This is a genomic window from Pseudoalteromonas piscicida (assembly GCF_000238315.3).
Taxonomy (GTDB): domain Bacteria; phylum Pseudomonadota; class Gammaproteobacteria; order Enterobacterales; family Alteromonadaceae; genus Pseudoalteromonas; species Pseudoalteromonas piscicida.
The window spans coordinates 2,992,672-3,223,357 of record NZ_CP011924.1 but is presented as its reverse complement, the minus strand read 5'-3'; the positions used below and the strand labels follow the sequence as shown (position 1 = coordinate 3,223,357).

At 43.5% G+C, this 230,686-nt stretch carries 176 protein-coding genes and 2 pseudogenes (2 of these 178 running past the window's edge); 114 read left to right on the top strand and 64 right to left on the bottom strand.

All coding sequences use genetic code 11. The annotated features are described in order from the left end of the window. From PPIS_RS14820 to PPIS_RS14765, 12 genes are all read left to right on the top strand, one after another. On the top strand, positions 1-3,482 hold the 3' portion of the coding sequence (locus PPIS_RS14820; protein ID WP_010376921.1) for a condensation domain-containing protein. Its footprint begins 172 nt before the window's first position; 3,482 of the gene's 3,654 nt are visible here — the last part of the coding sequence; its start codon lies off the left edge, out of view; the stop codon is at positions 3,480-3,482. Beyond that, on the top strand, positions 3,479-4,480 hold the full coding sequence (locus PPIS_RS14815; protein ID WP_010376924.1) for a TauD/TfdA family dioxygenase: 1,002 nt from the start codon (positions 3,479-3,481) through the stop codon (positions 4,478-4,480). The genes PPIS_RS14820 and PPIS_RS14815 overlap by 4 nt, the downstream gene beginning before the upstream one ends. A 453-nt stretch (positions 4,481-4,933) precedes the next feature. Continuing rightward, on the top strand, positions 4,934-5,965 hold the full coding sequence (locus PPIS_RS14810; RefSeq protein WP_010376926.1) for a 2OG-Fe(II) oxygenase family protein: 1,032 nt from the start codon (positions 4,934-4,936) through the stop codon (positions 5,963-5,965). 222 nt (positions 5,966-6,187) lie between these two features. Then, positions 6,188-9,226 carry a non-ribosomal peptide synthetase gene (locus tag PPIS_RS14805; protein WP_010376927.1) on the top strand — a complete coding sequence of 1,013 codons (3,039 nt, stop codon included), beginning with the start codon at positions 6,188-6,190 and terminating at the stop codon, positions 9,224-9,226. Beyond that, on the top strand, positions 9,223-12,750 hold the full coding sequence (locus PPIS_RS14800) for a non-ribosomal peptide synthetase (protein ID WP_010376929.1): 3,528 nt from the start codon (positions 9,223-9,225) through the stop codon (positions 12,748-12,750). Before PPIS_RS14805 ends, PPIS_RS14800 begins: the two co-directional genes overlap by 4 nt. Positions 12,751-12,856: 106 nt before the next feature. After that, positions 12,857-13,855, top strand: a complete 999-nt coding sequence (locus tag PPIS_RS14795) for a TauD/TfdA family dioxygenase (RefSeq protein WP_010376930.1) — start codon at positions 12,857-12,859, stop codon at positions 13,853-13,855. 205 nt (positions 13,856-14,060) lie between these two features. Then, entirely contained in the window at positions 14,061-21,422 is a 7,362-nt protein-coding gene (locus tag PPIS_RS14790; protein ID WP_096040886.1) for a non-ribosomal peptide synthetase, read from the top strand. 107 nt (positions 21,423-21,529) lie between these two features. Then, on the top strand, positions 21,530-22,669 hold the full coding sequence (locus PPIS_RS14785; protein WP_019647553.1) for an efflux RND transporter periplasmic adaptor subunit: 1,140 nt from the start codon (positions 21,530-21,532) through the stop codon (positions 22,667-22,669). Positions 22,670-22,679: 10 nt separating this feature from the next. After that, positions 22,680-25,811 carry an efflux RND transporter permease subunit gene (locus PPIS_RS14780; RefSeq protein WP_010377612.1) on the top strand — a complete coding sequence of 1,044 codons (3,132 nt, stop codon included), beginning with the start codon at positions 22,680-22,682 and terminating at the stop codon, positions 25,809-25,811. A 253-nt stretch (positions 25,812-26,064) separates the two neighbouring features. Beyond that, positions 26,065-27,426, top strand: coding sequence for a bifunctional UDP-N-acetylglucosamine diphosphorylase/glucosamine-1-phosphate N-acetyltransferase GlmU (gene glmU, locus PPIS_RS14775; RefSeq protein ID WP_010377613.1), 1,362 nt, complete (start codon positions 26,065-26,067; stop codon positions 27,424-27,426). A gap of 149 nt (positions 27,427-27,575) precedes the next feature. Then, entirely contained in the window at positions 27,576-28,820 is a 1,245-nt protein-coding gene (locus PPIS_RS14770; RefSeq protein WP_010377616.1) for an HlyD family secretion protein, read from the top strand. Between the two features lie 17 nt (positions 28,821-28,837). Then, the gene (locus PPIS_RS14765) at positions 28,838-30,982 is read left to right on the top strand and encodes a peptidase domain-containing ABC transporter (RefSeq protein ID WP_010377617.1); all 2,145 of its coding nucleotides are present in this window, start codon (positions 28,838-28,840) and stop codon (positions 30,980-30,982) included. A 49-nt stretch (positions 30,983-31,031) separates the two neighbouring features. Here PPIS_RS14765 and PPIS_RS14760 read toward each other — a convergent pair whose 3' ends face one another. Continuing rightward, complete coding sequence (locus PPIS_RS14760; protein WP_010377619.1) at positions 31,032-31,220, bottom strand: hypothetical protein; 189 nt, start codon at positions 31,218-31,220, stop codon at positions 31,032-31,034. Positions 31,221-31,456: 236 nt separating this feature from the next. Between PPIS_RS14760 and PPIS_RS14755 the strand changes: the two genes are divergently transcribed. Both PPIS_RS14755 and PPIS_RS14750 read left to right on the top strand, forming a co-directional pair. Next, positions 31,457-32,662 (top strand): lanthionine synthetase C family protein, encoded by a 1,206-nt coding sequence (locus PPIS_RS14755; RefSeq protein ID WP_010377620.1) that lies wholly within the window; start codon positions 31,457-31,459, stop codon positions 32,660-32,662. A gap of 8 nt (positions 32,663-32,670) precedes the next feature. Next, positions 32,671-35,799 (top strand): lantibiotic dehydratase, encoded by a 3,129-nt coding sequence (locus tag PPIS_RS14750; protein WP_010377621.1) that lies wholly within the window; start codon positions 32,671-32,673, stop codon positions 35,797-35,799. A gap of 45 nt (positions 35,800-35,844) precedes the next feature. Here PPIS_RS14750 and PPIS_RS14745 read toward each other — a convergent pair whose 3' ends face one another. Next, positions 35,845-37,410, bottom strand: a complete 1,566-nt coding sequence (locus PPIS_RS14745; RefSeq protein ID WP_010377622.1) for an NAD(P)-binding domain-containing protein — start codon at positions 37,408-37,410, stop codon at positions 35,845-35,847. A gap of 237 nt (positions 37,411-37,647) precedes the next feature. On the opposite strand from PPIS_RS14745, the gene PPIS_RS14740 reads away from it, so the two are divergent. Continuing rightward, on the top strand, positions 37,648-38,166 hold the full coding sequence (locus tag PPIS_RS14740) for a hypothetical protein (protein WP_010377623.1): 519 nt from the start codon (positions 37,648-37,650) through the stop codon (positions 38,164-38,166). 49 nt (positions 38,167-38,215) lie between these two features. On the opposite strand, the gene PPIS_RS25150 is transcribed toward PPIS_RS14740, so the two are convergent. From PPIS_RS25150 to PPIS_RS14715, 6 genes are all read right to left on the bottom strand, one after another. Then, positions 38,216-38,389, bottom strand: coding sequence for a hypothetical protein (locus PPIS_RS25150; RefSeq protein WP_017218574.1), 174 nt, complete (start codon positions 38,387-38,389; stop codon positions 38,216-38,218). A 235-nt stretch (positions 38,390-38,624) separates the two neighbouring features. Continuing rightward, the gene (locus PPIS_RS14735) at positions 38,625-41,171 is read right to left on the bottom strand and encodes a family 20 glycosylhydrolase (RefSeq protein ID WP_010377624.1); all 2,547 of its coding nucleotides are present in this window, start codon (positions 41,169-41,171) and stop codon (positions 38,625-38,627) included. After that, positions 41,161-42,036, bottom strand: a complete 876-nt coding sequence (locus tag PPIS_RS14730; protein ID WP_010377626.1) for an ROK family protein — start codon at positions 42,034-42,036, stop codon at positions 41,161-41,163. The genes PPIS_RS14735 and PPIS_RS14730 overlap by 11 nt, the downstream gene beginning before the upstream one ends. A gap of 6 nt (positions 42,037-42,042) precedes the next feature. Continuing rightward, positions 42,043-43,308 carry an MFS transporter gene (locus PPIS_RS14725; RefSeq protein WP_010377627.1) on the bottom strand — a complete coding sequence of 422 codons (1,266 nt, stop codon included), beginning with the start codon at positions 43,306-43,308 and terminating at the stop codon, positions 42,043-42,045. A 106-nt stretch (positions 43,309-43,414) separates the two neighbouring features. After that, positions 43,415-44,902, bottom strand: a complete 1,488-nt coding sequence (locus tag PPIS_RS14720) for a tryptophan halogenase family protein (protein WP_021032523.1) — start codon at positions 44,900-44,902, stop codon at positions 43,415-43,417. 58 nt (positions 44,903-44,960) lie between these two features. Then, the gene (locus tag PPIS_RS14715; protein WP_010377629.1) at positions 44,961-47,615 is read right to left on the bottom strand and encodes a TonB-dependent receptor; all 2,655 of its coding nucleotides are present in this window, start codon (positions 47,613-47,615) and stop codon (positions 44,961-44,963) included. A 284-nt stretch (positions 47,616-47,899) separates the two neighbouring features. Here PPIS_RS14715 and PPIS_RS14710 point away from each other — a divergent pair, with 284 nt between their 5' ends. From PPIS_RS14710 to thpR, 3 genes are all read left to right on the top strand, one after another. Beyond that, a complete protein-coding gene (locus PPIS_RS14710) occupies positions 47,900-48,766 on the top strand; it encodes a helix-turn-helix domain-containing protein (protein WP_010377630.1) in 867 nt (288 codons plus the stop codon). A gap of 171 nt (positions 48,767-48,937) precedes the next feature. Beyond that, the gene (locus PPIS_RS14705; protein WP_010377632.1) at positions 48,938-49,660 is read left to right on the top strand and encodes a helix-turn-helix domain-containing protein; all 723 of its coding nucleotides are present in this window, start codon (positions 48,938-48,940) and stop codon (positions 49,658-49,660) included. Positions 49,661-49,680: 20 nt separating this feature from the next. Next, a complete protein-coding gene (gene thpR, locus PPIS_RS14700) occupies positions 49,681-50,199 on the top strand; it encodes an RNA 2',3'-cyclic phosphodiesterase (protein ID WP_010377634.1) in 519 nt (172 codons plus the stop codon). Between the two features lie 3 nt (positions 50,200-50,202). On the opposite strand, the gene PPIS_RS14695 is transcribed toward thpR, so the two are convergent. The 4 genes from PPIS_RS14695 to PPIS_RS14680 all read right to left on the bottom strand — a co-directional run bounded on the left by PPIS_RS14695 (position 50,203) and on the right by PPIS_RS14680 (position 53,973). Beyond that, positions 50,203-50,856, bottom strand: coding sequence for a lysozyme family protein (locus PPIS_RS14695; protein WP_248694212.1), 654 nt, complete (start codon positions 50,854-50,856; stop codon positions 50,203-50,205). Beyond that, positions 50,820-51,569: a hypothetical protein gene (locus PPIS_RS14690; protein WP_010377637.1), complete on the bottom strand. Its 750-nt coding sequence runs from the start codon at positions 51,567-51,569 to the stop codon at positions 50,820-50,822. The genes PPIS_RS14695 and PPIS_RS14690 overlap by 37 nt, the downstream gene beginning before the upstream one ends. 23 nt (positions 51,570-51,592) lie before the next feature. Then, a complete protein-coding gene (locus PPIS_RS14685; protein ID WP_010377640.1) occupies positions 51,593-52,879 on the bottom strand; it encodes a LysM peptidoglycan-binding domain-containing protein in 1,287 nt (428 codons plus the stop codon). Positions 52,880-53,109: 230 nt separating this feature from the next. Beyond that, entirely contained in the window at positions 53,110-53,973 is an 864-nt protein-coding gene (locus PPIS_RS14680; RefSeq protein WP_010377643.1) for a LytTR family DNA-binding domain-containing protein, read from the bottom strand. A gap of 166 nt (positions 53,974-54,139) precedes the next feature. Between PPIS_RS14680 and PPIS_RS14675 the strand changes: the two genes are divergently transcribed. Both PPIS_RS14675 and PPIS_RS14670 read left to right on the top strand, forming a co-directional pair. After that, entirely contained in the window at positions 54,140-55,342 is a 1,203-nt protein-coding gene (locus PPIS_RS14675) for an acyltransferase family protein (RefSeq protein ID WP_010377646.1), read from the top strand. Positions 55,343-55,479: 137 nt separating this feature from the next. Further along, complete coding sequence (locus tag PPIS_RS14670) at positions 55,480-58,905, top strand: GMC family oxidoreductase N-terminal domain-containing protein (protein WP_010377648.1); 3,426 nt, start codon at positions 55,480-55,482, stop codon at positions 58,903-58,905. A gap of 303 nt (positions 58,906-59,208) precedes the next feature. Here PPIS_RS14670 and PPIS_RS14665 read toward each other — a convergent pair whose 3' ends face one another. From PPIS_RS14665 to PPIS_RS14650, 4 genes are all read right to left on the bottom strand, one after another. Continuing rightward, positions 59,209-61,176, bottom strand: coding sequence for a TonB-dependent receptor (locus PPIS_RS14665; RefSeq protein ID WP_010377650.1), 1,968 nt, complete (start codon positions 61,174-61,176; stop codon positions 59,209-59,211). Between the two features lie 139 nt (positions 61,177-61,315). Next, a complete protein-coding gene (locus PPIS_RS14660; protein WP_010377651.1) occupies positions 61,316-62,092 on the bottom strand; it encodes a LytR/AlgR family response regulator transcription factor in 777 nt (258 codons plus the stop codon). A gap of 131 nt (positions 62,093-62,223) precedes the next feature. Beyond that, positions 62,224-63,549: a sensor histidine kinase gene (locus tag PPIS_RS14655; RefSeq protein ID WP_010377655.1), complete on the bottom strand. Its 1,326-nt coding sequence runs from the start codon at positions 63,547-63,549 to the stop codon at positions 62,224-62,226. Positions 63,550-63,559: 10 nt separating this feature from the next. Beyond that, a complete protein-coding gene (locus PPIS_RS14650; RefSeq protein ID WP_010377657.1) occupies positions 63,560-64,975 on the bottom strand; it encodes a sigma-54-dependent transcriptional regulator in 1,416 nt (471 codons plus the stop codon). Positions 64,976-65,226: 251 nt separating this feature from the next. On the opposite strand from PPIS_RS14650, the gene PPIS_RS14645 reads away from it, so the two are divergent. The 9 genes from PPIS_RS14645 to PPIS_RS25715 all read left to right on the top strand — a co-directional run bounded on the left by PPIS_RS14645 (position 65,227) and on the right by PPIS_RS25715 (position 75,024). Then, the gene (locus tag PPIS_RS14645; RefSeq protein ID WP_010377659.1) at positions 65,227-66,480 is read left to right on the top strand and encodes an efflux RND transporter periplasmic adaptor subunit; all 1,254 of its coding nucleotides are present in this window, start codon (positions 65,227-65,229) and stop codon (positions 66,478-66,480) included. Positions 66,481-66,490: 10 nt separating this feature from the next. Continuing rightward, the gene (locus PPIS_RS14640) at positions 66,491-67,198 is read left to right on the top strand and encodes an ABC transporter ATP-binding protein (RefSeq protein WP_010377661.1); all 708 of its coding nucleotides are present in this window, start codon (positions 66,491-66,493) and stop codon (positions 67,196-67,198) included. 2 nt (positions 67,199-67,200) lie between these two features. Continuing rightward, positions 67,201-69,594: an ABC transporter permease gene (locus tag PPIS_RS14635; protein ID WP_010377663.1), complete on the top strand. Its 2,394-nt coding sequence runs from the start codon at positions 67,201-67,203 to the stop codon at positions 69,592-69,594. Positions 69,595-69,894: 300 nt separating this feature from the next. Next, positions 69,895-71,241, top strand: coding sequence for a 3-deoxy-D-manno-octulosonic acid transferase (locus tag PPIS_RS14630; RefSeq protein WP_010377665.1), 1,347 nt, complete (start codon positions 69,895-69,897; stop codon positions 71,239-71,241). A gap of 2 nt (positions 71,242-71,243) precedes the next feature. Next, the gene (locus PPIS_RS14625) at positions 71,244-72,272 is read left to right on the top strand and encodes a glycosyltransferase family 9 protein (RefSeq protein WP_010377668.1); all 1,029 of its coding nucleotides are present in this window, start codon (positions 71,244-71,246) and stop codon (positions 72,270-72,272) included. Beyond that, a complete protein-coding gene (locus tag PPIS_RS25415) occupies positions 72,269-72,598 on the top strand; it encodes a hypothetical protein (protein WP_249031222.1) in 330 nt (109 codons plus the stop codon). The genes PPIS_RS14625 and PPIS_RS25415 overlap by 4 nt, the downstream gene beginning before the upstream one ends. A gap of 2 nt (positions 72,599-72,600) precedes the next feature. Continuing rightward, a complete protein-coding gene (locus PPIS_RS14615; protein WP_010377668.1) occupies positions 72,601-73,629 on the top strand; it encodes a glycosyltransferase family 9 protein in 1,029 nt (342 codons plus the stop codon). Continuing rightward, positions 73,626-74,741 (top strand): glycosyltransferase, encoded by a 1,116-nt coding sequence (locus PPIS_RS14610; RefSeq protein WP_010377670.1) that lies wholly within the window; start codon positions 73,626-73,628, stop codon positions 74,739-74,741. The genes PPIS_RS14615 and PPIS_RS14610 overlap by 4 nt, the downstream gene beginning before the upstream one ends. A 100-nt stretch (positions 74,742-74,841) precedes the next feature. Next, the gene (locus PPIS_RS25715; RefSeq protein WP_081693782.1) at positions 74,842-75,024 is read left to right on the top strand and encodes a hypothetical protein; all 183 of its coding nucleotides are present in this window, start codon (positions 74,842-74,844) and stop codon (positions 75,022-75,024) included. Positions 75,025-75,352: 328 nt separating this feature from the next. On the opposite strand, the gene PPIS_RS14595 is transcribed toward PPIS_RS25715, so the two are convergent. Further along, entirely contained in the window at positions 75,353-75,646 is a 294-nt protein-coding gene (locus tag PPIS_RS14595) for a transposase (RefSeq protein WP_010377674.1), read from the bottom strand. Positions 75,647-76,680: 1,034 nt separating this feature from the next. Here PPIS_RS14595 and PPIS_RS14590 point away from each other — a divergent pair. After that, positions 76,681-77,001: a DUF6482 family protein gene (locus PPIS_RS14590; protein WP_010377676.1), complete on the top strand. Its 321-nt coding sequence runs from the start codon at positions 76,681-76,683 to the stop codon at positions 76,999-77,001. Positions 77,002-77,065: 64 nt separating this feature from the next. Here PPIS_RS14590 and PPIS_RS14585 read toward each other — a convergent pair whose 3' ends face one another. Further along, positions 77,066-78,946: a PKD domain-containing protein gene (locus tag PPIS_RS14585; protein ID WP_010377678.1), complete on the bottom strand. Its 1,881-nt coding sequence runs from the start codon at positions 78,944-78,946 to the stop codon at positions 77,066-77,068. Between the two features lie 149 nt (positions 78,947-79,095). Here PPIS_RS14585 and PPIS_RS14580 point away from each other — a divergent pair, with 149 nt between their 5' ends. After that, entirely contained in the window at positions 79,096-79,878 is a 783-nt protein-coding gene (locus tag PPIS_RS14580) for a DeoR/GlpR family DNA-binding transcription regulator (RefSeq protein WP_010377680.1), read from the top strand. 10 nt (positions 79,879-79,888) lie between these two features. Continuing rightward, positions 79,889-81,709, top strand: coding sequence for a glutamine--fructose-6-phosphate transaminase (isomerizing) (gene glmS, locus PPIS_RS14575; protein ID WP_010377682.1), 1,821 nt, complete (start codon positions 79,889-79,891; stop codon positions 81,707-81,709). Between the two features lie 146 nt (positions 81,710-81,855). Here the strand turns inward: glmS and PPIS_RS14570 are convergent, their stop codons facing one another. Beyond that, on the bottom strand, positions 81,856-82,779 hold the full coding sequence (locus PPIS_RS14570; protein ID WP_010377684.1) for a hypothetical protein: 924 nt from the start codon (positions 82,777-82,779) through the stop codon (positions 81,856-81,858). A gap of 339 nt (positions 82,780-83,118) precedes the next feature. Here PPIS_RS14570 and PPIS_RS14565 point away from each other — a divergent pair, with 339 nt between their 5' ends. The 7 genes from PPIS_RS14565 (at position 83,119) to PPIS_RS14535 (ending at position 94,520) form a co-directional block, all read left to right on the top strand. Continuing rightward, complete coding sequence (locus PPIS_RS14565; RefSeq protein ID WP_010377687.1) at positions 83,119-83,946, top strand: heteromeric transposase endonuclease subunit TnsA; 828 nt, start codon at positions 83,119-83,121, stop codon at positions 83,944-83,946. Continuing rightward, the gene (locus PPIS_RS14560; protein ID WP_010377689.1) at positions 83,930-86,014 is read left to right on the top strand and encodes a Mu transposase C-terminal domain-containing protein; all 2,085 of its coding nucleotides are present in this window, start codon (positions 83,930-83,932) and stop codon (positions 86,012-86,014) included. Before PPIS_RS14565 ends, PPIS_RS14560 begins: the two co-directional genes overlap by 17 nt. Continuing rightward, complete coding sequence (locus PPIS_RS14555) at positions 86,011-87,681, top strand: AAA family ATPase (protein ID WP_010377691.1); 1,671 nt, start codon at positions 86,011-86,013, stop codon at positions 87,679-87,681. Before PPIS_RS14560 ends, PPIS_RS14555 begins: the two co-directional genes overlap by 4 nt. A 1-nt stretch (position 87,682) precedes the next feature. Further along, positions 87,683-89,200, top strand: coding sequence for a TnsD family Tn7-like transposition protein (locus PPIS_RS14550; protein WP_010377693.1), 1,518 nt, complete (start codon positions 87,683-87,685; stop codon positions 89,198-89,200). After that, a complete protein-coding gene (locus PPIS_RS14545) occupies positions 89,187-90,803 on the top strand; it encodes a Tn7-like element transposition protein TnsE (protein WP_010377695.1) in 1,617 nt (538 codons plus the stop codon). The genes PPIS_RS14550 and PPIS_RS14545 overlap by 14 nt, the downstream gene beginning before the upstream one ends. A 130-nt stretch (positions 90,804-90,933) precedes the next feature. Next, positions 90,934-93,123, top strand: coding sequence for a helicase HerA domain-containing protein (locus tag PPIS_RS14540; RefSeq protein ID WP_010377697.1), 2,190 nt, complete (start codon positions 90,934-90,936; stop codon positions 93,121-93,123). Then, positions 93,123-94,520 (top strand): DNA double-strand break repair nuclease NurA, encoded by a 1,398-nt coding sequence (locus PPIS_RS14535; RefSeq protein WP_010377699.1) that lies wholly within the window; start codon positions 93,123-93,125, stop codon positions 94,518-94,520. The genes PPIS_RS14540 and PPIS_RS14535 overlap by 1 nt, the downstream gene beginning before the upstream one ends. On the opposite strand, the gene PPIS_RS14530 is transcribed toward PPIS_RS14535, so the two are convergent. Further along, the gene (locus PPIS_RS14530; protein ID WP_010377701.1) at positions 94,515-95,402 is read right to left on the bottom strand and encodes a DNA adenine methylase; all 888 of its coding nucleotides are present in this window, start codon (positions 95,400-95,402) and stop codon (positions 94,515-94,517) included. The genes PPIS_RS14535 and PPIS_RS14530 overlap by 6 nt on opposite strands. A 224-nt stretch (positions 95,403-95,626) precedes the next feature. Here PPIS_RS14530 and PPIS_RS14525 point away from each other — a divergent pair, with 224 nt between their 5' ends. Together PPIS_RS14525 and PPIS_RS14520 are read left to right on the top strand one after the other, a co-directional pair. Further along, positions 95,627-96,781 carry a hypothetical protein gene (locus tag PPIS_RS14525; RefSeq protein ID WP_010377703.1) on the top strand — a complete coding sequence of 385 codons (1,155 nt, stop codon included), beginning with the start codon at positions 95,627-95,629 and terminating at the stop codon, positions 96,779-96,781. Beyond that, positions 96,778-97,527, top strand: coding sequence for a hypothetical protein (locus PPIS_RS14520; protein WP_010377704.1), 750 nt, complete (start codon positions 96,778-96,780; stop codon positions 97,525-97,527). The genes PPIS_RS14525 and PPIS_RS14520 overlap by 4 nt, the downstream gene beginning before the upstream one ends. A 672-nt stretch (positions 97,528-98,199) precedes the next feature. Here the strand turns inward: PPIS_RS14520 and PPIS_RS14515 are convergent. Continuing rightward, a complete protein-coding gene (locus PPIS_RS14515) occupies positions 98,200-98,694 on the bottom strand; it encodes a hypothetical protein (RefSeq protein WP_010377706.1) in 495 nt (164 codons plus the stop codon). Between the two features lie 86 nt (positions 98,695-98,780). Between PPIS_RS14515 and PPIS_RS14510 the strand changes: the two genes are divergently transcribed. The 6 genes from PPIS_RS14510 to PPIS_RS14480 all read left to right on the top strand — a co-directional run bounded on the left by PPIS_RS14510 (position 98,781) and on the right by PPIS_RS14480 (position 103,915). Next, positions 98,781-99,497: a DNA-methyltransferase gene (locus PPIS_RS14510; RefSeq protein ID WP_010377707.1), complete on the top strand. Its 717-nt coding sequence runs from the start codon at positions 98,781-98,783 to the stop codon at positions 99,495-99,497. A 174-nt stretch (positions 99,498-99,671) separates the two neighbouring features. After that, a protein-coding gene (locus PPIS_RS14505; protein WP_096040897.1) for an IS3 family transposase occupies positions 99,672-100,852 on the top strand; the annotation gives its coding sequence in 2 pieces (ribosomal slippage) (positions 99,672-99,930 and positions 99,930-100,852; 1,182 coding nt in all). A gap of 42 nt (positions 100,853-100,894) precedes the next feature. Next, positions 100,895-101,461 carry a hypothetical protein gene (locus tag PPIS_RS14500; protein WP_010376592.1) on the top strand — a complete coding sequence of 189 codons (567 nt, stop codon included), beginning with the start codon at positions 100,895-100,897 and terminating at the stop codon, positions 101,459-101,461. 4 nt (positions 101,462-101,465) lie between these two features. Further along, a complete protein-coding gene (locus tag PPIS_RS14495; RefSeq protein ID WP_010376591.1) occupies positions 101,466-101,723 on the top strand; it encodes a hypothetical protein in 258 nt (85 codons plus the stop codon). Between the two features lie 187 nt (positions 101,724-101,910). Further along, on the top strand, positions 101,911-102,882 hold the full coding sequence (locus PPIS_RS14490; RefSeq protein ID WP_010376589.1) for a hypothetical protein: 972 nt from the start codon (positions 101,911-101,913) through the stop codon (positions 102,880-102,882). Positions 102,883-103,393: 511 nt separating this feature from the next. Beyond that, entirely contained in the window at positions 103,394-103,915 is a 522-nt protein-coding gene (locus tag PPIS_RS14480) for a hypothetical protein (RefSeq protein WP_010376588.1), read from the top strand. A gap of 846 nt (positions 103,916-104,761) precedes the next feature. Here PPIS_RS14480 and PPIS_RS14475 read toward each other — a convergent pair. Continuing rightward, a protein-coding gene (locus tag PPIS_RS14475) for an IS5 family transposase (RefSeq protein WP_211219532.1) occupies positions 104,762-105,522 on the bottom strand; the annotation gives its coding sequence in 2 pieces (ribosomal slippage) (positions 104,762-105,039 and positions 105,039-105,522; 762 coding nt in all). 96 nt (positions 105,523-105,618) lie between these two features. Here PPIS_RS14475 and PPIS_RS14470 point away from each other — a divergent pair. Beyond that, on the top strand, positions 105,619-106,005 hold the full coding sequence (locus PPIS_RS14470) for a hypothetical protein (RefSeq protein ID WP_010376585.1): 387 nt from the start codon (positions 105,619-105,621) through the stop codon (positions 106,003-106,005). Positions 106,006-106,259: 254 nt separating this feature from the next. Here PPIS_RS14470 and PPIS_RS14465 read toward each other — a convergent pair whose 3' ends face one another. After that, positions 106,260-106,562, bottom strand: a complete 303-nt coding sequence (locus PPIS_RS14465; protein ID WP_010376584.1) for a putative quinol monooxygenase — start codon at positions 106,560-106,562, stop codon at positions 106,260-106,262. Then, positions 106,543-106,686, bottom strand: a complete 144-nt coding sequence (locus tag PPIS_RS25410; protein ID WP_010376582.1) for a DUF2798 domain-containing protein — start codon at positions 106,684-106,686, stop codon at positions 106,543-106,545. The genes PPIS_RS14465 and PPIS_RS25410 overlap by 20 nt, the downstream gene beginning before the upstream one ends. Between PPIS_RS25410 and PPIS_RS25405 the strand changes: the two genes are divergently transcribed. Next, positions 106,625-106,846 (top strand): hypothetical protein, encoded by a 222-nt coding sequence (locus PPIS_RS25405; RefSeq protein WP_010376581.1) that lies wholly within the window; start codon positions 106,625-106,627, stop codon positions 106,844-106,846. The genes PPIS_RS25410 and PPIS_RS25405 overlap by 62 nt on opposite strands. A gap of 16 nt (positions 106,847-106,862) precedes the next feature. Beyond that, complete coding sequence (locus tag PPIS_RS14455; protein ID WP_010376579.1) at positions 106,863-107,723, top strand: LysR family transcriptional regulator; 861 nt, start codon at positions 106,863-106,865, stop codon at positions 107,721-107,723. Between the two features lie 20 nt (positions 107,724-107,743). Here the strand turns inward: PPIS_RS14455 and PPIS_RS14450 are convergent, their stop codons facing one another. Next, entirely contained in the window at positions 107,744-108,445 is a 702-nt protein-coding gene (locus PPIS_RS14450) for an NUDIX hydrolase (RefSeq protein ID WP_010376576.1), read from the bottom strand. A 178-nt stretch (positions 108,446-108,623) separates the two neighbouring features. Between PPIS_RS14450 and prs the strand changes: the two genes are divergently transcribed. The 6 genes from prs (at position 108,624) to PPIS_RS14420 (ending at position 114,955) form a co-directional block, all read left to right on the top strand. Continuing rightward, positions 108,624-109,478 carry a ribose-phosphate diphosphokinase gene (gene prs / locus PPIS_RS14445; protein WP_010376575.1) on the top strand — a complete coding sequence of 285 codons (855 nt, stop codon included), beginning with the start codon at positions 108,624-108,626 and terminating at the stop codon, positions 109,476-109,478. Positions 109,479-109,489: 11 nt separating this feature from the next. Then, positions 109,490-111,085: a nicotinate phosphoribosyltransferase gene (locus PPIS_RS14440; protein WP_010376572.1), complete on the top strand. Its 1,596-nt coding sequence runs from the start codon at positions 109,490-109,492 to the stop codon at positions 111,083-111,085. 114 nt (positions 111,086-111,199) lie between these two features. Continuing rightward, positions 111,200-111,895, top strand: a complete 696-nt coding sequence (locus PPIS_RS14435; RefSeq protein ID WP_010376569.1) for a response regulator transcription factor — start codon at positions 111,200-111,202, stop codon at positions 111,893-111,895. Further along, positions 111,892-113,271 (top strand): sensor histidine kinase, encoded by a 1,380-nt coding sequence (locus PPIS_RS14430; protein ID WP_010376568.1) that lies wholly within the window; start codon positions 111,892-111,894, stop codon positions 113,269-113,271. The genes PPIS_RS14435 and PPIS_RS14430 overlap by 4 nt, the downstream gene beginning before the upstream one ends. Before the next feature lie 66 nt (positions 113,272-113,337). Further along, on the top strand, positions 113,338-114,213 hold the full coding sequence (locus PPIS_RS14425; RefSeq protein WP_010376567.1) for a retropepsin-like aspartic protease: 876 nt from the start codon (positions 113,338-113,340) through the stop codon (positions 114,211-114,213). 202 nt (positions 114,214-114,415) lie between these two features. Then, positions 114,416-114,955 (top strand): carboxymuconolactone decarboxylase family protein, encoded by a 540-nt coding sequence (locus PPIS_RS14420; RefSeq protein ID WP_010376566.1) that lies wholly within the window; start codon positions 114,416-114,418, stop codon positions 114,953-114,955. Between the two features lie 99 nt (positions 114,956-115,054). Here PPIS_RS14420 and PPIS_RS14415 read toward each other — a convergent pair whose 3' ends face one another. Continuing rightward, positions 115,055-115,465, bottom strand: coding sequence for a YbaN family protein (locus PPIS_RS14415; RefSeq protein WP_010376565.1), 411 nt, complete (start codon positions 115,463-115,465; stop codon positions 115,055-115,057). 233 nt (positions 115,466-115,698) lie between these two features. Between PPIS_RS14415 and PPIS_RS14410 the strand changes: the two genes are divergently transcribed. The 5 genes from PPIS_RS14410 (at position 115,699) to asnB (ending at position 122,143) form a co-directional block, all read left to right on the top strand. Then, a complete protein-coding gene (locus PPIS_RS14410; RefSeq protein ID WP_010376564.1) occupies positions 115,699-116,946 on the top strand; it encodes a Zn-dependent hydrolase in 1,248 nt (415 codons plus the stop codon). A gap of 142 nt (positions 116,947-117,088) precedes the next feature. Continuing rightward, positions 117,089-117,520, top strand: coding sequence for a hypothetical protein (locus tag PPIS_RS14405; RefSeq protein WP_010376563.1), 432 nt, complete (start codon positions 117,089-117,091; stop codon positions 117,518-117,520). Then, positions 117,517-118,938 (top strand): sodium:solute symporter family protein, encoded by a 1,422-nt coding sequence (locus PPIS_RS14400; RefSeq protein WP_010376562.1) that lies wholly within the window; start codon positions 117,517-117,519, stop codon positions 118,936-118,938. Before PPIS_RS14405 ends, PPIS_RS14400 begins: the two co-directional genes overlap by 4 nt. A gap of 109 nt (positions 118,939-119,047) precedes the next feature. Next, on the top strand, positions 119,048-120,118 hold the full coding sequence (locus PPIS_RS14395; RefSeq protein WP_010376561.1) for an aspartate/ornithine carbamoyltransferase family protein: 1,071 nt from the start codon (positions 119,048-119,050) through the stop codon (positions 120,116-120,118). A gap of 9 nt (positions 120,119-120,127) precedes the next feature. Next, positions 120,128-122,143 carry an asparagine synthase (glutamine-hydrolyzing) gene (gene asnB, locus PPIS_RS14390; protein ID WP_010376560.1) on the top strand — a complete coding sequence of 672 codons (2,016 nt, stop codon included), beginning with the start codon at positions 120,128-120,130 and terminating at the stop codon, positions 122,141-122,143. A 102-nt stretch (positions 122,144-122,245) separates the two neighbouring features. On the opposite strand, the gene PPIS_RS14385 is transcribed toward asnB, so the two are convergent. Beyond that, a complete protein-coding gene (locus PPIS_RS14385; RefSeq protein WP_010376559.1) occupies positions 122,246-123,541 on the bottom strand; it encodes a porin in 1,296 nt (431 codons plus the stop codon). Positions 123,542-123,809: 268 nt separating this feature from the next. Between PPIS_RS14385 and PPIS_RS14380 the strand changes: the two genes are divergently transcribed. From PPIS_RS14380 to PPIS_RS14355, 6 genes are all read left to right on the top strand, one after another. Next, positions 123,810-125,768 carry a methyl-accepting chemotaxis protein gene (locus tag PPIS_RS14380; RefSeq protein ID WP_010376557.1) on the top strand — a complete coding sequence of 653 codons (1,959 nt, stop codon included), beginning with the start codon at positions 123,810-123,812 and terminating at the stop codon, positions 125,766-125,768. A 161-nt stretch (positions 125,769-125,929) separates the two neighbouring features. After that, the gene (locus PPIS_RS14375) at positions 125,930-126,781 is read left to right on the top strand and encodes a D-hexose-6-phosphate mutarotase (RefSeq protein WP_010376554.1); all 852 of its coding nucleotides are present in this window, start codon (positions 125,930-125,932) and stop codon (positions 126,779-126,781) included. A gap of 60 nt (positions 126,782-126,841) precedes the next feature. Then, positions 126,842-128,191, top strand: coding sequence for a sigma-54-dependent transcriptional regulator (locus tag PPIS_RS14370; RefSeq protein ID WP_010376552.1), 1,350 nt, complete (start codon positions 126,842-126,844; stop codon positions 128,189-128,191). Next, positions 128,169-129,440, top strand: coding sequence for a sensor histidine kinase (locus PPIS_RS14365; protein WP_010376550.1), 1,272 nt, complete (start codon positions 128,169-128,171; stop codon positions 129,438-129,440). The genes PPIS_RS14370 and PPIS_RS14365 overlap by 23 nt, the downstream gene beginning before the upstream one ends. A gap of 58 nt (positions 129,441-129,498) precedes the next feature. Beyond that, the gene (locus tag PPIS_RS14360; RefSeq protein WP_010376548.1) at positions 129,499-129,735 is read left to right on the top strand and encodes a hypothetical protein; all 237 of its coding nucleotides are present in this window, start codon (positions 129,499-129,501) and stop codon (positions 129,733-129,735) included. A gap of 152 nt (positions 129,736-129,887) precedes the next feature. After that, complete coding sequence (locus PPIS_RS14355) at positions 129,888-132,701, top strand: TolB-like translocation protein (protein ID WP_010376546.1); 2,814 nt, start codon at positions 129,888-129,890, stop codon at positions 132,699-132,701. Between the two features lie 77 nt (positions 132,702-132,778). Here the strand turns inward: PPIS_RS14355 and PPIS_RS14350 are convergent, their stop codons facing one another. Both PPIS_RS14350 and PPIS_RS14345 read right to left on the bottom strand, forming a co-directional pair. Continuing rightward, on the bottom strand, positions 132,779-134,581 hold the full coding sequence (locus PPIS_RS14350; RefSeq protein ID WP_010376544.1) for a PKD domain-containing protein: 1,803 nt from the start codon (positions 134,579-134,581) through the stop codon (positions 132,779-132,781). Between the two features lie 211 nt (positions 134,582-134,792). Further along, entirely contained in the window at positions 134,793-135,968 is a 1,176-nt protein-coding gene (locus tag PPIS_RS14345) for a tetratricopeptide repeat protein (protein ID WP_010376542.1), read from the bottom strand. Positions 135,969-136,179: 211 nt separating this feature from the next. On the opposite strand from PPIS_RS14345, the gene PPIS_RS14340 reads away from it, so the two are divergent. Next, positions 136,180-136,794: a PQ-loop repeat-containing protein gene (locus tag PPIS_RS14340; RefSeq protein ID WP_010376536.1), complete on the top strand. Its 615-nt coding sequence runs from the start codon at positions 136,180-136,182 to the stop codon at positions 136,792-136,794. Between the two features lie 88 nt (positions 136,795-136,882). Here PPIS_RS14340 and PPIS_RS14335 read toward each other — a convergent pair whose 3' ends face one another. After that, positions 136,883-139,387: a zinc-dependent metalloprotease gene (locus PPIS_RS14335; protein WP_010376534.1), complete on the bottom strand. Its 2,505-nt coding sequence runs from the start codon at positions 139,385-139,387 to the stop codon at positions 136,883-136,885. Between the two features lie 263 nt (positions 139,388-139,650). On the opposite strand from PPIS_RS14335, the gene PPIS_RS14330 reads away from it, so the two are divergent. The 7 genes from PPIS_RS14330 (at position 139,651) to PPIS_RS14300 (ending at position 151,112) form a co-directional block, all read left to right on the top strand. After that, on the top strand, positions 139,651-140,892 hold the full coding sequence (locus tag PPIS_RS14330; RefSeq protein ID WP_010376533.1) for an efflux RND transporter periplasmic adaptor subunit: 1,242 nt from the start codon (positions 139,651-139,653) through the stop codon (positions 140,890-140,892). A gap of 10 nt (positions 140,893-140,902) precedes the next feature. Continuing rightward, positions 140,903-141,607: an ABC transporter ATP-binding protein gene (locus PPIS_RS14325; protein WP_010376530.1), complete on the top strand. Its 705-nt coding sequence runs from the start codon at positions 140,903-140,905 to the stop codon at positions 141,605-141,607. A gap of 10 nt (positions 141,608-141,617) precedes the next feature. After that, positions 141,618-144,002 carry an ABC transporter permease gene (locus PPIS_RS14320; protein ID WP_010376527.1) on the top strand — a complete coding sequence of 795 codons (2,385 nt, stop codon included), beginning with the start codon at positions 141,618-141,620 and terminating at the stop codon, positions 144,000-144,002. 2 nt (positions 144,003-144,004) lie between these two features. After that, entirely contained in the window at positions 144,005-144,346 is a 342-nt protein-coding gene (locus PPIS_RS14315) for a hypothetical protein (RefSeq protein WP_010376525.1), read from the top strand. 243 nt (positions 144,347-144,589) lie between these two features. Next, positions 144,590-145,756: an efflux RND transporter periplasmic adaptor subunit gene (locus PPIS_RS14310; RefSeq protein ID WP_010376523.1), complete on the top strand. Its 1,167-nt coding sequence runs from the start codon at positions 144,590-144,592 to the stop codon at positions 145,754-145,756. 15 nt (positions 145,757-145,771) lie between these two features. Then, complete coding sequence (locus PPIS_RS14305; RefSeq protein ID WP_010376521.1) at positions 145,772-148,924, top strand: efflux RND transporter permease subunit; 3,153 nt, start codon at positions 145,772-145,774, stop codon at positions 148,922-148,924. A gap of 130 nt (positions 148,925-149,054) precedes the next feature. Further along, the gene (locus PPIS_RS14300) at positions 149,055-151,112 is read left to right on the top strand and encodes a S9 family peptidase (RefSeq protein WP_010376520.1); all 2,058 of its coding nucleotides are present in this window, start codon (positions 149,055-149,057) and stop codon (positions 151,110-151,112) included. 172 nt (positions 151,113-151,284) lie between these two features. Here PPIS_RS14300 and PPIS_RS14295 read toward each other — a convergent pair whose 3' ends face one another. Then, positions 151,285-151,758 (bottom strand): Dps family protein, encoded by a 474-nt coding sequence (locus tag PPIS_RS14295; RefSeq protein WP_010376518.1) that lies wholly within the window; start codon positions 151,756-151,758, stop codon positions 151,285-151,287. A 403-nt stretch (positions 151,759-152,161) separates the two neighbouring features. On the opposite strand from PPIS_RS14295, the gene PPIS_RS14290 reads away from it, so the two are divergent. Continuing rightward, positions 152,162-152,371, top strand: coding sequence for a hypothetical protein (locus PPIS_RS14290; RefSeq protein WP_010376516.1), 210 nt, complete (start codon positions 152,162-152,164; stop codon positions 152,369-152,371). Here PPIS_RS14290 and PPIS_RS14285 read toward each other — a convergent pair. The 3 genes from PPIS_RS14285 to PPIS_RS14270 form a co-directional block, all read right to left on the bottom strand. Continuing rightward, the gene (locus PPIS_RS14285) at positions 152,368-153,009 is read right to left on the bottom strand and encodes an alpha/beta fold hydrolase (protein ID WP_010376514.1); all 642 of its coding nucleotides are present in this window, start codon (positions 153,007-153,009) and stop codon (positions 152,368-152,370) included. The genes PPIS_RS14290 and PPIS_RS14285 overlap by 4 nt on opposite strands. Before the next feature lie 385 nt (positions 153,010-153,394). Continuing rightward, positions 153,395-154,357, bottom strand: coding sequence for a porin (locus PPIS_RS14275; protein ID WP_249031221.1), 963 nt, complete (start codon positions 154,355-154,357; stop codon positions 153,395-153,397). 146 nt (positions 154,358-154,503) lie between these two features. Then, positions 154,504-155,664 carry a porin gene (locus PPIS_RS14270; protein WP_010376513.1) on the bottom strand — a complete coding sequence of 387 codons (1,161 nt, stop codon included), beginning with the start codon at positions 155,662-155,664 and terminating at the stop codon, positions 154,504-154,506. An 84-nt stretch (positions 155,665-155,748) separates the two neighbouring features. Between PPIS_RS14270 and PPIS_RS14265 the strand changes: the two genes are divergently transcribed. Both PPIS_RS14265 and ylqF read left to right on the top strand, forming a co-directional pair. Beyond that, positions 155,749-157,632 carry a methyl-accepting chemotaxis protein gene (locus PPIS_RS14265; protein ID WP_010376512.1) on the top strand — a complete coding sequence of 628 codons (1,884 nt, stop codon included), beginning with the start codon at positions 155,749-155,751 and terminating at the stop codon, positions 157,630-157,632. A 750-nt stretch (positions 157,633-158,382) separates the two neighbouring features. After that, entirely contained in the window at positions 158,383-159,327 is a 945-nt protein-coding gene (gene ylqF / locus PPIS_RS14260) for a ribosome biogenesis GTPase YlqF (RefSeq protein WP_010376511.1), read from the top strand. Here ylqF and PPIS_RS14255 read toward each other — a convergent pair. Further along, positions 159,324-160,733 carry a sensor domain-containing diguanylate cyclase gene (locus PPIS_RS14255; protein ID WP_010376510.1) on the bottom strand — a complete coding sequence of 470 codons (1,410 nt, stop codon included), beginning with the start codon at positions 160,731-160,733 and terminating at the stop codon, positions 159,324-159,326. The two genes, ylqF and PPIS_RS14255, sit on opposite strands and share 4 nt — an antisense overlap. A 1,489-nt stretch (positions 160,734-162,222) precedes the next feature. Between PPIS_RS14255 and PPIS_RS14250 the strand changes: the two genes are divergently transcribed. From PPIS_RS14250 to PPIS_RS14225, 6 genes are read left to right on the top strand one after another with little or no spacing between them, the layout of a single operon-like run. Continuing rightward, positions 162,223-163,452, top strand: coding sequence for an OprO/OprP family phosphate-selective porin (locus tag PPIS_RS14250; protein ID WP_010376509.1), 1,230 nt, complete (start codon positions 162,223-162,225; stop codon positions 163,450-163,452). A gap of 12 nt (positions 163,453-163,464) precedes the next feature. Further along, positions 163,465-164,427: a Bug family tripartite tricarboxylate transporter substrate binding protein gene (locus tag PPIS_RS14245; protein WP_010376508.1), complete on the top strand. Its 963-nt coding sequence runs from the start codon at positions 163,465-163,467 to the stop codon at positions 164,425-164,427. A gap of 60 nt (positions 164,428-164,487) precedes the next feature. Next, the gene (locus PPIS_RS14240; protein ID WP_010376507.1) at positions 164,488-164,964 is read left to right on the top strand and encodes a tripartite tricarboxylate transporter TctB family protein; all 477 of its coding nucleotides are present in this window, start codon (positions 164,488-164,490) and stop codon (positions 164,962-164,964) included. Between the two features lie 3 nt (positions 164,965-164,967). Continuing rightward, entirely contained in the window at positions 164,968-166,476 is a 1,509-nt protein-coding gene (locus PPIS_RS14235; protein ID WP_010376506.1) for a tripartite tricarboxylate transporter permease, read from the top strand. A 30-nt stretch (positions 166,477-166,506) separates the two neighbouring features. Continuing rightward, a complete protein-coding gene (locus PPIS_RS14230) occupies positions 166,507-168,135 on the top strand; it encodes a sensor histidine kinase (protein ID WP_010376505.1) in 1,629 nt (542 codons plus the stop codon). A 2-nt stretch (positions 168,136-168,137) separates the two neighbouring features. Beyond that, entirely contained in the window at positions 168,138-168,842 is a 705-nt protein-coding gene (locus PPIS_RS14225; protein ID WP_010376503.1) for a response regulator, read from the top strand. Here the strand turns inward: PPIS_RS14225 and PPIS_RS14220 are convergent. From PPIS_RS14220 to PPIS_RS14210, 3 genes are all read right to left on the bottom strand, one after another. Further along, positions 168,839-170,128: a DUF3472 domain-containing protein gene (locus PPIS_RS14220; RefSeq protein WP_010376501.1), complete on the bottom strand. Its 1,290-nt coding sequence runs from the start codon at positions 170,126-170,128 to the stop codon at positions 168,839-168,841. The two genes, PPIS_RS14225 and PPIS_RS14220, sit on opposite strands and share 4 nt — an antisense overlap. Before the next feature lie 38 nt (positions 170,129-170,166). After that, entirely contained in the window at positions 170,167-173,016 is a 2,850-nt protein-coding gene (locus PPIS_RS14215; protein ID WP_010376499.1) for a TonB-dependent receptor, read from the bottom strand. Between the two features lie 103 nt (positions 173,017-173,119). After that, positions 173,120-174,490 carry a Gfo/Idh/MocA family oxidoreductase gene (locus tag PPIS_RS14210; RefSeq protein WP_010376498.1) on the bottom strand — a complete coding sequence of 457 codons (1,371 nt, stop codon included), beginning with the start codon at positions 174,488-174,490 and terminating at the stop codon, positions 173,120-173,122. Between the two features lie 255 nt (positions 174,491-174,745). On the opposite strand from PPIS_RS14210, the gene agaR reads away from it, so the two are divergent. From agaR to PPIS_RS14175, 7 genes are all read left to right on the top strand, one after another. Then, complete coding sequence (gene agaR / locus PPIS_RS14205; RefSeq protein ID WP_010376494.1) at positions 174,746-175,516, top strand: transcriptional repressor AgaR; 771 nt, start codon at positions 174,746-174,748, stop codon at positions 175,514-175,516. 11 nt (positions 175,517-175,527) lie between these two features. Beyond that, a complete protein-coding gene (locus PPIS_RS14200) occupies positions 175,528-176,817 on the top strand; it encodes a D-tagatose-bisphosphate aldolase, class II, non-catalytic subunit (protein WP_010376492.1) in 1,290 nt (429 codons plus the stop codon). Then, a complete protein-coding gene (locus PPIS_RS14195; RefSeq protein ID WP_010376490.1) occupies positions 176,814-177,932 on the top strand; it encodes an SIS domain-containing protein in 1,119 nt (372 codons plus the stop codon). The genes PPIS_RS14200 and PPIS_RS14195 overlap by 4 nt, the downstream gene beginning before the upstream one ends. Further along, entirely contained in the window at positions 177,929-178,837 is a 909-nt protein-coding gene (locus PPIS_RS14190) for an ROK family protein (RefSeq protein ID WP_010376488.1), read from the top strand. Before PPIS_RS14195 ends, PPIS_RS14190 begins: the two co-directional genes overlap by 4 nt. Then, entirely contained in the window at positions 178,830-179,981 is a 1,152-nt protein-coding gene (gene nagA / locus PPIS_RS14185; RefSeq protein WP_010376486.1) for an N-acetylglucosamine-6-phosphate deacetylase, read from the top strand. The genes PPIS_RS14190 and nagA overlap by 8 nt, the downstream gene beginning before the upstream one ends. 224 nt (positions 179,982-180,205) lie before the next feature. After that, on the top strand, positions 180,206-182,293 hold the full coding sequence (fusA, locus tag PPIS_RS14180) for an elongation factor G (protein ID WP_010376483.1): 2,088 nt from the start codon (positions 180,206-180,208) through the stop codon (positions 182,291-182,293). 244 nt (positions 182,294-182,537) lie between these two features. Beyond that, positions 182,538-182,927 carry a hypothetical protein gene (locus PPIS_RS14175; protein WP_010376481.1) on the top strand — a complete coding sequence of 130 codons (390 nt, stop codon included), beginning with the start codon at positions 182,538-182,540 and terminating at the stop codon, positions 182,925-182,927. A gap of 78 nt (positions 182,928-183,005) precedes the next feature. On the opposite strand, the gene hemB is transcribed toward PPIS_RS14175, so the two are convergent. The 12 genes from hemB to PPIS_RS14120 form a co-directional block, all read right to left on the bottom strand. Further along, positions 183,006-184,016, bottom strand: coding sequence for a porphobilinogen synthase (gene hemB / locus PPIS_RS14170; protein ID WP_021032573.1), 1,011 nt, complete (start codon positions 184,014-184,016; stop codon positions 183,006-183,008). A gap of 1 nt (position 184,017) precedes the next feature. Beyond that, positions 184,018-184,470 (bottom strand): GGDEF domain-containing protein, encoded by a 453-nt coding sequence (locus tag PPIS_RS25400; protein WP_019647522.1) that lies wholly within the window; start codon positions 184,468-184,470, stop codon positions 184,018-184,020. After that, positions 184,471-185,856 carry a sensor domain-containing diguanylate cyclase gene (locus PPIS_RS14165; RefSeq protein WP_019647521.1) on the bottom strand — a complete coding sequence of 462 codons (1,386 nt, stop codon included), beginning with the start codon at positions 185,854-185,856 and terminating at the stop codon, positions 184,471-184,473. An 8-nt stretch (positions 185,857-185,864) separates the two neighbouring features. Next, entirely contained in the window at positions 185,865-186,641 is a 777-nt protein-coding gene (locus tag PPIS_RS14160; RefSeq protein WP_010376478.1) for a TatD family hydrolase, read from the bottom strand. Continuing rightward, positions 186,641-187,141 (bottom strand): hypothetical protein, encoded by a 501-nt coding sequence (locus PPIS_RS14155; RefSeq protein WP_010376476.1) that lies wholly within the window; start codon positions 187,139-187,141, stop codon positions 186,641-186,643. Before PPIS_RS14155 ends, PPIS_RS14160 begins: the two co-directional genes overlap by 1 nt. Beyond that, positions 187,138-187,881, bottom strand: coding sequence for a twin-arginine translocase subunit TatC (tatC, locus tag PPIS_RS14150; protein ID WP_010376474.1), 744 nt, complete (start codon positions 187,879-187,881; stop codon positions 187,138-187,140). Before tatC ends, PPIS_RS14155 begins: the two co-directional genes overlap by 4 nt. A gap of 112 nt (positions 187,882-187,993) precedes the next feature. Further along, on the bottom strand, positions 187,994-188,305 hold the full coding sequence (gene tatB, locus PPIS_RS14145) for a Sec-independent protein translocase protein TatB (RefSeq protein ID WP_010376473.1): 312 nt from the start codon (positions 188,303-188,305) through the stop codon (positions 187,994-187,996). 6 nt (positions 188,306-188,311) lie between these two features. Further along, complete coding sequence (tatA, locus tag PPIS_RS14140) at positions 188,312-188,548, bottom strand: Sec-independent protein translocase subunit TatA (RefSeq protein WP_010376470.1); 237 nt, start codon at positions 188,546-188,548, stop codon at positions 188,312-188,314. 60 nt (positions 188,549-188,608) lie between these two features. Further along, the gene (ubiB, locus tag PPIS_RS14135) at positions 188,609-190,213 is read right to left on the bottom strand and encodes a ubiquinone biosynthesis regulatory protein kinase UbiB (protein WP_010376468.1); all 1,605 of its coding nucleotides are present in this window, start codon (positions 190,211-190,213) and stop codon (positions 188,609-188,611) included. A gap of 1 nt (position 190,214) precedes the next feature. Beyond that, entirely contained in the window at positions 190,215-190,829 is a 615-nt protein-coding gene (locus tag PPIS_RS14130) for a ubiquinone biosynthesis accessory factor UbiJ (protein WP_010376466.1), read from the bottom strand. Between the two features lie 8 nt (positions 190,830-190,837). Further along, positions 190,838-191,593 (bottom strand): bifunctional demethylmenaquinone methyltransferase/2-methoxy-6-polyprenyl-1,4-benzoquinol methylase UbiE, encoded by a 756-nt coding sequence (ubiE, locus tag PPIS_RS14125; protein ID WP_010376465.1) that lies wholly within the window; start codon positions 191,591-191,593, stop codon positions 190,838-190,840. Positions 191,594-191,711: 118 nt separating this feature from the next. After that, entirely contained in the window at positions 191,712-192,713 is a 1,002-nt protein-coding gene (locus PPIS_RS14120) for a GGDEF domain-containing protein (RefSeq protein ID WP_010376464.1), read from the bottom strand. A gap of 385 nt (positions 192,714-193,098) precedes the next feature. On the opposite strand from PPIS_RS14120, the gene PPIS_RS14115 reads away from it, so the two are divergent. Then, positions 193,099-194,880 carry a DUF885 domain-containing protein gene (locus PPIS_RS14115; protein WP_010376463.1) on the top strand — a complete coding sequence of 594 codons (1,782 nt, stop codon included), beginning with the start codon at positions 193,099-193,101 and terminating at the stop codon, positions 194,878-194,880. Between the two features lie 75 nt (positions 194,881-194,955). Here the strand turns inward: PPIS_RS14115 and mtnK are convergent, their stop codons facing one another. Then, positions 194,956-196,158 (bottom strand): S-methyl-5-thioribose kinase, encoded by a 1,203-nt coding sequence (gene mtnK, locus PPIS_RS14110; RefSeq protein ID WP_010376462.1) that lies wholly within the window; start codon positions 196,156-196,158, stop codon positions 194,956-194,958. 120 nt (positions 196,159-196,278) lie between these two features. On the opposite strand from mtnK, the gene mtnA reads away from it, so the two are divergent. The 3 genes from mtnA (at position 196,279) to PPIS_RS14095 (ending at position 200,068) form a co-directional block, all read left to right on the top strand. Next, entirely contained in the window at positions 196,279-197,301 is a 1,023-nt protein-coding gene (mtnA, locus tag PPIS_RS14105) for an S-methyl-5-thioribose-1-phosphate isomerase (RefSeq protein WP_010376461.1), read from the top strand. 93 nt (positions 197,302-197,394) lie between these two features. Further along, positions 197,395-199,338, top strand: coding sequence for an alpha/beta hydrolase family protein (locus tag PPIS_RS14100; RefSeq protein ID WP_010376460.1), 1,944 nt, complete (start codon positions 197,395-197,397; stop codon positions 199,336-199,338). A 334-nt stretch (positions 199,339-199,672) separates the two neighbouring features. Beyond that, positions 199,673-200,068, top strand: coding sequence for a hypothetical protein (locus tag PPIS_RS14095; protein ID WP_010376457.1), 396 nt, complete (start codon positions 199,673-199,675; stop codon positions 200,066-200,068). A 25-nt stretch (positions 200,069-200,093) separates the two neighbouring features. Here PPIS_RS14095 and PPIS_RS14090 read toward each other — a convergent pair whose 3' ends face one another. Genes PPIS_RS14090 through PPIS_RS14080 form a run of 3 tightly spaced genes read right to left on the bottom strand, consistent with a single transcriptional unit; the run spans position 200,094 to position 201,930 of the window. Continuing rightward, the gene (locus tag PPIS_RS14090) at positions 200,094-200,636 is read right to left on the bottom strand and encodes a 1,2-dihydroxy-3-keto-5-methylthiopentene dioxygenase (RefSeq protein WP_010376454.1); all 543 of its coding nucleotides are present in this window, start codon (positions 200,634-200,636) and stop codon (positions 200,094-200,096) included. Beyond that, entirely contained in the window at positions 200,633-201,319 is a 687-nt protein-coding gene (gene mtnC, locus PPIS_RS14085; protein ID WP_010376451.1) for an acireductone synthase, read from the bottom strand. The genes PPIS_RS14090 and mtnC overlap by 4 nt, the downstream gene beginning before the upstream one ends. Then, a complete protein-coding gene (locus PPIS_RS14080) occupies positions 201,316-201,930 on the bottom strand; it encodes a methylthioribulose 1-phosphate dehydratase (RefSeq protein WP_010376449.1) in 615 nt (204 codons plus the stop codon). Before PPIS_RS14080 ends, mtnC begins: the two co-directional genes overlap by 4 nt. Positions 201,931-202,032: 102 nt before the next feature. Here PPIS_RS14080 and PPIS_RS14075 point away from each other — a divergent pair, with 102 nt between their 5' ends. Next, entirely contained in the window at positions 202,033-203,172 is a 1,140-nt protein-coding gene (locus PPIS_RS14075) for a methionine aminotransferase (protein WP_010376446.1), read from the top strand. Beyond that, positions 203,160-203,930 carry an amidohydrolase gene (locus tag PPIS_RS14070; protein ID WP_010376444.1) on the top strand — a complete coding sequence of 257 codons (771 nt, stop codon included), beginning with the start codon at positions 203,160-203,162 and terminating at the stop codon, positions 203,928-203,930. Before PPIS_RS14075 ends, PPIS_RS14070 begins: the two co-directional genes overlap by 13 nt. A gap of 76 nt (positions 203,931-204,006) precedes the next feature. Here PPIS_RS14070 and PPIS_RS14065 read toward each other — a convergent pair whose 3' ends face one another. From PPIS_RS14065 to PPIS_RS14045, 5 genes are all read right to left on the bottom strand, one after another. Next, positions 204,007-207,306 (bottom strand): methyl-accepting chemotaxis protein, encoded by a 3,300-nt coding sequence (locus PPIS_RS14065; RefSeq protein ID WP_010376442.1) that lies wholly within the window; start codon positions 207,304-207,306, stop codon positions 204,007-204,009. A gap of 142 nt (positions 207,307-207,448) precedes the next feature. Next, positions 207,449-210,787: an amidohydrolase family protein gene (locus PPIS_RS14060; RefSeq protein WP_010376440.1), complete on the bottom strand. Its 3,339-nt coding sequence runs from the start codon at positions 210,785-210,787 to the stop codon at positions 207,449-207,451. A 132-nt stretch (positions 210,788-210,919) separates the two neighbouring features. Further along, positions 210,920-213,079, bottom strand: coding sequence for an ATP-binding protein (locus tag PPIS_RS14055; RefSeq protein ID WP_010376438.1), 2,160 nt, complete (start codon positions 213,077-213,079; stop codon positions 210,920-210,922). Positions 213,080-213,231: 152 nt separating this feature from the next. Beyond that, a complete protein-coding gene (locus PPIS_RS14050) occupies positions 213,232-213,888 on the bottom strand; it encodes a helix-turn-helix transcriptional regulator (RefSeq protein WP_010376437.1) in 657 nt (218 codons plus the stop codon). A gap of 228 nt (positions 213,889-214,116) precedes the next feature. After that, positions 214,117-214,488 (bottom strand): histidine triad nucleotide-binding protein, encoded by a 372-nt coding sequence (locus tag PPIS_RS14045; protein WP_010376435.1) that lies wholly within the window; start codon positions 214,486-214,488, stop codon positions 214,117-214,119. Positions 214,489-214,661: 173 nt separating this feature from the next. Here PPIS_RS14045 and PPIS_RS14040 point away from each other — a divergent pair, with 173 nt between their 5' ends. Next, positions 214,662-215,270 carry a DUF2057 family protein gene (locus PPIS_RS14040; protein WP_010376434.1) on the top strand — a complete coding sequence of 203 codons (609 nt, stop codon included), beginning with the start codon at positions 214,662-214,664 and terminating at the stop codon, positions 215,268-215,270. Positions 215,271-215,397: 127 nt separating this feature from the next. Here the strand turns inward: PPIS_RS14040 and PPIS_RS14035 are convergent, their stop codons facing one another. Beyond that, positions 215,398-216,369: an integron integrase gene (locus PPIS_RS14035; RefSeq protein ID WP_010376433.1), complete on the bottom strand. Its 972-nt coding sequence runs from the start codon at positions 216,367-216,369 to the stop codon at positions 215,398-215,400. A gap of 250 nt (positions 216,370-216,619) precedes the next feature. Between PPIS_RS14035 and PPIS_RS14030 the strand changes: the two genes are divergently transcribed. From PPIS_RS14030 to PPIS_RS14015, 4 genes are all read left to right on the top strand, one after another. Beyond that, entirely contained in the window at positions 216,620-216,949 is a 330-nt protein-coding gene (locus tag PPIS_RS14030; protein ID WP_010376432.1) for a hypothetical protein, read from the top strand. A 114-nt stretch (positions 216,950-217,063) separates the two neighbouring features. Then, positions 217,064-217,456, top strand: a complete 393-nt coding sequence (locus PPIS_RS14025) for a DUF6678 family protein (protein WP_248694201.1) — start codon at positions 217,064-217,066, stop codon at positions 217,454-217,456. A gap of 103 nt (positions 217,457-217,559) precedes the next feature. Beyond that, positions 217,560-217,946, top strand: coding sequence for a hypothetical protein (locus PPIS_RS14020; protein WP_010376426.1), 387 nt, complete (start codon positions 217,560-217,562; stop codon positions 217,944-217,946). 110 nt (positions 217,947-218,056) lie between these two features. Next, the gene (locus PPIS_RS14015) at positions 218,057-218,545 is read left to right on the top strand and encodes a hypothetical protein (RefSeq protein WP_010376424.1); all 489 of its coding nucleotides are present in this window, start codon (positions 218,057-218,059) and stop codon (positions 218,543-218,545) included. 351 nt (positions 218,546-218,896) lie between these two features. Here the strand turns inward: PPIS_RS14015 and PPIS_RS25395 are convergent. Further along, positions 218,897-219,052, bottom strand: a pseudogene (locus PPIS_RS25395) (transposase); the annotation flags it as partial. Positions 219,053-219,152: 100 nt separating this feature from the next. Here PPIS_RS25395 and PPIS_RS14005 point away from each other — a divergent pair. After that, a complete protein-coding gene (locus PPIS_RS14005; protein WP_249031220.1) occupies positions 219,153-219,497 on the top strand; it encodes a hypothetical protein in 345 nt (114 codons plus the stop codon). Between the two features lie 426 nt (positions 219,498-219,923). Here the strand turns inward: PPIS_RS14005 and PPIS_RS14000 are convergent, their stop codons facing one another. After that, entirely contained in the window at positions 219,924-220,895 is a 972-nt protein-coding gene (locus PPIS_RS14000; RefSeq protein WP_010376422.1) for a hypothetical protein, read from the bottom strand. Between the two features lie 308 nt (positions 220,896-221,203). On the opposite strand from PPIS_RS14000, the gene PPIS_RS13995 reads away from it, so the two are divergent. The 5 genes from PPIS_RS13995 to PPIS_RS13975 all read left to right on the top strand — a co-directional run bounded on the left by PPIS_RS13995 (position 221,204) and on the right by PPIS_RS13975 (position 223,847). After that, positions 221,204-221,680, top strand: coding sequence for a YfbM family protein (locus PPIS_RS13995; RefSeq protein ID WP_010376420.1), 477 nt, complete (start codon positions 221,204-221,206; stop codon positions 221,678-221,680). 125 nt (positions 221,681-221,805) lie between these two features. Next, positions 221,806-222,156, top strand: a complete 351-nt coding sequence (locus PPIS_RS13990) for a hypothetical protein (protein ID WP_010376417.1) — start codon at positions 221,806-221,808, stop codon at positions 222,154-222,156. An 18-nt stretch (positions 222,157-222,174) separates the two neighbouring features. Further along, the gene (locus tag PPIS_RS13985; protein ID WP_010376416.1) at positions 222,175-222,357 is read left to right on the top strand and encodes a hypothetical protein; all 183 of its coding nucleotides are present in this window, start codon (positions 222,175-222,177) and stop codon (positions 222,355-222,357) included. A gap of 144 nt (positions 222,358-222,501) precedes the next feature. Continuing rightward, positions 222,502-223,458, top strand: a complete 957-nt coding sequence (locus PPIS_RS13980; RefSeq protein WP_096040882.1) for a glycerophosphodiester phosphodiesterase family protein — start codon at positions 222,502-222,504, stop codon at positions 223,456-223,458. 53 nt (positions 223,459-223,511) lie between these two features. Beyond that, the gene (locus tag PPIS_RS13975) at positions 223,512-223,847 is read left to right on the top strand and encodes a hypothetical protein (RefSeq protein ID WP_010378185.1); all 336 of its coding nucleotides are present in this window, start codon (positions 223,512-223,514) and stop codon (positions 223,845-223,847) included. Between the two features lie 173 nt (positions 223,848-224,020). On the opposite strand, the pseudogene PPIS_RS13970 reads toward PPIS_RS13975, so the two are convergent. Further along, a pseudogene (locus PPIS_RS13970) lies at positions 224,021-224,656 on the bottom strand (spermine/spermidine synthase domain-containing protein); the annotation flags it as partial. A 126-nt stretch (positions 224,657-224,782) separates the two neighbouring features. Here PPIS_RS13970 and PPIS_RS25390 point away from each other — a divergent pair. Together PPIS_RS25390 and PPIS_RS13960 are read left to right on the top strand one after the other, a co-directional pair. Continuing rightward, positions 224,783-224,989, top strand: coding sequence for a hypothetical protein (locus PPIS_RS25390; RefSeq protein ID WP_249031219.1), 207 nt, complete (start codon positions 224,783-224,785; stop codon positions 224,987-224,989). A gap of 53 nt (positions 224,990-225,042) precedes the next feature. Next, positions 225,043-225,378 carry a hypothetical protein gene (locus PPIS_RS13960; protein WP_010378185.1) on the top strand — a complete coding sequence of 112 codons (336 nt, stop codon included), beginning with the start codon at positions 225,043-225,045 and terminating at the stop codon, positions 225,376-225,378. 173 nt (positions 225,379-225,551) lie between these two features. On the opposite strand, the gene speE is transcribed toward PPIS_RS13960, so the two are convergent. Then, complete coding sequence (gene speE, locus PPIS_RS13955) at positions 225,552-226,412, bottom strand: polyamine aminopropyltransferase (RefSeq protein WP_010378188.1); 861 nt, start codon at positions 226,410-226,412, stop codon at positions 225,552-225,554. Between the two features lie 220 nt (positions 226,413-226,632). On the opposite strand from speE, the gene speA reads away from it, so the two are divergent. The 4 genes from speA to PPIS_RS13935 form a co-directional block, all read left to right on the top strand. Then, entirely contained in the window at positions 226,633-228,513 is a 1,881-nt protein-coding gene (gene speA, locus PPIS_RS13950; RefSeq protein ID WP_010378190.1) for a biosynthetic arginine decarboxylase, read from the top strand. A gap of 110 nt (positions 228,514-228,623) precedes the next feature. After that, the gene (locus PPIS_RS13945; RefSeq protein WP_010378193.1) at positions 228,624-229,499 is read left to right on the top strand and encodes an acyltransferase; all 876 of its coding nucleotides are present in this window, start codon (positions 228,624-228,626) and stop codon (positions 229,497-229,499) included. Between the two features lie 15 nt (positions 229,500-229,514). Then, a complete protein-coding gene (locus PPIS_RS13940; RefSeq protein WP_010378195.1) occupies positions 229,515-230,435 on the top strand; it encodes an acetyltransferase in 921 nt (306 codons plus the stop codon). Next, positions 230,432-230,686, top strand: the beginning of a protein-coding gene (locus PPIS_RS13935; protein WP_010378197.1) for a mechanosensitive ion channel family protein. 975 nt of this gene lie beyond the right edge of the window; 255 of the gene's 1,230 nt are visible here — the first part of the coding sequence; its start codon is at positions 230,432-230,434; the stop codon falls past the right edge of the window. The genes PPIS_RS13940 and PPIS_RS13935 overlap by 4 nt, the downstream gene beginning before the upstream one ends.

Here is a 230,686-nt window from a genome sequence, read left to right as displayed (position 1 = left end):
TGCTAAAGCAGAAAGCGGAGAATGAAACACTGATCACGCCAGTAGATAAGAGTAAAATATTGCCACTTACCTTTGCGCAGCAAGGTCTATGGTTTATTGACCAGCTAGAAGGGGGAAGTAATCAATATAATATACATGCAGCGTTTGGCCTCAAAGGAGAGCTAAATTTGGCGGCAGTACAGTGGGCTGTTAATAAATTAATTGAGCGCCATCAAGTATTGCGTACTGTATATATTGAGAAAGAAGGAGAAGTCTGCCAAGAAGTTCAGCCTCTTCAGTACATGGAGCTGCCGATTGTTGATTTAAAAGGCTTTTCGCCGCAAGAACAACAGGAAAGAATACTTCAGATCTCGAACCAAGAGATGAACCAAGTCTTTAACTTGCAATCTGATTTAATGTTGAAAGCAAAAGTAGTCGTACGAACAGAACACGATCATGTATTGTTTTTTACATTGCATCATATAGCCTCTGATGCTTGGTCACAGGCCATCATGATCCAAGAATTTGCGACACTTTACGAAAGTTATTGCAAACAGCTGCCAGATCCACTGCCTATGTTAGATATTCAGTATTGCGACTATGCTCACTGGCAACGCAACTACTATACCGAAACTCGCATATCTGAGCAGTTAGTGTATTGGGAAAAAATGCTCAAAGGTGCGCCTTATTCCCATGCACTACCGTTCGATAGGCCTCGAGGTGCACAGCAAAAGTTCGCTGGAAAGACACATTCTTGGTTTGTTGATAATGAACAGGTCCAGGGATTAAAAGCAAGAGCAAAAGAAAATCAAGCAACATTTTTTATGATGCTATATACCGCATTTTCAGTATTGATTGGGCGTTGGAGCCAGACAAGAGATGTAGTTATTGGAAGTCCTATTGCGGGTCGCACTCACCCTCAGGTGTCCCCTATGATCGGTTACTTCATTAACAGCATGACATATCGTAGCGAATGGACTGAAGGAGAAAGTTTCCGCTCCCTACTTGGTCGCAATAGAGAGAATACGTTATCTGCATTTGATCATCAGGATATACCTTTTGATTCGTTGGTTGATCGTTTGAAAATACCGAGAGAGCTGAGTCATAGCCCGCTATTTCAGGTGATGTTTACGCTACAAAACACAGAAAAGTCTGATTTTGAGTTGAACGGGTTGGAGACTTATCCTGTGATGGGCGAAAACTCACTAACTAAGTACGATTTGCAAATGGTTGCTGAAGAAGGTGAGGGTGGGCTTTGGTTAAATCTGACCTACTCAACAGATCTGTTTGACTTTGAAACGGTTCAATCAATGTCCAATAGTTTTGATATGATATTGCGTCAATTATCTGTGAATGTGGATATAGCGGTAGATAAGTTAGCATTGGCAAACACGACTGAAGCACTAACTCCGAAGTTGCTTCCATTGGAGTCATTTACGTCGGTCCACTCGTTGATTGAGAATATGGTTGAGACGAAAGGGGATGCGACGGCTATCGACAGTGGCGATTGTTCACTCACTTATAAGGAGTTAAATGAAAAGGCAAATCAACTGGCGAGATATTTAATTCAAAATGGGGTTGTGCAGGGACAGCAAATACATCTGTGTGCAATCCAAGGGGTGTCCCGTTATGTTGCCAAGTTGGCTGTATTAAAAGCTGGGGCGATATATGAATGTCATGACATCTTTGAAAGTACAGACTGGTTCAACAACATCGTAGCTCAAGGTAGCGTCTTGCTATTTTCAGAGTGCACGGTAAGCCGCCTATCTGGTAACGCATTACGAGTGCCTTCAGATGATGAGCTTAAGGCATTTTCTTCAGCAAATATGCGACAGGATGAGGTCTCTATCAGGTCTTTTGACCGAGCGATAATGGATAGTCGACTGAATAATGGTAGAGTAAGCCATGCACTTTTGTTACAACAGGTGCTCAGGCAGCAGCAAACGATGCAGCTAAATAAGAATGCAAACTTGTTAATTCATCCGGAAACAGAGAAAACCAATCGTATAGATTGGATTACAGGACTCGCGTCAGGAGCTAAACTGGTGTTGTTAGAGGCTGCTCGAGACCTTGAAGATACTTTAATCACTAAAGAAGTGACACACTTGACGCTAACAGCTGCACTGCTTGCTGATGTGACTTTATGTAAGGATTATGCTATTCAGCAGCTTATCATTCATGCAGAGTCTGGTGCTGATTCATTACTGTGGCGATGGAGTGAGCTATACTCGGTAACATCTGTCTTGAGTCTTGGCCTACAAGGTTATATTTGTGCAGAGAAAGTGATTGCTGGTAAGGCTATCTCGTTGGGGAGAGCTTTTGACAAGCATCAAGCGAAAGTGATGTTTGACGATAAGAATCTTGCTCCCACAGGTGCTATTGGTTATCTCTATACCGTTGATGCAAATAATAACTTTGAAAATACTAATATGTTGGTGCGAGAAACTAATGCTGGAACTATCGAAGCTATTCACTATGGAGCTTTGAAAATGAGCCGTGATGATGTATTTCTAGAAAATATTATCTCAGCTCAGCCGCAAACGATTCAAGTTGCGGTGATAGAAAAAGTGGTTTACCTAAGATTGTCGGGTAGCAGTGCTGCACAGCAAGAGCAACTGAAAGCAGTTCAGCATAATTTAAAACAATTGGTACCTACATATCTATTACCAAAGTTATACGTAATAGTATCAAATATGCCGATTCGAAATGGAGGTACGGTCAATCGTGAAGCGCTGTGGCACCATACACAAAGTTGGCAAGACAACTTAGCTGCGTTACCTCAACCGGAATTATTGGAGGCTGACTTACAACTGCAAGGTTCCACAACAGAAACAGTTGATTTTTTCCTCGATAAAGAAGTATCATTTGCATTGCGAAATTTAGCGTGTCAGTATAATGTGACAATTGCAAAGGCCTTTTCTGCAATTTTTAATTTGGCCCTAGTGATTAACTCTGAAAGTGATTGTATCTTAAGTACGGTGTCTGGAGTATCTTCATCTACAGTCGGTAGTGGCGTTTTGTCTAGTTCATTTTGTAAAGATGCACGAGTTCAAGACAACCTGAAAATCATTCTAGATAATTTATCACAAGGTGTAGAATACGAATTTGTTGATAAAAATTGGATAACGCAACAATACAATCAAAAATGCGGCACCGATTGGAAGACTATTTTTGCCTATCAGTTAAAGTTTGTGTCGGATACTATGATGCAGCAAGAGCTTGTGACAGACAGCTCAGTGAGCTTATTGGTTTCAGACAGACTGAGCACAGAAAAAATAGAGGGTCAATGGCGCTTGCAAAATAGTTGTTTTGATCAATCAACGTTGCGTCGATTGGAAAAAATAATAGCGATGTTGGCATCCCATGAGTTGCAGAGCAAAACGCTTGCGGAAGTGAAAACAATATTGAACGAAGATGCCCGCAGCAAGTTGCGTTCAGCGAAGCGAAAATTTAAATCAGTGAGAAATAAGAGTCAATTCTCAGTTGAAGGAAACGTAGCATGAGTTTTAATAAATGGCGTAATAAAAAAAGTGAAACTACAACGCCGATAAGTTCATTAGTTTCAAAGGTTTTTTTAGAAGAATCACCTACATTGCCTGTAGTGTATAAGTGCAATACGGCAAACGTTGATTTACCGACTTGGTATAATCAGAATGAGTCGGAAATAGTGCAAGAGCTTGCTAAATATGGCGCTGTGTTATTCCGCGGTTTTAACATACATAGCGAAGATGATTTCCAGCAGTTTGTTGCCACTAGCATCAAACAGACCGCTAAGTATGTGGAAGGGGCAACGCCGAGGACAAAGCTATCAAAAGGGGTTTATACGGCCACAGAGTTTCCTTCTGATCAAGAAATTGCTTTGCATAACGAGTTATCGTATGTCACAGAGCCACCAAGTAAGTTAGCATTTTGCTGTTTGACCGCCCCTGAAAGTGGTGGTCAAACTCAACTGGTCGATGTACGTAAAGTGCTGAATCGAATTGACAGTGATATCGTATCCGAATTCGAAAAGCGAGAAGGCTGGTTATTACGTAGGAATTATGGCAATGGATATGGACCAACAGTGGCGAAAGCGTTCGGTATGACAGATATTGCAGACATAAAAGCTTATGGAGAAAAGGTTGATTTAAAAGTGACACCAATTTCGGATGAAAAAGTAGTCACTGAACAGGTTCGAAAGGCTGTGCATCAACATCCAATTAGTGGAGAAAGAGTCTGGTTTAACCATATCTCTTTTTGGCATACAAATAACCTATGCCCAGATGTGAGAGCAAAAATGCAAGAAGACTTAGCTCTTGAGGATTTTCCCTATTCAACGCGCTATGGTGATGGTAGCGACATTGATGACAAGACAGTCGAAGCACTGAGGCTGGCGTATACGAAAGAGGAAGTGAAGTTTGACTGGCGTGAAGGGGATGTATTACTGATAGATAATTGGTTGGTTGCACATGGCCGAAAACCATTTACTGGTGCTCGTAGAGTGCTTGTGGCCATGGGCTAAGTGAGCCTTGTCGAGATATATTATCGTCTCACGCATGAGATGATAATATATCGACCAAAGGAGCTTTGTTTGTAAATTAGTCATTTTTATACCTTTGTTAATTGACTCGGTGTAAAAATTTAAATATATTTAATAATCGAAACACTTTAATATTGAGCTAGCAATAGCCTGAATGGTAGAAGCGTGATGCGCATTCCTAAATGGCGTTGGTTTATACTAATACCTTGTTTTTGTTAGTTTGTGAAAATCTAAACTCATAGAGCTATTTGTTTTGCTTGGTGGGCTTGCCCACGACTATATCCAACGACCAAGGACATGCTTGGTTGGCACTACTTCTTTGAAAGTTGAAGTGGATGGGCGTAGAGATTACGTGTTATTGCTACACATACCATGGAACAGATCGACATTGAGTCAAAAATAAAGAATTTTACGATATAAAAAGGATCTATGTTTATGCTAAAACTAGATAAAGCTATCTCTGATGAGCTTTTATTTGGGCTTGTGCGCTCTACCATTCGAGGAATTGAAGCTAAGGATTGTTTTTACAACCAACTTCATTACGTTAATCGGAAGTTTGTTGAAGTTCATGCTAACGCGCTACTCGATATTGTCGTTGCAGCGTTACAGGATATTCATCCCGGTATTTGTCGAGATGACATTGCTTACGTCAATGATTTTGTTGCACCCGTTAATCTGAAGAACTCAGCAGTGAGGCCGGTTACTGAATTAAACAAAGCTAATAAATATCAGTGGCACGTAGACTCAATTGACCAATGGTTAGGGCCTTGCTATAACCTCTGGATCCCGTTATATCGTCAATCTGCGCTTGAGAAGTTAAGTGAACAACCACTATTTGAAGTGATGACGTCAGAGCAGGTGCCAAGCCTCTATGGGAATAACAATATACCAAAGACTAACTTTCTCATTGATGGAGCGACTCAGGCACCTGACTATCTCGGTTTGGCTCAAGAGTTTACAGGCATAGAAATCGAAAAATTACGCGATAGCTACCTGTACCATGACGCAAAAGGGAAAATTAATATTTTGCCAAAAAGTGATATGCAGAGCACTACAGTTGTGAAACCGCAGTTAGGTGATGCTTACATTTTCAGAGCAAATCAGTTCCATTCATCAGGCCCCTCGGAGTTTGAGCGTATTGGTGTTGCTATGAAGTTCATTATTACCAACCCGAAATACGGCTTCAAAGAGCATGATGAATTTAGATTTCCACCACCATTTGCGGGATGGGAAGGTTTGTTTACCGGCTGTTATGCGCAATTTAAAGATTTTACCTCATTCAAAAAATATATTGACTTTAGCATCGTCGGGGAACAGCTAGAGCTTCGCAACAATCAAGATAAATTGAATAACATCTGTGTAGTACTAAGTGAAATAGAACAAGAGTTGGCACACTATATTGAGCATGGCAGCTTTCCTTCTCTCGCTCATCAAGCAGAGCAAGAAATGGAGGTCGGGTTTCTGTAGGGACGAGAACAAATATTTTTTGGTAGGTATTAATAATTAGTACATACCGTTTTAGAAATCGTATTGATGAAAGTAGTTTCTGGCTATTTTGCTTTACAACTTAAAGAACAAGCAAATAAAAGTGGGCATTATTAGTCGTTCGCTGCATTTTAAATAACTAAAAGTGAATAATGGTAAACCGTTTTTGCATGTATTCATGCAGAAAAAACAAGGAATAACCCAATGAATAAAAAAGTATTGGCGTCTCCAATTCAAAACGCGCATTGGATCCAGCTGAACAACAATATGGATAAGTCAATTCAGCTTGGCTCAATTAGTGTTTTACATACGGGTAGCTTAGATATTGAAGCTATCAGTGCATATTTGACCACTTTAGTAGAGCGTTTGGATATTATCCGCACGGCCTATGAGGTCGATGAATTTGGTGGGCTCTGGCAAAATATCAGAGATCTTGATCCGATTGAATTGGTGACAGAGGATTGGCGTGGTTATACAGACGCACAAATAGCACAGCGTAAGTTAGAAAACACTATAATCGGGGAAAAACAATCAAGCGACTTTACCACTCCTTGGTTACGATTAGTCATTGCGCAGCAAAGCAATAGCTACTGGTGCTGCCTTGAAATGAGCGCTCTAAACACAGATAGTTTTACATTGGCTCATCTAATGCAGTTGATTCTTGCCGCTGGTAGCGAGTGTTCCAATGATGCACAGACTTGGCTGCAAAATGAAGTCATCCAGTATGAAGAGCTAGCACCTTGGTTAGCAGATTTCTTGTTAGATGAGGAATTAACAGAAGCTCGTCAATTTTGGGCGAGGGATAAAAGTGTTGCCGCGTTGGTTAATAAATGTACGTTGCAACGATATAAGCATGATGGAAAATCAGAGTACAAATTTGACTATATCAACCTTGGTGATATTCAAGGTGAAATCTCACGTTTTGCTGAACAACACCAAGCGACGAGCGCTGAAGTAGTATGTGCGAGTTTGCGTTTGGCGTTGAAGAAGTTTGCACCAAAGGCCGAACTTGCTAGAATGTTCGATAGCCGTTCTGACAGTGATTTAGCGGATGCTATCGGACCATTGAGTCGGGCTGTGCCTTTATTCCCAGAAGTTGCTGACAATTTTAATGACGCTATACAGAACGAACTTGAATGTAGTGAGCACGGTGTTGATTACGCTGAGTGTTTTGCTAAAAGTCATGATCATGAGTCCGCAGGTTTTAGCTTTATCTTTGATAGCGTAGTTAATTTAGATCTGCCGACACTGCAAATCGAGCAGGTAAAGCACTTAACTGAAGCGTGTAAGTTACAGTTTACTTATATTCAGCAAGAGAGTGAAAGTCGTTTACAACTAACGTATGATAGCGAATATGTTGACGCTCAAGCCGTCACTTATTTACTTAATCAGATAAAAGTGGCGTTAACTAATCATGTTGGTATTGTCACTCAGCATCTTGATGCTACATATCAAGGTTATGGTAAAGTGGTTACTACATCGGGAGTAACGGTATTAGATCACGTTAATAAGGTCGTCGCTGCAGGCAACGGTAGCGTGCTTGAGTTAAATGGTAAGGAAAAAACACTCGCAGATGTTGATTGTGCAGCAAACCAACTGGCGAATTATTTACAACATCAAGGAGTAGGTAAAGGTGATGTCGTTGCGCTATGTCTGGTCCGTTCAGTGGACTTCGTCATTGCGATGTTGGCGACGATGAAAGCGGGTGCAACATATGTTCCTATCGATATTGACCTGCCGCATCAGCGTATCACCGATATGCTTAAAGACGCGCAAGCAAGTACGGTGATAAGTGTTGGTGAGTATGAGGTCACTGGCTGTAAAAACATTGATTTAAATGAGCTCAAGCTCGAGCAGTACGCTGCTACAGCACCGGATATAACTATTCAAGAAACAGATTTAGCATATATTTTATTTACCTCTGGCTCTACAGGAAAGGCCAAGGGAGTAAGTATCAGTCACAAAGCTTTGCTCAATCATATGAACTGGATTAATGATGAATTTACATTTGCAAAAGACGATCGTTTCCTGCAACGAACATCAGCAAGTTTTGATGCATCAATTTGGGAGTTTTGGGCACCGTTGATGGTTGGCGCAACGATGGTTATTGCCCCAAGTGAAATCAATTATGATCTACCACTGTTCAAGCGTACGATGCATGACTATTCGATCACTCGACTACAGCTTGTGCCATCACTATTAGACTTGTTACTTGAACACATTGATGGTTCTGTATCGTTCGCGCTAAAAAGTGTATTTTGTGGCGGTGAGGCATTGAAGAGCTCAACCGCAGATAAAACTATGCAAGCTTTTAATTGTGAAGTTATTAATCTATATGGGCCATCTGAGTGCTGTATTGATGCTTTATTTTGGCGCTATGAGCGTGCGACAGCAACAGATTTTGTGCCTATCGGATACCCAATTGATAACTTACAGTGTCGGGTCATGAAAGAAGATGGTTGTCTTGCCGAAATAGGTGAAACCGGTGAGTTACAAATCGCAGGTGATTCCGTTTTCAATGGTTACTTTGGTCAAGACGCTTTAACGGCGAAAGCACTGATTCATTGTAATACTAGTCACTTGGATTTTTATAAAACCGGTGATCATGTCCAAGTGTTGTCAGACGGTAACTTAATGTACTTAGAGCGTCTTGATAATCAAGTAAAACTTAATGGCTTTAGAATAGAACCTGATGAAGTTTCTATGATTATTTTGAATGCAGGTCTTGCGGAGCAAGCAAAATGTGTTGTTGCTGGAGGTGGACTTTCTCTATTTATTATTGCTCCTACTGCCTCCGAAGCTGAGCTTACGCAATTGTTGGCCAATAAGTTACCTGAATATATGCAGCCAAAACAGCTGATAGAGCTAGAGGCATTCCCCTATTTATCCAACGGTAAGTTAGATACTAAAACTCTAATTGAAAGTGCGTTAAACCATACTAATTCAGACTATGTAAAGCCTGAAACGGAAGTCGAGGTACAGCTTGCTCATATTTGGCAAGAGCTCTTGAATACATCTATGTTGATTGGCACTACGCATGATTTCTTTGCTATCGGAGGACACTCTCTCTTGGCAATGAAAGTACTAAATCGCATTCAAGAAGAGTTCAAAATAAACATTAGTGTTCGAGTGTTATTTCAAAATAAAACAATTGCTGAACTTGCAGCGCACATCGAACCATTACTGCTGTTAAACAGTGCAAATAATGAAGAATTAGAATGTATGGAAGGTGGTTTACTATGAGCGTAGTTGAGTTGCTTAGAGAAGTTAAGAATAAGGGCATTATTTTATATCTTGAGAATGGTAGCTTGGCTTTTAAAGCACCGCCAGGAGTGATGGATAATGAAATAAAAGCACAAATTATAGCGAAGAAAAGTGAAATTGTTTCTTTGCTTCAACAACAGGAAAATACAGGTATTCCCACTATCATTAGCCGTCCAAAGCGGGATGATAAGCTTCAACCTGCTTCATTTGCGCAGCAAAGGTTATGGTTTATTGATAGCATGCAAAAAGGATCCGCTGAGTACAACATGCCTGTTGCTTTTGAGGTAAGTGGTACACTTGATCTTGCAACGCTGACCAAAGTATTTGCAGCAATTATTGAGCGTCACGAAATATTGCGCACAGTGTATTTATCAGATGCCGGTGAAGTACAGCAGGTCATTCGTGATATGGCTGAAATTGACTTTAGCATCACTGTGGAGAATCTCGAGCATCTCACGGGTGAGATGCTCGAATCTGAAGTTCAAACTATTATTTCATGTGATATGAATACCCCATTTAATTTAGCGCAAGATTTGATGCTAAGAGTAAGCTATATTCATAAAGCTGAAGGCTCAGGTGTACTGCTATTTAATATGCACCATATTGCATCCGATGGATGGTCGACTGAGATACTTATCAAAGAGTTTATTACATTATACCAAGCGTTCAGTGAGGGGGAGCAAAATCCGTTACCTGAGTTACCAGTGCAATACGCAGACTATAGCCATTGGCAGCGGGAATACGTAGCTGGTGAAGTCTTAGATGGTCAATTACGCTATTGGGAAAGTCAACTCAAAGATATACCGATGATACACAGCTTACCCTGTGACTTTTCTCGCCAAAAAAGCAAACAGACCATGGGCAAGTTGGTACATGGTCAGCTCTCCGGTAAACTTGCTAAAACATTACTAGATACTGCGAAAAAGTTGCAGCTTACTCCATTTATGCTAGTTCACGCTGGATTCTCTCTTCTGTTGGCAAGACACAGTAATAGCAACGATATAGTTATCGGTACGCCAATAGCAAATCGAACTCAGGCAGAATTAGAGTCACTAATTGGGTTGTTTACAAATACATTAATATTACGAGCTAATACAGAGCATAAATCGTTACATGAATACTTTGATCATATTCGCCAAGTGCATTTAGGGGCTCAATCTAACCAAGATGTACCATTTGAGCAACTTGTTGAGCGCTTGAATGTTCCACGTAGCTCAGAGTATAGCCCTTTGTTTCAGGTTATGCTGACAACGAGCAGCGACTTTGGGGTCAATGAGAATTCAAACAGCCAAACGTTAGCATTACCAAATGCAGAGTTGAAAGCATATCTCTCTGATCAAGTACAGGCTAAGTTTGATATTGAGCTCAATGTCAGTATTAGTGAGCTTGGTGCGAGCTTAGATTGGACCTTTGATGACGGATTGTTTGAAACTCAGCATATCGAACAATTAAATCAACACCTGTGTTCATTATTTGAAGCCATAGGCTCTGTTAATGACCCCAAACAGGTGGCACCATCTTCATTACCCATGATGTCGGAAATTGAAATTAATCGTTTAGTTCATGAATTAAATGGCGTCGAACAAAGTTATGATAATGAAAAGTGCATTCATGAGCTTTTCGAACAGCAAGTAGCTAGCTCCCCAAAACAAACTGCAGTGGTGTTTGCAGACAAAGCGCTTACTTTTGCTGAGCTAAACCAGAAAGCAAATCAGGTTGCACACTGCTTAAGGGCTAAGCATGAGATTACGCCAGATACTTTGATCGGCCTGTGTGTTGAGCGTTCATTGGAGATGGTAGTTTGTATTTTAGGGATTCTCAAAGCTGGGGCGGCATACGTTCCGTTAGACCCAAGTCACCCTAATAATCGACTGATGGATATCATCTCAGAAACAGAACCTAAAGTTGTTCTAACACAATCTGAGTTGCTCAATAAGTTTGAATTATCAGAATCAAAGATGTTGATTGTTGATGATTTAATTGATGGAGATAATTCACCATTTATTGAGTATCCGACTGATAACTTAGATAAAAGCACGATTGGATTAACCACAAACCACCTTGCTTATGTAATGTATACCTCCGGGACCACTGGTAAGCCTAAAGGGATCATGGTTCAGCACTGCGGATTACTTGCGAGAAAAGCTGGCTGGGACCATATTTTTGAAATTGATAAGACACCGCTGACTGTTTTACAAATGGCAGGACTATCGGTTGATATTTTACTGGGTGATATAATCAAAGCGCTTTATAGTAATGCTGGAAAGCTCATCGTTTGCCCGTACGAAACGTTAATTTCAGCACATGAACTTTGTAATTTGATAAACATACATCAAGTAACTTATGGTGATTTTGTCCCTAGTGTTGTAAGAGAATTGGGACATTACCTTGTGAATAATGAGCAGAAGTTGCATGGACTTAAGTTCATATCAATAGGCTGTGAAGCGTGGAAAGTTGATGATTTAGAATTACTAAATCAAGTCGTTGATAACAGTACTCGAATTTTCAATTTATATGGTCAAACGGAAACGGTTATTGATGCTAGTTACTTTGATACCAGTAAGTATGGAATTGAATACTTAAGGAGTGGGTCGATCCCATTGGGCACACCATTCCCAAATACTGCACTTTATGTGTTAGATGATAACCGTCAATTGGTACCAAATGGAGTAACTGGTACTTTATATGTTGCGGGCCATGGTTTAGCTAAAGGCTATTTTGGCAACTCTGAACTTACAGCTGAGAAGTTTGTGCGCAATGAAAGTTCAGATATAAAAGAACAGAGACTCTATTGCACAGGCGATCTTGTAAGACGCTTATCCGACGGTAGCTTAGAATTTGTTGGGCGAGTCGATGAGCAAGTTAAAATTAGAGGGTTCAGGATTGAGCTCAGTGAAATTGAAGCACAAATCTCAGCCTTAAGCGATGTAGACTCTGCTGTGGTGATGGCCAAAGAAGTGCAAGGTAGTCTGCAAATCGTCGCTTATGTAAAACCTTTGGATCTAGCAATGGTGACAAACACTGAGGAAAGTTCAGAAAGTCAGTTTAAAGCGGCGTTGAGGAGTGTACTCAAAGAGAAACTACCAGAGTACATGTTACCCACAATCGTTATGATTATAGAAAGCTGGCCATTGAATGCTAATGGAAAGGTCGATAAAAAGGCATTGCCAGAACCTGACCGGGCATCAATCGGACAAGAGTATGTTGCACCAAAAACAGAGGTTGAAGAGCATCTAGCTAAAGTGTGGTCTGAATTGCTTAACCTTGAGGTTCAACAGATTAGCACTACAGCTAATTTCTTTGAGCTGGGTGGGCACTCCTTGCTAATAAGTCGCTTAGTTGCTACACTCAATGAGCAGTATGAGATTAGTCTAGCGCTAAAAGAAGTATTCGAACTGCCTACAATCAAAGGGATTGCAGCACTTGTGGAAGCGTCGAAAGCGGCAGCAGTTAAGCAAGTAGAAACAACGGTGTCGGAAAAGAAAAATTCGATAGTGATATAAAAAGTAAATCTTATTCTCGTCAGAGTTATGCGCAATCTACTACAGCATGGCTCTGGCCATCAAACGATATCAATGATTTGATGGCGCTAACTTTTCGGAGAAAAACATGGAACTATTAAAAGAGCTTAGCCCCGCTGAGTATCAACAAGAAGCGAAGTCTGATTGTGGAGGCTTGATCCTCACCTTATTGGATGATGAAAAAGAAAAAATAGAACAACTAGTCAGACAGCATAATACAGTTAACTCAAAAGATGGTGCAGATATCACTTTTAACTATCTAGAAACATGGAATAAATTTCCTCGTAGAGTTAAAAGAAAGCTGCTTGAGTTCAAGTTTAAAGGCGGTGACCATAGCTATCTATTGATAAAGAATTTGCCGCTACTACAGGGGCTTCGTGATACACCGCTCGCGAAAAATGAAATTAAGGGTAAGCAGCGAGATTATGCCGCGCTATTACAATCGATCATTTCCGTATCATTAGGGTATGTATATAACTTTAAAGATAAAATCACCACTGGGTTGGTAGACGATATCTATCCGATAAAGAAAGATTCTAACAAGCAAGTAGGCACCAACAGTGTATTTCTTGAATGGCATGTTGAAGATGGATTTCACGAAACGAAAGCTGATTTCGTTACACTGCTATGTTTAAGGGATGACCCTGAAGTAAAAACATATTTGATGCCGGCAAATCACCTGAATTTGTCAGATGCAGAGCGTGTACAACTGAGCCAATTAGACTATCTAATTTGGGAAGATCTCACATTTAACAACGAGGGTGATTTACGTAGTACCAAGGTAAAAGTGCTGGATGGTACTGAAGATCCTGAAATTATTTACGACCCAGCTTACATGGAAGCGTGCAGTAGCGCATCAGCCGAAGCTTTCTCGTCTCTTAAAGACTCTATCGTGAAAGGGTGTTTGACTTTAACCTTAGCTGAGGGCGAGATGCTGGTCTTTGACAATCGTAGAGTGGTTCATTCTCGTAATGCTTACAGTCCCAGATTTGATGGCAAAGATCGTTGGCTGTTGAGAACGCTTGTGGTGGAAAGCTGGTGGAAAGCAAAGAATAAAAAAGTAGAGTCGACTTTATATGTAAGTTAACGGGCAAGGTCGGATAGCTCGGATTTACCCTGTTATTTTAGGTCTCAATAGTTTGAGGATGAAGCAGCTAGTCGCTAGCTTCGGTTGAATACAAAGTTTTAGTACTCCAGTCATGGATTGGTAATTGGTCGTTTGCACTTAATAGCTCGTTGAGAAGTAAGGTGCGCTCTGTAGACCTTGCACTATGTAAAAAGGTAAAATTTCTGTGGAAAATATAAAAAAATTAATAGCCGATTGTGCCGAGGCACAGTTCTCATTTGAGCTGGCGGAGAATGACCAACTCAAAATCAACTTTGAGGAAGCCATCCCTGAGTTAATACAGCGAATTAAGGACAATAAAGAAGGGATCCTGTACTACCTCCGAAGTGATGGATATAAAAAAGTTGTAAAAGCAACTCAAACGGATCAAAAACATAACTTATCGTATGCACAGCAGCGCCTGTGGTTTATTGATAATTTAAAAGGCAGTACTCAAGAATATAATATGCCGATGGCTTTTGATGTAACGGGTGAACTCAATATTGCGGTGTTGAAAAAAGCATTCCATACCATCATAGCAAGGCATGAGGTATTACGTACTACTTACCATGAACACGATGGTTTGGCTGTACAGCAATTAAAGGGTATAGATGCTTTTGCTTTTGATATTCAAGAAGTTGATCTTACAAATCTCAGTGGTGATTCATTACAAACTGCATTAAAGGGCCACATCGATGAACTGATTGGCCAGCCATTCGATCTAAGTCAAGATCTAATGCTTCGCGTAAGCTACATCAAACGAACGAATGATTCTGGCGTTCTATTATTCAATATGCATCACATCGCGTCTGATGGTTGGTCAATGGAAGTCATTTTGAAGGAGTTATTTACCTTATATCATTCATATATAGCTGGTATGCCTAATCCACTTCCTGCCCTTTCTATTCAGTATTCAGATTATGCACATTGGCAAAAACAGTACTTGAGCAATGGGGTTCTAGAGCAGCAATTAGCATACTGGGAAAAGCAACTAGATGATCTTCCTGTTGTTCACTCTTTACCTTTGGATAAGCCTCGCACTGAAGGGACGGCCAGCCGAGTCGGTATCGTACATGGCCAGCTTTCATCTGCATTGGCGAAAGAGCTTATCAATATCGCTAAGATGTATCAATTAACGCCATTTATGTTACTACATGGAATGCTTTCACTTTTGCTTGCTAAGCACAGTAATAGTAATGACATCGTTATTGGTACGCCTATAGCTAATCGCCTGCAGTCGGAACTGGAGCCGCTTATTGGTTTCTTTGCAAACACATTGGTACTTCGAGCTGACACCAGTTTTGCTTCTATGGATGAGTACTTTGCACATATTAGAGCACTACACCTTGATGCTCAGTCTAATCAGGATGTCCCTTTTGAACAGTTAGTTGAGCGCTTAAAAATACCGCGAAGTCAAAGTCATTCTCCTTTGTTTCAAGTATTGTTAACGACAAATAGTGACTATGCTTTAACGCCAGGTTCGGAGCAAGCATTCAAGTTACCAAATGTTGAACTCCAGACATATCAATCGGATTACATTCATGCCAAGTTTGATCTGGATATTGATATCAGCATTAGTGACTCAGGTGTTGCTTTAGTATGGGAGTATGATACTAGCATCTTCATGGAGCAGCGGATCCAAGTCTTAAACGATCATTTTTGTAAATTACTTAATGGGTTAGCTCGTATGGTTGCAGAGGGTAATGATGTCTTGCCTTCGTTGCCTATGCTGTCTCAGGAAGAAGCACATTACTTATTAAATGAAGTGAACGATACAGTAGTTCCTTATACTAAGGACATGTGCATTCATGAATTGATTGAAGAGCAAGCCTCGCTTCATCCTGAGCGGACCGCTGTGGTTTTTGATGACGAGGTTCTCAGCTATGCAGAGCTCAATAGGAGAGCAAATCAGGTAGCGCACTATTTACGTGAAGAGCACCATATTAAGCCTGATGATATTGTTGGCCTATGCGCTGAGCGTTCGGTTGAAATGGTCATCGGTATCGTTGCGATATTAAAAGCAGGAGGGGCATATCTCCCTCTTGACCCTAGCTACCCAGTGTCACGGCTGTCTTATATGGTAGAAGATGCTGCACTTAAAGTTGTGTTGACTCAAGGAAGTAATATTGAGATAGCAAAAAGCTTGGGAACACCGGCTGTTGCATTGGATCAGCATGCGCAATTTTCACCTTATGACATAACAAATGGACCTAAATCACAACTAGGTTTGACAGCGAACCATTTAGCTTATGTGATTTACACTTCTGGTTCTACAGGAAAACCAAAAGGAGTGATGGTTGAGCATCAAGCTCTGTTTAACCGGATTCATTGGATGCACAATAAGTATGGTATGACTCATCGTGATAACGTGCTACAAAAAACACCGTACAGTTTTGATGTTTCGGTTTGGGAGTTCGTTTGGACTCTAGCCTACGGGGCGAAACTGGTTGTTGCTCGTCCAGATGGGCATAAAGACCCAGAGTATCTATGCCGTCTAATCCAGCAGAGCCAAATTACTAAGCTACACTTTGTTCCTTCAATGCTGGGACTTATATTGGAAAATAAGCAGTTCTCACATTGTCATAGCTTAGAGCAAGTATTTTGTAGTGGCGAAGCGTTGCAGCAAAGCCATGTTGAAGAATTTAGAAAGGTTTTACCAAGTACCCAGCTGCATAACCTTTATGGGCCAACAGAAGCTGCCATTGATGTAAGCTATTGGGATTGCTCGGGGGATATCAGTAAAGGAGTGCCGATAGGAAAACCTATCGACAATATTCAGTTGCTTATTCTTGACCCTAATTTAAACCTAGTGCCAAAGGGAGCTGTAGGGGAGTTACATATAGGTGGAGATGGCCTCGCGAGAGGGTACTTAAACCAAGAAGAACTAACTTCTGAGCGCTTTATTCATAACCCTTTTTATGATGAAGGACAAGGTAGCCGCTCTCCACGTTTATATAAAACAGGCGATCTTGCACGCTTAAGAGCCGACGGGGAAATTGAATATCAAGGTCGAATTGATCATCAAGTTAAAATTAGAGGCTTACGTATTGAACTTGGAGAAGTCGAGCATCAGTTAAGTGGCCTAGATAGTGTTGATTCAGCGCTTGTTCTAGCAAAAGAAGTTGCAGGTTCAACTCAGTTGGTTGGTTATTTTAAACCATCGCATAACCATGGCGACTTTGATCAAAAGAGCTTGATAGAAAATATACAAAGGGAGTTAAGTGGCGATCTTCCCGCTCACATGGTGCCAAGTATACTTATTGCAATAGATGAATGGCCACTAACGGCCAATGGTAAAGTAGACAGAAAAGCCTTACCAGAGCCAGAAGGCAGTGCACTGCAAGGAGAATATGTTGCACCGGTAACAGAAGTGGAGCAAAGGTTAGTTGATATTTGGTCAGCCTTACTGAATATACCGAGTGATAGAATAAGCACCACGGCGAACTTCTTCACACTAGGCGGACACTCGCTACTGAGCATTCGTTTAATGTCAGAAATTAGACAACAATTTGCCGTAGCGCTACCAGTGCAGGCAGTATTTGATGCGGAGAATTTGGCAGCACTTGCGACACTCATCAATCAGGGCCAAGGCAGTGACATGCGACCAGCTTTAGAGGCGGTTGCGCGTACATCAAGTATCCAGCCAGTTTCTTTTGCGCAGCGACGATTGTGGTTTATAGATCAACTACAAGGAGGCTCGGCGGAGTACAATATGCCAATGGCACTGGAAGTGTCAGGTGAATTGGACTTGATGGTAGTAGAGCGAGCACTGAACGAAATAGTGGCACGACATGAAGTGTTACGTAGCGTGTATGTTGAAGTAGATGGCGAAGCAAAACAGCAAATTAAGGATATAGCAGAGGTAGAGATTAAGGTAGCACAAGAGGACGTGCGACATTTATCAGGAGAGTCTCAGGCGCAAGCGGTAGCGGCGCTGGTCAATGATGAGTTTGTACAGCCATTTGATTTAGCATCGGATGTCATGATACGAGTACGCTATATTCATACGTCGGAGCGTGCAGGGGTTCTGCTATTTAATATGCATCACATCGCATCGGATGGTTGGTCGATGGAAGTATTAAATCAAGAGTTCTTCCAATTGTACGATGCCTTTAGTCAAGGCAAGCCGAGTCCACTGAGTGCACTTGAAATCCAATATGCGGACTATGCCCATTGGCAGCGCACGCACTTAGAAGGCGCGGTGCTAGAGGAGCAGCTGAGCTATTGGGAAAGTCAGTTAGATTCACTCCCAGGGGTACATAGTTTACCGCTGAGCTATCCAAGGCCGAAGCAGAAGGCGTTTGCAGGCGGGGTAGTGTCAGGGAGATTACCGTCGGAGATATCGCAGAAACTGCAAGAGTTGGCGACGAAACATAAGCTGTCACCCTTTATGCTGCTACATGGTGCGCTGTCATTATTACTATCAAGACATAGCCACAGTAGTGATATCGTGGTGGGGACACCGGTGGCGAACCGAACGCAGTCGGAATTAAGCCCATTGATAGGCTTTTTTGTGAATACACTGGTACTGCGAGCGAATACGGCGCAGGCGGATTTGGCGAGTTATTTTAAGCATATCAGGCAAGTGCATATAGATGCGCAAGCGAATCAAGATGTGCCGTTTGAGCAATTGGTAGATAGGTTAAAGGTATCAAGAAGTACAGCGCATAGCCCACTGTTCCAGATAATGTTGACGACGAATAGTGACTATGGTGTGCAGCAGGGGGAGCGCGCGGTTAGTTTACCGGGTGTAGAGATAAGCGCTTATGGTAGTGATACGATACAGGCGAAATTTGATTTAGAAGTTGACCTTAGCATGAGTGATGCGGGGGTAGGGTTAAGTTGGACGTATGATGTAAGCCTATTCAGTGAAGAGTCGATTAAGCGGCTGAACGACCACTTATGTCGTTTGCTGACAGCGCTAAGTGAGGAGCATGTTGGAGATATCGCACCGCATGATTTGAAGATGCTATCGGCGGCGGAAGAGCGTTATTTAATAGAGGGATTGAATGATACGGCGCAGGCTTATCCGAAGGATAAGTGTATCCATGAGCTATTTGAGGAGCAGGCGGCTTTAGAGCCAGAGCGGGTAGCGGTCGTGTTTGGTGATAGAAGCCTGAGTTATGGAGAGTTGAATGCCAGAGCAAACCAAGTTGCGCACTATTTAAGGGCGGAGCACCATATAAAGCCAGATAGTTTGGTGGGGCTATGTGTGGAGCGCTCACTGGAGATGGTAGTGGGTATATTGGGGATATTAAAAGCAGGAGGCGCGTATGTGCCGCTAGATCCGAGCTATCCTCAATCGCGACTGGATTATATGTTAGAAGATGCGGCGTTAGAGGTGGTGTTAGCACAAGGCGCGGGTGTCGATGTATTAGCGGAATTTGCGGGGCATGTGGTGGCATTGGATGATGCGGCATTATTTGCGGCGCAAAGCCATGAGAACATAGAGAAGCAAGAGAGTGGATTAGAAGCAACGAGTTTAGCCTATGTCATTTATACCTCTGGTTCGACTGGGCAGCCAAAAGGGGTGATGATTGCTCATAAAGCTCTGAGTAATTATCAGTTGCATATTCAACATGCATATGGAGTGACTGCAGCAGATCGAATTTTACAATTTTCCAATATTTGCTTTGATATTTTCGTTGAAGAATTTTTCGGTGCATTATGTCATGGTGCACAGTTGATACTGAGTACATCTGCTTGCAGGCAAGGGTTAGCTGAGTTTGTTGAGTATTGTGAGCATCATGGTGTAACCGTCGTAAGTTTACCGACCGCGTTCTGGGCGCAAGTTGTTAGTGACAATCAAAAGTTTGTCAGCACAACTATGCGTTTGGTAATTGTCGGTGGAGAGGCACTCACCGTTGCTACCGTGAGGGAACACTATAGCCGATTTTCTGAACAAGTTACGCTCATGAATACTTATGGACCAACAGAATCAACTATTACGGCTACGACTTATGCAACCACTTTGGCGGATGCTGAAGCGCAAAGTGTGACAATTGGTAAAGCTAATATCAATAATCAACTACTCATTTTAGATAATAATAAACGTTTAGTACCTTACGGCTGTCCCGGTGAGCTGTATATCGGCGGGGATGGCTTGGCTCGAGGATATATAAATCGTCCGGAGCTTACCGCTGAGCGTTTTATTGATAATCCGTATTACCAACAAAATGAGCCAAATAGCACTGCACGATTATATCGCACTGGAGATCTGGTCTGCTTTACTGAAAATGGAGATATCGCCTTTATGGGTCGTGCGGTCGATCAAGTTAAGATCCGCGGTTTTAGAATAGAGCTTGGGGAAGTTGAGGCGCAATTAGCGCAGCAACCTGAAGTTGACTCTGCTTTGGTACGAGCAATTCATATTGCAGGCAGTTTACAGTTGGTGGCATATATTAAGCCGCTAGTAGCTAAAGGAAGTGATGAACACTATGACTTTGTCCGCTACTTAAAAGCTGAATTAAAGGAAAAGCTACCAGAATATATGATGCCAAGTGTGATTATGGTTGTCGAAGAGTGGCCGCTTACACCTAATGGAAAGGTAGATAAACGAGCGTTACCTAGTGTTGATGTGGATGTGTTAATTGGAGATTACATTGCACCCCAAACTAAAATGGAGCAGGAAATCGTTCATATTTGGTCAGAGCTGTTAGGGATAGAAGCAAATAAAATCAGTCGTAATGCAAACTTCTTCGAACTTGGCGGGCATTCGTTGCTAACGGTTAAGCTAGCTACAGAAATCAATAGGCGATGTAACACCAAGATATCGCTAGATAGATTTTTCAGTGCGGTAACTGTGGAGGCAATGGCGAAACTGTGTGAGGGATATGATACGGCAAAGTCATATCAAGTTATCAAACCAATTTCACCACTTCATGGCGATAAAGATGAGCTATTTATGATCCCAGGTGTTGCCAGCACAGAGAATGATTTTGCTTGGCTTGCAGCGCAATTATCGGCGCATGGTTATCGTGTTTACGCTTGTCCTCATAAGGGATTACTAGACGGGGCACCACCTTATGAGTCTGTAGAAGAGAACGTAACAGCAATCACAAATGGCATTATACACAAATCTAAGCATTCTCAAGGGGTCAGGCTGATTGGGCACTCATTTGGTGGGCTTTTAGCGTTGGAAACAGCTAATAAACTGAGCGAACAAGGAGTTAAAGTAGAATTAATTTTAATCGATAGTTACTTTGAGCAGCACCGACAACAAAAAAGGCATACCACTATAGATGGTGGGGAAATAAGTAGTGATAAACCCTTGCCCACAGGAATTGATAGTTTATTGATGCGTCAGTTAGAAACCTTGGAGCAACGACAAAGCCAGTGGTTACGAGATTATATACCATCAGTCCACTCAGCTGTCACAGTCAAATACGTGTATGCAACTCAATCTAATTTTTGCATAGAGTCGTACCATCGCTACTTTGAAAAGCAACATGATAAAGCTGTCGAATATACAAGTATAAACGCTGGGCATATGGATATATTGAAGTCTGACGATTTGGTTAAGTTAATGCTCGAACAATATCTAGATTAGCAGTTGGTGAGCAGTCAAAGTGGGTGGATAACTACCCACTTCAATCTATAAACCCTCTATATAAGCCGTCTGAAGTGATGGTGAGAACAAACAAAAGTTGGTCTATTATGAAGATAAAACATATTCAACCGATTGCTTTACCTGCAATGATTCTATCGCTATCTGCAGTCGTGCTATTTGTCATGAGCGCTCTCAGTGCAGCAGATGAAGAATCGACACTGAAAGTGAAAGTAAATCATATCTCGACAATACCCATTGAACAAAAAAACCATACGGTCCGTTTTAAGCTGTACGGAGAGCTTCGGCCGAGCGAAATTACGAGCTTATCTACTCGAGTAGCCGGAAATATTGAGTCTTGGTCAAAAGAACTCGTAAAAGGCGGTGTGGTTAAAAAAGGGACGGAGCTGTATAAAATAGAAGATAGTCAATATCAAGCTGAGCTTAAAAATGCAGAAGCTGAGTTGCTCAACGCTAAAGCTAAACTCGAGCAAGAGTTGGGAATGGGAAAGGTAGCTCAAATAGAATTAGAGCGGATCCAATCAGACCAAGAAAATAGTCTGTTCTTGAGAAAACCACAAATTAAAAGTGCTTATGCAGCAGTGAGATCTGCAGAAGCAAGATTATCATCTGCTCAGAAGAATTTAGAGTATACATCAGGTGTTGCACCATTCGACGCGTTAGTCGTTGAGAAGTCAATCGGCACGGGACAGTTTGTAAATCAAGGTACGAGTGTAGCGATATTATATAATATTGAAAGTGCTGAAGTGGAGTTACCTATTGCGCGATTTGATAGCCCATATTTGCCGGAGAACCTTTTAGCAACCGAGGTGGTGGTGAGGTTACCAGGCTCAGATCAGGTAGCTAGAGGTAAATTAATTCGAAGAATTCAGCTGGTTGATACACAAACCAGAGCTTACAAAGTTGTCGCGCAAGTGACAGGGCTGCTAGATAGGCGCAGTAGTAATTCATTTTTACAATTTGGTGACTTTGTCGAAGTGGAGTTTTCTGGGCGTACGCTTGAGCAAGTATATAAAGTGCCAGAAGAACTAATTGAAAATAACCGTATTTGGGTCGCGAACAAAGGTTCGCTCGTATTACGAGAGGTGACCACTTTGCGAAATGAAAATGGTTTTGCAATAGTTAGTAGCGGTATTCAGACAGATGATAAGATAGTCAGTGCATTGCCGGATTACCCCTATACAGGAATGCCTGTTGAAATTGTTGCTGCAAATCTAGCAAAGCTGTGAGGTTATTGTGATGAACAAAGAAAGCTTTAACCACGGCATCATCAATTTTTTTATTAATAATCCTGTAGCTGCAAACTTGTTGATGGTATTTGTCATCATTATAGGTGCAGTTTCTTATCAATCTATAAACAAGCAAATATTCCCCAACATTCAGATTGATACGATAGAAATTAATGTTACTCAGTTTGGCTCCTCTGCAAAAGAACTCGAAGAGAATGTGATAAGTAAAATAGAGTACAGCTTAGTTAGTCTGCCAGATATAAAGCGTATGCGCTCCTGGTCCAATGACAATTCAGGTAGGATTGTGCTTGAAATACTGAAAAATGCGGACCCTGCCAGTGTGTTAGACAAAGTGAAACTTGCAGTCGACGCAACACCAGGCTTTCCCGCTGACTTAGAGCCAATTATCATTAAACTGCGTGAAAACTTACAACCGGTTATCCGCTTGGCTCTCATACAAGACAATGAGGTATCCTCCTTAAGACATTATGCACTTCAAGTACAAAATGAGCTTTTAAATTTAAATAATGTTTCAATAGTGAGTAATAACTTACCAAAAGGGGAAGTCGCGATAGAGGTTAACCCTGTTGCACTGCAGATGTACAAATTGACGATTGAAGATGTCCGGTTAGCACTGCAAAAATACTCAAATAATATGAGTGTGGGAGCCGTGAGGAGTGAAGCTGGTACCATCCCTCTTCGTGTTGAAAATCAGGCATATGATGAAGGAGCATTTGCCAATATCCCGATTAAAACTTTTGAGTCTGGCTTACAAATAAAGCTTGAAGATATAGCCAGTGTCCGAGATGGGGTTATTGAAGGTGTGCATTTATTTTCTTTTTCGGCAAAGCCTGCTGTTGCTTTTGAAGTGATGGCTGCGGAATATCAAGATGCTGTTGCCGTTGCTGACTCGGTGCAACAATATGTGGCGTATAAAAATCAGTATTTACCAAAGGACTTAAAACTTGAGGTGATTATTGACGGTACTGCGTATTTAGATCAGCGCTTGGCGATGATGGAAGAAAATCTGGTCCAAGGTGCTATTCTAGTTATGTTAGTCTTATCTTTGTTCCTAAGCATGAGACTAGCATTTTGGGTGGTTGTGGGCTTGCCGGTGTGTTTTCTTGGTGCAATACTGATAATGCCATTGTTTGGTGTCACTATAAACTTGGTGTCATTATTTGCCTTCATTATGGTGTTAGGATTGATTGTTGATGACGCTATCGTAGTTGGCGAGAGTGTACATGAACAAATAGAGACAATGGGAAATAATAAGCGAGCAGTTGCTCAAGGCGTAAAGAAAGTCGCTAAGCCTGCGGTTTTTGGCGTATTAACGACCATAGCGGTATTTTTTCCTTTCATCTTTAGTGACGGCTCACAAAGTGAGTTATTCAAAGGGGTTTCGATTATCGTAATCTTTTGTCTGCTATTCAGCATTGTTGAGTCTAAGTTGATTCTACCTGCCCATTTAGCCAGCATGCCCTCAAAACAGACTTCTCAAAGTGGATTTAAATATAAGTTGAATCAAGCAATCAGTGGGTTTAGTCAGGGGTGGTTGACTGATCGAGTTGTCTGGAGCATACGACATAAATGGAGCGTGCTATTATTATTTGTTGTTATTTTCGTACTTTCTCTTGCCTTGATAGTATTAGGCCACGTTAAGTCTATACCTGATCCTATGGTCCCAATTGATCAACCAGAGATTACACTTGAACTTAACGATAATGCCTCTGCGTTGGTGGTTAAACAAGCGGCACAAGCCTTTGAAAAAATGCTGAAAGAAGAAGAGCAAAAAACAGTCTCCTTGTTTGGCAAGGGAATGATCAAAGATATTTTGATTGAAAGCGTTGGAGAAACTAGCCTGAAGTTTACTGTTATTCTCGTCGATGAAAACCATAGACCTTATGATACGTTTGCGCTATCTCAGCGCTGGAGAGAGAATATTCCTGATATTGTGGCACTTAAAGCAGTTAGAATTAAAGATGATGTATTAGGCCAGCATAATTTATATGGGGACTTTGGTTATTTCTTTTTTAGTGATGATATTGATGAACTAAATGCAGCCGCAAAACTATTTGCAGCGGAGTTAAAGCAACAAAAAGGATTATATGAAGTTGGCTCTACGATATCCGTCGGGCGAAAAGAGCTATTAATGGAATTAAAGCCATTAGCTCATCAGTTAAATCTAACGCTTGCTGATGTAGCTCTGCAGTTACAGCAAACTCATTATGGCGCAGAGGCTGATAGGTTTAGTCGTTTAGGAGAAGAGATTAGAGTGATGCTTAGGTATCCTCAAGCTAGTCGCACGAGTATCAGCGAGTTACAGTATGTTCGTATTAGACTGAGTTCTGGAGAAGAAGTATTCTTAGGAGATGTGGTTAACTTTAAAGAGACCCAAGCAGTAACAACAATTCGTCGCGAGGCTGGTAAGCGCAGTCTATATGTTTTTGCTTCTATAGATCATCAAGAAGTGAATGCCACAAAAGTTATCAAGCATGTGAATAAGGAAATAATTCCTAAAGTGAGGGCGCAATACCCTTCGATAACCACTGATTTAGGCGGAAAAATAAAGGAAGTCAGCAACGAGAAAGACCAAATGTTGATTTTCACTGTAGCCTCTTTGCTCGCAGTCTATATTCTATTGGCAATACCGTTAAAAAGTTATATTCAGCCGCTGCTGATAATGTCGGTTATCCCATTTTGTGTTGTTGGTGCGATATGGGGACATTGGATTTTTTCGGAGGATTTTAGCTTAGTTTCAAATTTTGGTCTAATCGCGGCGGCGGGTGTTGTTGTCAATGATAGTCTTATACTTGTTGACAGGATTAACGAAAAAGTGCGAAGTAACATTGAGATCATCGAAAGTGCAACACAGGCTGTTCATGAAAGGTTTAGAGCTATCATATTAACTTCATTGACAACGTTTTTTGGGTTGTTACCAATAATGTTTGAAACCAGTGTTCAGGCGAAGTTTGTATCTCCCATGGCAATATCTCTTGGTTTTGCTGTGCTGGTTTCAACAGTAGTGACACTCTTCTTAATTCCAATCCTGTATGTAGTCGGTTATCGCTTGAAACAAAAAGTACGTATGTTTGGTGCAACAAAAGATAATTTGAAAGATCAGCAGGTCCTAGGTAGTTAGGGGTAAGTTTGGTCATGGACACAACTCGATATAAGGTTCTAATGAGCCTTATATCATTTTTTATTTCTACTTTTTTGACCCTTACTTTTCCAAACAAACCCCGCTACAATATTGCGCAATTTGTACTTAGTAAGTGCTTGTTGTCTGCTAAAGCCATTTCAGTATTACGGTGCACAATGAAGTGACCGGATTAAAGACAAGAGTATTGAACTGTACGTATGTTTTTTGACACAAGAAAAAGGATCCTGTGTTCATGCCGTTAAATACAATTATTCTAGCTGCGGGTAAAGGCACTCGCATGCGCTCTAAGTTACCAAAGGTCCTTCATCCTATCGCAGGAAAACCCATGGTACAGCATGTCATCGACAATGCGGTGTCGTTAGGCGCGCAGTCTACCAATTTAGTTTTTGGTCATGGTGCGCAGCAGCTACAAGCCGCGTTATCACATAATGAAGTGAACTGGGTGCATCAAGCTGAGCAGTTGGGTACTGGTCATGCTGTCGCGGTAGCAAAGGAGCATATTGGTGATGACGATAAAGTACTGATCCTCTATGGTGATGTGCCTCTCACAAAGCTGAGCACGCTGCAGCGTTTGCTGGATGTGACGCCTGATAACGGCCTTGCTGTACTCACTGTTGATTTAGTAAACCCGACAGGTTACGGCCGTATGCTGCGAGAAAATGGCAAATTGGTTGGTATTGTCGAACAAAAAGATGCGTCTGCGGAGCAACTTGCTATTACTGAGATCAATACAGGCATAATGGCGGCTAACGGTGGATTATTGAAAAAGTGGCTTGGACAGTTATCGAACAATAACGCACAAGGTGAATATTACCTCACTGATATCGTGGCGATGGCGCACAGCGAAGGGGTAGAAATTACTTCTGCACAACCTGATGATGAGATGGAAGTAGAAGGTGCCAATAACCGGGTACAACTTGCTGCTTTAGAGCGCGCTTATCAAACTTGGCAAGCTGAAACCTTGATGATTAATGGTGCTAGTTTAGCGGATCCTGCTCGCATTGATGTGCGTGGACTTGTAACAACTGGTGAAGATGTTCAGATTGATGTTAACGTGATATTTGAAGGCCATGTTGAAATTGGCGATGATGTCGTCATTGGTCCAAACTGTGTACTTAAAAACTGTAAAATCGGTAATGGCGTTGTGATTAAAGCTAATACGCTTATCGAAGATGCGCTGGTCGCTGATAAGTGCACTTTAGGTCCATTTGCTCGCTTGCGTCCTGGCGCGATAATGGAAGAAGATTCTCATATTGGTAACTTTGTCGAGATGAAGAAATCTCGTTTGGGTAAAGGTTCAAAAGCTAATCACTTGACCTACCTTGGAGATGCTGAAATTGGGGAAAAGGTGAATATTGGTGCCGGAACCATTACGTGTAACTATGACGGTGTGAATAAGTCTAAAACTATTATCGGTGATAATGCCTTTATTGGCTCTAATTCATCACTAGTTGCACCAGTTGAAATTGGTAGTACGGCAACGATTGGCGCAGGTTCAGTGATTACCTCAAGCGTGAAAGATGAGCAATTGGCAGTCGCGCGAGGAAAACAGCGTAACTTGGATGGCTGGCAGCGACCAATTAAAAAGTCTTAAGAATTATTATTATAGGGACAGCTTTAAGTTCCTCTAGACACCAATAAGGCAAGCATGACTTGCCTTATTTCATTCCTTTCTGTTACCACCCATGGTACATTGTATTTTCAATAAAAAAATATTAACAATAATATTACCCGATAAGTGCTATGGAAAATTTATTTCGCCGTGAGGTGTTAGAGCATAAACAGCACCGCTTAGAGGGCACAATTAGCTTAATCCAACCGCCCGTATTTAAGACTCTGGGGTTACTCATTTTAACGGTTGTGATTTTAAGCATCGTGTTTCTATCAAGTGGTAGCTATACCAGAAAGGAAAGAGTATCTGGCGTTATTGAACCCAGTGGTGGACTGCTGCGTGTTGCTGCAATGCAACAGGGGGTGGTGTCTGAGGTATTGGTCAAAGAGGGTGAACAAGTCGCTGCTGGGCAACCTTTGCTGCGAATTGCATCTGCAAAACATAGCACCGAAGCCACTGAGTTGAATCAAGCATTGCTGAATCAATATCGCTTTCAGCAAAAGAACTTACTACAGCAGATAGAGCAACTGCGTGGACAGTACCAGCTTGATATTGAAGAGCTACAGCAACAAGAAACGACCGCAAAAGAAAAGTTAAAAGAACTTGAGAGCCAAGCAAGTACGTTCCAAGAGCGGCTACTACTTAATCAAGATTTAGTATCGCAAATTGCGACCTTAAAAGGCACTGGTTATATTTCTGAACTTGAGCTACAACGTCAAAAAGACACTTTGCTTTCACTCAAGCAACAAGCGTCTTCAATCCGTTCAGAGCGTATTGCGCTTGAGTCACAGCTGAAAAATATTAAAAATCAGTTGGCGAAACTGCCGATTGAACATCAAAACAGAATTTCTCAGCTGCAATCGCAGCAAGCAGATCTACTGATACAAATCTCGTCCATTGAGCAGGAGCGGCTTGGTGAAGTTCGCGCAGCTCAGTCAGGGGTAGTTACGGGATTGCTCGCTAAACTTGGCAAAAATGTTTCCATGGGTCAGCATTTACTGACCTTGATCCCCGAACACAGTGACATGCAGGCAATCGTTTATATACCTACATCAGCGTTTGGCTTTATCAAAGAAGGGCAAGAGACTAAGCTACGCTATCACGCGTTTCCCTACGAAAAATTTGGCATTTACAAAGGAAAGATTGTAGAGCTCAGTAATAGTGTGATCTTGCCTGAGGAAACCAACATGCCAGGTATAATTCAAGAGCCTGCGTACCGTGTTGTTGTTGCGTTGGATGAACAAGCAGTAAAAGCATATGGTAAAGATACAGTCTTGCGTGCAGGTATGACGCTTGATGCGGATATTGTGGTAGAAGAACGCTCTTTATTGCGTTGGCTGTTTGACCCAGTGTTTAGCATCAAAGGCCAGTTATAAGAAGTAAAAGGGTTGATATGGAAATGGAACATGAAGGCGCAGCCAATAAGTTAGAGTTTTGGTCGCGGAAATCTTTACCAGTGATCATCCAATCAGAAGCGGCAGAGTGTGGCCTCGCGAGTCTTGCTATGGTTGCTGGATATCACGGCTATCGCACTGATTTAACTCGCTTAAGGCAGCGTTTTAGTATTTCAATCGAAGGCTGTACGCTGCTCGACATTATGCACTTTGCTGAAAAGCTCCATTTAACTTCAAGGCCTCTGCGAATTGAGCTTGAAGATCTAGATGCGCTGCAAACACCGGCAATTTTACATTGGGACATGAACCATTTTGTGGTGCTTAAGAAGGCCAACGAAAAGCGCATTGTGATCCATGACCCCGCTGGTGGCGAAAAAACCTTTACGATGGAAGAAGCCTCCAAGCATTTTACTGGCGTGGCTTTGGAGTTAACGCCAACCAAAGACTTCGAAAAGAAAGAGCAAAAAGCGAGTCTTAGATTTTCCGATTTTTGGAGCCGTATTACGGGCTTAAAACGCTCGTTGTTACTTATTTTTATGCTTTCCATTTTGCTGCAAGTATTTACGCTAGCAGCACCCTATTATATTCAGCTGGTTATAGATGATGTCATACTCACTGGTGACACCTCACTCTTGACGGTGCTGGCGATTGGGTTCTTTTTAGTACTGCTTTTTGAAATCGCCACCAATGCACTGCGTGGCTTTACCTTGCTGCACTTTGGTAATCAGATGAATATTCAATTGGGGGCGAACCTATTTCACCACTTAGTGCGCTTACCCATCGCCTATTTTGAGAAGCGCCATATGGGGGATGTTGTTTCTCGCTTCGGCTCTCTTCAGCAAGTAAAGCAGCTCCTTACAACTGGGGTCATTGAGGCGATTATTGATGGCTTAATGGCGATTATTACCTTAGCGATGATCTTCTTTTATAGTCCTATGCTATCCGCTGTGGTGTTGGTGGCTGTGATCACTTACGCGATTATCAGAATGGCCATGTATAAGCCATTTCGCAATATCAGTGAGCAAGAAATCATGGCGCGCGCAAAAGAAAATTCCAACTTTATGGAAACGGTACGCGGGATCCAAACGATTAAATTATTTGGCTCAGAAGTAAAGCGAGAAGGACAGTGGCAAAATCGCTACGCTAGTGCGATTAACCACAATATCCGCTTGGGTAATTTTAAAATTGGCTATGACGCGATTAACCGCGCGCTATTTGGTGTTGAGAATATCATTGTGGTTTATTTGGCGGCACACTTGGTGATTGCTGGTGGATTTAGTACCGGTATGCTGTTTGCTTTTATGTCTTACAAGCGTCAGTTTATGGATAAGACCGCAAATCTTATAGAAAAGCTCATTGAGTTTAAGATGTTAGGCCTCCACTTTGACCGTATCGCTGATATTGCTTTAACGGATAAAGAAGAGTTACAACCAGATCAATATCGCAAACTGAATATCGAAGGCAAAATTGAAGTAAAAAATTTGTCGTTCGCATATTCAGACGCAACACCAAATGTTATTGAAAAACTAAACTTAACAATCAATGCGGGCGAGTCAGTAGCAATTACAGGGCCTTCTGGTTGCGGTAAGTCGACGCTACTTAAGTTAATGCTGGGGCTAAATAAACCATCTAATGGTGAAATCTTGGTGGATGGTATATCTCTTAGCCAAATTGGCGCTAGGCAATATCGCCAGCAGATTGCTGCGGTGATGCAAGACGATGAGCTCCTATCCGGTACTGTGGCTGATAATATCGCCTTTTTTGATTCACCAATCAATATGGAAAAAGTGGTGCACTGTGCCCAACTTGCCGCCATTCATGATGATATCAGCGATATGCCAATGGGGTATGACAGCTTGATTGGTGATATGGGGTCGAGCTTATCTGGAGGACAGAAACAGCGGATCATCTTGGCGCGTGCTCTATATAAAGATCCGAAAATACTGTTTATGGATGAAGCAACGAGTCACCTTGATACTGGGCTGGAAGAAGATATTAATGATGCAGTATCTCGGTTGAAGATAACACGTATTATCATCGCGCACCGGAAAGAGACCATTGCTTCAGCGGATAGAGAGATTAAGCTTAAAAAGCCGCAACATCATGAGGATGAAGAGCAGGCTTCGGTATCCGAACAAAAATAAACAAACCGAGCTACATGCTCGATTTGTTTATTTTTGCATTCATAGAGCGTTATGGGATCTGGCAAGTGTGCTCACGGCAAGAATGATTGCGACCCGTCCAGCAATCTCCGAAGCGATCAGTGAGTAAATAGTCAGCTTGCATACGACCACCAGCGATTTGTGGTGTCATATTAGCTGGAATAGATTTACTATCGTTGGAAAGTGCTTTGATGCATTTTTTGTTTAGTGCTAGTTTCATTCGTTTTTCCTTACTAACTTGCGGTTAATAAAAGTCCTTTCTTTCAATCCTTTTTGTACACGCTTTTTTAGCGTGTACAAAAAAGCTAGTACTCAAAAAATTAAATGTCAACAAATCACATAGTTTGTTTTGTTTTTATGTTTTGTGTGTATCAAAGTTTGAGTTTGGCTGAGCAAAAGGTTAACTTACCTGTAGTAAAAACAAAATTTATAAATAGAGTTGAAACAAGGATAAGTATGCTAAAGGCGTTAGATTTAGAAAAAAAAGAACAAATCCTGACTATAGTGGAAAAACTAGCCAAGCAGGTTGAATCAAATCTTGAAGCCGTGAACAGTAACGGTTTGCTTAGTGGTTTAGCTGGGCACTTATTGTTTTTATTTCGAGCTGCAAACTTTAATGATGCTTGGGTCGATGAGGAGAAATTTCATCTGGCGCTAGATAAGCTCCAAAATGAATTGGCAGAGCAAACCCCTGAACTGAGTTCAGGGCTAGCTGGGCAAGCTTGGGTGCTTGAGTATTTTAACCAGTATGACGACGAAGAGTATGATCCTGAGCTGCTGGGGGAGATAGATAACTTCTTTGACACTGCACTCGACTTTTCTCCTTGGACAGGAGAAATTGAAATGGTGTTAGGTCTTGCCGGATATTCTCCTTATATCTCACGTCGTGCAAAAAAGACTCAACAAAGTACTTTATTTGATCGTCTTGTTACGGGGTATGAGTCGGTTGCGGTAGAACTAGATGATCAGCAGGTTGCTTGGTCTCAGCCTAAGCAATCGGTATACCGATTCGATAAAGAAGATACAGAAAGTCACGAATTTAATTTAGGTCTGGCACATGGTGTCCCAGGCATTATCGCGGCTCTTATTCCTGCGCTTCAGGACGAAAAAGTAAAGCTGCGAGCGCAAAAACTGGTTGTTGCGGGTTGTGATTGGCTACTTGAACAGCAGAGTCATGCAGCTGATAGGCTCGCTTGTTTTGGCTCATGTGCAGGAGACGAACACCACTCTCGGTTAGGTTGGTGCTATGGCGACTTAACGATTGCGTTAACACTTGCAAGAGCTGGGCATGCGTTGGATAAATCGAGTTATGTTGAACAAGCATTAAATATTGCTTTGTTCAACGTCGACAGAGATGCAAAACAGGGTCATATCAACGACGCTGGACTTTGCCATGGTTTTTTTGGGTTAGTAACTGTGTATCAGTTGCTTAATAAGGTTATGCCTCACCCTAAGCTACAACAAGCGGCTTTAACCTGGCTTGATTATGGCCTAAGTCAGTATCAAGAACATGGGCTTAAAGCACTCTATTCATACAATGGCCTTGATAAGGTTCATCAAGAGGATTGCAGCTTTCTGATGGGCTTTGCTGGTATCGGTTTAGCACTTCTAGGTGTGCTAGATGACAATCTTGATTGGACAGACTGCCTACTAATGAGTTAAGGAATATTATGTCAGCCAAAATAACAATAAGCTCCTTTTTTGTAATAAGGACTCCAAAGCTGCCAATTGAGACCTTGTTCAATCAACAAGATAGTAATGCGATGTTAAGTGCCTGGCTTGCTACGCCAGGAGTAATAGAAGCGCTCTACGTTGCAAGCCCATCACTGCTTGAGCGGCTGGAGCAATGGCGTGAAAAGCCAGACTCTAAGCAAGGCAAAAAAGTGGCATTGGCGCTTTTAAGATACCTAATTCGAATGTCTTCTCGGCCTACGCCGTTCGGTCTATTTTCTGGTATTCATACTGGTAAAGTAGGTTCAGAAACTCGTCTGGTTAGTGATAGCGCAGAAAATGATTCGCGTAAAACTCGATTAGATATGTTTCTGTTGTCTGCAATTCGCTCTCATTTAGCAGAAACTGAAGCAAAATCAGATAATTTGTCTTATTTACCTAATCCATCTCATTACTTTATAGCAGATCAGTGCCGCTACATTGAAACTTACCTCTCTGATGACACCATGCAGTATCGCCTGAGTGCCGTTGATAGTGATGAGTACTTCATCACTATGCTGGAGCTGGCGAAACAGAAGCTAAGTTTTTCTCAGCTCATTGAGCAATTTTGTCTGCGCTATAGCGAAGCAGAATATGAGGAAGTTAGTGCATACCTTGAAGAACTCATTAGTGAAGGGGTATTAATTCCCGATATTCCGCTACCACTTACAGGTGAAAGCCCCGACATTGCGTTGATTAAAGCGTTGAAAAACGTTGCGCCTGTAGAAGTTTACGCCAAGTTGGAGCAAGCGATCCATGATCTTGCGGTGATAGATAAAGCGGGAGAGGCAAAGCCTGAGCAATACCAAGCCATTTTTAAATACCTTTCTGAGCTACCGGTTAAGGTTCAAGAAAACAAGCTTTTCCAATCAGATACCTACCGCACTTTTTTACATTGTGAGATGTCACAGCAAGAAGTTGCAAGGGTGAATAAACAACTGCAATTGATTGCGAGCTTAAATCGCAGCGCTAAGCATAACCCACTTGAAAACTTTATTAATAAGTTCAACATGCGGTTTGAAGGTCAATTTGTACCTTTGGATATGGTGTTGGATGATGAGTCGGGTATTAGTGTCTCCACTGAAACTGGCTATGATGCCCCGCTAGTAGGTGGTTTACAGTTGGGTCGAGCGAGTCGCGGACAAGCTAGCGCCCCTGAATATACCGAACTGGATCGCATTATTGAGCAGGCTGTGACATTGCCAAGTAATTTAGGCAAAAGCTGTGTGGTCCTGACCAGTAGCGAATTGAAGCAAAAAGTTAAGGATAAAGTAGAGCTTAACTTGCCACGTTCAATGGCAGTGATGTTGAGTTTATTTGAGGACGAAAAGTCTAATCCTGTGTTCAAGTTCAATGGCTGTTATGGACCGTCGGCAGCTAATCTTTTGGGTCGTTTTTGCCACCTTGATGAAACATTAAAAGAATCGGTTATTCATCATTTAGAGCAAGAACATAGTCACAGTGAAGAGGTTATCTTCGCAGAAATTGTACATATGCCAGAGGGAAGGCCTGGTAACGTGATTGCGAGGCCACATTTGCGGCAGTACGAAATCGTTTTTATGGCAGACAGTTCACTAGACCTTGAATACCAGATCCCACTAAGTGATCTGTATGTTTGGGTCGAAAGCCAGCAGGTAAAACTCTGGAGTAAGCGACTCAATAAACGCATTATTCCGCGTTTGTCGAGTGCTCATAACTTCTCTGCAAGAAGTTTAAGCGCGTATAAATTCCTTTGTATGTTGCAGCATCAAGAAAGTGAAACACCCAAGTTCTCATTGCCTTCGAGTCTAAGTAGAGCAACTTATGTACCTCGCATTATGCTAGATAACCTGATCTTGAATGAGAAGACATGGCGTATTGAACGTAAGGAGTTAGAGGGGTTGCTAGTTAATCAGCGTGTTCAAGCTAATAAACTTGAACAGCTGAAAGAAAAGTACTTATTGGACGAATGGGTGTGCTTTGCTGCAGGAGATAATATTCTCACCCTGAACTTAAGCCAAAGTGCGATGCTTGAAATTTTATTGATGGAAACCAAAGGTAGAAAAACAGTTGAGCTTAATGAAGTATTGAACTCTCAATTCTCATCTCGGGTAATGGATGCAAAAGGGCAACATTATGCTAATGAAATCATTGTCCCTTTACTTAATGAAAATGCGACTCCTCATACGCACTTTGCAGAAAAGCCACTAGAAAATATTACCGCTACACCAATCTCTCGGCGTTTCAGTGCGGGTTCCGAGTGGCTTAGTTTAAAAATATATTCAGGTAATACCATTGTTGAGCAGCTACTTTATGAGCAGTTATTGCCGCTTATTGAGGAAAATAGTGAATTGTTTGATAAGTGGTTCTTTATTCGCTATGGCGATCCGGATTGGCATCTACGCTTACGCTTCCAAGGCAAGCCAGCAGTGCTTTGTGGAGAGTTATTGCCAAAACTCAATCAGCTATTGTCACCTATGATAGAGAGCTCTCAGCTGCATAAAGTTGAATTAATGACTTATGAGCGAGAAGTAGAGCGCTACGGCGGTCCGCAATCGATGACTTTGATCGAAAGCTTGTTTATGTTTGACAGTGAGCTAATTGCGAAAAGTTGTCAACTAGTTGAAGCGTTCGGTGAAGATGTCCGTTGGCGTATCGCATTGGCTTGTACTAACCGTTTGCTGACGCTATTTGATTATGATGCGGAACGAAAGCTATCACTGATCTCTTCATTACGCGCGGGGTTTGGTAAAGAATTCAATGAGAGTAGCGCGCTTAGAAAGCAGCTCGGTAATCGTTATCGCGATCACCAAACGCAGCTCGATGATGACTTTACGAAGCTTAATATTGCGAGCCTAGCGCAATGTGATGAGACGCAACAAGCGATGTTGGCGCTTTTAGAGGCGTGGCAGAAGCAGGCAGAGCCAGTGGTGAAGGAAATTTTGACACTAGAAAAGTCAGGTTCACTTAATTTGAGTATACAATCATTACTCGGCTCTCTTTTGCATATGCATAACAACCGTATGTTTAAAGCTTATGGTCGAGAACAGGAATTTGTTATTCATGATATGTTGAGACGAAAGTACTTCTCTGAATCTAAAGTTTCTTAGATAATGAAAAGGTTGGCTTGGTTGCCAACCTTTTTCATTTATGAGTTATGCTGACACTTTATTTTGCATTTTCTCACCAACAAGTTTTGGTAATACTCGCTCAATGAACTGTTGAAGTGGCTTAACGTGCGCTTCTACGTCAGTCCAGTCCGCTTCTAAGTCCTCAATAATATGATGAGTCTCTATTACTTCACCCTGATAGCAAAGTTCAATGATAGGGTGTAGGAATTTACTTAACTCCGCATCAGTCGCGTTGTCTTTATGCACTCGAACCTGATTGAACGGGTCGCCTTCAATTGGTGCACCAAAGTCTAATGCTATCTGCAAATGATAGTGATCACCTAGGTGAGCATGGAGGTACGGACTCGGCAAGTGCTTATAATACTGTGCCATACCGCTCTTTGATACCGTAACTGCATCCACCATGAAGCCGTGCTGTTGCCATAGCGCGCTTGTCTCATTGATACGGTTCAGGATTGCACTGCCGATAGCTTCTGGCGTACCTAAGTGTTGGTCGCATGCAAGCGTAGTATCATGATGCTTTTGTTTTAGCATCTCGACTAAGGCGCGGCTATTGTATCTAAAGCCGTGAATAAAGCCTGAGGTCGACTTTCGATATTTGGTGGATTGTGTCAGCGTGCCGGCAAAATAAAGGCCTTTTACATTGATGGATTCAAAGCTGCAATCTAGAGATGGGAAGCGGCCTTCAATCATGAGATCAGGTTTTGCACTATCGGTAAAAATACTGCTGTCCATGGCAAATCCAGTACAACAAATGATCTCGTCATACTCTATGGTTTCTTGCTCACCATTAGCATGAGCATAACTAAAGTGCACGATAAAACGGTTGTCTTGTTTCTCAATACGCTTAATGTCGGCGTCTAAGATGGCGTTTTGCGACTTCAGTTGATAAGTATCTAGAATATTGTTGTTTACTGCACGTAGGTCGCCAACATAGTGGGTCTTCCATGCCATATCTAAAGGATTTGGACTACAAACGTGAATTAGGCTGGTGGCAGGGATAAGGTGATCAGCCGTTTCGAAAGCTGAGTTTCCTTTACCGATAACAAGTACGCGTTTGTTTTCATATGGTGCCAAATCAATATTTAAGTCTGAGTATTGTGTAACTAGCTCTATTCCTTCGATCTTCGGAACATAAGGTTTAGGGACACCTGTGCTGACGATGACGCGGGCTGCTGTATATTGTTCATTATGAGTTGTGGTTACAACGAAGTGATCGGCAATCTTTTCGACGGACTTAACACGCTGGTTATAAGCAACATTTAGCTGATTTTGGTCAACATAATGGTTGAGGTATTTGACTAAGTTATCAGCACTTGGGAAAAAGTCGCGGTCAAAACTGGAAAAGTTGAGGCTGTAGTCATCAGTTAAAATGGAGTTCCAATCGTGTCTTAAGTTGAATTCAGGGTTTGTTGAGCCGGTAAATACTTTATTAATTGAAATTAGTTTCCGGTGAATTGGGAATGTTTCAAAAAAACATCCTGCGCGCTGACCTGACTCCAACATGAGGTAGGACAAGCCACTTTGTTTTAGGTGGTAAGCGGTTTGGACTCCTGCTGGGCCTGCGCCAATAATAAGATAATCAAGCATGTTCGTTGTTCCTTGTTGGTGTTGGTGCTGCAACAACTACTCTAGACAGGGTAACGTTCCCCGCTTTCCCTATTGCAGTTATGATATTAATTTGTTGTATAATTGTTGTTTTAAAATGTGTATTAATTGTGTATTCGCAATGTTTTTTTACCAATTAGGGAGCGACAGGTTTACCTTAAGTACGCAACCTACGCATGAGGATTTATACTGAGTGAGACACAATCAATGGAAATAAAAATGATGAAAAAGTTCGGACTTGCCATATTGGTAGTATTCAGTACGCTATCTTGGGCTAATGAAAAATTAAGTGAAGAACTCTCGGTGTTTACACCTTATTTTGGTACTTGGCAATCGGACTTTGACGTGCCTTCAGATAAACCAAAGATGCAGGATGTAAGTCACTGGGAACGAGCTTTAAATGGCACAGCCATTCGTACCTTACATTCAATCAACGATGGCATGTACGGCGGCGAGTCATTAATTTTCTGGGATAAAAGTAAAAACAGCCTAGTGTTTTACTATTTTACGACGGCAGGGTTTTACACCCAAGGAACGATGGAAGTCCTTAGCCAGACCGAGTTTGTGGCTTACGAAGATGTCATTAATAATAAAGATGGCATTACAAAGGTGAAATCAACCAGTAAATTTGAGAGTGGTCAATTTACGGTGTCGACGCAATATATGAAAAACGGCGAGTGGACTCAACCTGAGTCGCGTGTTTACACGAAAAGTGAGAAAGAGGTTAAATTTAAGTAAGCCTTAAAGTGCCTCCTTGGAGGCACCGAACTGTGTTATTTGCTCTCAATTAGTAAATATCAGGGCAAGTATGGCGACCACACGTATTGGCAACACAATGCGTTAGCCTGTCTTGGCTGAAACGAAGCGCACCGCCTGCAACCTGTGGAGTCATTACGGCAGGTACAGTTTGCTTGTCAGCTGATAGGGCTTTGATTTTCTTCTTGTTTAACGATAATTTCATTTCAGTATTCCTTCTAAATTATAGGCTCTGATTGAGCTCATTATGTCGTAGTTATGTCATCTGATTTATTCTTAAATGAACAAAAAAGCAACATAACAACCAAGCTAAAACATATTGCTTACTTTTTCAATATTTTGCTATTAGTTACATTTTTTCAACGTTCTTTTGCGTCTGATAATGGTGATAGAGATGCTAAGCACTAAGTGGGCTTAGCATCACATGTCGATCTTATTCGTTATTTTTTCTCTAAACTCAAAGCTCGTCCTTTGCGGCCGGAGTTTGGCTGCGCTGCTCTAAGCGCCTGTACTTGATTAAGTGAGGTATTGAAGGGCACCCAGTTGCCGTTTTCAAGCTGTGCTTCGATAACAAAACCCGGGATGGCACTAAAAGCGTCGAGTTTTGCTTCAGATAGCTGTTTTGCGGCGACGACAGGGATGCGAAACTCAATTCCGGCTTGTGCTAATTTAGGCAGCTCTTGAAGGCCCAAAATAGCCACGAATCGTTGCCAATCAGCCTCACGTTGCGCCTGTAGCTTAGCCGTAAAATATCCGCTAGACTGGCTGTATATACGACCTGCTTGGTACGGTAATTCCCACTCGGCATGGTGCCATGCTCGCTCTGCAAGGGCCAATAGCCGTGGATAAAGCATGTATTCGGCTTGTGTATCACTGCGCAGCATTTCACTCCATAAGTGCCCTTGTAGCCCGGCAAACTTAACCCCTTTGTTTAGTGATGAGTCGCTGTCGTTAGCTATGTAGGCGTGGTGATTGGTATTTTTCCAGATCTCTGCATGCGCAGGGAGGTTGTCTGGCATAAATTCAAACATCTTTTTGCTTTCGATAGCGCGACTTGCCCAGTGATTACCACGCTCTTCTGGGTGAGATTGATATGGAAAGTCAAAGTAGGTTACATCAGGGCTAGACAAGACAACCTGCCAGCCCTGATTGGCGAAGCGATGCGCGACGGCGTGCCCGTTTTCGCTTAATGTCGCCCAAGCATTGCTCTGTACGTTTGCTGGCATATTTGCAGCACGTACATCACCTAAACCGTCGCTCCACCCTGCAACCTGTATTCCTTTTTTATCAAGTAACTTTGCGATCCGCTCAATGAAGTAACCGTTAAAGTTGGTAAAATCTTTCACGCTTGCCTGCAATTTTTTACAAGCCGGCGACTCTAGCCAAGCACCTGCGGTTTCATCTGCACCTATATGGTAAGTGTTGAGTGGTACACCTGCACGGTCATGCAGCACTTTTACTTCGCTTAATACTTTGTCGATAAAGGTGTAAGTGTTTGCAATACAGACATTTAGCGTGTTGTCGTTGTAATGTTGAATGGAGCTATAACGCGTCTTGTCAGCAGCTTCTACTAACCGGTACTGCTGTGCATCCTCTGGTTTGCCTTGTGCCGTCAGCTTTTTATATCGCGCCTCCATGGCGATGATTGCAGCACGTGAGTGACCAGGCATATCTAATGAGGGTAACACCTCGATATGATGCGCCTTGGCATAGCGCAGGATCTCAATATAATCCTCTGCAGAGTAAAAGCCATTCACTTGCGCGTTTTTATCATTCCCTGCGCCTAATTGCGGCAATAGGCAGCGAGTTTCGGTCAAATCAAAGCAGCGATAAGCGCCGATAGAGGTGAGTTCATCAAGACCGTCGATGGCTAAGCGCCAGCCTTCATCATCCGCTAAATGAAGGTGCAGTTTATTTAGCTTGTACGCTGCCATCTGTTCAATGGTTTGTAAAATAAAGGCTTTGGAGCGGAAGTTGCGGGCAACATCGACGTGTAAACCACGAAAGTCATACCTTGGTGTATCAATAATATCCACCATGGGAATACTCAAATCATTGATATCCAACAGTCCTGCAAGGCTTTGTAGCGCATAAAATGCAGCGGCGCTGTTATTGGCTTGGATTGAGATGTTATTTTTGCCGACCGTCAGTTGATAATGTGGACTTGATTGTTTATTTGGCTTTACAGCGACATTAACTACAAGTCCGTCCTTGGTGCTTTTTACCCCGAGGGTATTGAGTCGCTGTTGTGCCATGGCGATAGCATCAGCTGAAACGCCTGAAAGTTGCAGATTAATACCGGCTGCTAGATTGAGTCGTTTATCGGACAGCACTGTCAGTTGTTTGGGCTTTGGTATCAGCCCAATTGCAGCATCAAGAGTTGGCTTCACTTGATGTTGATATAAGTATTCGCTGCCCATCCACTGCGTGTCATCTTTACTGCTGATTTGCAGCTGGTTGAGCGTAACAAATGGCGTCAAATAAGGTTGCAGCTCAAGTCCTGTGTCTTTATCGCGCTGGGTTTGCGTGCTTTTGATCACTTGTGGGGTGAGCTTAAGCTGCGCGTCCGTTACAACATAATTTGGCATAAACTCCGAGCGTGTAACCTGAGAGTCCTTGGTATAAAAGCGCACGGTAGTGGGAGTACTTGAAAACCCACTAAACCCTGCTGCAGGCGTGATTTTGTGAATATCACCATTGATATGGGTGATGGCAAAGTTATCGCCCTCAACATGGTAAATCGGCATCAGTTGGCTAAAAAAGATAGCAAAGTCATTATTTGCCTTGGTATTTTCTGTAGCTACGCTAAAGCTCAGCTCTGAGTAATAACACTTTTGTTGTGCCTTGGGGTAGGTGCTCGGCTTGCTATCAAGCAAGGTGTACTTTACATCAAGATTTTGGCCTAACCAGTTTACTGCGGTTTGGTCGAGCGCATAAAGGGGTGACGACACCCCAAAAAGTAGGGCCATAAGCCGATTAAACTTCATTGGCTAGTTCCTTGTTATCATGGTTAATTTTATTGTGTTGAAACAATCCGTATGCCTCTAAAAGTGGCGCGTGATTTAAGGTGCTTGGAATGACACGAACGGATTGATATAAAGCATTGCCAAGCAACTGCTGCATCTTGGCTTCAAGTGCGGCGTTAAAATAGTCATATGAATGCGTCACGGAGCCGCCTAGTACAATGACATCTGGGTTCAGCACCATGACTACTTGCGCGAGTGCATGACCAACGTGACCGCCAAAAGTCTCAAATTGTTGTAGTGCAAATGGGTCGCCACTGCCTGCTTGTTCGGCCAACCATCTCCCTTCAATTCCTTGTCGCCCAAAGAATTGTCCTGAAGCATAATCTTCAATAATTCCATCAAGATAGCTTAAGTTGCCTAGCTCTCCTGCAGCACTATGGTTACCCGTATATAAATTACCGTTAAACACAAAACCGGCACCAATGCCTGTGCCAAGGCATACGCCAATTAGGTTGTTGGCATGGTGGCCACCATATAAGTATTCACCAAATGCAAAGCAGTTTGCGTCATTATGGACAACAACGGGCAAAGAAAAGTGCTGTTCTAACAATCCCTTCAGAGGCACATTTTGCCAATGAGGAATATTTTGTGTTGTCAGCACGGTGCCGCTGCACACATCCAGTGTGCTTGGTACGCCAATCGCAATACCAGTTGTTTCGGTCGTTAGGTTTTCTTCAATTAAACGGATAACAAAGGCATTAACTTGGTCTAAGTTGGCCTGACTAGGCACCGCATATTGGCGTACCTGCTCGACCTGAGTGTGCGTAACCGAAGCCGCAAGCGCTTTGGTGCCTCCCAAGTCAATACATAACAAAGAGTGATTCATCGTAATTTAACTATTTTCATTTAGAGGTTGAGACAGCGTCTTTTGACTATTGCCAAAAGTTTTATTTTTAATCAAAGGGTTAGCCCATACGCCAACACTCAGAATATAGCTAAGTGGCAGTAGTAACAGCAGGGCAGCAAGTTGTAAGTTGTTACTCAATTCAGCCGCAAAACCTATGATGGGAGACATAAAAGCACCGCCAATGATCCCAGTACATAAAATCCCTGTGATTGCGCCATGGCCGGTTTTGAATGAATTTAATGCCAGAGCAAAGATGACCGACCACATAATGGAGAGGAAGAATCCCACCATTGGAAAAGCAATAAGCGCTACGGTAGTGCTACCGAATAATGCACTTAGCAGTGCGATAGCGGCGCCAGAGCTGAATAAAATCAAAAGCTTTTGTGCATCAATAAGTTTAAGTAGTGCCAGTCCAAGTAAACAGCCTAAGGTTAGGCATAACCAGAATTCGCTCACCACTTTTGCGCCTTCGGTGGCTGGGTCTAGGTCATGATATTGCTGCAAAAACACGGAAATAAGGTTCGCGACACCTTGTTCTAGCGCAACATAAGCGGCGATGGCGGCAAAAAATTTCAATACGGTTTTATCTTTAAAAAAACCGATACTTTGTGACCAGCTCAGCTGCTGCTTTTTCTGCTCGGGTACCGCGCTAAATGGCGTAAATTGCGAGAGCAATAGCATCACGACGCTTAGGATAGCGAATACCGCATAGATACTTAGCCAAGCTTTGTCTGCTGGGATAACACCAGAAAGTGCCCCGCCAAATCCCTCTGCGGTGGTGACTTGAGACTGTAGTTTGCTATACACCAGAGGCGCGAGTGTTGCGGCAGCACCAAACATCAACTGCGCAAACACCGAAAGCACGGCAAAGTGTTCTGAACCACCGCTAGCGCGTAATAGTGGATTGATAGCCACTTGCAGTAGTGCCATGGCACAGCCGAGCATAAACAACGCAACCATGGCAATGGCAAACGTTGGCATTAGCACAAAGGTCGTTGCGCCAATTGCAGCAAGGGTAAATGCGAGCTGCATAACGGTTTTTTCTCCAAAACGCTGAACTAGCAGTCCCGCCGGAATAGACATCACACCATACGCGATAAAAAAGGCGAACGGGAAAAACCCCGCGAGCGATAGGCCTATGCTGTAACTTTCTATTAGTGCTGGAAAAATCGCGCCTAAAATATTGGTGATAAAGGACACCGTAAAAAAGGTTGCCAATACTAAGGCAATCACTAGGTAGCTTTTTCTCATGTTGTATTTCCACCTTCATTAGAGAGCAGGTGATGGCGTGGCGATCTCGCTTGTGGGCAGACAAACAAAAAGATCAAGGGGAATCTCACCACCACCCGCAATTGGGTTATGCGCGGAATGCTTGTGCTCGCTGTATTTGTTCCAGTGCAGTTGTATGGGCAGTAAAATGCTCATCACTAAGCTTCGTTAGATAGGCCTTGGCCGCCTGTTCGATATGCTGTGGTGCTTGATCAAAGGGCATTTGGCAGGTGCTATCGCGATGATCCATGCCGCCAAGTAAGCAATACCAACTGGGACGAATATAGGGAGAGTACATCCTGTGTTGGTTGAGCCAAGCATCAAAATCACCACCGCTACGCCAGTGTGTGAGCAGCTCATCGAGCTCGCTTAAGCTCAGTGCCGCGACTTTTGCATCATGCCAATACTGCGTATCTGCGCGCTTGCTGGTGGCGTAATGTGCCAGAACATACTCTTTAATACCGAGCACCAGATCTGACAGTTGTTGATTGATGGCTTGTACCTCGAGCTGTTGTGAAAGCAGCCTATTCAATAACTCAATGCTATAACCTGTGACCATCAGCGCGGTGGCTTCGAGTGGTTCAATAAAGTTCTGCGCGAGACCAATAGCAAACACATTGCCTTCAACACTGCGTGTCATCATGCCCACTTTCATGGTGAGGTGTTTGGCTTGCCCTTTATCGAGTTGCGCGGCTTGACGCAGCTGAGCCTCAGCCTCTTCGGTGGTGGTATGTGCGCTGCTGTACACGTAACCATGTCCGGTTCTGCCTTGTAGCGGGATCTGCCAGCGCCAGCCGCACGGCATCGCGATAGCTGAAGTGCTTGAAGGTAGCGGGTTTATTTTATCGCCGGCAATCGCGACAGCTGAATCATTGAGTAACTGATCTGCAAAGGAAATAAAGGGCACTTCGAGTGTTTTCTCTATCAGCAGGGCGTTAAACCCTGAGGCGTCGACGTAAAAGTCGCTTTTCACCTGTGCACCCGACTCAAGTGTCAGTGCAATAATTTCTTTGGCGTGATGTTGTACGCTACTCACCGTACTTTGAATATGCATTACGCCTCGCGCTAGGCTAAATGCCCTTAACCAATCTGCAAGCTTTTGCGCATCAAAATGATAGCCGTACTCAAGCGCCCTTGGTAATGGACGCTGTGGCAGTGGTGCTTGTTGCTTGTCGGCAAGTACTGCGGCTAAAAAGTAATGTTCGGGCTTATCTATATATTCGCTACCACGACGTCTGGCGTTGGCGTTGACAAAGTAGACTTCCGCTGTTTTTGCATCCATTTCAGAGAAGAAGGGATGGAAATAGCTGCCATTGTCGCCATTCCAGTTATCAAAATAGATCCCGGTTTTATAGCTTGCTTGGCATGCGGGCATCCAATCGCGTTCTTTCACACCAAGACTTTGCATAAAAAGCTGCAAATGTGGCGTTGAGCCTTCGCCAACGCCAATTCTGCCAATACTCGATGACTCAATCACCGTAATTGATAAATTGGGTTGATGCTTTGCAAGGTAGGCTGCGCACATCCAACCGGCTGTACCGCCACCAAGGATGGTGAGTGACTGTATTGTTTTCATAGGCAAATGAGTTTTCATAGGCAAATGACCCCAGCCGTAAGCGACTGGGGCTCCGAGGTTAGAACTTATAGCTGACGCCAAGGTAATAACGCGTACCAAATTCAATGGTGTTCTGCGTTAAGTTGTAGTTGGTGTCGTAAGATTGAATAACCTCATTGGTCAGGTTTACACCCTCTAAGCTGACATCCAGATTTTCCATTGCATGCCACACCAACGATGCATCCCATTGTTGGTAGCTATCATTGCGCACCGCTTGTGCTGCACCGACGCCAATCCATTCACTACGCCAGTTATAAGCGATACGTGCACTGAACTGCTCGTTTTCGAAAAATAGCGAGCCATTGAATGAGTTTTCAGATACTCCCGGCACCATTTCTTTTGCATTATCTGGTGTGGTGGTTTCACTATCCACGTAGGTGTAGTTAGTAATAAAGCCGAAGCCATTATCAAAGCTATGTTGAAGCTGCAGTTCTATCCCTGTTACGTCACCGTCTCCGTTACTACGTGGGCGTGTGACTCGGCATTGATCATACTTAGAAGGGTCGGTACCGCATCCGTCTACATATTCAATCGCTTCGGTAGAAAAGACAACGTTGTCAATTTTCTTCACAAAAACGGCTGCTGAGAGCAAGGAAGCTTCGGTAAAGTAATATTCGACGCCAATATCAGCTTGATCTGCTTCGTATGGTTTAAGGTTCGGGTTACCACCGGTGGCAGAACCAAAGTTAGCATCAATCGCTAGACCTGGTTTTAAGTCGTTATAATTAACTCGAGACATAACGCTAGAGGCGGCCGCACGGATGATAATGTCGTCGCTGTAGTCATAAGCGAAGTTGATGCTCGGTAGCCAGTTGTCGTAGTCAACCGTTTCATCGAACACCGTGTTATCAACATAACCGCTGGACTGCTGTTCTGTATCCACATAGCGTAAGCCGATATTACCGCGGAAGTTTTCACCGCTGAATTCACTTTGCACATAGATAGCGAGCATATCTTCTTCGACATTGTAGGTTTTACCAAAATCTTGCTGCTCGATTAATTCACCCGCCTCATACTTGCCAGTGATAAAATTCCACCACTTATCTTCATTTAGCTTGGCGTATGAATTAAGAATATGTCCGCCCGTTTGCGAATGAAGATTGGTAAAAATACCATCACTCCAGTTAGCTAAGCTATTACCATCAGGGACAAAACCAACAACATCCGCTGGATTTCTTTGTATTGCGATACGTGCAAATTCGTTTTTATTAACCTTCACACCCGCTTTGATGTTCTTGAAGTAATCATGCTCTAGCATCCACTTGATATCGGCTTGCGCATAACTTACCTCATGTTCTTGAATCGTAGTTTGGAAGTTTGATTCATGAGCAAATTTGAGCTGTGAGGCATCGGTTGGGTCTAGCGAATCAAACCAAATTTGATAAGGGCCGGATGCATCGTAAGTAAAGCCGCCATCAGTACTATTTTGACCGTTAGGGAAGGCTGGATCGCCAATTTTTCCACCCTCATCTGTTGCCGGGATCCACCAACTTGAGGAGCCAAACTGTGTACCACCATCAGATGTTGATCGACCAATAACACCGCTAATCTCGAAAGTTTCACCGACGTATTTACCACTGAAGTTTAAAGCATCGACTTCCATATTTACGGCGTTACGAACAGTAGGGTTGTATATGATGTTCGCGTAAGCTGGCAAAATACGCGCACGCTGTGTACCGCCTGCAGCGTTGTTTTGTACATCAACAGCACCTGCACCACGGGCACTTACGGTAAGAAAGTTATGGTTTACATGTGGATTGTCAAACTCAAAGCGAAAGTAGTCTACCGCAAATTCGGTGTTATCGCTTGGTGCAAATTGCGCGGTAAGTTGCGCGCTGGTGCGCTCGCGCTCAGCTCTGAATGCTTGTGAGCCGATAGCCCAAGCGCCCACTGTAGATGCTTGTCCCGTGTCTTGATCCGCCGCAAAATATTCATAGTAGCCACCAATGGATTCAATAACGTGACGGCCTGAAGTCAGGTTCTCAATAGAGTATGCTGCGAGCACACCAAATTTTTCATCGTCACTTTTCCAGCTACCTAAAAATGAGCCACTTATATCATTTTCATCATACAAGGTAGATCGGCCCATTTCTGCTGACACCATGTAAGTGTGTGCATCTAAGTCCAGTGGCTTACGCGTGACAAGATTCACTGTACCACCCAGCGCACCTTCTTCAAGGTTTGCTTCAGGCGTTTTGTAGACGTTCACTGCCGAAACTTGCTCTGCTGATAACAGCTCCATGTTAAAAGTACGCGTCGATGGACCCAAATCATACCAATCGGTACTGGCAACGGATTGGCCATTTAATAAAATACGCGATTGCTCGGGCGCGGTACCACGGATAGTAACACCACTTACTTCACCATGTTGGCGGTCGACCGTGACCCCAGAAATACGCTGTAGCGCATCACCAATGTTTTTGTCGGGAAACTTACCAATATCTTCCGAGGTGATAGCATCAACAATACCATCTGCAAAGCGCTTGGTGTTCATTGAAGCTTCAAGCGAGCGGCGAATGCCTCTTACTTCAATTACTTCGACTTTTTCTGTTGCGCTTTGTTCTTCGGCTAATGCTGATGGTGCAGCGGTGAGTAAAAGGGGGGATAAGATACTTGCTGTCACGATGGCGGCAAGTTTATTCAATTTAAATTGCTTCAACTTAGTTGTTTTCATTGTTCTGCCCATTGTTCCTATTTGTTGTTGGCAGAAGCTAGGGTATCGCCTTGAGTGTTTTTTAAGCGGTATATTTCTATCTACTAATGATACTTTTCACGCTTAAATGAGCGTAATTTGACAAAAATACTTCACTGCACTTCAGGCTGTCGCTATATTTCGATAGATTAATATTGTTTAGTGATTGAATTTGCATGGTGTGCAACTAAGTGTAACGAGTAGTTGTTTTAAAGTTTATAACATGCCGATTTTAAATAAGTTTATTAATGTAAAAGGAAATTGCTATGCGAGCGATGTACGAGAAAGTACTACCATCTCCTGGATGTTCATGGCGTTATTGCCTGTATCAATTACCCGAAATTCCCTTTAATTGGCACTATCATCCGGAATATGAGATCTGTTTGACGCTCAACAGTGTCGGTGTATGTCATGTGGGTGACCATATTGCCCCTTACGAAGACTTAGATTTGGTGATCCTAGGCCCTGACTTACCACATACTTGGCAGTCAAAACCGAATCCGGATCACTCCGCTCACGTTGTCCATGTTGCACAAATACCCGCACACTGGTTGGAATCTTTAGTGGCTCAGCATCCTGAATTACATGGCTTATCTGAATTGTTAAATGCAGCGCGCCGTGGCGTCAAATTTCCTGTGGAAGTCGCAAGGCAAGCGAAAAAGTGGTTTGAGCAAATCGCGGATGCCGAGCCGTTAATGCGCTTTGTGCTTTTGCTTGAAATGTTAACGCGGATGACGACATCGAATTATCAACATTTAGCCAGTAGTGGCTTTCGCTTTGACGCCCGCCATGACCCCGCGAAAGACAAGTTCGACCGAGTTATTGCCTATATCTATGATAATTACACCGACAAATTAAGCGCCGATGAGCTTGCACAGCAAGTGCACATGAGCACCAATCACTTTCATCGTTTCTTTAAAAAGCGCACGGAGCGAACTGTGACGGAGTTTATCAATCAACTGCGTATTGCCAAGGCCTGTAAACTATTAATTAGCTCAGCCTCTCCTATTAGTGTGATATCGGATCAATGTGGTTTTAATAATATTTCTAATTTTAATCGTCGTTTTCAAGCGTTGAAGGCGTGTACGCCCAGTGAGTTTCGTGCACGGCTGCACCAAAAGGCATTGTATTGATCTGAACGTGGGCCTGTTTATTGTGCGTTTTAATCAAAACTTCAATTCAAACCGTGAATATTTCGTAATGCTATGATATTCATGCTTATTCCTAAATATTCAACTTGGTATTTATCAAGGAATTGCCAAGAATGTGCCGGGTCGCAACAACAATAAACGAGGATGACCGTGATGACACTAGGACACTTTATTAAACAGATCCGTACACAGAAAGGCTTAAGCCAACCCCAGCTAGCTGAGCAAATGTGTGTTGAGCAAAGCTATTTATCTAAACTAGAAAACGACAAATCCGTGCCTTCTAACGAGGTATTTAGAAAGTTGCTAACGGCGCTCAATTTATCTTTAGATGAGTGTATGCAAACCCTTTCAACACTAGGGAAGCGTGAAGAATTAAGCCAAATTCCAGATATAGAGTATTGGTATAAGCAACATCAACAATCAAAACAAAAGCAATATAAGCAACTTGCGATATTCGCTATTTTGCTAGTGTCTCTCGGTGTCGGGTTATTTTGGAGTGGCTACAAACAGATATTTTTTAGTGAAAGACTGTTTGAATATGAATCTCAGGGTGTATTGCAAGCCGGTGAGCCCGTGGAGCTATATAGAAAGTGGCGCTTTCTCCTTGTTCCTCATAGTAAGAATAGTGATCTTGAATTTGTGGAGCAAGTTGAGCTTGCCATGGCGAAACGTTTAGACAAAAAAACGGAGCTTTTCTCAGATTACAGAGGAGGCGCTTACACCGAATCGGTAACTGATGGCAGAAGACATTATCGTTTTCAAGGGTCTAGATTTGTTGAGCGTGTAGAAAACGCCTGGTTGCAATTTGTTGGCTTATTGTGCCTCTCTGCTGGGGTTATGCTAACTTTAGTAGGTAAGCGGCTAGTTAAACCTTAGATTATCAATATAGGTGTAAGATGCAAAAACGATTATTTTTTGGTATTGGCATGGATGACGACGCTCGAGCGCATATAGGCCAGTGGCTGGTAGATAGTGTGAGTGCGAGTAAAGCCAATACTCAGCCGAATAATTGGCATCTTACACTGGCGTTCCTTGCGATGGTAGAAGAGTCAAAAGTAGCCGAGCTTTGTGATTTTGCGAGTAGCTTATCGGTGCCTAAATTTACACTCACCTTTAGTGACTATGGCTACTGGCAGCACAATGGCATATTTTACTTAAAGCTCGAACAAAAACCACAAGCTTTGCTTGATTTAGCCAATCCACTGCGTGCTTTTGGAGAAAAATGTGACCTCTATCACAACCCGCATCCGTTCTCACCACATATCACACTATTTAGAAATTGTAAGCCAGAGCCGAGTGTTACGAAGCCCATTACGCCTTTCTCACTCACGGTAAAGAAATTTCATCTATATCACTCTCACCGCAATGAGCGTGGCTTGATCTACGACCCTATCGAGTCCTTTTTTCTGAGCTGAACTTTAGGACAGCCAGCGCTTTAGCTTTTTAACCAAAGTTTCGAACCAAGTCAGTTGATAACGCTGGTATTTGTCGCACTTGAGGAATAGCTTTTTGGTGGCCTCGTTTCGTGCTGGACTAATATGTAGGCGACTGCACTCTTTACTTGCGCTGTGCCAATCTTGTGCGCTGACGGCTTTAATCAAATTAGGAAAGGCCAAAAATAACTTACTGGTACCAAGGTTGTAAGCCATATCCAATAGCGCAATCTTAGCGGGGGTTGGTAATAGCTGATAAGGAATGCTGCCAGTTTCTTGCTTGGCAAGAAAATGAATGAGGTACTGTTCAAATTCTTTGATTTGCTCTATAAGACATTTTTTAGACGCTTTTGGTGGCAAGGTAAGCTCGGTATATTGCGCATACCAAGAAGCCTTGTAGCCGCTGGGTTTGCCCTTAATATTACGGTATTCATCGCGCTTTTGTTGCAAGGTGGCAGACCGTTTAGAGCGCCTATCTCGCATTGGTAATTGGCAGAATTGCTCAACACTTTGCATGTGAAAGCCAACACCAATCGTCGGATTGGCATTCACATCTAGGTACAAATGTAGCACCTCACCTTCAAACTGCATGAGGTGAGTGATTACTCGCTGATAGAATTTATCTGTGTTGTTGAACAACTAGGTACCTCAGTGATCACTGCTTTTTCATTGGTGGTATAGCACTGTTTTAGTATAGAACAGTAGCAGGCCTCTGCCTTAAAAACCGATTTGTGGGCATCAATTTTATCCCATAATCCACGATTAAAATTGCTTTTTGGCATGGTAAAAATGTTGAAAGTGTCGCCATCTGCCAGCAAAATCTTTTGTGGCGCACTGGAAACATACCAGCCAAACTTTTTTAGATAATTGATATTTGACTCTTCGTTTTGAGCATCGCTAAGCGCTGCTTGATAGGCATTGAGGTTGCAGCATGCATCCATAAGTTCGGTAACATCAAAGTAATTTTCGCCATCAAGCTCGTACTTAATGTAGTGGATTATGGCAGGGCCAGTCCCCGAATTGCGAATATCGACTCTAATCGTTGCTTGAGTCGACTCTAAATCAAAATTGCTATAGCTGAATTGAAGCCATGGCCAAGTTTCAGTTTTTAGCTGCTTTTCGGCTGCGGAAACCTGCTCTTGAGCAGCTTTTGCCTGCAGATAAGTGGCGTAAAACGATGCCGCTGAAATAAACATCGCACACAAAGCCAAAATGGTGTTCATTTTGGAGCGAGAAAGTTTAAAGGAGCCCCTTGAGTGTCTCGAGCTGTGTGGCTGTGGCCGAGCAGGCTTTGCTGCCTGCGTTTCGGCTACATTTTCAGAGGGTAAGTTATTATTCTTATGTTCTGACATATTTATCCAACTGACACTACGCCCTAAGGCGACAGAAATACCAGTAACGTATCGCCAATTTTCAGTCTATCTGTCGATAGCTGGTTCCATTGCTTTAGCTTAGCGACACTGACATTAAATTGCTTAGCTATGCGCCATAAACTATCGCCGTGTTTGATCTGATAGTCCAGTTGTTTGTCAGCCAAAATGGGCAAAATTAGCTTTTTTCCTGCACGAATTCGGTCACTCTTTAATTGATTAAAGGCTTTTAATTCGGCGACGGTTAGCGAATAGCGCTTTGCAATAGTGCTAAGAGAGTCTCCACGTCGGATAGTATAATGTTGCCATGTATCCGCGGGCATTTTGGGTAAGTGTGTGAGCATGGTTTGCCACTCTGACACGCGCGCTGTGGGAATGACAATATGCTCAGGGCCGCCGAGTAATGCAGGAAAACGTGCATAGCCTGGATTTAATACCTCGACTTCTTTCCAGCCTTTGAGATCAGATAAGATGGCTTGTTGTTCGAGTTTAATAACGCTGATTAGAGAGCGATTAGGGATTTTAGGAAACTTCATCAAGTCATGCTTTAGCAGCTGTGATGCCGCAAGTAGCTTTGGTACGTAGTGACTTGTTTGGCGCGGTAGCTTCAAATGGAAAAAGTCAGTTGGCTTACCTGCTTTTTTATTACGTTCAATGGCCGCAAGCACTCTACCTTCACCCGTGTTATAGGCGGCAATGGCATGATACCAATCACCATCAAAACGTTTGTGGAGGTATTGCAAAAAGTCCAATGCGACGCGGGTCGAGTCTACGATATCTTGGCGGCCGTCATACCAAGCGTTGATCTTGGCACCATAATGTTTTGCAATCAGTGGTGTGAGTTGCCACAAACCCGACGCATGCTTGTGAGAATAGGCTTGGGTATTAAAGTCACTTTCAATTAGCGGCATCAATGCCAGTTCTATTGGCATATCGCGCTTTTCGACTTCTTCTACTAAGTAATAAAGTAGCGGCGCTGCACGTTCACTGATGGTATCCATATAATTGGGATGCCTGAGGTACCAATCAATCCGTTGTTTTACACGCTTATCGTCGGAATCGGCAAAGCTGAGTTGATCTTTAATACGGAGCCATAAATCATCAGTTGCGAGCGGATCATATGGCGTTTTAACTACTGTTTTAGCTTCGTCTTTGACTGTATTTTTTGGCTTGTTTACACCAGCTTGCACGGAGTTATCTGGCGTAGGTTCATTCTGTTGAGGTTGCTGTATTTGGCTACAGCCATTTAGCAGCAGGATTGCTGTAAGTAATGGAGTGATGAGGTTTTTCATAGAGCCTTTTTTATTATCCTTTTATTATGCAGTCCAATGAGGCATCTGAACCGCATAAGATTGTATATAAATTCGGTGCAAATGCAAAAATAGACACCTTACCTGTTGCGGCTGTGTAGTGTAGGGTGATGAAATGGATACAAAATGAACTTTAGCGTTACAGCATTTAGCATTGATTAATGGGATTAACGCAATAACACTCGGTTACTTGGTAATTGCGTATTGCTCACTTACTCAAGGCGTAGTTGGTGCTTAAATTGTGTTTTATAGGTTCGCGAGAGTGTTAATACTTTCCCACTTTGCAATGCGATTTCGCTGTCACCACTGGCGAGCGGCGTAATACTTACCACTTTAGACACATTAATAGCAAAAGAGCGATGAATACGCACGAAGCCAACGGGGTCTAAGCGCTGACATAACGTAGCAAGCGTGGAACGTAGCGGATAAATGCGGCCATTTACGTGTAGATTGACGTAATTTCCAGACGACTGTAACCACTCAACCTCTTCAACTTTAACGATAAATTCTTTACCAAGCTTACGTACCAATAAGTGATGAATAGGTTTGTGGAGTGTTTCATCTTCATCGCTTTCTTGTTTTATCGGAGATGCTTCACCAAGCATATGGGAGACACTAAATTGATAGGCTTTTATGAGTGCAATAAAGAACACTAAGCTCCATGCATCTTTTTGATATTCATAGATAAGTTCAAACCAAGAAAGGTGAAAGTTGTAATCTAGTTGCAAACTAAAATAAATCGTTTCACGTAATAACACCATGATGCCAACATGGCCAAAACAAAATAACAGTGAGGCAATAAAAAAGCTAAAAGCGACGTTAACAGGTTTATGCCACAGCCAAGGAAATGCGTTTAAATACCAAGATATGGTAGGAATTAAGGCTAAGCTGGCAGCTGCACTGGTATATTCCCACACGAAAGGCTCCCACAGCGCAAAATCGAGCTGCGCATCTCGGTTGGCATCCATGATCAGAGTAATGGCATTCAAGGTGTTGTTAATCGTTAGAAAGAGGGCGAGTAATGCCATTGCCATCAAAGGGTGGTATTGCTGAATAAAGGTACGTGAAAACATCATGGTTTGAGTTTTTCTTTTACTCTAGCAACTGGATGCAAAGCGGTCACTTATTTTATCCCACTATTCCACGGTTTATCCCTAGCTATTGTTATTTAAGCAAATTTCGTTTGATTGTACGCTGTATTGGCGCACTGTAGGGGTAAGTTTATTTTCAAAAAGAAATACCATGGATCATTTAAATCGGCGAGTAGAGCTAGACTGGCTGCGTGTTATTGCATTTACGATACTCATTTTTTATCACACCGCTATGTTATATGTACCTAATTGGGGTTTTCACTACAAAAGTGCTTATACTTCGGTTTGGCTAGAATATCTGATGTTACTGATCTCACCATGGCGCATGTTGCTTATCTGGTTTATCTCGGGAGTTGCGCTTAGATATATTTTTGATAAACAAGGTGCATGCACAGCCATGCTCTTTCGTACTCCTTTGCTATTGCTCCCGCTATTATTTGGCATATGGCTAGTTGTGCCCGTACAACTGTACGCAGAAATGCAGCAAAATGCTGGATTAACGCTTGGGTATGTTGATTTTTACAAACAGTTTATTGATTTTAATAGCCCTTTATTTAGTCAGTATCAAAGCGGTATTTGGCCCCATGTCGATGTCAATCACTTGTGGTATTTGCGAGAATTATGGCGTTTTACTTTGCTCCTTGCTGTGTTGCATATCGTCTTTAATTCTAAGCCTCAAGTAATGCTCCGGCATTTTATCACTTTGCGCTGGTCAACTTATCTACTAAGCGTGCTGGCTTTTGCAAGCTTACTTTGGGCTCAGCTAGCATTGGACGGTGATAGCAAAAGAGAATTTCAGGGATTTGTTTTTCTTCTCGCAGGTTATCTGCTTGCTAAGCATAATCGGTTTTGGGCTTGGCTTGCTCGGCAAGGTAAAGTGCTGCTGTGGGTTTGTGCAGTCAACGCTATGATTATTTTGCTTTTATATCATTTTTACTGGTTGCAGCAAGATACGCGCACAACCTTCATTACTTGGAGTGGGAGTCTTGTGTTGGTGTTGCAGCGCGTGTGTGCGGTGTTGTTGATATTAGCATTAGCGGCGCGTTATCTTAACCGTCCTCATCCGCTGCTTACGAGGCTCAATAAAGTGGTGTTTCCTATCTATCTCTGGCACCAAAGCGTGATTATTGCCTTGGCGCTTTGGCTGAGCCGTTATCAACTTGGTGGTGTGTTTGAGAGCCTGTTGGTGATCACAGGAACGCTGCTATTTTCTGGATTGTTGTTTTGGCTGGTGCCAAAGCTGGGCTCCCTTGGGTTGATGGTGGGGTATCGCGCAGCCTTGCTGACAAACAATAAAATTCTTTGGGGGTTGGGGTGTTTGTTATTGTTGCCGCTGATCCTCCGGATTATTTAACCAGAGTACTGCATCATTGTGCAATAAATGCTCTACTCTTATTGCTAGGGTCAGTATGCCTCCGATGGAGGATACTTCACGGATAGCATCGCCACGGGCAAGGTGGTGAGCGAAAATAAGAAGAGGGAATCAAGCAAATGAAACCAATTTCTTCACCTCTGGCGGCAATTCAGCCGCATTACGATGTACTTGTTATTGGTAGTGGTTATGGCGGTTCTATCGCTGCGTCACGCATGGCGAGAGCCGGAAAATCAGTCTGCCTACTTGAGCGAGGGCGCGAGTTTTTAACGGGAGATTTTCCGGATACCGAGTTGGAGGCCGCTGGCGAGTTGCAGTTTAATAGCCAAACAGGACACAAGGGCTCTCATTTGGGATTATTTGATATTCATATGCACCGTGAACAGAATGTCGTCGTCGGTTGTGGTTTAGGTGGCACCTCTCTTATCAATGCCAATGTTGCTTTGCCCCCAGTAGATGCAGTACTGAGAGATCCAGTATGGCCACATGCGATTAGAGATGATGAGGATGGCTTGTTGGAAGAGGGTTTCACGCGGGCTCGAGAGATGCTGAAACCTGCCTTATACCCTGAATATTACCCAACTTTGAATAAACTGAAGGCTCACCAGCAGTCGGCAAATGCATTAGAAGCTCCCTTTAATAAAGTACCAATCAATGTATGTTTTGCGACGCCTGAAGGTGGCGTTAACCATGTGGGTGTTGAGCAGCAAGCATGTAATAACTGCGGAGACTGTGTGTCTGGCTGTAATTTCAATGCCAAAAACACAACTCGAATGAATTACTTACCGGATGCTTGGAATCATGGCGCAGAAATTTATTGCCAGGCCAGTGTGCGCTACTTGGAGAAAACCGACTCCGGTTGGCGGGTGTTTTACCAAGACATGGAAACCGGCGCAGAGTGCTTTTCTGCAGCCCCGTTATTTGTTGAGGCGGATCTTGTGATTTTGGCTGCAGGCACGCTGGGCAGTAATGAAATTTTATTGCGTAGCCAAAGTCGCGGTTTGGCTATCTCTTCGCAACTTGGTCAGCATTTTACTGGTAATGGCGATATGTTGGGTTTTGGCTATAACTGCGACACCGAAATCGATGGTGTTGGGGTTGGTAATCTAGAGCCAGAAGGCAAAGCGCCTACAGGACCTTGTATCACCAGTGCAATCGATCTTCGTGAAGCGAGCGAACACGCGCAACAAATGATTATTGAAGAGGGAAGTTTACCCGGCGCCATGGCGGGAGTGTTACCAACTGCGCTTGCAAGTGCTGCGGGTGTAATTGGGCTCGACACGGATCACGGTTTTTATGACGCTTTGGAGGAGCAAGCGAGAGTATGGCAAAGCCAATGGCGAGGTGCTTATCATGGTGCGGTAAAACATACTCAAACCTACTTAGTAATGAGCCATGACGATAGCCAAGGTGTCATAACTTTAGAGCAAGACAAGTTGAACATCCGTTGGCCAGAGTTAGGATCTCAGCCTAATTTTCATCATGCGAGTGAAAAGCTGCTTCAAGCAACAGCAGCGCTCGGTGGCACCTATGTTAAAAACCCAATTTGGTCACCGTGGTTGAATAATCGCTTGGTTACAGTTCATCCTTTAGGTGGCTGTCGGCTTGCTGAGACGGGTTCCGAAGGGGTGGTGAATCATAAAGGGCAAGTGTTTACAGGAGAGAGTGATGCCTGCTACGACTCGCTCTATGTGTCAGATGGTGCCATCATTCCAACATCGCTTGCGGTCAATCCGCTGCTTACGATAAGCGCATTGACGGAGCGCTGCTGTGCACTTATCGCCAAGGACCGTGATTGGCAAATTGACTATCAATTGCCATCAAGCCGCTCCCGTAGCGCTGAGCCGACTACAACAGGGTTGGCGTTTACAGAGCGCATGCAGGGCTATTTTAGCCGCGTGGTAGAGCCAAGCACTACCTCTTTACAAACCTACTTGGCTGCTTATCAGCAGGGTCAAGAAACAAACCAAACGCTATCGTTTGTATTGACGGTTACCTCGACGGATCTAGAGGTGATGTTGACCGACCCACAACATAAAGCGCATATTTCGGGTCGCGTTGAGTGCAATCTGCTTTCTGATAAACCATTGACCGTTCGCAATGGTGAGTTTCGTTTGTTTGAGCGTCAGGCCTTTCCACCAAATACTCGGAAGATGATCTATAAAATGAATTTAATGGCGGAGGATGGCAAGCAGTACTTCTTTAATGCCTTTAAGCTAATCAAAGACGACCCTCACTCTCTCGATCTTTGGGATGATACTACAACCTTATTTGTTGATATTCATGAAGGAGAAGATACTCAAGGGGCCGTGTGTGGTCACGGTATTATGAAGATAGCACCGATTGATTTTGTGACGCAGCTTGCCACTATTCGTGTAAGTCATGCCGAGAGTAAAGCAGCTCGCTTAAAAGCCATTGCGCGCTTTGGGCAATTTTTTGCGGGCACTCTATATCAAAGTTACGGCAGTATTTTTTACCAAGAAAAAACGCACAGTGGTGAATTGGTGCGCAAAAAGCGGCCGCTAAGGGCTCCAACACCTGAAGTGTACTTGTTTGATACAGCTGATCATGTGCAGCTATCGCTGACTCGTTATCGTGGCGGTGACAAGGGCCCGGTTATGTTAGTGCATGGGCTGGGAGTTGCTTCGAGTATCTTTTCCACCGACATGATTGATACCAACTTAGTCGAGTACCTAGTCGCTAACCAATATGACGTGTGGCTATTGGATTATCGAGTCAGTATTTTGTTGCCTGCCGCCGCAAAGCAATCAAATGGCGATCAGGTCGCGAAATACGATTACCCTGCCGCGGTGAACAAAATCCGAACCATTACGGGAGCGGATAGTATTCAGGCGGTGGTGCATTGTTATGGTGCTACGACCTTCTTTATGTCTATGCTTAGCGGACTTTCTGGGGTTCGCAGTGTCGTTGCATCACAAATTGCGGCGGACGTCGTGGTGCCGATGGCAACGAAAATGAAGACAGGTTTGCATCTCCCTTCATTTTTAGAAAGGTTGGGCGTAGACTCACTAACGGCGCGAGTACCAGAGCAGAGCAATGGGCTTGCCTCTTTGTATGATAAGGCGCTAGGCTTGTACGCGCTCGCCGAGGCACAGGGGCGATGCAACAATGATAGCTGCCATCGCGTGACCTTTATGTACGCCTCCTTATACCGTCATGATCAGTTAACCGATTTGCTGCATGAGCATATTGATGAACTATTTGCCGAAGCCAATATTCAAACCCTTGAGCACCTTGCTGCAATTTGTCGCGCAGGAAAACTGGTTGATGCAGATGGCAAGGACGTTTACATGCCACACATCAACCGATTAAACGTGCCGACGCTATTTATTAGCGGGGCAGATAACGAATGCTATTTACCTGAGAGCACGAAAAAAACCTATGAACGTCTTTGTCTTGCCTTTGGTGATGCTCAGTTTACGCGTAAGGTGATCCCCAATTACGCGCACATAGATTGTATCTTTGGGCGTCAGGCTGATGTAGATGTTTTTCCACATATTCTCAATCATTTAGAGCGATATTAGGGCCTGTTGACCTTTGCTGTTTGACTTTTGTTCTCCTGAGTGTGTTTTAGTCGCGACGCTCGACTTGCCGCCTAGTAATCTAGGCAAAAGTTGAGCAACAATGAACAAAGCGCACTCAGGTGAACCCAAAGGGCAGCGCTTGATTGGCATTTCTACTGTGTTGTCGCCTGACTCACATAGAATAACTATGCTACGCCGGCTCTGCCTTGTATAAATACCAATCAAACTGCTGCAAAAACAAACTTGAAAGATAAACAGGCCCTAGTCAGGACACTAAAGTCGGTAGGCGCGATTAGTATCGGCCTACCAACTTCCGCTTAGCGTGAGCGCAAACTCTGGTGGTACACGCTCACGAATCGCTTCCATCGCACTTACGCTGCCCGCCCGTGAGGCGTTGTAATACAAGCGTCGATATTCGTATCTAGACGTGAGTGGCGAAGCTTCTAAGTTGAGCTTAACGCGTTGGCTTACTTGAAGCTGTGCTTGCAAAGTCAATTGCAATGAGCCTGATTCAATAAATTGCTCATCGGGATAATATTCGCGATAACTATCCCCGCTGGAAATCTCAGCGCTCCACGAAAATCGATTAAAGCTTTGTCGAAATTGCATACTAGCCCAATGTGGAACAGTCCCGTTGATTGCACGTTTTCCCGTGAGCACGTCACGGTATGATGCGTCCCGATAACTATAATCAAGATTGAGCTGACTGTTGTTGATCCAGCTTGATAAGTCTAGATTAACCGCACCATCTAGCCCCCAAAGTGCGGCATCCCCGGCATTTGCAACTATGCTTTCTCCTCGATTATCTTGCTGATATTCATGCACATCTTTTTGCCACTGATAAAAAGGCTTAACGTTAAAACGCCATCTTTCACCTTCTTCAATATCAATTTGCAGTGCAAGTTCAGTGTACTGCATTGGCTTTATTTTAAGATTGCCAAACTGTAAGCGGCCAAATCCTGCGTTGAGCTCTGGTAAAAAAAGTGAAAAATCGAGCTGTTCCACTTCATGCTTTAAGGTGGTTGTAAACTGAGTGCTTTTTGTCGCGTCATAATTTAATCGCACCAACGGCTTGGCGATGAGATGCTGAATATCTTCACTCTTACTGCTATTGGTCGAAAGTGTAGCCTGCTCGGCTGCCAGTTTGCTGTATAACTGCCATTTTGGTGAAAGCGACCAAGTAAAAGCCGCAAAGGGCTCAATACTTAGCTCTTTTATCGTGCTGTGTAGCTGCTCCTCGGGCAATATTGTGTTGGCATTTACTCGATTGATACTGGCCTCAAGACCGTACTCCGAGACAGTGTCGTTTACCATCAGGCGAATTACTCGCTCGTCAGTACGCTTATACTGTGTAAAGCTTGGTGTTGAAAGCCGCGCAGAGAGACCATCAAGCATGTGCAACTCATTCTTTTGTTTTGAGTAGTAGCCTGTGAGTTGTGTGCTCCAATGCTGACCTTGCCACTGCCTATCGATAGATATCTCGCTAGTGTTTGTTTTATCGCGCTCTTGCGAAAACGCAGATTCAACATCGCTGGATGAAGTTGGCGTGCGGTACAGCCATTCGTATTGTGACTGCAAGTTGTCTTTTATAGCCTGAACATTGAGTGTTAAGGCGCCATCCTGCATGGTTTTGTGGCTGGTAAATGAGAGCGTTATTCGCTCACTTTGCTCCTTAAATGTTTCTTCGCTGCTTTCCTCGGGTGTGTTATCAGACGCGAACAGCTGACCTTGGCTGGTGCTTTTAAACGGCTCATCCTGAACTTGAATATGACCGCTGTGCGTCCATTGCCTTTTAGGTAAGATAAACCCTGCCATTGCTGTTATGCCAGTGGCGGCGCTGGCATTGAGTGTGCTACCTAGTTGCCAATTATAGGCATTGTTTTTTTCATCACGAATGATGTTAACAACTTGATTATATTGCTTAAGTGAAGGAAATGGGTGATGACTTAGGTAGACTTCTAGCGCAGCGATTTGGTCAACGGGAAGCTGTTTTAAATACTCCGAGACCGATCCAGACTTTACGCGGATCTCCATGCCATTTAATAAAATATTGGCAGAGCTGCCACCTAGGCCGCGCTCACCACTTTGTTCTATGAGTGTGAATGACGGTAAGCGCTCGATGGTTGCAAGTGCATCTTGTGCTGCAAACTGTTGCAGTGAACTTCCAGCATAAACACTCGGTTTAGCGTTATCCATATTGGCGTAAACGCTGCTACTTATGACGCTCATTAAAGCGTAATAGGCCGCCGTGAAGGGATGAAATCGTGTCATTGTTCCTCTTTGAATAAAAAGCTCTCCATTGCGCTATTAAAAATAAAAAAGCAGATAAAACAAATTATTAGGTACGTAAGGTGGTTCTATGGGACGGAGCGACGGGAAACCGTGAGCGAGCTCAGATCGCCCGCTGGTGTTATGCAGCCAGAGAAAGCGTATCGAAGCGTGACTTTAGTACTTTCTTGTAACCTTTACTCAAGCTAATTTGCGCGCCCGTTGATAACTTGATGATGGCATTGCCAGATGCTTTGGTGATGATACGTTCAACATAGGTCAAGTTAACCAAATAAGAGCGGTGGGTGCGCACAAACATATCGGTTGGCAGCATGGCTTCAAACTGAGATAGGGTTGCTCGCTTGAGGTATTGGTGCGACTCGGTGTGAATTTCAACATAGTTTTTAGCTGCCACAATGTGCACTATGTCTTTGATTTGTAAAAATGACTTATCGCCGCCTAAATCCACAAGCAAACGTTGATTTATCGCGGTACTATTGTTTTCTTTATTGCTTTCAATACGGATAAACTTGTGCCAAATCATAAAGCAGACGTAGATCACCAGCGGGTGTAATGGCGCAAAATAATACAAGGTATAAGGAATATCATCGCGATAAACGAGATAGTCGAATCCAGCTTGTATAGACATGCTCAGCACGAATAAAACCGAGCAACAAACGAAGTAATTACGCCAACATACCTTATTCTGTTGGCTGAGTTTATTTAGCCATAAGAAGAGTATAGGTGTGTAAATATACCAAAGCCCCCATTCCTGCAAGGCCCACCAGATAGGGTTATTCAGCCGCTCACTTTCTATCTCAACCCAATCGTGCAGTAAGTCGATTGCGGTTAAAAATATGATGACGGCAGTCCAGCCAACTCCAGTAATAGTAAGAATAGGTTTGTATACGGTGTGCACGAACTTTTCCCTAAATTAGATACTTCTAGTTTACCGATTTTTTATAAGTTCACAAATCCTCAAGGAGCGACCTGGCATGTAGTCTTATTTGCCTTTAACTAAAGATAAGCCTTAAGCAAAGCTCAAGTGAGTTAACCAAATACGCATCTGAAGCATGCGCCTTGCTCGCGCCTAAGATAAATTAAGTCGCCGCCATGATTGATCATAATTTGTCTCGAGAGGCTTAAGCCGATCCCCGAGCCTTGTTGTTTAGTGGTAAAAAACGGCACGAAAATCATGTCGACTACATGGTCGGCAATGCCAGGGCCGTTGTCGCTTATTTCTATATAGTGCTGGCCTGCGTTATTGGCTCCAGTTTTCAACACCACTTGGCGTGTGTTTCGCTGGTCTTGGTCATTGCGTTGTTGCACCGCTTCAATAGCATTTTTGGTTAAGTTAATAAGCACTTGCTCAATCTGAACCGTGTCTAACATCACCAGTTGGGAGTGGCTAACATCAAGCTGTAGGTCTATGTTCGCTTGATGACAGCTTTGTTGATGTAACTGATAGATGCCCTCTACAATCGACGCAAGCTGGGCAGGTTGTAGTACTGGGCTTGGTAAATTACTCACCGTTCTAAAGCGAGCGATAAAAGCGCCCAGATACTCAGTGCGTTTAGCCAGTGTTTGCAGTGCTAGGGCGAGGTCTTGTTTATCCTCTTCATCGTCAAAACTTAATGTGTCGGGCAAGAGTCCCTCACAGGTTTGTGCAATGGATGACAGAGGTGTAATAGAGTTAGCGACTTCGTGCGTAAGCACTTTGGTGAGACGCTTATAGGCTTGCTGCTCTTTGTTTTGTAATGCATCACGAATGGATTGTAAGGTGACAATTTTACGAATTTGCCCTTGGATCTGCGCTGACGTTATTTGTATAGACAAGTTATCTTGTTGCTCGCCACATTGCCAATTTGCTATTGTTTTCAAGCTGTTATCGCATTCATTAATCAGTGGTGCGATATCTTCTAAATCTTCGCTGTGATTAATGGGTTTACCGAGTAAGCGGGTTACCGCTGGGTTGGACTCAATGACATTACCATCTTTATCGAAAACCAGTACGGCTAAATCTATATGCACTAAGAGGGTCTGCAAAAAGTGGGCCTGTTGCTCTGCAATAAAACGTGCACTTTGAATTCTAGTCTTAATCTCTTCTAAGTGCTGCCGCATGGGATGATGATGGCTCAACCCCAATGAACTATCGCCATTCGCGAGTGATTTCAAAACAAAAGTCATGTGCTTGTTCTGTTTGTTAAATTGACGGTATAAAGAGGAGGTGAAAGCGATCGCTATTAGCGTGACTAGGAGCCAAGTCGCCGAGAATCCTCCTTGTATATACAAGACTATCGAGAGCACATTAAAGCCAATAAGGCCAAGAATTGTACTGAAAAAAACCATTGTAGGATGTTGCGTAAAGCGAACCATATTTTCTTGCCTACAAATCGTATTTTTCTAGTCGACGGTACATTGCTCCTCGGGTTAATCCGAGTGCTTTTGCGGCGTTTGAGACATTGCCGTGATAGTGCTTGAGCGCTGCACGCACAGTACGTTGTTCAATCTCTTCAAGGTTGAAAGTATCTGTGGAAATCAGCGTATTAGTATCGTTTTTATCGTCAGTAATTATTCCTTCAGCTGGCGCTGAGGTTGTCTTCACCACTGTGCTGATGTCCAAAAGTTCGTTTTCGCTTAGGATCACCGCTCTTTCAATAGCATGTGCTAGTTCCCTGACATTTCCTGGCCATTGATATGCTTGTAGACTCTGCATGTCTAGGCTATGTATCTCAAGCTGCCGCTTATATTTGTGGCAGTAGTGTTCAAGATAATAGTTTACAAGTAGTGGAATATCTTCAGTACGCTCACGAAGTGGCGGAAGACGGATCTCTATAGTATTGATCCGATATAATAAATCTTGTCTAAAACGGCCTTCATCAACCGCTTGTTGCAGGTTGTCATTGGTGGCACAGATTAGTCGAATATCCACCGAGATGGGTTTGTTTCCTCCAACTGGAGTGATCTGTCTATTTTGTAACGCGGCAAGCAGCGTCGTTTGTTGATTCATGGGTAAGTTTCCCAATTCATCTAAAAATAGGCTCCCTTCGTGTGCTAATTCAAATCGGCCAACTTTGTCTTCTTTAGCGTCGGTAAATGCGCCTTTTCTATGACCAAACAGTTCGCTTTCGAACAAACTTTCGGAGATAGCACCCATGTCTAAACTGATAAAAGTATTGTCGCGACGCATACTGGCTTGGTGGATGGCATGTGCAGCAAGTTCTTTGCCGGTGCCACTTTCACCGGTGATCAAAATGTTGGCATCGGTGAGTGCCGCACGTTCTATAGTACTAAACACCTTTTTCATGGCCGGGCTTTGGCCTAAAAAAGCAAATTGATGGCTACCGCTAGACTGATTGAGTGCCTGATTTAACCCTTGGGTCTGGCGAGTGAGCTTACCAACTTGCTGTTTGTCTTTGGCATGAGCAAATGCGGCAGCAACCGCACCGAGTAATTGGTCGTTCTGCCAAGGCTTAGCGATAAAGTCTGCAGCGCCTGCTTTTATCGCATCGACAGCAAGTTGAATATCGCCATAGGCGGTCATTAACAACACCACGATACTTGGGTCTTGTTCGACAATTTTCTTTAACCAATAAAAGCCTTCTTTGCCACTAATAGCATCTTGGCTAAAGTTCATGTCGAGTAAGATCACATCTATTTGCTGTGATGCAATCTGCGCTTCTATATCAAAAGGATTATCAGTGGTGATGATGGTTTGGTAATGCTTTTTTAGCAAAAGCTTTGCTGCAATTAATATATCGCTGTTGTCGTCGACAATTAATATGGTGCCTTCTTGCTTCATACTCAGAGTGCTTTGTTTTTCTTTTAGCCTAGCGCACTTCAAGCTATGGCGTCCATGAAAAAGTGTTCATTTTTGGACACTTTTCTGATTTATATGTGTTCTATTTTCGGACAGTTTAACATTGGAAAATAACTAACTTAATATTTAACCCGTTGTTATATATATAGTAAACCCCCTTGGCATGAAGTTTGATTATAAGTCTTATATATCCGATAAAGCGATTTAACTAATACAGAACAAGGGGCGTGAATATGGATAAGAAAATAGAACGTTCAGGACTACAAAAGCATCTTAAAAAAGGCGTTGTTGGCGGTGTGTTACTTGGCATTGCAGCAGCTGCGTTTGCGTTTAATAACACCTCATCTTCAGGTCGTAGCCAAAACTTGGAACTGCGCAGTCTGACAGTAAGTACCGTCAGTAAAGGTGCTTTTGTTGATGCCCTAAGTCTGCGTGGTCAGGTCGTGCCAAAAACTACCATTTACTTAGATACTATCGCTGGTGGTCAAGTGGAAGAGCGCTTAGTCGAGCAGGGTGAATATGTTGAAGCCGGCCAGCCATTAGTTAGGTTGAGCAACACTAGTTTACAGCTAGACGTAATGAGTCGTGAAGCTCAGGTTACGGAGCAGCTTAACTTCCTGCGAAACACACAAATGACGATGGAAACCAGCCGCCTTAACCTACGCCGTGATTTGCTTGAAATTGATTTGCAAATTAGTCACCTAGAACGCCGTTACAAGCAATCTAAGCCGTTGGTTGAAAAAGGTGTGCTGGCATCAGATAGGCTTTCTGAAATTGAAGACGATTTAAAGTACTACAAAGCGCGAAAAGAACTGACATTAGAGCGTCAAACACAGGAAAATTCGATTAGAAAAGTACAAGTTGAACAATTAGAAGATAGCGCCGAGATGCTACAGAAGAATTTGCAATTTGCGCGTAAAAACCTCGAAAACCTACTGATCAAAGCGCCGGTATCGGGTTATTTGAGTGAGCTAGATGTAGAAATTGGCGAATCAAAGAGTAAAGGGGCGCGTTTAGGTCAAATTGATATTCCAAATGAATACAAATTGGTTGTACGCCTCGATGAATTCTATTTAAACCAAGTACAACCTGAAATGGCAGTAAATGTGCTTTTGGATAGCGGTGTTGTTACAGCAAAGGTGAGCAAAATTGATAGTCGCGTTACCCAATCACAGTTTCAGGTAGAAGTCGCTCTGCCAAGTGGTCAAAGCGATATAAAGCGTGGTCAAAGTATTGATGTCGAGCTAATGCTCGGTGGTAACAAAGAAAATGCGTTATTGCTAAAGCGTGGTGCTTTCTTTACTAGCTCTGGTGGTAACTGGGTATACGTACTCGCAAATGATGGTAAATCTGCTGAACGTCGTGACATTCGCTTAGGTAAAAAGAATCAAGACTACTATGAAGTCCTAGACGGCCTATCACAAGGTGAAAGAGTAATTACCTCAAGCTATAGCAACTTCGACAAAGCGCAACAACTAAATTTCTAAGGATATTACAATGATAAAACTAACTAACCTAAACCGAGTATTCCGCACTCAAGACGTTGAAACTACTGCGCTAAACGATATTAATTTAACTGTTAATGAGGGTGAGTTTGTTGCAATCATGGGACCGTCAGGCTGTGGTAAATCTACCTTGCTTTCAATTCTTGGAATGCTGGACTCTCCGTCTTCTGGTCAGTTCGAGTTTGCAGGTACTGACATTGCGGGCTACACCGAGAAGCAGCTATCACAGTTACGTAAAGCGTCAATCGGTTTCGTATTTCAAAGCTTTAACCTGATTGACGAGCTGACGGTATTTGAAAATGTCGAACTACCGCTGCAGTACCAAAATATCTCTAAAAGTGAACGCAAACAGCGTGTAGAGCAGATTTTAAAGCGCGTTGCCATTGATCACCGCGCGGATCACCTACCGCAGCAACTGTCCGGCGGTCAGCAGCAGCGTGTCGCGGTAGCACGAGCTTTGGTTATCAACCCTAAACTTATTTTAGCGGATGAACCAACAGGGAACTTGGATTCCAAAAATGGTGAAGAAGTAATGACAATGTTGCGTGAATTGAACAAAGAAGGCACCACCGTGATCATGGTTACTCACTCTGAAAAAGAGGGAACCTATGCAGATAGGTTAGTGCGATTATTAGATGGTCAAGTCATGTTGGATAAGGCAAATACCGCCGTTCAAATTCCAGATAGTGAGGTGGCCTAATTATGATAGCCAATTATTTAATTACAGCTTTACGCTCCTTTAAGCAGCAAAAGCAACATTTTATATTGAATGTTGTAGGTCTTAGCGTTGGCCTTGCTGCCGCAATTTTGGTAGCGTCTTTTGCTCGAAATGAGCTCTCTTATGACAGCCAACAACCAGACGCTGAGCAAATTTATCGTATCGGTCAGGACTACACTAAGCTTGGCTTAGCGGTGGTGCCAATTTCTAACTTTGCTCGTGCAAAAGAGATGGAGCAATACAGTCAGATTGAGTCTGTATTTGCACTCACTAAAGTAGATTGGACAAATCAAGCTGAAACAGACGTACAGCATAATGGTCAAGGCTACAAATTAACAGAGGTACTGGGAGCTACTCCAAATATCCAAGACTTCATCAACATTGATACGCTAGCTGGCGACTTGAGCAATGCGTTGAGCGTACCAAATGGTATCGCGTTAAATGAGTCTGAAGCGTTGCGAATTTTTGGCACAACTAATATTGAAGGTGAAACACTTGACTTCAAAGGCGGCCAATACACCGTGAAGGCCGTATTTAAGGATTTACCCGAAAATACGCACTTTTCATTCAAAAGCTTAGTTTATGTTGAACATGACCTATCTAATTTAGACATCAACTCCAGTTACGTTTATCTTAAACTTGCTGAAAATACAGATGTAGCGGCGCTTGAGCAAATATTTACTGATAAATACTTTTATGGCCCGATGAAAGGTAAGCTCGCGATCGAGTTACATCCATTGCGTGATCTTCATCTCACAGCAAAGTCACCATTTGAGATGAAATCAGGAGGAACGGAGCAAGTTGTCGTGATTTGCGCTGGACTGAGTGTACTGCTTATCCTGATTGCAGGCTTTAACTTCATTAATATGACGGTTGCCCAGTCGGCAAAGCGTGCTAAAGAGGTGGGTGTGCGTAAAGCGCTAGGGGCAAGTAAGACTCAATTGGTCACACAGTTTTTGGCTGAGTCAGTATTGGTATCTTTATTATCAATGATTATTGCCTGTGTCTTAGTAGAGCTATTTTTACCAAGCTTTAATCAACTTGTAGATAGAGCGCTGTTTATTGACTATATGTCGATGTTTAGTGTTGTCGTCTTGGGTGTAGCAATTGTCGTTGGTGTTGGCGCTGGTTTATATCCTGCGTTGTTTATTTCATCTTTCAGTGCGAAGCGAGTGCTTAGTGGCGATTTGCAAAGGGGTAATACAGCAATCTTTGTACGTAAAAGCCTACTAACTTTTCAAGCTGCTTTATCAATCGCTTTGATCATTGCATCGGTAACACTACAGCAGCAACTTAAACACTTGCAAAGCTTACCTCTGGGGTATGAGACTGAACAACGTGTTGTGGTTTCAGATATACCTGCATCGTCTATTTTCTCGAAAGAGCCAACAGCGCTAATGAATAGGCTTACAGCAATAGATGGTGTTGAAGCCCTGAATGTAATCGATACGAAACTGACAGTATCAATCAATAGCAGTGTGTCACCAACGTGGCCAAATGGAGAGCAATCAGAGGGGATAACACCGACTATTGGTGCAGGCTTTGATTTAGTCGAAGGGTTGGGGCTGACATTATTAGCAGGGCGTGATTTTAGCCGCACATACGCTGCAGATTGGGCGTCTCAAGATGGTAACAGTACTAACGTTGGGGCGATCATAACTGAAACAGTTGCAAAGCAGGCTGGTTACTCAAATTATCAAGATATCATTGGACAAACCATTTTGGATAAAGGCTTTGGCTTGAATATGCGAGTTGTGGGAGTTGTAGCTGATGTAAAAGTGGGTAATGCCCAAGACGCGAACTCTAATATCATCTTCCTGTGCGGATTTAGCCAAAGTACAGCGGGCGAAATAATAATGACGGTAAGTGCTCAAAACATTGCCTACGTGCAAGAGCAGGTGACTGATATTCTTGCTAAGAACGCCAACCTTTATGAACCGAATATCAGCCTTATGTCTGATAATTATAAAGCGGTTCTGCGTGGTGATGAACGAGTCTCTTTAGTTGTGTTGATCTTTACCGGCCTTGCGGTATTCCTGACGTGCTTGGGCACTTTTGGCTTGGCATCTTTTGCAACGGTTCGTCGCCAAAAAGAAGTGGCTGTGCGCAAAGTTCTAGGTGCATCACGGTTAAGCATTGTGAATATCTTAGCAAAAGAGTTCCTGACTTTGGTGGGAATCAGTATCGCCATAGCTTATCCGGTAACCTATTGGCTTGTTGGTGATTGGCTTGCTAATTTTAATGACCGCATCGAGCAAGCTGTGTGGGTATATGGAGTCGCAGCATTAGCTGTTGCGGGGATCACATGGCTCACCGTTGCTACACTTGCGTTTAAAGCCGCGAGTACACGTCCGTCGCTAATCTTGCGATATGAGTAAATTAAATTGGTAATCACTCAAGAAATTGCGGCCTAACTTAGGCCGCTTTTATCATTTATTTCTTGATGTGTTCATCGTTAATGTCGGCACGATCATTTCTGGTTTTGAATGGTGTGAATATGTCGCCGAGGGCAGCAAAGCGTGCTAAGAAGTCGGCATTCGTAAGCGCTAGGTGCTAGTAAGTCTCAACTTGTCACACAATTTCTGTCAGAATCTTTACTTGGCTTACCACTGTCAATTTAGTGTCAAAAACCATAGTTACACTGGGGTTAATTCAGGCTTGAATAACAAGGTGTGGCTATGGCTAAGGTTAAGACAACCTATCGTCTTCGTGGAAGATCAGCTAATTCACTTTGGATTGGTGTTTATAACAATATCCTGTTGTTGTGTTTACCTTTGATTGCACTGATCTTATTAAAAAAATGGCTACGTAAACCGGGTTATAAAAGGCACTTTTTACAGCGCTTAGGTGTCTACGATTGTAAGCGTTTACCTGCCTGTATTCATTTACATGGCGTCTCCGTTGGTGAATGCGCCGCCATTGCTAAACTTATTCCTGAGCTGCGTAAACAGCATCCTCATTTACCCATTGTTTTTACTTGTACCACGGTTGCGGGTTCCAACTATATTGAGCGCAACTGGGGGGAGCAAGTCATTCACACCTATTTGCCACTGGACTTTCAATTGACAGTTGGTGCGTTTTTGACGCATTTTAATCCGGTATTGACCATGTCGGTTGAGATGGAGTGGTGGCCTAATCTTATCCGTCAGTCGCGCAACCAAGGCAGTCGAGTGATGCTGGTAAATGCCCGCATGACCGACAGATCAAAAAATCGCTATGCCAAAATGTTGGGTCTTTTTACCTTTACGGTGTCCAAGGTGCATAAAATCCTGCCGCAAAGCGAGCTAAGTTATCAAGCTTTTCGCGAGTTGGGTGTACCACCAGAAAAACTGATGATGTGCGGTAATATCAAGTACGATTGGCCAGAACTCAAATACGCCGACCCAACGCAAAAGTCCTCTCAGCTGACATGGATTGCGGGGAGCACGCATGACACCGAAGAACTAGCGGTGGTCGCAGCGCACAAACAGTTGTTACAGCAAAATCCAGCGGCTCAGCTAATTATCGCACCGCGTCATCCTGAAAGATTTGATGAGGTATGGTGGCTGCTGCAAGCAAGCGGGCTGAGCTGTCAGCGTTACTCGCACACGCCAACACTAGCGGCAAATACGCAAGTGTACCTGCTCGATACGATGGGCAAATTATTTGCGTCTTATCGTGATGCCCATGTTGCCTTTATCGGGGGCTCGTTAGTTAAGCTCGGTGGTCATAATCCTGCCGAAGCCATTGTCCAAGGGGCTGCCGTCGTAATGGGAAGTAGTCGACGAAATTGTGAAGATATATGTGCGCCGCTGAGTCAAGCTGGTGCACTTGTTGAGGGTAACGAACCACAGCAAATAGCTAAAGAAGTCATCGGCTTTTGGCAAAATAGTGCTGCAACAGTGCAACAAATACAGGCTGGGCAAGCCGCTATCGCAAAGCATAATGGCGCACTACACAAAACCACATTGCAAGTTTTATATCAGTTAAAGCAGGCGCAACGGCCAGTTCATAGTACCCGATTACATCCAATGGTGATCAGATAACAATGCAATACAACAATATCCTTATTGTCCGGCTCAGTGCCATTGGTGATATCGTGATGGCGTCAGGCCTTATTTCTGCACTAAAGGCACGTTATCCAGAGGCAAAACTGAGCTGGTTGGCAGAGCCTGCTGGCGCGACCTTGCTACAACAAAATCCACTGCTAGATGAGGTGATCCTGTGGCCTCGCAATGAGTGGCAAAAAGTGCGAAAAGCACAGGGGACCATAGCGCTACTTAAGCTAGTTAATAGCTTTAAAAAGCAGTTGGCTAGTCGACAATTTGACTTAGTGCTCGACGCCCAAGGACTCCTTAAAAGTGGCGTGCTAGCTTGGCTTAGCGGCGCTCAATATAAGGTTGGGATCAATAGTCGCGAGGGCAGTCAGTGGCTTATGAATAAGGTAGTGACCTCGCCTTGGTCTGCTGATATCAGCTCGGAATACAGAGCTGCTGCGACATTTTTTGGTGCGCCAGAAGCGGCATTTCAATACTCGCTCATTGCCTCGAAAGAGACACAACAACATACAGAAGCACTGCTATTGGAGCATACTCAAGGTCAACCTTATGTGGTGTTTTGCCCGTTCACAACGAGAGCTCAGAAACACTGGGTAGATGAGCATTGGCGTGAGTTGTATAAACAAGTAAATCAGTCTATTTGTGCGCATATTATTATATTGGGTGGACCAAGTGATATCGCGCATAGCGAGCGCTTAGAAAAACAGATGCCGGGGATCATTAATCTAACCGGGAAAACGACATTGCTTGAGTGCAGCGAGATCATTCGGGGAGCAAAAGGCGTGATTGGCGTTGATACTGGGTTGACGCATATGGCGATGGTGCATCATACCCCGGTTATTGCATTGTTTGGTTCAACCTTGCCGTATGAAAACACCTTCAATCCAAATGGTCGTGTGTTGAGCGATAAACTTGCTTGCTCACCGTGCAAACGCCGACCAACCTGTGAGGATCGTTTTGATTGTATGGTGGGGCTCACGCCACAAAGAGTGTCGAGCGCACTAGGAGAAGTGCTATGAAAGTTCTGCATATTGAAGCGGGCCGTCACTTATATGGCGGCGCACAACAAGTGGTATATTTAACCCAAGCGTTGCAGCAAAAGGGAATTGAGAACGTACTAGTTTGCCCGCCTAATAGTGAAATGATTGCAGCAGTTGATAAGCAAGTTGTTGTGGAGCCTGTGAAAATGGCAGGCGATCTCGATGTCATGCAATGGTTTGGGCAAGCCGCTATCGCAAAGCATAATGGCGCACTACACAAAACCACATTGCAAGTTTTATATCAGTTAAAGCAGGCGCAACGGCCAGTTCATAGTACCCGATTACATCCAATGGTGATCAGATAACAATGCAATACAACAATATCCTTATTGTCCGGCTCAGTGCCATTGGTGATATCGTGATGGCGTCAGGCCTTATTTCTGCACTAAAGGCACGTTATCCAGAGGCAAAACTGAGCTGGTTGGCAGAGCCTGCTGGCGCGACCTTGCTACAACAAAATCCACTGCTAGATGAGGTGATCCTGTGGCCTCGCAATGAGTGGCAAAAAGTGCGAAAAGCACAGGGGACCATAGCGCTACTTAAGCTAGTTAATAGCTTTAAAAAGCAGTTGGCTAGTCGACAATTTGACTTAGTGCTCGACGCCCAAGGACTCCTTAAAAGTGGCGTGCTAGCTTGGCTTAGCGGCGCTCAATATAAGGTTGGGATCAATAGTCGCGAGGGCAGTCAGTGGCTTATGAATAAGGTAGTGACCTCGCCTTGGTCTGCTGATATCAGCTCGGAATACAGAGCTGCTGCGACATTTTTTGGTGCGCCAGAAGCGGCATTTCAATACTCGCTCATTGCCTCGAAAGAGACACAACAACATACAGAAGCACTGCTATTGGAGCATACTCAAGGTCAACCTTATGTGGTGTTTTGCCCGTTCACAACGAGAGCTCAGAAACACTGGGTAGATGAGCATTGGCGTGAGTTGTATAAACAAGTAAATCAGTCTATTTGTGCGCATATTATTATATTGGGTGGACCAAGTGATATCGCGCATAGCGAGCGCTTAGAAAAACAGATGCCGGGGATCATTAATCTAACCGGGAAAACGACATTGCTTGAGTGCAGCGAGATCATTCGGGGAGCAAAAGGCGTGATTGGCGTTGATACTGGGTTGACGCATATGGCGATGGTGCATCATACCCCGGTTATTGCATTGTTTGGTTCAACCTTGCCGTATGAAAACACCTTCAATCCAAATGGTCGTGTGTTGAGCGATAAACTTGCTTGCTCACCGTGCAAACGCCGACCAACCTGTGAGGATCGTTTTGATTGTATGGTGGGGCTCACGCCACAAAGAGTGTCGAGCGCACTAGGAGAAGTGCTATGAAAGTTCTGCATATTGAAGCGGGCCGTCACTTATATGGCGGCGCACAACAAGTGGTATATTTAACCCAAGCGTTGCAGCAAAAGGGAATTGAGAACGTACTAGTTTGCCCGCCTAATAGTGAAATGATTGCAGCAGTTGATAAGCAAGTTGTTGTGGAGCCTGTGAAAATGGCAGGCGATCTCGATGTCATGCAATGGTTGCGTTTACGAAGGGCTATTGCTCATCATCGGCCTGATTGTGTTCATATTCACAGCCGTCGAGGGGTTGATACTTGGGGATTGCTTGCCGCGAAGTCGCTTAATGTTCCTGTTATTTTATCGAGGCGAGTCGACAACACCGAGCCACGCTGGTGGTCAAAATTAAAATACCCAGCCTACGATAAAGTGATCGCTATTTCAGAGGGGATCCGCCAAGTATTACTCTCACAAGGTGTCGCCTCTGAGCAAGTAAAGTTAGTCCACAGTGCAGTCGACACCCAGCGCTTTGCACCAAGTAGCGCGGAGCGGCAATGGCTGCTTGATGAGTTTGAACTGCCACAAAATGCTTTGGTTGTGGCTAATTTTGCGCAACTGATAGAGCGTAAAGGGCAGGATGTGATCATGCGTGCAGCCAAAAAACTCATTGTTGAGCATCCTAATTTGCGCGTATTACTGTTTGGTCGAGGGCCAAAGCAGCAACAGTATCAGGCACGTATAGATGAACTGGGGCTGCAAAAAATTGTCCAGCTGGTGGGATTTCGACAAGACGTAGCGCGTATCTTACCGGCGGTTGATATCGTTGCACATCCAGCATCGATGGAAGGGCTAGGCGTAGTGTTATTACAAAGCAGCGCATCTGGTGTGCCTGTAGTGGGCTTTGCTGCTGGCGGCATTCCTGAAGCGGTTGCGCACAATGAAACCGGATTACTTGCTCCGGTTGGTAATCAAGTTCAGTTTACCCAAGATCTTAATCGCTTATTGCAGGACCCGATTTTACGAGAGCAAATGGGCCGTAAAGGCCGCGCTAAAATGTGCAGTGAATTTGCCATTGAGGTGATGGCGGAAGGCAACTTGTCGGTATATCGAAGCGTGTTAACTGAGTTGGGAAGAGCGCCTTTAACTAGGGCCTGTTGACCTTTCAAGTTTGTTTTTGCAGCAGTTTGATTGGTATTTATACAAGGCAGAGCCTGCGTAGCATAGTATTCTATGTAAGTTAGGCGATAACACAGTAGAAATGCCAATCAAGCGCTGCCCTTTGGGTTCCCCTGAGTGCGCTTTGTTCATTGTTGCTCAACTTTTGCCTAGATTACTAGGCGGCAAGTCGAGCGTCGCGATCAAAACACACTCAGGAGAACAAAAATCAAACAGCAAAGGTCAACAGGCCCTAGCCAATCACAGAAAGTGTGAGTTCCAATAAGGATAATCACCAATGCGGCTTACTAGCTTGGTTCTTAGTGGGTTTGCAGCAATATAGCGGGCAATGGTATGCCTATCTTCTGTGGATCTGAGCTGATGATCATAATACGCGGTTTGCCAAATTTTGTATTTTGAATCCAGTTGTTTATTTAACCTGAGGTTTGGATAAGGAATGTTCCAACTCATTGTTGCTAAAGCACAACTTAGTTTTCTCCATGTCTAGCCAGAGAGTTTTAGGGAAAACAAGGCGAATTTACGCACCAATAGCTGGCTATTGGAAGTGAATTCAACGCAGTTAGCGCTAAAACTGGCTGCTAGAAAGGCATTAATTATCCGCAGCTCAGGTTATTTAGCAGGTAAGCTGTTCTGCCTTTTAATTCTCCAACAACCTTACCAAGTTGCGTATTGCCAAGTGTCAGTAAGCCATGAAAGTGATCTGGCATTAACACCCATGTTTGCCAGCAGCACTCAAACTTTTGTTCATTATGTGAGATAGATTGGCAAAACAATCGTGCCAGCCGATAATCCGTAAAATAGGGCATGCGTTTATGGCAGTTAAACGTAATGAAGTATTCCGCGTACGGGATTGATATCCTGCCTTTTCTCAGGTCATTCCAGCTCATGTGCATTCCTTGCAATTGAGAGATGAATTTTAAAGATAATCCCTTCGATTAAATCTGTCGAGGTGAACCTCGACCTACGGGGGATGGTAGGTCGTGATTTATCACGACATTAGGTTCCGAATGGATAAATCATTATCGCATCGAGGTAAGCCTCGACCTACGGTTGGATGGTAGGTCGTGATTTATCACGACAGGTTTGCGAATGGATTAACGATTATCGCATCGAGGTAAACCTCGACCCACATTTGGATGGTAGGTCGTGATTTATCACGACAACAGGTTTGCGAATGGATAAATGATTATCCCACCGAGGTAAACCTCGACCAACGTTTGGGTGGTAGGTCGTGATTTATCACGACAACAGGTTTGCGGTGGATAAATGATTACCCCGTCGAGGTAAACCTCGACCTACGGTTGGGTGGTAGGTCGTGATTTATCACGACAACAGATTCCGAATGGATAAATGATTATCGCATCGAGATAAACCTCGACCTACGGTTGGATGGTAGGTCGTGATTTATCACGACAGGTTTGCGAATGGATTAACGATTATCGCATCGAGGTAAACCTCGATCTACGGTTGGATGGTAGGTCGTGATTTATCACGACAGGTTTGCGAATGGATTAACGATTATCGCATCGAGGTAAACCTCGATCTACGGTTGGATGGTAGGTCGTGATTTATCACGACAGGTTTGCGAATGGATTAACGATTATCGCATCGAGGTAAACCTCGATCTACGGTTGGATGGTAGGTCGTGATTTATCACGACAGGTTTGCGAATGGATTAACGATTATCGCATCGAGGTAAACCTCGATCTACGGTTGGATGGTAGGTCGTGATTTATCACGACAATAGTTTTGCGAATGGATTATCGATTATCCCGTCGAGGTAAACCTCGATCTACGGTTGGCTGGTAGGTCGTGATTTATCACGACAACCAGTTCGCGACAACACATTCACGACTATCAAGGTGAACCAAACACGCACAAGGGCCGTTTAATTATTAATCGGTTAAACGAGGAGAGCATTATGCTTGCTGCCACACTAAAAGAAAAAATCGCTAATAAAGAACTCCATGCCATCGTGCTTAGCTACGCGGATTCAAATCACTACTTAGCTGGTGGTCAGGATGCTGATGGGAACTTGCATATCTTAATGCATGCCGAGGGCAAACTAACGCCGTTTAACTCGCTGCGAGAGGCCGAGACAAAGCTGGCGGAGCTCGGTGCAACTCAAGCCTATCTCAGAGTTGAGTCTGCCTATGATGAAATTGGTCCTGAGGACGCTTCTGGAACGCATATCAGCAATATGGAGATCCGTCACTTAGCTCCATCCGACATAACCGTTTAAATAAAAAGGCTTAAGCGCCCGCAGGTGAGCGCTTAAGCCTTAAAAGTTATCGAGTAGAGAGACCTTATTCTACTGAAAGTGTCATTGTTTTAGTTGCAACGGAAGCGGACTTTTCATCAACAACACTTAAACTTACTTGGTAGTCGCCTGGTGCAACAGGAGTGAATTGTAGGTTCGAGTCATGAGCTGCGGTACTGTCAAGCACTTCACCAGACGGAGCAACCACCTTCCAAAAATAGGTCAAATTGCCTGCATTGCTGTCGCTATCCATAACCGTTGGAGTTATCCAAAGTGCAGTATCTATTTTAGGTTCACCTTGATAATCCAGCGACGTAATTACTGGAGCGCTATTTTGAACAGCACTTACTTTGATGAATGCCGCGACGACCAAGTCAACCTTGCCATCAGACACGATGCATTTCAGCACATAGTTACCAGCTTCATCAAAGGTAATAGATGCGCGATTATCAGCATTATTGACCACTGCCGTGCTATTCTCAGGCTTCGTTTCAAGCGACCAGCGATAAGTGATCGGATCGCCGTCTTTATCTTCTGCGGATACCAAAAAGACTTTGGTTTCCCCTTCCGTAGCTGTAGATATTTGTGGGCTCATAGACGCTGTGGGTCCATAATTTTCAGGGTGACTCTTTATCACGCCACTGGCGGTTTGGCTTAGCTCACCGTTACTTACCTCCACAAAATAACGGTAACTCCCCTCTCCGTGAGGCGTAAAGGTCACCGTGTCGGTATCTTCATTCGTAACGGAATAGGTCAAACCGGCGTCAAATGGCTCAAACGTCCAAATAAAGGAAAGTGTTCTGCCGCTTGTATCTCTACTTCGCTTGGCGCTAAGCTCGATGGTTTCATTGATTTTGGTTGACTCTGGCACATCGACGAATACAAGCGGTTTGTTTGCTGCGCCTAATTTGGCCGTTAAGGTATGGGTTGCTTCACTTAAACGGCCCTGTTTGTCTTTAAGGCTAAAGCGGATTTTATATTGCCCTGCCTTATCTAATTGAAGCGAGGTGAGAAATCCATTTGGTGTTGCCATTGCGGCTTGGCTGCCGCTCGGTTTGCTGTCAAAACTCCAAAGCGGTGTTACAGCGCCTTGATACTGACTACCATCGCTTTTCAGTTCAACAAAAGTCATTGAGCTTAATGTAACCTCTGAAGGCGCTGAAATAACCGCTTTAAGAGCTGGCTGGTTATCTACAACGATGACTTTTTCCGATTTGCTATGCGATGATTTACCATCATAAACGGTTAAAGTAATGGTGTATTCACCCGCAAATTTAGAGGCGAAAGAGGCAACGTTATTGTTAGGGCTTACTAATGTATATTCATCAACATTAGCAGGTGCAGTGACTTGCCATTTATAACTGAGATTATCGCCGTCTGAGTCTGAACTGTTGCTCGCATCTAACCGTAGATGCTCGTTGATGGCAATTTCCTGTTTTGTGAGTGTGAAATCAGCGACAGGAGGCGTGTTCACACTTGGTGTGGTTTTTTCTTTTACACGGATCTCAAACTGTGTTGTCGATTCGTTACTACCTGACTTGATTGTTAGCCCTACTATGTAGCTACCTGCAACATCAGCGGTAAAGTGCGCTTGCTTAGCGTTGGGGTTAGAAAACTGAGCGATACTGCCTTGGGGTTTGGCTTGCCACTGCCATGTTATTTCGGCATTTTCAGGGATCGTACTTCCCGCTGTGCTAAGCTGAATGACGTTGCCTGTCTCCCCAAAGGCACTTGCCTGAATTTTAGCGACAGGCTTAGTCGTGGTATCCGTTCCTGAATCTGTATTATCGTTATTTGAATCAGTGTTGCCATTATTTCCATTTTTGCCGCCATCCTGATTGACTGGTGTAGTGTCACCACCTGAACCGCCGCATCCTGCTAGTAATAGTGAACAGCAAAATATTGATGTTATTAAGTTTTTGTTCATTTAATTGTCCTTTTAAGTACCTCAATTCGGAAATGTATCCTGATGTTCATCATATTTCCAGTTAAAATTTGTTCAGTGCAAAATTTAACTTGTTTAGGTTTTGAAGTTTCGACTATAATCGCCTTAAATTTCGAAACGAAACTTATTTAATGACTAAACGAAACACTCAACAGCGCAGACATACTATTCTTTCATGGGTAAATGAATACGGTGAAGTAAGCGTAGAATCACTCGCTGCTGAGTTTGAAACGTCAGAAGTTACGATTCGTAAGGATTTAACGGCACTAGAAAAAAGCGGCTTGTTACTACGCCGCTATGGCGGTGCGATAGCCCTTCCTAAAGAGATCACTGCATCAGGTAAAGATGAGCAAGACTCGGTACGTAAAACGGCCATTGCCAAAGCGGCCGCTGAGCTGATTAAAGATCATAATCGCATTATTATTGATAGTGGCAGAACTACCGAAACCCTAATTCCAGAGCTTGCGCAAAAGCGCGGCTTAGTCGTGATGACCAATGCGATGAATATCGCTAATCGATTGTTATCACTAGAAAATGAACCAACCTTATTGATGACCGGCGGGACGTGGGATCCGCACTCAGAATCCTTTCAAGGGCAAGTAGCAGAACAAGTACTGCAATCCTATGACTTTGATCAGCTTTTTATTGGTGCCGATGGCATTGATGTAGAGCGCGGCACAACTACATTCAACGAATTAATTGGGCTGAGCCGTGTGATGGCAAAGTCAGCCCGAGAAGTGATTGTAATGGTCGAATCCGACAAGATTGGCCGTAAAATTCCGAATTTAGAAATACCTTGGGCACAGATCACCACTTTGATCACCGACAACAACTTGGCCGATGACCTCCGCCAAGCGATCGAAGCGCGTGGTATACAACTTATCTGTGCTGAACTACACACAACGTGCAAATAATGGAGAGATTATGTGTGGAATCGTAGGCGCTGTTGCTGAGCGTCCAGTAAACAAAATTCTTATCGAAGGCTTAAAACGCCTTGAATACCGTGGTTATGACTCTGCGGGTGTCGCACTTTGCGAAGGCGGCGCACTCAATAGCGTGAAAGCCGTAGGTAAAGTGGTAAACCTAGAATCTGCGCTTGAAAATGCAGAAGTAAAAGGTACTACTGGTATCGCGCACACGCGCTGGGCAACACACGGTGGCGTAACAGAAGCTAACGCGCACCCGCATATTTCTAACAGCGAAATTGCGCTGGTACACAACGGTATTATTGAAAACCACGAAGGTTTGCGCGCGGCGTTAAAAGAAGACGGCTACGAGTTTTTATCTGACACCGACACCGAAGTGATGGTACACCTGATCCATCAACTCAGACAGCAACACACTACATTACTTGCTGCCGTGCAAGCAGCGGTAAAACAGCTTGAAGGTGCATACGGCACGGTATTATTTGATAAAGCCAATCAAGATGAAATCATCGTGGCACGCTCAGGCAGCCCACTGGTTATCGGCCTTGGCCTTGGCGAAAACTTTATTGCCTCTGATCAACTTGCGCTATTACCAGTAACACGCAGCTTTATCTTCCTAGAAGAAGGCGATGTAGCACGCATTACTCGCGAGACGGTAGAAATCTTCGACATTCACGGTAATCCTGTAGAGCGCGAAGTAGTTGAGTCTAACATCACGCAAGATGTGTCGGGCAAAGGCGAATACCGCCACTACATGCTAAAAGAAATCTACGAGCAGCCTATGGCCGTACGTAATACACTTGAAGGCCGTTTAGATAACGATCGCGTTAGTATCGACGCATTTGGCGACAAAGCCAATGAAATCTTTAAAGATGTAAAACACGTACAGATCATCGCATGTGGTACGTCTTACCACTCAGGCATGGTGGCGCGCTACTGGCTGGAGCAATTTGCAGGCGTAAGCTGTAACGTTGAAATCGCTTCAGAATTTCGCTACCGCGACTCATTCGTGCATGAAAGTAGTCTATTGGTAACTATTTCACAATCAGGCGAAACCGCAGACACGCTTGCGGCACTGCGTCTTGCCAAAGAGCAAGGCTATATGGCGTCGATGACCATCTGTAACGTACCAGGCTCATCACTTGTACGTGAGTCAGATCTTGCCTTTATGACCAAAGCCGGCGCTGAAATTGGTGTGGCATCAACCAAAGCATTTACGACTCAATTAGTTGGCTTATTGATGCTAACTGCATCAATCGCGCAGGAAAAAGGCCGTGACCAAAGTGCAATCGTCAACGCGATCAAAACCCTGCCAACCAAGCTTGAAGAAACCCTAAGCATGGCTGACGGCATTGAACTTCTTGCAGAAGAATTTGCCGACAAGCACCACTCACTATTCCTAGGCCGTGGCTCACAATACCCAATCGCAATGGAAGGTGCGCTTAAGCTTAAAGAGATCTCCTACATCCACGCCGAAGCTTATGCAGCAGGCGAGCTAAAACACGGCCCGCTCGCGCTTATCGACGCAGATATGCCTATCATCGTCGTTGCACCAAACAACGAACTGCTTGAAAAGCTAAAATCAAACGTTGAAGAAGTACGCGCACGCGGCGGTATCATCTATGTATTTGCAGACAAAGACTCAAACTTTGCCTCAGACGACACCATGCGAGTAATGAACGTCAACCACGTAGAAAACATCATCGCCCCAGTGGTTTACACCATACCACTACAGCTACTTTCATACTATGTCGCCGTGATCAAAGGCACCGATGTTGACCAACCGAGAAATCTGGCAAAGAGTGTAACGGTAGAATAAGAGAAGGCGCGCAAGCGCCTCATGTGTGACTTAGGAATATAGTTTCATCCCAAGTATTAAAGTATCATCCTAAGTAATACAGTTTCATACCGCATTGAGAGAAAGCCGACTAAGATGTAATCGGCTTTCTAGTTTTATATACCCTCTTATTTTCGAACGGCTAGTGCAGCCTTCATTGGTAAATCTAGTGCTAGGTTACCCCAGTTTTCAAAGTAGGGACTGGTTGCATTTCTTGCAGTTTTTGGGTGTCTAATAGCCCACTCTTGAAGATGTAAAAAGAGTTCTGACTCCGTAATTTTTTTAAAATACGGTTCGAAAGGTGAACTTAAATCTTCCGTAACAAAATCAATAAGTAAATGTTCAGATAAATTGTATGCCACTTGTTTGCTTAACAGGGCGAGAGGTATGCGAGGTTCCCCACCAGAATATTTGCATATATGTAGGGCGAATAAATCAATATCTTTGTCTCGACGATTAAGTGGAGAAGGATAAGTGATTTTAAGCATATCACCATATGATACGCTGCCTAGAACGTATTCAGTTGCTCTATGGACACAATAGGATGGAGAGTTATAACCAGTTATAACTAGATCTCGAATATTGCTATTTGGATACCCTATACCTACAGATAGAGAAAAGACTAAGCCATCAAGGCATACACGGTGAAAGTCATGTTTCCGTACAGGGATTCTGCATGCATAAACAATTTCTTCAATGTTGTGCAGCGCAAGTCTCTCAGCAGCTCTCCTATAAGCGACTTCGAGTTCAATGCCTTCTTTTTTTCGAAGCTCCCTACCTAGATTTGTAACTTTTAGCAGAGTGTTTGAGTTGAATGTCAGAAATCCAGCGCGATGCTGGTTTGAATGAACGTCATTGCTCTTCAGTTCGGCTTTAAGTGTATTGATATTGTAATTGTCAGGCTTCCCAGGAAGAGATTCTGCTACCATAGCAGATAAAAAAGTAGGCTTTCTACGGTACTGCCCATTCGAGCCATCGATTAACTTTTCATTTAGGGCCGATATAAATTCTTTAAATGACTCATTACTTTGAGGAAAAATAGAATTTTGCACAGTGTTCACTCTTTAATTAGTGAGAATTTGTTAAGGCGGCTTTGGTTTTCAACTCAACATTTCTCAATTAAAGAAACAAAGTGAATTAGGACTCAAGAAATTTACCAAAATCCAGCTTTCTGGACCCAAAGCAATACGCAGGCTTGTGAAACCTACTTCAAAACGACCTAACGCAATAGTGGATAGGCGGTTGAAAAAGAAGCGTAATAAGATTAATGGGCTTCAAAGAAATGATCAATACTTAGCCATGTGATTACGACTAAGTTCTATGTTTTTTATTGTTTATTAATGCTATAGTTGTGGCCATGCTGAAATTTCAATCAGTTATAGCGGTATATTATGTCTAGGAAGATTGGCCATACTGAGGCGCAATATCGTAAGTGGATTAAAGAGGGACGCGGTACTGGCGAGTATCAGGATTACAAGCCGTGGTTAACGGTTTATGATGCGCCATCCGATGGCCGTGTACATCGAGTTTTTGGCTATAAGTCCAAACGAACCCATCATTTATTATCCGATCTTGAACTATCCATGTTCTACTTGCTCGAGTGGCGGCAGGATGTGCTGCAAGTCAAAGAGCAGTTTCCGCTTGAGCGTGAGATAACTCTAGAGTTAGCCGAATCTGCTGGCATCAAACACCCAAATGTTCGGGGCGTAGACCAATACCTTTCGAGTGACTTTCTCGTTGAAACAACCTCGCGAGATCTCCCCAATTTTGCGTTACAAGCCAAATATGTCAGCGCTTTTGAAGAACAGAGAAAGATAGAAATACTTGAACTCGAGAAACGCTTTTGGCACGAAAAGCAGATCCCTTGGCAAATAGTCACTGAGCAAGAGATCCCAAAAGTCGTTAAAGCGAATGTTGAATGGGTTTACCCATTACAAGGTGAACATGAAGAAGCACCAGACTCAGCCATTGAGCAAGCCAGATTCTATGCCGATTACTTTGCAAAGCACCCCACTAAAACGCTTATAAACGCCGGCAAAGAGATAGATACCGCCTATGGGCTAGACTTAGGAGAGTCGTTGTTTGAGATAAGAGCTTTGCTGGCTGACCGTTACTTTACCTTTGATATTTTTACGCCAGTCCAAAAGCTACAAGTTGGTCATCTTAAACTAGGTAACGTTGAGCAAATTCAGGAGGTATTTCGTGTTTCAAATCAATGAAGTATTGCAATACGAACAAACCTTGTATCGCATTTTAATGGTGTTTGATTATTACGTGCTTTGGATAAAAGTGCACGATGACAAAGCCTTTCCTGAGCTTGTTGAAATAGCTGAGTTAGAACAGGGCTTTCAAGATGAAGTGCTAAAACGTGTAGCCGACCCATACAGCGATATTGCTACTGTAATTCCAGATGCAGGTTCTACCGCTCAGTTAAAACGTGATGAGAACTATGCCGCAATCAAGCCATTGGTAGAACTTGAGAACTGCTATGAACCTAAAGCGCGTGGCAAAGTGGTCAATCAAATAATGGTTGAGACAGGCAAAACCAAACAGTCTATTTATCGTTTTGCTCGCAGATACTGGCAACGTGGCCAGATCCCCAACGCATTATTACCCGATTATAAAAACTCAGGTGCCAAGGGCCAAAAGCGTCGAGCTACAACAAAGTTAGGGCGACCGCGCAAATACATGCCAGGCACTGGCGCTTTAATTGATGATTTCGCAGAGAAGCTTTTCCGCATAGCGATTGAAAGGCACATATTAACCGACAAAGGTAAAACTTTTCGCTATGCACACAACCGTTTAAAAGATATCTATAGTCAGTACTTTCCAGAGCTACCTGAAGAAGAGTTACCCACCTATTGGCAAATGGAGCATTTCTACAAACGTGAGTATCGCCAAGTAGACAAAATTGAAGCGCAGGCGGGTGAGATAAAGCGAAAGAAAGATATTCGACCACTAACTGGTACTGCCGCCGCAGATGTTTTGGGCCCTGGTATGCGTTATGAAATTGACGCCACAATCGCAGATATTTATTTAGTCTCTGACTCCCAAAGAAGCAATATTGTTGGCCGCCCAGTGATTTATATGGTTATTGACGTATTTAGCCGCATGGTGGCTGGGTTTTATATTGGTTTTGAAAACCCTTCATATGCCGCTGCTATTCAGGCAATACATATGGCCACGACGGATAAATCAGACTACTGCCGTCAGTTTGGTTTTGACGTAACCCCGCAGCAATGGCCGTGTATTGGCTTACCTTCAGCATTGTTGGCTGACAGAGGCGAGTTAATGGGTCATCAAATTGAATGCCTTGAAAAGGGCTTTGGTGTTCGCGTTGAAAATACACCACCGTTTAGAAGCGAGGCTAAAGGGGTTGTCGAACGAGCGTTTCGCACTTTCCAACAAGCATTCAAACCGTTTGCACCTGGTGTGGTCACAGGTACCAAAATCAAAAAGCAAGGCGACAGAGATTATCGCTTGGATGCGAAGCTTACTATTCAAGAGTTTACTAAAATCATTTTGGGTGCAGTACTTTATCATAATCAATATCACGAAATTGAAAGTTATGACAAAGCTGCTGATATGCCAACGGACTTACCAAATAACCCTCTGGCGATATGGAATTGGGGCTTGCAGAATCGCACGGGTCGATTGAAAAAGCCAGCAACTGAGCATCTTCGTGTGGCATTGATGCCAAGAACTCGGGCAACTATATCTGACTCGGGAGCCTGTATATTTGGCGTGTATTACACCAGCGCAGAGCTTTTAAAGTTGGGCTGGATGCATCGGGGTAAGGAAGTTAAACGCCCTAAAAGTGTGGAAGTTGCCTATGCCCTAGCAACGGCAGACTACATCTACATTTATCACGGCCCTAACAGCAATGACTATTTTGTGTGTCAGTTGGCAACACGCTCAAGACAGTTTTCAGGTGCGAGTTTTTGGGATGTGTGGCAGCAAAATGATGAGTTAAAACAGACTCATGCTGATGCAAAACTAGTCGCTGATGAGCAAAAGCGAGCCTTGGAGCGACAAGTGATAGAGGTGGTTCAGCAGGCAGAAAAGGCCGCGCCAAAACACATCGGTTTGTCGGATGCGGAGCGTATTCGCAATATTCGAGACAACCGAACAGAAGAAAAAGCCAAAGAGCGTAAAGAGCGCGCCTACAAGCCTGTGGACATCGACACGAGTAAATCAGCGCAAGTACATTATCTCTCTGAGCCAGATGACGATTTGGACTTTCCAGACTTTTCAGATCAGTTGTTTAAGGAGGATGACGACGCATGAGTTTACCCTCTAACATCTTCCGCGCGGTGTATCAGGAGTCTGAGATTGAGCGTTACAAAGGTAACCCGTTTATTGAAGCGCTACCAAGTGTAAGCAAAATAGAAGAGCTGAAAACTAAGCTAGAGGGCAAAGTAAAATACAACCCTGCGGCGGGGTATTTAGACGCGAGGCAGCGTGCTCACGAGTTATGTGGTTTGCTTGATGACTTCTTTCAACCTTTGTCGATGCATGTGGCGCTTGAGGAAAAAATAGCGTTGATGATCCGTGGGGGCTATGTTGCCAGAAACATTGCGACTGGCCAGCTACAGCAACACTTACAAAACGGCTACGAGCGTTTGATGACGGGCGACATTAGCAGTTTTCGTTTTGCCGAAGCGCCCTCTACGGCACGTTGCTTGTCACTTATTGGTTGCTCTGGATGTGGTAAAAGCTCCAGCGTGCTACGAATATTGGCCACCTACCCACAAGCGATTTATCACGAAAAATATAATACGTACCAGCTCGCCTATTTGCGTATCGAGTGCCCCGTGGATGGGTCATTAAAAAGCCTCTGCTTAAACTTCTTTAAAGAGGTCGATAAACACCTTAATACTGATCTTACAGAGAGATACGGTTATAAACGTCATAGTACGGAGGTGTTACTGTCATTTATGGGACAAGTCGCCAATCAATATGCCATTGGTGTGTTAGTCATTGATGAAATACAGCGTTTAGGCCGCAAACAAAAAGAAGGGCAAGAACGCATGCTCGAGTTTTTTGTGGCTTTGGTGAATATTATTGGCGTGCCGGTGATTTTAGTTGGTACCCCCAAAGCAAGGCCGATATTTGAGCTGGAGTTACAATCAGCAAGGCGCAGTACTGGCATTGGCTCTATGGTGTGGGCGCCCCTGCCACAGCACAAAAATAGAATCGATACAGCAACGGGTAAACCAAAACCCACAGAGTGGCGATTGTTAACTGACAAGCTTTGGCAGTATCAGTGGCTTATTCACCGCGATGAACCGCTCACAGAAGAAGTCCGCAATACTTGGTTTGAGCTGTCACAAGGTGTATTAGATATTGTGGTTAAGTTATTTGTGCTTGCACAACTACGCGCCATTATTACTGGCGTTGAACGGCTATCTTCAAAACTATTTAGAAAGGTATATGAGTCTGAATTACAGCCGCTCCATCCAATGATTGAAGCGCTCAAGTCTGGTAAAGCTAAGAGCATTGCCAAGTATTCAGACTTAAAATACAAAGAGATTGATAAGCGGTTGTTGGAACTCAGTCAGCAGATCTCTGAAGTTACCGCTGCTAAGTCAGACACACTCCCTTTTGCGAGCGACTCAGAGGCCATGAGGCTTTATAACCTTTTGCTAGGCATGGGGTGTGAATCAGAGTTATTGGTACCATTAGTGCAAAAAGCCATTAAAGATCACCCAAACCTGCAGGTAAGAGCGCTTATTCCACTCGTTCTTGAATGGTATGAGCAAATGCCAGACGAAGTGGAAGAACCCAAAGAGAAGCCAGCACTAATCAAGCTTAAGGATTGGCATACATTGCCTAGTGACGATTTACGTTTTGGCTATTCTCAACACAAAAAGCAATCGGATGAGCTTTACCAATACTACAAACAACAAGGAAAGATTTTTGATGTGACCGCTTGGCTTAAACAAAGCGTGTAGCATGGCCTGTTTACCCGTACCTTACCCTGATGAGCTGCTTTACAGCGTCATTGCAAGGTACGGTGTGCACGCAGGTATCACGTCACCCAAGCAATTGCTTGATGAGGTATTCCAAAACCGCCAAATAATCGCCTCAGTAGCCTTTCAAGGGCATTTATCGCAGATCTCAGCTCATTATCAAGGTAACGCTGATTTAACACCATACAAGCTGTTACAGGGGCATACGCTTTTTCCGTTGTACGCACCTTTTGTGCACCTCGACATTGCAGCTCAAGCTAAACATGAGCTACTGACCGATTGCAGGCACTCGGCAGAAGTACAGCTAGGCAAAGCCGCATCCAAAGTTAAAAGCCCGCACTACCTGCGTTACTGCCCATTGTGCATAACAAAGCAAATAGAACAATATGGAGAACCTTTTTGGACGCGGCGCTGGCAACTGCCTGGTTTATCAGTATGTGCGGAGCATGGCGTGCAATTGATAAACAGCCCTATTTTAATAAGCGTGTTGCATAGGCACCAATTTATTGCGCTGAGCCCTTATGTGCTTTTGCATTCAAATCCAAATCAAACAAACCACAAAATCACACTACTAGCGGAATATGCACAGCAACTGCTGAACTTGTCAGAGCACCATATACATCCGTTGCAATGGCGCTATTTTTATCATCACTTGGCTTATCAGCTGGGGTTTGTAAGGGGTAAGCAGGTTGAGCACGCGCTGATCGCACAATTAGTGTTAGGGTATTGGGGCAGCCATACCCTCGCAAGCTTTGGGCTCGATATAAACAAGAATGAAGACACTAATTGGTTGAAGTGTTTGTTTAGAAAGCACAGAAAATCATTTAGCTACCTTCAGCACCTACTGGTGTGGCAAGCATGCTATGAGGAGCAGTTAGATATGGCGAGCATACTCAGTACTGCATCAGCATTACCGCACACCCCATATGATGATGTGCCTGTTAGCATAGAACCTGCGCTTGTAGACCAAGCACGTCGCGCAAAGTGGCAATGTGCTGTGGCCAAGTTTGGCGTTAAAGGCGCGAGGCAAAACGGTTTTGCTCACCTCTACACATGGTTGTATCGACATGACAAACAGTGGCTCATGCAATTTAATCAAGGATCGATGCGACCAAATGTTGCAGAACCAAGTAGGGTTGATTGGCCGAAAAGAGATAAGGAATTTGTTAGGCAACTAATTAATTTAATGAATAAAGTTGAAAATCAAGTAGATACTGCGCGATATACAATCACTTGGTTTGCAACCCACGCAAACATTCCATTGTCTCAGATCAAAAAAACACATAGGTTACCTTTATGTAAATTGTTTTTTAATAAATATTGTGAAACTATAGAGGAATATCAATGCCGTCGTATCGCTGTGGCATGTATTCGTTGTATTGCAAAACATCAAATACTCAGAACTTGGCGAATTGAACGTATGGCAGGGCTAAACGAGAAAAGGACCCGACCACTCGCGTCGCAATTGCTAGGATTTGCAGTAAAGTATGAACCAAGTTGATAGATTTAAAACGCTACCAGACAACGCCAGAATACAGGCGATAGGTAATCTGTTTAAATACAATGACCGTAAAACTTGGGATATTGGTGTTCGCTTTAAGCAATCCACGCGCAAAGCCCTTAAGTTTAGCCAGCTACCCTATTTAAGCCGACAAGTCGTACTAAACCAAACTGTTGATGCCATCCCTCCAGGATTCCCGATTAAATTTACCTTACCCGACCGTGCATTTTGGCAAACTGCCACGGTGGGCGACAGCGGTTTAGTGACGTATAAGCTGAGCGAAGAACAATCGCAAAAATGCTTTGTGTTTGAAAGTGCAGGCAAAACCATTTATTTACCACAGTTGGAGCTGGCCAGAGGCTTATTTTTTACAAACAACTATCTGGCAAACGCCGCATTAATTAATAGTGCGCTCGACTTAGAGTTTTACGTTGACCAAGACCCAAACAACGATGATAGAGAGTTTCCTTTGGAGCTCGTGATCAACGCCTTACCAACAACATTATGTCCAAAAGTACTGTTTGATAATGAAGGGTTTAGACATCAAATTGCTTGGTTATTGTTAAACAGTGACATTAAAAACTCGTTTAACAGTATCTATCAGTATTTTTCGCAAGAGCGAGTTAGGGCACCTAACGTAGAGCGTTGGACGTTTCGATTCGATCCACCTCAGCTCAAGGGTGTAAAAGTGGCGGCAAGAGGTTGGAAGTCAGGTGATGAAAGTACATGGTTTATCAATCGCATAGAATTGTTAGATGGTTTGTTCTTCCCTGACATTTCGGATATTGGTTATTTGCACCCAAATTCAACCGAAATCAAACCTAGTTCGGGTAAAGGAAAAGGCGGCACCTACCCACAGTTGCCTTCGCAGCGAGAAATCGACGAAGAAAGCGATGGAAGCGAAGATAACGAGTCTGCATTGATATTCTGTGATGCAACACAGCGCATATACAACAGAGTTCCTCGCACTCGTAAAGTTTACGCCAAAGCTCGGAATAGCTTAGGGGGCAAAGAGGACGAAGACAAACCCAGCACCCTACCACCCGAGGTAAGCACCGATGATTCAAATTCACGTGGTGACACGCCACGAACCGCAGTTGATGGTCTTGATGACCAAACCGACAACGCCCACTTATATCTCAACAAGTTCGATAGCTTCTTCAAAATGCTGGAGATATTAGAAAAAAAGCATGGCGTTAAGCAAAGTAATCCTGTCATTCGTAAGCTGCCTGCTGTTGGCCGAAGTAGAAGCCATTTGATGAATGATTGGTCTGCGAGGTGTATGGCTGTAGTACGAATTGAATATAAAAACAAAGGCTATTTCCTGTTAGAAGTGGATACTTCAGATGGTAGAGCATCCATCGCCACCAAAATCATTTCGGCTCAAGCATTAGCGCCAAAAGGCAAGTTACGAGACTTTATATCGGAGATAGAGCAAGGGCTGCTTAGTAACCAATTCTGCTGGCCAAAGAAATACTTTGATGCGCTGGTTGGTGAAGGCAATCACAAAAGTGTGTCGCATCAGCCTTCAAAGAATGAAGGTAGATTGAGTGAGGAAGATGTGAATAGGTGGGCTGCTCGATTCGTTAAACATTTTAGTTAGAAAGCCACCAACAACTAATATACAACTACAATTATTTATCATCTTGAAAGCCATTGGGTGAACTTGTTTCACTAAGCATATATTAAAACGGTCCATAATATGAGGCGCGGATAAAGGAAGTACATCTCTTATGAATAAATACATTACTAACTTATTGGGGACGGAAGATAAGTTGTTGCAATTACTCGGGGTGCCACCCAGAGAAAACTTGGTCGGATACGTTTACTCTATGGATTTTAGTGAGGCGTTAGTTCTTACGAATGACTCATTTAAGGAGGCGGTAGCGGGAGTACCACATAATAGCTTTCTTGTCGCTACGTCTTTAAACCCAAACAATATCTCCGTTGCAACAGAGCTGGACAGGGAGGTGATTCTTTTGAGGGTTCTAGGACCCTCTAAATTACCGACAGATGAAGATTTTGTTCGGACAAGAATCGAGCACAATCAAAGGCGAACATCAGGCGAAGTATTTGCAAACGATAAACTGGATGGCCTAGATGTGTTGACTCACTCAGAACTACAAGCGGGGGGATTAAGATGCAGGATCTTAGGTACTTTTTATATTGATAATGGTGAGTTGCGTCTAGGTAGTGACATTGAGAACTACATGTCAACTAGTCGAATGAGAGTATTTAAACCGAGAGATGAGGCTTTAAGTACCATAGTGAATCACGTAAATGAAGAAGTGAAGCGGAAAGCACTAGAGGAAGCAAAAAAATCAGGTTTTGGTGCTTTGCCTACAGCAATCAAAATTGGAACTGTCAGGTATACGTCAACATCGAGGTTACACCGGGCTAAAACAGAAACTCTTGTACCTGTACAAATACAACCTACAGATTTCTTAGCCCGCAGGACAGCCATATTGGGCATGACTAGAACAGGTAAATCAAACACTTTAAAGACGACTGTGTCGTCAGTTGCTATGTCCGCAGCAAAGGATAGTACCGCCGTTGGTCAAATTATATTTGATATAAATGGCGAATATGCAAATGTGAATCAACAAGATGATGGAAGCTCAATAGCTGATGTATTTCATGGTGATGTTATTCGATACCGAGGTATGCCCAGCGCTGATCCAGACGTACGTGATTTAAGGAATAATTTTTACGAGCAGCCTGATGTTGGTCTAAAGATCATTCAGGATATTTTGAGAGATGAAAATATCACGGCTGGCGACATGAGAATTTTAGTCTCCTCCATTTCTCTAGACCAACTTCCTGATGATGCAAGCGAAAGTGAAAAATCTCGATTCAAAAGGCATATGGCCGCATTTAAAGCATTGATTTATTCAAAGGGGTTTCAAGCTACGAAGGGTTACAAAGTTTCTTTATCTATATCGAAGGAGGTCAAAAGACAAATACTTGAGCAAAACTATTCGGAGATTGTCATCCAATTAGAAGAGCGCCTTGGTAAGAAAGCATCACAAGCAGAGTTGATTGAGGAAGCAGAGAGCTTTTTCCCAGATTATAAAGCGGGTGTATCACTAGGTGAGCTTGTGAAATTTTTCACTGATGCTAGAAGTGCAGATAAAAAAATTAGGAAAGAATACGAAGTTGCAGAAAGGGAGTTCAGAACAAAAAATACAAAAATCCCTAGTGGGGTTTGGCCATCGCTTAGGAGCAAGAAGACGGGTGATGATTGGCTTGACGACAATTTAAAAGCTTTATGTAATTTAATTGTTGGCAAGAATGAAACAGATATGCCAATACGAGTTAAAAGCTATCTAGGTCCAATAGCAGACTACCATAGTGTCAGTCGTAGTAATGAGGTTGAGGCTGAAATATACGAGTATTTGAAGTCAGGTAAAATTGTTATATTGGATTTGTCGGTAGGATCTGAAATGGTTCGTAAAGCAATGGCTTTACGCATTGCACGCCATATCCTTACGAGCTCCATGAGTCGCTTTCATAAGAATGAGCCTCTTTCAAACATTGTCATTTATGTTGAAGAAGCCCATAACCTAATAGGTAAGAAAGATGACTTAACAGGAGTATGGCCACGAATAGCAAAAGAAGGGGCTAAAGCTAAAATTGCTTTTGTTTACGCTACTCAAGAACCATCTTCGATACATCCAAATATTCTAGCCAACACTGAAAATTGGTTTGTAACACACTTGAACAATGAGGATGAACTTCGAGCTCTCGGAAAGTTTTATGACTTTTCAGACTTTCATGAATCACTAAAAACAGCTCAAGATGTTGGTTTCGCGCGTATAAAAACGCTTTCCTCTCCATTCGTTGTACCTACGCAAATTAATCGATTCACACCGCAGGAGCTCGCGCGGGAATATACGATCATAAAACAGCAAGGAGGTGCTTGATGCCATATAGCAGAGAGTCAGCTGGAAAGGGGGGGCATATTGATTTAGTGAAAAACCCGGATGTACAAAACTTCCTTAACGAATGTAAATGTTTAACTCAGCCCTCAGCAGAAGAGGCGAAAAAAATTACTGAGGATTATGTGTATTGGGAGGATGGAAACAGTAAATTGCCAGACTATGTCGTAGCCTCTGATGCTAGCCCGTACAAAGAAGCTATCTCGGGTTTATTTCCGAGTACACAAATAGGCTACGTTAAGAATAGTATGATAATCATAGAGGTATCTGAATTCGACAACCTTCAGCCGGTTAATTCAAATTTTGTTGATCCATTCAAAGTGGCGGAGCTTCACCGTAGCGGAGATCCCATTTCATTTACTTTACCTGGATGTAATGTTAGGTATAAGGGAGCGGAAACAGTCAAAGATGGTTTTAGGCTGGCAGTTTATGAGCAACTTTCTGATATGCGCACTAGTTTCACTAATGATGATAACTTCAATGTTGTAGGAACTTTACTTGCGATAGATGATGGAGAAGTTGAACTGGAGCTATGCCCTGCTTGTGGTAGCAAAGAAGAATTTAAGTTTAAAAAAAGTGAAGAAGTACAGCGTTGCGTCGCATGTCAGAAGGATGTCTATATTACGGATGTTATGAGGATTCATGAGCAAATATCAGACCTTGGTGATAATGGCTCAGCTATTACTCGGTTTATGAATGTAGTTGAGCATCTGATTATTGCATCTTTTATCCGTATGGTTGGGTATCGAGATCCGTCATTATTGAGTAGGATGGCATTTATTGTTGATGGTCCTTTGGCCATTTTTGGGCAACCAGCAAAAGTTCACACGAGACTGCTAAGACTATATGAAAAAGTCAGGAAACATCTGGTTGAAAAGGGGTATCAACCCCCTCTAATTATTGGTATACAAAAAACAGGCCCTGCCGTTGAACATGCTAAGGCTTTATGTCCCTACATTCCTATGGGAGCATTTAGAGTAATAGATGATGAATATCGCCACAAGTATATTGCAGCTCGTTCAGAAACATCCGCCAACTTTGGGCATGAAACCTACTACGGGCAAGATTTTATATTTAAAACAAGAAGCGGGAAGGTGTTTGTTTTTGGCCTAGTTTATCCATTCGCCAAAAAAGTACCTTCTCATATCGAAGGTGAAGAAGCGACTAGTAATTCAAAAGCTAGATTTTCTGAAGAAAAAGTTGAAGTCGAACGCTATAGAGAACAGCTAAAATTAGCAATGAGTTTAATTACTCACTTTGAACTTGAGTTATATGAAAATGCGATTGTTCCTATAGCCCTCGCTCATAGACACGCATCGATAAGCTTAGTTCCTGGAGGGAGAGTTCTTGAGATACTATCCAAAAAGGGTCTAAATCTATAAAGTCGCAATGCAATTAGCTCTTTTCTTTGACACTTTCTTCAAACTTAATTTCTGAGGAACCCTAAGAGTGGTGCTAGCAATAAGCAGCTCGGTACCTTTCTTTTTGTCTGCTGCGCTATAGTTCAACGAAAAAGTAAAAAGCCTATACTTTGAGTATAGGTTTTTTATTGCTTCAGCATAGTCGTAAGTCATTACCCACTTTCCCTTTATTTCGCTAATAGCATAAGCCAGGCGTTCGTGATCATTTGGCTCATAAAAGTTAGTGTATAAGCTTTGGCCTTTTACAAAGTATGGGGGGTCGATGCAATAAAAGCTTCGGTCAATGTGTGTCTCAATATGTTGAATAAAATCAATGGCATCCATGTTATAAATATGGATTTGATTGGAAAAGCTGGCAATTTTTCTTATTTTGAGAATGAGGTCTGCTTTGTTAAAACGACAATCTAGCTTATAGCTACTTTTTTGCTCTAATCCGCCAATAACTCCTGCTTTTTGAATGATTCCAGACCTATTTGTCCTATTCAAGAAAAAGCTAGAAAAGCCAAGAGTAAGACTATCTACGATATTTTTTGATTCTTGAATTGCTTTTTGTTTATGCCATTCATCTAACGTTATATCTGTTTTTTCAATGAGCTCTATAAATTCGTCCGTGCGGTAAAGTATTGAGTGCCAGAATGACCATATAGAAATGTCGATATCATTTAAATGGATATGTGGAACAGAGCCATTAAATAGTAACGATAGTGCTAAACCAGCTCCTCCCGCATAAGGCTCCACATAGTGAGCTGTGCGAAGGTTATTTGTGTTTATCAACTCTGTGACCATAGGGGTAATGGCTGTTTTACCACCTGGGTAGCGGAGTGGTGACGGGGTGACTGGCATTATTACTTAGTTCTCCTGGCTGCTCGCGACATTGTACCACTGTTTTAACTATCTTGGCCAGAGAAAGAGTATCGTGGCTTAATTGATAGAATAGTGGCGACTGCATACATTTTCATGTATCTATATGGAGTGAATTTTGTAGTGAAAATTAAGTTCTTTAAAAGATGAGAAATGAAAATATTTATGTAAAATATAATGATATAAGACTGTAAGGATAGTGTGAAATGAACATACCAGAAATATCAGAGGGTTCCCAATATTGGGTAGTAAGGGCTGGGAGAAGCGGAGTTGACTTTAACCTCTTTGCTAAGACTGGTGTTGTTGCATTGGGCCATATGGATCATGTTAGATTAGATTCTGAAGGACGTATTACAGCTGAACACCTACCGCGAATCCAAAAAGAACTCAATAAACTTAATCAATCTTTACCTGTCGACGATAGGCTTGTAACAGCTCAAATGACCGCGAATTATAATCAGATAAGGATGCTTGTTGAAGATATTAAGGTTGGTGATACCATTTTTACTTTGACTCATTCGCATATTTTAGTTGGAACTGTGATATCACAAGCTTATGTAGACTCTAAGCCTTTGAAGGTCCAAATACAAAAAGATGATGGTTTTATTACACGTGAATTGAATGGTATATTGAAGCGAGATGTGAAATGGGAGGAACAGCGTTTAAGATCTACTTTGCCACCACCAATACAAGCCTCGCTCAATTCTCAAAGAAGCGTATTTTCTCTTCAAGCACACTCTGAACTCCTAACTCACTGGCTATACAGCTGCTATATTCAAGGAAAGAAGTTTCACTTCACGAATAAGATAGGACATGAAGGAGATATCTCTCAGTTTCACTTAACAGAATTTCAGAGAATAATTCAGCAGCTTGAGTTATTTTCAAATAACCCGAGTAGTGTTGAATGGTTTCTGACCGACCAAAATCAATTTTTAGATGCCTACACTGACTTTGGAAAAAGCGGTGGTTACACATTATCAAATAAGAGTATCTTCACTTCACCAGGTTCTGTATGGGGGAGTGTAAGCTTTGAGCAGCGTGTTCCTATGCTACTATTTATAGCTTCTCTAACCAGCTGTATGGGAGAAAATAGTTCATTTCAGAGTGAAGAAGATGGACAAGTAATAAGTGCTAATAGTGAGCATATTAATAAGGTACACGATGGCGTTGTGAGGCACACACCTTTTGAATTACATAAGAGTAAACTCGAAATAGAATTGGCGAAACCTAACAAAACGTCACTAAAAGAAATCAAAGCAGTTAAGGAAGACATGAAGTTAGCGACTTTTCCTCCTGAACTCGAAGAGAAAGTACCAGAGGGGTTTCCTAATGCAAAGCCCAATAATGAGACTGGGATATGACAATTGAATCTATAGAGCCAGTATTTAACTTACCGTTGACACTCTCATTAGCTTTTTTGGCTATATTGGTTGGTTTCGGCATTTTAATTATTTGGAAGACAAGTCGTTTAAACGAAACGCTTTCAGCTTCAGAAACGTTGCAAAATTTAGTAACAACAGTGGCGATTGCTTTTGGTGGGATCTGGGCATACTACAGTTTTGATATTCAAGAACAAGCTGAGAGAGCAAATACAGCTCTATTATCAGAGCAAGCAAAATTACGAGAGCTAAAAAAAGATATTGAAAATACTGAGGCTTCAACAATCGCAATGGATTTCAAGATTGTTAACTACGCCTCATCACATAAAGATTTTTTGAATGAAACGAAAGGTCTAATTATAGAAATTATTATTGAGAACAAAGGAAAATCGAAGCTCGTTTACAATCTAGATAAAAAGCCTATGGTTGTTTATGAGGTTGAAGCTGCAGGGCGTTTTTTGAAGAAAGTAGATGCACGGTATCCAAATGTTTATGATGTAATCTCTTCAGAAGAGAAAACAGAGTCTACATTTATGAAAAGATTAGTGTCACTCAAATCTTCAAAGAAAACCTTGAGTTATTTTACAACTGTAAAGTCTGAGACACTTTACTACGTTGTTTTTAGCACTGAACTTGATCCTCTTGATTATGAGAAAGAAGATTTCAAAGACATATGTACTGATGAAAACTGTAGCTGGTTCGTATCGAAATATATATATGTAGAATAGGGATTGTTTAAGCGTCTGTGCTGTGATTTGACTTTACTTTCCATCCAGAGACACCACTCATTAGCCAGTATGAATCTTTATTATCTAAGAAAGCCAGTATTGATAAGTAACAAGCCATCGAGTATGAAACTCTATTTTCCCAACCTCAAATTTCCAAACCAAAACACAGGCCCTACAGCCCCGCTCAGTATGAAACTATATTGCTGGGCGACACATGTGTGGGTGAACAATAAAGTTTCACCCCGTACAATAAAGTATCATATTGAGTACTTGGAGTTAATTGTTAGTTATTCTTTGAATGGGGCTGTTAGTGAGTAGTCTATTCCACTACTTGAGATCTAGACTTTGAATATCAAAACTTTCATTCCACCTTTTCTTGGCCTTGAGAGCCAAGCAGTATTTTTAAGCTTTGCCTTAAGATCTGATAACTTTGGTGGATCAAGCTGTTAATGCCAATGAGAACAATACACTTGAGTGGGAGATTGGGGACACCTTTATTCGTTCTAAGCTGTCTCTGAGCTTTGGAAGTAGATGAGTTGATATTAACTACCTACTCTTTAATTCATTTGAAAACTTATCAAGTTGCTTTTCTCTTGGGTGGAGGTTGAAAGGTGGGCAGAGTGTATCCAAATAAATTTAGCCTCTAATTTTAATTTCGCGATCCAAAATTAACTATTTATTTATATTAATGCTTTTAGACGCATTTTGAATTTTTTGTACAAATACATCCCAATTATATCCTGCAATAGCTCCGAACCCGAGATACCCGAAGCTTTGAACATGGCTTGTTGACTTAACTATATTTGAGCCATTTAGGATGAAAAGGCCTGCTTGCAGTAGGCCAAAGGCGACCGCTCCAATTGTTATGGACAGAAAGGGGTTGAGAAAAAAACCCCATACATGGTCTGGATCAAACTTTTTCTCAATAGCTATGTAGCGGTGAAAAGAAATAACGTTGAGAATGTTACTTCCTAGTAGGGCGCCTGTGCATGTAAAAAGCATTAAGATAGTTGTTGAATCTATAGCATCAGTTTTATTATGCAGCTGAGAAGTAATGAAGTTGAAACCATTGATTACTCCTTCAAATACCAACCAGATTCCCAGAATGTTTTGCAATAGCAAAAAAGCAAAGACAAAGTAGATTGGTAACTTTATTACACCTGTCATATTTATTCCTTGATTTAACCATCATTAGCCGATAGTAAAAAAATAATAACGATAATGCATCGAGTTTTTTAGGTTTTTGAGCTATTATGCGCTGTTATTATATACAGTGCCTTTGGGGTGTTAGTATCAAAGACTTAATCTTAGGTAATACAGACGCAGTGGATTTTCTAGCTTCACTGGAGGCTGAGAGTGTGGATTTATTGATAACGGACCCGCCATATGAATCTTTAGAAAAGCATCGAAAGGTAGGCACGACTACAAGATTAAAAAATAGTAAAGCGTCTAGCAATAGTTGGTTTGAAATATTTCCGAACTCTAGATTTGAATCGCTTTTCAAAAACGTGTACAGAGTATTAAAAAAGAACAGTCACTTTTATATGCTCTGTGATCAAGAAACTGCATTTATAGTTAAGTCGATAGCAGAGGAGCAGGGTTTCAAATTTTGGAAACCTATTGTGTGGGATAAAATGAAAATTGGGATGGGTTATCATTATCGTGCAAGATACGAATTTATTCTTTTTTTTGAAAAAGGAAAGAGGAAGCTAAATGATTTGTCTGTTCCGGATGTTTTACAAGTGCCGAGAGTTTATCGAGGTTATCCAACAGAGAAACCTGTTGAATTGTTAGAAATACTCGTAAAACAGAGTTCTGATGAAGGTAATGTAGTTTGTGATCCTTTTATGGGATCTGGAAGCACCGGTGTTGCGGCAATCAGAAATGGAAGAAATTTCTATGGGAATGACCTTTTATCAGAAGCTGTAGAAAATGTTATTGAAAGGTTAACTATTGATTGTGGCACCTAATTAGAATATATTCTATTTGCGTACTGAAAAAGGATTATTTAGAAACATGAATCAAGCAGTCAATGAATGGCCTCAACATTATACACAGGATGTCCCACTGTAGTGGCATAGTTAATTTGGCCACCCATTAAGAAAGAAATGTTATGCTATTTGCATACAAATTTGGGTGAAAAAATGACGAAATTAAAACGCGCAACCTATTCTGCGGCAATCAAATTAGAAACAGCTCAACTTGTAGTTGACCAAGGCTACACACAAGAAGATGCAGCTAAGGCTATGGGGGTTGGTAAATCAACTGTAAGTAAGTGGGTAACTCAATTGAAGCAAGAGCGGAATGGCCAGACCCCCACAGCGTCACCAATGACACCTGAACAAATTGAAATCCGCGAACTTAAAAAGCAAATCCAACGCATTGAATTAGAAAAGGATATATTAAAAAAGGCTACCGCTCTCTTGATGTCCGACTCCCTGAACAATTCTCGTTAATTGAGAAATTAAATCAACGAGAGCGTTACCCAATTAGCGTGTTGTGTAGCGTATTCAATGTGCATCGCAGCAGCTATAAATATTGGGCCATACGGGATACAACGCCTACACCAGAGCAAATAAGGCTAGAAGCTGAAGTTAAAGCCATACATGCAATGAGCGGCGGTTCAGCTGGGGCACGGACAATCGCAGCAATCGCAACGAATAACGATTTTGAATTAAGCCGTTATCGCGCCGCTAAGCTAATGGTTAAACTAAAACTAGAGAGCTGCCAAGTACCACAACATCAATATAAAAGGGGTGGTAATGAGCATCTTGAAATCCCAAATTTGCTAGACAGGCAGTTTGATGTTGTTGAGCCGAATACGGTGTGGTGCGGTGATGTGACGTATATTTGGACAGGCAATCGCTGGGCCTATTTAGCGGTCGTTGTTGATTTATTTGCACGTAAAGTCGTTGGTTGGGCAATGTCGTTGTCGCCAGATACTAGCTTAACGCTAAAAGCGCTTGAACTCGCGTATGAAAGCAGAGGTAAACCAAGTGGATTGATGTTTCACTCAGACCAAGGAAGCCATTATACAAGCTTGAAGTACCGCCAACGTTTATGGCGCTATAAAATTACACAAAGTATGAGCAGGCGCGGAAATTGTTGGGATAATGCGCCAATGGAGCGATTTTTTAGAAGCTTTAAAACGGAGTGGATGCCAAAGGTTGGATACGAAAACTTTAAAGATGCTAAATATGGTGTGAGTGATTATATCAACGGATATTATAACAACGTTAGGCCTCATCATTATAATGCTGGTTTAGCGCCAAATGAATCTGAGGTTAGATACCAAGATTCTAAAACTGTGGCCAAAATTAGTTGACCACTACAGGAAGAACTTTTAGAAAGTATTATTGAAGGAAAGGTGAAGATTCAATTTAGTAAAGAATCTGAATACTGCGCGGAATTGAGTATTAGTGAAGAGAAAGCCCGTGAAATACTTACTAGGATGCGCCAAGATTCAATCAGCTGGATATCGAGTTCACAGGTCCCTCAAGCAGATAATTTAAGTAAAGTTTTTCAAGTGGTGTCCATCAAAGCGTCGGGAGAAGTTGTGACGCCTGAAAAAATAGGTGTTACTACAGATAGACAGGTTTTATATTATATTCATGCGGCAAAGGCGCTAGGCTTCCTTAATCAAGGTAGTGGTATTCACTCTGCAGGTTTCCAATTTGAACAATTGGAGCAGGAAGAGAAGCTTAGAGTAGCGGCAATTCGCTTCGAAAGTAGTGAGTGTGGCTGGGCTTGGATAAAGTGGGCTGGAGTGAAGTCTTTAAGAGATCTTGAACCGAAATCGGCGTTTGCTTTCTTGTCAGATAGATGTCCCAGTTTGAGCCCTGATACAGCAAAGAGACGCGCTAAGACACTGTCTTCGTGGGTAAAGGAATTAGCTCCTTTTAGAGGGGAGCAACCAAGAGCTAAAAAGGAGTAACAAAATGACTTGTCAAAAAAAACATAGGTATGACAGCTCTTTCGAGAATTTGCCTTCAGATCAGAGCCAGTTTAATGGTCGTCATAAGTGTGCTGGGTGTGCCTATGACGAGGGGCGTACACTAGGGCTTGCGAGGGCTAAGTCTTTAAATATAAATTACAATAACTTACCAGATAGTCAAGCTGGGACAGTGAGGCATAAGAGTGTGCAAGCTGCTTTTGCTCAAGGTTATCTGGATGGAGTATTAGCTTCGTACAGTTAGTACTTCTGTAGCACATCAAACCTCGTGGTGAGCTTTATTTTTATTAATCTGCATTTATATAAATCACCAGTGACTTTATCGTTCAATAATATACTTTTATACTTTGACATTTGTGTTATTTTTCTGTTAATTTTTAAGTTTGTGTTCGCATATTGGAAGCGATTTATTGAGTGTGGGAGTTACTAACTTGAACAACACGATATTAAGTGCATATGAAAAACAGTTACCAAAGCATAAACCAATTACATTTTGGCCTATATTTGGGCGCTTCGCCGCAACTGTAGGTATTTTCACTGGAACTGCGAGTTTTTTTTACTCTCCAGAAAGTATTCAAGAATATGTGTTTTCTACTTTTCTCTGCTTAACAGTTATATTTTTAATAGGATATATTTTCTATAGAGAGTCTCAAAAACATCACCGGTATAGTGAGTCTATAGTGTTTTTAGCGCATTCATCTCATTTAATGAAAGACTACTTACAAGAACTAAGGTACGGGCGAGTGGAAAAAGAAGAGTTCCATAGACTGTACACGCAATTAGCTGACGCTATTTCAAAGTGCTTCACCTTACTTAAAGGTCGTAGATGTAGTGTTTGTATCAAAACTCTTTCACCTGATGGAGAACTTCAAACGCATGCTAGGGATGCAAACTCTTCTGTTAGGTATTCTGATGTAAGGAATTCTATCGATGTTAAGCATTTCCTATCAGATAACACAGATTTTGAGCTTTTATTCGGTGATAATAATGAGTATGGCCGTTATTTTTTGGATAATAATTTAAAAGATAGATGGCTAAATAGGAATTATAAAAACAGCTCCTTCTCTGTAGTGGGAGAGCCTTTAATTAAGTCGCGAGTGTTTAGGAGGCCTAAGGTTTCGAATTGGAGACTGGGATACCAAAGCACTTTAGTTTGCCCTATAAGGCATATCACCACGAAAGAATTTGCTGATGGGGAATATAAACATTACTGGGGTTTCCTATGTATCGATAGTGAGTCTAGAAATGTTTTTAATAAAAATATCGATCCAGAGTTAGCGTATTGCTTTGCTAATCAGCTTTATTTGCTCAGCGCACAAATTAGAGAGATGGATAAACTTAATGAGGAAATTTCAGAGCTTTACACTATGATTGATGAAGTAACAAAACCTATAGCGAGATAAGGTTTCAAATGATACTAAAGCTATGCATACATCAAAAGAACAAATCAGCTAAAAAGCTTGTTGGACATGAAAGGGTTTATGTAAGTAGTTTACAGGAGTTAGAAGGCTCTATGAATTCAACAATTTCAAACATCAGGTCCAACATGGCACGAAGACAGCAGCTTAAAAAAGTAAAAATCAAGAAGTAGCTGGTATAGCGAAAGAGCTGAAGCTATGAAGCGCCGCCCTCTGTGTAATCTAAAGGTGCTTTATTAAGAGCTATCTAGGCTGGTTAATGGAAATATTTAAGTGAAAGCCCTGCATTAGGAGTTCTTTTTACTCTCAAAGTATTCGGTACCTTGATGGTTCCAGTTTTAAGTGTATCGACCATGATGATACATAGTGCACCGATGATCTAGGGTACTCCTCTGGGTGTGTATGTCACTCACCAATATAATTGACTGTCCCCAGAGAAGGGTGAAAAGCAAGAGCCTGAGGTGGTGTAATTGTTAGTTGAAGGGAAGTGGACAGAATGACTGAATCTGGCGATAGAGATAAATTATGGGAATCTACATGGAATGCATACTATGATGCGTATTACCATGAGATATTAATTTCTATATTGGCTGGAAGGTGGGAGTTTTTTGATATTGTTAGTAAAATATTGATTGCTTTAACTGCATCTGGGTCCGCAATAGCTGGTTGGCAATTGTGGGGAGAAGAAGGATTTAAGCAAATATGGGTCACTATCGCCGCTGTAGCATCCTTATTGTCAATTGTACATGCTGCGCTGCAAGTTCAACAGAAATTGGAAAATAACACCAAATTGGCTGCAAACTTTACAAACCTCCGAATAGAGCTTGAAACATTTCAAGAGCAGATGGCGATCTTTCCAGATTTTGATGTAACTAACTATAACAAAACTTTTCTTCAACTAAAGTCAAGATTGAAGACATATTCGACAAACTATAATCCTGATCTACTCTCTAGTAAAAGTATGCAGGAAAGTGCACAGAAAAAGCTCAATAAAAGATTGGGAGTAGATGATGAGTGAAAAACCAAAGCAAATCATACCGAATAAAGAAAGAGGAGGGCCCCCAAATAGAAGACCGCCCGCACCGCCTCGGCCAGTTCAGGTACCTAAGCAGCCGACCCCTAAATAACAAATACTGAGTATGATACTTTATTTCCCAACCATAAGTTTCCAAACCAAAAAACAGGCTCTACAGCCTCACTCAGTATGAAACTATATTGCGGGGCGACAATTTTGTGGGTGAACAATAAAGATTCTAACCTTGGATTTTTAATATGAACTCTTAACCTTGGTTACTCTAACCTTTGCCTAGTTTTCCAGCGTTAGGTTGTTCAGCTAATGCTGGCACATCCAGTAAGCTGATGAAGTTTAAATAAATGTCATGATCGATTATCACCCCCTTCGGCGTCTTATCATTCCATTGTGTTCACCGAAATTATCGCAACTAAACCAATGACTCGCATGATGGTATTTTAGGTGCTCAAAATTACCTTATACAAAGTGAGTCTGTACTCCTAATGATCAAAAATGTTTCCTTTTAATTTGTACGACACGGCCATTATTGCTTAGCGAGTCATTTATTTTCAATGGTTTAGCTTATCTTATTGTTCGCTAAATAATGTTCAAGTAACTTCAGATAGAGGGCAGATATTGAAAGCGATTCTGAACTCATTAAACCTTTAGTTAATAAGGCTTGTTCAAATTGAATCTTAAACTAGTTACGTGTTGTGTTAAAAAATATCTAAACTTGTTTTGTTTTATTTAAATTTGTTATGTGTTAAGTTTGCAATGCCTTAAATTTCAAGGGCTTTTAAATTTAATAAATGTATAAAGGACTAGAGCCTGTTGATCTTTGGTGTACGTAATTCAATCAACCCACATAGGTAGCCACATTAATGAGAAGGCTAAAGCGAGCATGCTATGATAATTTCTAGCTAATTTATCGTAACGAGTTGCAACCCCTCGGTACTTTTTTATCTTCAGAAATGCATTTTCAACCAAATGCCTGTAACGATAAAGACACCAATCAATATCATCATTACCCTGTTTGCTATTCCCTTTTCTCGGAATGACATGCTGTCCATCACGGCTTTCAATCAATTCTCTTAATGCTTGGCTATCGTAGCCTTTATCTGCTACAACAACCCTGCTTTGGGCGAAGATAAAATAAGTGACTCGCCATAACTAACATCGTGAGCTTGGCCTCCAGATAATTCAAAGTGAACAGGAAGACCTGCGCTATCTACAGCCAAATGTATTTTGGTCGAATTACCACCGCGACTTTTACCTATTGCCTGTTCGAGAGGTGCTTTAACGCTTGCTCCATCTTGATGAGTCTTCACAATACTTCCATCAATAAATAACCACTGAGGGTCATTTAAACGAGAAAGAAACTCAAAGATTTCAGTCATGACACCTTTCTTAGACCATAAATTAAAACGTCTAAAAACAACACTCCAATCACCAAACTCACGTGGCAAATCACGCCAAGGGATACCTGTTCTCATATGATATAAAATACCTTCAAGTGTCATTCTGTGTTCGGGCTTATTATAAATTCGTCCTGTTAAATACATAATTCTGGATAGTAATAGCCAGCTTTCATCAGTTAGCATTAGTCTAGGCATTTGGGGGAAGTTGTTTGTTTTTTGGCGAAAGTATTATAACCAACCCAAATGCTGTTTGCTTTTTATACTGTAAAGATCAACACGTTCTAATATACAATGAAAGCATTAAACAAAGTTTTGGGTGCAACCGTTTTAGCGTTAGGTGTATCTGCAGGGTCGGCTTCTGCTGCTGAAGTAAAAATCACAGAAGTAGATTATGGTAGCGTGGTCATCCAAACTGCTGAAGTTGTGTTAAACCACAGCCAAGCAGGCACTTTCTCTATGAATGTGAGCGAAAACCATTTAACGGTAAATGCTCAAGACTCTAATGGACGTAAGTTCCGCTGCGTAATGAATGGTACTGTAAGCTACAGCGATCCGACTATTCTTGAAAGAGTAACAAACATCGCAGCGACAATCTCTGAAGGCGACAGAGTACAATTTGAGGTGCAAAAAAATGTATTACCTCAAGTTTGTCATGTTAAAAAAATGCTAAGCTTCTAAGCTTTGCTATTTCGCAATGGAAAGTGTGTACACCTTCCATTGCTTTAGGTACTTTTTCTCACATCCATATACAGAGTGTCTATTTACCGTTAATTTTGACTACCCAGTGATAAAAGCTTGGGCAAAGTCATGACGGCTATATCTTATCAAACCACTGAATTATGCAATGACCCCACTAAAAGTTGATTCAAGTAGGTAGGCAATAAATAAGTATCCTCTCGATCCTTTCAATTTTTTGATGATTCTCACTTTAATTACCATATAGGCGATAAAGGGACTATATCTACCGCTTTTGCCAACCATCCTTGATACTGTGTAAATACCTGTTTGGTGTAAGCTTGCTGATGATGAAAATCGAATGCGGCTTGGTCGATGAAACGTTCGACTAAGGTGAGTTGGGTGCCAGCTTCGTTTTCATAAAGTTCAAAGCGTAAACATCCTGCTTCTGCTCGAGTGGCTGGCAAGATCTCTTGGATGGCGTTAATACAATCTTGATAGTGCGCGGTTTTAGGTGTGATATGGGCGATAAAGTTGACGTTATTGTGGCTGTTGGCCATGGTATTTCTCCATAATGCGTTTAGTAACGGCGGTAACTGGGGCTGATAAAACATAGGCGGCGATGAACGAGGCCGGCCAAGCATTAGCAAAGGCATGCGCCCATCGCGTGGTGAAGTCTGCCACTAATCCCAAATTGATGTACGTGACCCATCCAGACACCATAAACGACAGGCACAATCACAGCAGTAATGTAAAAATGAGTTTTTGCATGTTTCCTCCTTTGGCTGTTGGTATGATTGTAGGGAGTTGCCAGCCGATCAGAATGGCAAAAATGGAAAGCTAAGATTGCGGAGATAACCATGCTAGATGACTTACGACTCTTTGTTGAGGTAAGCCGCCGAGGAAGTTTTGCGAAAGCGGCAGAAGACCTTGGCATAGGCGCGCCGACCTTATCTAAGCGGATGTTAGCGCTGGAAGAAAAACTCGGTTATCCGCTCTTACTGCGTAGCGCCAGAGGACTTACATTAACGAATCATGGTCAGGCGGTGGTGGATAAAATGGCGGAGTCTTTGCTCGCCTTACAAGCGCAAAGTGAGGCGTTATCAACACTAGAAGCGTCTACTTTTCACCTGTTATGCCCGCAAAACTTAATGATTGGTCCTTTGTATAATGCGCTGCAATCGTTTCAGGCCCAGCATCCTGAGATCCAATTGCATGTGGAGCCTGCTAATAGCGTGGCCTTACTCAGCCAAAAGCGGTTTGATTTAACCGTGCGAGTTGGGGAGCTGGATGATTCAAGCGTCTATCAAAAGCGGCTGGGGCAAATTGCGGTAAGAGCGGTGGTAGCCAAGAATATTGCGACTACAAAAACCTTGTTTTTGCCCTTTAAAGCATCGCAACTACCCGCAACCGATGAGTGGCGAGCACTGCTGGCGCAGTTTAGCCACGTCTCTTATGTGGGTGATATTACCTTAGTGCGTAAATTGGTAAGCTCGGCTAACGGTGCGGGCGTATTGCCGATGACAGAAATTGCAGCGTTGGCAGCGCAATCTCAAACCGCATTTAGCTATATCGGTGACTGCCAATTTATTCGCAGTATCTACGCACTTTGGCCAAATCAACGGACTCCACCGACTCATACCAGAGATTTTATTGAGTTACTGCAAATGCGGTGTCAGGAGCTTGATTATCTGCAAGGGGCAGTTTTATCTTTGAACTGAACACTGCCACAACCGCATTTTTATCCTAAGCTCAGATTTCGCTCAAAATGCACAATATCGACATCAGGCTTTAGTTTATAGAGCTGTGCTAACCGTCCGCCTGACTTGACCTTTTCGTCCAGTGCTTCAAACATATTTGAGGCTTCGATGCGTCTTACCAAGCTCTTGCGCTGAATGGGTTTGGCTATAATGGCTTCGATGGCGGTTTTGAGTTGTCCAATGGTAAATTGATCAGGCAAACAATAAACCGGGATCATGGAATATAACGCCTTTTGCTGCAGCCTTGCCTTGGCCTTTTCAATAATGTGTTTATGATCAAAAGCCACGGCGAGATCTGGGATCTCGCTAAGATCTACCCATCTCACATCATCTACCGAGTCAATTTGCGTTGCCACTTGCTGAGGTGAAATCAAGGCGTAATAAACCAAGGTGACACTAAAGCCTCGCGGATCACGGTTGATCCCAGAAAAGGCCTGAAGTTGCTCTAGGTATTGTGGGGCGACACTGGTTTTCTCTTTGATCTTACGTAGCGCGCTCATATCCGTGTTGTCATCCAGTTCAACATCAACAAACCCTCCAGGTAATCCCCAGCGGCCTTTAAAGGGAGCGTTAGCGCGTTTCACCAGCAGCACTTTTAAGCTGTCCTGCAAAATTGTAAATAGCACGCTGTCTACCGTGAACAGTGGGTTTTGGTATTGGGTTAAATCGTAATCAGGGCTCATGATATTTTTAGTTTGTGTCTTTTAGACACAATAAACAATTGTAGCCAGTATGGCAAATATACTGAATATCCCTATGTTAAAAATAAACATTAAATGTCTTTTAGACATAAAGGTGTTGATTGATCAAAAAATGTTTGATACCTTATTTGTGTCTTAGGGACATTATTAAGGAAAGGTTATGAAAGTCACGAGTTATGAATTCTCTGGAAACAAAAAAGATGTTAAATATGAAGCGTTTACCTTCTCTGGTGGGGAAGAGCATATTCGTTTCAAGGCATTTGATTTCCGTGATTGCGAAAAAGTTCAAATCACAGCCAGAGTGACCAATTCTTCTCATATCATGTGTTTACTGATGGCGGTGGATGCATTGAAGCGACTTTGTTTGGCGCGGACGCCAATAGAACTAGTGTTACCCTATTTCCCCTACGCGCGCCAAGACAGAGTATGCGTATCGGGTGAGGCGCTAGGTGCAAAAGTGATGGCGTCACTTATCAATCAACTGGCACTAGACAAAGTCACCGTGTGGGATGCACATAGCGACGTCGTACCTGCACTCCTTGAGCGAGTAGAGAATGTTGAACAAACGACATTGATATCTCAGTGTCCGGCTTTACAGCAACAGTTGCAGTGCGGTGCACTCAGTTTAGTTTCACCAGACGCTGGAGCGAGTAAAAAAACACTGAAAATTGCGCAGCATTTTGGTGGTGAGGTTGAGGTTATCCAAGCACAAAAAGTACGTAATCTTAAAACGGGTGAAATTGTACAATCGCAGGTACTCGGTGAGGTAAAGGGTAAAGATTTACTGATCGTTGATGATATTTGCGATGGTGGCAGAACCTTCACTGAACTTGCTAAGGTACTAAAAGCACAAGGCGCTAACTCAATTGCGCTATACGTAACACACGGTATTTTCTCTCAAGGATTAGGCGTTTTTAGTGGACTGATCGATACCGTTTACACGACTAATTCGTGCCGTGATAAAGGCGACTTAGCCGAGCACCACGATGTGCAACTCAACATGATTGAATTATAAGGAACATTGCCATGACAATTACCGCAGCAAGTATGCAAAAAGACGTATACAAAGAATTTCACAGCCGCGCTTATCACCCTGAAGTAACAGAGGTTTATGCAAACTTTACCTCGCGTAGCGGCAAGTTAAGCAATGTTGAAAATAACGATAAAGTGGCTTTTGTGGGGCTGCAGTATTTTATCAAAAGTTACTTACAAGAAGAGTGGCAAGACTTTTTCGCAGCAGACAAGCACACCGCTGTGGCAAATCATAGACGGATCATGACAGCAATGTTGGGCTATCCTGTAGACGTGGGTTATCTCGAAGCGCTACACGACTTAGGCTATTTACCGCTGAGGATTAAAGCGCTGCCAGAAGGGACTTTAGTACCGTATCAGGTACCGCCTATCACTGTGGTCAATACTAAGCCTGGATTTGAATGGCTAACCAATATGATTGAGACGGTATTAAGCTGCGAAAACTGGCCAATCCAAACGAGCGCTACCACCTCAGTTGCATATTTAAAAGTGTTCCGAGAATTTGCTCAAAAAACCGGTTTACCTCAGGAAATCGTGCCGTTTCAGGGTCATGATTTTAGCTTTCGCGGCATGTTTGGTAAGCACGCTGCGGCTATGAGTGGTTTCGGTCACCTTGCGTCTGGTCTTGTAGGGACGGATACCATCCCAGCAGTACTATTTGCTGAAAAGTACTATGGCGCGGATGTCGACGAAGAGCTGGTTGGCTGCTCAGTAGATGCAACCGAGCACTCTGTAACCTGTTCTTGGATCCAAGAAGGTGAAATCGAGTTTTTCCAATATTTGATGCGTGAGCAGTCACCGACTGGGATCCTCAGTGTGGTCTCTGATACTTGGGATTTTTGGAAGCTAGTCACTGAGTATTTGCCAGAATTAAAAGCAGAGATCATGGCGCGTGATGGCACTGTGGTGATCCGTCCAGACTCCGGAGATCCGGTGAAAATCCTGACTGGGTATTGTGTCTCACCAGTATCAGAATATAGCGAATTGGTTGACTCTCAGCAGCAAGCGCAAGAAATGGCAATGACAGATGGCTTTGAAGCGTATCGTTGGCAGGGAAATTACTATTCAGTTGAACCACACTCAACGCAGCTGCAGGAGTGTGAAGTAAAAGGACTGATTGAATGTCTCTGGGATACCTTTGGTGGCACTGTGACTGATAAAGGCTTTAAATTGCTAGATGAGCATATTGGTGCAATATATGGCGATGCAATTACCCTTGAGCGTCAGCGTCAAATTCTACAGCGGCTGATGGACAAAGGATTTGCGTCCAAAGTGGTGCTCGGCATTGGCTCATATAGCTACCAATATGTCACTCGCGATACCCATGGCTCTGCGGTAAAAGCAACTAGTGTGGTTAAAAATAACCAACGTGTGGCAATTTTTAAAGAGCCAAAAACCGACAGCAAAAAGCGCTCAGCAAAGGGACTGCTGAAAGTAGAACGCGTAAACGGTGAGTTGATCTGCAAGGACAATGTGACCGAGGAAGAAGAAAAGCAAGGCTTGTTAGAAGTGGTGTTTGAAGATGGAAAATTACTAAAGGAAACTACTTTGAGTGAGATCAGAGCTTTGATCGGCGCGCAAATTAGTTAGATTCCATTGTTGTTCTCAATTATTTTTTGGTCGCGATAGGTTCCAGCCATCGCGACTTTTGTACTTCACAATTGTACATCTAATAATTACAATCAGTACAAAAAGCGCCTCCCTATGTCTGACCGATATACAGTTTTATATGTAGAAGATGACCCGAGCAGTGCCGAGATCTTACGTTTATATCTGGCACAAGCGGATATGCAGGTTGTCCATTTCGATAACGCCCCAGATGCCCATAGGGCACTGCAAAATCTAACATTTCAACTCGCTATTTTAGATGTCATGCTACCCGGCGGTGATGGCCGTGAGCTACTAAAAGAAGCCGTTGCGCGCAACATTCCTACCATTATGGTGACCGCCAAAGTGTCTGAAACCGATCGTCTTGAGGGGTTTGAGCTTGGTGCGGACGATTATGTATGTAAGCCTTACAGCCCACGAGAAGTGATCTCACGAGCAAAGGCACTATGTAAGCGTAGCTATCGCGGTCAGCAGAGTGCTGCTTTGTTGTTTGATGGCTTAAGTATCAACCTTGAGAGCAAATCCGTAACGGTAACACAGCAAACACCAGCGTTAACGGCTGTGGAGTTCGAGTTATTACTGACCATGGCCAAGCAACCGCAACAAGTATTTAGCCGCGCGCAATTAATCGAACAAGTATGGGGAAGTGATGCGCCTATTACGGATCGGGCAGTCGATACTCACTTGGCTAACTTGCGTAAAAAACTAGGTGACAGTAAGGCTGAGCCCAAGTTTATCGCCACTCGTTACGGGCAAGGCTATCAATTTATCGCGCGTAAGGTGTCTTCATGAAGCTAAAAACCAAATTTACCTTACTCGTGGCGCTTTGTACCTTTGCGCTACTCGGGAGCTTCTATCAGCTATCTAAAAACTCAGCCGAGCGCACTTTTTTAGCATTTAATAAGCAAAGTGCGGTGACGTTTGGTGATTCATTGCTTGATGATGACTTAGTGGAAGAAGCATTGACTGGCAAAACCTTTGCGAGCCCAGAAGCGACGTTAACGTTTTTAGCATCAACCTTTCCTGAGCAGTTATTTATTTGGCGAGATGCTAACTCAACAGCGGATGTAAAAATCCTCAGCCCCGAGCTCACCATAGACTACGAACATGTCAAATCCGGTCATCAATTTGCTATCCATCATCCCGGTGTCGCGGCGTTTGTGGTGCAATTTAATGAGGCGCAATATGCGTTATCACCACATGGTGAGTTGTTTTGGTTACCTGAGGTATTGCTAGATAGGTCGTTTGAAAAGGAAGCGCTGCAGCAAGCTATGCTGGACGATTTTATGCTTACTTTGGTCATCTTATCGATTATTGCAGCATTACTGGCTTGGTTGGGTTCATGGTACTTTTTGTCGCCACTTAAACAGCTCAAACGTAGCTTTAAGGCGATAGAATCGGGCGAGTTAGACACCCGCTTAGCGCTAAAACGCCATGATGAAGTGGGTGAAATCATTAGTAGCTTCAATAATCTTGCTGCTTGGCTACAAGGTTTGCATCAGCAGTATAAACAAATGAATTCCGACTTATCTCATGAGCTTAGAACACCACTTAACGGCATTCGTTCGCGCTTGGAGGCGATGGAAGACGGTATAGTCCCGATGGATAAGGCTCAGTTAGCGGTGATAACCCAAGACCTTCACAACGTTAACCGTATTATCGACGACTTGTGTTTATTATCATTAACCGAGTCAAAGCAGCTGACTTTGTCACCTGCACAGGTGAATGTCTCTGAGTTGATGACTTCGCTTTTGGTGCGTTATCAAGCGCAAGCAGAGGAGCAAGGTGTGGCGTTGACAGCGGATATTCAAGCGGGCGTAACGGTGACACTCGATGCTGGAAGAGTCAGACAGATAGTGGTGAATCTACTCGATAATGCGTTTAAATACGGCGCTGATGGCGGCATTGTGATGCTACATCTACATTATCAGGACAATGAACTGGTTATCACGGTCACTGACCGCGGGCAGGGTATGTCTCCTACTCAATTAACACAAGTATTTGAACGTTTTTACCGAGTGCAGGCATCACGCCATGATACATCCAGTTTGGGGCTCGGCTTACCAATTTGCCGTCAACTTGCCGAGTTAATGGGCGCGACATTGACCGCGACCAGTGCTGAAAATCAAGGCGCTAGCTTTTCACTTCGGTTTTCTCGACTAACTTGATAATTGCTTGACAATTGCTCGGCATAGTTAGCTCAACAACGACATCAACAGTTTGAGAGCAAGATTATGAGAGCAATTATTTTATCAGCATTGGCATTTACCACCGTTGGCTGTGGGAACACCGCGTCTACCGTGCCACAATCGCTAACCTTACCAATGAAATATACCGAGAAAGGTCATGCCTATGTGATGGCAACGCTTAACCATACGGTTACCCATCCTATGATTCTAGATAGTGCTGCGAATGTTGGTATTTTACCGGTTAATCTGAAAGCAGCACTAGCCTTGCCTGAAGACAAGCTAAGCAAAATGGACGTGCAAGGCGCAAGTGGCAGCTCAGAGCTAGTATTGGCAACGATAGACCACACCAGCGTCGGTCACTTTGCAATTGAGTCGCTTCCTTATGTATTTAAAGATATGACCCGCTTAGATGTGGAAGGCGTCTTGCCTGGAATTTTGGGGTATGGATACATGTCGCAATATTGTAATGTGTTTGATTTTAAAAATAATGAACTGAGTTTGTATCAAGGGGCTTGCCCAAATAGTGTGACACAAGGCTTAGAGAGTGAAAGTTTTAAAATAGATAATAATTTCATCAAGCTAACTGCAAGTTTTAATGGCGAAGAGGTAGACGCCGTGCTTGATACCGGCGCTCCAACCAACTACATCAATTCACACTTGGCCAATAAACTGGCATTAACGCTGGGCGAAGAAGACATCAGCCGCGGGTTAAACGACCAAGCGACTAAAAAGGTGGCCATAGAATCACTGCGCTTTAGCTTGGGAGGCAAGGGAATCATCAATACCGAAAGTCACTTATCGGATATGCCAGTGTTTGAGGTGCTTGGATATAAAGATGAGCCGTTTATCCTGCTGGGTTTAAGTAATTTCAACGACGATAAGCTAATTATCGATTACGCTGAGAACAAAATTTACTTTTGATCCCAACGCTGCTGGCTTGATCCGACCAGTCAGTAGCTAATTAAATTTCATATTAATTTAGACAGTTATTGTGTTTACTATAGCGAATAGTTATTTGAATGATCATTCAAGTAAGGTTAGTCTTGCAGCCAATGAGTAGTTACCCTGAGATTAGTTAGATCTCGGGTTATACCAATACAAAATGCACCAAGAGGAGCAACTGATGACTGACTTTACAATCCATACTGTAGAAACTGCACCACAAAAAGGTAAACCATTACTTGAGAAATCCCAGCAAGCGTTTGGACGTATTCCGAATCTTCATGGTGTGATGGCGGAATCACCAGAGCATCTGCATGGCTATCAAGTGTTACATGAGGCTTTTTTAAATAGCTCGTTTAATAACGATGAAAAAACCGTGGTGTGGCAAGCGATTAATGTAGAACATGAATGTCACTACTGTGTGCCGGCTCACTCTGCCATCGCAAAATCAATGAAAGTAAGTGATGAATTGGTCAAAGCGCTGCGTGAGCAAGCACCACTTGGCGATGAGAAACTAGAAGTGCTGCGTGCCACTACACTTGAAATGCTGCGCGAGCGTGGCAAGTTGAGCGATGCACAAACGAAAGCGTTTTTTGCCGCAGGTTATACTAAACAAAATCTGCTGGAAATTATCTTAGCGTTAAGTCAAAAAGTGATGAGTAACTACGTGAATCATATCGCGCATACTCCGCTGGATGATGCTTTTAAAGCGTTTAGCTGATCAGTAGAGAGGCATTTAGCCTCTCTACTAGGTATTTACTCGCTTTCCAAACCGCCAAGCTGTAAGCCTATCTGAGTACTCATTCCCACTAATATTTTGTTATAAATGTGGCTGTTTTACATCCACGGGGATGACCGAAGGACGTGTAAAAATATAGCTGAGTACGGCAGCCTCAGTTATCGCAACGGACCACACTACCCAAACAGGCGCGCTACTGAAACTCAAAGCCAGTAAACCAACACTCATACCAACCGCAGCGCCAATCTTGCCTTTTATGGGGATCACCTGATGTTGCCGCCATGCAACCAGACTCGGGCTAAATTTGGGGTGGGTGAGCAGCCAATTTTCTAGCTTGGGAGATGAACGGGTAAAGCAAGCAAGAGCGAGAATAAAAAAGATGGTGGTAGGCATAACAGGCAGTGCCATGCCGATAAAGCCAAGACCAACAAAGACGATGCCAGCAACATGAAGCCAAAAACAACGATTGAATAAGGGGATTTTTTTACGCATAGGCATCCTCATATTTCGGGAGTGCTGAACTGACAGCGCATCACGATGACCTGAGCCAACATTGTTAACCAGAAGCCAACTATTAAAAGCATATCACAGCGGCTGAAATTCGCGAATTTTCAACTAAGCTAAAGCAAAGAGATTATCAGTCGGACGTCAGTGTTTAAAATAGCGAATCTGATCTCAGGTTAAATACAAGGAAGTAGTGCGACTGAAACGTTGAGGGGTAAAGTATGCAAGTAAATTTAGAACGTCTTAAGTCTACCTTATTTGCGCTCGCGGAGTTCGGCTATAACCATGAAGATAAGGGAATTTATCGCCAAGGTTTTAGCAATGAGGATTTTGCAGCGCGTAAATGGCTGATGGAATGCGCACAAAGCGAAGGATTTGTGAGTCGTATGGATGGCGCTGGCAATGTGATTATTGAAATGACCAGCCCGGATATTGCAGCAAAACCCGCTGTGATCATCGGCTCTCATCTCGATAGCGTACCAGCAGGTGGCATGTTTGATGGAACCTTGGGCGTCATTGCGGGGTTTGAGTGTATTCGTATTTTAAAAGAGCACAATGTGCAATTAGATAGGCCGATTTGGGTCATCGGTACCAGCGAAGAAGAAGGGCGCTTTGGTGGCATGATCGGGGCGCAAGCGCTCACTGGAAAATTAACGCCTCACCAATTGCTCACAAGTCATGATGCGGATGGCTGTATGCTTAGCGATGCCATGCGTGCGCAAGGGTTAGACCCTATGGATGCACTGAATGCGAGGCTAGAACCTGAGCAAATAAATAGTTTTTTTGAATTACATATAGAGCAAGGGCCCGTACTTGATCAAAAAGGTATTCAAATTGGTGTGGTGGAAGGAATTTCAGGGGTATTTAAATGGATGGTGAAATTAATTGGGAAGGCCGACCACGCAGGTACAGCCCCCATGGAGATGCGCAGCGACGCCTTTATGGGGCTGGCTGATTTTGCTTACCAGTTAGATCGCATTATTGCAGAAGACGGTACGGATACCACGAGGATCACCGTCGGTAAGGCGGAATTAAAGCCGGGTTTTGCACATACGATTGCTGGAGAGGTGGATTTCACCATCGTTGCGCGTGATATGGACGAAACGGTGATGGAGAACCTTGAAATTGCCTGTCGAAAAGTGCTTTCAGCTATCGCTCGGAAACACCATTTAATGTTTGAATACGAGCAGGTGAGTTGGTTGTCTCCAATGAAGTGCACACCTGAGATGGTTGAATTTATTAGTCAACAGGCAGAGGCCTTGTCGCTGAATTATCAAATCATGCCAAGTGGTGCTGGTCACGATAGCCAATTTTTTTCAGAAGTGTGTCCCACGGGGCTGATATTTATTCCATCACTCAATGGCGTTAGCCATGCGCCAGACGAATGGAGTCATTGGCATGATGTTGAAGCAGGGAGTAATTTGCTGCTGCAATGTGTTCAAAAAAGAGCAATAGAAACAAAAGAATAAATGTAAGGCTGGGGTGAAATTGGGTGAAGGTTTACTAGACAAATTTGATCCTTGGGCTAGTCTTTGTTACTACTAGAATAATGTGGATAGCAAAACTTGCGGCGAATTCGGACTCGGATAACCGCAGTTAGGGATTATGAGGATGTGGATCGCCCGAGTAGTAACCTTAGTCTTACTTGCTGCAAGCTTTAATGGGCTTGCCGCCTCGCTGAGGGTGAGCGATGAGGTCGTGACTGCTGGGTTTATTACGCTACACATTGAGCGCACAGGTCCGCCTCTACAGCAATCAACACAGCTATCTATTCAACATCTTTCAGAACCTTACTCCCTCTCCCTTTCGCTTCAGCCGACTCAACAAGCGGTAACCATTAGTGGCTTGGCTGATGGTGATTATCTCGCAACCTTAGGTGAGCCCTCAGCTAACTCGGCACAAACGTCGGTCTCATTTACAGTCAAACATCATCAGTTAACGCTGGCGCTTGCACTGTTTGTATTGGGCTTGTGCTTATTTGTGCTGCTTGTAGGGATGATTGTGGTGGGTAATAAGCAAACGCACGATAAGGAAAGCGTATGATAAATGCTTCATTGGCGCTCGGTCTCGCCCTGGCGTTTGCTTTGCTATGGGTATTTTTTGGCTGGTGGATTGGCAGGCGCGTACAGTCACATAATGAATTTGCGCTGGCCGGTAGAAATGTTGGGTTGGCCTTTGCTTGCGCCACTGCGATGGCAACTTGGGTCACCAGTAACACCACTTTAGTTGCGCCACAGCTCACTTATCAGTTTGGTATTTGGGGCATGATTGGCTACGCCTGTGCCGCATTCGGATTGCTGCTATTTGCGCCGCTTAGCCAACGCATCAAAACTTTACTGCCCTACGGCTACACCAGTGGCGACTTTATGCGGTTGCGGTTTGGGCGTTTCTCTTGGTGGGTCTTTTTGCTGATTTCTTTCGTGTATGCCATGAGTTGGCTCGTTAGCTTAGGCATGGCCGGTGGCATTTTGCTACACACCCTAAGTGGCTTAGATTATCACCTTGGTATGTCGATTATTCTGCTGATGTGTGTGGTCTACACGCTCTTTGGCGGTCTAAAAGCAGTTATCGCCACGGACTTTCTACAGGCCATTATTATTTTGGTAGGTGTCGTCGGAATTGCCATTGTTGTAGCGATGAATGTTGGGCTTGAACCAATTCATCAAAAACTCAGTAGCGACCACCCTAAACTACTCGACCTGCTTTTCCCTGCTGCTGTGATGTTTTTGTTCAACAATATCTTTTTTGGTTTAGGAGAGATTTTTCACAGCAACGTATGGTGGTCAAGGGCGTTTGCATTTAAAGGTGGGGTGGGCAAAAAGGCGTATTTTATCGCAGGTCTGCTGTGGCTACCGATCCCAATCGTGACTGGATTTATTGCGCTGGCAGCGCCGAGTTTAGGTTTGTATCCCGCTAGCGCCGATATGGTGGGTCCCTTGGTTGCAAGTCAAGTGCTCGGCTATACCGGCTCGATCATTCTGTTCATTGTGGTGTTCTCAGCGCTGGCATCGAGTTTGGACTCCTTGCTCGCCGCAACGTCAGATCTCATCAATCAAGATATTTACCTGCAATACATCAAACCAAAGGCGAGCGATAGCGAGCGCTTAAAAAGTGCTAAGTGGATTATTGTCATCCTCGGCGTCGTGACTTGGCTCTTGTGTTTACCAAAAATCGCCACGTTGGGTGCCTTGTTGAACTTCGCTGGCGCCTTCGTCGCCAGCACTATTTGGCCTATCGTATTTGGTTTGTACTTTGCGCGAATGACGGGAAATAGCGCTGGCTGGGCTATGTTGCTTGGCACGCTATCAGGTTTGATTGGGTATTTTTATATTGGTTTTTATGTCGCCGCATTAGTTTCTTGTGCGGTGTCGTTATTAATTTGTGTGATTGCTTGGCGTTTTAGTCAGCAATCATTCCATTGGCAAGCGTTGGGCGCGCAAAGCAAAGTGGAGGATGTATGATCTCGTTGGGCGCATTTTCTAGTTTAATTTGGCTGGCCATAGTGCTCAGTTGTTTATGTCCTGTTGTCCTTGTCGTTATGTTCCTTATTGATTTTAAAAAGAGGCAGTTATGGTAAGTGCGCAGCAAGTAGAGTTTAATCGAGCGCAGCCGGATGTTTACGGGGATGCACATCCCAAAGCATTACTCAGAGCGATACAAGAAGACGGTGACAGGCTGCATTGTTTGGAGAATAAGCACATTATCAGTGTCGACCACCTTGACCGAGACGTGCTGATCCAGTTGTTTCGCCTCGCCGCGAAATATGAAAGTAACCCTGCAAGGTTCAGCTCGCCGCTTAGTGGCAAAATTTTGATCAGTGCGTTTTATGAACCCAGCACCCGCACCCGTCTGTCGTTTGAAAGTGCATGGCACCGCTTAGGGGGCGACATTATGTCGATCACTGATCGCTCCTCAACGGGCATCGCGAAAGGGGAGTCGCTGCAAGATGTCGCTGAGATGTTCAATAATTATGGCGATTGTGTCGTCTTACGCGACACCTCAGTGGAGTCTATTGAAGAGATGATCCACAGCCTACGCATTCCAATTATCAACGCTGGTAATGGCATTGATGAGCACCCAACACAAGCGATGTCTGATCTCTACACTATCTTCAAATGGCGGCCGTCGTTATTACTCCCTGACAGTGAAGCTTTTAGTCCTATAAAAATTGGCGTGATTGGTGTGCCGAGCCAAATGCGTACGGTGCGTAGCCTGTTGAAAATGTTTACGCATTTTCCGCGCATTGTGGACGAAATATTCCTGCTCTACGACGAGAGTGTCGAGGAAGCGGTGTCGAGCGAGCAATTAGCCCAGCTAGAGGAGGCGGGGGTCAAAGTGTCTATCGGCCATGACTTGAACGCCGTTTTACCTGAGCTTGATGTGGTGTATATCAATTCCATTGCATGGGTTGGTGAAAGCTTCGAAACCTATGGAAAGTCATTTAAATTAAGTGCAGATTCCCCCTTTAAGCCCGATGCGATAGTGCTTCATCCTCTGGCTCGAGGTGAAGAGTTGTGCACCAGTTTAGATGCCACGCCACACAATTGGTATTTTAGTCAGGCACGTGGTGCCGTCTTTTTACGCCAAGCCTTATTGACCTGTATGGTGCAGCGCGCCAGTACTGTGATGGATGTGATTTAGGGAGATATTATGTGCGGAATTGCTGGTATTTTTTCAACGCAAGCGCAAACACAAATAGATAATCAATTATTGGTAAACATGGCAGCCATTCAACATCATCGTGGTCCCGATGGTTTTGGCTATAAACAAATGGCTGGCGTGGGATTTAGTCACGCCAGACTATCGATAATCGACCTCGACGAGCAACGAGGTCGACAGCCCTTTATTAGTTCTGATAAGCGTCTAATGTTGGCGCACAATGGTGAGTTTTACGATTACGCGCGGATCCGAGCTGAACTAGTAGCAAAAGGGGCAAGGTTCCAAAGTAAGAGCGACTCAGAAATTGCTATGCACTTATATCAGCAGCTTGGTCTCGATGAGATGCTGACGCATTTGCGCGGTGAGTTTGCGTTTGCGTTGTATGACCAACAAACCGATACGTTGCACTTAGTGAGAGACCGCTTTGGTATTAAGCCTTTGTACTACACCCAAACAGAAGACGAAATTGTGTTTGGCTCAGAACTGAAGGTGCTGTTTGCCAACCCTAAAGTTAAGCGCCGATTCTCAAGTGAAGGTCTATTTCATCAACTGATCCAAGTCATGGTGCCCGGCAGCACGGCGTTTGCGAATGTACATCAAATCAAACCTGGACATGTTGTTAGTATCACCAGAAGCGAACAAGGTTTTAGCATTGAAGATAGACCTTATTGGGATGTTAACTTTCCAACGGCGCAATCGTATTTAAATAGCAAAGATGAAGCATACTACATTGATGGCGTGCGCAAACAGCTGCTAGAAGCGGTGCAGTTGAGACTCACCGCAGACGTTCCGGTAGGTTGTTACTTAAGTGGTGGCATAGACTCATGCGCCATTTTGGGTTTGTCTTCAGCTGCGGCACAAGCACCAATTAAGGCCTTTACCATTGGCTTTGATAGTGCAGAGTACGATGAAACGCCAATTGCAAAACAGATGGCACAAGCCACCAAGGCCGATCATCATATTATGTCGTTAAGTGGCGACGAGCTATATGGCCATTTTGAGCGAACTTTATGGCATACCGAACGAACCATTTATAACACGCTTGGTGTTGCTAAGTATTTGATGAGTAAGCAAGTTAACGAGTCTGATTATAAAGTTGTGATGACCGGGGAGGGCTCCGATGAACTTTTTGCGGGTTATCCCGCATTTAGAAAAGACCTGTTTTTATATGGTTTAGATGAACTTGACGACACCGAAAAAGCCCAGTGGCAAACCATGCTGGAAGACAGCAATAAATTATTTAAGGGTGCCATGCTCTCCCGTGAGCAATACGATAGTGCAGCATTAGACGAAGTTGTAGGCTTTACGCCGAGCTGTTTACAGCCTTGGCTGTCATGCAGTCACTTTGCCCATCAACTCGTTGCCGCCGAACACAGAGAACTACTCACGGGTTATGACGCAGGCAAAGCAATCGCTGAGACTTTAGATGATGCCATGTTAGAGTCCCGTCATCCACTCGACAAAGCCCAGTATGTATGGATTAAAACCATGCTTGAAGGGCAAATATTAACTTGGGGTGGAGATAGGGTCGACATGGCCAATTCGATGGAGGCAAGGCCTGCCTTTTTGGATCATCACCTCGCAGAGTTTGCCTTTACCATCCCCCCGCAATATCGTATTAAAGATCGTAAAGAAAAATACGTGTTACGCGAAGCGATGAAAGGGCTGCTGCCAGAAGTACTGTATGAACGAGAAAAGTTTGCTTTTATGGCACCACCGGCGCACTCAGATGAGAAAAAGTGGGCTGCAATGCGCGTGTTGGCTGATAAGTACTTGTCTAGACAAGCTGTAGAAGCCGCAGGTTTATTAGACTTTGAAGCGGTAAATGCGCTATTTGAGTTACATGATTCACCAGACGCCGATGATTCACTCAAAGTGCAACTAGATGCCGTGATCAATCATTTGCTTGGTGTGCAAATACTCCACAAACAATTTATCGCCGCAGATTTACCTCAATTTGCCGCCGCTGAAGCGGAACGCCTTGGTTGGAGGGCTGCCACAGAGTAAAGGCTGATCTTATTGGTATTACACAAAACAAGGAAATAAAAAGGCGATGCACCAACTAGCGCATCGCCTTTTTGATTTAATACCTAAGATTAATCCCTTAGATTAAAAGTAATAACCGAAGTTAATATTGAAGCGACGCTCGCTTTCGTCGCTATCGCCTGCGATTGAACCACCAATAAACGGCTGGTTTTTCGCATGAACTAGATCAACATAGGTGAAGAATGCACCCGCAGCGAGTGACACACCTGTGACATTCATCCAAGTGTCTTCGGAATTATCAGATTTGTCGTAAATAATACCGAAGTCGTTATAAAACTGCAGATCAGTAATTGGACCGAACTCAACTGGCAGGTTGTACGCTACGTTAAAGTTCGACATAGTGGCTTCTGCTGCGATGGAATCATAAAACGCATAAGCACCTACCGCCATACGGTTTACATCGTCAATATCGTACTGGTACTCACCGTGTTGTAGCTGTAAGTTCCAAGGGCCAATGTTGCTATTTAAATGCAGTGCCCATGCATTGTAATCACCTGCTCGGTCGTTACCATCGTGAAGGCCACCGGCAAGGCCAGAGACGCCAATTTCAGTTGTGCCACCGTTGTGTTCAATATGATACGCGTAGCGACCAACAAAGGTGTTGTATTCCCCGATTGGTTGCGTTGGGTCGTCATAAACGCCATCGCCCGCTTTACGGAAACCCACCACGTCATAAGAGTAGCGATCACTGCGGTCATCCACGTAACCATCGACACCACCTAGCTCATCGTTTTTGAAAAAACCAAGGTCAAGCTGCCAATTGTCCGCTACTTTACGTTTAAATACCACGCCCATGTCGTGGTCGTCTTCAAGACCAATGTAATAGGTGGTGTTAAAGAACCAGTTGTGCGAGTTGTAAGGTGAGTTACCAAAAGGCACTTTAGTCATACCAACCTGAGCTTGCCAATGGTCGGCAAAGTCATAGTCTAGGTAAGCGTATTTTACCGCAGTCATATAGTCGAAAAAGCGGATTTCGGCATTTAAGCCAAAGCCACCGACATTGCCAGAAAAGTTTAATCTGAAAATATCGAAGTCAAAATCGCCGCCACGGTTCTTGTTGTCATCGTCATAAGACGTATGGCTGTAGTTTGTTCTGATCGCGCCACCGACTTTGATGGTCGGTTTTGTTTCAGCTGCTGCAACTTGAGTTTTAGTTTCAGCTTTTGCTTCGGCTTTTTCAGCCTTAGCGATTTTTTCCTGTTGTGCTCGCGCCTGCTCTTTTTGTTCTAGCTGCGTGAGTTTCTTCTGAAGTTCAGCCAATTGGCGCTTTAACGCGTCAATTTCTGAGTTTTCGGCAAGCACTGAATTAGAGCAAAGTGCTAGACCTAATCCGAGTGAGATGGTTGAAAGTTTTAACATAGTTGTCCCGTTGTTAAATGGTTGAGCGCAAAAACCTCTTACAAATTGTAGACCACCAAAGCTATCATTGCAGAAAGCAAATAAATTTTATGGTCCTTGATTGAATGATCCATAGTAACACTGTGGTCTATCTGACCTCAAAGTTACCCAACATTTAACCATACCTAAGATGAATATAAGACGAACAAGTGATCACATTTGTATGTAATTCTTGCCCAATAGCCTATCCCTCACTATATTTTTACTATCTGTGAAATGGTGTTTATTCATGAATATATCGCAAAAATTAAAGCTGTCTTTCGCAACGGCAATTGCACTTCCTTTGTTAATCATTGCGGGGCTTATTATCAGTCAAACTCGGCAGCAGGGGATAGAGACCTTCTCGGAGCTCAGTGATCGAGAGGCGCTACAGGTTGAGAATGGTATACAGATGTTTTTTGATGAAATTGCAAAAAACGTAGACTATTTAGCAACCCATGCGCAGGTCTTGAGTGCGCAGCAAGACGTAAAAACTTATATGGATTCAACCAGCACCACTCGACTTAATTCCAAAGCTGGAAGCAAAACAGAGCAAGCAGCATATTCGTTATTTGAGCACTTTGGTAACACGCATCCCGGCATTGCCTATATCTATATGGGAAATCAGCAAGGTGGTTATATTCAATGGCCTCTAGGTGAAGTGAATGCAAACTATGACCCTAGACAGCGTCCTTGGTATCAAACAGGACAATCAGGAAATGGCGAGACGATCCGCACCAGCGCTTATTATTGGGCGCCGGATGATATGGTGATTGTATCGACGGTAAAAGCGATAACTGCCAATGGTCAAACCGTGGGTGTCCAAGGTATGGATGTGTCACTACAAGGGTTGACCAAAATCATCCGCAATATCAAGTTGGGCGAGACTGGCTATTTGATGCTAGTGGAAGACACCGGAAATGTGTTGGTCGATGCCAAGTTCTCCGAACATAGATTTAAAAAGTTGGCAGACATTGCTAATGGCCGCTATCGTGAATTGGCTCAAAATAAGGATGGGTTATTTGAGCTCGAAATTAACGGGCAAGACTATTTTGCCAACATCTATACAGCACCCAAATTAGGCTGGAAGTTTATTGGTTTAGTTGAAAAAAGTGAGGTAATGGCTGCAGCCAATGCGATGACACTGACGATTTTGATTCTGAGTGCCGTCCTGATCACCGTATTTTTGTTGCTAGCAAGTTATATTTCTAAGTTGATTTCAGCGCCCATTGTAGAAGTGAGTGATGGCTTAACTGAAATTTCGCAAGGCGGTGGTGATTTAACTCAGCGTTTAGACATTAAAGCTCAGGATGAAACGGGCAAACTGGCGACGAGCTTTAATTTGTTTTTAAATCTCATTGCTGAGTTGGTGACGCAAATTAATGAGTGTGCACAGCAAGTTAATGAAACCTCACGACAAACCGCTTCGCAGTCTGATCAGCTCACGGGCGCTACCAGTCAACAACAGCAAGCGCTTGAAATGGCTGCCACCGCAATTAATGAGATGGCGGCAACCGCAAACGAAGTGGCGGCAAGCTGCGCCAATGCGGCTGAGCTGGCAGGACAAACTCAGCAAGCATCTGAGCTGGGCCAAAGGGTGATCACAGAGTCTGTCGAGAGCGTCACAACATTATCTGAAGTGATCAACAAGGCAACCGCAGATATCATGCAGCTCGACACCGAAAGCGAAAATATTATGTCGATACTCAGCGTGATCCGAGGCATAGCTGAGCAAACCAATCTTTTGGCATTAAATGCGGCAATTGAGGCGGCACGGGCAGGTGAGCATGGCCGCGGTTTTGCTGTCGTGGCCGATGAAGTGCGAGCGTTGTCGCAGCGTACCTCTGAATCGACGGAAGAAATCGCTTCTCAGCTTGATAAGCTTAGAAAAATGACAGAAATGGTGTCGGGAGAAATGAAGCGCAGCCTAACGCGTACGGAGAAAACGGTTGAACTGACAAACTCAGCGCAACAACAATTTAGTGAAATTACCCAAGCGATTGTCAATATTAGCGACCTTAACACGCAAATCGCCACCGCAGCTGAAGAGCAGCAACATGTTGCTGAAGACATTAATCGTAACGTGGTGGAAATTAAAAATGCCGCGGATAGCGTGAGTGATATCGCTGTGAATACCAATCAAAATGGCGTGAGATTACATTCATTATCGAGCACACTCACAGAGCTGGTGGGCAAATTTAAAGTATAGCTTTAGCCCAACCCTCACGTTCCATAAACCGTGAGAGCAACACTCTCACGGTGCTACCGCATTGGTATAATTGAATAACTTTCAAATTGGATGGATAACAGTTTACTCGTAGTATTTAAGTGGTAAGGTAGGCATATCATTGAGTTGACGTAGGAATCACCATGGAATTATCACCTTCAGTTTCAATCGAGCGCACTGAGTCCGGACTTGAGTATATTTGGGTCGACAGTGCATTTTGCCAAGCAAAGATCTTTTTACAGGGTGCGCAACTTACCGAGTTTACACCAGCAGGAAAAGGCAATTTAATTTGGGTTTCTGAGGCGGAAGATTACCTTGAAGGCAAACCGGTACGTGGTGGTATTCCAATCTGTTGGCCTTGGTTTGGCGTTCATAGCAAAGCGGATTGGCCAATTCATGGGGTTGCTCGCAAGCTACTTTGGCGCGCGCACAGCGTTGAAGAAAAAAGCGATGAAATTACCGTTAAGCTCACACTACCGATGACTTTAGTTGAAGCGCAATACTGGCCACACACGTCACAATTAGAGGTCGAGTTTGTGTTATCAGACAAGCTTGAAGTGCGACTGACGAATACCAATACTGGTGATGCGCCATTTACGTTAACGCAAGCCCTACATACGTATTTCCCAACGCCAGAAGTAAGTAATACCACGGTAGACGGGTTACAAGGCGCGAAATATATCGAGTTTGATGAAGGTCCATTTGAGCAAACCGAAGTGGTTGGCTTTGCCCGCGAAACCGATATGGTATACACCCAAGCAAGCCCAGTACAAACCATCAACACGCCTGCGGGCATTATTGAAGTAAAACGTGAAAACTCAACTTCTTGTGTGCTTTGGAATCCATGGATTGAAAAATCACAGCGTTTAAGCAACTTTAATGATGATGAATACCACAAGATGTTGTGCTTAGAAGCTTGTAACGTAATGGACGATGCCGTGCAACTTGCACCGGGTGAAAGCCATACCCTAAGTACTATCATCCGTTGGTTATAATTTCATATTCGCGGAGCACACCTTGCTCCGCTGAAACCCATAAGAATAAAAATTCTCCCTATGGAAAAGTCCACAATACTGGTTATTGACGATAACGCCGAAGTACGCCTCAGCGCTGTATTCTTTTTAGAAGACCAAGGTTTCAATGTAATTGAGGCGGCAACCTTAGAGCTTGCCAAACCACTGCTCAGCGCTAAGCAAGTGTCATTAGCCTTGCTCGATATGAACTTCTCCCGCGATACCACTTCAGGCAATGAAGGATTGGACTTTTTGCGCTGGCTACGTGACTCCAACCTTAATGTGCCTGTGATCTGTATTACCGGTTGGGGAAATGTCGCGTTAGCGGTGTCCGCAATGCAGCTTGGTGCGAGCGACTTTATCGAAAAGCCGTGGGACAATCAGCAGCTGCTGCAAGCCGTGCAGCAACAACTCAAAATATCATTAAAGCAAGCGAGTATCGTAGCAAAACACAGTGAGCGCGGCGCGTTTCAATGGCGCTCTCAGGCGATGCAATCTTTATATAAGCAGCTTGCTAAAGTAGCAAAAACCGATGCTCGGGTGCTGCTTACTGGGCCAAGTGGCGCGGGCAAAAGTCATTTCGCTCAGTGGTTACACCAACAGTCTAATCGTTCAGCAGGACCTTGGGTTGAGGTGAATATGGGCGCAGTGCCAGAGTCATTATTCGAAAGTGAGATGTTTGGTCACAGCAAAGGGGCGTTTACAGATGCAAAGCAGCATCGTGTTGGTCGTTTTGCGATGGCAAAGCAGGGCACATTATTTTTGGATGAAGTTGCGACTATTCCATTGCCTCTACAAGCAAAATTACTGCGGGTGCTGGAAAATGGCAGTTATGAAGTTGTGGGTGGCAGTCAGACGCAACAAGCGGATTGCCGCCTTATTTGCGCAACCAATACCAATCTAGACGCTTTAGTGAAAGCTGGTGAGTTCCGAGAAGACTTGTTATATCGCATCAACACGATTGTGATTGAAGTGCCGAGGCTCGCCGAGCGTTTTGGCGATATCGTGCCGTTGGCTGAGTATTTTGTCGCTAAGTTTTGTGCGCAGCATGGTGAGCCAATTCGTGAACTTAGCCCAGCGGCTAAAGCTGCGTTGATTGAACACGCTTGGCCCGGCAATGTGCGTGAGTTAAGTCACGTCATGGAGCGTGCCGTGTTAATGGCGGAGGGCTTGCAGATTGAGCTCAGTGATTGCCAACTACGCTTTACCGCTGCACCTAAAGTGACCAGTGATACGCCAAGTAAGACCTTGCAACAAGTGGAGCAAGAAATGGTGGAGCAAGCGATGCAACGTGCTCAAGGCAATGTCGCAGAAGCTGCTAAAAGACTTGGGCTCACGGCTTCTTCTCTTTATCGGCGTTTGGAAAAATATGGTCTTAAAACATCTGGCTAGCGCCGAGTGGCGACTTGGGGCCTACTGTACGCTGTTGACCATTAGCTGTACGGTTTTACTGACTTTGCTGCTTCTGCAATTACAGCTTGAGGTAACGTGGGTGGCTGCCGTATCGGTGAGTGTGCTGGGGTTATTGGGCAGGCTACAACAAATACTGTTGTCTCATCTTAAACGTATTGCTATGCGTGCTAATTGGCAGCTAGAAGCGATTGCACAAAGTGATTTTACTCAAACCATTAAGCCACATTATACAGCGGGCGTGGTAGCTGAGTTTGAACAGCGCTTGCTGGCCTTAAGTGCACAGCTGCACAGTCAAAAGCGCCGCTATCATAGTCAGCAATTTATCATTTATCAGCTAATAGACAGCCTTAATACGCCTATTATGATGTTTGACGAAAAACTCAAACTTGCCTACGCCAATGGGGCATTTGAGTTGCTTTACCATCGCCCTTGGTTAGAGTGTAAGGGAATAAGCGCGGCTCAGTTTGGGCTTGTGCAACAAGATAATCACTGGCATTTTGCAGACACAGCGCAGCAATCTCGGTGGCAGCTGCAAAGCAGTGAATTCTTTCAAGAAGGTAAGCGGTTTTCCTTACTTGTCGCACTCGATATCACTAAGGCATTACGTAAAAAGGAGCTGGCAGCTTGGCAACATTTAATCCGAGTAATAAGCCATGAGATCCACAACAGTTTGACACCCGTAAGCTCCTTAGCGCAAACCTTATTGGCAAGAGCAAAGGACGAAAAAGAGCAGCATGCGCTAAGTGTTATTGGTCAGCGTTGCCAGCATTTACAACAATTTGTGAGCCAATACGCTAAGGTTACGCAAACCCCAAGGTTAGATCGTGAGTCTGTCTCTATCATGCTGTTACTGTCTTCTGTTGCTGCGCTATTTGAGGATACCGACATCCAAGTAAATTGCACCGTGAATACGCTCAATCTTGATAAAGCTTTAATTGAGCAAGTGCTGATTAACTTAATTAAAAATGCCATTGAGGCCTGTGGTGAAAATGCCAAGTTGACCCTACATGCTTATTATCAGCAGCAACAAGCGGTGATTGATGTGCAAGACAATGGCCCAGGCTTTGCCAACCTAGATAACATGCTTACACCTTTCTATTCCACCAAAGAAGGTGGGCAGGGAATAGGGTTAACCTTTAGTCGCACCATTGTGGAGTTACACGATGGACAACTGAGTTGTCACAACACCGACCCAGGTGGATTAATAAAAATCACTTTACCTTGTTGATAATAATTATCATTAGCATATAATTAAAGTTCCTTCAAAACCTTGGCAAGGAGCTACCATGTTAGTCACTTATCTGTTGGCCAGCGGCTTTATCTTTATGGCGTATAGCTACTCCAAATCATTCAACCCACATGCACATACCAAGGCAAAGTTGGCGGTGTTATTGAGCGCGGGTTTAATCGCTGCGGCAAAATGGCAGGCTGGGTTGAGTTCAACCGTGGTATTTTTTGTGTTTGCTGTGTCACTAGGGGTACTTAGCCTGTTTATCACCCTCGCACAGCCACAAAAGCACTGAAAAATTACGTGCACTTAGAGCAACTCATATCTTGCTTGCCTCAAAATAGACGTTTTAAGGTGTAACGTGCGCAAGAAATTGTTACTAAAAAGCACACTTTTTCTTTACATCTCTTGTTAAGCTAGCGCAACTGAATTTATTTAGGAAAGGTAATGCGAGCGCTACTGATAATTTTTGTTGCTTTTACTAGCTTTGGTTTACAGGCTAAGTGGCAAACCATCAAAACTGAAAACTTCAATGTGCATTATCCTCAGTCGCTTCAGCAATGGGCGTATTCTGCAGCAAATGAGCTGGAGGTAGTGCGAGATAAAGTGCTGGCACAACAAGGTAGAGCCTTGAGTGAACGTGCTGATGTGATTATTTACGATCCAGAAAATGCGGCCAATGGCTTTGCATTACCCAGCACAGATAAACCAATGATGGCACTGCAAGCAACGCCGCCTCAAGCTGATTCCGTCATCGCAAATAACACCAGTTGGCAGCAGTTGCTCATTTTGCACGAATATATTCATCTCGTTCATCTATCACAGCCTAGCCGTAACCAATGGCGACAACATCTCAGAGATTGGCACGATATTACCGACTTGCTCGATGCGGTATTACCGCGTTGGGTCAGCGAAGGCTATGCGACCTTGCTGGAGTCTAGATTAACGGGGCGAGGACGTTTGTACGATAACTATAGTGAGAGCATTGTGCGTTATTACGCGCAGCAAGGCGCATTACCGACCTATAGCGCTTTAGATGATGGCGACAAGTCTTATCTTTCCAATTCCATGGCGTACTTAGTCGGCGTACGTTTTCTAGCATGGCTTGAGGATAATTATGGCGCACAGACGTTAGATGCCGTGTGGACAAGAGTGCAGGCGGTGGAATCTCGCAGTTTTGAAACCGCATTTAGTGGGGCTTTTGGAGCGCCAGCCAGCCAGTTATATCGTCGCTTTATTGTTGAATATAGCTATCAGGCCATGCAGCAAGAGAAAGCCTTGATCCCGACACAGAGTGAACTTTGGCAGCAGTTTGCGTATGCTGCTCGAGATATCGCGTTCTCTCCAGATGGCAGTCAGTTTTTGGTGGTAGAGCAAAATCGTAAACGCCAAGTCATACTCAATATCTACGAAAGCAAAGAAAATGTAGAAGCCATTGAGCAATTTAATAAGCGCAATGAAGCGATATTAAATGCCGATCCTAAAGATATTGTGGATATCGCACCTGAAGTCTTTCCAAAGAAGCGACTCGCGCAGCTTAATGCTCATAATTTTGCTGGTATCTATTACCCCCAATGGCTGAATGACAGCCATATTTACTTCGTTGCAAAAACGCCGGATGCAGACGATAGCTTTATTAATGATTTATTTGTCTGGAAAGTTGGTACTGGAAAGCCTAAACAACTAACCGAAGGCGCGGGTATTCGCCGCTTTAGTATTGTTGATGCTAATACCGTTATTGCGGAGGTGTCCCGTTTGGGTTACTCACAGCTAGTGATCATGGAGTTGGACTCAGGCAAGCAAGCGCCAATCACCACAAGTAAGCTTGGTGATGTCCATGACTTTCCCGTGCTTTCTAATAAAAAGACGACATTAGCTTATGTGCATGTTACTCCTAATAAACGCTGGCAGCTTGTTGTTAAAGATCTTAGCCACGATACAACCGAAATCGTCTACTTACCCAAGTCACATCAATACCTTTCGGGGTTAACTTGGTCTCATGATGATGACAAGCTGTACTTTATTTCCGGAGTCGCAGGCCACTTAGCGGTGATGCGTTATGATGTGGAAAGTAAAGTACTTGAGACCTTACCTGCAAGTGCTAAACCGCTTGAGCAAATTATTACCCATTCACAGCAGTTACTGGTGAGCTATGCGACCCCTGAAGGTGTTAAGGTTAACAAAATAGTTTCTCCGGCTTGGCGCACTGTGAGCGTGTTGGAGCAAGTGGATGAGGCGGAACAAAAAGAGCTGCATCCCCATCAATTACCTGCGGCTAAGATAGACCAAACTGTGCTGCCCAGTTCTGATTATTCTGTGTTCGAACAGTCTTATTCTATCGCCTTATCTGGCGCATTAAATAGCGCCTCCTTTGATAGTTTGGGCGTGTCACTAAAAGGGCAGGATGTGCTGCGCCAACTTGCTTGGCAGCTTGGAGCCGAGAAAAGTATGAATAATGGCGCGTTGATGGGCGCATTTGCCCAACTTGAATATCGTCATGAAAACTGGAAAACGACGTTTGATGCTGGATATCAAGAGCTAGAAGCGGATAAGCAGTCTCGCTCGCCACAAGCTAATACCTCGAATGAGAGCAGCTTTAAGCAATTTGCCTTGTCATCTAGCTATCGTTTTGGTGAAGCGTTGAACTACCTCGCTCCCGAATTGGGTGTTATTCGTGTGCAACATGGTGAAAAGACATGGAACGGCGGGCGTTATGGCTTTAACGGTCGTGCAATGTGGGATACTCAGCAGCATGGTGTAGCATTGCAAGTCTCTGCAGCTCAGTGGCTAGGTGAATTAGATGGTTTTGATTATCAGGTGAATCTGTTCGCTAAAGCATGGCAAATTCCATTCTACGCATCGGTCGATAGCCGCTACAGCAGCGAATTGCCTCTATCTGTGGGTGGTGGAGCGCTTACCAGCACTAGCATTAGTAACAGTTTACATGCTGTCAGCGAACCTATGTTACCGCATCTATTTGCTACGGGAAGCCGCTATTTAGGCTATGAATTTGCAACTTCATGGCAGCAGGGTAAACCTAAGTTATTTTATAAGCAGCATCAGTTAGAAGGAGAAGTAATTGGGCAAAATTACGGTATTAAGATGCGCTTACCTTTGTCTCGAGTGATATTAGACAAGGCCGCTGATTTTGCTCCCGCAGGATTAACCGATCTGCAGTTTAGTGCTGGAGTGGGTCGTATAGAGGGGCGTAACATGACCAATGAAAACCGTGTTTGGTTTAGTGTTTGGTATGAGTTGTAGGTAATCGCTGAAGATTGCTATCAAAAAAGCGGGGGCGAGCCCCCGCAAATCATTCAGTTTGTTTATTCGAAGTTTGGCTAGTTGTGATCTGCTACGATTTGCAAACCTGAGTATGCATTATATCCGCGGATCATCACCCAATAACGCCCAGCCCCTTCATTGAGGCTGCAAGATTCAGTATTGCCAGAGCGATAAGGGCGACAAGTCCAATTACTGGTTGTGGGTTCTGTGCCTTTGAGCACGTACATATCAGCATCACCAGTGCCACCGCTTGTGTAAAATGTCACTGTATTCGCGCCTGCAGGTGCATCATAATAGAAGAATATCTCACTGTTTCTCGCTCCAGAAAGCCCCGTTTTTGCAACTCCTTTGATAAGCTTTTGCTCTTCACCTGGTAGCGTCACGGCAACTTGTTGTGTTGTTGACGCGGTGTCGCCATTACTATCTGTCACGGTGAGTTCTACGGTATAGCTGCCAGAGTTTGTGAAGCTATGTGAAGTTTGCGCACCTGAAGCGGATGCGCCGTCACCAAACTGCCAACTATGCTGTGTAATAGAACCATTTGGTGAACTAGATCCTGAACCATCGAAGCTGCAGCTTAGGTCATTACAGCTGTAAGTAAATAACGCAACAGGCAATGGATCGGTCGTGCCGTTATCACCAACAGGAATTTGGCCACCAAAGTGAGTCGAAACCTGAGGCCAAATTAAGCTAATTTTAGCGCCTTTATTGGTACATCCACCTAAGTGGTGTAGCGCAACAACATTATTGGTTGAGGCTGCAAGTACTGGTGAACCTGATGAGCCACCAATAGTGTCGCAGTAATAGCCTATATCTGTACCAGTACCTCGACCATTCGCCGTTGCTTGGTTCACAGAGCATAGTCCATTGGTGTCTTGATCAGACTCAATCGACAGCTCTTTAGGGTTACCTGAACCATGCTGAGGTATGTAAATACGCTCGCCCTGCGATGGATTACGCACATCTAAGCCAAAGTAACCAAACGGCTGGGCCTTAGCGAAATCATTGATGGTAAACAGCGTATAATCTAGCGTGTAATCTGTTTTAAGGAAGTCTTTGCCTGTGACCTTTACCACAGTTTCGCGCTGGCTGCCGTTACAGCTCGTGCTTTGATAGTTAAACCATACCTCAGTATTCGCCAGCTCTGATGCTGATCCCACACAGTGATTATTGGTAAACATGCGGTTATCGGCACCAACGCGCCAACCCGTACATAAACCACTGCCGTTCATGAGCAGTCTGGCGACTGGACGTGAACGCTCGAATTCCACCGGGTGCGATTGCGCCCAGCACTGCACGTCTTTACGTTCCATTGCGCCACAAGTTGACATGGGCGTCACATCGGTCAAGCCCTCAACAGTTGCTTGTCCTTCAGTACCATGATAGTAAAAATCGATTTCGGGTGTTTTGCCAGCATTGCCTTGGCCTGGGGTATATTCAATGATGACTTTATCAGCAGAGACTGACATAGCAGAAAACTGTTTAACGCCGTCATCGCCGAGGTTTGGATCAACTGTTGCAGCGCGGAGGTTTGCTTGGGTATATTCATAGCGCTCGCCACTATCCTCCGAGCGAACAACGAGTTTACCGCCGCTTGCAAGATTGAGGTTCTTAAAGTGTAGTTTGATGTAGCTTGCATCTGGGTGTGAAACCGTTTGCACAATGGTCTGTGTAGACGTTGAAGTATTTTTAGCACTGTTTTGAGTAATAAGTGGAAGGTTGAGATCGTACTTTTTACCAATCATTGCTTTGCTAGCTTTGCTGGTATATTCCATCATCTGAGCTTCCGTTAATGGCGCTTGTGCCATCGCGATACCAGATGCTAAACCTAATGCTGTGACAAGAATGTGTCGTTTCATTGTTATTCCTTTTGAGTGTGTGGTTATCCAACTTGAGATAAAAAGTTGGGCGTCGTTCAATACCGAACCAAGCCTTGGGTGCACTGTTGAGCACGACTAGTTGGTGGTATGTTTTTTGAACATCCACACACCAAAATAGAAACAATAATGTATTTTGTAAAGTTTTATATATATTATTTTAACATAAGTTTTACTTAACTTATGTCATTCCTTATTTTATATCCTCATTACGAACCAATAAATGGTTCAACATTTTTTGCTTGGCGGTGTATAGGTCCTTTTTATACTGCTCTCTGGACTTATTGACTGCTTGCTCGAAGTATTCAGATGCGGTTTGGTATCTTTGCTCTAAATAAGCAATTTTCCCGAGCTCGACATAAACTTCCGGCAAGTAATGATAATTCAACAATAAAGGTTCAATAAGCTCCTTGGCTTTTTTATAGCGCTGTTGCTTTATGTAGCTCGAAGCTAACGAGAGGGTATCGAAAGGGGAAGTAGGGCTTTGTTCAAGCTCCGCTAGGATCATATTCTTGAGATTAGTTTGGTCTTTGGGAATATAGTTAAGGTAATTCAATAACAAATTGGTGCTGGTGAGGTGATTGTTGAAGGCATAATCATAGATTTGCTTCGCACTATTTCTATCACCAACATGCTTATGTAACAGTGCGGCAATATTGATAGCTTCAGCGTCTCTTGGGGCGTATTTGAGCGCAGCAGACAATAAAGAATAACTCATATCATAGTCAGCTTCCAACAAAGCGGAAACGGCCAAATTGGTATAAAACTTTGCGACTAAATCTTCATACTGTGCATTCCCTGAGAATACACTATCCTGCTCAGGGAAATAATCAACAACAGTTCCGCTAAAGGAAAGTCTGTTATTTAGAGTTGCTAATTCTTCCTTTGGTGTAATTAGTTTTGTCTTAAAATGACTTGAGGTGAGTACGAAATTTTGATTTTTTTGATAGATTGGAAAGCTATCGACTTTGGCGTAACTAGTTTCAATACCGAGAATATTGGCATAAGCCTGAGATAATATAGCTAGAGAAATGCAATTTCCGGACTGCTGATTTAGCAATTCACTGGCTATGAATGTTTCACCGTCGTAAGAAAAGTGGCCAATTTTTGCCTGAAGGAAATTACCAAGAATTTCGTCTTTGGTTACATTTTTACCTCTGAACCGCTCAACATAGGTTAATAAAGCTTCTGCTTCTTGCTTAGGTAAAGTGAAGATTTGTTGTTCTGAAGGAACTGATTTCAGCGCAAAAAGAGAGTGGTTGAATAGAGAAGTTACATCTACCTTCTGTCTCATGTCTGCTGTAGTGGTGTGAGTGGAATTGCATCCGCTCAAGCCAATGCTAGTAAGTATAATGAATAGCCACTTCATAGTAATTCCTTGTATTTATTTATATACACCTGTATTCCAGCCTTGCCATCTATTCAAGGTTGGATGTTAGGCGTCCAGTTGTATTTTAAAAGTTAGCTCTTAAAATGCGCGCCTTCAAAAATAAAACCTTAAAAATCATAAATTTACAATGTGTTTTTAAAGGTTTTACAGCACTTTAACTTAGCAACAATTTAGACATTTGGAGTTGGCATTGAGCGAATATTTACCGATCGTTTCTTCTTTCGTTTTGGTTTTAAGCTTTGTTCCTTTGATTAGGAAGATCCGTAAAAATCGCAGTGTGTCAGGTGTATCACTGTTAATGATGAGTTTTGGTGTTGCACAAAGCTCTTACTTTATTGCCTACAACGTTTTCTTTGAACGTTTTTTTATGGTGCTACCTTTTGTTATTACAGGCTCTTTAAGTGCACTTATTTTATATTATTTTATTCGGTACAACGCAAGCTCGAAACAGCGTAATCAATTAGCACTTTTGCTTGGTTTGTCGACGTTGCCATTTGGGCTTTTATTGGCAAAGAACGTCGAAGCTGCTGCGTTATTAAATGCGTTAACTTACTTAGGGCTAGTGATGAGTTCAATTCGAGTCATGCCACAAACCTATAAAACGATTAAAAGCGGTGATGTCTCTAACTTAAGCGCTAGGTATTTCTCACTGCAGTTTTTAGCGGGAGGAATTGGGTTGGCTGCTGAACTGAGCTTAGGTCATGTTAGCGTCGCTCACGTGTTGATGTTTGTGATGATTTTACTGACTAATGCGGCGCAATTAGGTTGTATTCAGCACTATCGCTCGAAACCTGCTTTAGCTTAGTGATATAACCAGACAAAACAAGGGCTAGCAAATTGCTAGCCCTTAACGTTTTCGCTCATTTCACTCGCGTAATACAAAAATTTTCGAGTTACGCTTCTAGCGCTTTTGTGATCATACGGTCAATATACGCTTTATGTGCCTTAGTTGCCTGATCGGCACCCCAAGCTGTGCTCTTATCCAAAATACTCTGCAGTTGGAATAGTGCAGCGGCTTTTGCCAAATTGTCGTATTTGCTCGCTTTGCTCAACCCTGCAACATTAATTAAGCGAGAAACGTACTCAATTTGTAGGTTCTGGCTTAAGGTAGTTGCATTCTTATCGGCAACGAAAATAGCGGCGGTCAGCTCGTTCATAACCTCGTTTAGGCTGTATTCGTTACCATAGTACGCAGAGTCGCTGATACGTTGTAATACATTCGCGTGTAGTACCTGGTCTAGTACCGACTTTTGCATGCCAAGTACCATCTTATGGACTTTAGGATCTTCGTTCTTACCATAGTGGTTAAAGCCACGGCGCTGTGCTTGCATGTAGTTATAAAGAGGCTGCATATTTTCAAGCACGGTCGGTGCGAAAACCATTTCCTTTAGCGCGGTCATTGCTGCTTTTTGGCGCGCAAGTGGTACTGGTGTAAATGGTTTCGTTTCACCTTCTGTACCCACTACGCTGCGCTCAACGTATACACCGCCAATTTGGCGTGAAATCACAGTTGCTTGACCACGGTATTGACCAAACAGCATATTTGCAGAGGTTAATAACTGTTGGTTAGACTGACCATCAACACGTGCTTTGTCTTTTAGTTCGGTGAATAGATGGTTGATCAGGGTCATGCGGTCAACGCCGTATGTTACTGGATCGGACGATAAGTCACCAATCATCACGCGAGGATCAATATGACGGCCCGGCGCACGCATATCGTCGGCATCGTTACCAAAAGCTAAGCCATGCTCGCCTGAGCGAGATAAGATTTTTTCAAGGCGCTGTTGCTCTTGGGTGTCATCGTTAAGTGCCGTGCTATAGCCAAATTCTATCGCCCAGTCATCATATGGACCCGGTTTGGTTTGGAAGATATCACCTTGCTCAACGCCTGGTGGGGCGATGTTAGCTGGCGCGTAGTCCATCACAGAGCCTGTTACGATACCTTGTGTTTTTGACTTGTCGTGTACTTCTTTAGGGCCCCACAAAATTGAAGACTTCATGTTATGGTTTAGGCCTAAGGTGTGTCCTACTTCGTGAAGAACCAACTGTACTAAGCCCTGTCGTAGCATTTCTTTGCGTTCGATGTCAGCACCTGTTGCTAGGCTTGCCGTCATCAATTGACCTTGCATTTCATGTCCAAGCGAACAGTGTAATGTATCGCTTGATGCCTCAGCTCCATGGCTCATTTGACCTTGAGAGTAGAGTGAGTCATACATCCAGCGGTTACGCATAAATACATACTCTAGCATGATATCGGAACCAAGAATTTGGCCAGTAAGCGGGTTGGCAGTTGCCGGACCATAGCCGCCAAACGGTGGGCGAGGTGATGAAGTCCAGCGTAGGACATTGTAGTTGATATCGCCTGCATCCCAAGTAGCGTCGTCAGGCTGTACTTTAACCACAATGGCATTTTTAAAGCCGATTTTCTCAAACGCGCTATTCCATCCTAGTACACCATCGCGAACCGTGTCACGCCATTCGACTGGCGTGGTGTTTTCAATCCACCATACGATTGGTTCAACAGGTTCAGAAAGCGCTGCGCTCGGGTCTTTTTTCACTAAGTTCCAACGCTTAATAACGTCTTTATACGGCGCCCAATCTGGTGATGTTTGCACGTCAAACTGATTGGTGAAATAACCGATACGTGCGTCATCGTAGCGAGGCTGGTAGCTATTGTCTGGCAGAGCGACAAAGCTATGTTGTACTTTTAGCGAGACAAAACGTGAGTCTGTCACTGCATTTGAGCCTGCAACTTTTGGGTCTGGGTTACTAAAGACATAATCAACAACGATATCTAAGTTGTTGCTGTATGGACGGTGCTTAACGATTCGAGATTTCTTATCGTCTAATTTGCCAAGGGCAAAACGTTTGCTTGCGTTTTTGTCATCCACACGTTTCCAAGGAGATACTTTGTGTAGTGACTCACTTAAAAATAGCTTATCCGCTTTGAATAAAATTTTACCATCTTCGGCTTTTTCAATTTCGATACTGGCGAGTACGGCTTCACTGATGTTGGCATCGCTCGCGTTGGCGATGGCTGAGTTTTCATCAAAAATAAAACGCGGTGTTTTGCTGATAATATCAATGCGGTCAAAGTGCTTTCTAAATTCAATCAGTTTAGTTTCGCGGTAATTACCTCGAAAATGACCAGCATCGGTAACGCCGTCAACAGTATGTGCGAAGTACAAGAAAGGAGTGTTGAGTTGCGACTCATTGAGCTGCATTAAATACTCGCCACTTTCTTTGTCCTGATAAAGTGGGAAAAGGCCATCAATACTGGTTTTATTTTCGATAATTGAAGCGATGGTTTTTTCTTCTTCTTTTTTGTCTTTTTTAGCAAAGCTTGGGGCGCTTGCAAAGGTGAGCGCGAGGGCAATGCTTAATGCCGTTTTCTTCATAATGTTGACTCGAAATAGTAAAAACTCGAGTGTACCCAAAACATCAGAGCCTGTCAGAAACTCAAGGTAAAATGAATGTAACAAAAGATAAACGACAGACTTGCAACTAAGTTAAAACGTCTGTTCGATTCCGAAAAGCTATGTCCGATTTCGAAAAAGTAGCAATGTTGGGTATTTTATTCTTTCTTAATGTATTGAAATTTAAAAATATTTTTAATTTGGCATAGTTCTCGCTCTTAGTGCGTAGTCAGTTAGGAGGGGAAATGGATCTAGTCAAACCGGCAAAGCAAAAAAAAACCACACATTACATCGTTGTTGTCTGTTTAATGGCGGTGATAGTTGTCTATTTGCTGTGGCAACAATGGGCATCTCATTCCAGTGTGATGCGCGCTGAAATACTGGTCGCGGAGGTGAAACAAGGTCCGCTTACGTTGTCAGTAGACAGCTTTGGAGAGTTACGTAGTGCTGAGCAGTTTTTGTTAAACGCGCAAAGTGCGGCCATTGTTAAGGTGATCCATCACAAAGCGGGCGCAATTATTCGTAAAGGTGATGTGATTGCTGAGCTCATGAGTCCTGATCTGGTGTTGCAAGTTCAGCAAGCCAAACAAGCTTTGCGTCAGTCGTGGGCAATAAAAGAGCAGCTGCTACTCTCTCAGCAAAGGGAGCAGTTAAACGAACAAAAACAGCTGATGCAAAAGCGGGGGGAGTTAAAAACCTTAGTGTTGCGTCATCGTGCTGAGCAAAACCTTGCACAACAAGGCATTATTTCCGCGCTTAATTTTGCCCAAACTGAAACTAGTTTGAGTACCTTACAACATGAAATTACCATGCTAGAAGAGCAAGCTAAACAGCTGCAAGCACTGCATGGTTCGGCGCTTACCCTTGCCAACGAAGAAATTAACATTCGCGAGCAAGAACTCAATAACTTACTAGAAAAACAACAACAACTAGAGATTAGAGCTAGTACCTCAGGGGTTATTGAGCGAATGCCTCTGGCGCTTGGGCAACGAGTCAATGTTGGTGACGAGTTAGCATTAATTGGCTCTAACCAGTCGTTGGTGGCGGTATTGTCTGTGCCACAATCCCAAGTGCGCTGGGTTGAAACTGGGCAATATGTGATGGTGAACATGCAAGCCAATAAAGTAAAAGGCGAAGTGATCCGAGTTGACCCGGTGGTGACAAACAATAGCGTGGAAGTAGAAGTGAGTTTACCAAATGCTTTACCGAAGCAGGCGCGAGCGCAGCTGAGCATTTCTGCCAGCATCGCCATTAAGCATCTTGCCAATGCCACTTATGTACAACGTCCCGCCAATGCCAAAGATAATCAAACGCAGACCTTATTTGCACTGACTAGTGATGACACCGCAAAGCCGATAGAAATCACTTTTGGTGCTTCAACTGGGAAATATATTGTTATAGATTCTGGCGTTGAAGCCGGGAGACGATTAATCATTTCTGATCTAGCCTATCTTGCCAGTCTAGATGAGACAATCTTATTAGAGTAGGAATATCAAAATGATAGTGCTTAAAAATATTAATAAAGTGTTCGAAACCGAAGAGCTGCAAACACACGCACTGAGAAATATTTCACTGGAAATAGCAAAAGGCGATTTTATTTCGATCTCTGGCCCATCTGGTTGTGGCAAATCTACTTTGTTATCCATCATTGGTTTAATTGACCAAGCGACAAGTGGTAGTTATACGATTGGTGCTCATGATGTGACATCGCTGACGCTTGATCAAGCCGCTGAGCTTCGCAATGAGCATATTGGGTTTGTCTTTCAGGCTTTTAATCTCATTGATGAAATTTCGGTATTCGATAACGTTGCTTTACCGCTAAAGTATCGCTCTGAAAAGCTGAGTAAGGTTGAAGTAAAGCAGCGAGTCGAGTCTTGTTTACAAAAGGTTGGACTGTCGCATCGCGTTCAACATAAGCCAAATCAGCTATCAGGCGGGCAGCAGCAGCGTGTCGCGATTGCTCGTGCTTTGGTGACCGAGCCAAGCATTCTACTGGTGGACGAACCGACAGGTAACTTAGATTCGAAAAGTGGCGATCAGGTGATGCAATTAATCGCTGAATTGCATCAGCAAGGCACCACAGTTTGTATGGTGACGCACGATCCACGTTATGCCGATATGGCTCCAAGGCAGGTGAAATTGTTTGATGGTGAGCTGTTAGGTACCGTCGCTTCTGCTCAATCTGTTAGTCAACGAGCATAGAGAGGGCACCATGCAAGTGTTCAACTTAGGCCGTGCAAATATTTACCATGTTAGTGTGGTGACTACGCTGAGCTGCGTATTCGTTGTGATGCTGGTCGCGATGGGGATGTTACATAGCCTGTATTTCTCACCTCTACCATACCCGGATGCAGAACGTATTGTTAAACTTGAATACCCGATGTTTGATGAAAATGGTAACGAGAGCAGCGAAGCCTTTAACTACCCATCATTGATGCATTTATACGAGCATAAACCAGTCGCAATGGAGCAACTGGCGATGGTGCATTATGCCGAGCAGTTACTTACCTCAGATGCTGATACGCCTCAAGTTGAATCAGCTTATGTCTCGCCACAGTGGTTTAGTATTTTTGATATGCCGCTTGCGATGGGGCGGGTTATTACTGAATCTGTCAATGAGAGCAACCCTGTTGCAGTGCTGAGCTTTCAAGCTTGGCAAAGTCACTTCAATGGCGACCCTGATATCTTAAATAAAACGCTGCGTCTGGATGAGCGAGAGTTCACGATTGTCGGGGTGGCGGCAGAGCGGTTTTATGAACCTAACTTAAAAAAGCTGATGCACAACACTGCGGTATGGCTACCTTGGCAATACAACCTAACCTCAGAGGAAGCTAAACCTTACTGGTGGAACCGTTATGCGCTTAACTTGATGGTGGGTAAACTGGCTACAGGGATGGAGCATGAACAAGTCAGCCTCTCGCTTTCCAATGAAATGAACACACTTTGGCGCAGCAAAGTGAGCGACAGTGAGTATTTTGCGAAGTGGTATATTGGCATTCGCGCAGTGTCGTTGAAATCAATTATGCTCGGTAAGTCTCCCTTATTGTTATTTGGAATGTTTGTGGTATCGCTTGGTTTACTTGGTATAGCGCTATTAAATATCAGTAATTTATACCTTGCGAGACTCAGTCAAATCCAGCGCCGGCTGGCAATTCAGGCGGTGGTGGGAGCAAAAATAAGAGATATTGCGCTGATGCAATGGTTACCGCTGCTAGTACTTTGCTTCGTATCACTCGTGGTTGCAATTGGAGCGTCTTATGTTATCTGCCAGTGGCTACAGAAAGAGCTAGTGGGATTGTTGCCGCAAGCGCAGCTGATTTCGTTAACTTGGCAAAGTGTGCTTGCACTGGTATTGGTCGCTTTATTGACGAGCTGGTTATTGTTGTTAGCTGGAATGTCAGCAATACGCTTTCGTCACTTAACGCACATGCTAAAACAAAGCGGTAAGGGGAATGCCGTTGTTGTGAGTGAGCGAGTACAACGGATCATGGCGGTGAGTCAGTTAAGTATTTCTATTATCTTGACCTTCTTCTGCTTTAATGTCGGTGTTGCTGCCATCTCTCATCTCAAAAATGCTTATGCGGTAGATCTCAAGAATAAATACGAAGTCACGTTTTATGCTCCTGACACAATGCCGAGAGACGAATACACAGAGGTAATGCGTCAAGCCAGTGAAGCCCTAGGGAATACCGCAGAAGTAATCGCGGTGAGTCGAAGTCGTTCACCCATCGGGCAAGGTGTTGGCACTTGGTCATTGCAAGAAGTCGAGACGCTTGAACGCGTGCATCCGGTTGGCCGAGTTGTGGATAGTGGTTATCTTGAGTTTTTTTCTTTACCGTTACTTCAAGGTCAGTTTTTCGATAGTGAAGCGGTGCGCCGCGGTGAGCAGCAGTTAATTATCAATAAAACCTTTGCTGAGCAGCTAGGTGGAGAGGAAAAGGCGCTAGGCAAGCGCTTGAGTTTTAACATTACAGACGAAGATGCGGCGTTTGAAATTATTGGTGTCGTTGCTGATTTAGCCGTGCCAGGCGAACCCGCACTGCCCCATGTGTATCGAGCTGTACAAGGAAGTAATACGGCGTTAATTAAGACTCAGCAGCCAGTTACTAAATCCCATTTTGCAGCGCTACTTACGCAAGTTCATCCAGCATTGAAAATCTTTAGTTTTAAATCACTTACAGCGCAGCGTGAGCAATACCTGTTGACTGATACCTTGGTTACCTATGGAGCACTGTTTATCTTTGCGTTGGCGTTGCTGCTCGTGATTATTGGCCTGTTTGGTGTCTTTCGTTATAGCCAATCACTTAAGGTTTCTTATTACGGCACGAAAATGGTGCTGGGGGCCAAACACAGCGATCTAACTCGAGAGGATTTTACTACCCACTTTAAACACATAGGTATTGCGTTAATGATCTCCCTGACAGGGTGTTTATTATTGTCGCCATACTTTCAACAAACATTTAATGTGGCAGATTTTTCGATTGCGGCAGTGGGGATAGTGTTGGTGTCGAGTTCGTGTTTGTACTTTTCACTACAACAAATACTGCGCAGGCCACTCAATGCATTAATCAACCCATCTGAATTAGGGAAGGGATAAGCATGACATTATGGCATCAGCTATTGGGGCGATTGAGGTATAGACTAAATCTAATGCTAGTTGTGTTATTGAGCGGCGCTTTCGCCGCCATATTGAATGCGCCAGTCTTTAATATTAAGCGTTTAGTCGGTGCTAAGGTACGCGATGTTCTTATCGAGCAGTGTTGGAGCCGGGCTTCTCTCGTGTTAGTCGCGGTGTTTATTGCTGTTTTCTTGTCTTTAGTTGTGGCGAGTATGTTTGGCATCTTGAGTCCGCTGCTTGGGATCTATCTGTTGTTCGCTATCGTATTGGTAGGCTGTATCGTTCTAGCGCTTGAGCTTCACCATGTCACTAAGCAGATCTAGGGAGATAAATGTGACAAAAAGCCGAAAAAATTGTTATATAACTCACAAAAGTCGCACTTAGAAAGACCTTTATAAATCAAAGGTTTTGGTGCTTAATTGTTTGAAATTACTTTATAATTTCCGCTGTTTTTCGATAGTTATAAAAAGTTGTTCTAAAGGTGTAACAGATTCTTACAAATGTCACATCCGAGAACGCGCTAAACTTGGTACTATACGGTCAGGAAATTATCAATAGGTACTGTCATGCAAGCTAAAACTTTAAAATGGATTCTACCCTTTACCGTGCTTATAGTCGGTGTTGTCGGATTTATGTTCGTCAATGCCGTTGCTAAGAGTGAACCTGAGAAGCAAGAAGTCGATTCTCGTCCTGTTGTTGAAGTTGAAACTCTCGCTGCGCAAGATCACCAAGTTGTGATCCAAAGCTATGGCGAAGTAAAACCGCTAGAAAGTACACAACTTTCTATTCAAGTATCGGGCGAAGTTGAATACTGGCACCCTAACTTTGTTGAAGGCGGTGTGGTACAAAAAGGCGAGGTGTTACTGCGTATTGAGCAAGATAACTACGAAGCCGCGTTGCTACAAGCAGAAGCAGAACTTGCCAGAGCCGAGGCGCAGCTTATCGAAGAGCAAGCACAAGCTGATGTTGCCGCTGATGAAGCAAGAAGATTTCCAAATAAAAAGCATACCGACCTATTTTTACGTAAACCGCAGGTCATGAGCGCCAAAGCCTCAATAAAATCGGCAAAAGCTGCACTGCAGCGTGCAAAGCGAGACTTAGAAAACTGCGAAGTTATCGCGCCTTATAACGCACTAGTGGTGAAAAAAGACGTTGGTCTTGGCCAGTTCGTGTCTATGGGTAGCTCAGTTGGTACGGTCAACAACATCGAAACTGCCGAAGTGATTATTCCTATCGCGGGTTTTGATTCTGTGTTTTTACCTGAGCGAGTGTCAGGTCTTGCCGCTACGGTTTATCAGCGTGGTGTGAATGCCTTCACTCGAGAAGCGGTAATTGATAGAGATTTAGGTACTGTTGACCAACAAACGCGTATGAACAACTTGGTGGTGCGTATTAACGACCCGTACGGTCTCACAACGCGCCAGCCAGCGATAAAATACGGTACGTATGTACAAGTTAGCTTTGCGGGTAAAACGTTAAAACAAATCTACCGTCTACCTCAAGATATCGTGAATAATCAGTCGGTTTGGTTACTTAATCAAGATAACCAGCTTGAGCCACGTAAAGTGCAAGTTATCCGCGAAGAGGGTGAGTTCTTCTTAATCGGCGATGGCATCACAAGTCGCGATAAAGTGGTCATGACACCACCTGAATATCCACAAAAAGGCATGGAAGTTAAAGTTGCTGGCACGGACTCCTCATCAAAGCCAAGTAGTCAGCCGGAAAAGCTGTAACAGCAAGGAGCGACCATGAGTGATATAGAAAAAGCATCGCAGCGCGGTATTATCGCTTATTTTGCGAATAATACGGTAGCGGCAAACTTGTTGATGGTCTTCATACTGATAATGGGTTTTATCAGTTATATGACTATCCAAAGGCAAATGTTTCCAAACTTTGAGATCAATTATGTAACGGTGTCAGCCGTGTATCCTGGCGCGTCTCCTCAAGAAATTGAAGAGGGGATCTTGATCAAAATTGAAGAAGCATTAAAAGACGTTACAGAAATCAAAAAAGGGGTTTACCGTGCTGCTAGAGGCAGCGGTAGTGCGCAACTTGAGATCTATAAAGATGAAGACTTAACGGAAGTAGAAGATAAAATTCGCTCGCGTGTGAATAGTATCGCGACCTTCCCAGCATCCATGGAGCCCGTGCAGGTTCAGCTTATAGAATTTCGTCAAGACGTGGTGAACGTCGCGCTGGCTGGTAATCTACCGTTGAATGCACTCAAGCCAATTGCCAAAGAAATCGAGGATGAATTACTCGAAATTCCAACGATTTCACTGGTTGACCGTTCAACCCCAGACTATGAGATTGGTATTGAAGTTGATCCAGACGCTCTGCGCCGTTACAACCTAACGATTAGTGATGTAAGTAGCGCAATTAGACGTTATTCGACCAACATTTCAGCAGGTCAAATCAGAACCGAATCTGGCATTATTGCAGTGCGTGTTGAAAACCAAATGTACCGCGGTAATGAGTTTAGAAACATTCCTGTTAAGGTCGGTGATAACGGCGCCAAAATTTATCTTCAAGATATCGCAGAAATTAAAGATGGTCTGACTGAAGGTGAATATTACTTCCGTTTGAATGGTGAAAATGCAGTATTCCTGTCGGTTAAAGCGACCAAAGACCAAAATATGATCCCAATCGCGAAAGCGGTACATAAATATATCGAAGAGAAAAACGCTAAGTTACCTGCAGGCTTAAGATTAGAACCAATCGTTGATATGACGTACTACCTGAATGCTCGACTCGAGATGATGAAGAGCAATATGTTACAAGGGGCGTTACTCGTCGCCATCATGCTGACTATTTTCCTACGCTTCAAATTAGCGCTATGGGTAATGATTGGCTTGCCGGTGTGTTTCCTTGGTGCGTTCCTATTTATGCCAGCACTTGGGATCAGCATTAATATTGTATCGCTGTTTGCCTTTATTATGGTGCTTGGGATCGTGGTGGATGACGCCATCGTCATAGGGGAGTCCGCCTACTCCGAAATTGAACGCAAAGGTCACAGCGTTAAGAATGTGGTGATTGGCGCTAAGCGTGTTGCAACGCCAGCAACCTTTGGTGTATTAACAACTATTGCTGTGTTTGCACCTATGTTGTTCTCATCTGGTCCTGAAAGTGCATTCTTTAAGTCAATCTCGGGCGTTATTATTCTGTGCTTGGTATTCAGTTTGATTGAATCCAAATGGATTTTGCCAGCGCACATTGCTCACACTAAGATTAAACCACTACGTCCAAACAGTCGTCGTGCTGCATTTAACAAGAAGTTCTTCGCATTTGTAAACGGACCATACAGACGCTTTATTCAGCGCTGTGTTGACTGGCGCTGGACCGTATTATTAACTTTTGTGGCGATGCTGGTATTTAGCTTTAGCTTAGTAACTTCGAACTTAGTGCGCTTTATTCCGTTCCCTAAGGTGCCTGAAGATTATCCAAAGATCGAAATTACCATGAACGACAACGTATCAGACGAGCAGACCATTACAGCGATGCAGTCTATTGAGTTAATGGTACGCAATGTCGATAAAGAGATTGCCCAAGAGTTCGGTCAAGGCATGATTAAGGATGTATATTCTTGGAACCAGAGCCGCACTAAGGGCTCAGTGTTATCGACGTTAGTGGACGAAGAGCAAAGACCATTTACGGCTTTTGAACTTGCACGCCGTTGGCGCGAGGCAATGCCAGAGATCACTGCAGTGAAGTCAATTATTGTGTATGACAGTGTTGGCGATCAAAGTGGTGGTGAGGGTGAATTTGGTTATCGCTTGCTAGGTTCTGATATCGAGACTCTCAATGCAGCGGGCAGACAGCTTATTTCAATGTTGCAGCAGCAACCCGGGTTATTTGATATTAGCTCGAGTATTGACCCTGCGAGTAAAGAAATGCAGATCGCGCTTAAGCCAGTGGCTTATGAGCTTGGCTTGCAACTTGCCGATGTTGCGATTCAGGTTGGTAATAGCTTCTACGGTGGCGAAGCACAGCGTGTTATTCGTGATGGCGAAGAGATCAAAGTGATGGTGCGTTATCCTGAACTTGATCGTAAAGCTTTGGCTTCACTTAAGCGTACTATCATCACAACGCCAAAAGGCAAAGAAGTGATGCTAGGCGATGTTGTAGAGTTTACCGAGAAGCCGGGTATCAATTATATTCGTCGTGAAGATGGCTTTAGAACGGTATATGTATACGGTAGCATCGATGAAGAGCTGATTGAGCCAGATGCCGTGGTTAAGAATATCGAAGAAAATATCTTACCAGAGCTACTAAAACAGTTCCCAGGCGTAAAAACTAAGCTAGGTGGTAGCGTGGAAGAGCGTCAAGCGCAAACCAGTGAGCAGATCTTATTCTTTGCCGCTGGTATGTTGATGGTTTATATCCTATTGGCTGTACCGCTTAAGAGCTATGCACAACCGCTTATCGTGATGTCGGTAATCCCGTTTAGCTTAGTTGGCGCGCTATGGGGTCACTTAGTGTTTGGCTTAGATATGAGTACTATGTCTATGTTTGGATTGGTAGCCGCTGCTGGGGTTGTGATCAACGACTCCTTGGTAATGACGGACTATATCAACCAAGCACGTGCCGAGGGCGTTAAGCTTAAAGAGGCAGTTATTGAAGCGGGTTGTGCACGCTTTAGGGCAATCACGCTAACCTCTATCACGACGTTTGCCGGTGTCATGCCAATCATCTTTGAAACCAGTCTACAAGCAAGGTTTGTTATTCCGATGGCGGTATCACTTGGCTTTGCAGTGCTATTCGCAACGCTTATCACGCTTGTGTTAGTGCCAGCCTTATACATCATCTTAACGGATGTGCAGGGTGCGGGTTCACGCTTAAAAGCGAAGATCAGACGCAAGCCTAAATCTGACGATAACCAACTAGAGAAAGCAGAAGCTTAGAAACTCTCGTCTACACTCAATAATATAAAGGCCGCGCAGTGATGCTCGGCCTTTTTCTTTGTGCGCTGGTATGGCTCTTGAATCATGATACACTGGCGAAAAATAACGAATTTAGGATGACAACTTGGTGATGGAAAAAACTCAACCGCTAGCCAAAAAGCAGCCGAAATCCTTGCTGCACCATAATCATGAGCGTATCGACAACTACTACTGGATGCGTGATGACGAGCGTAAAAATGCTGATGTGTTGGCACACCTCAAAGCAGAGAATGATTACTGTGAAGCGCAAATGGCGCCTCACCAAGCGTTACAAACCCAGCTGTTTGAAGAAATGAAAGGTCGTATCGTAAAAGACGATAGCTCAGTGCCCGCAAAAGATGGCAACTATTGGTATGTGAGTGAAGTGAGTGGTGATGAGGAATATGCTAAGTATTATCGCGCATCACAAGAAGATTTGTCGGATAAAAAACTGCTGTTAGACATTAATCAGTTAGCCGCTGGCAACGAGTTTTATGACATCGGTGATATTACCGTAAGCCCAGATGAGCAACTGCTTGCCTATAGCGAAGATACTGACGGGCGTCGAATTTATACCATCAAGTTTCTTGATTTAAATACCAATACATTACTGCAAGACGTGCTGTATAACACGGAAGGTCAGGTCATTTGGGCGAACGACAATAAAACCGTATTTTATGTCAAAAAAGACGAGCAAACGTTGCTCGGCTTCCAAGTGTATCGCCATGTGTTGGGAACGCCACAAAGCGATGATATTTTGGTGTTTGAAGAGCAAGATCGCCAATTTTATATGGGATTGGGTAAAAGTCGTGACGAAAGCGCTATTTATATCTATCTCGCTGCGACGGAAACGAGCGATCAGTTAATACTGGATGCAAACGATCCTTGCGGTGAGTTTAGCACCCTAATTCCAAGAGAAATTGGCCATGAATATGGTCTTGAAAAAATGGGAGAGTTCTTTTACATCCTGAGTAACAAGAATGCTAAAAACTTCAGGTTAATGCGTGCAACAGCGGCAACCGTTGGTGATGTCGAGCAATGGGAAGAGTTAGTTGCCCATCGCGACCATGTACTATTAGAAGGCTTGGAGCTGTTCAACAGTCACTTTGTGCTGACTGAGCGTGAACAAGGGCAGATCCGTTTTGTTGTCCACGATTATCAAGGGCAGAGCTATCACCTTGGATTTGATGATGCTTGTTATTTTGCCACGGTAGGAAATAACCCTGAGCCAAGTTCAAGTAATATTCGTATTCACTACTCGAGTATGACAACCCCCAGCTCAGTGTACGATTGTGATTTAACTACAGGTAAGAAGACGCTGAAAAAGCAGCAGCAAGTGTTAGGTGATTTTAAACCAGAATATTATCACTCTGAACGTTTGCATATTACTGCAAGAGATGGCGTTAAAGTCCCTGTATCTTTGGTGTATCGCAAAGATAAGTTTAATCAAGACGGTAGCAATCCACTATTGCAGTATGGTTATGGTTCTTATGGTATTACTATCGACCCAAACTTCTCTAGTCAAACTCTAAGCCTGTTAGATAGAGGGTTTGTATACGCGATTGCGCATATTCGAGGTTCTGAGATGCTTGGTCGTGAATGGTATGAGCAAGGCAAAAAGGCGCATAAGCAAAATACCTTCAACGACTTTATTGATGTTACCAAGGCCTTGGTTGAGCAGAGCTACGGCCATAAAGACAAAGTGTTTGCATCAGGTGGAAGTGCAGGTGGCCTGTTAATGGGCGCAATTGCAAACCAAGCTCCAGAGCTGTATTTAGGGTTAGGCTGCCATGTGCCTTTCTTGGATGTGTTAACAACCATGTTGGATGAGTCAATCCCATTGACCACCAACGAGTATGATGAATGGGGTAATCCGAATAATGAAGCGGACTACCAGAATATTTTAGCATATTCGCCGTATGACAATATTGAAGCCAAAGCCTACCCAAATATTCTTGTCACCACAGGCCTACACGACTCGCAAGTGCAGTATTGGGAGCCCATGAAGTGGGTTGCTAAGCTTAGAGAATATAAAACGGATGATAATGTACTGGTCTTTAAAACCGACTTGGAAGCGGGTCACGGTGGTGCGTCAGGCCGATTTAAAAGCCTACATGAAAGAGCACTAGAAATGGCATTCTTTATCAGCTTATTGGATGGTAGGTCGTAGCTTTAACTCGACTTGTATACCTTAGGCTTAGCCCGACAACAGCGAGATAAAAGATCGCGAGGTAAACTCGCTCCTACCAGAGAAGAATCTGAGTAGGAGCTGGCTCGGTTTATAGGTCGTCGCTTTAGCTCGACTCGTACACCCTAGTCTTAGCTCGAACTATACGTCTATCTTAGTTTAAATACGCTTTAAGCATCCATACCAGCTTTTCTTGCTCTTTGATGTAGTCGCTCATTAGCGCTGCTGTCCCTTCATCTTCGGCTTCACCCGCCTGTGCTAAAATTTCACGCTGCATAGAAATAAGTGTTGTGTAGCCATCAAGCAAGGTTTCTAGTGCTTGTGTACCATTGCTGATCCCTTTTGCTTCTTGAATTTTACTGGTTTCCAAATAATCAGAAAACGCATGCAATGGGTTGCCTTCAATCGTCAAAATACGCTCTGCGATTTCGTCTACCTTCTCAAGTAATAGCGTATAAATCTCTTCAAATTTTAGGTGTAGTTCAAAAAACTCACGACCTTTGATGTTCCAGTGAAAACCACGGGCATTCATATATTGAATTTGGTAGCTACTTAGTAGCGTATTAAGTGACGTTACCAGTGCTTGGCTCTTTGCTTTGTCTAAACCGATAGAATTAATGTTTGTCATGCGATGCTCCTTGTTGATTCACAGTCAGTATGGCGCAACCTTAGGTGATTGCCCAATGATTAAAATCAAAGCGTTTAATCGGAAAAATCAATTAATAAAATAAAAACATATTAAATATTAATACAATATGACGTTGGGATGAGCGTGGTAAAAAACAAGATGGAACCCTAAAAAGCACTCAACAATAACAAGGTGACATGAGTACTCGTTGGGAATAAAGCTTGCCAACTTTTCCCAAAGCCTTACCAGAGCGCGTAATTTTTGATCTAAGACAAGTGTTTAATCTCGTTCGTATTTTGGCGGTTTTAAACTTGATTTAGGTCAAAATATCACCGCATCATAAGCGCATAATCATTTCATCAAGACACAAAAAACGCGGTGTCTACTACTTGAGGAAATGAGTATGAAAGGCAAAACAAAATCAGAACATAAAATGGAGCTCGTCGTCGTTGTTATCGCTTTAGTGGCTTTTGTTGTTGGGCTAGTAGGTCACTTAGCTGGCGCAAGCATCGCAAACTCAGATACCTTTGGCTATATTGCTGCGCCAGTACCGTTGTTAGTTGGCTTGATCGCAGTGATTGCTTACAAAGTAGCTGCAAGTGCAGAGCACTAAGGCCTCTCTAGCAGCTCGCAAATATAGTCCATTACCGCACGGGAATATATTAAGCTGGTATGGCTGAGATGAAATACTTTGTGCTCGGCCATGCCACTGAGCTTGGTTTCTTCTAACAACACAGTGCCATCCGACTGGCTACCTTTTTGTAGCAGTGGCATTAGTCCGATGGGTAAGTCGCCGGCAATACTGTAAAGCTTGGCGTCGAAAGGCCAATCTTGATTGTTAGATAATAAAAACTCCACACTGTTTTTTAACAGTAGCTCCAGTCCTTTGTCGTGCATATGCTTGGCAATGGCACTGCCTTTATGTGGTGTCCCCAAGGTCACCACTTTTTTTACTTGCGTGCTCGCGGCAGAACCTCGCTCTAAATACGCTCTTGCAACTAAGCCTCCCATGGAGTGGCAAACGAGTGCGGCGGGGCGGTCGCCAACGAAAGTATCAATAGCGGCGCAGATCTCATCAATATTTGGTGTTAACGTGTTATAGCTTAAATTGAGAATACGGTAGCCCGATTTACCTAATCGAGCGCTAAGCGGGCGCATCACAAAACCAGACATGTACAAGCCATGTAGCACCACAATACTTTCGATTTTGGCGCTCGCGGTAATATTGAGTGGAATAGGAGAGTGGTTCATGCCGCCTCTTTAAACTTGAATACTTCAAAGCCTTGCGCGAGTGTACCATCCCCACTTGAATACTTGATGTATAAATCAAACCAAATTGAAAAATTATTATCCAAGATCCTGTGATCTTGGCTAGGGCCTGTTGACCTTTGCTGTTTGATTTTTGTTCCCCTGAGTGGGTTTTGGTCGCGGCGCTCGACTTGCCGCCTAGTAATCTAAGCAAAAGTTGAGCAACAATGAACAAAGCGCACTCAGGGGAACCCAAAGGGCAGCGCTTGATTGGCATTTCTACTGCGTTATCGCCTGACTCACATAGAATAACTATGCTACACAGGCTTTGCCTTGTATAAATGGCAATCAAACTGCTGCAAAAACAAACTTGAAAGATCAACAGGCCCTAATCAAATTGCCACTCTTGCTTGTAATCGTACCTAAAGCCAATAGAGATGGAGTCCATATCGATTTGGTTGTCGAAGGACTTGTTTAAGTACTCCAAGTGCACTCTGAGGGGCGGTGTTGGTAGCCACTCAAGTGTAACATTGTAGCTATCGAAGCTTTGATTAAGCGGATCATGACTGCCGTAACCGTCATCAAAATCAAAATATCCGGTTTTGAGTTTATAGTGTTTTGCGAGTTGATAGGCCAACGAAAGATCAAAGGTGTGGCCTTGTCGAGAATCAAGTACGCCCACGCGTTGATAGTCTTTGTCCTGATACGCCATGGCAGCGTAAAAGCGGGAGGTAAATTGATAAGCAAGTGCACCAGACCAAAGTTGGTTTTCACCAATATGCTGCTCGTTATCGTATACATTGTTTTGTTGATAAGTAATCGCCGCATGTAAACCCGCGTTATCGTAACTTAACCCAGTGTTGAATAAATCCGTTTGATTATCGCCCTTATCCCCATTAAATTGGCCAGCAGCGATAACCGTCATTGGTCCCAATTCATAGCGGTAAGTAACTAAATTATCAACGAAAAAAATACTCTCTGGATCGTAAGCAAATGGGCTGCTGGCGTGATTAAAAATATCAACGTATTCGGCAATAAACAGATACTGTGCAGGCCTTTGTTTGCCAATGCCAAACCGACCATACGGTGTACCTAGCGCTGTATAAGCACGACGTGATTTGCCAAAATTTCCTTCATTGGCGAGATCGATGCCCCATTCACCATGAAGTTCGGCCTGCCAGCCCGGCATAAATTCATGTGTCACTTTAATCCCTGCGTGGGATAAGGCATCACGAACATCCCAGTTACTTGTATCATCTTGATTGATTACGCCAAATGTCGGGCGTATTGTGGCATAGGTTTTGAGCGTGGTTGAGTGCTCAGTAGGTGAGCAACAATGAACAAAGCGCACTCAGGGGAACCCAAAGGGCAGCGCTTGATTGGCATTTCTACTGCGTTATCGCCTGACTCACATAGAATAACTATGCTACACAGGCTTTGCCTTGTATAAATGGCAATCAAACTGCTGCAAAAACAAACTTGAAAGATCAACAGGCCCTAATCAAATTGCCACTCTTGCTTGTAATCGTACCTAAAGCCAATAGAGATGGAGTCCATATCGATTTGGTTGTCGAAGGACTTGTTTAAGTACTCCAAGTGCACTCTGAGGGGCGGTGTTGGTAGCCACTCAAGTGTAACATTGTAGCTATCGAAGCTTTGATTAAGCGGATCATGACTGCCGTAACCGTCATCAAAATCAAAATATCCGGTTTTGAGTTTATAGTGTTTTGCGAGTTGATAGGCCAACGAAAGATCAAAGGTGTGGCCTTGTCGAGAATCAAGTACGCCCACGCGTTGATAGTCTTTGTCCTGATACGCCATGGCAGCGTAAAAGCGGGAGGTAAATTGATAAGCAAGTGCACCAGACCAAAGTTGGTTTTCACCAATATGCTGCTCGTTATCGTATACATTGTTTTGTTGATAAGTAATCGCCGCATGTAAACCCGCGTTATCGTAACTTAACCCAGTGTTGAATAAATCCGTTTGATTATCGCCCTTATCCCCATTAAATTGGCCAGCAGCGATAACCGTCATTGGTCCCAATTCATAGCGGTAAGTAACTAAATTATCAACGAAAAAAATACTCTCTGGATCGTAAGCAAATGGGCTGCTGGCGTGATTAAAAATATCAACGTATTCGGCAATAAACAGATACTGTGCAGGCCTTTGTTTGCCAATGCCAAACCGACCATACGGTGTACCTAGCGCTGTATAAGCACGACGTGATTTGCCAAAATTTCCTTCATTGGCGAGATCGATGCCCCATTCACCATGAAGTTCGGCCTGCCAGCCCGGCATAAATTCATGTGTCACTTTAATCCCTGCGTGGGATAAGGCATCACGAACATCCCAGTTACTTGTATCATCTTGATTGATTACGCCAAATGTCGGGCGTATTGTGGCATAGGTTTTGAGCGTGGTTGAGTGCTCAGTAGGTGGTTTTACCGGGTCACTTTGTGGTGTTGATTTTGCCACTGGAGCTGCGGCCTTTGGTTCGCTATTTTGGGTCATAAACCGAGCTTTAAGCTCAGCCAATTGCCGCTCAAGATTTTCAATGTCGGCCATGGTGACAGGTCGCTCGGCTGCCAAAACTGCTGAAGAAATTAGTAAACAGGCTAGGCCAATCAGTGCGGTTGAGTTGCTCAAAGTAAAATTCATGGTTTTTACATCGCTCAGTTGCCAATAATCGAATTATAGACAACACTTTTGATATTCGAGCACTTTTTATTCAGGCTGTTGAATATGAAGATCCGCACTAAGTTCTCTGTGACTTCTGCCATAGTGATCTTATTGATCATCACCACGACGACGCTTTCTACTTACTGGTTTGTTAGTGATTCGGTGAAAACCAAAACTCATGCCTATGTAACGGATAGCACGCAATTGCTGGCTGTGAGCATAGAGAATTGGCTGGCCGGTAAAGCAACGCAAATTAATGTGATAAAAAGTCAGTTAGAGCAAAACTTTAGCGATGATAACTTTCAACAAGCGTTGAATACACCAGTGTTTAAAAACGAATTTTTGCTGGCTTTTGGTACTTTGGCTAATGAAGAAGGGCTCAGGTCGAACAACCCCGCTCGCAAAAATCCTCCAGGTGTCGATTTTAGAGAACGAGCTTGGTATAAGCTTGGTAAAAACCAAAATAAAACCGTTTATACCAGTCCATATACTGACGCAGCGACAGGTGAATTATTGCTGTCGGTGGTGTCTCCCATCATAGTGAACGGTAATTTTAAAGGGGTAATTGGGGGAGATTTAAGCCTAAAAACCATCGCCAATAGTGTCAATCAGGTCAACTTCGATAACACGGGTTATGCCTTTTTGGTCGATAAGTCTGGTAATGTCATTTCTCATCAACATGCCGAATTTAACGGCAAAAAACTGCAACAGGTATATCCAGCTTTACGCTTAGATAGCGTAGATAAGTTGCAAGAAGTGGATACCAAAGAAGGCAAAAGGCTGTTTTACTTACATTCGCTTGATAACACCTTTGGTACGGACTGGTATTTGGCGGTATTAATCGATAAATCAAAAGCCTACAAAACACTAACTGAAATTACTATAAACTCTCTGATCATTGCCATTTTAGCAGTGGCTATTGGAGTGTTCTGCGTACGGACTTTGGCAATTCACTTACTTCAACCATTACGGGATTTGGAATCTGCAATCACCGGCATGGCAAGTGGGGGCGGTGACTTAACTCAGCGCTTAAAAATCGTTAACGAAGACGAGTGCGGCACGGTAGCGCGACAATTTAATTTGTTCTTGGGTTTTTTGCATGGGCTAGTAAGCAATGTAAAAGAACGTGCAGACGACGTGGTGATAAGCAGTGATGCCGCCAAAGAGCTATCGACGCATTCTTCACAGAAACTTGATCAACAAGTTAGCCTCATTGAAAACCTCGCTACCGCGATGAATGAAATGAGTACTACCTCGACTGAAATCGCGGGTAACGCGCAGCAAGCCGCAAGCTCTATTACCTCGGTAAATGAAAAGACCTCCGAAGGGCAAGAGATATTCTTTAAAGCGCGAAGCCAAATTAATGCCTTGGCTGACGATATTACTGCATCGTATGAGCTGAGTACGCAACTTGCAGAATATAGCCAAAATATTGAGAATATTCTTTCGGTCATTAATGGCATTGCAGAACAAACCAATCTACTGGCACTTAATGCTGCAATTGAAGCCGCACGTGCCGGAGAGCAAGGTCGTGGTTTTGCGGTTGTGGCCGATGAAGTGCGATCTTTAGCATCAAAAACGCAGGAATCCACCACCGAAATTAAATCCATGATCGACCAGATCCAAGCCTCGTCCATTCAAGTTCAGCAATCTATGGGAAGCAGCCGCGATAAAACCCAGCAATGTGTGTCGCAAACCGAGCAAGCGACACATATGCTAGAAGAAATCTCAGAAGCAGTAAAAGAGCTTATGGATCGCAATATTCAAATCGCAACCGCCATCGAAGAGCAAAGTGTGGTGATTGAAGAAATCAATAAAAATACAATACATATCAACGATATTAGCGTCGAAGTCGGCAGTTTTTCAGACAAACAATACAGCGCCAGCGAAGAACTCGCGAAAAACGCCCATGAACAAGAAGCGCTGCTGTCTAAGTTTACGTTGTGAGTTTTTGAGTTTGAATTATCCACTCAACTTTTGAGTGGATAATTCAAGGCAAGAATATTTTCCACTGCGCTGCTAACGCGTAACGAAATGCCTCATGAATCTGTTAGTAAACTAACTCCATGTTCCGAGTTCACTTTAATTGTTATTTTATTACGCTAGAAACCAAGCAGGCCATATCAGTGATTTCCATACCTCCCATATCTGCAATTAAGTGTAGATGTGTGATGAAGTCCATTTTTTCAATATTCTCGAGCAGGCAGTTGCTACCCATGAAAGGTGTGATGGAGGAGGGGGATAAGCTGCTTGTGAGATCTTCTACGATTTTTATTAATTAAGCTGTTTGCAAGGGTTACAAAAACTATCAGCATAACCTCTTAATTCGCAGTGCAAATAGTTTCGTGGGAGGAGGTACACCCGCCGAGAAATTGTGCTTTCTGGGTGTGATTGCTGGGCGTAGAAACCTGTCAGGAGGACAGGTTGGCTTTACTCATAGCTGCGATATATGGACAAGTATTTTGAGCGTGATATGTGAATTAAACAGAATTCATAGCCATTAACCCAATCCTGCTAATTTATAGTAGAATAGCCAACTTAGTGATGAGGTACTGCTGCTGTATTAAAAGCGTTTAGTACCCTATGTTGTATCCTACACTTATCTCTTGCTCCGTACGAACGACGTTATGGTAGGTGTGAGTTTGGTAAGGTGTTCAACATATGAGCTTTTAAAGTTAATTAATACAGGTGGTTATAATGGCAATACAGTGGTTCCCAGGGCATATGAATAAAGCGCGCAATGAGATCAAAGAGATCATGCCGCAGATGGATGTCATTATTGAAGTGCTGGATGCTCGTATTCCATATAGTAGCGAAAACCCGATGGTAGGGCAGTTACGCGGAGACAAGCCTGTTATCAAAATCATGAACAAAGCGGACCTTGCCGATCCTGAACTGACCAAGCAGTGGATGGAGTATTTTGAACGTGAGAGCGGCGTAAAAGCACTGGCGTTTGGTCATGATAAGGCGAATGAAGTACAGCGTATTAATGCGCTTTGCAAAAAGCTTGCACCTCATAAAGTGGGTCAAGATAAGCAGCTAAAAGCTATGATCATGGGTATTCCAAATGTGGGTAAATCGACACTTATCAATACACTTGCTGGCAGAATCGTTGCAAAGACAGGTAATGAACCAGCGGTAACTAAAGCGCAACAGCGTATTAAGCTTGAAGACGGCATTATGCTTTACGATACGCCGGGTATGTTGTGGCCAAAGGTTGAGAACGAAAACTCGGGCTATCGTTTGGCGGCAACGGGTGCTATTCGCGATACTGCTATCAATTATGAAGAAGTGGCGAGCTACACCGCTGAATATCTGCTAGGTGCATATCCAGAGCTTTTAAAAGCACGTTACAAGCTCGACGAATTACCGGATTGTGACTGGACATTTATCGAAATGGCTGGCCGCAAGCGCGGCTGTGTAAAGGGTGGCAATCAGGTCGATACGCATAAGATGTCTGAGATTTTAATCAACGAACTGCGCGATGCTGTTATCGGGCTGATCACGATGGAAACGCCGGAAATGCGAGAGTCGGAAGAAGAAATGGTTGCTGAGTTACGAGCACAAGCTGAGGCTAAAAAGGCCGCGCGTGAAGACGAAAAACGTCAGCGCCGCGCAAGAGCGCGTAAGAATCGCCGCTAAGCGGCGAATTTGGTTTGATTCCGACCTTGTTTGGCACGATAGAGCGCGGCATCGGCGCGCTTTATAAATCCATCTTCCGATTCATCAATATGGTATTGTGCAACGCCAATACTGACTGTCACTTTGACCTCACATTCCGCCTGCTCTAGAGCAACATGGATCTTCTCAGCAATCGCAATTCCTTGCTCTAACGTCGCTTTGGGTAGCAATACCATAAACTCTTCGCCTCCCCAGCGGCACAGCAAACCGTTGTTTTCTATCTGGCGTTTACATACGTTGGAGAAGCATTGCAGCACTCTGTCGCCTACCACATGGCCATGTTGATCGTTCACTTGTTTAAAGTGGTCAATGTCCATCATCAACATTACTACAGGGGTTGATTGGGTACGCGCTTTAGCTAAATGATGCTGAAGCTGTGGCTCGAAGGCTTGACGATTAAAGGTATCGGTGAGTTTGTCGTACTTCGCCATTTTTTCTAAGCGTTTTTGATAATGATTAAACGTCAGCTGCGCTACGGCCAATATTAATAAGGTGACGAGGCTCCCTACCCATAAATTGGTTGTGAGGATGTCGCTTATTCCACTTGATTTATCTATTGTTTGCTCAACAATTAGATACCAGCCTATAGAGTCCAAATAGCGCGAATGAACAAACTCGGCATGGTCGTCGGTTTCCAACTGAAATTGATATTCGGATTGATTGAGCAGCGCCGTTGCTTGGGTTGGAAAACGATCATGAATACTGGTGCCAGATAGGGTCTGATCGTTAAAAAATAATAGCCTGCCTTTGTGGTCAATAAAGTACAGTTTGCGTGCGTAGCTGGCTTCGTATTGTTCGATTAAATTGTGTAAATCAGCCAATAAGATACCAACCCCAACAACGCCAATTACATCGTTGTTTTGCCTTATTTTATGATTGACGTAAACAATGGCTTCGTTGTTATCTCTTGGGTCTATATCAACATTGAGCGCATAGTCAGCATCGCTATGCAGGCTTTCTCGGTACCAATCGTTTTGTTTGGCACGGATGTCTAACTGTTGGGTGCTACCATCAGAGTGGTAATAAGTGAGGCTCTTGTCGTCCACTAAAAAGCTCGTTTTTGCGTGATGTAATACTCGAGTATCTTCTAAGTAGGTGAAAATAAGCGCAGGGTCTTGCTGTGAAGACGTTAGCCAACGTTTAATAAAGACGTTATTTGCCATTTGCTGAGAAACAATGATTGGAGCTTGGAGCCGTTTTTGTATATCTAAATCAATCAGATGGCTGGTGAGTGGCAGAGCATCATCGCTCACCCCTTTATACAACGATTGTTTAGCATGCTCGATACTTATCCAGCTGGTGAAAATAAACCCTACCAGCAGCAGCAGGCTTAACAACATGTTATAACGGTAGCGTCGAGCGTTCATATTATTGTTATTTTTGGAAAAATAGAATGATACGGATTCTAGTAAAAGAAAACGATTACACGACATTACAGCTGAACAAACGCTGATAGAAAATGTAGGCATAAAAAAAGCCCTGAGCAGGGCTTTTTGATTCATATCTACCGTCACCGATATGAGCAATGTAGCAAGTAAAAAGTGGTTGCCAGTGATACACATCAAGGGGCGTTGTAGCACATCACCGACAACACGATTCAGGGCCGAATCAGCAAGAGTATGTCCTCTTGTTGATATTGATTATCAATTAGATTTACCGTCAGGTCAATACCTTTTTGAAAATAATTCTCATTAATATTTATGCAGCTGTTTTTCGGTAAGCGTTGAAAATAGATATAAATTTTAGGCATAAAAAAAGCCCTGAGCAGGGCTTTTTACGTTCATATCTACCGTCACCGATATGAGCAATGTAGCAAGTAAATTGTGAGAATAAACTTAGTCAGGTTTAGGGGCGACTGAATTAAGCTCATTCAAGCCATTAACGTTGGCCAGCCGTGTTTCAGGGTCGAGAAACAAACTAGAGTACTAATGCCAATCTCAATGTAGCGAGTACATCAGGTAGACAGGGCTTTACAACTATCAACCTTACTAACTGAATTGGCTAAACAACACGTTGCCGTCTTGTTGATAGTGATTATCAGTTAGATCTAACAATGAGTCAATACTTTTTTGAAAATAATTCTCATTAATATTAGTGTGGCTGTTTTTCTAGGAAATACCGAAGTAAAAATAAATTTTGGACATAAAAAAAGCCCTGAGCAGGGCTTTTTGATTTCATATCTACCGTCACCGATATGAGCAATGTAGCAAGTAAAAACTGGAGTTAGCGTCTAAATACGAGGAGCAATGCAAGTGCCTACTAACGTCCTTGGTAGTTGTGGATACCAGCCTTGTTTCGGGTCAAGAAACTATTGTGATAACAAGTTGAGCCGTCACTCTCGTCTTGTTGATAGTGATTATCAATTAGATTTGAAGAGCTGTCAACGCTCTTTTTGAAAATAATTCTTATTTAGATCTAAGTGGTTGGAATTACGCCAAATTTAAATTTATTGAGTGTATTGTTTTATTAATGAGATGGTTTTTGGTGTGTAGTATGTCTTATTTCTGCTTATTCTAGGGGGCAAAGTATTATTCTATATTGAGCTTTGTAGGTTCACCGCTTCTAGAGCTTCAGAGAAAAGCTAGGTTAATTCACCATCCACATCTTAGATATTTTGATTAACGCAGCAGTCATACTTTCGCTTTACTCGTTATTTATTTCCACACTACTTTGTATTTTGTGCATATTGCTCATGATTTTTATGCACAAAACGCGTTTTACTCAACTTAATCAACTTATTTCCGCAATCTATGGTTAATTGAGGGTTAACAATAAGCTCGTACTTGATAGCAGGTTGTAGTCGCTAGTCACAATACGTTTAAGACAAATGAGTACAGAGCAATGAGAACAACAATAATGAAGCCAGTTGCAGCAATGTCATTAATTGCGGTAACTGCTTGCCCCGTTTTGGCACAACAAGATGAAGCACTAGCCAGCAAGGTTGCAAAGCTAGAAGCGCAATTAAAGGAATTACAGTCCAATAAATCACTGAACCTTGAGTTTGGTGGGCGTGTACAACTCGATTTTAACCATTTTAGTGGTGCATACAGCGCCGATAATAAGGGTGATGCCGCGAGCGATTTCTTTCCGCGCCGGATCCGCACCTATGTCGAGAGTGAGCAGGGCGACTGGGAGCACAAGTTGCTACTCGATTTTGCTGAAGGCGATGCCGAGATAGTCACTGTAAGAGTGCGTTATACCGGCTGGAACAACGGCCCGCGCTTTCAGTTTGGTAAATTAAGAGAAGATATCACCCTGAATGCGCTCACCAGCAGCAAACACATCAATACCATAGAGCGCAGTTCCATCGCTGATACGTTTTCTCCTTACTTTCGATGGGGCGCATCAGCTTATCAATATTTTAAAGATTCCGGTTTTCGCTATGCGTTAGGGGTATATAAAAACGACGCCTTTGGTGCATCTGGGCGTGACCAAGATGACCGTCTGGCACTTGCCTATTCGGGGCGTTTGACTTGGTCGCAACACACTCCCGGTAAAACCCTGCATTTAGGTGGTTGGGGTTCGTACCGTGATATGGGCGGCGCTACGCTGGGTAATCGCCTTGCTCGCGGTGAAGTACGCGAAGCCAAAGTGCGCCTCGTGGATTATGCTGCAGGCGGTGATGTAGTTGCTCTTGATAGCATGTCACAAGCCGGGTTAGAGCTCGCTTATCAACATAACGCCTTTATGCTTGAGGCCGAATATGCTACACGAAACTTAGATACCCTCGACCCTACTTCTGCTTTAGATGGGGGAGATATTTCGGGTTATCACTTGTCCTTGAGCTATTTCCTGACCGGTGAACACAAACAATATTCTGCAGGCTCTGCGGTATTTAAGCAACCTAAAGGGGTAAAAAATGCGTGGGAGTTGGTTGCACGTATTTCCAGTATGGATGCTGAAAACGCCAACCAAGGCACGCAAGTCGATGCCTACACACTGGGCGGCACCTATTACCATTCCAGCAGCTTAAAGTTCATGGCTAACCTTGTCTATGCGAATGTTTCAGGAGCTGGAAGTCCCGCGTTGGTTGGTGACGAAGATTCAGGGTTTGGTTTTGCTGCACGCTTGCAGTATCTATTTTAACGGGAGCAGGTTATGAAGTTTGCATTAAAGCACCTCAAGTTAGCAATGGCTGGCGTGGCAATGATGTCTACTCAGGTATTAGCGGATACCCACTTTTTAATTCCCGGCGGTCCAGGTGGTGGTTGGGATACTACGGCTCGAGCTGTGGGCGAGGCGTTGGTGAAATCAGGGCTTGAGTCCAATGCGTCGTTTCAGAATATGTCAGGCGGCGGTGGCGGCCGTGCTATTGCTTACTTAATTGAATCGGGCAATAAAAAAGGCGATATGTTGATGGTTAATTCAACGCCAATCGTGCTGCGCGCATTGTCGGGTAAGATCCCCTACAGTTATCGTGATTTAACGCCCATTGCCAGCGTAATTGCCGATTATGGTGCATTCGTGGTGCGTGATGATTCGCCTTTTAAGAGCTGGAAGGAGGTGATTGCTCGTCTAGAAGTAAATCCAGGTTCAGTGACAGTCGCGGGTGGTTCTGCTCGCGGCAGTATGGATCATCTCATTGCAGCACAAGCAGTAAAAGCGGCAGGTGTTGACGGTCGCAAGCTGCGTTACATTCCTTACGATGCCGGTGGCAAAGCCAAGGCCGGTTTATTGTCTGGCGAGGTGAAGATGCTCTCGACCGGATTAAGTGAAGCGCTCGACATGGCAAAAAGTGGTCAGGCGCGCATTCTTGCTGTTACTGCGCCAGAGCCTATCGCGGACTATCCAGAGATCCCAACCCTGAAGTCTCTAGGCTATAACATGGAATTTGTTAACTGGCGTGGTTTTTTTGCGGCTCCGGATCTCCCCCAAGCAAAACTCGACGAATATACCGTGAGATTACAAAAGCTGGTGCAAAGCAAAGAGTGGGAAGCGGTGCGTGCACGCAACGGTTGGTTGAATCTATTTAAGCCACAGCACGAGTTTATTGAGGCGCTAGAGGCACAAGAAGCGCAGCTGAAAGTGGTGATGGAAGAATTGGGTTTCGTTAGACGCTGATTAAATTAAATAGGTGGCTGCAGTGAGGTTACTGCACCACCTAAAAGTGGGTAATTCACTATGTTAAACCGAGAGTTGTTAGGCCCAGTGCTGTTTTTAATTCTGTTTTCACTCTATGCGGTATCTGCTTGGCAAATCCCGATTATGCCTTTTGAAGAGTATGAGGCGGTAAACTCAGCAACTTTGCCTAAGGTATACGCGCTGATTGGCATTGTTGTTTGTCTTTTGTCGATCGCCGCAACATTGTTTAAAGGCGTCTCTGCGCTTGATAAACGTGAAGGAGCGGAGACTATCTCCAAGGCAACCATAGCCCAATGTGCAGCACTGATTGTATTGATGCTTATCTACAGCAGTGTGCTTGAAGAACTCGGGTTTATTGTTTCGACCATTTTGTTTTTAGGCTGTGGCTTTTTAATTATGGGTGAGCGACGTAAGCAAATTTTGTTATTGGCGTCAGTGCCGGTGGTTATCGTGTTTTGGGCCATTATGACGCAGCTACTTGGGATCTATCTAGTTCCTGGTGATTTTTGGAGTTAAGCCATGTTAGACGGTATTTTAGTTGGCCTGTCCACGGCCTTTATGTGGCAAAACTTACTGTACGTAATTGTTGGTTGCTTTGTCGGTACTTTTATCGGCATGTTGCCCGGCTTAGGGCCAATCACGGCGATTGCGTTGATGATCCCTATCACTTACAACATCGGTGCCGACTCCGGTATGATCTTAATGGCGGGCGTATATTACGGCGCTATTTTTGGTGGTTCGACTTCCTCTATTTTGATTAACGCTCCCGGTGTAGCTGGTACTGTGGCATCGTCATTTGACGGTTATCCAATGGCAAAACAAGGACATGCGGGTAAGGCTTTGGCTATTGCCGCTTATGCTTCATTTACTGGCGGAACGATTGGTGCGTTGATGCTTATGATAGCCGCACCACTGCTTGCAAAAGTGAGCTTAAGTTTTCAGTCTCCAGACTATGTGATGTTGATGTTTTTGGGTCTGACCGCGATTGCTGCTTTTTCTGCAAAAGGGCAATTTTTAAAAGCCATGATGATGACCGTATTTGGCTTGATGCTGTCGACGGTGGGAATAGACCCTTCATCTGGAACTGAGCGTTTTACCTTTGGTCAGGCAGACTTGCTAGACGGCGTAAGCTTTTTGTTGGTCGCAATGGCAACCTTTGCATTGTCTGAGGCGCTGATCAACGTGATCCGTCCTGAAAAAGCTAATCAAGGTTCGAATGATGATGACACCCCCGTTATTGGCTCAACAAAATTATCTGGCGCTGAAGTGAAAGAAATGGCGCCAGTTGTGGGGCGCTCTTCGATTTTAGGATTTATCATTGGTGTATTGCCGGGGGCTGGCGCAACGATTGCGAGTTTTATGGCTTATGCGACAGAGCGAAATTTGGCACCCAAAGCCATTCGTAAGCGTTTTGGGCGTGGTGAAATCCGTGGCTTAGCGGCACCTGAGTCGGCAAACAATGCCGCTTGTACTGGGTCGTTTGTACCCTTGTTAACGCTTGGGATCCCAGGGTCTGGCACCACTGCGATTATGTTAGGGGCGCTGATTGCCTATGGTATTCAGCCGGGTCCTACGTTAATGCAGGATAATCCTACGGTGTTTTGGTCGGTAATTGTGAGCATGTATTTTGGCAACATTGTGCTGCTGATTTTAAATTTGCCACTGATCCCTTATTTCGCAAAGGCTTTGACCCTGCCGCGTTCAGTTCTCACGGTGATGATTTTATTCTTTAGCTTGATTGGTGTTTATCTGGTGTCATTTAATACTTTCGATTTGTTTATGATGGTGGGTTTTGCCTTGGTGGCGGTGGTGCTGAGATTATTGAGTTTCCCGATGGCACCTTTGCTCCTTGGATTTATTCTCGGCGATATGATCGAACGCAATTACCGCCGCGCCATGATGATTTCGGATGGCTCTATTAGCTTTATCTGGGAGCGGCCGTTAACTTTAGGCATATTTGCGCTTGCCATGTTAGTGTTGTTGATCCCATTAAAAGAGTACTTCCAGCAACGAAAAGTTGCGCAGTAACCTTAGTAAACCCGCAGTGAGGAAATACGTGTGTCGCAATCACAAAAATTAGCACGCAGACCAAAACGCTTAGAAACGCGACTGATCACTTGGGTTGTGGGCTTGTGTGTGATCCAAGCATGCTTATTTACCGCGCTGGTGTATCAGGTTATTACGCAAAGCTTACACCAGGAAGTGGGAGAAAAAGCCTTGGCTTTGGCTAAGGCGGTGGCGGTTCGTGAAGATGTTATGGCGGCACTCATAACAGATAGGGATAGCTCACAGATCCAACGCCTCAATACTAATGTTGAGCTGCTGCGCCAGGCAACTGGCGCAGATTTTATCGTCATTGGTGACACCGAAACGCGACGTATCGCCCACCCAGATGAGCAAAAAATTGGTCGCACTATGGTCGGAGGGGATAGCCAAGCCGCACTGTCTGGAGAGAGTTATATCTCAACGGCACAGGGAAGTTTAGGTGAATCTATTCGCGGCAAAGTGCCGGTGTACTCTCCCGCTGATGAGGTGATTGGTTTAGTCTCGGTAGGCTTTTTAGTGCAATCCGTCGAGTCGTTGGTGTTGCAGCGCAGCATTGCCGTTTTTGTCGGAGCTGCAGCGGTGTTGCTGCTCAGTGTCATTGCCGCGATTTGGATTGGTCGACGTGTCCGCCAAGCCATTTTTGGCCTGCAACCAGATGAAATCGGGCGCTTATTTGCTGAGCAAGAGGCCATACTGAATACCGTACGTACGGGGATTATCGCGCTTGATCCGGATGGCAGCGTGCGCCGTTTGAATCAACGTGCGTGTGAAATTCTCGAAAAGCCTCGCGGCTTGAGTAAGCAGGGTTTGCACCTGAGCGACTTGTTGCCAGAGCATAGCGACTTCTTGTTGCATAACCCCAATCGCCCTTTGGTTGGTTTTGAGCTATTTGTTGCAGACAAGCGTTTGGTGTTATCGCGATTTGCGCTACAAGTGCAAGGTCAACACGAAGGGATTTTACTGAGTATGCGGCCCTCCGATGAACTAGAGTATGTGTCTAAGCAGCTCACTAAAGTACAGGCTTTTGCAGAACTGTTGAGAGTGCAAACGCACGACTATTCAAACAAGTTAAATACCATTGGTGCGCTTATCCAAATGGCGCAATATGACAAAGCGATTGAGCTGATAGGCCAAGAAAGCCAAGGCTCACAAGCGCAAATTGAAAACCTTCTCACCTATATACAAGAGCCTGTGATCGCGGGCTTATTACTCGGTAAATACCATAAAGCGCGAGAGCATAATGTGGCACTCGAGGTGAGTTCCGACAGTGCGCTGTGCGCTATCCATCAAAAAGAGATGTTGGAACGAATAGTTTCAATATTGGGTAACCTCATTGATAATGCCATCGAAGCGGCGAGAACGACGGCACAGTTACGGCCTGCCAAAGTGGTCGTAACAGTGGATGAAACGGTTCAGGATATTATCTTTGATGTTGAAGATAGCGGCACTGGACTGATTGGTAACGTCGAAGAGGCGTTTACGCCGCAGTTTAGTACTAAGTCCGGCGACCAGCATGGTGTTGGCTTATATCTCGTAAAAACAAATCTTGATTCCTGCCACGGAACCTTAGAGGTTGGGGAGTCTGAATTACTTGGTGCAAGGATCACGGTCTTTATTCCCAAGCAAGTAAAAGAGCAATAACAATGACTTATTCTGTGGTGATCATCGAAGATGAAGTAGCTGTGGCACAATTATTAGCGCAATACCTAGTGACACCGACAACACCAAGTAGCGCGAGGCAAGGGCAATATCGGGTGGTGGCCAGTAGCGACAATGTTTCTACCGCGACGGTACTGTTGAGTGCGATACAAGCTGACTTAATTTTATTGGATATTTATCTACCTGATGGCAACGGCCTTGAGTTTTTAAAGATGCTACGCGAGCAAGGCTGTAAAAGCGAAGTGATGCTGATCACCGCAGCAAAAGAAGTAGCGACGTTAGAAAAAGCGATCCGTTTGGGAGTCTGCGACTTTCTAGTTAAACCGCTGATCTTGGAACGACTCGACCTCGCACTCGCTCGCTTTGAGGCGCGTCAGCAGTGTTTGGATGGTGCCAATGAAGTGACGCAATCTATGGTAGACACTTTATTTGGTAGTGAACAGGCGAGCGTACCAAGTACGGCTAGACTACCCAAAGGCGTAGACCCACTTACTTTGGAAAAAATTCGTACGGCATTTCAAAGCCAGCCCAAGCAGGTGTTCACTGCAACCCAAATGGGAGAATTGGTGGGTGTGAGCCGCTCAACCGCTCGGCGCTATTTAGAGTTTTTGGTTAGTATAGAAGAAGTAAAAGCCGACCAAAGCTACGGTAGTATTGGTCGGCCAGAGAGAAGCTATCATTTAAATTAAGGGTGTGCCTGTAGTGACTGCCATGGGATCACCGGCGCATCATTGCTGCTAGGACGAGTAAATTCGCTGAGATAAGGTGTAGGTCCTGTGAAGAAACCGGTATTACGTAAGTAAAAGCGGCTTTGCTCCTCACCACCTTGATAATCCAAACGCGACCCTTTTCTGGCGGTGGCGTCATAAGTGAATTTAGCCTGATTCAACTCAACCCAGTTACCTTGGGTGTCACGCAAAAACTGGCGGTTATAAAATGCCTTACGTTCAAACTGTCCAGCTTCGGGTAAAAAGTTTTCCAAAAAGCTATGCGGTCTTGCAACATAGGTGTTGGTTTCAGGGCGGCTAAAGGCTGCGATCAGCTTCCATTGACCGGTTTCCGGCGCATAAAAGTAGCCACGATATTCTGTATGGCCTTCATAAGTCGTACTAGGCTCGATATTGACCAAAAAGCGATATGTCGTATCCGGTTGCCAGTTATAACGTAAATAGCTTTGCCCACCAGAACCTTCATTGCCAAATTCACCGACGTAAACGCCTTCGCCTTTGGCGAGTAATTTGATTTTAAGATTGTCAGGAATTGTGCTCGGATCATCGGTTTGGTACGGGCTCCAAACCGAAAATAGCACGCGACGCTCGGTGGGTGAGTTTACCTGAATACCAAAGTAACCTTCGCCAAAACCATTCGCCATAAAATACGAACCTTGTGGATCATAGCCAGATGGCACCGTTACTTCGTTGTAAAACCAGTTATAGTCCTTTTTGTCAGGTACGGTATAGGAAAGGTGTACTGAAGGGCCGCGACGACCCCAGTAAAAGTCTTCTTTGACATAGTTAGGCGCGGGGGTCATGGCCTCGCCATCGAGACTGAGCCCGGTAATGGCAGGGAAGGTACTGTTTCGCCCATTGGCTAAGGTGTCACCGGCTATTTGGACGGTTTGATAGCCAACTTGCGTCACGATAAAGTCACCGACTTTAACCTTATTCGGGCTTTGTCTATCGAGGTTAAGCGCCACTTGTTTATTGTTATGCGTTACCAGTAATGTACTTGGTGCACTTGGTTTCTCAAGGTGTAAATAGAGGGTATAGGTGCCAACGTTATTGGCATAAAAATAGTGATTAAACCTGAGTTGCTTATCTTGCCATGGGGCAATTCCGGCTTGAGTTATATATTGCCTGCTGGCGTCAATATCATTATTGACCCAGGCGTTACCGTAACTGCTGATATAAGCCTCTTGTGCTGAGGCAAATAGTGAGGCGCACAGCAGTATCGGTGTGATTATTGTATTCTTCATCTTAAGTTCCTTGAATGGGGCGCGTTGCCCCATGTTGATTAGAAAGAAGTGTTAATGCCTAAACTGATACTGCGGCCGTAACGGCTCAAGTGGCTCACTTGCTCTTGGGTTTTAATGTATGACCATTGACGCTCATTGGTGAGGTTAGTCACGTTTAGGTCAATTCGTGTCTTTTCAGTAAGATTATAGCTGGCACTGAAATCAAACTGACCATAATCCGCTGCCCATTCCGGGCCGCCCCATGCATCTGGATACTTCAGGTAATCATCTCGCCAGTTGTAAGCGATACGCGCTTGGTAGTCATCCTTTTCATAATAGATAACCGCATTGTAAGAATGCTCAGACATACCAGCGAACGGTAGCTCGTCTTTTTCGGGGTCGTCGTATTTACTATCCGTAAATGTGTAGTTGATTTGCATACCTAGACCATCAAATGGTGCCGGTAGCAATTCCTCAAATGACTGTTGGTAAGCAATTTCGAAACCTTTGATCTCTGCTCCCGCTTCTGAACGTGGCGATACTTGGGTAAATTCCGGACCGTCAACTTCAACGCCGTCTTTTATGAATTTACCCACTTTTATCGTGCCAACACGTCCCTGAGCGATAACAGATTTAATGTCTTTGTAATAGGTTGCAAAGGTGAGCGCACCATAATCAGAGAAGTACCACTCTAGTCCCAAATCAAGTTGGTTTGCTCTAAGTGGCTTGATCCCAGGGTTGGCAAGATTAAGTTCAAACTTACTGAAATTAATTGAGCTATATGGGGTTAGAAAGTCGATGCTAGGTCTGGTGATAACTTTAGCCGCACTGGTTCTAAATAACAGTGAGTCTGTTATTTCTAACTTAAAGTTCATGCTAGGCAGTACATCAGTATAGTCATCTTCTACGTAAGAGTCGGAGTAATAATCGGCAATATCCCCTTCTATGCGATAGATAATGTCGCCATCTTCGTCTTCTTCTACGTTGTATACCAGACTTGGGTAATCAAAAACGTAGCCATCAGAGGAGATCTCGGTTTTGATTGCTCTTACGCCTAGGTTTAAGTTGTAAGGCATTTCCGACAGCTCGCCGACTAGATTGGTTTCTAAATAAAGTGCAAACGTTGACTCAGAAAGCTCGTAGGAATCTTTAGGGCTCTTGGAAGCTCTAATTTTTTCATCTGCGGCTTGGGCATTAATTGATTGATAAAATGCATAGAGTTTGTCGTAGTCAAAGCTTGCCCACGGCGCAGGGTGCATGCCCGGCTCACCATCTAGGAAGTTATCAAAGTTGGCGGGTACAAGTACATCAGCGGGGAGTCTAAATAAGTTAAGGCCGCCGAGCTTTTCTACGCTTGAGTTATCAAAGCTATCGTAATCTGAGTTTTTAAAATAAGCCCCACCATTACTGAACATCGATGGGTTATTTGACTTGCTCACATCTCTGGCTTTAGATTGCTTGCCGTAATGAAAGCCAAACTTGATGTCTTTGACAAATTCCCATTCTGGAATAAATGTCCCTTCGAGCCTTAGCTCTTCAACATCACTTATCACTTCCGTGCCATAGTTGTAGCTGTAGTGAGCACCAAAGGGTTGATCGGCATTAAGTGCTGGTGACATAGTCACATCTGGCAGGAGGTTGTCGCCGGTTTGATCTATGGTGATGGTATCAACAAAGCCACGCGCCACGATGTAGCGGTTATCGCCATCATTGATCCGCTCGGCACGGGACTTAGACACATCAAATTCAAGCGTTAGATTACTGGTGGCATACCACTTGAAGTTAAGACCGGCCTGCCAAGTGTCGGTATTGCGAGGCTCAGAGACGTTCAGTAGCTCAGCCATTGCACCATCGACTAACTCAATGTAGTTGACGTTGCCATCTTCATTGAATTTTAACTCACCTACTGCAGGGATCCCCGGCGTCCAAGGTTCATCATAGGTGACGAAAGAGATTTGATATTTTTCACCGTCGGTTTTGTAGCTTGAGTATAAGCTATCAAAGGTGACATCAATATCATTCGTTGGACGCCATTGTAAGGCGAGGCTTGCACCAATGCGCTCACGTTCGTCTTGCCAGTTCGAGTAGCGTACATATCCTGGGATCATTGAGGGGTGTACTTTCTCGCCCTCATCTAGCTCGCCATTTCGGTTACTGTCAACAGGGACTCGCACGTCGGTATTTTCTTCAGGATCGTAAAACCCTTGTCCCTCGTAGGAGTCTTCGCGTTGTGTTCGCTCTGAATAAACGGCGGTGAATAGTGCGCCAAAGGTATTGTCAAAAAAGGTATCACTAATGAGGAAGGAGGCTTGAGGGTTGGTATCGCCGGTACGTTCTTCGTAAATGGCTTTGGCACTTCCGGCGAGGGTAAAGCCATCCATATCTAACGGTCGGCGGGTTTTTATATTGATGACTGAACCTATCCCCCCCTCTTGCGTTTGTGCTTGCGGTGACTTGTACACTTCTAATGCTTGAACCATCTCAGGCGCAATTAAATCGAAGTTAAAGTCACGGCTAGTGTGTTCAGATGCCATTCTACGACCATTGATGGTGGTAACGTTAAAGTCCCCGCCAAGACCCCGCACCGTGACGTTTTGTCCTTCACCGGCGTTACGGGTAATGGCGATACCCGTCATTCGTTGTAGCGCTTCAGCAAGGTTTTGATCTGGGAACTTACCAATGTCTTCGGCAACGATGGCATCCATTACGCCGACGGCGTTTTTCTTGAGAAAGAGTGACTCTTTGATACTCGAACGTACGCCACGTACTTCAATTTTCTCGACTTGTTGCTTGGCTTTATCTTGCTCGTCGGATCCGCTGTTCTGTTCTGTTTCCTGTGCGTGCGCATATTGGGACAGGGCACAGCTCACAGCCAATCCCACAGCACACAATTTTAGAGTGTGTTTCATCTTGTTGTCCTGTTGAGTGTTGTTATTATTGCGCCCGCTTTACGGGCGCTTATTCAGGCATTGATAGCATTTGCTATAGATAACGTATTTAACCTTTGGTTAGTTATGTAACAATGCCTAGTGGTGCTGCAGTGCGCCATGTGCCCCTGGTGAAATCCGGGAAGTCCTTGCTATTACTTCTGTCTGCAACTGAGTCCATTGAAAGAGGGAAGACCGCTGACCAAGCAGCTGCGTCGTAAACATCCTGATCTAGCGGTTCGCCATTACGAAGGCAGTAAATAATGCGCCAGAACATTAAGAAATCCATGCCACCATGGCCGCCGTTGCGCTCTGCTTCAGCCCCCATTTTTTGCCAAAGTGGATGGTCGTATTTGCCGTACCAATCATTCATATCGTAATCCCACTCGTGAAAGCTCTTACTCCCGCCGTTTTCAAGCGCGATGCGGTTGGGGAATCCTGCAAATACGCCGTTAGTACCTTGAATTAAATTGTGGCGGGAGTAAGGGCGTGGGGTAGTGGTATCGTGCTGTACCATAATCGAACGACCTTTGATGGTTTTAATGATGCTAGTGTTCATATCTCCAGCAATATAGTTCAGTTGGTTACGCTCATGGTTTGCTGGGAATTCTCGTTTGGCATAGGCTGCACGACCAAGTGCAGGTGAACTCATGGACGAGATATAGTCGAAACGATCGCCACGGTTGATATTCATATATTGAGAAACTGGTCCTAAACCATGAGTGGGGTAGAGGTTACCGTCGCGTTTGGTGTGCCAATGTGTGCGCCATGAGCCCGTTTTATGCTCAATTTCTTTCATTTGCCAACGAAGTTCATGGATATAAGCTGCTTCACCGTGCAGTAACTCCCCGAATAGCCCTTGGCGAACCATGTTTAATACCATCAGCTCGTCGCGGCCATAGCAAACGTTTTCCAGCATCATGCAATTCTTTTGCGTGCGCTCTGCGGTATTTACCAATTGCCACGCTTCTTCTATGGTTACTGCCGCTGGCACTTCAACCAAAGCGTGTTTGCCACTCTCCATTGTGTCTACCGCCATAGGCGTATGCCATTTCCAAGGCGTAGAGATGATCACAATATCAATGTCATCGCGCGCCAACATGCGGCGATAGTCCATATCATTCTTGCCGTAAGTCGCAGGTTTGGGTAAACCCTTGTCGACAACAATTTTAACCGCTCTATCGACGACTTCTTGGTGCGTATCGCAGATGGCCTTGATCTCGACACCGTCAAGATGGCAAAAGTGTTTTACCGCGCCAACTCCACGTTGACCCACACCAATAAAGCCCACTCGCACAACATCCAGTTTCGGTACGACGAGACCTTGAACTGAATTTCCTTGTGGCTTTGGTGTAAGCGGCGTCTTATTATTGTTACTTGCGCAGCCAACTACTGCGCTTGTTGCTGCGATAGCAGCCATTGATTGAAGAAATCGCCGGCGGTTTAGATCACCCATAATAACCTCTTAGTTGTTCACTCTTGTTGTTAAAAACGAAATATTATTTTTTGGTTATTATTACGGCAGTTTCATTTTGAACGCAAGTAAAATATCTTTCATATTCTTTCGTTTTATTTTCAAAATGCTTTGGTCTTTTTTTTAAATCCATGTAAAACAGCGGGTTGTTTTTATTTTGATTGAAAATTAAAAAAATAAATTGAAAGCAAATGAAAGGTGTGTAGACTAAATTTAACCAAAACGAAAGGAGATGTCATGCTGAACACCATCGAAAGACGCCACGAAATTGTTCAACTCGTTGGTCAAGCGGACCGAGTAGAAGTAACAGAACTGGCAGAACAATTTGGTGTATCAACCGTGACGATCAGAAATGATCTCAATGCCCTACATGAAAAAGGATTGTTGGTTCGCTCTCATGGTGGTGCCGTTGCGAGTTCTAGGTTAACCAAAGAGCTCACCATAACGGAAAAGCACGATCATCATCACCAAGTGAAAGTAGAGCTTGCAAAGGTAGTGGCGGGTCTTATAGGCAATAATGAGTCTATTATTCTGGACTCAGGTACCACCACCGAAGAGGTTGCGAGGCAACTGACTGAGCATCAACAGTTAGTGGTGATGACTAATGGACTTAATGTGGCGCAAGCGCTCGTTGTAGCCGATGGCGTTGAAGTGTTGATGACCGGAGGCTCACTGCGTAAAAAGTCGCTGTCGTTTTATGGCAGCCACGCAGAAGATCAGCTAAAGCAATATCACTTTGATCGTCTGGTGCTCGGTGTTGATGGATTCTCTGTTGATGTTGGTGTAACAACACACTTTGAGCCAGAAGCCGCGCTTAACCGCGAGATGTGTAAAGCTGCAAAGCAAGTCATAGTAGTGACGGACTCCAGCAAGTTCGATCGTAAAGGTGTACATCGTATTATCGCCTGCGAAGAAATTGACGTTTTGGTAACGGACAGTGGTATTCCAGCTGATATTCATCAGCAATTGGTTGCCGCCGGAATTGAGGTACATTTAATAACGTCTTAAGAGGTGATCATATGCGGCGTTTTCAAGCCCTAATCGAAGCCAATAAATCAGGGAAAAACTCAGGCATTTATGCCATCTGCTCAGCTCACCCTTGGGTGCTGGAAGCGTCGATAAGATATGCCAAGCAGGAAAATACGCTGCTATTAATTGAGGCCACGGCCAATCAGGTTAACCAATTTGGTGGTTACACCGGGATGCGTCCCGCGGACTTTATTGCCAAAGTTGAAGAGATGGCCGACGAGCTTGGTTTTGATAAGCAGTTACTGATTTTTGGTGGTGATCACTTGGGACCAGTCTGTTGGACGAGTGAAAATAGCCAAGCCGCGATGGCCAAAGCGTGCGACTTAGTCGCTGAATACGTGAAGGCCGGTTTTAAGAAAGTTCACTTAGATGCCAGTATGCCCTGTGCTGACGATCCTGACGCGTTAAGCGATGATATTGTCGCTGATCGCGCTGCCTTGTTGTGTCAAACTGCGGAAGCCGCCGCAATTGCGACGTTTGGTCGTAGTGATATTGTTTATGTGATTGGTACTGAAGTTCCTCCTCCAGGTGGAGCTGATGAACAGATTGACAGCCTTCAACCGACCAGCCAAGTTGCTGCGCAAGAAACCCTAGCTTGCCACCGTGAACTCTTTGCAAACAAAGGATTAACGGATGCTTGGCAACGCGTGGTTGCGATGGTAGTGCAGCCGGGTGTTGAGTTTGATAACACCCAAGTGTTTGACTACAAACCGAATGACGCAAGTGCATTAAAAGACTTTATTCGTACCGTTGACCGTATCGCTTTCGAAGCGCATTCGACAGATTATCAAACTGCAGGCGCTTATCAGTCGTTGGTTGCTGATCACTTTGCCATTTTGAAAGTCGGACCTGAGTTGACCTTTGCGCTGCGTGAAGGGTTATTCGCGCTTCACCATATTGAAAAGCAATTACTACCCGATGTTCATAGTCAGTTTATTGAGGTAGTGGACGAGGTCATGCTGGCAGAGCCAACGAGTTGGCAGCGTTTTTATCACGGCGAGTCACAGCAACTCCGGTTCTTGCGCCAATTTAGTTTTAGCGACCGTATTCGCTATTATTGGCATCAAGAAGCGGTGCAAAAGGCGTTAGCAACTATGCTCGAAAACCTAGCGCAGCAGACTTTACCATTGCCGCTTATCAGCCAATATTTTCCAGAGTTATATCAACAAGTACGCCGTGGTGAAATAGAAAGGGACGCCAAAGCGTTGGTGATTGCCAAAATTCAACGTGTTGTAGCTCGCTATTCAAATGCGTGTTTTGCCATGGAGAAAGCGTCATGAACACTTTGCTAGGACACGAAATTGCGCAATTAAAAACACTGAATGCCTATTGGACAGCAAAAGAAATTAGTCAGCAGCCACAGATGTGGCAAGAAACCGCTCAGTTGGTTGCGAGCATAAAGCCTAGGCTTTTGTTGGAGTTAGCTCCTTTTCTAGATGACCCTGATACTCAGGTTATTTTGACAGGGGCGGGTACATCCGCTTATATCGGTGACGCCATCGCCACTCATCTTAATACACACATGCGCCAAAGTGTGCGGGCAGTGAGCACAACTGACTTAGTTGCTGCACCAAGGCAATACCTAGCGACGGATAAACCGTGTTTATTGGTATCCTTTGCTCGCTCCGGTAATAGTCCAGAAAGTGTAGCGGCCGTAGAGTTGGTAACACAGCTGATTAGTAACAGTCAGCACCTTTTTATCACCTGCAACCGTGATGGAAAGTTGCATCAAGCAGCGCAGCAGGCAAGCAATGCAACAAGTATATTGCTACCGGAGCCTACGCTTGACCAAAGTTTTGCAATGACGAGTAGCTATTCGTCAATGATGGTTGCAGCGCTACAACTTTTTGCTGCGGATGATGGCTCCGTGGATAAGTTGACCAATGCAGCGCAAAGCATGTTAGCTGCGACAGAGCAGCAAAATATCCGTGCATTTGCACAACAACCATTTGAGCGTTTGGTGTATTTAGGCTCTGCCTGTTTGTTGGGATTTGCAAAGGAAGCCGCGCTAAAAATGCTTGAGTTATCGGCAGGCCAAGTAATGAGCGTGAGCGAGTCACCGCTTGGCTTCCGTCATGGTCCAAAATCACTTATCAATAGCAAAACTGTCGTGGTATGTTTTATCTCAAGTGATGGTTATACCAGCTTGTACGATCAAGATTTAGTTGCAGAATTGCAGCGTGACGGTACAGCCATGACGGTGCATTCACTTTGTCCTAAAGTGCCACCACTAGAAGACGTGTGGCAAGGGTTACTGTATATGTTGTTTGCACAGCAGTTAAGTTTCTATAAAGCGCTAACCCTCGGTATTTCACCGGACAATCCTTGCCCGTCGGGGGAAGTGAATAGAGTTGTGCAGGGCGTAGTCATTCATCCATTTGGGAGTGAAGTATGATTTATGGGGTGGATGTTGGCGGGAGTAAAATTGAAATTGCGGTGTTCGATGAAAAACTACAACGTATTGAATCGTGGCGTGTGGCGACACCAAAGCACAGTTATGAGGCGTTTTTAGCGCAAATCATCACTTTGGTGCAGCAAGCAGATGACAAATATGGTTGTAAAGGACAGGTTGGTATTGGAATGCCGGGGATAGTAAATGCGCAGCAGCGCGTGCTATCAGCAAATGTCCCTTGTGCCAATGGTAAAGAAGTTAAAGCTGATCTCGTTGCACAACTTGAACGGCCCATTGCGGTAGAAAATGACTGCCGTTGCTTTGCGTTATCAGAAGCCAGTCTTGGAGCCGGTAAGCAATATCAAAAGGTCTTTGGGGCAATAATAGGCACTGGTGCCGGAGGCGGATTTTGCATTGACGGCGCGTTGTATAAAAGTGCCCAAGGGATCGCCGGAGAATATGGCCACCATCCGCTTTCTGCGGTGTTGCAGCAAAAATATCACCTGCCTATTTTAGCGTGTGGCTGTGGACTGCAAGGGTGTTTAGAGCGCTATGTCGCAGGGCCAGGGCTTGCCGGTTTGTATCAACATTTCACGACGCAAACACTTACCTCAGAACAAGTTATCACAGCGATGCGGGCTGGAGAAAGTGAAGCACGCCATGCTTTTAATTGCTATATGGATCTGTTGGGCTCGGCGTTTGCAAATTTAATCAAAGCATATGACCCAGAAGTTATCGTGCTTGGCGGTGGTATGTCGCTGATTGATGAACTTGTAGAGACGCTCCCAAAAGCCATCGAACCCCATGTGTTTTCAGCGGTATCTGTGCCAGATATTGTTAGAGCCAAGCATGGTGATGCGAGTGGCGCATTGGGTGCGGCATTACTTGGGAGCAAAGTACATGCTTGAGCAGCTTCGTTATATTCAGCCCCGTCGTATCTATACCCCTACCTGCGTCCTTGAAGCGCACGTTGCGGTAATAAAGGGTGAGCGTTTTCACGCAATTATTCCAGCGACGGACGCACCAGATAATACCGAATGTTATTCTAATTTAGATATGTGGCCTGGGTTAATTGATTTGCATATTCATGGCCGCGAGGGCTGTGATGTTATTGATGGCAAACTCTCCAGTTTAGAGACCATTAGCACGTCTTTGCTCAAACATGGCGTCACTGGTTTTTTGGCAACCACGGTGACGACTACATGGCCACAAACTATTGCCGCGATGAAGGTTATTGGAGCCGCCTATAAGCAAAAGATGCCGGGCGCTCAGGTGCTGGGCGGATACAGTGAGGGCTTATTTTTTAGTGAAAAACACAAAGGTGCCCATAACGAAGCTTTCTTTAAGCCGTTAGACGAAGCCTTAATTGATGAAATGATTAGCGCGGCTGATGGTGCGCTTAAAGCGGTGGCACTCGCGCCCGAAAAGGCTAATGGCGTTAAGATGACACAGTACCTAAGTAAACATGGGGTGCGAGTGATGTTAGGTCATTGTGATGCGGATTTTGCGCAAACCAATGTTGCCCTAGCACATGGTGCCTGCGGCGGGGTGCACGTGTTTAACGGCATGCGCGGCATTCATCACCGTGAGCCGGGCTGTGCTGGTGCGTTGTTACTTGATAGCCAAGCCTTGGTGGAAGTGATTGCCGACGGTATTCATTTGCACCCTGCGATTTTACAGTTGATCTACCGCCTAAAAGGTCAGCATAAGGTGGCCTTGATCAGTGATTGTATTAATGCTGGTGGCCTTAAAGATGGTGAATATCAATTGGGTGAAATGCCAGTTGTGGTAAAGGATGGCGTGGCGAAAACTCACAGCGGCAGTTTGGCCGGCAGTACACTAACACTTGAAAAAGCAGTGAAGAATTTAGCAGAATTAGCCAATATTCCGCTTCTAGAAGCCATGAATATGGCAAGTTTAGTACCCGCAACTTATTTAAATATGGACAATGAACTTGGTAGCATTGAAGTGGGTAAAATAGCGCATTTTTCTTTGCTAGATGATGTCTTCCAAGTCCAGCATGCCAACTTGTTTGGAAAGCAGATATTTTAAACAAAAACCCAAGCTCACCGCCCTAAAATTGACAAAATACAACGGAATTTTCTTAAATACAGCGGCCTAGCAGTAAGCGATGCGGTAAAAATGGGTCACAAAGTTTCGCATTAGAAACTTTTTCGCGAATTGATTGCATTTTAGACGACTTCAAGGATGATGTTCGCTACAAGAGGTGATATACTCCCGCCGAATAATTTTTCTACTTTAAATAGAGTAAAACAATGGCAGATTTATCGAAATACAGAAACATTGGTATTTTCGCGCACGTTGATGCGGGTAAAACTACCACCACTGAGCGTATTCTAAAGCTTACTGGTAAAATCCACAAAACTGGTGAAGTACACGACGGTGAGTCTACTACTGACTTCATGGAGCAGGAAGCTGAGCGTGGTATTACAATCCAATCAGCGGCGGTAACTTGTGAGTGGAAAGGCCACCGTTTAAACGTTATCGATACTCCTGGACACGTTGACTTCACAGTAGAAGTATACCGTTCACTTAAAGTTCTTGACGGTGGTATCGGTGTATTCTGTGGTTCTGGTGGTGTTGAGCCACAATCAGAAACTAACTGGCGTTATGCGAACGAATCAGAAGTTGCACGTGTAATCTTCGTAAACAAACTAGACCGTATGGGTGCAGACTTCTACCGCGTAGTTGGTCAGGTTGAGAAAGTGCTTGGTGCTAACCCACTAGTTATGACGCTTCCTATCGGTATCGAAGACCAGTTCTGTGGTGTTGTAGACGTACTTGAGAAGAAAGCATACGTTTGGGATGACACAGGTCTTCCTGAAAACTACGAAATTACTGACGTTCCAGCTGACATGGTAGACAAAGTTGAAGAATACCATGAGATGCTAGTTGAGTCTGCTGTTGAGCAAGACGACGACCTAATGGAAGCCTACATGGAAGGTGAAGTTCCTTCACTAGAGCAAATCAAAGCGTGTATCCGTAAAGGTACTCGTGATCTTGCGTTCTTCCCAACTTTCTGTGGTTCAGCGTTCAAAAACAAAGGTATGCAACTTGTAATAGACGCTGTTGTAGATTACCTACCAGCTCCTACAGAAGTTGATCCTCAGCCACTAACAGATCCTGAAACAGGTGAGCCTACTGGTGAAGTAGCAACTGTTGACGCTGATGCACCACTTAAAGCGCTTGCGTTCAAAATCATGGACGACCGTTTCGGTGCACTTACGTTCATCCGTATCTACGCAGGTCGCATGAAGAAAGGTGACACTATCCTTAACTCTGCAACTGGTAAAACAGAGCGTATCGGCCGTATGGTTGAGATGCAAGCGGACGAGCGTACTGAACTTACTGAAGCACAAGCGGGTGACATCATCGCTGTTGTTGGTATGAAGAACGTTCAAACAGGTCACACGCTATGTGATCCTAAGCACGAGTGTACACTTGAAGCGATGATCTTCCCTGATCCAGTAATCTCAATCGCTGTTGCACCTAAAGATAAAGGTGGTAACGAGAAGATGGGTATCGCGATCGGTAAAATGGTTGCAGAAGATCCTTCATTCCAAGTTGAGACTGATGAAGATTCAGGTGAAACTATCCTTAAAGGTATGGGTGAGCTTCACCTAGACATTAAGGTAGACATCCTTAAGCGTACATACGGTGTAGACCTAATCGTTGGTCAGCCACAGGTTGCTTACCGTGAAACTATCACTAAAGAAGTTGAAGATAGCTACACGCACAAGAAACAGTCTGGTGGTTCTGGTCAGTTCGGTAAGATTGACTACCGTATCAAGCCTGGCGAAGTTGGTTCTGGCTTTACGTTCAAGTCTTCAGTTGTTGGTGGTAACGTTCCTAAGGAATTCTGGCCAGCAGTTGAGAAAGGCTTCAAGTCAATGATGGACGAAGGTGTACTAGCGGGCTTCCCAGTACTAGACGTTGAAGTTGAGCTATTCGACGGTGGTTTCCACGCAGTTGACTCATCAGCAATCGCGTTCGAAATCGCTGCTAAAGGCGCATTCCGTCAGTCTATCCCTAAAGCGGGTGCACAACTTCTTGAGCCAATCATGAAAGTTGACGTGTTCACGCCAGAAGACAACGTAGGTGACGTAATTGGTGATCTTAACCGTCGTCGCGGTATGATCAAAGACCAAGAAGCTGGCGCAATGGGCGTTCGTATCAAGGGTGAAGTACCACTATCTGAAATGTTCGGATACATCGGTCACCTACGTACTATCACGTCTGGTCGTGGTCAGTTCTCAATGGAATTCTCACACTATGCACCATGTCCAGCAAACGTTGCTGACGCGGTAATCGCAGCTGAGAAAGAGAAAAAAGCAGCTAAGTAATTAATTACTTATGTAGCATTAAAAGGTCGCCCTTGGCGGCCTTTTTTGTTTTTAAATTCATTTGTTTACAGGTTTAATGCCCTGTCTAAAAGTCGTCACGATTATTTCATGTTTTATTAATTTTAAAGTTCTTGCTTTAGGAACATTGGCACTTTATCATTAGCTTTTCTTCAATAAATTGAGTCACGTTATTGCGTCGTGGGCTCAAATTTAATTGTGGTTGGGTAAATAAAGGAGATACTCAATGAGAACTTTAGAACTGGAAATAAACTGGCTTTTCTATGTGCTGGCACTGTCTCTTATCTGGCTGGGTAATGCGCTGTTTTCTATCTTAGATATTCCCTCATCATTATTGCAAATAGTTACACTGATCTTACTATTTTTTACCCTGTCATTATTGATACTGTCACTAACCGGAAAGCGTTTTCTGCATATAGATAAGGCGGGGGTTAGCTATAACTTTTTAGGTAAAACCCACTATATCCATACGGAACATATTCAGGCGATTAGGTTACGCTCTTTGGGCATGGTAAGTCTTCCCGAGGTATATCTCGATGATGGTCGTATTATTCGCTTCTTTAGCTGGAAAATGAATCGCGATGAGCTTTTAAAAGCAGAAAGTTTGGTCAGATAAGGTGTAAAGGAAGTGCAGGTGAGGGTTCACCTGCTCAAATTTAAAGGTTTTACACCAATAGCATTAATGCAATTGGTATTACTTTTCATTCAGCCAAATTGCGGCTTGTTTTGCAAAGTAAGTCAAAATTCCATCCGCACCAGCACGCTTAAATGCTAGTAGAGACTCCAGTACAACTGGCTTCTCAGCCAGCCAGCCGTTATCAATCGCAGCCTTATGCATGGCGTATTCACCGCTGACTTGGTAAGCAAATGTTGGTACTCCAAACTCATCTTTAACGCGTCTGACAACATCTAGGTATGGCATACCTGGTTTTACCATCACCATATCAGCACCTTCTTGTAAGTCCAAAGCCACTTCACGTAATGCTTCGTCAGAATTAGCAGGATCCATTTGATAGGTTTTCTTATCTGCACCTTTAAGGTTGCCCGCAGAGCCGATAGCGTCGCGGAAAGGGCCATAATAGCTCGATGCATACTTAGCAGAGTACGCCATTATACGAGTATGGATAAAGCCACACTCTTCAAGTGCTTCACGCACAGCGCCAATTCGACCATCCATCATATCCGATGGTGCAACAACGTCGGCGCCGGCTTCTGCATGAGAAAGCGCTTGCTTGACTAATACTTCCACGGTTTCTTCATTCATGACATAACCGTCTTCATCCAAGATACCGTCTTGACCGTGAACTGTGAATGGGTCTAATGCAACATCGGTGATCACACCCAGCTCAGGACATGCCGCTTTAATAGCACGTACCGCTCTTTGTGCAATCCCTTCAGGGTTATAAGCTTCCTCAGCTAGTAACGATTTTTGTTCCGCCGGTGTTACTGGGAATAAGGCGATGGCAGGAACCCCTAGCTCTACTAGTTGCTTGGCTTCCTCAACTAATAGATCAATAGATAAACGCTCAATACCTGGCATTGATGGGATAGCTTCACGCTTAGATTCACCATCCAATACAAATACTGGATAGATTAAGTCATTAACCGTTAGCGTGCTTTCGCTCATTAGACGTCTTGAAAAGTCATCGCGACGCATTCTGCGCATGCGAGTTAGGGGGAAAAGATCGAGTCCTGATTGAGCCACGTTAGTTCTCCTGATTGGGTTTGAAAGTAACAACACGATTACGACCTTGCTGTTTTGCTTGATACAAGGCTTTATCCGCATTGTCAGTGTAAAGCTGTGGATTATGTGGATCGCTAACCACTGCACTATAAACGCCTGCACTAGTGGTTAATTTAAGCGTATCTTCACCAAATTTGATATTGAGATCCGCTGTAGCCACTCTCAGGCGTTCAGCTACTCCGACTGCACCTTCTTCTGGGGTGTTTGGTAGTAGCAAAATAAACTCTTCACCACCATAGCGGAACACTTCATCATGTGGTCGCCGCAAGTGTGATTTTATTAAGCTGGCAAATTCGCAAATTGCTTGATCACCAGCCAAGTGGCCATATTTGTCGTTAATTTTCTTGAAGTGATCGATATCAAAAATAACAAGGCTCAATACTGTCTGCTCTCGTCTTGAACGACGTACTTCCATCTATAAACGCTTGTCGAAATAGCGCCGGTTCTTCACTTTTGTGAGTGGATCTTCCATGTTCATGCGCTCGAGCTCCCGGTTTTTATCCTCAAGTTCCCTTAATGTGACTTGAAGCTCAAAAGTACGTTCCTCAATGTTGGACTCTAAGTCGTACTGGGCCTGTTCTTGTAGTTTAAGCTTTTCTTTTAATAGGGCATCTTCAGCTTGAGTATGAGCTAGCCGTTGCTGTTGCTTGGCCAGCTTTTCATCTCTTTGAAATATATATAGACGTATGAGCAGGTAACTCAGCAACGTGGCTTCAACAACAAAAATACCAAAGTAACCCAAGTGGTTCAAAAAGCTGCCGGACTGAACCCCGAGCTCGACCGTAAACGGGTAGCTAATTACGATAAAGTGGCAGAGCGCGATTGCGATTAAGATATTTCGGCTCTTGTGGTTAATACGGGCGAGCGTATAGATAATCAATACAGAGACAATAAAGCTAATGCTAAGCGCTAGCAGGAGAGACTGAGAAACCGGTAAAAAAGCAATGAGCAGAAACAAACACAATGTCGCTAGAATGGCCTTTCTTTTCGTCAGCTTAGGGTGCGCAAGAAGTGACTTTCCAGAGCAATAACTCAAAGCGGGCAACAGCAGTGCGCTGAGCAATAACATCATCATGCCTTGACCATACTGTTGAAACCATTGCCATGAAGAGTAAAAGTAGCGATAACCAAAGCCATAGATATGTGCATTGAAAAGCCATACTGTAGCGATAAACAAAGTGGCACATAAAAAGTAACCTTTTTTTGTAACACAATAGAGTGTGGCATTGGTTAAGGCGAGTGCTAGTACAAAGCCTGCTAAAATTCCAAAAATAAGATTAAATTTACTCTTAAATTGGAGGTATTCATTCGGCTCCCAAATTGCAAGAGGAGCCGTGATAACCCCCTCATCACTGATCTGTAAGTATAAATGGCTTTGAGTTTGTGGCTGCAGCTCAAGCGGAACAACTAGAGATTCATACTTTAGTGGCCGCTTAATCAGTGGCAAGGCATCGCCCATATCTAAGCTGAATATTGGATGGTTCGGTCTAACATGATAGGCAGTTACCGCATCGATGAGATTATTGTTTATACTTACCAATACTGGTGTGAGCGAGTTGTTGGTATTGTGCAGCGCTATTTTTAACCATAAGTACTTCGCTACAGGTCGAAGGCCTGTGGGGACTTGGGTGCTGTTATGCCATTCGACAGGAGCCGCAAGCAGTTCGTTTAACGATGCATATTTACTCAGTGTGTAACTTAGCTTTACTTGGTGTTCTACCTTAAATGACTCTGAAATAGTGACGGCAGAAATTACAGCAGAGCTGTATATCAATATAAGTAAAGACAACACAATGCGCATTACTGGCTTTACCTCACAAACAGCTGTTTAAAATTAGCCGAAGTCGTGCTCATCACTTCCGTGACAGGACATTGTTTTAGGTGTGCAATTTGCTCAGCCACATAAGATAAATACATTGGTTCATTGCGGCGAGACTTGGGTTTTGGGCTAATTGTTCTAGGTAGTAGGTAGGGCGCATCCGTTTCCAAAAGCAAACGGTCTAGGGGGATGTATTGGATTAGATCTTGTAGTGCTTGACCTCTACGTTCATCGCAAACCCAACCTGTGATGCCGATCATTAACCCATAGTCCAAGTAACGTCGTAGTGCGTTATGATCACCAGTAAAACAGTGTAGTACTCCTTGAACGTTAACTTCTTGCAGTAACGAAAATAGCGCATCGTGCGCGTCTCTTTCATGTAGATACACTGGATAATCAATAGCTTCTGCTAACTGCAGTTGCGTCAAGCACACGCTTTGTTGTATCGGCCTTGGTGAAAAATCGCGATTAAAGTCCAAGCCACATTCACCAACAGCAATAGCTCTGTCACTACTTTTTAAAAGAGTGAGGAGATCATCGTAGAGCGTATCAGGTGCATCTTTTGCGTCGTGAGGGTGGACACCTGCTGTACAATAAAGCTGGTATTGCTCTGCGAGAGAAATACTTTGTTCGCTGCTTGTTAAGTCGCAGCCAATGGCGAGCATAGATTCTATGCCAGCGTTTTTGGCTCTAGCAATTACCTCGGCCAAATCGGATGAAAATTGCGAGCTGGTGAGGTTTACACCAGCATCGAACATCGTGTTCATCAGTTAACTCGTTTAACTCGCGTTGTACGGTTTGAGCCCGCTTTTTTCATTAAAAACGAGCCAAAAGAGGCGCGTTCAATAATTAATGTGTCTCCTTCATTGGCGAAAAAAGTTTCTGAAGAAACTTGCCGCCATACTTGACCATTGTCCAAGGTGAATACCATTTTATCGCGGCCTTGAGTGGTTGTTTTTACGAGTTTAGCTGTAATTTCTTCGATTTCTTCGCTTGCCGCTTTAACTTTATGCTCTAAACCAAAGCCATCTTCTTTCAATTCTGCTTTTTTTTCATTGCGCGCTGTTTTTATTTTATCTTTGCTTACAGGCGCTTTGCTTGAATGTATTTCCGTGATTGGTTTATTAGCAATCACATTGTCGTAGCACATGAGTCGTTTAAAATCATTTTCAATCAGAGTACAAGCTTGTAGTGCCTGCGTATTTATCGGCTCTGCGGCGCATAAAGAGGGAAATCCTAGTGCGAACAGTATCACGGTTTTTTTCATTGTTCTGACTCCTGTTGTTGTGGTTTAGCGCTGTAAAATCTGGCTAGAATGAGCCCCAACTCAAACAAGAGTAGCATAGGTAACGCTAATAAAGTTTGAGATAGAACATCTGGTGGAGTTAAAAACATTGCGATGACAAAAGCACCAACGACAACATAAGGTCGTTTCTCTTTTAAGCTCGCAGGGGTTGTCATGCCACTCCAACATATAAGCATAATGGCGACTGGAATTTCAAAGGCGATACCAAAAGCAAAAAATAGCTTAAGGATAAAGCCAAGGTAACTGCTAATATCTGGTGACAATGTCATCATCTCCGGCCCTACACTGGTAAAAAAGCCAAGTATGATAGGCATGACAACAAAGTAACAAAATGCTATTCCGCCATAAAATAGCAGCACACTAGAAAGTAATATAGGAATGAGCATACGTTTTTCGTGTTTATATAAACCGGGTGCGATAAAGCCCCACACCTGATGCAAAATAAAAGGCACAGCGGCAAATAGTGACACAAAAAGCGTTAATTTAAATGGAGCAAAAAACGGTGCTGTAACGTCTGTGGCGATCATGGTTGTGTTGCTAGGCAAGCTATTTACAAGCGGTGCTGCAACGAAGGCATAGATGTCATTGGCGAAGTACACCAAAGCAACAAAGATAACGAAAACGCTCAATAACGCTCTCATTAAGCGGTTTCTTAACTCAACAAGGTGAGCTATAAATCCACTTTGGGCTGATTCTGTCATGTAACTTGACTCGTACGAATATAATTCCAGTTAGATATAACAAAAAGGAGCGGCTTGGGCGTCTAATTACCCAAAGCTAGCCTTTGACTGAACTATCTAACTGCTAGATTGATTAGTCTTTGTTTTTATTATTTTCGGTTGATTTATAAGAATGTCTGACTGATTCAGCCGCATCTTGTAATTCTTGAACGGATTGCTTGAGTTCGGGGGCCAAATCTTGCATTCCCTGTTGTTCCGCTTTCTTCAAATTATTATGTAGCTCGTGAACACGTAATTCTTCACTCACTTCAGCCTTGACTGAATTGGCGACAGATTTTACCGTTTTTATCCATCTCGCTACGGTGCGGATTGCAACGGGAAGGCGTTCAGGGCCAAGTACAATTAGGCCAACGATAAGAACGACCACTAACTCCCACATACCCATGTTGAATTACACCTTATCTTTTTCTTTCTCTGATACCGGTTGTGCTTGCTCAGTTGTTGTATTTTTTAACTTTTCTGGCTCAGAGTCGGTCGCAGTTTGCTCATCAGATACCGCCTTTTTAAAGCCTTTAACTGCACCACCCAAATCACTACCAATACCGCGTAGTTTTTTAGTTCCAAATAACAAAACAATGATGGCTAAAATAATAAGTAATTGCCAAATACTGATCCCACCGAATCCCATAATAACTCCATTGATACTTACTGCTTATGAATAATGATTATACGCCTAGCGAGCAAAAAATCACCCTGTTTTACGCCATGCGCCAATAAATACTAGCACGGCAATAATCGCAAGTAGGCTACTTGCGACAGGCTTGTCAAAAATAAAGCTCAATCCCGATATAATTGCAAAACTGCTCGCTGCTAAGCCTAATAATAGCGGCTTAGTCGCAGTATCTGCTTTTTGTGTGACAGTTGGAGGGGGGCGGCGCTTGAGATTTTGGTAAATCAAATCTGGCAGTTCAGGCATTTTTTCAGCCCAAAATGGTAAGTTTGCATATAGCTTTTTCGCCACCGCGAGAGGTCCAACTTGCTCTTGCACCCAATGCTCTAAAAAAGGTTTGGCCGTTTTCCACAGGTCTAACTGCGGATAAAGCTGGCGCCCTAGGCCTTCTACATACAGCAGGGTTTTTTGCAATAATACTAGCTGTGGTTGTACTTCCATATTGAACCGTCTTGCTGTATTAAACAAATTTACTAGTACATGACCAAAAGAGATTTCTGCAAGCGGTTTGTTAAAAATGGGCTCGCATACAGTGCGAATGGCAAACTCAAACTCTTCTACGCAGGTATCTGCCGGAACCCACCCAGAATCCACATGAAGCTGTGCCACCTGACGATAATCACGATTAAAAAAGGCGATAAAGTTTTCGGCCAAATAGCGTTTATCTTCACGGTTTAAGGTGCCGACTATGCCGCAATCTATACCAATATACTTAGGATTATGAGGATTTTCACGAGAGACAAAAATATTGCCAGGGTGCATATCTGCATGGAAAAAACTGTCACGGAATACCTGTGTGAAAAAGACTTCCACGCCGCGCTCGGCCAGCAATTTCATATTGGTGCCTTGTGCTAACAAGGCTTCGGTGTCTGAAACCGGAATACCGTAGATGCGTTCCATCACCAGCACGTTTTTACGTGAATAATCACTATATACCTCAGGGATATACAGTGAATCTGAGTCTTCAAAATTGCGTCTGAGTTGAATTGCGTTCGCGCCTTCTCGCATCAAGTCTAGCTCGTCGAGTAAGGTTTTTTTGTATTCCCTAACAACTTCCACCGGGCGCAGACGTTTTCCTTCGCTGAGTAAATTGACAACGATTTTAGCGAAACGCTCCATTAAAGAGAGGTCGGCATGGATTTGTTTCTCGATATCGGGACGAATAACTTTGATCACGACATCTTTTAACTCATCTTTGTGTTGTAGCTTGGCTGCATGTACTTGCGCTATCGAGGCTGAAGCCAGCGGTTTTGATTCAAATTCAGCGAAGTATTCATGAATATTGTCGATTTCTAGCGCTTGCTCAATGAGCTTTTGTGCCATCGCGGGGTCAAATGGTTGAACTTGATCCTGCAGAAATGCAAGTTCTTCAGCAATATCTGGTGGTAGTAAATCTCGACGGGTCGAAAGCATCTGGCCAAACTTGATCCACACTGGCCCCAAAGTTTGTAGTGCCAAACGTAGGCGTGTGCCTACTGGTTTGTCTTTATGTTTGTTGCGCAGCCAAAACAAACTCGCTCGAGCGAGTTTACCGTACCAAGGTTGCTTATGCGCAGGGACGATTTCGTCTAAACCATAGGTTAAAAATGTTTTGGTGATCTGATGCAAGCGAAGTAAAGACAACCTAATTTCCTTTGTTTTGCTGAAGTAATACGCTGAGGCGTTGATTTAAGCTTTCGACCTGATTGTTTAATGTTCTCACTTGCTGCTTAAACTGTTGAAACTCGAGCGGGTGAGGCGCAACCTTCAACTCATCTTGAAATAACCCTGTTAGGGTTGCCTTGGCTACCTGTCCATCTTGCTTTGCGCGATGCGCTAACTTATGAAAGGTATCTACGGCAATTTGTGCGGGCCCATCACCGACATATTTGGCGAGGTGTTCCGCCCAATCAATATCAAGTGTTGCTAATGCATTAATATATAGTTGTGCTAGCGCCAAATCCCCTTCAAGATCGAGCTTATCTTGACGGATAAGCGCAGTGAGTTGGCTTGGATCTTTGAGCTCAAGCAAGGTTGGTAAATCGGCACTAATAGAACAATCGGCTTTGCCATCAAAAGGGCATAGAACGTGAATGTTAATGCCTGTGTAAGTCACAGCTAAACAAGTATTTTGATCGCGAATATCAACACTGATCACTTTGTGTTGGCCTTTACTTAGCACATGCTTTAGCTCAGGTGAGAGTTTAAGGCCTTTGTTTAAAGCCGTCTCAAGTACGGCGCCAAGTAATGAAGCTAACACAGCAACTCCTAGAATTTAAAGCCGCGATGAAGGGCGACAATGCCTCCGGTCATATTCTGGTAGTCAGTTTGTTCAAAACCGGCTTCATCCATCATGGATTTTAGCGTTTCTTGATCTGGGTGCATGCGGATAGATTCTGCAAGATAGCGATAAGACTCACTGTCATTTGCAACTAATTTGCCCATTGCAGGTAATAGTGTAAATGAATACATATCATACAGCTTTGCCAGCGCCTCGTTATCTGTCTTTGAAAATTCAAGTACCAGTAAACGTCCACCTGGTTTTAGCACTCTGTACATTGAGCGCAACGCTTTATCTTTATCTGTTACGTTGCGTAAACCAAAGGCAATAGTGATGACATCAAAAGTATTATCGTCAAATGGCAGCATTTCTGCGTTCATTTGAACGTATTCAATATTGCCAACAAGTCCCGAGTCGCGTAATTTTTCGCGGCCTACTTTAAGCATTGAGTCGTTAATATCACCTAAAACAACTTGTCCTTTATCACCAACTAATTCGCTAAATCTTGCGGTTAAATCACCCGTACCGCCAGCAAGATCAAGTACTTTGTGACCAGCGCGTACACCTGAGCAGGCAATAGTTTGACGCTTCCACAAACGATGGATACCGAATGACATCAGATCATTCATGATGTCGTATTTTGCAGCTACAGAATGAAATACGTCTGCAACCATAGAGGCTTTTTTGTCGGTCTCGACTGTTTTGTATCCAAAGTGGGTAGTATTGTCTTGTGACTCTTTCATGTGGGTTCCATCATTACTCTGCAACTATGCTTGCTAGTGTACTTGATTGGTAGCCGTAGGTGCAATTTTTTATCCGTGTTGTATTGTTGAAAATGCAAACAAAAGAGGATATTGCGGATCAGTGGCTAATATAACAGTGTTGGCCGAGAGAATGTGCCTTCTGCGCAGCGTAACCTGCGCGTTTTGCCAACACATTAAAGTCTTGCTCTGGTGCAAGTTGGGCTATCCCAAGAGCCAGAGACACATTAGGTAATGGAATTTTCCCTTTCGCGCTGACAAACTTTAATCGCTCAACACCTTTACGCACTTTTTCCGCGATAACACTCGCGGTATCTAAGTCTACATCGGCAAGGATAACCGTGAATTCTTTTTTACCTGTGCGACCAGGTAAGCCACTTTCAACGACATAACGTTTGATATTATTGGCGATACGATTAAGCACAACTTCACCCACAACATCACCAAACCGCGTTGAAAACTCGTCAAGGTTATCAACTTGGATAGAAAGCGCGCAGACAGATTTTTGCTGCGATTGCCATAGGGACACTTTTTGATGAAGATAGTGACGCTTATAAAGACCCGTTTGTGGGTCTAATAAGTGTTGTTTACGCAAGTCGAGTAGTAACTTTTGATTACGTTCATAATCTAAACGCGATTTTATTAACGCTTGTTTAAATTGTTTGTGCTGTTTTAGCAATAGCTCAGTTTGTTTGGTGAGTGTTGATAGTGCGCGCTTACTCTTTTGAATGTTGTGTTCATCTAAATTATGCACACATTGACTGACTTGTTGGGCAAAGCGAATAACCTGCTTTTGTGAGGTTTCTGCATTTTCGTGTAATTCAGTCACCAAAGAATCAACGCCTTCAAGTAATTCAGATTGTGTTTTTTGACCTTGATCTAAAAATTGGTAGTAGAGTTGTTCAATGAATACGCAGTCTATTTTTGTGTGCGCTTTGATGGCTTTGTTGATGGCACAGTCAAGATCTTTGTTCGTGGCGCTAATATGGGTATAAGCAACCTGATAATTTAAAGGCGTGGGCGGCAAATGATGTTGCTCTAAAAACAGGCACACCTGTGTCATTTTTTCTTGGGCAACAGCCATGGGATCATGGAACATCATTTCATTTACCACAACAATTAATTATCAAACGTTAATGAACTACCACCAGCTCCTTCGGTGTAACTCTTGTCCTAATTGCACTAGACCTACATTAATCTGTATCGTCCGAATTTAAAAGTAAAAAATTTGTCTTTGAAATAGAAAATTTACATTTTTTTGTTGAATTGCTGATTTTCTCATCAATTTTTACTAGGTTGGGTAAATTGTATTCGATCTGAGATATTCGTGATTCTATCGAATTAAGTTGCATCTGTTACGGGACTCTCCTACTTTGACTAGCAGAAAGTTCATTTCACCATAACAAAAGCTCAGAACGATGGATAATCATTATTTTTTGGCTATTTTACCGCGAACTGAGTAACAACAAAGTATTGAGGAAGTCAGCGTGTTATCACCAAAATTAAAGCTGTGGACTAAGCGTTCAAGCGTCGCCGTTTATTTAACTGTCGCTTTATCTGGTTGTGCTATTACCGGAAGTGACAATAACGTTGAGTTTACTCAGATAGCTGGCAGCGTTATGAAATTTAGAAGTGATAACAATGCCTATGGTCGCAGTGATACAAAAGCAGAGTTTCTACTACCAAACCTCAGTGCAGAAAAGTTGGCGACCACAAATCAGCAGCGTCTACAGTTCTTGGCTCAGCTCGACAATATCGACACTTCAGCGCTGAGTGAGGAAAATCAAATCAATCTCACTATTTTGCGTGCACAAGTGCAGAATAGCGTCGATGAATATCGTTTTCATAGCCACTATATGCCGCTCACCTCGGAATACGGCTTTCATTCCGGTCTGTCTTTTATGATCTCGAGTCATGACTTTAAGAAACGTGCTGGTTACGAGCTATATTTGGCACGTTTGCAGCAGGTTCCACGCTATTTTAAGCAAAATATCGACTGGATGAAAGAAGGCATGGCCGTTGGTCTGACTCAGCCGAAAGCGGTGCTTGAAGGTTATGAAAGTTCTATCGAAGCTTATATCGTTGATGATGTGACAAAATCCGAGTTCTATGGCCCGTTTACACAAAACCAAGCGGGTTTGCCTGATGCCGAATTTAAAGCACTGCAACAACGTGCCAAAAAGATTATTAAAGGGGATGTGATCGCAGCATATCAAGATTACCTTAATTTCTTTGTCAACGAGTATCGTCCAGCGGCTAGGACCGAAATTGGAATTTCTTCGACACCAAATGGTGAAGCGTTTTATGCGAACCGAGCGAAATACTATACCACCACGAATATGACGCCTAAGGAGATCCACGAGCTTGGTCTTAAAGAGGTGGCTCGGATCCGTGCGGAGATGGAAAAAATTATTAAAAAAGTAGGCTTTAAGGGATCTTTTGCCGACTTTGTGCAGTTCTTAAGAACCGATCCACAGTTTTATGCTAAAACCCCCGAAGCGTTACTTAAAGAAGCTGCATATATAGCAAAGAAGATGGATGCTCAGCTACCTAAGCTATTCCATACATTACCAAGAAAGCCATACGGTGTCGCCCCAGTGCCTGCGAGCATTGCGCCTAAATACACGACAGGGCGTTATTCGGGGGCACGCAGTGATACTGATGCAGGTTATTATTGGGTAAATACCTACGCGCTGGATAAGCGCCCGTTATATGTATTGGAAGCATTGACTCTACATGAGGCCGTGCCTGGTCACCATTTGCAGATCTCCTTGAATGCCGAGCTTGATTACCTACCGGAATATCGTCGCAACGAATACATTTCAGCTTTTGGTGAAGGGTGGGGGTTATATTCTGAATTTTTGGGTATCGAAGCGGGGTTCTATCATGACCCTTACAGTGACTTTGGTCGTTTAACCTACGAGATGTGGCGAGCGGCTCGTTTGGTTGTAGACACTGGCATGCATATGTTTGGGTGGAGCCGCGAACGAGCGATGAACTTTATGAAAGACAACACGGCCTTGTCCTTACATAATGTTAAAACGGAGACTGATCGTTATATTTCGTGGCCAGCTCAAGCACTGTCATACAAAATTGGTGAACTAACCATTAAGCGGCTACGTCGCAAAGCAGAAAAAGCACTGGGCGATCAGTTTGATATCCGTGAGTTCCACCATCAAATCTTACGTCATGGCTCTGTGCCATTATTTGTGCTTGAAGAGCAAATCGACAAATATATTGAAACCACGATGAATCAAGCGCGTAAGTAATTGCGTTTATCCATCTAACAGAAAAGCCCAAAGCAGAGACTTTGGGCTTTTATCATTTTATTAGCCTAAGCTAGTTTAGTTTACAAAACTAATAATTAGCTGATACACATCATCGGTCGTTCGGCATTTATTGGCATTAATGATGAGCTGTTCACCTAAGTGTAGTGCTCGCTGTTGTACCGCTAAGCGCGCGTCTTCATCTTCAATCGCATCTATGTCTGCAACATGGGCGAGACCAATGGTGCGGCGGATCAATTCACACCCACAATAACCAACTGCGTCTTGCAATACTTTAGTGAGAAAGTATTCCGCGTAGCCTTCTGTTTGCAACGATAGGTCGCGTGTTTGTGTTTTCGCCAGTTCAAGCCAAGTGACATAGAAGCTCGATAGAGTGGTGGCGATACTATCGAGTAAATACACCTGCATATTTCGACGTTTTGGCAGAGCGTTAATGCGAGCATGTTGGGCACAGTAGTTGAGCAATAAATTGCCGATAAATGAGCCTAAATCAAAGCCTATTGGGCCAAAAAAGCCAAACTCTGGGTCGATTAGCTTAGTGTGATCGGTGTCGACGAAAATACTGCCTGTATGGACATCACCGTGAAGTAAGGTTTCTGGTGCATTGAGAAATTGGGCTTTGAGTTTTGCCACTTCAACTAATAACGTCTTATTTTTTCTCAGCATTTCCACAGACGATTGCAATGCAGCAGGAAAGTTGTTTCTTTCAGCATCGCGGTATGGGTCGTCAAAGAATAAATCTTCTGTGATTGCGCACAGTTCGGGATTAGTAAACTCGGTGACTAGGGCTTTCTTTTCACTCGGTGTTAAGTAAAAGCTTGAGTGGTAAAAGCTGGTTTTTGCTAGATAATTTGCGACGTCTTTGCTGAGTCTTGCAAAGGTGTTCGCTTGGTTTAATTCACCGCGTAAAATGCGTAGATGACCAAGATCTTCCAGCACGGTTAGTGCTAACTCCGTATTATGGTGCAACACTTTTGCTGTGGTATCTGGACAGATCTCACCATGGCGCTGTAATACACTGGCTTCAATTCTGGCTCTGTCTAATGTAAGCGGCCAGCTCTCACCCACACATCGAGCATAAGGCAAAGCTTGCTTGACGATGATGCTATTTTCTTGCGTATCTTGCACGCGGAAAACCAAATTCAGATTGCCATCACCAAACTCATAACAAGATAAGGTTGCATCTTTATCAAAGAAGCTTCCTAAATTAGTAATGTAATCAATAACTTTTTCTGCATCAAATTCAATGTAGCTCGACATGTTTCTGCACCTTGTGGATATTTGCTATTAGCATTCTATATTTTTAAATGTTTAGATGTCTATACTTCTTTAGATCTTGATGTAAATTATCATTAGTACACTTTGAAAGAGCGGGGTGTCATGAAAGCCTTAATTGCACGTAGTCTTAAATTCGAATCGGGCGTGGTACAGGTATTGGATCAATACTTACTGCCACATCAACAGGTGTGGCATGAATGCCGCGACGTTGCGACGATGAGCGAACTAATTCTGACACTTAAGGTTCGTGGCGCTCCGCTTATTGGTTTAGCGGCAAGTTTATTAATTGGTTATCTTGCCGAACAGGGAGAAGATAAAGACACAATTGCCCGCTCGATAGATGAACTTGAAGCAACGCGCCCTACAGCGGTGAATTTAATGCACTGCATGGCGAGATTGCGTGAAGCGTTACAAGCGAATGATTGGCAACAACAAGTGATCACAACCGCTGAACAGTTATTTGAAGAAGACACTGCGTTATGCGACCGTATGGCAAACATAGGCGCGGAGCTTGTGAATGCGGGAGACAACATTCTTACTCACTGCAATACTGGTGCGCTGGCAACGGCAGGTGTAGGCACCGCACTTGGCGTAATTCACCATGCTGCAAAACAACATGGTGACATTCATGTTTGGGTTGATGAGACTAGACCACTGTTGCAAGGTGGTAGGCTTACCGCGTTTGAACTAGATGCATGGCAAATCCCATACACGCTAATTTGTGACAATATGGCTGCGAGTTTAATGGCGGCGGGTAAAGTCGATAAAATCTTTGTAGGGGCAGATAGGATTGCGGCAAACGGTGATTTTGCGAATAAAGTCGGCACTTATAATCTCGCGGTGTTAGCCCATTTCCATAATATTCCTTTTTATGTGGTTGCCCCGATCACAACATTAGATAGCAGCTGTCCAAATGGCGCAGCCATTCCAATTGAACAACGCGCCAAAAGCGAAGTAACAGGTGTCAGTGGTAGTTTTGGTGATTGCCAATGGGCACCCAACAATGCCGAGGTATATAACCCGGCATTTGATGTTACGCCAGCGAGTTTGATCACCGGATGGGTGTTGGATACGGGGTTGTTTACGGGTGATGAGGTTGCCCTAGGCGTATTTTCACAAAGTTAAACATTTGTAATTATTTTAACTACTCGTAAATCCAAAATCTTCTTAAACTGTACCCATTTTGTGCTTCGATATAAATGGAGAAAGTAAAACAGGATGAAGAAGTTAATTGCTCTGATGTTGTTGGCCTTAGCTGCTAAGGCATTCGCTAAAGAGGAAATACCACTAGAGTCTTTTAGTAAAGGCAGTGAGTTCTCAGATGTAAAGATTTCACCTAACGGAGAATATCTTAGCTTTATCACAAAGAGAGAAGGTAAAAACACATTAATTTTTTTACAACTTGATAAATTCAAACTCATTCATGCCGTGCGATTCAATGACAATGCTCAAATCGGCCGCTATGAATGGGTGAATGATGATCGTGTGGTATTAGAAAAGGAATATATAAGAGGTTGGAAAGATCACCCTGAGTTTCATGGCGAGTTATTCGGCGTAAATGTAGATGGAAGCCGTGGTAAGTATTTGGTGGGTTACCAAGGTGAGGGACAAACGGGGTCTCGTTTGCGCAAAGCTACCCCGCTGTATGGTACATCTTATATTCTTGACCCTTTGGTCAATGACGAAGACAAGATGCTGATTGTGACCTATCCTTGGACAGGCTCGAAAGAGCCTACCACAAGAGTTTACGAGGTTAACGTTCATACTGGTGTCAGGCGCAAAGTAACAAATTCTCCAAGAAAAATGGGGCGCTTTTTGACCGATCACCAAGGAGAGGTTCGCGCCGTTGTGTCTGAGGATGATGATGGCAATTCATTAGTTTTCATCCGTGAAGAAGCAGACTCAAAATGGGCAGAGCTCACATTAGAAAACAACTTAGCTGATTTATGGATGCATGGATTCGATAAAACTGGAACGTCAGTTTATCTTTCAGCATCTACGGCTGGTGAGCCCATGGCCTTCTATAAATTAGGCTTAGAAAGCAAAAAACTCACTCATGTTTTTCAAGATAAAGTGGTTGATCCAACAAAAGTATGGATAGATCCGATTGATAAATCCCCTTTCGCAATTGAAATATACCCCGGATATCCTACCTATGCATTTATTGATGAAAGTGCTGATTGGAGTCAACGCCTAAAGTCTCTGATAGCCTCGATCCCTGGAAATCAAATACGTATTGTAAGTAGCACGAGAGATGGTGGACAAGTGGTTGTATTCGCCAGCAGCGATACCAACCCAGGGGATTATTACCTTTATGATAGCAAAGCCAACAAGATGAAATATCTTGCGTCTGCAAGAAACTGGATTAAACCAAATCAAATGTCTACAGTGGAGCCTGTTAAATTCACAAGCCGTGATGGACTCACTATTCATGGATATCTAACAACACCAATAAACGCAGAAAAGAAAAACCTTCCCTTGATTGTTATGCCTCATGGTGGACCTCATGGACCAAGAGATTATTGGCAGTTTGACCCTGAAGTACAAATGCTTGCGAGCAGAGGAATGGCTGTGTTACAAGTTAACTTTAGAGGATCCGGTGGTTATGGAGATGCATTTGAAGTACTTGGCTACCAAAAGTGGGGCAAGGAAATTCAATATGACATCATCGATGGAACCCGTGACTTAATCTCTAAAGGTATCGTCGATAAAAAGCGGATTTGTATTATGGGGGCTAGTTTTGGTGGTTATTCTGCATTGCAAAGCGCAATATTAGAACCCGACTTATTCCAATGCGCAGTCGGTGTGGTTGGTGTATACGATTTACCACTGATGTTTGAAGAAGGTGATGTTGCTCAGCGTAGCTCTGGGATCGCATATTTAGAACGTGTACTTGGTACCGATGAGAAGCAGTTAAAAGCATTTTCTCCAAGCTATAATGTCGATAAGCTTAAGGTTCCTGTCCTTATCGTACATGGTGGTGAGGACCAAAGAGCGCCAATTGAACAAGCGGAATCTTTAATTAATGCACTGAAAAAGGCTGATAAACCTTATCAGTATTACTTACTTGAAGATGAAGGGCATGGTTTCTATAAACCGGAACATCGTCTGAAATACTTTAAGAAAGTGCTCGCATTCCTAGAAGAACCTCTGCAGTTATAATTTGCATTAATGAGCAGGGTGAGCGTCACCCTGAGCTTTGTAATTTAAAGTTTTATTAGCGGCAGTTTTGTTGCTGAATATTGCAGTATACTTTTTAGTACCCTCTGATATTAAATCTAATCAGATTAACTATTTTATCTGATTTCAAGTAAGTAACGCCTCTATGGTAATGACTTGGTACTAATCACGTTGAACTTGCGTGCTAATAGCCTACTATTGGCGCGCAAATGCATTTTGCTTACCGCTTTTTTCGTGAAGTAGTCACAAAATCTTCATTTTATTTTTAGGGACATGCTGTTCTACGATGGGGATTTTGAAGTAAGGAAAGTCGCTAATGAAGGGATGGTTCATTATTGGTGTGGTTGTACTGGCCTTATGCAGTTGCCACTCTATTCACCCGCAAAAAACCTACATCCATATAGTTGCAAGTTGTCCCCCTCAGGTGTTTGAACAATTGTTTATCGATACGACAGATAGCTTAGTTATATCGCCCTCTGAGGCCGAAATTCCAATCGGCATGCACACAAATACTCTGCTTTTTTCACCACTGACCATGTCGTGGGATGTGGTGGATAAGCTTTTGGTTGAGTTGGACGACGCTGGGTTTAAGTTTCAAGCAGATTTTTTCGGTAAATATAATCACGCTTATCGTGATAACCATATCGGTGTGTATTTTGTTGAAGGTTGTGAGCCAAACATGAGTAAGCAAGTACTCACAGTGCCTCGTTAACACTGAAAGTACTTATACACTTGAATTAATCAAGTAATGGGAACTGCTTTGCAATTTCAGAGTCCGTGCTTTTCGCAACCCAGCCCTCTTGATTATTGAATAGGCGAATGGCGGTAAATTCTGGATCGCTACCCATATCGAACCAATGAGGCGTATTTTCTGGTACTGAGATTAGGTCACCTTGCTGACATAAAACTTGGTAAACCTTATCGTTTAAGTGTAAGCAGAATAGCCCTTGTCCTTTAACAAAAAAACGCACTTCATCTTCGCTATGAGTATGTTCAAAAAGAAATTTTTGTCGCAACTCTGAGGCACTTGGGTTGCCCTTTGCAAGTGAAATCACGTCGACAGTTTGATAACCGCCTTGCGCCTTTAATCTTTCAATATCGCTTTGGTAGGCATTAATAATGTCGTCTTGTGACATTTCAGCTGTGATATCGGTGTTAGCCTGCCATTGTTCAAAGCGTACGCCTAGCTCTGCGAGCAAAGATGCGATGATGTTTGCGTCTTGCTCTTGTTGCAAAGCCTGGCTTGGGTTCTGTACTTGGTAGATAGTCAGTTGACTCATGAAAATGCCCCTTCATCAAAATGCTCAAAGCTTGATATAACTGGATGTTCAGGTGATGTTGCTTGTGCATCTCTAAACAGCTGTAATGTGTGCATACCAGCGGCCTTTGCTGCGTCTAGCTCGGCAATAATATCGCTTAAAAAGAGGATTTGCTCTGCTTCGTACGGTAGGGCTGCAATAATATTCTGATACGCAGAAATTTCCTGCTTAGCACCCACTTTAGTGTCAAAGTAGTCGCTAAATAGCGGGCGAATATCACCATAATCTGAGTAGGCAAAAAGCAGCTGCTGCGCTTTCACTGAACCCGACGAATACACGTAGAGATTGCGACCATCCGCTTTTTGTTGTGTTAAAAACTGGTAGGCATCTTCATATAAATGTCCAGTAAAATCGCCGTTTGTATAGCCAAACTGCCAAACAAGACCCTGTAGCTGTTTTAATGGCGTGATTTTTTTATCAGCGGCGATCCACTCAAGTAGCGCGGCAATCACGGTATCAATATCAGCACTATCATTATCCAATTCTGCTCTGACAGCACTAATTTGCTCGGCAACGGCGGCGTCATGTTGATGGTCGCGAATAAATTGCGGTAAATGCGCAGCGGCATACGGGAATAGTATCTCTTTAACAAATGAGATACGGGTAATTGTCCCTTCAATATCTGTTAAAATGGCTTTGATCATTGGCGCCCCTCCAATTTGATGCGCTCTAATTCGCAGGCAAATAAAAACTCTAAGCCCTCAATATGACGACGAGTTTCTTGCACTGTACGGCCCACTGCATATAACCCGTGACCTCGGATCAATACACCGTGTATAACCGGTGTAGTTTGATGAGATTGCGCCACGCGCTGTGCTAGCCGCTCTATATCCTGATCGTTATCAAAAATAGCAATGGATAAGGTTTCTTCATGCGATTGAATGCCAGACAGTGACTTTTGCATTTCATAACCACAGATCTGAAATTGCTCGCCTTGAATAAATCGCGATAACACAGTCGCAGCAACGGAATGCGTGTGTAATATACACTGTGCACCCACGCATAATTCATATAATTTTAGGTGCAATGCAGTTTCGGCTGAAGGCTTGCCACTACCGGCAATGATGGTGCCTGTGGCGTCTAATTCCAGAAATTGTTCTGGTGTTAATTTACCTTTATCAAAGCCGCTGGCCGTGACAACAAAGCCAGAGTCTGTTTTGATAGAGAAATTACCACCAGTCGCGGGAACCCAGCCTTGCTGAGCAACCCAAGCTCCTGCGTCGATAAGCGCGAGTTTTGCGGCTTGTGTGTGCATAGTTAACACCTATAAATTAAATGCGTTTGGACGGCTATACATCTATTTTGAGCAATGATAGCATCCACTCACGATTAGCACCATAAGAAAGAGAGTGTTGCAGTGAAAAGTAAGTTACCTCAGGTTGGAATTAGTATATTTAGCCAAATGACGGCATTAGCGAACGAGCATGGTGCGATCAACTTATCGCAAGGCTTTCCGGAGTTTGATGCGCCTGATTACCTAAAATCGCAACTTGGCCACTATGTTGGCGAAGGTCAAAACCAGTATTCGCCTTCTGCCGGCGTACCGAGCTTGCAAGCACAAGTTGCGGCATTAATTGAACGTCGTTATCAGGTGAGGGTTTCAGGACAAGAACAGATCACGGTGACCTCGGGTGCAACGGAAGCACTCTTCGTGGCAATTCAGGCAATAGTATCTGAAGGGGACGAAGTTATTGTATTCGATCCGGCTTACGACTCTTATGAGCCTGCAATTGAACTTGCTGGCGGGAAAGCCGTGCATATTGCGTTGACTGCGCCGCATTACCAAATTGATTGGCAACAAGTCGCAGCGAGTATCAACCCAAATACCCGTGCTATTATCATCAATACACCGCATAACCCATCGGCTAAAACGCTGAAGCCGTTAGATTTAGAGCAACTGAAACAGCTGCTAAATCAGCATGACTTGTTATTGATCAGTGATGAAGTATACGAACATATTACCTTTGATGGTTTGCCCCATCTGAGCGCATTAACTGATCCAGCATTGTTTGAGCGTGCGTTTGTGATCTCTAGCTTTGGTAAAACCTTTCATAGTACAGGCTGGAAAATGGGTTACTGTGTGGCGCCAAAGCAAATGACTGTTGAATTTAGAAAGATCCATCAGTATGTAACGTTCTCAAGCTTCACTCCGGCACAACTTGCATTGGCTGATATGCTTGCTGAACACCCTGAGCACGTTGATGAGCTGAGTGGATTTTATCAACAAAAACGCGATGTTCTGGTTAAGGCGTTAGCGTCAAGCCGATTTACGCTATTACCAAGTGAAGGGACTTATTTTTTGCTTTTGGATTACAGTGAAATTTCTGATCTTGATGATGTTGCCTTTTGTCGCTATCTGGTGGAAGAGGTAGGGGTGGCGGCAGTGCCACTCAGCGTTTTTTACCAACAAGCACCTGAAGACAAGGTCATTCGATTATGCTTTGCTAAGGAAAACCAGACATTAGAAGAGGCTGCAAAACGCTTATGTCAACTTTAACCGTTACCCTTGTTCAAACAGATATCCAGTGGCTTTCACCTGAGGACAACTTTACCCATATTGAACGTTTGCTAGAAAATGTCGAGCCAAGCGATTTAATTTTGCTACCAGAAACATTTGCTACCGGCTTCGCCGTAAAAGAGCCGGATGCTGAGCGCTATGCTGATGCAGCCATCGAGTTTTTACAGCAATGTGCTCAGCGCTTTCAGGCTGTTGTAGCGGGCAGCGTACTGGTTCCGCAAGGAGATAAAAAGGCCAACCGTATGGTGTGGTGCCAGCCGGATGGAAAGATACTTCATTATGACAAAAGACACTTATTCTGTTTGGGTAATGAGGGCGATTTTGTCGTTGCAGGTGAGCACCGTGAAGTGTTCGAATTAAAGGGCATTAAATTCTTACCGCAGATCTGCTATGACTTGCGTTTCCCTGTATTTCAGCGTAATCAGAACGATTATGAGGTTATGATTAATATTGCAAACTGGCCAGCGGCACGCCGAAATCATTGGGATACTTTACTGGCTGCTCGTGCAATCGAGAATCAGTGCTTTGTGCTCGCGGTAAATCGCGTAGGTGAAGATGGGTATGGCACTGCGCATAATGGTGGTACTAAAGCGATTGACTTCAATGGTAATAGCATTGTTTCGGCAGCAGACAACCAAGCTGAGGTTATTACCGTAAAGCTAAAACTGAGCGACTTGCAGCAGTACAAAGCTAAATTTCCTGCTCATCTCGATGCGGATAAATTTACGCTGGCATAATACACATTGGTATATGCATAGCATACCCAACTAAAAAGCTTAGTTGGGCATGCTCTAACTCGAAACTCAACAGGCCCTAAGATGCATTATATTGATGCACAAGCAATTCACCTTCTCTGCCAGTGGCGCTGTAATCATTCTTTGATAAACGGAAATAGCTCAACTGGGTGCGCATTTCATGGGCTTGCTCAGCCATTTGCCTCGCCGCTGCCATCGTTTCTTCGGTAATTGCAGAGTTTTCTTGAATAAGATCCGTTAGCCTTTGCACCACCAAATCCACTTCTTTAATGGCTTGTTGTTGCATTGAAGTCGACTCATTGATTTTAATAATGTTGTTATTTACATCGCTCACGGCTCCAACGATTTGTTGCAGCTTTTCACCGGAACTATTGGCAAGTTCAGTACCTTGCTCTACCTTTTGATTACTGTTTGAGATAATTTCTTTGATTTGCTTTGCAGAAGCGGCGCTACGCCCTGCCAGCTCTCGTACTTCGTTTGCAACGACTGCAAAGCCACGGCCATTTTCTCCCGCTCGTGCCGCTTCAACGGCAGCATTTAGTGCCAACAGGTTGGTTTGAAACGCAAGTCCATCAATCACCGATACAATCTCATTAATGTCTTTACTGGCTTTGTTCACTTCAATTATTGCAGCTACGGTTTGGGCAGATAAACTGCCTCCTTCTTTGGCTATGTTTTCTGCGTTTGTTGCTAGTCCTACGGCATCACCAGATTGGTTTGAAACTTTAGTGAGTTCATCTAACATATTGCCGGTGCTGGCACTGGCTTCTTCTAAGTTTGCTGCTTGCTCTTCTGTGCGTTGGCTGATTTCGGTGTTACTCGCCGCTATTTCACCGGCACTTTGAGCAACATAATTTGCTGCGGCTTGGATCCCTTCGATTACACTGGTGAGTTTTTTAATTGTGGTATTGGTGTCATTCTGAAGAGACTTAAACACGCCAAAATATTCACCCTTTACTTGATTACTTAAGTCACCTTGAGCAATGTTAGCCAACACACTGCTGACTTCGGAGATAGCCCCAGAGACCTGTAAGGTCGAGTCATTTACACTCTCTTTAAGTTGTTGCAGTTGACCTTGTAGTGGCAACTCTATTTTTTGGCTAAAGTCTCCTTCGGACATTGCGGCCATTACGCTGCCGAGTTCTTCAATGACTTGATTGAGGTTCTCGACCGAGCGGTTAATGTCACCTTTGAGATTATCTAGCTGGCCAGACATCGCAGATTGAATGGTGCGGTCAAATCGACCATGGCTAATAGCCATCACCGTAGAGATTTCCGAGATAGCAACATCAACGGCGGTCACAGAAGCATTGATATTATCTTTAAGTTGCGCGAGCTGACCCGTTGCAGCTACGTCCACTTGTTGTTTAAAGTCGCCGTTGCTGACGCCAGCCATCACAGTGCCTATTTCTTTCATTACTCTGTCTAGGTTTGCCATGCTGGAGTTGATATCTTGTTTTAAGGTATCTAATTGGCCTGCGAGTGGAGCATCGAGTTGCGCAGAAAAGTCGCCTTGGCGTAGTGCAGACATAATCGTGCTGATACCGTCAATCGCACTGCTAAGGCTGCGTACGGAATTATTTACCGAATCTTTGAGCTGCGCTAGTTTTCCTTTAGCGGGTACGGTGACTTGCTCCTTAAAGTTACCTTGCTCAATATTGGTCATCACATGAACAATACCGTTCATAGTCGAATTAATCGATGCCAAAGAATCGTTAATATTATTTTTGAGCTTTTCTAAATCGCCTGACATGGGGGCATTAAGTTTGGTATCGAAGCGACCATTTGCCATATCAATCGAAATTTCATTCAGCTCAGAAATCGCTCGACTTAACGTATTGGCACAGTGGTTAGTGGCTTCTTTTAGGGTTTCTAGCTCGCCCCGGCACGGTACTTTGATGCGGTCGTCAAACTTGCCCGAGGCCATTTGATTCATGACGCGATTAGCCTCTGTAATAGAAAGCTGTAAGGCATCCAGTAGTGAATTAAATGCCTGTGCACTGTTGCCTATTTCATCATGACTACGAATGGGCGCTCGCAATGAAAAGTTGCCTTCCTGCTCAACTGATTTCATGGTTTCTACCAACTCGTGAACAGGTTTGGTAAGCGTTTTTGAGAACCAGTAGGCGACTATCAGTACTAACACTATAGTGACCGCTAAAATAATCATCAGGTATTGAGAGAGCGAGGTGATAGAAGCAAATGCTTCCGCTTCGTCAATTTCGGCAAGCAGTGCCCAACGGGTATTAAAGACTTCGACCGATGTATAGGCAGACAACACGGCTTCGCCGTTGTAGTCTTCAATAACCTGTTGTCCAGATTGATTATTTAATGCTTGAGAGACTGCAAGCGTGGCTACCTTGCCGCGTTCAGGGTATCGAAATGAATTCACCACGGAATGATTTTGTGGATCTAAGAATGAGTCTGAACGCATCAGACCCTCAGGGCCGACTAGGTAGGTTTCACCACTTTCTCCTAAGCCTTCTCGCTCGGTCATAATGGCATTGATGGCATCAATAGATAGCTGTGCAGCTACAATTGCAATGGTTTGGCCATTCACCACGATAGGTTTAGCAATAAAACTAGCGGGGGCATTATAGGAGGGGAGGTATTGTTTGTAGTCTGCGAAAGCGCTGATTGTCGGAACCGTTGAGTCCTTCAGTTCTCGATAAAGAGAAGCCAGATTACTATTGGCATAAGGACCTGATTCTAGTGACGTAGCAAAATCAACCTCTTTAAATACAGAATAGACAATATTTCCATTACTTGGGTCAATGATAAAGATATCGTAAAACTCATAAATGTCGGCGATGTTAAGCATATATGGATGGTAACTGCGGTGAGCAAGGTCATAACTATCTAAGTGACCGGTTTCAATAAATTTGTACTTTTCACCAACTGGGTAGGGGTTGCTTGCTAAGTAACGTGCTTGCAGCGCAAGCCCAGACTCTGAAATGTTACCAATGAGCCTTGCTGTGCTCGTATCTTCGGGGTTTTCTTGATTGAATTTAGGTACGAACACTTCATCATAAAATCGAGATAATTTGGCATAGTTAATATCGGCCTGAGCGCTAGGAAAGCTGGTAATAAACTCTTGTGCAATCACAGGAAGTAATGGGTTTGCCGTAAAGGCATCGAGTTTATCCTCAACGGTCTTAAAGTAACGATTAACCGCGCTTTTTTTGATCTCACTAACGGCACCAAGTTGTGAATATACTTGCGCTGTCATGGCATTCGATGCGGTATTAAGTGCGATGGAAATAATTACTATCAACGGCACGAGCGCGACGATTAGAAATGCAAAAATCAGCTTTTTAGTTAAATTAAGAGAGTTAAAAAATTGCGAAAACCCAGACATAACCTAATTCCCTGTTGCTATGGAAGTACCTATAACAGCATAGAACAGTATTGATTAAGATCTAGACAAAAAATAAAAAACCCGGCTATCTAGATAGCCGGGCTTGTAAACTTAACGTTTCACGCTTCAATCGTGCTACGTATTAGTGTTTCCAATGATAGGTATGGGCCTTTTCTTCCATATACTCAGCAGTTGCTGGATGCATTTGGGTTTGCGCGCCATTTTCGAAGAAGAAAGGCTGACGTTTATTGTCATAGTTGCCGATTTCATTCATGGTTGCCGCATCGTAGACACGGCCATTGATCACGGTGTAGGCAACTTTCTCTGAATCACGGATGTTAGACAGCACATCACCATCGATGATGGCAAGATCGGCGAGTTTTCCTTGTTCGATCGTACCAAGGTCACGGTCCATACCTAGATATCTTGCGCCGTCGATTGTACCGCTGCGAAGCGCCTGCCAAGGTGTAAAGCCGCCTTGTGCCATAGACCATAACTCCCAATGTGCGGCTAGACCTTCACGCTGGCCGTGAGCACCAATGTGCACAGTCACACCCTTATCGCGAAGCTGTTTTGCGGTTTTGGCGACATTGATATGGTTATAGTGACGTTCAGGTGCTTTGCTTGGTCGAATTGATCTTGGCTTTACCACATACTCAGGAACGAAGCTCATTAAGCGCTCGTTTTCCCACACATTAGTGTGTTGATACCAGTATTCTTCGCCAGAGATACCGCCATAGGCAACAACAAAAGTTGGCGTAAAGCCAACATTTGTTTGTCCCCACATTTGTTCGATATCAGAGTAAATATTCGGGATTGGTAGGGCATGTTCAACACCGGTATGACCATCGACTATCATGTTCATGTTGTGTTGGAATTTTGAACCACCTTCAGGCACAACCATGATTTCCATGTTCTTCGCCGCTTCCAATACTTGCTGACGTGTCTCACGGCGAGGGTGGTTGTAACTCTTCACTGAAATAGCGCCAGCGTCTTTTAGGCGTTTAACGTGGAACTCTGCGTCTTCAAGGTTACTGATTGGTGTTTTATAACCCGGCGCGTGGCCAGCATATAAAATACGTCCAACAGAATAGGTACGTGGCGCGACCGTTAAACCCGTTCTTTGTAGTTCTGCCATAGAAAATACCTCGGCAGAGTTATTTGATGGATCATGGATAGTCGTCACACCAAAGCTAAGATTAGAATACTGATTCCAGTTTTGCTGTGGCTGTAGGTTATAGCTACCGTAACTACCATGTGCGTGGGCATCGATAAGGCCTGGGATCACGGTTTTACCGCTAATATCCATCACTTTTGCTGTGCTAGGAGCGTCTAGTTCACCTTGCTTACCGGCTGCAACGATGCGATTCTCTTTAATTAGGATCACACCATTGTCGATGATTTCTTGTTCGTTCTCAGCGTTACGCATGGTCACTACTTTACCGCCAACTAGCGCAATCATACCTTCAGGCTTATCTGCTTTTTGCTCAAAACTCAAGTCGATGCCTTCAGCGGTTAGCTCATCGGTGTTGTCAGATGCACCATCGACGAAAGCGAAAGTGTCAGTCAGTTTGCGCTGATAAAGTGTGGGACCAAATGCCCAAGTTAGCGCGCTGCTGTCCGCTTTCCAATTTAGGAAATCACCAGAGTACTTTGATACTTGCTTAACTGGGAAAGCTTTCTCACCCTTGTTAATGGATAAGGTTTTACCTGTACTGGTAAAAGGTGCAACAAACGTATTGAAATGCTCGATAAACGCAACGTATTGACCATTTGGAGAGACTTTAAAGTTAAAGACGTAATCACCTTTGAAGTGGCTACGTTCTTCTTGACCATTGAGGTTAACACTTTTCAGTTCGCGATGTGTTTCATCACTCATGGTGGAGAAGTAAATGCGCTCAGAGTCTGCTCCAAAATGCGGATTGTCACCGCTTTTAATAATGCGTTTTGCCTCACCGCCGTTAGCATTAACTAGATAAATACCTGGATGCATTGACCAGTCACCGCTTAGCAAGTAGCCACCGGTTACCTTTTTAAATAGCACGTTTTTACCATTTGGTGAAAAGCTTGGTGAGATATAGTGACCAGGTTCTTGGGTGATCACTTTACCTTTACCACCGTTTGCAGATACAACACGTATTGCGCCTAAGTCTTTATCACTCCATGTTGTGTAAACAATAGACTTGCCATCGCGAGAGTAGCTTGGGTAGAACTCAAAGTGGTCGGTTTGCTTAGTGAGGCGTTTTACTTTGCCTGACGCAATGTCTTTTACGTAAAGGTAGCCAAGCGCTTGGAATAGTGCAGTTTCACCATCAGGAGAAATTTGAGACCAGCGTGCAAGTTTGACTTTAAAGGTGTCAGGCGCGACATCTACCGCAAAGCGTAGTGCCGGTGTGATTTGTTTTTCAGCGACAACGCGAGTAGGGATGACGTTGACCTCGTGCGATGCAATATTAACGCGGTTGAATACCCCTTTCGCCCAAAAAACGAGAGATTTACCATCCGGCGTGTAAGCAAAAGAAGGTGTGTTACCATGTGCACCATTGGCTTCTTGTAAGTCGCGATCAAGGCCAGCATAAACACGAGTTTCGACGCCTGAGTGTAGATCTTTAATATATAAAGCACCGATCATTTCATTGCCGTTATCTTCGCGTTTAACAAACGCAATAGATTTACCATCAGGACTGATGGTTGGACGAATAGCACCGCCAGCACCACGAATCACGGTCTCTTCTTCACCGGTTGCTAAATCCCAACTACGAATTTCGAAAACAGCATCGAGCGAGTTTTTGTTATATTCCCAGCGCACGCCAGAGGTCGCATCAACGGAGTAATAGATTTTCTTGCCATCGTGAGAAAAAGCGGGTTCTGCAACGTTCTTTTGCGATTTTGCACCATGTAGACGCTCACGGACCAGCACGCCTTTACCACCGCTGATGTGATACATACGAATAGAGCCACCTGGGATGGTACGCCCCGTTACTTGACCTTGCTTAACTGCAATGTATTGACCATCAGGCGACCATGCAGGGTTGTGAACAATATTATTCACTTCTTTTGACACCTGACGTAGGTTTTGGCCATCTACGTCCATCACCCACAGATTATCGCCACCTGCGCGGTCAGAGATAAATGCGATGTGTTTACCATCAGGCGAAAACTTAGGTTGAATGTTCCAGCCCATGTCGGATGTTAAGGCTGTTGCTTTACCACCGCCAATTGGCATGATGTAAAGGTCGCCAAGCATATCAAAGACGATGCTTTTACCATCAGGACTAACATCTAAGTTACTCCATGTGGTTTCGTTGGTATCGATGGTGATGGTTTGCTTTTCACCTGGTGGGTTGAGCACATCCCAGCCTTTGGTTGATTTCTCTTCTGTTTGCGTGGCTGTCACGGCATCATCAGCGCTGGCTGGCTGAGCCAAACCAATCACAGCAGCACCAATAGCAATGGCTAATGGTGATTTAAAAAATGACATAGATGTTCCCTTAATTTTATAGTTATTGCCCAAGGCGAGCGGTTTGCCTCGGTTAAATTAGCGTTAATGTAAATGCTCACTAAGCATGAACAAGTTTTATTATGATGTCGAACAACATGCGTTTAATGACGCTTAACCCATTGCCTCTTTACGAACGAAGTGGAGATATGCCGCGAGACTGTCTTGCCATAGCGTCATGGCTTCTGTGAGCTCATCATGGCAAGATTTGCCATCCAATAAGCGGCGCTCTGCTTTTTTCAAGTTTGAGCCATAGCGATTAAATCCAAGTTGTAAGGCGGTGCTGGCTTGACGATGAAGCTGTCTGATACATTGATCTTCATCTTGCTCTAATAGCTGCTGAATATGGATGAGTTTATTACGAGCCGACAACACAAACTCGTTGTAAATCGAAGAGACTTCATCTTCACTAAATCCAGATTTTAGGGCGTTTACAGCCGTTTCATCGTACAGGATATCGGGCAATTCCACGCTCACATTGGCTTTTTTAGGAGACTGTGACTCGCTAAGCGCTTGGCGTAATTTTTCTTGTTTTATCGGTTTGCCAACAATATCGCGAATGCCGAGTGCCAAGTATTCTTTTACCTCGCCTGGGCTGAGGCTGGCAGTAAAGGCTAGAAAAGGGGTTCGTTTGTTTTTATGCTCACAATTTTGTAGCTGCTTTAATACTTCTTGCCCGGAAAGATCGGGTAAGTTCATGTCTAACAACACCACATCGAAATGATGCTGTATTAGCATCTCGATGGCGCTTTTACCATTGGTTGCCAATTTAACCTTATGCTCATCTTCTGCCATAAACTCAATAGCGATTTTTTGGTTGAGATCTAGGTCTTCGACCAACAGTACTTTCAGACCGGTGATACAGTTATCGTGCTGCGGGCGCTGCTCCACTAGGCTCAGTTCACCAATGTTTAGCAGTAAATCAAAACTAAATGTACTGCCTTTGTTAAGCTCGCTTTGAATATCTAACTGTGAACTCAGACGGTTGAGTAGGCGACTGGTAATGGCAAGCCCCAAGCCTGTGCCACCCTTAACTTTACCTGCACTACTTTGTACGTATGGCTCGGTCAGCTTATTAATATCTTCACTTTCAATACCTGGCCCTGAGTCCGTGATACTAAAGCGCACTTTATGCTCAATTTGTTGGTCTTTTAAAATCTCAACTTTGAGTCTTACTTCCCCTTTATCAGTGAACTTAATGGCATTACCAACGAGGTTGATAAGAATTTGTCTCAGCTTTTGTTGGTCAAAGTAATAGCACACCTGATCGGGCAGCTCGTACACCAATTCAAAGTGCAGCTTCTTTTGCTCTGCAAGCGGACTTAACAATAAGCAAAGGTTCTGTAGCCAACTTCTAAGCTCAACGTCCTCTTCGTACAAGGCTTCATCACTTTGCTCCAAACTGGCGTAGTCTAGTACTTTATCAATCAGTAAGTTTAGCGATTCAGCAGAGTTTACGATAGCCTCACAGTAGGCCTTGTTGCGACTATCTCTGGTGCGTCCCAATACCAGTTGGGCGCTGCCCAAGATACCGTTAAGCGGAGTGCGTATCTCATGACTGATCGTTGATAAAAACATACCGCGCAGCTCTAGGTCCTGTTGTGCCTTCAATGCTAATTTATTAAGGTTTTGTTCTCTTTGCTCGTTACATAACAGCGCCATACCTGTTGCATAAAAAATAGGTGCAAGAACGCCATTGAAGAAAATAGTGATGGTAAACCAGTTCTCTTTGAAAAGCGTGAAATGCGTTACTTCTCCCATTAATAGGGTTCTGCCGGTAAATATCACCAATATAATAAGTAAAATGGTGATATAGACTATGCTGCCGTTAGGGTATTTATTTCGTGCAAAGCGGCTAAAGAAATAGAGCAGCAGTGTCGCTTCAGCTAAGTGTTGTAAGTCCGAGATAAGGATCCTATCTCTCAAGTTTGGAGAGAAAATACTGCTGTACATCAACAAAATGAAGAGCCCAGCAGTAACGCCGAGAAACACTTTAAAGGATGGGCCTTTAATCCCTAAAAATTGCCTTATCGCCATGCAGTGGATAATGGAAGCCGCAAACAGCAAGGTATTAGCAATGGGAATAGTTTCCCAGTTGTCAAAATAGCCGTGTAATGCAAAGGAAGAAATCGCACAGAGCAAAACCAAAGGGTAAAAAATATAGAGCAGCGTTCCGGGTGTGCTTTTATTTGCTCGCCACGTTAAAAAGGTAAGGAGCGCCATCATTGCCGTCATGACGAGACTAGTTAGGTAGAGGGTTTTTGGGTCGAGCATGTACCTAAGGCTGCTTTCAGTTGCGAAAAAACTTAGCATAGAGGTATTCGCCAAGGCAGTAAAGCCTGTATGAAGCTGAAGCCTCGATATCGCGATGTCAGCGCTGTCTTTCACCCGCCAACTTGCGTCAGCAGGTTAAAGACAGATGAAGCTTAGCGGATCTCGTCAGGAATATTCTGCTGAGCCCACGAAAGGAGTTCGATACGGTTACGACATTTGGTTTTACGAAATGCACTGTACAAATGCGTTTTCACCGTATGTGGACTGATATTTAGCTCTTCAGCGATCTCTTTGTTTTTCGCACCTTTACTCATCAGCGCGATAATTGCTTTTTCTCGCTTAGTGAGTTTCACAGGTTCGATATCACCTTCGGTTAGTTTATGTAATGCATCTTTATTAAATTGCAGCATGCGATTTAACACATTACACATCACGTCACGGCGATACCACAGTTGATCTTCAAGCAACAAACGGATCCCTTTCATTAGCACGTCGGCATTATCAGTCGTGTAGAATACGCCACGAATCCCGCTTAGCAGTGCACGATTGGCCAGCTCCGGATTTTCATCTAAGTTGAATAGTACGATATCGCATTTGACTTTGAGGTTGACTAGTTGTTCTTTTAATTTACCCCAAGAATCGTTCACTGCGGTTTCGATGAAAAGTAATCGAGTGCCTTCAGGCACATCTGAGATATCAGTTCCAGTCGTAACATCCAACCCTTGGGTTTTTAACAAAGGTTGTAACACATTGATACCAATGGTGTTAACCGGTTCTTTATCTAATAACAAAAAAGCACTACTGCTCATTTTAGGACACACTCTAATTTTTCCGATTTCTCAATGCTAACATGGGATTCAGACCTTTTGTATTAGAATTTTTAATACAAGATAGAGAAATCCGCTATATAACAAAGTGAAATAATAACTCGAAATTATGTACAGAATATGTATTTAAATGTAATTTGTTGAAATAAGTAAGCTTTTAACGATTTTCGTTAATAACTTACTCATTTACATTGCTTAACAGAGAATAATCTAAACTGGTACTTTTTTCGTATTTTGATAGGGCGGCCAGCCCATTTCTTTTCCAGCTAATACATGTAGATGAAGATGATATACGGTTTGACCACCGTGATCATTACAGTTCATCACTACGCGATAACCATCTTCTGCAAAGCCGTGCTCTTTCGCTAATTTGGCTGCAACAACATATAAATGACCAACAAGATGAGCATTTTCTTCCGTCACGTCATTGATAGTTGCAATTGCTGTTTTAGGAATAACTAAGACGTGAAATGGCGCTTGTGGATTAATATCTCTAAACGCGAGTGCTTGTTCATCTTCGTAAACGATGTCTGCAGGGATTTCTCGATTAATAATTTTGGTAAAAATAGTTTCTGAACTCATGGTCCCTCCTTATCTGGCATATTGAATTGCTCTAGCATAGCTAACTCTCAAGGAGACTCAATAGATTTGATGCGTTATCCCACTGCGCATCAATTAAAAGGGTAGAGATATAAGCAGGTATGCAGTAATCTCATCAAGGTATAATGATTTGGTACTCACGAAGGAGTGAATAGATGCGCTTAAAATATACGCTTGCGACCGCTGTTTTACTGTTGTCACCGCTTTCACAGGCTGCGTTGCTAAGTTTTCCTGAAGAAATTATTCCCTTGCAAGTTGATGATAAAACCATTGAACACTCATTCTTCTCCAAAGTGCGAGAGTTGGACTTAGCCAAAGGGGAGTATGCGGTCAAAATGCGTTACACCGACTTGTATGAAGTGGGCTATGACGACCACGAAACCATAGAGTCGAAGCCATTTTGGGCAAAAATAAGTATCGATCAAGACGGCGAGTATCAGGTTGAATTTAACCGACCTGACAATGTGGTTGCAGCAAAGGCATTTGCAGATCAGCCATTGATTATGTTGCAAGCACCCAATGAATCGTTAGCGACAACATTGGTAGTGACACAAGAAAGACCAAGAGTAACGACAGCGATGGTAAGTGAGCCTTCAACATCCACTGCACCACGTTATTCAACGCCAAGTACTGCCACACGAGCCGTTACGCCAGCGGCGCCTAAATCAGCACATCCAGATGTGGTTGGTATGTTGGAGTATTGGTGGCAACAAGCAACCCCAGAACAAAAACGGTTGTTTTTGGAAAAAATAAAGGGCAATTAAGCCCTTTATCTGAATACGTCTTAATGTGATCTGTTAGTCTTTATTAACAGGGCTCAATCAAATTGGACCGTTGTGTATGTGCCGGAAACGAACCCGCAGGCGTAACTCGTTTTTGGCCTATAACAAGCTAGAAAATTTTGCTCAAAGGGCTAACAACACCGTTTGCGCCTAGCTGTAAAACATGAGTATATATTTGCGTTGTCTTCACATCGGAATGACCAAGTTGAGCTTGTACGGTTCTAATATCTGCACCACTTTGTAGTAAATGAGTAGCAAATGAATGTCTAAAAGTGTGGGGCGTTATAGGTTTTGTTATTTGTGCTTTTTTGGCTGCCTCTTTAACCGCTTTACGTACTCCTGTTTGATGAAAATGATGTCGGCGGATCTCGCCAGTTTCAGGATCAGCACTTAACTTATATGAGGGAAATAGATACTGCCAAGCAATTGACTTATTGGCGCTAGGATATTTTCTTGCTAGTGCGTTTGGCATCCAAACACCAGCATAATATTCGTTCTGGGAATCTAATTTTAAGTATTCATTAACCTGAGCAATTTGATTTCTTAGCAAAGGTATAAGTTCAGTGGCAAGTGTAACTACCCGATGTTTATTCCCTTTTCCATTCCAGATCCGAATGCACTTGTAGTCAAAATCAATGTCCTGAACTCGTAGTTGAACGGCTTCCATTACACGTAGGCCGCTACCATACATTAAACCTGAAATTAAATAATATCGTTTACTTAAAAACGACATGAGGCGTTTAACCTCATCGGGGGTCATAACAATTGGCAACTTAGATTGGCGCTTGCTTCTGACAAACGTTAAATTAGGACACAAATCCTGTTTAATTATTTGCTTATACAGAAAAGATAATGCATTTAACGCTGTCGCTTGTGTTTTAGGCGACACATTGCGTTTAAGTACAAGGTAGTCGAGATATTCGACAACCTCGTTATCGCCCATTGAAGCTGGGTGGCGCTTATCATGAAAATGAATATAGGAAGAAATCCACTTAAGATATATATCAACGGTTCTGAGCGAATATTGCTTAGTCAGCATAAACTCTGCGATGTGGTTTAAAAATGGTGAACGAGTTCTCATTGAGCTAGTCCTAACTGGGCTGTATTTATATACAGTATTATTGTGTTTCTCCTATAGTCAAGAAAACGACTCACTGGGTCGTTTTTATCCTTATTCATAGTTTCTGTAATGATTAAAAATATATCTGTAGCAACAAGTTAGTTATTGTGATAAAGCTGGTACAATGAGAATAATGACCCATGGCTCGGTAGAAAAACGACCCATTGGGTCGATATTAAATTGTTAGCAGTTTTTCGTATAGAGGTGCCGATTGGATAAGTTAATTATAAGTCTAATACTTGCTATTATCAGCGGTATATTCTTTCTCGCATATAATAACCCTAAAGGTTATGAATATCTTATGGAAAAGTGTGCAGAACTTTTTTCTCAAATGTGTTTAATTGTCATTTGTTTTGTTGCTGGTGTGCATTTCACCTATTGGCAATTAGAGATTCCTTTTAAAGAACAATCATTCTACTCTTATGTAATTCCAAATTATGCTTATATTTGGGGTTCAGTAATTTTATCTTTTATTACTTATGTTTCATTAAGCGCCATTGGAAGACTTTTACAATCATTAAAGGAAAAAGGTGGTGATTAAACTGCTAACAAGCAATTAAACAGGGATAAAAAACTTGCGGGCTATTCGCTTCGCTCAATTTTAGCCCACAATTTTTTACCCGTTAATCGGGCGTTAGGGTTTACGGAGAATTTGGTGAAAATTCGAGAAAGGTTTTCTTGTTCATATATGTCTAATGCTAAATGGAGAAAGCTTTTTAGCGTTGTTAATGAAAACAACGTGCAATTCACTCATTGTCAGTGGAAGCTTGTAAACGAAACTGACCCTAAGCTAGGGCACTTACCAGATTTTGACTCACTTGGTGAATATTATGTTGGTGATTGTGGTGCTTTGAATGGCCCTTTCGACTTCGAGTTAATCGAATGGTTATTTATTCCAGCATCACTAGGTTATAAACCATATGAAGGCTCTCCAACCATTTACAAGACTCAAAGTGTTCAACATCTGATCGAGCAGTTAAATGTTTTGGGAGAGTTTGAGTTCACAAGTGATGACGAAGGTTTAAAAATCTTTGGGTATAAACCCTAACAAACGCTTTAACCAAGGGACGCAAAACAGCAGGCTTGCGCTCCTTCGTCGCTGATTTTAGCCTGCTATTTTGCGCCGGTTAAGCGAGGCGTTAGGTAACTAAATGAAAACTGAGCTTGATATACACAATTATCAAAAATGGTTTCTCGAAAACTTTCAGTATAGGGACAGACTATTAACTCTTACTGTTGAAGAAATGCTCCCTAAAGAAGAGCAGTTACGAGAGCCGCAACGTTATTTAGTTATATTCACTTTTACTGTAATGTTTCAAGTTTATGATGAATGTGATCACAGGAATGACTTCCATGCTGATCGGCAAGAAGGTGTTCTAGCTAAGTACAATGCGTCACGCTTATTGGAGCACGCTAAGTCAGATACAATTGTTTTTGATACTGCAGTTGGAACACTTGAACATTGGTCGTTAATGACAACCAACGAATTCGTGCATGTTATAACTAATCAACCACCTAAAGTGATAAACGTTACCTAACAAACGCTTTAACCAAAGGACGCAAAACAGCAGGCTTGCGCTCCTTCGTCGCTAATTTTAGCCTGCTATTTTCCGCCTGTTAAGGCGGGCGTTTATATTCCCTGTGAGATATGAGTAAACTCGAAACTAAACTACACGAATTCAAATGTAAAAAAGAGCATGAAGTCTTTATATCGAGATTAGATTCTGGACTTCAACGATTGTTTTCTTCCGTTGAGATTACTTTTAACCAAGCAGCAATTAAAAACTTGGCCATGTCTAAGTGGATAGATGGAAAGTGTATCTCTAGTAGAGCTGATGCTGAAAAATGGGAAAGGTATGAATTCGAAGATTTTGAGTTAGCGATAGAGTCGATAATCAAGCTATCACTCAGGAGCGAAATAGTTGGATGGCTTAGCTTTGATTTCAAAGGGACTCACTATCAATTGAGTTCAGAAGAACTACAAACGAACCTAATAGAAATCGCAAAGCTATTGCGATGTGAGAATGGTGGGTACAGGGATTTATCTTGGGTCGGAGAAACTGAAGACTTCGGTATAATCTTCGAGTATAACGAGCGCCAATCTCCACAATTTGAAATATGCGTATGGGGAATATAACAAGTTAATTATTAAGGACATTTTTACACTGTCGCTTCGCTCCAAAACGTGCGAAAATGCCTAATATTAAGGCGTTAGTTGTTTTGAAAGTCTGGAGTAATTTGAAAGTATGGATGCCAATCAAATAGAGGCTTTAGCGAATCGATGACACCCACTACTATTTGCATTAACGCTAGACAAACTTAGGTTAAAAAGTATCAAAATACTTAAATCACTGGGTACAGAAACGCTCACCTATAGGCCAATTTTGAGCGCCCAAGCGTATTCCTAAACAAAAACGGGGTTATCGCGCACGACAAAGCGCTGTAAATACAACAGTTATAGATTTTCGAGTTGATAGTGTTCGCTTTACTAAGCCAACAAGCGCTCGCAGTTTGTTAGGTTCGTCCGTCGTCGTTTTTGCAGTGTTTCGCAGTAAGCGGTTATTGTCCGCTCTCGACCAACTGCACCGTGAAATACCCGTGAAAACTGCGTAGTGAGTTTTATCCAGTTCTCAGGCTCTATATTGAAGCATGAAGTCTTTATATCGAGATTAGATTCTGGACTTCAACGATTGTTTTCTTCCGTTGAGATTACTTTTAACCAAGCAGCAATTAAAAACTTGGCCATGTCTAAGTGGATAGATGGAAAGTGTATCTCTAGTAGAGCTGATGCTGAAAAATGGGAAAGGTATGAATTCGAAGATTTTGAGTTAGCGATAGAGTCGATAATCAAGCTATCACTCAGGAGCGAAATAGTTGGATGGCTTAGCTTTGATTTCAAAGGGACTCACTATCAATTGAGTTCAGAAGAACTACAAACGAACCTAATAGAAATCGCAAAGCTATTGCGATGTGAGAATGGTGGGTACAGGGATTTATCTTGGGTCGGAGAAACTGAAGACTTCGGTATAATCTTCGAGTATAACGAGCGCCAATCTCCACAATTTGAAATATGCGTATGGGGAATATAACAAGTTAATTATTAAGGACATTTTTACACTGTCGCTTCGCTCCAAAACGTGCGAAAATGCCTAATATTAAGGCGTTAGTTGTTTTGAAAGTCTGGAGTAATTTGAAAGTATGGATGCCAATCAAATAGAGGCTTTAGCGAATCGATGACACCCACTACTATTTGCATTAACGCTAGACAAACTTAGGTTAAAAAGTATCAAAATACTGAGTGCGAATCGATGACACCCAATACTATTTGCATCAACGCTGGACAAACTTAGGTTAAAAAGTATCAAAATACTTAAATCACTGGGTACAGAAACGCTCACCTATAGGCCAATTTTGAGCGCCCAAGCGTATTCCTAAACAAAAACGGGGTTATCGCGCACGACAAAGCGCTGTAAATACAACAGTTATAGATTTTCGAGTTGATAGTGTTCGCTTTACTAAGCCAACAAGCGCTCGCAGTTTGTTAGGTTCGTCCGTCGTCGTTTTTGCAGTGTTTCGCAGTAAGCGGTTATTGTCCGCTCTCGACCAACTGCACCGTGAAATACCCGTGAAAACTGCGTAGTGAGTTTTATCCAGTTCTCAGGCTCTATATTGAGTCGAGTAAGAATAGGTTGTGCTTCATTGATATACCCGCGTTTATCGGCTCGAATACACTGGCCTGTAAGTTCAACTAATTCAATATAGGATTTGAGTTCAAAAGGTAAGCCTTTTGGCACATGTTTTCGTGGGCTGCCAGCAAAGCGTAGTAGGCTTTTTGGTTGTTTGCCCTGTTTAGCGTAGTCGATGCGTTTTTTGATGCTGGTGTAGTCTGAGGTTTCAGGCGTTGCGGCAATTTTGGCTCTAATTGGGTTTAGGTCTACGTAAGCGAGGCACGCAGCCAGTGCTGCCTCGTCTAGTAATGCTTGGGACTTAAACCGTCCTTCCCAAAACCGACCTGTACAATTATCTTCTTTATTTGCTCGACGGGCGATGTCTTCGTTAAGCACACGCATAAACCAGCTAATATCTGCGAGTCTCTCCCTGTACTTGGCGACATGCTCATCAAGTATCAACTGCTCCGACTCATTGAGAGGCTCATCTTTAATAAACTTTTGGCTTATCCAATTACCTTTAAACAACTTGTGCCACCGTATCACAATCGCTTTATCCGATAGGCGCTTAGCCTTTTTATCATCAACATATAAAACAATGTGGGTGTGATTACTCATCACAGCATAAGCACAGACATCAATACAAAACACGGAGCCCAACATCAATAACTTTTCTTCAACCCAATCCCGGCGATGTTCGTATGATTTTCCGGTGAATTTATCTTCACCACACAGAAAGGCACGCCTTACGCAACGGGAGATACAGTGGTAGTATTTGGTGTCGGTTAAGCTGATTTGGTTTTTACGGGCAGTAGCCATCCTTTGTTTTCCTCAATCCTTTGAGTGCAGAATTAGAGCTTAGGCGGTATCTTAGGAAGGTGCAAATTAGTGGTGGTGTCAGCAATTTACCATCAATTTACCCAAATTAGTGGTGGGTGTCAGCAATTTACCCATCGCAATTTATCAACAACAAACCAGCTTAAAAAACGCCCTAAAATAACAACCCACACCCAACTAAACGATTGAATCAAAATAGGAACTCAGTTATCGTTTGTTGATTACAAAAACAAATTTGAAACGAGTTACTCTACAGGCTCGTTATGTTTCTTGAACAAGGAGTCCACAATATGTCAATGATAGCGTCATTAAAAAGCGTGAGTGAAGAACGGCTTAATGAGATATTGGCAGAACCGTCTAAGCTAGTATCGTATTTATTTGAAGACGACAGTGGCAAAATGTGTGATGTCGATAAAGCGTGGCATGCAATTCATTTCTTACTGAATAAAAGCGTTTGGGAAACTACTTCTCTAGGTGGTTCTGTATTTTTAGGAGGAATACCTATTTCTGATGAAGATGTTGGTTATGGTCCTGCTAGATATTTCTCGACTGAACAAACTAAAGAAATTTCGTCTGAATTATCGAAAATATCTGACAATCAATTGTTAGAGAATTTTCTTAATCTGGTTGATGAATCTGAAATTTATCCAGGCTTTGAAGATAGAGAGGAAGATAGAAGGTACATCACTCAGAACTTTATTCATTTAAAAGAGTACTTAGCAGAGCTTGCAAAAGCTGATAGCTGTCTAATTAGCTATATGTGCTAAAAACATAACAAGTGCCTAAACCAAAGAACGCAAAACAGCAGACTTGCGCTCCTTCGTCGCTAATTTTAGCCTGCTATTTCGCAAGCGTTAGCCGCTTTTCATGCTTCAATGTTTGCAGGTAGCAAATGAAATTAGATTTAAGAAAATCCCCCTTACAGATTTTTAGCCGTCAATTAGTAAGGTTGAAATACATACAGCACATTCAAAATGATATAGACAAAGAGAAAACTCGCAGACTTAGCAATAAAATAGACTATTTAAATCAGGCATACATTTTTCACTTGGTCGCATACTGGCAGGTTTTTATTGAGTCCTTAGTGAATCGAAAATTGGATGATATCGCATCAGAAAGTCAGCTGCATGCTTTAGATGATGTTTTAAAGTCACATATCGAAAGTCAACTAAAAATGTTTAATACACCTAATACTGAGAATATAGATCAGCTTTTTGAAGCTACACTCGGTTTAAAAAAATAACTAGTTGTTGGAACACCGATGAGTTTAGTAAAAAAGAAGCGCATGATCGCCTTAAACGTATTTTTGAGTTCAAGGCATCAAATTGCCCATACTGGAAGTACTTCTAAGAATCTGACTTATGAGTCAAATTTCGAAGATATGAATTTTCTCTATGGGCTTGCAACTTTGCTACAAGGAGCAGTCGATGAGCATATTGTTTAGTATAAACGGCTAACAAGTGCCTAAACCAAAGGACACAAAACTGCTGGCTTATGCTCCTTCGCCGCTAAGTTTAGCCAGCTATTTTCTGCCGTTTATGGCAAGCGTTAGCTTTCATCGAGCATCTATCAAGGATTCAGGTAATAAATGTTTATAAAAATAGTTAAGACGTTTTTGATCGCACTGTCTTGCATAATCATACTAGGAGTTGTTAACGCTTATGTGTTCGTTCCTGACCTACAGCGACATGGCGAGATCGTGGCCTATCGAGGAGGCGGAAGCGCGGTTAATTATGAAAAACTAAAGAAAACTGGCTGTACCGCCCTTTCAATAAAAGCATCAAGCATCAATGCTGTTGAGAACACACTAGAAGCTGTAGCTTCTTCCGTTGCAGCCGGAGCGAACGTAATTCATCTAAATGTTCACAGAACTCGTGATGATCAACTGGTTGTTTTTCATGACTGGACGTTAGATTGTGCTACAAACGGGTCTGGGCCGGTACATAAAGCATCATTTGAGCAGTTGAAAAGTATTGATGCAGGATATGGATATACGTTTGATGATGGTGCGACTTTCCCATTTAGAGGAAAAGGTTTTGGGATTTCTAAGTTAGAGGCGTTTTATAAACGGTATCCAAAGCATGAGTTTTGGTTAAACCTAAAGGATAACGACATACGTTCATTCGAAACTCTATATGAGTATCTATCTGGAAAAAAATCTAGCCATATTGTTATTACCTCTTCAAAAGGTATGGAGTGGTTTCGAAACAAGGATTCATCTTTACGGTTAGCAAGTGTTGGTAGTGTAAAGAGTTGCGGAATAAATTATCTTTTAGTTGGATGGGCGGGGTTAGTTCCTGACTCCTGTAGGAACACCATTCTTTTTATACCACCCTCGATGACAAAGTATTTTTGGGGCTACCCTGAACGCCTTGCATCAAGATTACAGAGCTATGGTTCGGATGTTTATCTATGGTCTCGACATGAATCGATCACCCAATCCTACGATGACGTTGTCGCATCGGGTATTGGAGTTATCACTAGTGATCTTGATTTTATTCGTGCAACACAAGCTAACAAACGCGTCAATCAGGACGCTCGCTAGCTCGCGCTTATTGCGCGGGCGATAGCTGTACAAGGAAAACCTGAGTAGTGGAAATGTTCGGAGAAATTATCAAGAATATGTATGGGATGTCACTGGCTGAGTTCGCTGTGATGATAGTAGATACTCTTACTTATCTAATATCTCTTTTCATAGTACTTTTCGCATTTGTTAAGCTTGATAAAGTTACAAAAAGTAAGCATGCCAAAGGAGTTAAAATCTCTATTGTTGCTACAATTTTTTCTTCATTTGTAGCTAGTTCAATTGTAGATAGTTCTGAAGAGCTTGGATTAATTGAGGTGTTTGTATTTCTTATACCCTCGATTTTTACGCTATTAGCGGCAGTTTGTTTTTATCGGTTTACTAGAGAAGTGCTAGTAAAGTACAGCTAACAAAGCCGTTAAACCAAGGACACAAAACGTTTTTGTTCAAAAACGAGCTAGAGCGAACGTCTGTTGTTCGCTCATAACTTCAGAGTAGGTGAAATGTTAACCGAATCATCAAGGCTGTAGGGTCAGATATGAGCCACTACACTTTAACAATTAAATTTATGTTCTGATTCGGCCTACTTTTCGAAAGCACGCTTCATAAAGTTAGGTGTTGCTAATGCACCCTTATGAATACCTGTGTTGTAGTACTCAGTATCAAATGTTGCGTTATCAACGTCTTGCTCGCGGAATCCGGCAAACTTTTGATCTTTACGCGCCATCGTTGCTGACCACAGACCGCTTGGGTAGATTGGCTGTGGGAAAGGCAGGGTTTGCAGATCAACAAAGCCTACTTCCAACATTGCATCGCGCATTTCTAATAGCAACGGCATGTGCATCAGTGGTGATTCGCTCTGCTGGATCATGATACCGCCAGTTCGAAGCGCTGCTAAACAGCTCTTATAGAATGCATGGTTGAATAAACCTTCACCAGGGCCAACAGGATCGGTGCCATCAACGATAATAACGTCGATAGACTCTGCTTCGGCTTCACGCATATATTTGATGCCATCATCAAACATTACAGTTGCGCGAGGATCGTTATTAGACTCACAAAGCTCAGGGAAGTATTTCAAAGACATTTGCGTTACAACTTCGTCGATATCAATCTGAGTTACTTTTTCAACGCCAGGGTGCTTTAATACTTCACGCAATGTGCCACAGTCGCCACCGCCAATGATCACAACATTTTTAGGTGCAGGTTTCGAAACAAGGATTCATCTTTACGGTTAGCAAGTGTTGGTAGTGTAAAGAGTTGCGGAATAAATTATCTTTTAGTTGGATGGGCGGGGTTAGTTCCTGACTCCTGTAGGAACACCATTCTTTTTATACCTCCCTCGATGACAAAGTATTTTTGGGGCTATCCTGAACGCCTAGCATCAAGATTACAGAGCCATGGTTCGGATGTTTATCTATGGTCTCGACATGAATCGATCACCCAATCCTACGATGACGTTGTCGCATCGGGTATTGGAGTTATCACTAGTGATCTTGATTTTATTCGTGCAACACAAGCTAACAAACGCGTCAATCAGGACGCTCGCTAGCTCGCGCTTATTGCGCGGGCGATAGCTGTACAAGGAAAACCTGAGTAGTGGAAATGTTCGGAGAAATTATCAAGAATATGTATGGGATGTCACTGGCTGAGTTCGCTGTGATGATAGTAGATACTCTTACTTATCTAATATCTCTTTTCATAGTACTTTTCGCATTTGTTAAGCTTGATAAAGTTACAAAAAGTAAGCATGCCAAAGGAGTTAAAATCTCTATTGTTGCTACAATTTTTTCTTCATTTGTAGCTAGTTCAATTGTAGATAGTTCTGAAGAGCTTGGATTAATTGAGGTGTTTGTATTTCTTATACCCTCGATTTTTACGCTATTAGCGGCAGTTTGTTTTTATCGGTTTACTAGAGAAGTGCTAGTAAAGTACAGCTAACAAAGCCGTTAAACCAAGGACACAAAACGTTTTTGTTCAAAAACGAGCTAGAGCGAACGTCTGTTGTTCGCTCATAACTTCAGAGTAGGTGAAATGTTAACCGAATCATCAAGGCTGTAGGGTCAGATATGAGCCACTACACTTTAACAATTAAATTTATGTTCTGATTCGGCCTACTTTTCGAAAGCACGCTTCATAAAGTTAGGTGTTGCTAATGCACCCTTATGAATACCTGTGTTGTAGTACTCAGTATCAAATGTTGCGTTATCAACGTCTTGCTCGCGGAATCCGGCAAACTTTTGATCTTTACGCGCCATCGTTGCTGACCACAGACCGCTTGGGTAGATTGGCTGTGGGAAAGGCAGGGTTTGCAGATCAACAAAGCCTACTTCCAACATTGCATCGCGCATTTCTAATAGCAACGGCATGTGCATCAGTGGTGATTCGCTCTGCTGGATCATGATACCGCCAGTTCGAAGCGCTGCTAAACAGCTCTTATAGAATGCATGGTTGAATAAACCTTCACCAGGGCCAACAGGATCGGTGCCATCAACGATAATAACGTCGATAGACTCTGCTTCGGCTTCACGCATATATTTGATGCCATCATCAAACATTACAGTTGCGCGAGGATCGTTATTAGACTCACAAAGCTCAGGGAAGTATTTCAAAGACATTTGCGTTACAACTTCGTCGATATCAATCTGAGTTACTTTTTCAACGCCAGGGTGCTTTAATACTTCACGCAATGTGCCACAGTCGCCACCGCCAATGATCACAACATTTTTAGGTGCAGGGTGCGAGAATAGCGCCGGGTGACTCATCATTTCGTGATAGAAAAAGTTTTCACGCGTGCTCACCATAGTGCAACCGTCAATGATCATCAGGTTACCAAAATCCGTCGTTTCAAACATTTCTACTTTTTGAAATGGTGATTGGATTTCGTCTAATTTTTTGTTGACTCTAAGTGAAAAAGCGCTGCCATCGCGGTCGCTAATTTCTGTAAACCAACGGTTTGCTTCTAAGTTTGCCATGATTGTGTTCACACTTGATAAAAATTAAGGCAATTTTGCCAGTGCTTGCGCCTTTGCTCAATCAATTTTAGTCAACATTTTGTACTTTGCCTCATATTAGTCCTAATCAAGCATGGGCTATTTATCAGGTTTGTAAGCTAATGAAAACGCAACTTTAGGTCGCATTGACTAGCCTCGCGTATTAGAATGAAGCTTTATAAAGAATTAATTGAGAGCAGCAATGACTTGGGGTCTGCAAACAGCACGTTCTATCTATAACGTTACTCACTGGAGTGACGGCTATTTTGATATCAATGAACAGGGCCAGTTAGTGGCGTTTCCTGATGGTGATCGCACTAAGCCACCAATTCTTCTTCCAGAGTTAACTGAGCAATTTAAAGCGCAGGGGCTAACTTTGCCGGTTTTGGTACGTTTTACCGACATTTTAAAACATCGTGTCGATACCTTGACTCAAGCATTTACTGCTGCACGAACTCAACGTGATTACCAAGGCCAGTACACCTGTGTTTACCCAATAAAAGTGAATCAGCAGCGCTCGGTTGTCAGCAAGTTATTAGCGCATCCAAGTGGTCTTGTTGGTCTTGAAGCCGGCTCTAAGCCTGAGCTAATGGCAATTTTGGGTGTGGCACACCAACCTATTACCATTGTCTGTAACGGCTACAAAGACAGTGAGTTCTTGCGCTTAGCTTGCATTGGTCAAGCGATGGGTCATCAAGTAAACATAGTTGTTGAAAAGCTCTCTGAGCTGGATACCTTATTACAGGAAATCGACGACTTAGGCATTGAACCGTCGATTGGTATTCGTATTCGTCTTAATTCAGTTGGTAAGGGCAAGTGGCAAAATACTGGTGGTGAAAAAGGCAAGTTTGGTCTTACTGCCAGCCAAGTGCTGCAAGCGGTTGAGCTACTTAAGTCGCATAATCGTTTGCACTTAATGCAGTTGGTACACTTCCATATCGGCTCGCAAGTTGCCAATATTCGTGATATCCAACGTGCGCTTAAAGAGTGTGCGCGTCACTATGCTGAGCTATACCAACTAGGTGTTCCGCTGCGTATCGTTGATGTTGGCGGTGGCCTCGGAGTGGACTATGAAGGTTCAGGTTCTCGTAGCTCATGCTCTATGAATTATACGGTGGCGGAATACGCGAAAAATGTGGTGCATGCTTTTCATGATATTGCGGAGCTCAATAGCATTCCGCATCCGGATATTATTACTGAATCTGGCCGAGCATTAACTGCCCATCACGCGATGCTGATCACGGATGTGATCGACGTAGAAAAAGCACCAAATCAAGTCGAACCGGTGCAACCACAAGATACCAGCCCACCAGTATTACAAGAGTTATGGCATTCGTTGACACAACTGACCCCTCGCATGGCTTTAGAAACTTATCATGACGCTATGCACTTGTTCAGCGATGCACACGACCAATACGTGCATGGTTTGATCAGCATGCAAGAGTGGGCGCAGCTTGAGCAGCTTTACTTCACGACACTTCATAAAGTGCGTGAGTGCTTAAATGAGAATGCGAGAGCACACCGAGAAGTATTAGACGACCTCAATGAAAAGCTGGCTGATAAACTGTTTGTGAACTTCTCGTTGTTCCAATCACTGCCGGATGTGTGGGGTATTGACCAGCTATTTCCGGTGATGCCTATCGACAAGCTCAATCAGCCGTTGACGCAAAGGGCGATTATTCAGGACATTACCTGTGATTCTGATGGTCAAATCAACAGTTATGTTGAGGGTGCGGGTATTGAGTCAAGTTTACCCATTCCAGAGTATGTGCCGGGAGAGCAATATCACGTTGCGATGTTCTTGGTGGGGGCCTATCAAGAAATATTGGGTGATTTACATAACTTATTTGGTGACACCGACTCAGTACACGTTGAGCTTTGTGATGAGGGTTATAAACTCACTAATGCAATCAAGGGCGACAGTGTTGAAGATGTACTGCGCTTTGTTCATTATGACAAAGCGGTACTATCTGAGAACTATGCACAGCAAGTCGCGGCGTTGTCGTTGCCAGAGTCAATTAAAGCTCAGTATTTACAAGAGTTAAATGCTGGACTTGAAGGTTATACTTACTTCGAAGATTGATTTCTAGATAGTGAAATGGAATAAATTATAGCCGACCAACTGGTCGGCTTAATTGTGTGTGATTTTCAAGGTATGATACAGCTCTGCCGTAAAACACGATGAGGGAATGAATGTCGTTTATTCGTAAAGTGATCAGCATCTTGCTGTACGCCGTTAACACTATATTTTGGTTTATACCGATCTTTATTTGTGGCTTGATTAAGCTACTACCCATCCCACCATTGCAAAAAGCCATGAGCTATATTGCTAAAGCGTGCGCAAGTAACTGGGTCGCGTGTAATTCAGTGAGCCAAAACCTCATTGCGCCGTATACGCTCAATGTGAGCGGATTGGATGAGCTAAAACGCAAAGACTGGTACTTGGTTATTGCCAATCACCAAAGTTGGGTGGATATCTTAGTGTTGCAGCGAGTGCTTCATGGCAAAATCCCGTTTTTGAATTTCTTTTTGAAAAAAGAGCTGCTTTACGTACCCGTGCTAGGTCTTGCTTGGTGGGCGCTCGATTTTCCTTTTATGACGCGAACCAGCAAGTCGCAATTAAAGAAAAACCCTAAATTGCGTGGTAAAGACATAGAAACGACGCGAAAAGCATGCGAAAAGTTTAAAACAATGCCTGTGAGTATTGTAAACTTCGTTGAGGGTACGCGTTACACCGAGTCCAAGCATAGTAAGCAAAAAAGCCCATTCACACACCTGCTTAAACCAAAAGCGGGAGGCATCGCATTTGTGATGCAGGCCATGGGTGAGCAAATCAGCAAAGTGGTGAATGTCACCATCCACTATCCCGGTGGTGTACCAACTTTCGCAGACTTTATCGCTGGTAAAGTGAAGTCAGTAGATGTTCAGGTAGAAGTAATGCCGGTCAGTGCAAACTTGGTCGGCGACTACACGAATGATCCCGAATTTAGAGTGCGTTTCCAATCCGAATTAAACGCCTTGTGGCAAGCTAAAGACGCACAACTTGTGGAGCTTGCCGATAAAAAGTAGTAGAAGGATGTTGTGATGTTAAAACAAATACTACCTAAGTGGTTTCTCGGGCTATCGGCCAGTGTGTGGCTGCTGGTGAATACCTTTGTATGTGGTTTATTGGTGCTATTGTTTGGCATCATAAAATTGCTTGTGCCAGTTAAGTTTATCTCTACAGCACTGCACTTTTTTTACGGTATGTGGTGTAAAGGCAATTACCTTGGTTTGCGCATCGCGTGCGACAAAATCCAAGTGAGCTTGCCAAAAGAATTACACGCTCAAGGGTGGTATTTGTTAATTTCCAATCACCTTAGCTGGCTTGATATCGTTGTGCTTAGTGCCATGGAGGTACTACCTGCACCTAAATTTTTTCTAAAAGATGAATTGAAATACGTGCCTTTTATTGGCACCGGTGCATGGGCAATGGGCATGCCATTTATGAAACGTGCGAGTAAAGCGCAGATCGCCAAAAACCCTAAGCTTAAAGGGATGGATGTAGAGCGTACCAAAGCCAGTTGTCGCAATTTTCGTGATCATCCCACAACGGTAATTAATTTTGTGGAAGGTACTCGTCATACTAAAGCCAAACATGCGCATCAAAATAGCCCGTTCAAGCATCTGCTCAAACCAAAGGCGGGTGGTGTAGCGTTTGCCCTAGAAGTGTTATCTGAGCAACTTGACGGCATGCTCAACGCGACTTTGGCTTATGAGTTAGAAGGTGAGCATATTTGCCGTGCATTTACGCTTGGACGCTTGGACGCAATTGATGTAAAAATAGACTACATCGCGATGGAAAAAGTGCCGCTTGGTAACTATCAAGCCGATAAAGTTTATCGTGTACAGTTTCAATCTTTTATGAATGAAGTTTGGCAACGCAAAGATTGCCAACTCGAAGCGCATTGGCTGCATTCGACTGAGCCAAATGACACGCTCAATGAGGAGCTAAAACAGCTATGAAGTTTGATCACCTTCATGACGTCGTTCAACCGTGGTTAAAAGAGTTACCGCAAGGCACTGTGATCAGTGCTTTATTCACCAATGGTGTCGCGGTTGTTGGATTATTGTTTTTATATTGGGTGATCCGCCGTTTAGTGCTACCCAATGTTGAAAACCTCGCGCGGCATATTTCACCGCGTAAAATTGGTCACCTTGCCCCTCAGTTAAGTAAATTTAGCGGCCGCTTTGCCTTTGTATTGTGTTTACTGGTC

Excerpts from the sequence above, each read along its gene's own strand:
- PPIS_RS14815 (WP_010376924.1), top strand. The coding sequence starts at position 3,479 with ATGAGTTTTAATAAATGGCGTAATAAAAAAAGTGAAACTACAACGCCG.
- PPIS_RS14810 (WP_010376926.1), top strand. The coding sequence starts at position 4,934 with ATGCTAAAACTAGATAAAGCTATCTCTGATGAGCTTTTATTTGGGCTT.
- PPIS_RS14805 (WP_010376927.1), top strand. The coding sequence starts at position 6,188 with ATGAATAAAAAAGTATTGGCGTCTCCAATTCAAAACGCGCATTGGATC.
- PPIS_RS14800 (WP_010376929.1), top strand. The coding sequence starts at position 9,223 with ATGAGCGTAGTTGAGTTGCTTAGAGAAGTTAAGAATAAGGGCATTATT.
- PPIS_RS14795 (WP_010376930.1), top strand. The coding sequence starts at position 12,857 with ATGGAACTATTAAAAGAGCTTAGCCCCGCTGAGTATCAACAAGAAGCG.
- PPIS_RS14785 (WP_019647553.1), top strand. The coding sequence starts at position 21,530 with ATGAAGATAAAACATATTCAACCGATTGCTTTACCTGCAATGATTCTA.
- PPIS_RS14780 (WP_010377612.1), top strand. The coding sequence starts at position 22,680 with ATGAACAAAGAAAGCTTTAACCACGGCATCATCAATTTTTTTATTAAT.
- glmU (WP_010377613.1), top strand. The coding sequence starts at position 26,065 with ATGCCGTTAAATACAATTATTCTAGCTGCGGGTAAAGGCACTCGCATG.
- PPIS_RS14770 (WP_010377616.1), top strand. The coding sequence starts at position 27,576 with ATGGAAAATTTATTTCGCCGTGAGGTGTTAGAGCATAAACAGCACCGC.
- PPIS_RS14765 (WP_010377617.1), top strand. The coding sequence starts at position 28,838 with ATGGAAATGGAACATGAAGGCGCAGCCAATAAGTTAGAGTTTTGGTCG.
- PPIS_RS14760 (WP_010377619.1), bottom strand. The coding sequence starts at position 31,220 with ATGAAACTAGCACTAAACAAAAAATGCATCAAAGCACTTTCCAACGAT.
- PPIS_RS14755 (WP_010377620.1), top strand. The coding sequence starts at position 31,457 with ATGCTAAAGGCGTTAGATTTAGAAAAAAAAGAACAAATCCTGACTATA.
- PPIS_RS14750 (WP_010377621.1), top strand. The coding sequence starts at position 32,671 with ATGTCAGCCAAAATAACAATAAGCTCCTTTTTTGTAATAAGGACTCCA.
- PPIS_RS14745 (WP_010377622.1), bottom strand. The coding sequence starts at position 37,410 with ATGCTTGATTATCTTATTATTGGCGCAGGCCCAGCAGGAGTCCAAACC.
- PPIS_RS14740 (WP_010377623.1), top strand. The coding sequence starts at position 37,648 with ATGATGAAAAAGTTCGGACTTGCCATATTGGTAGTATTCAGTACGCTA.
- PPIS_RS25150 (WP_017218574.1), bottom strand. The coding sequence starts at position 38,389 with ATGAAATTATCGTTAAACAAGAAGAAAATCAAAGCCCTATCAGCTGAC.
- PPIS_RS14735 (WP_010377624.1), bottom strand. The coding sequence starts at position 41,171 with ATGAAGTTTAATCGGCTTATGGCCCTACTTTTTGGGGTGTCGTCACCC.
- PPIS_RS14730 (WP_010377626.1), bottom strand. The coding sequence starts at position 42,036 with ATGAATCACTCTTTGTTATGTATTGACTTGGGAGGCACCAAAGCGCTT.
- PPIS_RS14725 (WP_010377627.1), bottom strand. The coding sequence starts at position 43,308 with ATGAGAAAAAGCTACCTAGTGATTGCCTTAGTATTGGCAACCTTTTTT.
- PPIS_RS14720 (WP_021032523.1), bottom strand. The coding sequence starts at position 44,902 with ATGAAAACAATACAGTCACTCACCATCCTTGGTGGCGGTACAGCCGGT.
- PPIS_RS14715 (WP_010377629.1), bottom strand. The coding sequence starts at position 47,615 with ATGAAAACAACTAAGTTGAAGCAATTTAAATTGAATAAACTTGCCGCC.
- PPIS_RS14710 (WP_010377630.1), top strand. The coding sequence starts at position 47,900 with ATGCGAGCGATGTACGAGAAAGTACTACCATCTCCTGGATGTTCATGG.
- PPIS_RS14705 (WP_010377632.1), top strand. The coding sequence starts at position 48,938 with ATGACACTAGGACACTTTATTAAACAGATCCGTACACAGAAAGGCTTA.
- thpR (WP_010377634.1), top strand. The coding sequence starts at position 49,681 with ATGCAAAAACGATTATTTTTTGGTATTGGCATGGATGACGACGCTCGA.
- PPIS_RS14690 (WP_010377637.1), bottom strand. The coding sequence starts at position 51,569 with ATGTCAGAACATAAGAATAATAACTTACCCTCTGAAAATGTAGCCGAA.
- PPIS_RS14685 (WP_010377640.1), bottom strand. The coding sequence starts at position 52,879 with ATGAAAAACCTCATCACTCCATTACTTACAGCAATCCTGCTGCTAAAT.
- PPIS_RS14680 (WP_010377643.1), bottom strand. The coding sequence starts at position 53,973 with ATGATGTTTTCACGTACCTTTATTCAGCAATACCACCCTTTGATGGCA.
- PPIS_RS14675 (WP_010377646.1), top strand. The coding sequence starts at position 54,140 with ATGGATCATTTAAATCGGCGAGTAGAGCTAGACTGGCTGCGTGTTATT.
- PPIS_RS14670 (WP_010377648.1), top strand. The coding sequence starts at position 55,480 with ATGAAACCAATTTCTTCACCTCTGGCGGCAATTCAGCCGCATTACGAT.
- PPIS_RS14665 (WP_010377650.1), bottom strand. The coding sequence starts at position 61,176 with ATGACACGATTTCATCCCTTCACGGCGGCCTATTACGCTTTAATGAGC.
- PPIS_RS14655 (WP_010377655.1), bottom strand. The coding sequence starts at position 63,549 with ATGGTTCGCTTTACGCAACATCCTACAATGGTTTTTTTCAGTACAATT.
- PPIS_RS14650 (WP_010377657.1), bottom strand. The coding sequence starts at position 64,975 with ATGAAGCAAGAAGGCACCATATTAATTGTCGACGACAACAGCGATATA.
- PPIS_RS14645 (WP_010377659.1), top strand. The coding sequence starts at position 65,227 with ATGGATAAGAAAATAGAACGTTCAGGACTACAAAAGCATCTTAAAAAA.
- PPIS_RS14640 (WP_010377661.1), top strand. The coding sequence starts at position 66,491 with ATGATAAAACTAACTAACCTAAACCGAGTATTCCGCACTCAAGACGTT.
- PPIS_RS14635 (WP_010377663.1), top strand. The coding sequence starts at position 67,201 with ATGATAGCCAATTATTTAATTACAGCTTTACGCTCCTTTAAGCAGCAA.
- PPIS_RS14630 (WP_010377665.1), top strand. The coding sequence starts at position 69,895 with ATGGCTAAGGTTAAGACAACCTATCGTCTTCGTGGAAGATCAGCTAAT.
- PPIS_RS14625 (WP_010377668.1), top strand. The coding sequence starts at position 71,244 with ATGCAATACAACAATATCCTTATTGTCCGGCTCAGTGCCATTGGTGAT.
- PPIS_RS25415 (WP_249031222.1), top strand. The coding sequence starts at position 72,269 with ATGAAAGTTCTGCATATTGAAGCGGGCCGTCACTTATATGGCGGCGCA.
- PPIS_RS14615 (WP_010377668.1), top strand. The coding sequence starts at position 72,601 with ATGCAATACAACAATATCCTTATTGTCCGGCTCAGTGCCATTGGTGAT.
- PPIS_RS14610 (WP_010377670.1), top strand. The coding sequence starts at position 73,626 with ATGAAAGTTCTGCATATTGAAGCGGGCCGTCACTTATATGGCGGCGCA.
- PPIS_RS25715 (WP_081693782.1), top strand. The coding sequence starts at position 74,842 with ATGCCAATCAAGCGCTGCCCTTTGGGTTCCCCTGAGTGCGCTTTGTTC.
- PPIS_RS14595 (WP_010377674.1), bottom strand. The coding sequence starts at position 75,646 with ATGAGCTGGAATGACCTGAGAAAAGGCAGGATATCAATCCCGTACGCG.
- PPIS_RS14590 (WP_010377676.1), top strand. The coding sequence starts at position 76,681 with ATGCTTGCTGCCACACTAAAAGAAAAAATCGCTAATAAAGAACTCCAT.
- PPIS_RS14585 (WP_010377678.1), bottom strand. The coding sequence starts at position 78,946 with ATGAACAAAAACTTAATAACATCAATATTTTGCTGTTCACTATTACTA.
- PPIS_RS14580 (WP_010377680.1), top strand. The coding sequence starts at position 79,096 with ATGACTAAACGAAACACTCAACAGCGCAGACATACTATTCTTTCATGG.
- glmS (WP_010377682.1), top strand. The coding sequence starts at position 79,889 with ATGTGTGGAATCGTAGGCGCTGTTGCTGAGCGTCCAGTAAACAAAATT.
- PPIS_RS14565 (WP_010377687.1), top strand. The coding sequence starts at position 83,119 with ATGTCTAGGAAGATTGGCCATACTGAGGCGCAATATCGTAAGTGGATT.
- PPIS_RS14555 (WP_010377691.1), top strand. The coding sequence starts at position 86,011 with ATGAGTTTACCCTCTAACATCTTCCGCGCGGTGTATCAGGAGTCTGAG.
- PPIS_RS14550 (WP_010377693.1), top strand. The coding sequence starts at position 87,683 with ATGGCCTGTTTACCCGTACCTTACCCTGATGAGCTGCTTTACAGCGTC.
- PPIS_RS14545 (WP_010377695.1), top strand. The coding sequence starts at position 89,187 with ATGAACCAAGTTGATAGATTTAAAACGCTACCAGACAACGCCAGAATA.
- PPIS_RS14540 (WP_010377697.1), top strand. The coding sequence starts at position 90,934 with ATGAATAAATACATTACTAACTTATTGGGGACGGAAGATAAGTTGTTG.
- PPIS_RS14535 (WP_010377699.1), top strand. The coding sequence starts at position 93,123 with ATGCCATATAGCAGAGAGTCAGCTGGAAAGGGGGGGCATATTGATTTA.
- PPIS_RS14530 (WP_010377701.1), bottom strand. The coding sequence starts at position 95,402 with ATGCCAGTCACCCCGTCACCACTCCGCTACCCAGGTGGTAAAACAGCC.
- PPIS_RS14525 (WP_010377703.1), top strand. The coding sequence starts at position 95,627 with ATGAACATACCAGAAATATCAGAGGGTTCCCAATATTGGGTAGTAAGG.
- PPIS_RS14520 (WP_010377704.1), top strand. The coding sequence starts at position 96,778 with ATGACAATTGAATCTATAGAGCCAGTATTTAACTTACCGTTGACACTC.
- PPIS_RS14515 (WP_010377706.1), bottom strand. The coding sequence starts at position 98,694 with ATGACAGGTGTAATAAAGTTACCAATCTACTTTGTCTTTGCTTTTTTG.
- PPIS_RS14510 (WP_010377707.1), top strand. The coding sequence starts at position 98,781 with ATGCGCTGTTATTATATACAGTGCCTTTGGGGTGTTAGTATCAAAGAC.
- PPIS_RS14495 (WP_010376591.1), top strand. The coding sequence starts at position 101,466 with ATGACTTGTCAAAAAAAACATAGGTATGACAGCTCTTTCGAGAATTTG.
- PPIS_RS14480 (WP_010376588.1), top strand. The coding sequence starts at position 103,394 with ATGACTGAATCTGGCGATAGAGATAAATTATGGGAATCTACATGGAAT.
- PPIS_RS14470 (WP_010376585.1), top strand. The coding sequence starts at position 105,619 with ATGAAAGCATTAAACAAAGTTTTGGGTGCAACCGTTTTAGCGTTAGGT.
- PPIS_RS14465 (WP_010376584.1), bottom strand. The coding sequence starts at position 106,562 with ATGGCCAACAGCCACAATAACGTCAACTTTATCGCCCATATCACACCT.
- PPIS_RS25405 (WP_010376581.1), top strand. The coding sequence starts at position 106,625 with ATGAACGAGGCCGGCCAAGCATTAGCAAAGGCATGCGCCCATCGCGTG.
- PPIS_RS14455 (WP_010376579.1), top strand. The coding sequence starts at position 106,863 with ATGCTAGATGACTTACGACTCTTTGTTGAGGTAAGCCGCCGAGGAAGT.
- PPIS_RS14450 (WP_010376576.1), bottom strand. The coding sequence starts at position 108,445 with ATGAGCCCTGATTACGATTTAACCCAATACCAAAACCCACTGTTCACG.
- prs (WP_010376575.1), top strand. The coding sequence starts at position 108,624 with ATGAAAGTCACGAGTTATGAATTCTCTGGAAACAAAAAAGATGTTAAA.
- PPIS_RS14440 (WP_010376572.1), top strand. The coding sequence starts at position 109,490 with ATGACAATTACCGCAGCAAGTATGCAAAAAGACGTATACAAAGAATTT.
- PPIS_RS14435 (WP_010376569.1), top strand. The coding sequence starts at position 111,200 with ATGTCTGACCGATATACAGTTTTATATGTAGAAGATGACCCGAGCAGT.
- PPIS_RS14430 (WP_010376568.1), top strand. The coding sequence starts at position 111,892 with ATGAAGCTAAAAACCAAATTTACCTTACTCGTGGCGCTTTGTACCTTT.
- PPIS_RS14425 (WP_010376567.1), top strand. The coding sequence starts at position 113,338 with ATGAGAGCAATTATTTTATCAGCATTGGCATTTACCACCGTTGGCTGT.
- PPIS_RS14420 (WP_010376566.1), top strand. The coding sequence starts at position 114,416 with ATGACTGACTTTACAATCCATACTGTAGAAACTGCACCACAAAAAGGT.
- PPIS_RS14415 (WP_010376565.1), bottom strand. The coding sequence starts at position 115,465 with ATGCGTAAAAAAATCCCCTTATTCAATCGTTGTTTTTGGCTTCATGTT.
- PPIS_RS14410 (WP_010376564.1), top strand. The coding sequence starts at position 115,699 with ATGCAAGTAAATTTAGAACGTCTTAAGTCTACCTTATTTGCGCTCGCG.
- PPIS_RS14405 (WP_010376563.1), top strand. The coding sequence starts at position 117,089 with ATGTGGATCGCCCGAGTAGTAACCTTAGTCTTACTTGCTGCAAGCTTT.
- PPIS_RS14400 (WP_010376562.1), top strand. The coding sequence starts at position 117,517 with ATGATAAATGCTTCATTGGCGCTCGGTCTCGCCCTGGCGTTTGCTTTG.
- PPIS_RS14395 (WP_010376561.1), top strand. The coding sequence starts at position 119,048 with ATGGTAAGTGCGCAGCAAGTAGAGTTTAATCGAGCGCAGCCGGATGTT.
- asnB (WP_010376560.1), top strand. The coding sequence starts at position 120,128 with ATGTGCGGAATTGCTGGTATTTTTTCAACGCAAGCGCAAACACAAATA.
- PPIS_RS14385 (WP_010376559.1), bottom strand. The coding sequence starts at position 123,541 with ATGTTAAAACTTTCAACCATCTCACTCGGATTAGGTCTAGCACTTTGC.
- PPIS_RS14380 (WP_010376557.1), top strand. The coding sequence starts at position 123,810 with ATGAATATATCGCAAAAATTAAAGCTGTCTTTCGCAACGGCAATTGCA.
- PPIS_RS14375 (WP_010376554.1), top strand. The coding sequence starts at position 125,930 with ATGGAATTATCACCTTCAGTTTCAATCGAGCGCACTGAGTCCGGACTT.
- PPIS_RS14370 (WP_010376552.1), top strand. The coding sequence starts at position 126,842 with ATGGAAAAGTCCACAATACTGGTTATTGACGATAACGCCGAAGTACGC.
- PPIS_RS14365 (WP_010376550.1), top strand. The coding sequence starts at position 128,169 with ATGGTCTTAAAACATCTGGCTAGCGCCGAGTGGCGACTTGGGGCCTAC.
- PPIS_RS14360 (WP_010376548.1), top strand. The coding sequence starts at position 129,499 with ATGTTAGTCACTTATCTGTTGGCCAGCGGCTTTATCTTTATGGCGTAT.
- PPIS_RS14355 (WP_010376546.1), top strand. The coding sequence starts at position 129,888 with ATGCGAGCGCTACTGATAATTTTTGTTGCTTTTACTAGCTTTGGTTTA.
- PPIS_RS14350 (WP_010376544.1), bottom strand. The coding sequence starts at position 134,581 with ATGAAACGACACATTCTTGTCACAGCATTAGGTTTAGCATCTGGTATC.
- PPIS_RS14345 (WP_010376542.1), bottom strand. The coding sequence starts at position 135,968 with ATGAAGTGGCTATTCATTATACTTACTAGCATTGGCTTGAGCGGATGC.
- PPIS_RS14335 (WP_010376534.1), bottom strand. The coding sequence starts at position 139,387 with ATGAAGAAAACGGCATTAAGCATTGCCCTCGCGCTCACCTTTGCAAGC.
- PPIS_RS14330 (WP_010376533.1), top strand. The coding sequence starts at position 139,651 with ATGGATCTAGTCAAACCGGCAAAGCAAAAAAAAACCACACATTACATC.
- PPIS_RS14325 (WP_010376530.1), top strand. The coding sequence starts at position 140,903 with ATGATAGTGCTTAAAAATATTAATAAAGTGTTCGAAACCGAAGAGCTG.
- PPIS_RS14320 (WP_010376527.1), top strand. The coding sequence starts at position 141,618 with ATGCAAGTGTTCAACTTAGGCCGTGCAAATATTTACCATGTTAGTGTG.
- PPIS_RS14315 (WP_010376525.1), top strand. The coding sequence starts at position 144,005 with ATGACATTATGGCATCAGCTATTGGGGCGATTGAGGTATAGACTAAAT.
- PPIS_RS14310 (WP_010376523.1), top strand. The coding sequence starts at position 144,590 with ATGCAAGCTAAAACTTTAAAATGGATTCTACCCTTTACCGTGCTTATA.
- PPIS_RS14305 (WP_010376521.1), top strand. The coding sequence starts at position 145,772 with ATGAGTGATATAGAAAAAGCATCGCAGCGCGGTATTATCGCTTATTTT.
- PPIS_RS14300 (WP_010376520.1), top strand. The coding sequence starts at position 149,055 with ATGGAAAAAACTCAACCGCTAGCCAAAAAGCAGCCGAAATCCTTGCTG.
- PPIS_RS14295 (WP_010376518.1), bottom strand. The coding sequence starts at position 151,758 with ATGACAAACATTAATTCTATCGGTTTAGACAAAGCAAAGAGCCAAGCA.
- PPIS_RS14290 (WP_010376516.1), top strand. The coding sequence starts at position 152,162 with ATGAAAGGCAAAACAAAATCAGAACATAAAATGGAGCTCGTCGTCGTT.
- PPIS_RS14285 (WP_010376514.1), bottom strand. The coding sequence starts at position 153,009 with ATGAACCACTCTCCTATTCCACTCAATATTACCGCGAGCGCCAAAATC.
- PPIS_RS14270 (WP_010376513.1), bottom strand. The coding sequence starts at position 155,664 with ATGAATTTTACTTTGAGCAACTCAACCGCACTGATTGGCCTAGCCTGT.
- PPIS_RS14265 (WP_010376512.1), top strand. The coding sequence starts at position 155,749 with ATGAAGATCCGCACTAAGTTCTCTGTGACTTCTGCCATAGTGATCTTA.
- ylqF (WP_010376511.1), top strand. The coding sequence starts at position 158,383 with ATGGCAATACAGTGGTTCCCAGGGCATATGAATAAAGCGCGCAATGAG.
- PPIS_RS14255 (WP_010376510.1), bottom strand. The coding sequence starts at position 160,733 with ATGAACGCTCGACGCTACCGTTATAACATGTTGTTAAGCCTGCTGCTG.
- PPIS_RS14250 (WP_010376509.1), top strand. The coding sequence starts at position 162,223 with ATGAAGCCAGTTGCAGCAATGTCATTAATTGCGGTAACTGCTTGCCCC.
- PPIS_RS14245 (WP_010376508.1), top strand. The coding sequence starts at position 163,465 with ATGAAGTTTGCATTAAAGCACCTCAAGTTAGCAATGGCTGGCGTGGCA.
- PPIS_RS14240 (WP_010376507.1), top strand. The coding sequence starts at position 164,488 with ATGTTAAACCGAGAGTTGTTAGGCCCAGTGCTGTTTTTAATTCTGTTT.
- PPIS_RS14235 (WP_010376506.1), top strand. The coding sequence starts at position 164,968 with ATGTTAGACGGTATTTTAGTTGGCCTGTCCACGGCCTTTATGTGGCAA.
- PPIS_RS14225 (WP_010376503.1), top strand. The coding sequence starts at position 168,138 with ATGACTTATTCTGTGGTGATCATCGAAGATGAAGTAGCTGTGGCACAA.
- PPIS_RS14220 (WP_010376501.1), bottom strand. The coding sequence starts at position 170,128 with ATGAAGAATACAATAATCACACCGATACTGCTGTGCGCCTCACTATTT.
- PPIS_RS14215 (WP_010376499.1), bottom strand. The coding sequence starts at position 173,016 with ATGAAACACACTCTAAAATTGTGTGCTGTGGGATTGGCTGTGAGCTGT.
- PPIS_RS14210 (WP_010376498.1), bottom strand. The coding sequence starts at position 174,490 with ATGGGTGATCTAAACCGCCGGCGATTTCTTCAATCAATGGCTGCTATC.
- agaR (WP_010376494.1), top strand. The coding sequence starts at position 174,746 with ATGCTGAACACCATCGAAAGACGCCACGAAATTGTTCAACTCGTTGGT.
- PPIS_RS14200 (WP_010376492.1), top strand. The coding sequence starts at position 175,528 with ATGCGGCGTTTTCAAGCCCTAATCGAAGCCAATAAATCAGGGAAAAAC.
- PPIS_RS14195 (WP_010376490.1), top strand. The coding sequence starts at position 176,814 with ATGAACACTTTGCTAGGACACGAAATTGCGCAATTAAAAACACTGAAT.
- PPIS_RS14190 (WP_010376488.1), top strand. The coding sequence starts at position 177,929 with ATGATTTATGGGGTGGATGTTGGCGGGAGTAAAATTGAAATTGCGGTG.
- nagA (WP_010376486.1), top strand. The coding sequence starts at position 178,830 with ATGCTTGAGCAGCTTCGTTATATTCAGCCCCGTCGTATCTATACCCCT.
- fusA (WP_010376483.1), top strand. The coding sequence starts at position 180,206 with ATGGCAGATTTATCGAAATACAGAAACATTGGTATTTTCGCGCACGTT.
- PPIS_RS14175 (WP_010376481.1), top strand. The coding sequence starts at position 182,538 with ATGAGAACTTTAGAACTGGAAATAAACTGGCTTTTCTATGTGCTGGCA.
- PPIS_RS25400 (WP_019647522.1), bottom strand. The coding sequence starts at position 184,470 with ATGGAAGTACGTCGTTCAAGACGAGAGCAGACAGTATTGAGCCTTGTT.
- PPIS_RS14165 (WP_019647521.1), bottom strand. The coding sequence starts at position 185,856 with ATGCGCATTGTGTTGTCTTTACTTATATTGATATACAGCTCTGCTGTA.
- PPIS_RS14160 (WP_010376478.1), bottom strand. The coding sequence starts at position 186,641 with ATGAACACGATGTTCGATGCTGGTGTAAACCTCACCAGCTCGCAATTT.
- PPIS_RS14155 (WP_010376476.1), bottom strand. The coding sequence starts at position 187,141 with ATGAAAAAAACCGTGATACTGTTCGCACTAGGATTTCCCTCTTTATGC.
- tatC (WP_010376474.1), bottom strand. The coding sequence starts at position 187,881 with ATGACAGAATCAGCCCAAAGTGGATTTATAGCTCACCTTGTTGAGTTA.
- tatB (WP_010376473.1), bottom strand. The coding sequence starts at position 188,305 with ATGGGTATGTGGGAGTTAGTGGTCGTTCTTATCGTTGGCCTAATTGTA.
- tatA (WP_010376470.1), bottom strand. The coding sequence starts at position 188,548 with ATGGGATTCGGTGGGATCAGTATTTGGCAATTACTTATTATTTTAGCC.
- ubiE (WP_010376465.1), bottom strand. The coding sequence starts at position 191,593 with ATGAAAGAGTCACAAGACAATACTACCCACTTTGGATACAAAACAGTC.
- PPIS_RS14120 (WP_010376464.1), bottom strand. The coding sequence starts at position 192,713 with ATGATGTTCCATGATCCCATGGCTGTTGCCCAAGAAAAAATGACACAG.
- mtnK (WP_010376462.1), bottom strand. The coding sequence starts at position 196,158 with ATGTCGAGCTACATTGAATTTGATGCAGAAAAAGTTATTGATTACATT.
- mtnA (WP_010376461.1), top strand. The coding sequence starts at position 196,279 with ATGAAAGCCTTAATTGCACGTAGTCTTAAATTCGAATCGGGCGTGGTA.
- PPIS_RS14100 (WP_010376460.1), top strand. The coding sequence starts at position 197,395 with ATGAAGAAGTTAATTGCTCTGATGTTGTTGGCCTTAGCTGCTAAGGCA.
- PPIS_RS14095 (WP_010376457.1), top strand. The coding sequence starts at position 199,673 with ATGAAGGGATGGTTCATTATTGGTGTGGTTGTACTGGCCTTATGCAGT.
- PPIS_RS14090 (WP_010376454.1), bottom strand. The coding sequence starts at position 200,636 with ATGAGTCAACTGACTATCTACCAAGTACAGAACCCAAGCCAGGCTTTG.
- mtnC (WP_010376451.1), bottom strand. The coding sequence starts at position 201,319 with ATGATCAAAGCCATTTTAACAGATATTGAAGGGACAATTACCCGTATC.
- PPIS_RS14080 (WP_010376449.1), bottom strand. The coding sequence starts at position 201,930 with ATGCACACACAAGCCGCAAAACTCGCGCTTATCGACGCAGGAGCTTGG.
- PPIS_RS14070 (WP_010376444.1), top strand. The coding sequence starts at position 203,160 with ATGTCAACTTTAACCGTTACCCTTGTTCAAACAGATATCCAGTGGCTT.
- PPIS_RS14065 (WP_010376442.1), bottom strand. The coding sequence starts at position 207,306 with ATGTCTGGGTTTTCGCAATTTTTTAACTCTCTTAATTTAACTAAAAAG.
- PPIS_RS14060 (WP_010376440.1), bottom strand. The coding sequence starts at position 210,787 with ATGTCATTTTTTAAATCACCATTAGCCATTGCTATTGGTGCTGCTGTG.
- PPIS_RS14055 (WP_010376438.1), bottom strand. The coding sequence starts at position 213,079 with ATGCTCGACCCAAAAACCCTCTACCTAACTAGTCTCGTCATGACGGCA.
- PPIS_RS14050 (WP_010376437.1), bottom strand. The coding sequence starts at position 213,888 with ATGAGCAGTAGTGCTTTTTTGTTATTAGATAAAGAACCGGTTAACACC.
- PPIS_RS14045 (WP_010376435.1), bottom strand. The coding sequence starts at position 214,488 with ATGAGTTCAGAAACTATTTTTACCAAAATTATTAATCGAGAAATCCCT.
- PPIS_RS14040 (WP_010376434.1), top strand. The coding sequence starts at position 214,662 with ATGCGCTTAAAATATACGCTTGCGACCGCTGTTTTACTGTTGTCACCG.
- PPIS_RS14035 (WP_010376433.1), bottom strand. The coding sequence starts at position 216,369 with ATGAGAACTCGTTCACCATTTTTAAACCACATCGCAGAGTTTATGCTG.
- PPIS_RS14020 (WP_010376426.1), top strand. The coding sequence starts at position 217,560 with ATGAAAACTGAGCTTGATATACACAATTATCAAAAATGGTTTCTCGAA.
- PPIS_RS14015 (WP_010376424.1), top strand. The coding sequence starts at position 218,057 with ATGAGTAAACTCGAAACTAAACTACACGAATTCAAATGTAAAAAAGAG.
- PPIS_RS14005 (WP_249031220.1), top strand. The coding sequence starts at position 219,153 with ATGTCTAAGTGGATAGATGGAAAGTGTATCTCTAGTAGAGCTGATGCT.
- PPIS_RS14000 (WP_010376422.1), bottom strand. The coding sequence starts at position 220,895 with ATGGCTACTGCCCGTAAAAACCAAATCAGCTTAACCGACACCAAATAC.
- PPIS_RS13995 (WP_010376420.1), top strand. The coding sequence starts at position 221,204 with ATGTCAATGATAGCGTCATTAAAAAGCGTGAGTGAAGAACGGCTTAAT.
- PPIS_RS13990 (WP_010376417.1), top strand. The coding sequence starts at position 221,806 with ATGAAATTAGATTTAAGAAAATCCCCCTTACAGATTTTTAGCCGTCAA.
- PPIS_RS13985 (WP_010376416.1), top strand. The coding sequence starts at position 222,175 with ATGAGTTTAGTAAAAAAGAAGCGCATGATCGCCTTAAACGTATTTTTG.
- PPIS_RS13980 (WP_096040882.1), top strand. The coding sequence starts at position 222,502 with ATGTTTATAAAAATAGTTAAGACGTTTTTGATCGCACTGTCTTGCATA.
- PPIS_RS13975 (WP_010378185.1), top strand. The coding sequence starts at position 223,512 with ATGTTCGGAGAAATTATCAAGAATATGTATGGGATGTCACTGGCTGAG.
- PPIS_RS25390 (WP_249031219.1), top strand. The coding sequence starts at position 224,783 with ATGACAAAGTATTTTTGGGGCTATCCTGAACGCCTAGCATCAAGATTA.
- PPIS_RS13960 (WP_010378185.1), top strand. The coding sequence starts at position 225,043 with ATGTTCGGAGAAATTATCAAGAATATGTATGGGATGTCACTGGCTGAG.
- speE (WP_010378188.1), bottom strand. The coding sequence starts at position 226,412 with ATGGCAAACTTAGAAGCAAACCGTTGGTTTACAGAAATTAGCGACCGC.
- speA (WP_010378190.1), top strand. The coding sequence starts at position 226,633 with ATGACTTGGGGTCTGCAAACAGCACGTTCTATCTATAACGTTACTCAC.
- PPIS_RS13945 (WP_010378193.1), top strand. The coding sequence starts at position 228,624 with ATGTCGTTTATTCGTAAAGTGATCAGCATCTTGCTGTACGCCGTTAAC.
- PPIS_RS13940 (WP_010378195.1), top strand. The coding sequence starts at position 229,515 with ATGTTAAAACAAATACTACCTAAGTGGTTTCTCGGGCTATCGGCCAGT.